Origin of the sequence: Bdellovibrio svalbardensis (genome assembly GCF_029531655.1) — a bacterium.
GTDB classification, from domain to species: domain Bacteria; phylum Bdellovibrionota; class Bdellovibrionia; order Bdellovibrionales; family Bdellovibrionaceae; genus Bdellovibrio; species Bdellovibrio svalbardensis.
The window spans coordinates 228,240-458,925 of sequence record NZ_JANRMI010000003.1; the positions used below are offsets into that span (position 1 = coordinate 228,240).

Annotated in this window: 215 protein-coding genes and 1 pseudogene (2 of these 216 only partly in view); 85 read left to right on the forward strand and 131 right to left on the reverse strand. The window is 46.2% G+C overall.

The annotated features are described in order from the left end of the window. The 19 genes from NWE73_RS11205 to NWE73_RS11295 all read right to left on the reverse strand — a co-directional run. On the reverse strand, nt 1–905 hold the 5' portion of the coding sequence (locus NWE73_RS11205; protein WP_277578413.1) for a cbb3-type cytochrome c oxidase subunit I. The gene continues 439 nt to the left of window position 1, outside the view; the window shows 905 of its 1,344 coding nt (coding positions 1–905); it begins with the start codon at nt 903–905; its stop codon lies off the left edge, out of view. A gap of 10 nt (nt 906–915) precedes the next feature. Beyond that, the gene (locus tag NWE73_RS11210; protein ID WP_277578414.1) at nt 916–1,614 is read right to left on the reverse strand and encodes a c-type cytochrome; all 699 of its coding nucleotides are present in this window, start codon (nt 1,612–1,614) and stop codon (nt 916–918) included. Nucleotides 1,615–1,709: 95 nt separating this feature from the next. Next, nucleotides 1,710–3,497, reverse strand: coding sequence for a methyl-accepting chemotaxis protein (locus NWE73_RS11215; protein WP_277578415.1), 1,788 nt, complete (start codon nt 3,495–3,497; stop codon nt 1,710–1,712). An 83-nt stretch (nt 3,498–3,580) separates the two neighbouring features. Then, nucleotides 3,581–4,783, reverse strand: coding sequence for a pyridoxal phosphate-dependent aminotransferase (locus NWE73_RS11220; RefSeq protein WP_277578416.1), 1,203 nt, complete (start codon nt 4,781–4,783; stop codon nt 3,581–3,583). 33 nt (nt 4,784–4,816) lie between these two features. Continuing rightward, nucleotides 4,817–5,299, reverse strand: coding sequence for a pantetheine-phosphate adenylyltransferase (coaD, locus tag NWE73_RS11225; protein WP_277578417.1), 483 nt, complete (start codon nt 5,297–5,299; stop codon nt 4,817–4,819). Further along, nucleotides 5,292–5,870 (reverse strand): 16S rRNA (guanine(966)-N(2))-methyltransferase RsmD, encoded by a 579-nt coding sequence (gene rsmD / locus NWE73_RS11230; protein WP_277578418.1) that lies wholly within the window; start codon nt 5,868–5,870, stop codon nt 5,292–5,294. Before rsmD ends, coaD begins: the two co-directional genes overlap by 8 nt. Further along, nucleotides 5,867–6,220, reverse strand: a complete 354-nt coding sequence (locus NWE73_RS11235; protein ID WP_277578419.1) for a response regulator — start codon at nt 6,218–6,220, stop codon at nt 5,867–5,869. Before NWE73_RS11235 ends, rsmD begins: the two co-directional genes overlap by 4 nt. 24 nt (nt 6,221–6,244) lie before the next feature. After that, nucleotides 6,245–8,050, reverse strand: coding sequence for a PAS domain-containing sensor histidine kinase (locus NWE73_RS11240; RefSeq protein ID WP_277578420.1), 1,806 nt, complete (start codon nt 8,048–8,050; stop codon nt 6,245–6,247). 148 nt (nt 8,051–8,198) lie between these two features. Next, complete coding sequence (locus NWE73_RS11245; protein WP_277578421.1) at nt 8,199–8,882, reverse strand: hypothetical protein; 684 nt, start codon at nt 8,880–8,882, stop codon at nt 8,199–8,201. After that, nucleotides 8,869–10,329, reverse strand: a complete 1,461-nt coding sequence (locus tag NWE73_RS11250; protein ID WP_277578422.1) for a glycosyltransferase family 9 protein — start codon at nt 10,327–10,329, stop codon at nt 8,869–8,871. Before NWE73_RS11250 ends, NWE73_RS11245 begins: the two co-directional genes overlap by 14 nt. Before the next feature lie 23 nt (nt 10,330–10,352). Further along, nucleotides 10,353–11,963 (reverse strand): glycosyltransferase family 9 protein, encoded by a 1,611-nt coding sequence (locus tag NWE73_RS11255; RefSeq protein WP_277578423.1) that lies wholly within the window; start codon nt 11,961–11,963, stop codon nt 10,353–10,355. 25 nt (nt 11,964–11,988) lie between these two features. Further along, complete coding sequence (locus NWE73_RS11260; RefSeq protein WP_277578424.1) at nt 11,989–12,594, reverse strand: polyamine aminopropyltransferase; 606 nt, start codon at nt 12,592–12,594, stop codon at nt 11,989–11,991. Nucleotides 12,595–12,602: 8 nt separating this feature from the next. Beyond that, nucleotides 12,603–13,670 carry a tetratricopeptide repeat protein gene (locus NWE73_RS11265; RefSeq protein WP_277578425.1) on the reverse strand — a complete coding sequence of 356 codons (1,068 nt, stop codon included), beginning with the start codon at nt 13,668–13,670 and terminating at the stop codon, nt 12,603–12,605. Between the two features lie 176 nt (nt 13,671–13,846). Next, nucleotides 13,847–14,272 (reverse strand): flagellar protein FliT, encoded by a 426-nt coding sequence (locus NWE73_RS11270; RefSeq protein WP_277578426.1) that lies wholly within the window; start codon nt 14,270–14,272, stop codon nt 13,847–13,849. A 17-nt stretch (nt 14,273–14,289) separates the two neighbouring features. Next, on the reverse strand, nt 14,290–14,697 hold the full coding sequence (gene fliS, locus NWE73_RS11275; RefSeq protein WP_277578427.1) for a flagellar export chaperone FliS: 408 nt from the start codon (nt 14,695–14,697) through the stop codon (nt 14,290–14,292). 57 nt (nt 14,698–14,754) lie between these two features. Next, nucleotides 14,755–16,125, reverse strand: coding sequence for a flagellar filament capping protein FliD (gene fliD, locus NWE73_RS11280; RefSeq protein ID WP_277578428.1), 1,371 nt, complete (start codon nt 16,123–16,125; stop codon nt 14,755–14,757). Nucleotides 16,126–16,356: 231 nt separating this feature from the next. Then, a complete protein-coding gene (locus NWE73_RS11285; protein ID WP_277578429.1) occupies nt 16,357–16,731 on the reverse strand; it encodes a hypothetical protein in 375 nt (124 codons plus the stop codon). Between the two features lie 67 nt (nt 16,732–16,798). Next, nucleotides 16,799–17,671 carry an NAD-dependent epimerase/dehydratase family protein gene (locus NWE73_RS11290; protein ID WP_277578430.1) on the reverse strand — a complete coding sequence of 291 codons (873 nt, stop codon included), beginning with the start codon at nt 17,669–17,671 and terminating at the stop codon, nt 16,799–16,801. A gap of 128 nt (nt 17,672–17,799) precedes the next feature. Further along, nucleotides 17,800–19,395 carry an FAD-dependent oxidoreductase gene (locus NWE73_RS11295; RefSeq protein WP_277578431.1) on the reverse strand — a complete coding sequence of 532 codons (1,596 nt, stop codon included), beginning with the start codon at nt 19,393–19,395 and terminating at the stop codon, nt 17,800–17,802. A gap of 164 nt (nt 19,396–19,559) precedes the next feature. On the opposite strand from NWE73_RS11295, the gene NWE73_RS11300 reads away from it, so the two are divergent. After that, a complete protein-coding gene (locus NWE73_RS11300; RefSeq protein ID WP_277578432.1) occupies nt 19,560–20,195 on the forward strand; it encodes a type 1 glutamine amidotransferase domain-containing protein in 636 nt (211 codons plus the stop codon). Between the two features lie 173 nt (nt 20,196–20,368). On the opposite strand, the gene NWE73_RS11305 is transcribed toward NWE73_RS11300, so the two are convergent. Then, nucleotides 20,369–21,202 carry a flagellin N-terminal helical domain-containing protein gene (locus NWE73_RS11305; protein ID WP_277578433.1) on the reverse strand — a complete coding sequence of 278 codons (834 nt, stop codon included), beginning with the start codon at nt 21,200–21,202 and terminating at the stop codon, nt 20,369–20,371. Between the two features lie 215 nt (nt 21,203–21,417). Then, nucleotides 21,418–21,546 (reverse strand): hypothetical protein, encoded by a 129-nt coding sequence (locus NWE73_RS11310; protein ID WP_277578434.1) that lies wholly within the window; start codon nt 21,544–21,546, stop codon nt 21,418–21,420. 134 nt (nt 21,547–21,680) lie between these two features. Here NWE73_RS11310 and NWE73_RS11315 point away from each other — a divergent pair, with 134 nt between their 5' ends. Then, nucleotides 21,681–22,319, forward strand: coding sequence for a transposase (locus tag NWE73_RS11315; RefSeq protein WP_277578435.1), 639 nt, complete (start codon nt 21,681–21,683; stop codon nt 22,317–22,319). 265 nt (nt 22,320–22,584) lie between these two features. Here NWE73_RS11315 and NWE73_RS11320 read toward each other — a convergent pair whose 3' ends face one another. Both NWE73_RS11320 and NWE73_RS11325 read right to left on the reverse strand, forming a co-directional pair. Next, nucleotides 22,585–23,412, reverse strand: coding sequence for a flagellin N-terminal helical domain-containing protein (locus tag NWE73_RS11320; RefSeq protein ID WP_277578436.1), 828 nt, complete (start codon nt 23,410–23,412; stop codon nt 22,585–22,587). Nucleotides 23,413–23,961: 549 nt separating this feature from the next. Continuing rightward, nucleotides 23,962–24,726 (reverse strand): 3D domain-containing protein, encoded by a 765-nt coding sequence (locus NWE73_RS11325; RefSeq protein WP_277578437.1) that lies wholly within the window; start codon nt 24,724–24,726, stop codon nt 23,962–23,964. A 270-nt stretch (nt 24,727–24,996) separates the two neighbouring features. Here NWE73_RS11325 and NWE73_RS11330 point away from each other — a divergent pair, with 270 nt between their 5' ends. Continuing rightward, on the forward strand, nt 24,997–27,708 hold the full coding sequence (locus tag NWE73_RS11330) for an ATP-binding protein (protein WP_277578438.1): 2,712 nt from the start codon (nt 24,997–24,999) through the stop codon (nt 27,706–27,708). 77 nt (nt 27,709–27,785) lie between these two features. After that, nucleotides 27,786–29,825 carry a response regulator gene (locus tag NWE73_RS11335; RefSeq protein ID WP_277578439.1) on the forward strand — a complete coding sequence of 680 codons (2,040 nt, stop codon included), beginning with the start codon at nt 27,786–27,788 and terminating at the stop codon, nt 29,823–29,825. Here the strand turns inward: NWE73_RS11335 and NWE73_RS11340 are convergent. Genes NWE73_RS11340 through NWE73_RS11365 form a run of 6 tightly spaced genes read right to left on the reverse strand, consistent with a single transcriptional unit; the run spans nt 29,822 to nt 34,465 of the window. Beyond that, complete coding sequence (locus tag NWE73_RS11340; protein ID WP_277578440.1) at nt 29,822–30,472, reverse strand: ATP-binding cassette domain-containing protein; 651 nt, start codon at nt 30,470–30,472, stop codon at nt 29,822–29,824. The genes NWE73_RS11335 and NWE73_RS11340 overlap by 4 nt on opposite strands. Further along, nucleotides 30,444–31,907 (reverse strand): ABC transporter permease, encoded by a 1,464-nt coding sequence (locus NWE73_RS11345; protein WP_277578441.1) that lies wholly within the window; start codon nt 31,905–31,907, stop codon nt 30,444–30,446. The genes NWE73_RS11340 and NWE73_RS11345 overlap by 29 nt, the downstream gene beginning before the upstream one ends. Then, complete coding sequence (locus tag NWE73_RS11350; protein WP_277578442.1) at nt 31,904–32,944, reverse strand: thiamine ABC transporter substrate-binding protein; 1,041 nt, start codon at nt 32,942–32,944, stop codon at nt 31,904–31,906. The genes NWE73_RS11345 and NWE73_RS11350 overlap by 4 nt, the downstream gene beginning before the upstream one ends. A 6-nt stretch (nt 32,945–32,950) precedes the next feature. Continuing rightward, nucleotides 32,951–33,433: a DoxX family membrane protein gene (locus NWE73_RS11355; protein WP_277578443.1), complete on the reverse strand. Its 483-nt coding sequence runs from the start codon at nt 33,431–33,433 to the stop codon at nt 32,951–32,953. A gap of 14 nt (nt 33,434–33,447) precedes the next feature. Further along, on the reverse strand, nt 33,448–34,242 hold the full coding sequence (gene nth, locus NWE73_RS11360) for an endonuclease III (protein ID WP_277578444.1): 795 nt from the start codon (nt 34,240–34,242) through the stop codon (nt 33,448–33,450). Then, nucleotides 34,229–34,465 (reverse strand): ferredoxin, encoded by a 237-nt coding sequence (locus NWE73_RS11365; protein ID WP_277578445.1) that lies wholly within the window; start codon nt 34,463–34,465, stop codon nt 34,229–34,231. Before NWE73_RS11365 ends, nth begins: the two co-directional genes overlap by 14 nt. 176 nt (nt 34,466–34,641) lie before the next feature. Here NWE73_RS11365 and NWE73_RS11370 point away from each other — a divergent pair, with 176 nt between their 5' ends. The 5 genes from NWE73_RS11370 (at nt 34,642) to NWE73_RS11390 (ending at nt 39,833) form a co-directional block, all read left to right on the forward strand. Beyond that, nucleotides 34,642–35,733: a GNAT family N-acetyltransferase gene (locus tag NWE73_RS11370; RefSeq protein ID WP_277578446.1), complete on the forward strand. Its 1,092-nt coding sequence runs from the start codon at nt 34,642–34,644 to the stop codon at nt 35,731–35,733. Continuing rightward, on the forward strand, nt 35,730–36,671 hold the full coding sequence (locus NWE73_RS11375) for a hypothetical protein (RefSeq protein ID WP_277578447.1): 942 nt from the start codon (nt 35,730–35,732) through the stop codon (nt 36,669–36,671). Before NWE73_RS11370 ends, NWE73_RS11375 begins: the two co-directional genes overlap by 4 nt. A gap of 90 nt (nt 36,672–36,761) precedes the next feature. Continuing rightward, complete coding sequence (gene elbB / locus NWE73_RS11380; protein ID WP_277578448.1) at nt 36,762–37,415, forward strand: isoprenoid biosynthesis glyoxalase ElbB; 654 nt, start codon at nt 36,762–36,764, stop codon at nt 37,413–37,415. A gap of 10 nt (nt 37,416–37,425) precedes the next feature. After that, nucleotides 37,426–38,514: a D-alanine--D-alanine ligase family protein gene (locus NWE73_RS11385; RefSeq protein ID WP_277578449.1), complete on the forward strand. Its 1,089-nt coding sequence runs from the start codon at nt 37,426–37,428 to the stop codon at nt 38,512–38,514. A 182-nt stretch (nt 38,515–38,696) separates the two neighbouring features. Next, nucleotides 38,697–39,833, forward strand: a complete 1,137-nt coding sequence (locus tag NWE73_RS11390) for a patatin-like phospholipase family protein (protein WP_277578450.1) — start codon at nt 38,697–38,699, stop codon at nt 39,831–39,833. A gap of 19 nt (nt 39,834–39,852) precedes the next feature. Here NWE73_RS11390 and NWE73_RS11395 read toward each other — a convergent pair whose 3' ends face one another. Then, nucleotides 39,853–40,572, reverse strand: coding sequence for a hypothetical protein (locus NWE73_RS11395; RefSeq protein ID WP_277578451.1), 720 nt, complete (start codon nt 40,570–40,572; stop codon nt 39,853–39,855). A gap of 104 nt (nt 40,573–40,676) precedes the next feature. After that, nucleotides 40,677–41,639 (reverse strand): hypothetical protein, encoded by a 963-nt coding sequence (locus tag NWE73_RS11400; protein ID WP_277578452.1) that lies wholly within the window; start codon nt 41,637–41,639, stop codon nt 40,677–40,679. A gap of 182 nt (nt 41,640–41,821) precedes the next feature. On the opposite strand from NWE73_RS11400, the gene NWE73_RS11405 reads away from it, so the two are divergent. After that, nucleotides 41,822–42,028 (forward strand): hypothetical protein, encoded by a 207-nt coding sequence (locus tag NWE73_RS11405; protein ID WP_277578453.1) that lies wholly within the window; start codon nt 41,822–41,824, stop codon nt 42,026–42,028. A gap of 47 nt (nt 42,029–42,075) precedes the next feature. On the opposite strand, the gene NWE73_RS11410 is transcribed toward NWE73_RS11405, so the two are convergent. The 8 genes from NWE73_RS11410 to NWE73_RS11445 all read right to left on the reverse strand — a co-directional run bounded on the left by NWE73_RS11410 (nt 42,076) and on the right by NWE73_RS11445 (nt 52,880). Further along, complete coding sequence (locus NWE73_RS11410) at nt 42,076–43,506, reverse strand: aldehyde dehydrogenase family protein (RefSeq protein ID WP_277578454.1); 1,431 nt, start codon at nt 43,504–43,506, stop codon at nt 42,076–42,078. 24 nt (nt 43,507–43,530) lie between these two features. Continuing rightward, nucleotides 43,531–45,066, reverse strand: coding sequence for a chemotaxis protein CheB (locus tag NWE73_RS11415; protein ID WP_277578455.1), 1,536 nt, complete (start codon nt 45,064–45,066; stop codon nt 43,531–43,533). Between the two features lie 26 nt (nt 45,067–45,092). After that, nucleotides 45,093–45,860: a chemotaxis protein CheW gene (locus NWE73_RS11420; protein ID WP_277578456.1), complete on the reverse strand. Its 768-nt coding sequence runs from the start codon at nt 45,858–45,860 to the stop codon at nt 45,093–45,095. Next, nucleotides 45,857–47,590: a chemotaxis protein CheA gene (locus tag NWE73_RS11425; protein ID WP_277578457.1), complete on the reverse strand. Its 1,734-nt coding sequence runs from the start codon at nt 47,588–47,590 to the stop codon at nt 45,857–45,859. Before NWE73_RS11425 ends, NWE73_RS11420 begins: the two co-directional genes overlap by 4 nt. Nucleotides 47,591–48,224: 634 nt before the next feature. Beyond that, the gene (locus tag NWE73_RS11430) at nt 48,225–48,680 is read right to left on the reverse strand and encodes a COG4315 family predicted lipoprotein (RefSeq protein WP_277578458.1); all 456 of its coding nucleotides are present in this window, start codon (nt 48,678–48,680) and stop codon (nt 48,225–48,227) included. Between the two features lie 176 nt (nt 48,681–48,856). After that, on the reverse strand, nt 48,857–50,371 hold the full coding sequence (locus NWE73_RS11435) for a di-heme oxidoredictase family protein (RefSeq protein WP_277578459.1): 1,515 nt from the start codon (nt 50,369–50,371) through the stop codon (nt 48,857–48,859). Between the two features lie 3 nt (nt 50,372–50,374). Further along, nucleotides 50,375–51,463, reverse strand: a complete 1,089-nt coding sequence (locus tag NWE73_RS11440) for an imelysin family protein (protein WP_277578460.1) — start codon at nt 51,461–51,463, stop codon at nt 50,375–50,377. A gap of 58 nt (nt 51,464–51,521) precedes the next feature. Next, entirely contained in the window at nt 51,522–52,880 is a 1,359-nt protein-coding gene (locus NWE73_RS11445; protein ID WP_277578461.1) for a hypothetical protein, read from the reverse strand. A 264-nt stretch (nt 52,881–53,144) separates the two neighbouring features. Between NWE73_RS11445 and NWE73_RS11450 the strand changes: the two genes are divergently transcribed. Next, nucleotides 53,145–53,486 (forward strand): hypothetical protein, encoded by a 342-nt coding sequence (locus NWE73_RS11450; RefSeq protein ID WP_277578462.1) that lies wholly within the window; start codon nt 53,145–53,147, stop codon nt 53,484–53,486. A 60-nt stretch (nt 53,487–53,546) separates the two neighbouring features. Here the strand turns inward: NWE73_RS11450 and NWE73_RS11455 are convergent, their stop codons facing one another. The 5 genes from NWE73_RS11455 to NWE73_RS11475 all read right to left on the reverse strand — a co-directional run bounded on the left by NWE73_RS11455 (nt 53,547) and on the right by NWE73_RS11475 (nt 58,359). Further along, nucleotides 53,547–53,777 (reverse strand): DUF1653 domain-containing protein, encoded by a 231-nt coding sequence (locus NWE73_RS11455; protein WP_277578463.1) that lies wholly within the window; start codon nt 53,775–53,777, stop codon nt 53,547–53,549. Continuing rightward, nucleotides 53,777–54,169: an HIT family protein gene (locus tag NWE73_RS11460; RefSeq protein WP_277578464.1), complete on the reverse strand. Its 393-nt coding sequence runs from the start codon at nt 54,167–54,169 to the stop codon at nt 53,777–53,779. The genes NWE73_RS11455 and NWE73_RS11460 overlap by 1 nt, the downstream gene beginning before the upstream one ends. A 108-nt stretch (nt 54,170–54,277) precedes the next feature. Continuing rightward, nucleotides 54,278–55,861: a L,D-transpeptidase family protein gene (locus NWE73_RS11465; protein ID WP_277578465.1), complete on the reverse strand. Its 1,584-nt coding sequence runs from the start codon at nt 55,859–55,861 to the stop codon at nt 54,278–54,280. 341 nt (nt 55,862–56,202) lie between these two features. Next, on the reverse strand, nt 56,203–57,342 hold the full coding sequence (locus NWE73_RS11470) for a citrate synthase (protein WP_277578466.1): 1,140 nt from the start codon (nt 57,340–57,342) through the stop codon (nt 56,203–56,205). 123 nt (nt 57,343–57,465) lie between these two features. Further along, entirely contained in the window at nt 57,466–58,359 is an 894-nt protein-coding gene (locus NWE73_RS11475) for a PP2C family protein-serine/threonine phosphatase (protein ID WP_277578467.1), read from the reverse strand. Between the two features lie 213 nt (nt 58,360–58,572). Between NWE73_RS11475 and NWE73_RS11480 the strand changes: the two genes are divergently transcribed. Then, entirely contained in the window at nt 58,573–60,066 is a 1,494-nt protein-coding gene (locus NWE73_RS11480; RefSeq protein ID WP_277578468.1) for an ELWxxDGT repeat protein, read from the forward strand. Nucleotides 60,067–60,135: 69 nt separating this feature from the next. Here NWE73_RS11480 and NWE73_RS11485 read toward each other — a convergent pair whose 3' ends face one another. The 5 genes from NWE73_RS11485 to NWE73_RS11505 all read right to left on the reverse strand — a co-directional run bounded on the left by NWE73_RS11485 (nt 60,136) and on the right by NWE73_RS11505 (nt 64,972). Beyond that, on the reverse strand, nt 60,136–60,948 hold the full coding sequence (locus NWE73_RS11485) for a S1 family peptidase (protein WP_277578469.1): 813 nt from the start codon (nt 60,946–60,948) through the stop codon (nt 60,136–60,138). 125 nt (nt 60,949–61,073) lie between these two features. Then, nucleotides 61,074–62,240 (reverse strand): hypothetical protein, encoded by a 1,167-nt coding sequence (locus NWE73_RS11490; RefSeq protein WP_277578470.1) that lies wholly within the window; start codon nt 62,238–62,240, stop codon nt 61,074–61,076. Continuing rightward, a complete protein-coding gene (locus NWE73_RS11495; protein ID WP_277578471.1) occupies nt 62,218–62,976 on the reverse strand; it encodes a class I SAM-dependent methyltransferase in 759 nt (252 codons plus the stop codon). Before NWE73_RS11495 ends, NWE73_RS11490 begins: the two co-directional genes overlap by 23 nt. After that, nucleotides 62,952–64,019 carry a prenyltransferase gene (locus NWE73_RS11500; RefSeq protein ID WP_277578472.1) on the reverse strand — a complete coding sequence of 356 codons (1,068 nt, stop codon included), beginning with the start codon at nt 64,017–64,019 and terminating at the stop codon, nt 62,952–62,954. The genes NWE73_RS11495 and NWE73_RS11500 overlap by 25 nt, the downstream gene beginning before the upstream one ends. Then, the gene (locus tag NWE73_RS11505; protein ID WP_277578473.1) at nt 64,019–64,972 is read right to left on the reverse strand and encodes a polyprenyl synthetase family protein; all 954 of its coding nucleotides are present in this window, start codon (nt 64,970–64,972) and stop codon (nt 64,019–64,021) included. Before NWE73_RS11505 ends, NWE73_RS11500 begins: the two co-directional genes overlap by 1 nt. A 78-nt stretch (nt 64,973–65,050) precedes the next feature. On the opposite strand from NWE73_RS11505, the gene NWE73_RS11510 reads away from it, so the two are divergent. Continuing rightward, the gene (locus NWE73_RS11510) at nt 65,051–65,506 is read left to right on the forward strand and encodes a YkgJ family cysteine cluster protein (protein ID WP_277578474.1); all 456 of its coding nucleotides are present in this window, start codon (nt 65,051–65,053) and stop codon (nt 65,504–65,506) included. A 96-nt stretch (nt 65,507–65,602) separates the two neighbouring features. After that, on the forward strand, nt 65,603–67,615 hold the full coding sequence (locus NWE73_RS11515) for a peptidase associated/transthyretin-like domain-containing protein (RefSeq protein ID WP_277578475.1): 2,013 nt from the start codon (nt 65,603–65,605) through the stop codon (nt 67,613–67,615). 27 nt (nt 67,616–67,642) lie between these two features. Here the strand turns inward: NWE73_RS11515 and NWE73_RS11520 are convergent, their stop codons facing one another. From NWE73_RS11520 to menA, 4 genes are read right to left on the reverse strand one after another with little or no spacing between them, the layout of a single operon-like run. After that, the gene (locus NWE73_RS11520; protein WP_277578476.1) at nt 67,643–67,960 is read right to left on the reverse strand and encodes a (2Fe-2S) ferredoxin domain-containing protein; all 318 of its coding nucleotides are present in this window, start codon (nt 67,958–67,960) and stop codon (nt 67,643–67,645) included. Then, entirely contained in the window at nt 67,954–69,117 is a 1,164-nt protein-coding gene (locus NWE73_RS11525; RefSeq protein WP_277578477.1) for an AMP-binding protein, read from the reverse strand. Before NWE73_RS11525 ends, NWE73_RS11520 begins: the two co-directional genes overlap by 7 nt. Next, on the reverse strand, nt 69,093–70,088 hold the full coding sequence (gene menC / locus NWE73_RS11530; RefSeq protein ID WP_277578478.1) for an o-succinylbenzoate synthase MenC: 996 nt from the start codon (nt 70,086–70,088) through the stop codon (nt 69,093–69,095). Before menC ends, NWE73_RS11525 begins: the two co-directional genes overlap by 25 nt. Continuing rightward, nucleotides 70,085–70,963 carry a 1,4-dihydroxy-2-naphthoate octaprenyltransferase gene (gene menA / locus NWE73_RS11535; protein WP_277578479.1) on the reverse strand — a complete coding sequence of 293 codons (879 nt, stop codon included), beginning with the start codon at nt 70,961–70,963 and terminating at the stop codon, nt 70,085–70,087. The genes menC and menA overlap by 4 nt, the downstream gene beginning before the upstream one ends. 103 nt (nt 70,964–71,066) lie before the next feature. On the opposite strand from menA, the gene NWE73_RS11540 reads away from it, so the two are divergent. Next, a complete protein-coding gene (locus tag NWE73_RS11540; RefSeq protein ID WP_277578480.1) occupies nt 71,067–72,293 on the forward strand; it encodes a DNA recombination protein RmuC in 1,227 nt (408 codons plus the stop codon). A 22-nt stretch (nt 72,294–72,315) separates the two neighbouring features. Here the strand turns inward: NWE73_RS11540 and NWE73_RS11545 are convergent, their stop codons facing one another. The 13 genes from NWE73_RS11545 to flgF all read right to left on the reverse strand — a co-directional run bounded on the left by NWE73_RS11545 (nt 72,316) and on the right by flgF (nt 83,963). After that, nucleotides 72,316–73,299 (reverse strand): hypothetical protein, encoded by a 984-nt coding sequence (locus tag NWE73_RS11545; protein WP_277578481.1) that lies wholly within the window; start codon nt 73,297–73,299, stop codon nt 72,316–72,318. 157 nt (nt 73,300–73,456) lie between these two features. Continuing rightward, entirely contained in the window at nt 73,457–73,984 is a 528-nt protein-coding gene (gene fliW, locus NWE73_RS11550) for a flagellar assembly protein FliW (protein ID WP_277578482.1), read from the reverse strand. Between the two features lie 246 nt (nt 73,985–74,230). Continuing rightward, complete coding sequence (csrA, locus tag NWE73_RS11555) at nt 74,231–74,458, reverse strand: carbon storage regulator CsrA (protein ID WP_142698850.1); 228 nt, start codon at nt 74,456–74,458, stop codon at nt 74,231–74,233. A gap of 60 nt (nt 74,459–74,518) precedes the next feature. Next, on the reverse strand, nt 74,519–75,601 hold the full coding sequence (flgL, locus tag NWE73_RS11560; RefSeq protein WP_277578483.1) for a flagellar hook-associated protein FlgL: 1,083 nt from the start codon (nt 75,599–75,601) through the stop codon (nt 74,519–74,521). Between the two features lie 95 nt (nt 75,602–75,696). Then, nucleotides 75,697–77,103: a flagellar hook-associated protein FlgK gene (flgK, locus tag NWE73_RS11565; RefSeq protein ID WP_277578484.1), complete on the reverse strand. Its 1,407-nt coding sequence runs from the start codon at nt 77,101–77,103 to the stop codon at nt 75,697–75,699. Between the two features lie 53 nt (nt 77,104–77,156). Continuing rightward, a complete protein-coding gene (locus NWE73_RS11570) occupies nt 77,157–77,675 on the reverse strand; it encodes a flagellar protein FlgN (RefSeq protein WP_277578485.1) in 519 nt (172 codons plus the stop codon). Nucleotides 77,676–77,805: 130 nt separating this feature from the next. Continuing rightward, nucleotides 77,806–78,138 carry a flagellar biosynthesis anti-sigma factor FlgM gene (gene flgM, locus NWE73_RS11575; protein WP_277578486.1) on the reverse strand — a complete coding sequence of 111 codons (333 nt, stop codon included), beginning with the start codon at nt 78,136–78,138 and terminating at the stop codon, nt 77,806–77,808. 106 nt (nt 78,139–78,244) lie between these two features. Then, nucleotides 78,245–79,120, reverse strand: coding sequence for a rod-binding protein (locus NWE73_RS11580; RefSeq protein WP_277578487.1), 876 nt, complete (start codon nt 79,118–79,120; stop codon nt 78,245–78,247). Nucleotides 79,121–79,584: 464 nt separating this feature from the next. Next, entirely contained in the window at nt 79,585–80,592 is a 1,008-nt protein-coding gene (locus NWE73_RS11585; protein WP_277578488.1) for a flagellar basal body P-ring protein FlgI, read from the reverse strand. Further along, nucleotides 80,585–81,346 carry a flagellar basal body L-ring protein FlgH gene (locus NWE73_RS11590; RefSeq protein WP_277578489.1) on the reverse strand — a complete coding sequence of 254 codons (762 nt, stop codon included), beginning with the start codon at nt 81,344–81,346 and terminating at the stop codon, nt 80,585–80,587. Before NWE73_RS11590 ends, NWE73_RS11585 begins: the two co-directional genes overlap by 8 nt. Next, nucleotides 81,343–82,272 carry a flagellar basal body P-ring formation chaperone FlgA gene (gene flgA, locus NWE73_RS11595; RefSeq protein WP_277578490.1) on the reverse strand — a complete coding sequence of 310 codons (930 nt, stop codon included), beginning with the start codon at nt 82,270–82,272 and terminating at the stop codon, nt 81,343–81,345. The genes NWE73_RS11590 and flgA overlap by 4 nt, the downstream gene beginning before the upstream one ends. A 7-nt stretch (nt 82,273–82,279) precedes the next feature. Continuing rightward, nucleotides 82,280–83,065, reverse strand: a complete 786-nt coding sequence (gene flgG / locus NWE73_RS11600) for a flagellar basal-body rod protein FlgG (protein ID WP_277578491.1) — start codon at nt 83,063–83,065, stop codon at nt 82,280–82,282. A gap of 79 nt (nt 83,066–83,144) precedes the next feature. Beyond that, nucleotides 83,145–83,963: a flagellar basal-body rod protein FlgF gene (flgF, locus tag NWE73_RS11605; protein WP_277578492.1), complete on the reverse strand. Its 819-nt coding sequence runs from the start codon at nt 83,961–83,963 to the stop codon at nt 83,145–83,147. A 230-nt stretch (nt 83,964–84,193) separates the two neighbouring features. On the opposite strand from flgF, the gene NWE73_RS11610 reads away from it, so the two are divergent. Together NWE73_RS11610 and NWE73_RS11615 are read left to right on the forward strand one after the other, a co-directional pair. Then, complete coding sequence (locus NWE73_RS11610; protein WP_277578493.1) at nt 84,194–85,186, forward strand: lytic transglycosylase domain-containing protein; 993 nt, start codon at nt 84,194–84,196, stop codon at nt 85,184–85,186. Further along, on the forward strand, nt 85,183–86,370 hold the full coding sequence (locus NWE73_RS11615; protein WP_277578494.1) for an aspartate kinase: 1,188 nt from the start codon (nt 85,183–85,185) through the stop codon (nt 86,368–86,370). The genes NWE73_RS11610 and NWE73_RS11615 overlap by 4 nt, the downstream gene beginning before the upstream one ends. Nucleotides 86,371–86,387: 17 nt before the next feature. Here NWE73_RS11615 and NWE73_RS11620 read toward each other — a convergent pair whose 3' ends face one another. Beyond that, entirely contained in the window at nt 86,388–87,785 is a 1,398-nt protein-coding gene (locus tag NWE73_RS11620) for a hypothetical protein (RefSeq protein WP_277578495.1), read from the reverse strand. A gap of 71 nt (nt 87,786–87,856) precedes the next feature. Continuing rightward, complete coding sequence (locus NWE73_RS11625; protein ID WP_277578496.1) at nt 87,857–89,203, reverse strand: hypothetical protein; 1,347 nt, start codon at nt 89,201–89,203, stop codon at nt 87,857–87,859. 146 nt (nt 89,204–89,349) lie between these two features. On the opposite strand from NWE73_RS11625, the gene NWE73_RS11630 reads away from it, so the two are divergent. Next, nucleotides 89,350–89,835, forward strand: coding sequence for a glutathione peroxidase (locus NWE73_RS11630; protein WP_277578497.1), 486 nt, complete (start codon nt 89,350–89,352; stop codon nt 89,833–89,835). A gap of 3 nt (nt 89,836–89,838) precedes the next feature. Here NWE73_RS11630 and NWE73_RS11635 read toward each other — a convergent pair whose 3' ends face one another. Together NWE73_RS11635 and NWE73_RS11640 are read right to left on the reverse strand one after the other, a co-directional pair. Beyond that, the gene (locus NWE73_RS11635) at nt 89,839–91,305 is read right to left on the reverse strand and encodes a fibrinogen-like YCDxxxxGGGW domain-containing protein (protein WP_277578498.1); all 1,467 of its coding nucleotides are present in this window, start codon (nt 91,303–91,305) and stop codon (nt 89,839–89,841) included. Between the two features lies 1 nt (nt 91,306). Further along, nucleotides 91,307–95,305: a tail fiber domain-containing protein gene (locus NWE73_RS11640; RefSeq protein ID WP_277578499.1), complete on the reverse strand. Its 3,999-nt coding sequence runs from the start codon at nt 95,303–95,305 to the stop codon at nt 91,307–91,309. Nucleotides 95,306–95,717: 412 nt separating this feature from the next. On the opposite strand from NWE73_RS11640, the gene NWE73_RS11645 reads away from it, so the two are divergent. The 3 genes from NWE73_RS11645 (at nt 95,718) to NWE73_RS11655 (ending at nt 100,247) form a co-directional block, all read left to right on the forward strand. Then, the gene (locus tag NWE73_RS11645; protein WP_277578500.1) at nt 95,718–96,461 is read left to right on the forward strand and encodes an SDR family NAD(P)-dependent oxidoreductase; all 744 of its coding nucleotides are present in this window, start codon (nt 95,718–95,720) and stop codon (nt 96,459–96,461) included. A 213-nt stretch (nt 96,462–96,674) separates the two neighbouring features. After that, entirely contained in the window at nt 96,675–98,624 is a 1,950-nt protein-coding gene (locus tag NWE73_RS11650) for a S9 family peptidase (RefSeq protein ID WP_277578501.1), read from the forward strand. A 51-nt stretch (nt 98,625–98,675) separates the two neighbouring features. Next, nucleotides 98,676–100,247 carry a hypothetical protein gene (locus tag NWE73_RS11655; protein WP_277578502.1) on the forward strand — a complete coding sequence of 524 codons (1,572 nt, stop codon included), beginning with the start codon at nt 98,676–98,678 and terminating at the stop codon, nt 100,245–100,247. 60 nt (nt 100,248–100,307) lie between these two features. Here the strand turns inward: NWE73_RS11655 and NWE73_RS11660 are convergent, their stop codons facing one another. Both NWE73_RS11660 and NWE73_RS11665 read right to left on the reverse strand, forming a co-directional pair. Next, nucleotides 100,308–100,562, reverse strand: a complete 255-nt coding sequence (locus tag NWE73_RS11660) for a hypothetical protein (RefSeq protein WP_277578503.1) — start codon at nt 100,560–100,562, stop codon at nt 100,308–100,310. 102 nt (nt 100,563–100,664) lie between these two features. After that, on the reverse strand, nt 100,665–100,853 hold the full coding sequence (locus NWE73_RS11665) for a hypothetical protein (RefSeq protein WP_277578504.1): 189 nt from the start codon (nt 100,851–100,853) through the stop codon (nt 100,665–100,667). A 200-nt stretch (nt 100,854–101,053) separates the two neighbouring features. Here NWE73_RS11665 and NWE73_RS11670 point away from each other — a divergent pair, with 200 nt between their 5' ends. Together NWE73_RS11670 and NWE73_RS11675 are read left to right on the forward strand one after the other, a co-directional pair. Beyond that, nucleotides 101,054–101,902 (forward strand): YihY/virulence factor BrkB family protein, encoded by an 849-nt coding sequence (locus NWE73_RS11670; protein WP_277578505.1) that lies wholly within the window; start codon nt 101,054–101,056, stop codon nt 101,900–101,902. A 130-nt stretch (nt 101,903–102,032) separates the two neighbouring features. After that, the gene (locus NWE73_RS11675) at nt 102,033–102,368 is read left to right on the forward strand and encodes a hypothetical protein (RefSeq protein WP_277578506.1); all 336 of its coding nucleotides are present in this window, start codon (nt 102,033–102,035) and stop codon (nt 102,366–102,368) included. A gap of 23 nt (nt 102,369–102,391) precedes the next feature. On the opposite strand, the gene NWE73_RS11680 is transcribed toward NWE73_RS11675, so the two are convergent. From NWE73_RS11680 to NWE73_RS11690, 3 genes are all read right to left on the reverse strand, one after another. After that, entirely contained in the window at nt 102,392–103,351 is a 960-nt protein-coding gene (locus NWE73_RS11680; protein ID WP_277578507.1) for a HupE/UreJ family protein, read from the reverse strand. Nucleotides 103,352–103,367: 16 nt separating this feature from the next. Then, nucleotides 103,368–104,246: a peptidylprolyl isomerase gene (locus tag NWE73_RS11685; RefSeq protein ID WP_277578508.1), complete on the reverse strand. Its 879-nt coding sequence runs from the start codon at nt 104,244–104,246 to the stop codon at nt 103,368–103,370. 92 nt (nt 104,247–104,338) lie between these two features. Further along, the gene (locus NWE73_RS11690; RefSeq protein ID WP_277578509.1) at nt 104,339–106,648 is read right to left on the reverse strand and encodes a DUF3604 domain-containing protein; all 2,310 of its coding nucleotides are present in this window, start codon (nt 106,646–106,648) and stop codon (nt 104,339–104,341) included. A 267-nt stretch (nt 106,649–106,915) separates the two neighbouring features. Here NWE73_RS11690 and NWE73_RS11695 point away from each other — a divergent pair, with 267 nt between their 5' ends. Further along, entirely contained in the window at nt 106,916–107,242 is a 327-nt protein-coding gene (locus NWE73_RS11695; protein WP_277578510.1) for a hypothetical protein, read from the forward strand. Nucleotides 107,243–107,319: 77 nt separating this feature from the next. Here the strand turns inward: NWE73_RS11695 and NWE73_RS11700 are convergent, their stop codons facing one another. The 7 genes from NWE73_RS11700 to NWE73_RS11730 all read right to left on the reverse strand — a co-directional run bounded on the left by NWE73_RS11700 (nt 107,320) and on the right by NWE73_RS11730 (nt 112,922). Beyond that, complete coding sequence (locus tag NWE73_RS11700) at nt 107,320–107,793, reverse strand: hypothetical protein (protein ID WP_277578511.1); 474 nt, start codon at nt 107,791–107,793, stop codon at nt 107,320–107,322. Continuing rightward, nucleotides 107,790–108,539, reverse strand: a complete 750-nt coding sequence (locus NWE73_RS11705; RefSeq protein ID WP_277578512.1) for a ParA family protein — start codon at nt 108,537–108,539, stop codon at nt 107,790–107,792. Before NWE73_RS11705 ends, NWE73_RS11700 begins: the two co-directional genes overlap by 4 nt. A gap of 123 nt (nt 108,540–108,662) precedes the next feature. Next, nucleotides 108,663–109,175: a hypothetical protein gene (locus NWE73_RS11710; protein WP_277578513.1), complete on the reverse strand. Its 513-nt coding sequence runs from the start codon at nt 109,173–109,175 to the stop codon at nt 108,663–108,665. 126 nt (nt 109,176–109,301) lie between these two features. Beyond that, nucleotides 109,302–110,540, reverse strand: a complete 1,239-nt coding sequence (locus NWE73_RS11715) for a hypothetical protein (protein WP_277578514.1) — start codon at nt 110,538–110,540, stop codon at nt 109,302–109,304. A 204-nt stretch (nt 110,541–110,744) separates the two neighbouring features. Then, on the reverse strand, nt 110,745–111,872 hold the full coding sequence (recA, locus tag NWE73_RS11720) for a recombinase RecA (RefSeq protein WP_277578515.1): 1,128 nt from the start codon (nt 111,870–111,872) through the stop codon (nt 110,745–110,747). An 81-nt stretch (nt 111,873–111,953) separates the two neighbouring features. Further along, nucleotides 111,954–112,442, reverse strand: a complete 489-nt coding sequence (locus tag NWE73_RS11725; RefSeq protein ID WP_277578516.1) for a CinA family protein — start codon at nt 112,440–112,442, stop codon at nt 111,954–111,956. Further along, a complete protein-coding gene (locus tag NWE73_RS11730; RefSeq protein ID WP_277578517.1) occupies nt 112,443–112,922 on the reverse strand; it encodes a phosphatidylglycerophosphatase A family protein in 480 nt (159 codons plus the stop codon). 174 nt (nt 112,923–113,096) lie between these two features. On the opposite strand from NWE73_RS11730, the gene NWE73_RS11735 reads away from it, so the two are divergent. Next, nucleotides 113,097–113,342, forward strand: coding sequence for a hypothetical protein (locus NWE73_RS11735; protein ID WP_277578518.1), 246 nt, complete (start codon nt 113,097–113,099; stop codon nt 113,340–113,342). 12 nt (nt 113,343–113,354) lie between these two features. Here the strand turns inward: NWE73_RS11735 and NWE73_RS11740 are convergent, their stop codons facing one another. Beyond that, nucleotides 113,355–113,702: a KH domain-containing protein gene (locus NWE73_RS11740; protein WP_277578519.1), complete on the reverse strand. Its 348-nt coding sequence runs from the start codon at nt 113,700–113,702 to the stop codon at nt 113,355–113,357. 127 nt (nt 113,703–113,829) lie between these two features. Next, on the reverse strand, nt 113,830–115,500 hold the full coding sequence (locus NWE73_RS11745) for an AMP-binding protein (protein WP_277578520.1): 1,671 nt from the start codon (nt 115,498–115,500) through the stop codon (nt 113,830–113,832). A 102-nt stretch (nt 115,501–115,602) separates the two neighbouring features. Here NWE73_RS11745 and NWE73_RS11750 point away from each other — a divergent pair, with 102 nt between their 5' ends. The 3 genes from NWE73_RS11750 to alaS are packed head-to-tail and all read left to right on the forward strand — an operon-like array spanning nt 115,603 to nt 120,039. After that, nucleotides 115,603–116,784 carry a metallophosphoesterase gene (locus tag NWE73_RS11750; RefSeq protein ID WP_277578521.1) on the forward strand — a complete coding sequence of 394 codons (1,182 nt, stop codon included), beginning with the start codon at nt 115,603–115,605 and terminating at the stop codon, nt 116,782–116,784. 50 nt (nt 116,785–116,834) lie between these two features. Further along, a complete protein-coding gene (locus NWE73_RS11755) occupies nt 116,835–117,299 on the forward strand; it encodes a regulatory protein RecX (protein WP_277578522.1) in 465 nt (154 codons plus the stop codon). After that, complete coding sequence (gene alaS / locus NWE73_RS11760; protein WP_277578523.1) at nt 117,286–120,039, forward strand: alanine--tRNA ligase; 2,754 nt, start codon at nt 117,286–117,288, stop codon at nt 120,037–120,039. Before NWE73_RS11755 ends, alaS begins: the two co-directional genes overlap by 14 nt. Before the next feature lie 133 nt (nt 120,040–120,172). Here the strand turns inward: alaS and NWE73_RS11765 are convergent, their stop codons facing one another. Both NWE73_RS11765 and NWE73_RS11770 read right to left on the reverse strand, forming a co-directional pair. After that, a complete protein-coding gene (locus NWE73_RS11765; protein WP_277578524.1) occupies nt 120,173–120,721 on the reverse strand; it encodes a hypothetical protein in 549 nt (182 codons plus the stop codon). A gap of 88 nt (nt 120,722–120,809) precedes the next feature. Beyond that, nucleotides 120,810–123,107: an ATP-binding protein gene (locus NWE73_RS11770; RefSeq protein ID WP_277578525.1), complete on the reverse strand. Its 2,298-nt coding sequence runs from the start codon at nt 123,105–123,107 to the stop codon at nt 120,810–120,812. 232 nt (nt 123,108–123,339) lie between these two features. Here NWE73_RS11770 and NWE73_RS11775 point away from each other — a divergent pair, with 232 nt between their 5' ends. Further along, a complete protein-coding gene (locus tag NWE73_RS11775) occupies nt 123,340–123,729 on the forward strand; it encodes a hypothetical protein (protein WP_277578526.1) in 390 nt (129 codons plus the stop codon). A 117-nt stretch (nt 123,730–123,846) separates the two neighbouring features. Here NWE73_RS11775 and rpsI read toward each other — a convergent pair whose 3' ends face one another. From rpsI to NWE73_RS11820, 9 genes are all read right to left on the reverse strand, one after another. Continuing rightward, nucleotides 123,847–124,245, reverse strand: a complete 399-nt coding sequence (gene rpsI, locus NWE73_RS11780) for a 30S ribosomal protein S9 (protein ID WP_277578527.1) — start codon at nt 124,243–124,245, stop codon at nt 123,847–123,849. 15 nt (nt 124,246–124,260) lie between these two features. Continuing rightward, on the reverse strand, nt 124,261–124,701 hold the full coding sequence (gene rplM / locus NWE73_RS11785) for a 50S ribosomal protein L13 (protein WP_277578528.1): 441 nt from the start codon (nt 124,699–124,701) through the stop codon (nt 124,261–124,263). Between the two features lie 110 nt (nt 124,702–124,811). Further along, nucleotides 124,812–125,606: a tRNA pseudouridine(38-40) synthase TruA gene (gene truA / locus NWE73_RS11790; protein WP_277578529.1), complete on the reverse strand. Its 795-nt coding sequence runs from the start codon at nt 125,604–125,606 to the stop codon at nt 124,812–124,814. Nucleotides 125,607–125,708: 102 nt separating this feature from the next. Next, nucleotides 125,709–126,809, reverse strand: a complete 1,101-nt coding sequence (locus NWE73_RS11795; protein WP_277578530.1) for a hypothetical protein — start codon at nt 126,807–126,809, stop codon at nt 125,709–125,711. Further along, nucleotides 126,806–128,221: a CFI-box-CTERM domain-containing protein gene (locus NWE73_RS11800; RefSeq protein ID WP_277578531.1), complete on the reverse strand. Its 1,416-nt coding sequence runs from the start codon at nt 128,219–128,221 to the stop codon at nt 126,806–126,808. The genes NWE73_RS11795 and NWE73_RS11800 overlap by 4 nt, the downstream gene beginning before the upstream one ends. Nucleotides 128,222–128,307: 86 nt before the next feature. After that, the gene (locus tag NWE73_RS11805) at nt 128,308–129,327 is read right to left on the reverse strand and encodes an aspartate-semialdehyde dehydrogenase (protein ID WP_277578532.1); all 1,020 of its coding nucleotides are present in this window, start codon (nt 129,325–129,327) and stop codon (nt 128,308–128,310) included. Further along, entirely contained in the window at nt 129,311–130,183 is an 873-nt protein-coding gene (pssA, locus tag NWE73_RS11810) for a CDP-diacylglycerol--serine O-phosphatidyltransferase (protein WP_277578533.1), read from the reverse strand. The genes NWE73_RS11805 and pssA overlap by 17 nt, the downstream gene beginning before the upstream one ends. Nucleotides 130,184–130,192: 9 nt before the next feature. Next, entirely contained in the window at nt 130,193–130,762 is a 570-nt protein-coding gene (locus NWE73_RS11815) for a diacylglycerol/polyprenol kinase family protein (RefSeq protein WP_277578534.1), read from the reverse strand. Nucleotides 130,763–130,946: 184 nt separating this feature from the next. Then, entirely contained in the window at nt 130,947–131,501 is a 555-nt protein-coding gene (locus NWE73_RS11820) for a hypothetical protein (protein WP_277578535.1), read from the reverse strand. A 115-nt stretch (nt 131,502–131,616) separates the two neighbouring features. Between NWE73_RS11820 and NWE73_RS11825 the strand changes: the two genes are divergently transcribed. After that, complete coding sequence (locus NWE73_RS11825) at nt 131,617–132,648, forward strand: immunoglobulin domain-containing family protein (RefSeq protein WP_277578536.1); 1,032 nt, start codon at nt 131,617–131,619, stop codon at nt 132,646–132,648. A 48-nt stretch (nt 132,649–132,696) separates the two neighbouring features. Here the strand turns inward: NWE73_RS11825 and NWE73_RS11830 are convergent, their stop codons facing one another. After that, on the reverse strand, nt 132,697–133,101 hold the full coding sequence (locus NWE73_RS11830) for an ExbD/TolR family protein (protein ID WP_277578537.1): 405 nt from the start codon (nt 133,099–133,101) through the stop codon (nt 132,697–132,699). 2 nt (nt 133,102–133,103) lie between these two features. Beyond that, complete coding sequence (locus NWE73_RS11835) at nt 133,104–133,733, reverse strand: MotA/TolQ/ExbB proton channel family protein (RefSeq protein WP_277578538.1); 630 nt, start codon at nt 133,731–133,733, stop codon at nt 133,104–133,106. A 78-nt stretch (nt 133,734–133,811) separates the two neighbouring features. Here NWE73_RS11835 and NWE73_RS11840 point away from each other — a divergent pair, with 78 nt between their 5' ends. After that, a complete protein-coding gene (locus NWE73_RS11840) occupies nt 133,812–135,635 on the forward strand; it encodes a sulfatase-like hydrolase/transferase (protein WP_277578539.1) in 1,824 nt (607 codons plus the stop codon). Here the strand turns inward: NWE73_RS11840 and NWE73_RS11845 are convergent. Genes NWE73_RS11845 through NWE73_RS11870 form a run of 6 tightly spaced genes read right to left on the reverse strand, consistent with a single transcriptional unit; the run spans nt 135,632 to nt 142,486 of the window. Beyond that, on the reverse strand, nt 135,632–136,312 hold the full coding sequence (locus NWE73_RS11845) for a hypothetical protein (protein WP_277578540.1): 681 nt from the start codon (nt 136,310–136,312) through the stop codon (nt 135,632–135,634). The two genes, NWE73_RS11840 and NWE73_RS11845, sit on opposite strands and share 4 nt — an antisense overlap. A 2-nt stretch (nt 136,313–136,314) precedes the next feature. Then, nucleotides 136,315–138,378 carry an FHA domain-containing protein gene (locus NWE73_RS11850; RefSeq protein WP_277578541.1) on the reverse strand — a complete coding sequence of 688 codons (2,064 nt, stop codon included), beginning with the start codon at nt 138,376–138,378 and terminating at the stop codon, nt 136,315–136,317. Beyond that, on the reverse strand, nt 138,378–139,559 hold the full coding sequence (locus tag NWE73_RS11855; RefSeq protein ID WP_277578542.1) for an FHA domain-containing protein: 1,182 nt from the start codon (nt 139,557–139,559) through the stop codon (nt 138,378–138,380). Before NWE73_RS11855 ends, NWE73_RS11850 begins: the two co-directional genes overlap by 1 nt. Beyond that, nucleotides 139,556–141,208: an FHA domain-containing protein gene (locus NWE73_RS11860; RefSeq protein ID WP_277578543.1), complete on the reverse strand. Its 1,653-nt coding sequence runs from the start codon at nt 141,206–141,208 to the stop codon at nt 139,556–139,558. The genes NWE73_RS11855 and NWE73_RS11860 overlap by 4 nt, the downstream gene beginning before the upstream one ends. Beyond that, a complete protein-coding gene (locus tag NWE73_RS11865) occupies nt 141,195–141,545 on the reverse strand; it encodes a DUF192 domain-containing protein (RefSeq protein ID WP_277578544.1) in 351 nt (116 codons plus the stop codon). The genes NWE73_RS11860 and NWE73_RS11865 overlap by 14 nt, the downstream gene beginning before the upstream one ends. Then, nucleotides 141,545–142,486, reverse strand: a complete 942-nt coding sequence (locus NWE73_RS11870; protein WP_277578545.1) for a type II secretion system F family protein — start codon at nt 142,484–142,486, stop codon at nt 141,545–141,547. The genes NWE73_RS11865 and NWE73_RS11870 overlap by 1 nt, the downstream gene beginning before the upstream one ends. Here NWE73_RS11870 and NWE73_RS11875 point away from each other — a divergent pair. Next, entirely contained in the window at nt 142,485–143,072 is a 588-nt protein-coding gene (locus tag NWE73_RS11875) for a Maf family protein (protein WP_277578546.1), read from the forward strand. The two genes, NWE73_RS11870 and NWE73_RS11875, sit on opposite strands and share 2 nt — an antisense overlap. Nucleotides 143,073–143,096: 24 nt before the next feature. After that, entirely contained in the window at nt 143,097–143,642 is a 546-nt protein-coding gene (locus NWE73_RS11880; RefSeq protein ID WP_277578547.1) for a hypothetical protein, read from the forward strand. Between the two features lie 3 nt (nt 143,643–143,645). On the opposite strand, the gene NWE73_RS11885 is transcribed toward NWE73_RS11880, so the two are convergent. Continuing rightward, nucleotides 143,646–144,824, reverse strand: a complete 1,179-nt coding sequence (locus NWE73_RS11885) for a DUF748 domain-containing protein (protein ID WP_277578548.1) — start codon at nt 144,822–144,824, stop codon at nt 143,646–143,648. Nucleotides 144,825–144,959: 135 nt separating this feature from the next. Between NWE73_RS11885 and NWE73_RS11890 the strand changes: the two genes are divergently transcribed. The 5 genes from NWE73_RS11890 to NWE73_RS11910 all read left to right on the forward strand — a co-directional run bounded on the left by NWE73_RS11890 (nt 144,960) and on the right by NWE73_RS11910 (nt 148,261). After that, the gene (locus NWE73_RS11890; RefSeq protein WP_277578549.1) at nt 144,960–145,691 is read left to right on the forward strand and encodes a hypothetical protein; all 732 of its coding nucleotides are present in this window, start codon (nt 144,960–144,962) and stop codon (nt 145,689–145,691) included. A gap of 40 nt (nt 145,692–145,731) precedes the next feature. After that, nucleotides 145,732–146,391 carry a YggS family pyridoxal phosphate-dependent enzyme gene (locus NWE73_RS11895; protein WP_277578550.1) on the forward strand — a complete coding sequence of 220 codons (660 nt, stop codon included), beginning with the start codon at nt 145,732–145,734 and terminating at the stop codon, nt 146,389–146,391. 121 nt (nt 146,392–146,512) lie between these two features. Then, nucleotides 146,513–147,340 (forward strand): pyrroline-5-carboxylate reductase family protein, encoded by an 828-nt coding sequence (locus NWE73_RS11900; RefSeq protein WP_277578551.1) that lies wholly within the window; start codon nt 146,513–146,515, stop codon nt 147,338–147,340. A gap of 60 nt (nt 147,341–147,400) precedes the next feature. Further along, nucleotides 147,401–147,949, forward strand: a complete 549-nt coding sequence (locus NWE73_RS11905) for a DivIVA domain-containing protein (RefSeq protein WP_277578552.1) — start codon at nt 147,401–147,403, stop codon at nt 147,947–147,949. A gap of 30 nt (nt 147,950–147,979) precedes the next feature. After that, nucleotides 147,980–148,261 carry a DUF167 domain-containing protein gene (locus NWE73_RS11910; RefSeq protein WP_277578553.1) on the forward strand — a complete coding sequence of 94 codons (282 nt, stop codon included), beginning with the start codon at nt 147,980–147,982 and terminating at the stop codon, nt 148,259–148,261. 6 nt (nt 148,262–148,267) lie between these two features. Here the strand turns inward: NWE73_RS11910 and NWE73_RS11915 are convergent, their stop codons facing one another. Continuing rightward, the gene (locus tag NWE73_RS11915; RefSeq protein WP_277578554.1) at nt 148,268–149,434 is read right to left on the reverse strand and encodes a hypothetical protein; all 1,167 of its coding nucleotides are present in this window, start codon (nt 149,432–149,434) and stop codon (nt 148,268–148,270) included. Between the two features lie 23 nt (nt 149,435–149,457). Here NWE73_RS11915 and NWE73_RS11920 point away from each other — a divergent pair, with 23 nt between their 5' ends. Further along, nucleotides 149,458–150,693 (forward strand): MFS transporter, encoded by a 1,236-nt coding sequence (locus NWE73_RS11920; RefSeq protein ID WP_277578555.1) that lies wholly within the window; start codon nt 149,458–149,460, stop codon nt 150,691–150,693. Further along, nucleotides 150,690–151,034, forward strand: coding sequence for a rhodanese-like domain-containing protein (locus tag NWE73_RS11925; RefSeq protein WP_277578556.1), 345 nt, complete (start codon nt 150,690–150,692; stop codon nt 151,032–151,034). The genes NWE73_RS11920 and NWE73_RS11925 overlap by 4 nt, the downstream gene beginning before the upstream one ends. A gap of 7 nt (nt 151,035–151,041) precedes the next feature. On the opposite strand, the gene NWE73_RS11930 is transcribed toward NWE73_RS11925, so the two are convergent. After that, nucleotides 151,042–152,523, reverse strand: a complete 1,482-nt coding sequence (locus NWE73_RS11930; RefSeq protein ID WP_277578557.1) for a HAMP domain-containing methyl-accepting chemotaxis protein — start codon at nt 152,521–152,523, stop codon at nt 151,042–151,044. A 232-nt stretch (nt 152,524–152,755) separates the two neighbouring features. On the opposite strand from NWE73_RS11930, the gene NWE73_RS11935 reads away from it, so the two are divergent. The 3 genes from NWE73_RS11935 to NWE73_RS11945 all read left to right on the forward strand — a co-directional run bounded on the left by NWE73_RS11935 (nt 152,756) and on the right by NWE73_RS11945 (nt 157,464). Next, complete coding sequence (locus NWE73_RS11935) at nt 152,756–153,247, forward strand: cache domain-containing protein (RefSeq protein ID WP_277578558.1); 492 nt, start codon at nt 152,756–152,758, stop codon at nt 153,245–153,247. A gap of 66 nt (nt 153,248–153,313) precedes the next feature. Continuing rightward, the gene (locus NWE73_RS11940) at nt 153,314–154,450 is read left to right on the forward strand and encodes a porin (protein ID WP_277578559.1); all 1,137 of its coding nucleotides are present in this window, start codon (nt 153,314–153,316) and stop codon (nt 154,448–154,450) included. Between the two features lie 335 nt (nt 154,451–154,785). Further along, nucleotides 154,786–157,464: a valine--tRNA ligase gene (locus NWE73_RS11945; protein WP_277578560.1), complete on the forward strand. Its 2,679-nt coding sequence runs from the start codon at nt 154,786–154,788 to the stop codon at nt 157,462–157,464. Nucleotides 157,465–157,580: 116 nt separating this feature from the next. On the opposite strand, the gene NWE73_RS11950 is transcribed toward NWE73_RS11945, so the two are convergent. From NWE73_RS11950 to NWE73_RS11975, 6 genes are all read right to left on the reverse strand, one after another. Beyond that, nucleotides 157,581–157,994, reverse strand: coding sequence for a hypothetical protein (locus NWE73_RS11950; RefSeq protein ID WP_277578561.1), 414 nt, complete (start codon nt 157,992–157,994; stop codon nt 157,581–157,583). 244 nt (nt 157,995–158,238) lie between these two features. Beyond that, on the reverse strand, nt 158,239–159,009 hold the full coding sequence (locus tag NWE73_RS11955) for a hypothetical protein (protein ID WP_277578562.1): 771 nt from the start codon (nt 159,007–159,009) through the stop codon (nt 158,239–158,241). Nucleotides 159,010–159,016: 7 nt separating this feature from the next. Next, a complete protein-coding gene (locus NWE73_RS11960) occupies nt 159,017–159,487 on the reverse strand; it encodes a hypothetical protein (RefSeq protein ID WP_277578563.1) in 471 nt (156 codons plus the stop codon). A 163-nt stretch (nt 159,488–159,650) separates the two neighbouring features. Beyond that, complete coding sequence (locus NWE73_RS11965) at nt 159,651–160,658, reverse strand: isopenicillin N synthase family dioxygenase (protein ID WP_277578564.1); 1,008 nt, start codon at nt 160,656–160,658, stop codon at nt 159,651–159,653. A gap of 83 nt (nt 160,659–160,741) precedes the next feature. After that, a complete protein-coding gene (gene tsaA / locus NWE73_RS11970; protein ID WP_277578565.1) occupies nt 160,742–161,455 on the reverse strand; it encodes a tRNA (N6-threonylcarbamoyladenosine(37)-N6)-methyltransferase TrmO in 714 nt (237 codons plus the stop codon). 167 nt (nt 161,456–161,622) lie between these two features. After that, nucleotides 161,623–162,339: a Crp/Fnr family transcriptional regulator gene (locus NWE73_RS11975; protein ID WP_277578566.1), complete on the reverse strand. Its 717-nt coding sequence runs from the start codon at nt 162,337–162,339 to the stop codon at nt 161,623–161,625. A gap of 261 nt (nt 162,340–162,600) precedes the next feature. Between NWE73_RS11975 and NWE73_RS11980 the strand changes: the two genes are divergently transcribed. The 6 genes from NWE73_RS11980 (at nt 162,601) to NWE73_RS12005 (ending at nt 168,872) form a co-directional block, all read left to right on the forward strand. Then, on the forward strand, nt 162,601–163,581 hold the full coding sequence (locus NWE73_RS11980; protein ID WP_407652956.1) for a BMP family lipoprotein: 981 nt from the start codon (nt 162,601–162,603) through the stop codon (nt 163,579–163,581). Between the two features lie 13 nt (nt 163,582–163,594). After that, the gene (locus tag NWE73_RS11985; RefSeq protein ID WP_277578568.1) at nt 163,595–165,073 is read left to right on the forward strand and encodes an ABC transporter ATP-binding protein; all 1,479 of its coding nucleotides are present in this window, start codon (nt 163,595–163,597) and stop codon (nt 165,071–165,073) included. Further along, nucleotides 165,070–166,110, forward strand: a complete 1,041-nt coding sequence (locus NWE73_RS11990; RefSeq protein WP_277578569.1) for an ABC transporter permease — start codon at nt 165,070–165,072, stop codon at nt 166,108–166,110. Before NWE73_RS11985 ends, NWE73_RS11990 begins: the two co-directional genes overlap by 4 nt. Continuing rightward, complete coding sequence (locus NWE73_RS11995) at nt 166,110–166,985, forward strand: ABC transporter permease (RefSeq protein ID WP_277578570.1); 876 nt, start codon at nt 166,110–166,112, stop codon at nt 166,983–166,985. The genes NWE73_RS11990 and NWE73_RS11995 overlap by 1 nt, the downstream gene beginning before the upstream one ends. 22 nt (nt 166,986–167,007) lie before the next feature. Then, nucleotides 167,008–168,075, forward strand: a complete 1,068-nt coding sequence (locus NWE73_RS12000) for a phospholipase C/P1 nuclease family protein (RefSeq protein ID WP_277578571.1) — start codon at nt 167,008–167,010, stop codon at nt 168,073–168,075. A 437-nt stretch (nt 168,076–168,512) separates the two neighbouring features. Next, on the forward strand, nt 168,513–168,872 hold the full coding sequence (locus NWE73_RS12005) for a hypothetical protein (protein WP_277578572.1): 360 nt from the start codon (nt 168,513–168,515) through the stop codon (nt 168,870–168,872). An 82-nt stretch (nt 168,873–168,954) separates the two neighbouring features. On the opposite strand, the gene NWE73_RS12010 is transcribed toward NWE73_RS12005, so the two are convergent. Further along, entirely contained in the window at nt 168,955–170,064 is a 1,110-nt protein-coding gene (locus NWE73_RS12010) for a hypothetical protein (protein WP_277578573.1), read from the reverse strand. 498 nt (nt 170,065–170,562) lie between these two features. On the opposite strand from NWE73_RS12010, the gene NWE73_RS12015 reads away from it, so the two are divergent. The 7 genes from NWE73_RS12015 to NWE73_RS12045 all read left to right on the forward strand — a co-directional run bounded on the left by NWE73_RS12015 (nt 170,563) and on the right by NWE73_RS12045 (nt 180,229). Next, nucleotides 170,563–171,627: an outer membrane beta-barrel protein gene (locus tag NWE73_RS12015; RefSeq protein WP_277578574.1), complete on the forward strand. Its 1,065-nt coding sequence runs from the start codon at nt 170,563–170,565 to the stop codon at nt 171,625–171,627. A 124-nt stretch (nt 171,628–171,751) separates the two neighbouring features. Next, nucleotides 171,752–174,382, forward strand: coding sequence for a ribonuclease R (gene rnr / locus NWE73_RS12020; protein ID WP_407652950.1), 2,631 nt, complete (start codon nt 171,752–171,754; stop codon nt 174,380–174,382). 179 nt (nt 174,383–174,561) lie between these two features. Further along, nucleotides 174,562–176,238, forward strand: a complete 1,677-nt coding sequence (locus tag NWE73_RS12025) for an ABC1 kinase family protein (protein WP_277578576.1) — start codon at nt 174,562–174,564, stop codon at nt 176,236–176,238. Between the two features lie 12 nt (nt 176,239–176,250). Then, nucleotides 176,251–177,021, forward strand: a complete 771-nt coding sequence (locus tag NWE73_RS12030) for a LysR family transcriptional regulator (RefSeq protein ID WP_277578577.1) — start codon at nt 176,251–176,253, stop codon at nt 177,019–177,021. 168 nt (nt 177,022–177,189) lie between these two features. Beyond that, nucleotides 177,190–178,332: a DUF2252 family protein gene (locus NWE73_RS12035; protein ID WP_277578578.1), complete on the forward strand. Its 1,143-nt coding sequence runs from the start codon at nt 177,190–177,192 to the stop codon at nt 178,330–178,332. Then, nucleotides 178,329–179,285 (forward strand): hypothetical protein, encoded by a 957-nt coding sequence (locus NWE73_RS12040; protein ID WP_277578579.1) that lies wholly within the window; start codon nt 178,329–178,331, stop codon nt 179,283–179,285. Before NWE73_RS12035 ends, NWE73_RS12040 begins: the two co-directional genes overlap by 4 nt. A gap of 74 nt (nt 179,286–179,359) precedes the next feature. Then, nucleotides 179,360–180,229, forward strand: coding sequence for an SMP-30/gluconolactonase/LRE family protein (locus tag NWE73_RS12045; protein WP_277578580.1), 870 nt, complete (start codon nt 179,360–179,362; stop codon nt 180,227–180,229). Here NWE73_RS12045 and NWE73_RS12050 read toward each other — a convergent pair. Next, nucleotides 180,226–180,855, reverse strand: a complete 630-nt coding sequence (locus NWE73_RS12050; RefSeq protein WP_277578581.1) for a carbohydrate-binding family 9-like protein — start codon at nt 180,853–180,855, stop codon at nt 180,226–180,228. The two genes, NWE73_RS12045 and NWE73_RS12050, sit on opposite strands and share 4 nt — an antisense overlap. A gap of 3 nt (nt 180,856–180,858) precedes the next feature. Then, on the reverse strand, nt 180,859–182,325 hold the full coding sequence (locus NWE73_RS12055; protein WP_277578582.1) for an FAD-binding oxidoreductase: 1,467 nt from the start codon (nt 182,323–182,325) through the stop codon (nt 180,859–180,861). A 335-nt stretch (nt 182,326–182,660) separates the two neighbouring features. Here NWE73_RS12055 and NWE73_RS12060 point away from each other — a divergent pair, with 335 nt between their 5' ends. Further along, nucleotides 182,661–183,782: a hypothetical protein gene (locus NWE73_RS12060; RefSeq protein WP_277578583.1), complete on the forward strand. Its 1,122-nt coding sequence runs from the start codon at nt 182,661–182,663 to the stop codon at nt 183,780–183,782. Nucleotides 183,783–183,856: 74 nt separating this feature from the next. Here the strand turns inward: NWE73_RS12060 and NWE73_RS12065 are convergent, their stop codons facing one another. The 3 genes from NWE73_RS12065 to NWE73_RS12075 all read right to left on the reverse strand — a co-directional run bounded on the left by NWE73_RS12065 (nt 183,857) and on the right by NWE73_RS12075 (nt 187,003). Further along, nucleotides 183,857–184,690 carry a flagellin N-terminal helical domain-containing protein gene (locus NWE73_RS12065; RefSeq protein ID WP_277578584.1) on the reverse strand — a complete coding sequence of 278 codons (834 nt, stop codon included), beginning with the start codon at nt 184,688–184,690 and terminating at the stop codon, nt 183,857–183,859. 533 nt (nt 184,691–185,223) lie between these two features. Further along, entirely contained in the window at nt 185,224–186,072 is an 849-nt protein-coding gene (locus NWE73_RS12070; protein ID WP_277578585.1) for a flagellin N-terminal helical domain-containing protein, read from the reverse strand. 295 nt (nt 186,073–186,367) lie between these two features. Further along, a complete protein-coding gene (locus NWE73_RS12075; protein ID WP_277578586.1) occupies nt 186,368–187,003 on the reverse strand; it encodes a transposase in 636 nt (211 codons plus the stop codon). 215 nt (nt 187,004–187,218) lie between these two features. Between NWE73_RS12075 and NWE73_RS12080 the strand changes: the two genes are divergently transcribed. Then, the gene (locus tag NWE73_RS12080) at nt 187,219–188,538 is read left to right on the forward strand and encodes an HD domain-containing protein (RefSeq protein ID WP_277578587.1); all 1,320 of its coding nucleotides are present in this window, start codon (nt 187,219–187,221) and stop codon (nt 188,536–188,538) included. 3 nt (nt 188,539–188,541) lie between these two features. On the opposite strand, the gene NWE73_RS12085 is transcribed toward NWE73_RS12080, so the two are convergent. The 4 genes from NWE73_RS12085 to NWE73_RS12100 all read right to left on the reverse strand — a co-directional run bounded on the left by NWE73_RS12085 (nt 188,542) and on the right by NWE73_RS12100 (nt 191,693). Beyond that, nucleotides 188,542–189,078: an acyl-CoA thioesterase gene (locus tag NWE73_RS12085; protein WP_277578588.1), complete on the reverse strand. Its 537-nt coding sequence runs from the start codon at nt 189,076–189,078 to the stop codon at nt 188,542–188,544. A gap of 9 nt (nt 189,079–189,087) precedes the next feature. Continuing rightward, the gene (locus NWE73_RS12090) at nt 189,088–189,861 is read right to left on the reverse strand and encodes an SDR family NAD(P)-dependent oxidoreductase (RefSeq protein WP_277578589.1); all 774 of its coding nucleotides are present in this window, start codon (nt 189,859–189,861) and stop codon (nt 189,088–189,090) included. 71 nt (nt 189,862–189,932) lie between these two features. Continuing rightward, entirely contained in the window at nt 189,933–191,114 is a 1,182-nt protein-coding gene (locus NWE73_RS12095; protein WP_277578590.1) for an acetyl-CoA C-acetyltransferase, read from the reverse strand. An 18-nt stretch (nt 191,115–191,132) separates the two neighbouring features. Beyond that, a complete protein-coding gene (locus tag NWE73_RS12100; protein ID WP_277578591.1) occupies nt 191,133–191,693 on the reverse strand; it encodes a hypothetical protein in 561 nt (186 codons plus the stop codon). 361 nt (nt 191,694–192,054) lie between these two features. On the opposite strand from NWE73_RS12100, the gene NWE73_RS12105 reads away from it, so the two are divergent. Further along, nucleotides 192,055–194,259 (forward strand): hypothetical protein, encoded by a 2,205-nt coding sequence (locus tag NWE73_RS12105; RefSeq protein ID WP_277578592.1) that lies wholly within the window; start codon nt 192,055–192,057, stop codon nt 194,257–194,259. 24 nt (nt 194,260–194,283) lie between these two features. Here NWE73_RS12105 and NWE73_RS12110 read toward each other — a convergent pair whose 3' ends face one another. From NWE73_RS12110 to NWE73_RS12120, 3 genes are all read right to left on the reverse strand, one after another. Beyond that, nucleotides 194,284–194,880 carry a hypothetical protein gene (locus NWE73_RS12110; RefSeq protein ID WP_277578593.1) on the reverse strand — a complete coding sequence of 199 codons (597 nt, stop codon included), beginning with the start codon at nt 194,878–194,880 and terminating at the stop codon, nt 194,284–194,286. A 65-nt stretch (nt 194,881–194,945) separates the two neighbouring features. Next, on the reverse strand, nt 194,946–195,950 hold the full coding sequence (locus tag NWE73_RS12115) for a M23 family metallopeptidase (RefSeq protein WP_277578594.1): 1,005 nt from the start codon (nt 195,948–195,950) through the stop codon (nt 194,946–194,948). 48 nt (nt 195,951–195,998) lie between these two features. Next, a complete protein-coding gene (locus tag NWE73_RS12120) occupies nt 195,999–196,724 on the reverse strand; it encodes a Stp1/IreP family PP2C-type Ser/Thr phosphatase (RefSeq protein ID WP_277578595.1) in 726 nt (241 codons plus the stop codon). A 145-nt stretch (nt 196,725–196,869) separates the two neighbouring features. On the opposite strand from NWE73_RS12120, the gene NWE73_RS12125 reads away from it, so the two are divergent. The 8 genes from NWE73_RS12125 to NWE73_RS12160 all read left to right on the forward strand — a co-directional run bounded on the left by NWE73_RS12125 (nt 196,870) and on the right by NWE73_RS12160 (nt 204,979). After that, a complete protein-coding gene (locus NWE73_RS12125) occupies nt 196,870–197,841 on the forward strand; it encodes a cell envelope integrity protein TolA (RefSeq protein ID WP_277578596.1) in 972 nt (323 codons plus the stop codon). Nucleotides 197,842–197,847: 6 nt separating this feature from the next. Further along, a complete protein-coding gene (locus tag NWE73_RS12130; protein WP_277578597.1) occupies nt 197,848–198,501 on the forward strand; it encodes a CDP-alcohol phosphatidyltransferase family protein in 654 nt (217 codons plus the stop codon). A 1-nt stretch (nt 198,502) separates the two neighbouring features. Beyond that, nucleotides 198,503–199,522: a phosphatidate cytidylyltransferase gene (locus NWE73_RS12135; protein WP_277578598.1), complete on the forward strand. Its 1,020-nt coding sequence runs from the start codon at nt 198,503–198,505 to the stop codon at nt 199,520–199,522. An 11-nt stretch (nt 199,523–199,533) separates the two neighbouring features. Continuing rightward, nucleotides 199,534–200,172 (forward strand): hypothetical protein, encoded by a 639-nt coding sequence (locus tag NWE73_RS12140; RefSeq protein ID WP_277578599.1) that lies wholly within the window; start codon nt 199,534–199,536, stop codon nt 200,170–200,172. Beyond that, nucleotides 200,169–202,136, forward strand: a complete 1,968-nt coding sequence (locus NWE73_RS12145; RefSeq protein WP_277578600.1) for an aminotransferase class V-fold PLP-dependent enzyme — start codon at nt 200,169–200,171, stop codon at nt 202,134–202,136. Before NWE73_RS12140 ends, NWE73_RS12145 begins: the two co-directional genes overlap by 4 nt. A 409-nt stretch (nt 202,137–202,545) precedes the next feature. Then, nucleotides 202,546–203,802, forward strand: a complete 1,257-nt coding sequence (locus tag NWE73_RS12150) for a hypothetical protein (RefSeq protein ID WP_277578601.1) — start codon at nt 202,546–202,548, stop codon at nt 203,800–203,802. 14 nt (nt 203,803–203,816) lie between these two features. Next, on the forward strand, nt 203,817–204,194 hold the full coding sequence (locus NWE73_RS12155) for a hypothetical protein (RefSeq protein WP_277578602.1): 378 nt from the start codon (nt 203,817–203,819) through the stop codon (nt 204,192–204,194). After that, nucleotides 204,191–204,979, forward strand: a complete 789-nt coding sequence (locus NWE73_RS12160) for a hypothetical protein (RefSeq protein WP_277578603.1) — start codon at nt 204,191–204,193, stop codon at nt 204,977–204,979. Before NWE73_RS12155 ends, NWE73_RS12160 begins: the two co-directional genes overlap by 4 nt. On the opposite strand, the gene NWE73_RS12165 is transcribed toward NWE73_RS12160, so the two are convergent. Continuing rightward, nucleotides 204,976–205,782, reverse strand: coding sequence for a TIGR02147 family protein (locus NWE73_RS12165; RefSeq protein WP_277578604.1), 807 nt, complete (start codon nt 205,780–205,782; stop codon nt 204,976–204,978). The two genes, NWE73_RS12160 and NWE73_RS12165, sit on opposite strands and share 4 nt — an antisense overlap. Nucleotides 205,783–205,896: 114 nt before the next feature. Here NWE73_RS12165 and NWE73_RS12170 point away from each other — a divergent pair, with 114 nt between their 5' ends. Beyond that, a complete protein-coding gene (locus NWE73_RS12170; RefSeq protein ID WP_277578605.1) occupies nt 205,897–206,565 on the forward strand; it encodes a hypothetical protein in 669 nt (222 codons plus the stop codon). Nucleotides 206,566–206,624: 59 nt separating this feature from the next. Here NWE73_RS12170 and NWE73_RS12175 read toward each other — a convergent pair whose 3' ends face one another. Beyond that, nucleotides 206,625–207,089: a PaaI family thioesterase gene (locus NWE73_RS12175; RefSeq protein ID WP_277578606.1), complete on the reverse strand. Its 465-nt coding sequence runs from the start codon at nt 207,087–207,089 to the stop codon at nt 206,625–206,627. 232 nt (nt 207,090–207,321) lie between these two features. Here NWE73_RS12175 and NWE73_RS12180 point away from each other — a divergent pair, with 232 nt between their 5' ends. The 7 genes from NWE73_RS12180 (at nt 207,322) to NWE73_RS12210 (ending at nt 215,289) form a co-directional block, all read left to right on the forward strand. Then, nucleotides 207,322–208,551, forward strand: a complete 1,230-nt coding sequence (locus tag NWE73_RS12180) for an alpha/beta hydrolase family protein (RefSeq protein WP_277578607.1) — start codon at nt 207,322–207,324, stop codon at nt 208,549–208,551. Between the two features lie 266 nt (nt 208,552–208,817). Then, the gene (locus NWE73_RS12185; RefSeq protein WP_277578608.1) at nt 208,818–211,655 is read left to right on the forward strand and encodes a thiamine pyrophosphate-dependent enzyme; all 2,838 of its coding nucleotides are present in this window, start codon (nt 208,818–208,820) and stop codon (nt 211,653–211,655) included. A gap of 175 nt (nt 211,656–211,830) precedes the next feature. After that, nucleotides 211,831–212,319 (forward strand): peptidoglycan-binding protein LysM, encoded by a 489-nt coding sequence (gene lysM, locus NWE73_RS12190; RefSeq protein ID WP_277578609.1) that lies wholly within the window; start codon nt 211,831–211,833, stop codon nt 212,317–212,319. A 74-nt stretch (nt 212,320–212,393) separates the two neighbouring features. Beyond that, entirely contained in the window at nt 212,394–213,164 is a 771-nt protein-coding gene (locus tag NWE73_RS12195) for a hypothetical protein (RefSeq protein WP_277578610.1), read from the forward strand. Between the two features lie 80 nt (nt 213,165–213,244). Next, a complete protein-coding gene (locus NWE73_RS12200) occupies nt 213,245–214,252 on the forward strand; it encodes a hypothetical protein (protein WP_277578611.1) in 1,008 nt (335 codons plus the stop codon). Nucleotides 214,253–214,266: 14 nt separating this feature from the next. Next, nucleotides 214,267–214,707, forward strand: a complete 441-nt coding sequence (locus NWE73_RS12205) for a hypothetical protein (protein ID WP_277578612.1) — start codon at nt 214,267–214,269, stop codon at nt 214,705–214,707. An 81-nt stretch (nt 214,708–214,788) separates the two neighbouring features. Further along, the gene (locus NWE73_RS12210; protein ID WP_277578613.1) at nt 214,789–215,289 is read left to right on the forward strand and encodes a methylated-DNA--[protein]-cysteine S-methyltransferase; all 501 of its coding nucleotides are present in this window, start codon (nt 214,789–214,791) and stop codon (nt 215,287–215,289) included. Between the two features lie 49 nt (nt 215,290–215,338). On the opposite strand, the gene NWE73_RS12215 is transcribed toward NWE73_RS12210, so the two are convergent. After that, nucleotides 215,339–216,193, reverse strand: coding sequence for a substrate-binding periplasmic protein (locus NWE73_RS12215; protein WP_277578614.1), 855 nt, complete (start codon nt 216,191–216,193; stop codon nt 215,339–215,341). Nucleotides 216,194–216,336: 143 nt separating this feature from the next. Between NWE73_RS12215 and NWE73_RS12220 the strand changes: the two genes are divergently transcribed. Continuing rightward, on the forward strand, nt 216,337–217,086 hold the full coding sequence (locus tag NWE73_RS12220) for a recA protein (RefSeq protein WP_277578615.1): 750 nt from the start codon (nt 216,337–216,339) through the stop codon (nt 217,084–217,086). A 967-nt stretch (nt 217,087–218,053) separates the two neighbouring features. Here the strand turns inward: NWE73_RS12220 and NWE73_RS12225 are convergent. Next, nucleotides 218,054–218,245: pseudogene (locus NWE73_RS12225) on the reverse strand (helix-turn-helix domain-containing protein); the annotation flags it as partial. Between the two features lie 190 nt (nt 218,246–218,435). Between NWE73_RS12225 and NWE73_RS12230 the strand changes: the two are divergent. Genes NWE73_RS12230 through NWE73_RS12240 form a run of 3 tightly spaced genes read left to right on the forward strand, consistent with a single transcriptional unit; the run spans nt 218,436 to nt 223,896 of the window. After that, nucleotides 218,436–219,758 carry a DNA polymerase Y subunit UmuC family protein gene (locus NWE73_RS12230; protein WP_277578616.1) on the forward strand — a complete coding sequence of 441 codons (1,323 nt, stop codon included), beginning with the start codon at nt 218,436–218,438 and terminating at the stop codon, nt 219,756–219,758. A 9-nt stretch (nt 219,759–219,767) separates the two neighbouring features. After that, the gene (locus NWE73_RS12235) at nt 219,768–223,058 is read left to right on the forward strand and encodes a DNA polymerase III subunit alpha (RefSeq protein WP_277578774.1); all 3,291 of its coding nucleotides are present in this window, start codon (nt 219,768–219,770) and stop codon (nt 223,056–223,058) included. A gap of 43 nt (nt 223,059–223,101) precedes the next feature. Further along, a complete protein-coding gene (locus NWE73_RS12240; RefSeq protein ID WP_277578617.1) occupies nt 223,102–223,896 on the forward strand; it encodes a hypothetical protein in 795 nt (264 codons plus the stop codon). A gap of 90 nt (nt 223,897–223,986) precedes the next feature. Here NWE73_RS12240 and NWE73_RS12245 read toward each other — a convergent pair whose 3' ends face one another. After that, nucleotides 223,987–224,646, reverse strand: coding sequence for an O-methyltransferase (locus tag NWE73_RS12245; protein WP_277578618.1), 660 nt, complete (start codon nt 224,644–224,646; stop codon nt 223,987–223,989). Nucleotides 224,647–224,739: 93 nt separating this feature from the next. Here NWE73_RS12245 and NWE73_RS12250 point away from each other — a divergent pair, with 93 nt between their 5' ends. The 6 genes from NWE73_RS12250 to NWE73_RS12275 all read left to right on the forward strand — a co-directional run bounded on the left by NWE73_RS12250 (nt 224,740) and on the right by NWE73_RS12275 (nt 230,166). Continuing rightward, complete coding sequence (locus NWE73_RS12250; RefSeq protein WP_277578619.1) at nt 224,740–225,255, forward strand: OmpA family protein; 516 nt, start codon at nt 224,740–224,742, stop codon at nt 225,253–225,255. Between the two features lie 49 nt (nt 225,256–225,304). Beyond that, a complete protein-coding gene (locus NWE73_RS12255; RefSeq protein WP_277578620.1) occupies nt 225,305–225,988 on the forward strand; it encodes an HAD family hydrolase in 684 nt (227 codons plus the stop codon). Nucleotides 225,989–226,099: 111 nt separating this feature from the next. Next, a complete protein-coding gene (locus tag NWE73_RS12260; protein ID WP_277578621.1) occupies nt 226,100–227,089 on the forward strand; it encodes an ABC transporter ATP-binding protein in 990 nt (329 codons plus the stop codon). After that, nucleotides 227,089–228,057 carry an ABC transporter ATP-binding protein gene (locus NWE73_RS12265; protein WP_277578622.1) on the forward strand — a complete coding sequence of 323 codons (969 nt, stop codon included), beginning with the start codon at nt 227,089–227,091 and terminating at the stop codon, nt 228,055–228,057. The genes NWE73_RS12260 and NWE73_RS12265 overlap by 1 nt, the downstream gene beginning before the upstream one ends. A gap of 67 nt (nt 228,058–228,124) precedes the next feature. Next, complete coding sequence (locus NWE73_RS12270) at nt 228,125–229,003, forward strand: PilZ domain-containing protein (RefSeq protein ID WP_277578623.1); 879 nt, start codon at nt 228,125–228,127, stop codon at nt 229,001–229,003. Between the two features lie 92 nt (nt 229,004–229,095). After that, nucleotides 229,096–230,166: a hypothetical protein gene (locus tag NWE73_RS12275; RefSeq protein WP_277578624.1), complete on the forward strand. Its 1,071-nt coding sequence runs from the start codon at nt 229,096–229,098 to the stop codon at nt 230,164–230,166. 76 nt (nt 230,167–230,242) lie between these two features. Here NWE73_RS12275 and NWE73_RS12280 read toward each other — a convergent pair whose 3' ends face one another. Next, a protein-coding gene (locus NWE73_RS12280) for a hypothetical protein (protein WP_277578625.1) crosses the window boundary here: on the reverse strand, nt 230,243–230,686 show its 3' portion. 357 nt of this gene lie beyond the right edge of the window; only the last 444 of its 801 coding nucleotides appear in the window; its start codon lies off the right edge, out of view — the gene reads right to left on this strand; it ends in the stop codon at nt 230,243–230,245.

Sequence of the window (230,686 nt, forward strand, 5' to 3'; positions counted from 1 at the left end):
GCCCCTACAAAGGACATCACAGCGCAGCCGATGGTCCAAGTCAGAGCCAGTTTATTGGGATGTTGTCGTCCGCCTTTTTTAGCCATCGCAATCGCATACATCGCCATGCCAAGGAAAGCGAGGGGCTCTAGAGCACCAAAGATTCCACCAATCATCAGCCAATAACGAGGAGTCCCGATGAAATAGTAGTGATGGCCCGTCCCAAGAATTCCCGACAAGAACGTGAAACCCACGATGACATAGAGCCATTTTTCAATGATCTCGCGATCGACCCCCGTCAATTTAATCAACAAGAAGCTAAGAATCGCGCCCATGATCAACTCCCAAACCCCCTCAACCCACAGATGCACAACCCACCATCTCCAGTAGGAATCCATGGTTTGATTTGTCGTAGGAATCATGCCCGGAAGATAAAGAAGAGCGGCACTTAACAAACCGAAAAAGAGCACCATGCTCGTGGTGCTATATCTTTTGCCCTTCCAAATAGTTCCACCGATCAGGAAAATGAACAGCAAGACGTCGACGACCACCAAATAGTCCAAGGGACGTGGAATCTCCAAGAACTTACGACCTTCCCACCAGTTAAAATGAAACCCGATAATTGCCGTAACTCCCACAGCAACAAAAGCCCCGAGCTGCACCAACGCCAATTTAGGAAAAATAAGATCACGGCCGGATTCTTCGGGAATAATGTAGTATGCAGACCCCATGAACCCCGCCAAGAGCCACATCACCAAAAGATTGGTGTGCGTCGCCCGAGCGGTATGGAAGGGTATGATACTGTGAAGATTGTCATACCCCATGTGGGCGAATCCCATGATGAAGCCATAAACAATCTGCAGCGTTAGCAGCAACATACACACGGCGAAAAAATAATATGCAATTTTTTGTGTTTTAAATTTCATGACGGAGCCCTTACTTCAACTGTGAAAGGAAATTTGCTAACTCTTGAACCTGTTCATCTGTGAGGGGCAGCTTCGGCATTTTTGAATCTGCCTTGACTGCCAGCGGATCTTTTAGCCAGGACACTAAGAAATCATGATTACGACGATTTCCCACACCATCCAGTACGGGGCCGACGGCTCCACCTTTCCCCTGAAGAGCATGGCAAGCCACGCATACTTGATCGAAAACAGCGGGTTTCGTTGGCAGTGGCAGTTCTGAAAGCTGTGCGGTGTTTGCTGTCGGCGCCGCAGGAACTAGATCCGGTTTTTTAGGGAAGCCATTAAGGTCTACTTCTCCGATCCACTTTAAAAATGCGACCAAGGAATCAATCTCGGTTTCTGTGAAATTATACTTTTGCATGTTCCTTTGCCCCGGGAACATGGCTTGAGGATCCTTTAACATGGACTTAATGAAAATCGGCCCTCGACGTTCATAGACCTTAGTTAACTCCGGAGCATAATAAGCTCCCTCGCCCATAATAGTGTGACACCCCATACAGTTGTTATGATCCCACAGATCCTTTCCGTGAATGACTTCGGGAGTGATATTTTCAGCATGACTTTGCTGCGGCACCTTTTGGACAGTATCTACAGTCAACAAGACGAAACAACCTGAACAAACAACCGTACCAATAAGAAAGAACTTCTTCGCGGCTGACTTTGATAACATGGAGACTCCTTTAAATATAACTGGATATTAATCAGGAAGAAGCCCTATAAAAATGATTTGAATCAAGAATTGAACGAAAATTCCAGCAAGAGCCGTCAGTGGATATTCTTATTTTGACCGTTAACGATGAGATTCAGACCGTTCACCACCACCAACAGACTGCGCCCATGACCTGACATCTTGCTACTTAAGGCTGAGACTTCTTCCGCGGCGGCGGCGTTTCCCTGAGTCGCAGAATCAAGTTGATTCATGGCTTCCGCAATCTGAGAAAATCCCGTTGCCTGCTCTTGACTGACGCTGTTAATTTCCACGTTTAAGGTGTTTATTTTACGGATCCCTTGTGCCAGCTCTCGCAACGAGGTCCCACTGACTTCAACGATGTTGGTCCCGCGCTCAATTCCTGCGACACTGGTTGAAATCAGCGAACTGATGTCTTTGGCCGCCGATGCACTTTTTTGCGCCAAAGAACGAACCGCATCCGCCACAACGGCAAAGCCTTTGCCCTGCTCACCAGCCCTAGCGGCCTCTACGGCCGCATTCAATGCCAGCAAATTTGTTTGGAATGCCAGATCATCAATGACAGCAATAATTTCCTGAATTTTCTTAGAATCCCCGGTGATTTCGCTCATGGATTTGACCAAATTGTCTGTATGAGATTCGCCCTCTTCAGCCTTCAAGGCTCCATCACTTGACAATGAAGCTGCCAGTTCAGCTCTTTTTGCTGTTTCCCGGGCAATACTGGTTAATTCTTCGACCGAAGCCACAGTCTCTTCCAAGGAGGCTGCAGTTTCCGTGGTTCCTTCAGAAACTTGCTGGCTGGAGTTCGCTAAAAGATCACTCGCGGTGGCAACCTCGAGGGCAATTTCATGAAGAGTCTGCATCGCGCCGTCGATGCTTTTCACCAAAGAATGAACAGTTTTTAAAACAAGTCCTACCGTCGCCAAAAGAATCAAAGCCGCGAGCCCCAGCGAAAGGTAGATCGTTGACGTAATCGCCTTTGCCTCCGTTTGCAAGGCAGCAGAAGATCTTGCGCTTTCCCGATCAATCAAATCGTTCATCAAATCCAAAGAGGAAGTAATAGCTGTATAAAACTCCTTCGGATCAAAACCATAGTGTCCTGCACCTGACTTTTCATTCACACCATCAACGACATGAAGAACCTTTTTCCAGCTCTCAGAGTTCACAAAAGACTCAATTTCGGCCATGCCTTGTGGTGATACATCCATAGCCGGTGAGTTCAGATTGACCAGCATACCGACTCTCAATGCATTCAAACGACCGATTTGCTGAGCGGTTAGAGCTTTGTCCTCGGTCAGAATACTAATGACTTGCGCACGCAGCTGCCCGGCCGACTCTTTAGCTGTGTTGAAAATTGCCAGAGCCAAAATATGATTTTCAAATCCTCGAAAAGTGACAGTACGAGAAAGTCCCACCTGAACTTTCAATATTGATGCAATGGATCTGCTATACTGTTCAGACGACTGAGGGGCATCAATGACACTGTCGTTAATGCTCCTTCTTAAATTTTCCAGGTTCGATTTTAGTGGTTTCCAAGCCTCCAGGCTTTTGCTATCCAGACGCGTTTGAATCAACTCTTTATCAGCTTGATCAAGAAGTATATCTGTCTCTTTGCGAACTTGATTGAGTTCCTCCAAGGATAAATTCTTCCCTAAGAAAAGACTACTTCGGGCTCTTTCCTTCTGCATATTATGAGTTAAATGAGAAAAGGCTACGAACGCAGAACTATGCCGAATAAGCTGGCTGGCTTCATCCACATCGTGAAGTGCTTCCCGGGCCAATTTACCCCCCACCACTCCGCTAAGGAAAAAGGGGATAAACATGAGAAGAAGTATCTTTCTTTTTAAATTGAGTGTCTTAAGCATGGGCCCTCTTTGCGTTTAGATTATTCTATACTTCGCAAAGGCCCATTTTCTTTGATCTCGATCAAGTTTCCTCAATCATTTTTTTATGATAGCTGAGAAATGAAATCTTTCATACGAGTGATCGCACGCTTCATGGTCTCTTCCGAAACCGCAAAACTCAAGCGCATGAATCCCTCAGAACCGCACTCGACTCCAGGAACGGTCGCTACAAAGAACTTCTCGAGTAAAATATCACAGAAGTCTTTGGAGGTGCGAATATGGCGATCACCAAAGTTTTTTCCCAAGCAGGCTTTGATATCCACCCAATAGTAAAAAGCACCTTCCGGGTTGGCGACTTTGAATTGTGGAATGCTTGCAAACTCTGCCAAGCCCGAGTCTTTTCTTGCGATCAATTTTTTTACCACTTCCGCAATATCTGGTTCACAGTTTTTAAGAGCAGCCACAGCGGCGTGCTGTGAGATACTTGAAGGCGATCCCGTCGATTGGCTTTGATAGTCGGCCATTGCGGTGATGAGCTTTTCAGGGCCCGCCGCCCAACCGATTCTCCAACCGGTCATAGAGTAAGCCTTCGAACCACCATTCACAACAACCGTGCGATCACGCAGATCCGGTGCCACTTGCAAAATATGCGGAGCTACAGTTGTTCCATCGAACACCAAGCGGTTGTACATATCATCGGAGATCACAACCACCTGAGGATGTCTTCTTAAAACATCTGCAAGTGCCTTCAGCTCTTCCGCAGAATATAACAAGCCCGTCGGATTGCTGGGCGAACAAAACAAGAAGCCTTTGGTTCTGGCGTTAATGGCTTTTTCTAGTTTTTCAGGAGTGATCTTAAAGTTTTCATCTTCGCCGCATTCAACAATATGAGGAACGCCATCCGCCAGTTCTACCATTGTGGGGTAGCTGACCCAATAAGGTGTCGCAATGATCACCTCATCGCCAGGAGAGCAAATCATCTGCAAGGCTGCGAAAACGATATACTTTGCACCGGAGGCCACGGTGATTTCTTTTGTCGAATAGGCCTGGCCCAATTCATTCTTAATCTTTACACCAATAGCCTGACGAAGTTCGACGGTTCCATTGGCCGGAGTGTATTTCGTAATACCTTTTTCAATAGCTTCAATTCCCGCTTTCGAAGGAATATCAAAAGTCGGCCAATCTGGCTCTCCTACCGTCAAAGAAATCACATCATGTCCCTGGGCCGCAAGTTCCTTGGCTTTTGCCACCAGGAAAAGGGTCGGAGACGTTTTCAGATTTTGCGCTCTTTTCGATAGTTGAACCAAGTTCGACTCCTATTTTGCCCACTGCTTCTGCAGCTACTTTTTCAATTTCTTCGCCATCGCATCAATAACCACATCGGGAACCAAGTCGGTCAAAGCACCACCATTAAAGGCCAATTCTTTCACACCGCGAGATGAGATGTAGTAGTACTCGGGGCTGGCGAACACCAGAAGCGTTTCTATCTCTGGCGCAATTTTCTTATTCATATTCGCCATCGTCATTTCATATTCAAAATCAACCACCGCACGCAACCCTCTGACGATGACTTGAGCGTTGTGCTTTTTCATATAATCCGTGGTCAAACCTTTGAAAAAATCCACTTTGACGTTTTTTAAGTGCGACAAAGATTTCTCAATCAAAACTTTTCGTTCTTCCAGTGTAAACAAAGCACTCTTTTGAGAAGACTCTGCGACCAACACGATCACTTGATCATAAAGTGGCGACATTCGATTAATAATATCCACATGCCCCATTGTGATCGGATCAAAACTTCCAGGGTAGACTGCAATCTTACTCATGATCTTCTTCTTCCTTCAGAGCGCTTTCGTGACAGAACATACTCAAATACTTATCGCCGTAATCTTTTTTACTAAAACGAACTAAAGATCCATAACGATCTTCCATTCTTTCTTTTGCTTGCGACTCAATCGCCAACTGAGTATTCGGTCCGAAAGCAGCACTGGTACTGGCAGCTTCCATCACATCGTGAGCCATTTTTTCAGTAAATGGCGGATCGGCAAAGATAATATCAAAAGCTTCCCCGGTGTATGCTTTCAAAAATGAAATGACATCCATATTAACGATTTTGTAAGAGCCCGGCGGCACTTTCAGTTTTTCCAGGTTTTGGCGGGTGATCGTTAAAGACTTGGGATTCTTTTCTACAAAGGTACAAAACCTGGCATCACGGGAAAGTGCTTCGATTCCCAAATTGCCTGTCCCACAGAAAAGATCAGCAACTTTGGCATCCCCAATATCAAACTGGAGTTTATTGAATAATGTTTCCTTCACGCGGTCGGTGGTGGGACGAATATGATCGGCCTTAAACGCCACCAACTGATGTCCACGATATTTTCCTGCAATAATTCTCATGACAACAAATCCTCAGCCATCTTTACGATAGCGAATATATCTTCAAATGGCTTCGGTACGAAGACATCGGCGCCCATCTGCTGAGCCGTCTCCATATTATGCTCTCCGGCAAAAGCTGACATCAGGACAACCTTTCCAGAACGCAGATGCCCCATCTCTTTAAGAACCTCGGGCCCATTCAGACCGGGCATCAAGACATCTAAAAAAACCAGATCCGGATGAACCTTCTTCCATTGTTCCAGTCCATCATTGCCATCCACGGCCTCAATGACCTCATGGCCTTTTGAGCGCAATGCACGACTCAGAGATCTGCGAACAAGAGCCTCATCATCAATCACCAAAAACTTCACAATAACCTCACAATAACTTAAGCCCTAAAGACTTTTCTGCGGAAGGGTTATTACAAAACAGGCCCCATGAGGTTTTATGTTTCGCACCTCAATGCCACCACCGAATTTCTCGATGATAGACTTAGACATACTTAACCCAAGACCCGTGCCATGTCCTTCTTTTTTTGTCGTGAAGAAGGGCTCAAAAATACGACGCTGAATTTCCACCGGGATGCCAGGTCCCGTGTCTTCAATTTCCAAAACAATTTTATTGCCGTCTTGGCGAGAACTCACACTCAAACGACCTGGATCCTTCATCGCCTGACAAGCATTGTTAATTAGATTGAACACCACTTGCTGTACCAAATGCGGCTCCACCAGAACAGTCTTATCCAGAGTCTGCAAATTCACGTCAAGACGATGTGTGCGCAGAGCCGACTTCACCATTGGCAAAGTTCTTTCCACAATCTCATCCACGCTAATATATTCAGCCGGCTGGTCTTCACCTTTTGAAAAGTCGAGGAGGTTTTTGATGATTCGTTGTGAACGTGCCGTGGCCTTTTCAATTTCCAGCAAATCCGAATAGAGATGCGATTTTTGATCAGCTTCCTGCAATAGCACCTGACTCAAAGAGCGCAAACCTGTCAGAGGATTATTAAGCTCATGGGCAATGTTTCCAGCCAACAAACCAATCGCGCCCATCTTTTCATTCTGCAGCATTCGCAAATAGAGTTCACGTGACTGGGTGATATCGACATACTGATTCACTACATTCGTAGGATTGCCGCCCTGGTCAAACTGCACCGGATAACTGTGCACCTGAAAGATGCGACCATCCACTTGGATCTGCCCACTTTGGGGCTTGCCCTCTTTGAGGGCTTGCGAAACCGGGCACCCTTCGCACACGCTTTTTCCATGTGCGAAACTTTCGTAGCATTTGTTTTGCAGAAACTTATCACTAAATTTACGATTGGCGCGAACCACGCTGTAGTCAATATCCACGATCGCAATCGGATCCCGCATGCCGTCGAAGGTTTTCTCCCAACGGTACGAGAACGCTGAAAGTTGATTTTCCAAAAGAACACGGTCCAAGGCCATGCTCAAAGGGCGCATTCGATCCGTCATAAAATCAATGAAGGGTCCCATCTCTTTATCGCTTAAAGAATTCTCGATACACAGAATGGCTTCACCCTTGCCACCCAAAAGATGATTGGTGAGGCGAAGCTCTAAGGGCACCACGTAGGCCTTTACAAAAGGACGTCCAAAGTGATTTGCGAAATAGCGCACCAACTCTGCACTTGGAACCTGGGCCGACTTCGGGAATTCAAAACTGACAGTAGATTCAGTTTGCGTAAGATTTCCAAGCTGAAAGCTCATGAAAACTGTTTTGGCCTCTTCCAATCGATAGGCCAAAATGGGATCGCCAATCTTATGAAACTTGCGAATCTCTTTTCTTAAGATCACCAGAATGTCTTCAAAGGAAGTCTGCGTCGCCAAGTCCTTGATAAACCTTAAAAGCTGTCTTTCACGATTGAGCTTATCTCCCTCTTCCTGATGCGACATCTCGATGTACTGAGTTCTTTCATCAACCATGGCTTCCAAGGAATGGGTCAAAGCTTCGAGTTGCTTATTCTGATGCGAGGACTCTCTTAGCAGCAAAGAGCGAGAGAAAAACATGGAGTGCGTCTGCAAAGCATCTTCAAGCTGTGCCCACACCTCGCGCTCTGTGAGCGGCCAACGAATAAAGCGATAGACTTGCGCCTTATTAATCCCCTCGCGCACCTCTTCTTCAGACAGATCAGATGAAATATAAAAACGAGGGGCCATCGGCTGATATAGGCGCGCCTGCACCAACAACTCCAGGCCGTCACCGGTGCCGGAATCCTGGACTAAGATCGAGGAAAATTTCTGAGTTTGTAAAAGCGGCAGAGCTTCCTGGACGGAAGCCCTGATGATGATCTCAACTTCCCTTTTTTGAAAAGGAAAGAAGCGAGGAAGCCTAATTGGCGATACGTTTCCGACCCACAGTATCGGATCCAGTCTGTTTGGATTGGACAGTAGGTCCTGAGTATTCCCCATTGAGTGATTTCTCCAAAGCCTGCAAATGCTCAAACCACATTTGCAGAACGTTGTTTAGATCATACTCTAGGACATCCGCTAAAAGAACAAAATCCTTATTTTCCAAAGCGCGCAAAGCTTCCAAAACCGTTTTCTTGCTTTCATTCTCAGCTTTGAGCCAATCCACTGGACTAGCTACCAAGAACTGGTCGCCCATAAGTTCTTTCAAGGACATTACGCTATCAATCAGGAACTCACAGTTTTGCACGAGATCATGAATGGGCTTTAGCAGACCACTCAATCCCTGGGCGCGCATACGCTTCGAAAGGTTTTCCGTTCGTTGCATCAACTCAGGAAGAGCCTCAATCCAACCGCGCAAGACTGAACTCATCAAGTCGTTGCTGTTCTCAGTCAAATACTCAAGAGTTTCAATTTGCTCCAATGTCACAGTTCCGAAACGCTTTTCATCGGATTCACTGATCTCAAGGCCGTTGATCACATAACGACAAACCACTTGATTGGTGGAACGAAGATCATTCTCGATATCTTTAAAGACGCGAGAAAGATCAACATTGCCGTTATAAAAATTTCTTAGCTCTTCGCCAGATACTTTAAAGCGTTCCATCAACAACCTCCGCCTTCTTTTCTTCTTCTTGAGGAATATAGGCTCGAAGTTGCTGATTAAAGCGTTCATGGACATTCAAAGTTGCGGTGCGAATTTCCTCTTGAGTGCCCGGTGCCACGCGGATTTTCTCTGCATGGTACCAGTTAATAAGAGGACTCATCTCAGGGACGATTCGGCTAATCGTTTTAATGATTTCTTCGCCCTGCTCGATCAAAGGCGCCACTTTTTCAAGTCCCAGCACTGAGATCAAATTGAACTGCTCAATCATGAAGTTATTAACATCTTGAAGCTTCATGGCCGCTTGGATCACCTCCAAACGCTCTGCCATTGGATAACGCCCACCAAGGTAAATGGCTTGAACCAAGTTCCATTGGAAAGCTTCAATCGCTGTTTCGTCCTCCTTGGCATAGCTGACAAGGCCCGAAGTACGAATGACCAGATCCTGATCGACGATCCCCGCCAAAAGCTGGTTAATTGCGGAACCAATTCTGTCTCCGGAAAGATCTTGTTCGGTTTCACCTCTCAAGATGAAAGACAAACTTGCTTTCGGACCGGTTTCCCAGAAATTGACATTGCCAACACTGATATTCATTGTCGGAGTGTCCGTCAAAGAAGCAATGTGAATCGGCGCGCTGTCACATCCAATTAACAAATCAGATCCTTTGATGACTGCAAACAAATCTGAAATTTGTGTGCGCCCGACAAGGTCGAAAATGCGAAGACCTGAACACTGCGAAATAATCTCTCGAGCGTAAATTTGCTCTGCCCCCGCACCGATCAACACAACTGCCGCATTAGGATGAGCATCTGCAATTTGCTGCAAAGCGGTCGCCCAGGTTGTCGAAGACAAAGCTTTGTGTTTTTCACTCGCGCCCACATGCAGGACCATGTAGTTCTCTGGCAGATTGAAGTTATGAGCTTTGATTTCTGGCGCAGCCCAATCCTCCTCAATGTATTCGATATCCAGCATGGCAGCGAAAATATCCGCAAGATGCACACGGTTTGGCTTGTTAATACCCACCTGTGCATAAAAATAGGCGCTCATATCATCAGCGGGACGGAAATAACCGTCATCAAAGCGCGTATAGCCACTCACCCTCGTTGTTTCAGAGGAAAGCGCGTGGGTCAGATAGCTCGAGAAAGGTGAAAAAGTCAGATTGATAATCCAATCATACTTTTCAGCCTGCAAGGGCGCTGTGAAATCACTCATTCTTTGCAGAGCTTCATTGAGGTCGGCATTCTCTTGAACAAGTGGCGCCAGGATGTTGCCACTTGATAATGACAAATGCTTATCAATCGCCGTCAACCCTTCCACCGCTCCTTCAAAACGGGGGCGAGTCAGGAAATGAATCTCTGCATCAGGATGCAAACGGCGTACGGCCCGCACAGCAGGCCAGCTCATATAAATATCACCCAGTCTAGCGAGCTGAAGTATTAGAATTTTCATCTTTAACCTGTTCCTTTGCTAGTTCACTCAAAAGTTTCAAGTTCTCGGCTTCTGCGTTGTAGGACTGACTGTTCGTCAGTTCGTTGTAGGCCTGCTCGAGTTTCTTCAAAGCCACCGATAGATAATTGTCCAATTCCTGTTGCATAGTAGGCTCCTTCCGTGGAGAGGAATTCTAAGTAGCGAGTTAAGTTATTTCTAATTTCAATAAGCTCTCGCACTTCTTCGAGAGCTTGATGAACGCGGTCATAGATCTGCACCGGGTGCGAGAATCTTCCAACCAGGCTTTCCAAGAAATTTTGGAAATAGCCCGCGTCATCTTGTTTTGAGCGCAGGATGTCCTGCCCCACCATAATCAGTTCCGCCAGTTCACTGGATTGAACCGCCTTCTTGGCCAGAAGACTTTCACGCGAAGGCAAAGCTCTTTCTGCGCGCTCCAACCAAGAATTCAATTGCTGAGCCTTCTTCTTAGACTCCACAAGGATCTCAGGGAGGTTCGAGGTCTCCTGATTAAATTTTTGCGCTGCTTGCAGATACAAAGGTTCAATTTCCTGATGTCCTCTGTTCAGATAAAGACTCCACACGGCGCGTTCGAAATCGCGAACCTGTGAAGCTTTCTTTGGCTTCTCCCCGCCAAGTTGGTCCCACACCGCCGCAAAAACCTGATCTACACTTAGATCATCCGCACAAAGATGTGATTTTTGTGTGCAAGCTTGAGAGTGGTTGCACGGGGCGCAAGGCACCGCACTTGTCAGAATTCGACTCGCATCTGTAAAGGCGGAGGTCTTTGAAGGGTCACTGCTGCCAATGGCAATTTCCACCACCGGAGTTCCGATCTGAGCCGCCAAATGTTTAATACTGGTATCACCAGTCACTAAAAGCGCCGCATTTTGCAAATGAGCTTTGGCTTCCACCAAATCACAAATCACCAAATCATCGTCAGCAAAGACCTTCGACAACTGCTCGCGTTCGAAAGAAGCCCCCAAAATACTGACTTTGTAATCAACAAGTCCATTTTCAATTGTTCTTTTCAGTTGCTGGAAATTGTCCAAGCCCCAGTTCTTCTTCACATCGCTGGTAAGGCATTGAAACAAAACCACCTTGGACTTCTTTTTACTCTCGGTCTGAACAAGAGCTTTTTTGGGAGTTGGGATGTCGAAGGAATTACCCAACAACTCAATATAATGAAAGAGGGATTTTTGCGTTCCAGAAAAGCGATCGTTAAAATAACGAAGCCAACGGTTTTCCAAACCTTGGAACTTTCCATTGTCCTGGTACAATCCGCGTTTATCCGGAGAGGTCACAGCCCCTATCAAATAAGCACTGAGTTTATTGTGAGTGAAGTTAAGAACTTGATCATAGTTCTGCCCATTCAATTGGTTTACCAAAGCTTCCAATTGATTATAGGACCAAAGAATATTGAATTCAGCTTCACCCAAGCCTCTTTGGAGAGATTCCCGATCAAAGGTGAAATAACGATCCACCACACCCGAAAGCAATCTTTCGATGCTCGCAAACTGTTTATTGAGCAGGACATGAATCTCAGCATCGGGATGTTTCTCGCGAAGACCACGCAACAGGGGTTCCTGCTGAATGATGTCACCCAAACGCAATAAAGAGACGACCAATATTTTCATCTATTTAACTCCAAAGCCCAAACGCCTATTTCACCAGCTCGCCAAGAGCTCTAAAAATTTGTTTTTTATTTTCGGGCATGACTGAGGCCTCCACGACAGGAAGCACATCTTTAATTGAAAGAAGATTATTGCTTTGGAAATACAAAGCTTTCATATTGATTCCAAATTCAGCAAAATGAAACTTTACTGATTCCGTCGTTCTGCCGGTCAAATGGGCGAAGAACTCTGAATACAGATTCACCTGGCTGCCCCAGCACTCACGGAATGAAATCACATAAGCACGATCACGCACAACATCCGCATAAAGATCTGACTTCATCAAATCCTGTACATTTTCCGCAATTAGAATGTTCACGCGACCTTCGAGCTCAGGGAATTGAGATCTAAAAACCGGGATCAAAGACTCACGAGAGTCCACCACCGTGATTTGCACCGTAGGATCCAAATCTGCCAAAGCAGAAATATGAAAACCTGAACCAAGACCTACGATCACCACATGATTTGAAGGAAATGCCCCCAAAGAGTAAACCCATTTTAAAGCTTCACCGCGAGGATCACGCAAAGAAGCCAGAGCTTGGCCTTCTTCGAAAGAAATAAGTGAAGATTCATGATTTTCTGAGAAAGTAATCATAGACATAATTATGCTGCCCTTTGCGATGAAGTGATTTTCTTTTTAAGCGCGCGAACTTCTTTATGATCCGGATTCCACAAGAGCACTCTTTCCATTTCCAGGAGGGCCTTGTCGATCTGACCGGTGGTGCAGAAAAGATTGATCAGAACCAAAGACATATCTTCGTCCTCTTCAACCTCACCAAGATAGTTTTGCAAAGCTTCAATGGCTTTCAACGTCTTGCCATCACGCAATCCCCAGTTCGCCGCCAGATGTGCAGCCGTTCTGTTTTGAGGCTTGATATCCAGCGCAGTTTCAAGGTTTGCCCAAGCGAGTTCACTGTCACCAAACTGGTTGTGAACCATTGCCAAACCGACCCACGCTTTATCATTTTCGGGATTAATTTCGACAGCTTTACGGAAGCAATACAAAGATTTGTCGAAGTCATTTCTTTGCACTTCCAAAGTTCCGAAATTCACCAATAACACGTCGGACTGAGTGTTCACGGTGTAAGCTTTATTGTAGTACTCTTCAGCACCATCAAAGTCGCCTTGGCGAACAAAGATATTGCCCATGTTTTTGTAAAGTTCGAAGAGATTGTCATCTTCCTCTGTTAATACAGAAAGAGCTTCAAAATATTTATCTAGAGCTTCTTGATCGCGTCCCACTTTATAGAGAGCTGTCGCCAACCCGAACAGGCTTTCAAAGCCATAGTCTACGGTGACTAAGTTCTTTCTGACGATCAAAGCTTCTTGCAGACGAGCCGTCTTGTCCAAGCAGAAGGCCAAAAGCTTCAGAGTCTCTGGATTGTTTGAATCGCGATTGCTGGCTTCACGCAAAAGATTCAATGCCAGTTTATACTCTCTGTGTTTTGCCAATATGCGAGCATTTAACAGATAGGTCGGAATTTTCGCGTCACGAGCCGGTGTTGGAAGATCTGTTTGAATTTCCGATTCGAAATCCGCGATCGCCTGTTGCGGGTCAAAATAAATTCTGCCAGCGCCTTCATTGAAATTTTCTATAGATGAGTTCTCACCTTGATTCTCGGTGATTTTGTCACTGGACTTTTGAACGAACTGATTTTCCAACATCTGCATGGATCTCCTCCGACGAAATGATGGAGCAACACAGATGCCAATGCTTCTTCTTGGATTTTATTGAATCTGAGGCAAGTTCAGCGTGGAGTCGTCATCAATATTGACTCTTTCACCGAACCCGCCGTCATATTTTTGTCGGGAAAAATTTTCCCAGACCGGTCTATTGGTCGTAAGACCTAAGCTTCTTCATTAAGGCGGTTTGTGAAAGTATTCACTTTATAACCGCTGATACCTTTGCGATTACGGCGAACTTCCTGCAATTCCTTAATGATTGAATTTTTCGCAGTTTCGATACAAGTCAGTACTTGAATGTCCTGTTCGATAATGCGAGTCACATATTCATCCTTGATGCTTAATGCTTCGCGAACCTGTGTGCGATCATTTTCCGTCAAAGTTGCATTTGGACCCATTTCGCCATGAGCCTTCTCGATTTGTGCATCCACGTATTTCAGCACATCCAGAATTCTTTCGCGAGTTTGATAAAAATGCTGCAAGTTATCGAATTGCCCTTGAGCAAAATTCGCCAACTCCACTTCATTCAAAGAGTAGAACTTTTCGAGATAATGATTTTTTTCGTTCAGCAACGTGATGATTCTTGTCATGTTCCCCTCCATGAAAATTAGCCCGCTTTCTTATCTGAGTCTTCAGTTTCTCTTTTTAGTTTTTCAACTGCCTGCACCCATCCATCATAGAGGGTCTGCAATAGCTTCAAGTTAGCTTGAAGAGGTGCCGCATCTCCGTTGATGTTGGCTTTCGTGTATTGCTCCATCATGAACATATAAAGCTGCTCCAGCTGAGAAGCGATGTCCCCTCCCACTTTGTGGTCCAGGGTATTGTTCAGCTCCATGACGATGTCAAAAGCCCGACCGATATTCATTCCACGATCAGCGATCTTCTTTTCTTCGATGGCTTTAATCGCCAACTTCGTGAACTTGATCGCCCCTTCATAGAGCATCAACAAGATCTTTTCGCGGCTCGCGCTTTGCACTGACGTCTGCTTATACTTCTGATATGCATTCTTGTTCATTGTCCCCTCTTCGTCCTTAACTTAAAAAAATCATCTTATCTATTCAGTAAGGCGGGATTAGCCGCCCTGTTTCGCCATTGCTGCAAACTTCGCCTGTTGAGCCTGCATCTCTGACATCTTTTGCTCGAGGTTTGCGAACTTCATGCGCAAACTGTCTTCTTTTCTTTCGAGCTGTCTTTCCTTCGTATCGATCCGTGAGTTGATCTGCTTAATCTGGCTTTCCAAGCCTCGTTTTCGGTTCGAGATCCCCCCGAACTGCCCGTTCGTAAGTGTTCCCACCATTCTCTTCACAGTCGCCACAAATCCTGTCGCAAATCCATCACCCCTAAAGAAAGCCGCCACCCCTTGTGGATTGGCATTCAGAACCTTGTTGAACTTGTCCTGGCTGAAATCCAAAGTACCGTTTCTGTTAAAAGTAATACCCAGCTCACTGATTCTTGTAATTGGTGACTGCACACCATTTACCGGAGCCAAGAGCGTTTGGCGCAGGGTGCTCTCTATCGAGCGAAGCAATCCATCGCCGCCCAAAGGACCCAAAGACGGATTTTTTCCGTTCGGTCCCGGCTGCAACTGATGTTGCTTCTGGATAAAGCCCAATGCTGCGTTGTAAGCATCGACAAAGCTTTTCACTTTGCCGCTGATCACTTCCAAGTTTTCTTTCACAGTCATGTTGATGGTTTTTCCAGGAGCCGCAGACTTCAAATCCAACGTCACGCCTGGAACCAAATCTGTCGATTTGTTTTCCGGAAGTTCAATTTCAAACCCGTCAACTTTTACTCTTGCGTTCTTTGAAGGACGAGATTGATCAAAGTACATATCTTGATCGCCATCCAACAGATAGATTTTTGGAAATGTGACTTGCTTGTCGTCCCCAGTTCCCAAACCCGAAACCAAAAGCTTAAACGGATTCTCCTTGTCCTTATGGTCCTCCAACACTTGGGCTTTCAATCCTACATTCGCGGCGTTGATCTGCTTAGAGACGCCCTCCAATGTAGAGTTCTTCCCATTGATATAAACTTCTTTCGTTCCATCCGGTGTTTCGAACTTGATATAGCCGACACCGATCTGAGTTTCATTTTTGTCTGGAAAACCGTTTGAAATTGCCGAAGGCTTTTCCGCCAACTGCAAAACTTCCAAAGAGTAGTTTCCTGGCACCGCGACCGCTGGATCAAGCTGTCCATCAACAACCGAGTTATCGCTCGTGATAAACTTCTTATCCGCAAAACCGCCATTACTTGTGAGCTCACCCAAGTTCTTGGTGATGTCATTCACCTTGCTCTCAAGCTCGCCGACGAGTTTAAGTTTGCTGTCCTTCTCGCCGCGCTTTTCTTCCATTTGCTTAACAGGAATACGCTCAGCATCCATCAGCTGATCGACTATATTCGGTGGTAGCCCAGAGGCCATGCCTGTTATGCGTATACCTGCCATGAATTTATCGTCTCAAATTCATACAGTGATAGTGAGTCAATTAAATGTCTGTAGAAAGGCCCAGCAGCATGGGTTTTTCGCCTCTAATGCGAATAAAGCTGCAGCGGTTTTGACAGGGGTCTTTGAAAGGATGTTTTTCAGGACGTATATATAGGAAGCAAATGCTTCTCTTAAAAACTTAAATTGCACCAGAGATATTCCACTAGCCTATTTTCTCACAAAAAATACCAGCTAGGCGGCCCGTTTCAAAAGCTGTCCTCGAGGAGAGCTGTCTGAGGGCAAGGTCCACAATTCGGCTTCAGGAATTTTGCGAATCAAAGTTCCCAGATTATCTTTCACCAATACAAAGCGCGCACCTTTTTCGTTGAAATCAAGTTCCACTGTCCAGCGGTGCTCTTTAAAAGAAGGAAGAGCACGAAGATGCTCCATCGCTTTTTCCAATTGCTCCTCAGTCATCGGCGGTTTTTCCTGCTGATTCTGACTGTAAGCCTCTTGTCCGTTACCATCGCGATCATGTGTGGAGTCGGATTGAATAGCACGGCCCGCGCGATCAATCGATCTCACTTCTGACGGCTGAATGCTGGGAATCAATCCTTTGATATTCATAACAGAATACTTATCGGCATTTCTGCCCATCACTTGAGCACACCTGTCTTAAGTCGAGATTTCAACGCTAAACTTCTTTGTCTAACTGATTAATTAGCGGCTGCAACCACTGCGCAATCGGTTCAGCATGAAACCCTTCTCTCGCAGCCTTCTCGACATTGACATACCAATCTTGTGAAATACCAAATGGGGACCAGTCTTTTTCCGATGGCTCGTTCAGCAGGTTTGCCTTCATGCCAACCGTCTCTTCGATCATCTTAATGAGATCTTTCATTTGAATTGGATCTTGAGCGGCAAAATTATATGGACCTGATTTTTTATTCTTTAAGAGCCATAGCAAAGATTTTGCGGCGTCCGCTGAGGTTATAAACGAAAAATGTGCATCGAGATTTGGATAGTAGATCGGCGTCCCTTGCTTCACGCGAATGATTTGCTCGTGCAACCTGCGAGTGTAATCATCCTCACCCAATACCACCGGAAATCTGGCAAAGCCAGCCCGGAAGGGAGCTCGAGTTGCCAAAACAGATTCAGCCGCTCTTTTTCCTTCGCCGTATTCTTCCATGGGGTTTGTCGGCACTCTGGCTTGATAAGCCCTTGGGTCTACAGCCTCTTCTTTCAAGTCAGCCCCGAAATCATAGACGGACACAGTCGATGTCATCAGGTAGTAGTCAGTTTTTCCTTTGAAAATTTGAATTGCGTCTTCAGCCTGTTGAGAAGTCATGCAGATTTGATCGACAACCGCATCGAATTGCAGGTCGCCAATGGACCGAATAACGGCCTGTTTGTCATTGCGATCTGCAATCAGACGATGGACCTTCGCTCCAAATCCATCCGCCATCAGACCGCGACTGAGTGTCCAAACCTCACTCCCCTCTTGCAACAGATTTTGAACTAGTCGCTTACCAAAATATCGCGTGCCACCCAAGACTAGAACTCTCATTCCCTGACTCCTTCATATATACAAATCAGTATGTCAGGAAATCCAGACTGAATTCCAGTGACGCTTGGAAAGTATCAAATTTTGCGCCCTATTGTCCACGCAAGGGATATCTATTCAAGCTTCAGATCCTACCGACTGCCTCGATAGAATGTGTCGAAGTCTGAGTCTTTCTTTCGTGGAGAAATGCCAGGAGTTTTCTCCTCTTTCTGCACTGGCGTCAAATCGTGGATTGCAGGGCCATTCAACACCTCTCCCATTTTACTAAAGCGCGAACCGTGACATGGACAGTCCCAAGTTTGCTCCGCTCCATTCCATTTAACCACACCACCCATGTGCGGGCAGGTGGCAGACAGACGATGAAGATCCCCATCACTGTCTCGGAACACTGCCGTTTTTGTTAAGCCATCGGAAACAACACAGCCTTGCCCCGGAAGTAAATCAGCTACATCCTTTTCATCTCGATAGATCCAATCCACATATTGAATTCCTGACTGAGCGTTGTCCTTCATGAAATGTCCAAGACTTCGCCAATTGAAGCGACTTGGGTCATAGACCGACTCCCAGCGATGGTTTTCGCCTTTGATTAAAGATGTTAAAAGGAGTGATGCAATTGCCCCATGCGTGATCCCTTGCCCCGAGTCCCCGGTTACAATGTAAACGTTTTTCTCTCCAGGATTTCTGCCGATATACGCAAGCCCATCCATAGGTTCTACGATCTGCCCTGACCAGTTGTAGACTACTTCCAAATCGGAAATTCCCAGGCGCTTCTGTGCCCAATCGCGAAGTTTTTGGAAGATCAACTCAGGATGCTCTTCTTGTCCAACGCGATGATCCTCCCCGCCTACAATCAGAACATCGAAGTCCCGCTCAGGCGCGGAATCAATGCGGATGTAGTGATAAGGGGTGCCCGTATCCCAATACAAAGCAGACGGAACACTGCCCCGGGGGATCTTCATTCCCACCACATAGGTTCGGAACGCGGCTTCCTTCAAATGAACGGACATCAGATTATTGATCGGAACGTTGGTCGCGACTACCACATGATCCGCAGAGACTCTGTAACCATGAACTGTCTCGGCAAAGGGATTCTTTCCATCTTGAACGAATTCCACTCTTGTCCGTGTATAGATTTGCCCGCCCATAGCCCGAATGCGCTCACACAATCCGTTAATAAATTTCAGAGGATGAAACTGCGCCTGATGAGCAAATCTCAAACAGGTCCCAGTGTCAAAGAACGCCTTCAGAGGTTGAGTCAGAAGCTGAACATCCACGACCCCGCAATCCTGCGCCGCCTTCATCTCATCCTGTAAATAAACGCGGTCATGCTCGGGCGCCAGAAATAGATAACCTTCAAGCCGGCGAAAATCACAATCGATCTTCTCGTCGTGAATAATTCGCTCAATGGTATCAATGGCCTCCATATGACTTTGATAAGCCAAACGTGCCCGGTCCAAGCCATTCTTTTTTAATATCTCTTTGAAATGATCATCAAATACATCTGAGAGATGTGCACTCGACAAAGCTGTTTCTCCATAACCAAGATCATCTTTTTCTAAGATGACTACTTTGAATTCGTTCTTCAAAAGTTGATAGGCCGTTAGCAAACCGGATATGCCTGCTCCGACGATACAAACATCTGTCGTCAAGGAACGATTCAGCATCGGCATGTCTGACAAAATCACATCTTCCTGCCACAAGGATAAATTATTTTGATGAAAGTGCATAAATCCTCCCCGATTTTTTATTTTCAGAGCAGCTTGATGACGGCACAAGAGGAAAGCCGAAGCCTGAGTTCTTACAATGGAAAACCTGTCATTGCTCAATTCCTTCGGTGGAATTTGCGCACCTTCGTTTCCTGTCTGAAGATCTAATCAGTCATGGAGGTTCTATGAAGAAATCTTTAGAGGGAAAAAGAGTTGCGATTCTTGCGGCGGACGGCTTCGAGCAATCGGAGCTCTTTGAACCAAGAAAAGCCTTAGAAGAAGCTGGAGCAAAGGTCGATATTATTTCTTTAAAGTCTGGAACCATTAAGGGTTGGGAGAAAAAGAACTGGGGCGACACAATCCTGGTCGATGCAACTGTCGAATCCGCGCACGCTGATGATTATGATGCTTTGCTGTTACCTGGTGGAGTTATGAGTCCCGACAAACTTCGCGGTAATGAATCAGCGGTTCATTTTGTTCAGGATTTTGTAGACTCCGGCAAACCGATTGCAGCAATTTGCCATGGCCCGCAGACTCTGATTGAAACCGGAGCGCTTCGAGGTCGCAACATGACGAGCTATAGTTCATTAAGGACTGATATGATTAATGCGGGAGCAAACTGGTCGGATGCAGAAGTGGTCGTGGATAATGGTCTGGTGACAAGTCGCATGCCCAGCGATATTCCGGCATTCAACAAAAAGATGATCGAAATATTTGCAGAAGGTCCGCATGATATTTCGCTGTTCGGTTCTTATTCTGCCAAGAAAACTGAGGCTGCAAAACAACCGAATGATCGTTGGCGACAAGAGACTGGAACTTAGACTTCACAAAAAACAAAAAGGACAGAAGTTTCGCTGCTGCCCACACCTTAAGTACCCCAGGAGACCTGTCTACGCTTTGAAAATTTCAAAACAAGCCTAGATTTCCTGGGTAGGTTGGTACCGAGAGGACACGGAGGCGTCCTCTCAGATCAAACTTTATTTTCTATTCTAAATTAACCGATCAATTTCAATGCCGCTTGTGGCATTTGATTCGCTTGCGCAAGAACACTCGTGTTAGCTTGCAACAACACTGTGTTACGAGCTGACTCAGCAGACGCTGCTGCGACGTCAGTATCACGGATACGTGAGTTCGCTGCAGAGATGTTCTCGTTTTGTACACCCAAGTTATCCACTGTAGATGTCAAACGATTTTGAAGGGCACCGAGACCAGCGCGGAAACCATTCACTTGCGTTTGCGCTTTATCGATCATTTCTAGCGCATCTTGTGCACCGGCTTTAGACGAGAAGTCGAAACCAGCGATACCCAAGTTGTCGATAGATGCATTTGTTTCAGATGCGTTATAAGTGATTCTATCCGCTTCGTTATCGTTACCGATACCAACTTGGAAATCGAATTTATCACCAGAACCATCGATCAGTTTCGCATTACCGAAACGAGTTGTTTGTGTAATACGTTGTGATTCTGCTTTAAGTTGTTGAACCTCTTTATTCAAGAAACCGCGCTCTGTATCACCGATCGTGTCAGAAGAAGCTTGGATACCCAGTTCTCTCATACGAGTGAGGATGTTGGACACTTCATTCAAACCGCCCTCAGCTGTTTGAACCATCGAGATACCATCGTTCGCATTTCGTTGAGCTTGACCTAGAGATCTGATTTGGGATTTCATTCCCTCACTGATCGCCAAGCCGGCAGCGTCGTCAGCTGCTTTGTTGATGCGTGAACCAGAAGCCAATTGCTCCATTGATTTACCGATTGAACGTTGTGATTGCACCAAAGTTCTTTGTGCGTTCACTGCTGAAATATTTGTTGATACTCTCATTCCCATTTGGGACCCCCATTATTAGCGGCAAGCCTTATACCTACTTAGACTCACCTGTTGTACACGTTGTGACTTCACTTTCGTCTGGGCTCTCTAGTAGCGATCCTTATCGGGCAGTCACACCTTTTAAGTCTCTCGAGCGCTTTCGACTTCAGATCCATCGTTGCTTCTGACATACCTTTCGGCGAGGTCCGTGAAGGCTTTAGTCTCGTCCTGCAGAACTAGACCAACATCCTGGATTTTCCAGACCATAGTCCTGAAAACCAGCCCATCTTCCAGCAAATTCCCAGACCAAAGCCCAGCCCAAGACCATCCGCCATCAGACCAAAACCCAAAAGGGTGCCTGCCATCTTCTCGGAAAAGGTGCCTGCCATCTTTTTGGGCCTACAACGCGTTAATTTCCGGCGAATGCGGATATCAATGGGTGCACGGGCAAAACCTTTGCACTTATAGATTTCTCTGGAATTTGCTGGGTTGAGTGAACATGCCTAGAACAAAGTTTGTTAGACAGTCCGAACTTCCATATCACGTCACTGCAAGATGCATTAACAAAGAGTGGTTCGCCATAGAGATGCCCGTGATCTGGGAGATCATGACGCGAAATCTATATTTTCTTTCTCATGCCTTCAACTTGCGCATTCATGCATTCATCTTAATGAGCAATCACTTTCATATGATTGTACGAACGCCGAACGAAAATCTTAGTGAAGCTATGGGATTTTTTATGACTCAAACAAGTAAGGAGATCGCGAAGGTAAGTAAGAGAATCAACCATGCCTACGGCGGGAGATATCACCGAACAATGATTTCATCTCCACTCTACTATTTACATGCATATAAATATTTGTATCGAAATCCGGTCACTGCCGGCATTTGCGAGAAGGTCGAAGATTATCCCTATAGCTCATTGAAAGGGCTTATCGGGGAAACATGGCTTGAAGTTCCGGTAACCGAGGATGAGCATTGGGGGAATCTTGCAGATAGGGAGGAAACTTTGGCTTGGTTAAATTCGGCTCCACCGCCTGAACATTGGGAATTGGTGAGACTTGCCCTTCGGAAGAAAGAGTTCATCCTGGCGAAAGTTAACAAGAAACCTTCAACCCTTGAGACTAACGCGTTGTAGACCCAAAAAGATGGCAGGCACCTTTTCCGAGAAGATGGCAGGCACTCTCGAAAAATCCCCAGGGGGCGGGTGCCCTCTGGGGTGGGCTTAACACGAGTAGTTTTGTGGGCGACTACTCATTGAGAGGGGTCTATCCCAAGATACCCTCTCGAAGCTTGTATAAAATGTGGTTTAATCGATTCTTCGCATCACTTCGGCGTTGCTGAGGTTTCAGCATGCCGAAGTTTGCTTTTTGCTTATATTCTCAGGACTTTTTTCTGAGAGATTAACCTACGAGTTTCATTGCTACGTTTGGCAACTGATTTGCCTGTGCGAGCACTGACACCGCCGTGTTTTGTAAGATATTGGCTGAGGCCATCTCTGAAGTTTCTTTTGCGATATCGGTGTCGCGGATTCGAGAATTCGCGGCCGATAGATTTTCATAAGACACGTCGAGATTGTTCACCGTTGATTCCAAGCGCGATTGAGTCGCACCGAAACCTGCGCGCATGGCGCTGACCTTTTCCAGGGCTTCGTCGACCGCTTTCAGCGAATCACGAGCATCCCCTTTATCTGCCATTGATATTCCGTTGATCCCCAGATTACTTGCCGAGGCATCCGCATCGTAAGTAACTTTAATCATATTATCATCACCGGCATTCGGTCCCACTTGGAACTGCAGCTCTCCGCCGGATCCATCGAGAAGTTTGCGGTTACCGAAAGTCGTTGTTTTGGCAATACGATCCGACTCTTGAAGAAGTTGTTGAGTCTCTTTGTCGAGGAAGCCGCGCTCTGTTTCACCGATGGTGTCAGATGCTGCTTGAACTCCGAGCTCTCTGAGGCGGACCAAGATGTTGGAGATCTCTGAAAGACCACCCTCACCCACTTGCGCAAATGAAATCGCATTGTTCGCATTACTACGCGCTTGCGAGATCCCTTTTAATTGTCCTTTGAAGTTTTCCGAGATTGCCAGACCTGCGGCATCGTCGGCGGCATGGACGATTCTACTACCAGAAGCGAGAGCCTGCGCAGAGTGCTCCGTTCTTTTTTGCTGAGTCGAGAGCACACGTTGTGCAGCGATCGAAGCAGTGTTCGTTGCGATTCTTAAGCCCATAGTAATCCTCCTTGGGATTTTTTGAGACCTAGTTCGCTGTTTTTCTAGGGAATCAGAGCAGATCTGCGGTCGCACCACTTACCTTCAGAAAACTCCGGTATCCAACAACGTCCTGGGGTCTACGTTTAAATTTTACTAACTCAAAAAAATTAAATTGTTGCCTGCAACTCCAGTGGGAGACTGGAGTGCAGACGGAGGCTGGAGCAGGTTCCTCGGGATGGTGGTGACTGACACCATCTTCGAGGAACATGTCCGGAGGGGGGTCTACTTAGACGAAGCCAGAGTAGAGGTCCTTTCGGATTGCGCCAACGTGTACGAGGATACTGTTCGGACCAAGGTCCAGAAAACTTTAGCCCTTGGTCTAGTTTTTTTTGAAGGGTTTTGCTTAGTGCCTGATTTTATTGAAATTTGGTTTTGAAAAAAATCGAGATGAAGGTCTAGGAGGACCCAGACGAAGGAATTGAAGGCGATATTTTATCCAGCAAAAGTAAGAACTCTTCGCCGACTTATGTTACGGAAAAATGTGAATTAAGAATTATTAGCCCGAAATTAGTTCACAGAAATGGAACCTTTGACGTCATCAGCTTCGGAAGTGGGCCCGCCCGGAGACACAATAATCACCTTCTTCAAACCAGGATAACCGCGGCGCTCACGCACCAATACCGCCTCGTCTTCTGTGGCCAAGCGAAACTCAAAGGCATTTGTTTTGTCACCAAAACCCAGCTGGGCCATGGTATTTTCTCTCGCCAAATGATTATAAAAACCTGTGAAAAAATCGAAGCGATTCGCCCCCGAAATACCACCACCCGCATCGCGAATAATCAAAAATCCATCATGCGTTTCGCCATCAGGCATAGCTGCGCCGACCAGACGAGGCACAAAGATCACGTCGCCCACTTTATAAATTTTCAAATCAGCCGCAACCGTAAAGTAAGGATCCAAGCAAGTATTGCGAACACCGTATCCATAAGGGCAGCGTTTTAAATCCACTTCAACAAAACGAGGAATCGTATCCGCGCCGCGAGCGTAATAGTTAAATGAGCGAAGGCGCTCCCCACTGACTGCCACAAAACACGACCCCTGCATCACGCAGTTATTGAAGTCTTTCAAACACATTGTAGCCAGAACTTTGTCTTGAGGTGACTTCATCTCCGTCATCTCGGAGCTCTCACACCTTACTTGGTCCGTGCGAATAGTCGGCTTGTAGTAGATTGTAGGATTCAGCATTCCCGCATCAGAGGCTTTGGAGGCGGCACAGGACACCAGTTGCAGCGCAAAGAAAATCAGCGTCAGTGCAGATCTAATTGTTTTCATTTGCGCCTCCCATCGACCCTATTAATAACAAACAATGGGGATAATTTCAGTGACGGCGTCAAAAAGACAAGGTCGACCTGCAATGGTTACCAGAGTGTAAAAACCTTGATCACTGCGGCAGTCCGAGGACAACGAAAATACCGCAGAGTTTCATTACAAGGTATTAAGAGCCCATGCACAATGGCCTGTTTTACCCCTCAATCGCAAGTACTCGTTGCCTCTCAGAGGGGCTGTAAGATATCAATAAAACTGCAGGAATACTCAATAAGCATGACTTTACGCCTCAGGATCTTTTTATTTAATCTCATCTCGGTCTTTCTTGCGACCTTCGTTGTTGCCATTATTGGCCTCAAGATCGTTGAATCGACCGTGGTTGATAGTACTTACGAGCGCTTAACTCAGATCCGTATTGCTAAAACCACTGCCATTGAAAACTACTTCCGTGACCTGCAAATGGCGATCAATCTTATTGCCTCTCACGAACTGACCGACGATCTTTTGGGTTCCAACAAACCAGATGGCCAACCGGAGTTCCGCCGCCTTCTCGACAACTATGTTTTGGATTTTAATATCTACGACATGGCCTTGATCAATCCGACGGGAAGAATACTCTACACCACCCGCAAAGACATTGAAGACGGCGTTTCCATTTACAAGGGAATCAATCCGGCAAGTAAACTGAAAGACCTCTTCACCTGGGCCAACAAAGCACAAGAGGGCTCCACCCTCTTTTTGGATTTCGACAAAGATATCATCAATCCGAAGATCACAACCGGGTTTGTCGCCTCACCTATTTACCGTCACGGAAAATTTCTTGGCGCTGTCGTTTTAAAAATTTCGATCTCAGAAATCGACCGCATCACCAGCGACAACTTTGCCTGGGCCACCCACGGCATGGGGCAAACCGGTGAGACCCTGATCTACGGCGAAGACTGGAGCTTGCGCAATACCGGTCGTTTCAGAGTTGAAAGTGGAATGAGCAATGGCTCTGAAAAAGAACCCGATGTCCTTTCCAGCAATCGTGGTGACGAAGATATCAAAAAAATTGAAAACCTCAGCGAGGTTCGCGAACTCGGAGTCGACTATCGCGGGCAAAAAGTCATTCGTTCGATCGGCAAGATCTATCTACCGAACGGAGAGCTTTGGTACATCCAAAGTAAAATTGATGAAAGCGAAGCATTTGCGGTTCTGGATCGCATCGCCATCGCTTCCAGCGCTGCTGCGGTCCTGATCTTTATCCTGTTCTTCTTCGCGACCTTCGCGGCCACGGGCAAAGTGGTTGAGCCGATCCAATTGCTGACAGATCGTCTTGAAAAACTGGGTACCAGCAATCTGACTCAGAAAATCAATTATCAATCGAAAGACGAAATTGGCTTGCTGGTCACTAAATACAATCAGCTTGCCGACCGCTTGGAAACCACGACAGTTTCCAAAGAGTTCCTGGACAGCGTCATCCAATCCATCAAAGCGTTCCTCTTCATCGTCAAAGTCAGCCACCATGACGATTGGAGACAAGCTTCGTATATGATTTCCCAGGCCAATGAAGCGGCCCTCAAGCTTCTGGGTCTGACTTCTCAGCAAGTGGCTAAAATCGATCTAAAGACATTGATCCATTCTCAAGAAGATTTCAGAAATTACACTTGGCTTCTACAAACCCGCCACAGTATTGAAGCTGAAATCGTCAATCACGAAGGTCATCGCGTCCCGATTTTGATGAATTGGGCGGCGTTACCAAACCGCACCAGCAAAGATTTGACCTTCGTTTTTGTCTGCACAGATATCACGGATCGCATCCAGGCCGAGAACGCCTTGATTGAAGCCCGCGAACAGGCGGTAAAAGCCTCGCAGGCAAAATCAGAATTCCTGGCTCGCATGAGTCATGAGATCAGAACTCCGCTGAATGCCATCATCGGTATTACGGATATTCTGGGAGAATCAGATTTGAAAGAGGATCAGGCTCAGCTCGTAAAAGTATGCGCCAATGCCGGTGAAAATCTTCTTTCTCTTATCAATGATATTTTGGATATTTCAAAAATTGAAGCGCGTGAAGTTCGACTTGAGAAAATTGCTTTTGACCTCGAAGCGACGACAAAAAATATTTGCGATATCCTAAAACAAAAAGCGAATGAGAAAAATCTCAACTTCTCGTTAAAAGTAAATCTGGGCAGTACGGCTTCTCACATGGTGATCGGTGATCCGACTCGCCTTCGTCAGATTCTTTTCAACCTTATCGGTAATGCGATCAAATTTACCCAAGTGGGAGAAATTTCCATCACCGTGGATTTTGAAAATGGTGACGGCAAATTTGTCCGTTTCGCCATTCATGATACCGGAACAGGCATCCCCGAAGACAAACAGCACTTGTTGTTTCAAAATTTCGTCCAAGCAGACAGTTCTATCACCCGCAAATTTGGCGGCAGCGGCTTAGGACTGACCATTTCCAAGAATCTCGTGGAACTGATGGGCGGCCGCATCTGGTTCACCAGCAAAGAGAACAAAGGAAGCACCTTCTTCTTCACGATTCCCTATGTGGCGACCGAAGCCGCTGAAGTGGCACGCATCTACGAAGCACCTCCGGAGCCGACAGTTTCCGAAAAAGAAATTGGCCGAAATGCACGCATCCTTGTGGTGGACGACACTGAAGACAATCGCTTTTTGCTCCTCACTTACCTTAAGAAATATCCGTTTGATGTCGTCCAGGCAGAAAATGGACAAATTGCCGTGGATCGAGCTACACAAGAAAATTTTGACCTTATCCTCATGGACATTCAAATGCCGGTGATGGATGGCTACGTCGCAACTCAAATGATTCGCGCATGGGAAAAGAAGCACAATAAGAAAAGCATTCCTATTATAGCGGTCAGCGCAAATGCGATGGCAGAAGATGTTCAAAAATCTTTGGAAGCTGGCTGCACTGAGCACCTCACAAAACCGGTTAAAAAAACGGCTTTGTTAGAAATGGTGCAACGTTATACGATCTAGTTTGCACTTTAATAAACCTCCACTTGTTGATACAAGACTGAGTTCTCGGTAGAATAAAGTAAACCTCGAGGATTTTAATGCTTACATTCTGGCGCAATTTATCTGTAGCAAAAAAACTCTATACGGTGGTTGGAGTTATGGCCTTTTTGGTCGCTCTGGAACTTCTCACTTTGTTGTTCGCAATGAGCACACTCTCAACTTTGCGAGCCTTCGCCAGTGGAGAAAGCACCTGGTCCAAAGCTCAAAAAAGCTCTATTCACAGTTTGCATCTTTATATCCTCACCCAAGATGAAAAATACTATCAGGCCTTCAAAAGCTATTTAATACCGGTGATGGGAGATCGAAGATCTCGCCAAGAGCTCATGAAGCCAAATTTTAATCGCGATGTGGTCGTCCAAGGGTTTCGCGAAGGGGGTGTTGCAGAGACTGACATCCCTCGTGTCATTACCTTGATAACACGCTTTCACAATGCACCTTACTTGCGCGATGCCATTCAATACTGGAACGAGTCTGACGCCAAGATCGACACACTCATTGCGAGCGCCGAGAAGGTTCGCGAAAAAGTCAATTCTGGCGGAATCTCTCGCCAGGAAGCTGACCGCTTTCTTGCAGAAACTTCCGAGATCAACAATCAGGCCACGGTGTTGGCGGAGGCTTTCTCGCGGGTCCTCGGCGAAGGCTCCCGCTGGCTAGAGAACATGTTAATGATGGGTTTATTTTTCGCGGTTCTCACCGTTGAATCCACTGGTTTAATCCTCACTATCGCGTTCAACAGAAATCTCAGCCGAAGCCTTGGTGAAATCAATCAAGCGGCCAAAAATCTCGGAGAAGGCAATCTTTCCACGTCCCCCCTGATTCCAGTCCGTTCCAACGATGAGCTGGGGCAACTGGCAATGACCTTAAATAAGATGAGTATGGATCTGGAAAAAAACATTGGCCAGCGCGTGCGCGCGGAAAATGCCAGCCAGGTGAAAACTTTATTCTTAGCCAACATGAGCCATGAGATCCGAACTCCTCTGGGGGTTATCATTGGCATGACCGAAATTATCAAAGACCCCAATCTTCCCGAGTCAGAGCGAATGAAGTACATCAAGATCATTGAAAGTACTGGCAAGAACCTCACGGGAATCATTAACGACATTCTCGACATCACCAAAGTGGAATCAGGTCATTTGCAAATTCAAAGAAGTAACTTCGATCTTGATGAATTACTTACTGAAGTTGCTGATATGATGAAGATGAAGGCCGATGAGCAGAGAAACCGCTTCGAAGTCATCAAAGATTCGAATCTGTCTGCCGAGGTTTTCACAGATCGAAACCGCCTTCAGCAGATTCTAATTAACCTGGTCAACAATGCGATCAAGTTCACTCAAGATGGCGTCGTGCAAGTTCGCTATGGCAAACAGAACAATTCAATCTACTTTGATGTTATTGATTCTGGCATTGGCATCCCTGAAGAATCAAAAAAGGACTTGTTCCAGGCCTTTGCCCAAATCGACTCTTCTACCACTCGAAAATATGAGGGGACTGGTTTGGGACTGGTTCTTTCGAAAAAAATCGCCCAGGCCATGAATGGGGATGTCATTCTTCTTTCCAGCACGCTGGGCAAGGGCTCGACGTTCCGAGTGGTTCTTTCCGCAGCTTCGAATGGCACTATTGAATCCACTTCTATGGCATCAAAAAGCGCGGCCGGCCTGCCCTCCGGTTTCGCCGGAGCAAGTACTCCATCAAATTCTGCCGATCAGAAGCAAATTGAAGGGAAAAGAATTCTGATCGTCGACGATTCCAGCGACAATCGCCTCCTGATCGAATTGTATCTCAAGAAAAAAGGCGTGATTTCTGACTTTGCAGACAATGGTGCCGTGGCTGTGGAAAAGGCCCTGGCAAATTCCTATGACATCATTCTGATGGATATGCAGATGCCCGTCATGGACGGCTATACAGCGACAAAAACTTTGCGAGAAAAAGGTTTTACAAAACCCATCATTGCATTGACCGCTCATGCCATGGCTGAGGATCGCAATCGCTGTCTGGAAGCGGGCTGCAACGACTATCTCACAAAACCAGTTGATTCCTTAAAACTGTACTCGACTGTGCATAGTTATGTTGTGAGTTAGCTCAGCCGCACTTCTTCAACGATCTTACCATTACGTATAGTGCTGACTTTATTCGCCAACATATCCACATCTTTTTGATCATGGGTCACCAGCAAAGTCGGAATTTTCTCCACTTCGATGACTTGTTTGAGCAAACGACGACTTTCCTCCCGCAGTTCCTGATCTAACGCCGAAAAGGGCTCATCCAGAAGCAACAAACGCGGCTCACCCATAATCGCCCGGGCAATAGCCACACGCTGTCTTTCACCACCTGAAAGAACGCTGGCGGGTCTTTCCAGAAAAGATTCCATTTTCAAGATCGATGCGAGCTCTTTAAGACGATTGCGAGATTTCTCTTCACTCACTTTGCGCGCGCGGGCGGCAAATAGGATGTTCTCTTTCGCGGTCATATGTGGGAAAAGATCCAAAGTTTGAAAGACCACTCCCAATTTTTTCTGTGGGGTCTTCAACTTCGCAAGGTCCACCCCTTGAAATGACCACTTCATAGAAGGGCAGGCTTCCAATCCCAAAAGAACTCTGAATACTGAAGTTTTCCCGGAGCCTGACGGCCCCCACAGAACGGTCACTCCCTCATCGAGAATTTCCCATTGAGGAATTTCAACTTTGAAGTCTCCATAATCACGGCGCAAATTTTCGACGTAGGACACGACTTCCCCCCACACAAGCGGCAAAACAAATTAAACCAGCAATAACAATTAATAAACTCAGCACGGTAGCCTGATTCAGGCGATAGCTCGACATCAAGGTCTCAGTCATCATTGCGATGCTCAAATCACGATGAGCTAGAATTCTTGAAACGGCAAAATCGCCGCAAGCCCATATCGATGCGATTCCCGCAAGAATCCCGGCACGGGCGGACAACTGTGGAAAAAGAATTTCCTTAAAGATCTGCTTCGAAGAGGCCCCCATGGAGTAAGCCACAGTCATTTGCGATTGCAAAGAATGAAGCTCTCCATCCCAGCCCATACGGAACAATCCATTCAGACTTAAAATTGTCAGGGCAATGGGGATTTTGAAAAACGGAAAAAGACCCTCATTCGGTCCCAAAATTAAAAGCGCAAAGCAAGCCAAAGACGTCGAAGGTGCAACATAGCCATTCAAAAACTTTTCAAACCACTGTTTGGGCCACAGGAAGGCAATCAGCATTAAGCCTCCATAACAAAGAGCCCCCACACTCAAACCCACCAATAGACTTCCGAGGAAGTTCCAAAGGATTGCCGACTGCACATCATAGAAAGTCGAAATCATTCCAAGACCCGCGATAAAGCCCTGCACATAACCCAGCAAATACAAAAGCGAGATGCCGATGATAATTGCCATCCCTGTCGGCATTCGAATGAGATTTAGATTGGCCACCCGAGTCCGATTTGTCCCTTTGCCTTTTCCCGCCACATAGGACAGCAGAAAAATAAAACTCGATTGCAAGAAAGCTAAGAATACGGCATCTCCCCAATCACTGGACAGGCGGATCTTTTCGTAAATCAAAACTTCTACGGTGGTTCCCTTCCCGCCTCCGACTATCAGAGGAACTGAGAAGCTTCCAAAGCACACCACAAAAATAAACAGCGCCAAAAGCCAAAGATCTTTTTTAATCATTGGCAAAAGTCCCTTGAACAAGAAGGTTGAGCGAGAGGCTCCTTCGACATAAGCCAATTCAACGACACCACCCACTTTATTTTCAATCAACCCGGCCAACAATACGGCGACCAGGCCGAAATTCATAATCGTGTGAATGATAACGATCCCCGCAATTCCCATCGGAAAGGGATCAATAACATTTAGGGTGGCCAAAAGAATGAAAATCGGAGGCAGAAAATTCGGCAGCAAACACAGGATCTCAAGAATCATGCGCCAGTGGCGACGATTGTGGTTGGTAAAACTCAACAACCCCAGAGCCGCCCAAAAGCCAAATATCATGGAAACCAAGGCCGAGAAGAAAGCCTGCAAGAGACTGTTTTTAAATGCCCAGCGCAGTTCTCCCCAGTCCGGCATCCCATGGAAACGAAATTGCGTAACCAGGAAAATGAAAGGAAACAGCAAAAACAGAACTAAGCCAATGCGAAGAAGATTTCGGCTATTCAATTGAGCTCGCCTCGGCGAATTTCCGTCCAACGCTTCAACAGACGATCTACTTCTGTCGTTGAAAGGATCTCAAACTTGTCCATTGTTTTCATCGGTGGAAGATTCGCAAATACTGAATTCTCGCGAACGCCTTTCATGACCGGCAACATATAGTTCTTTTCCATGATGATCTTTTGACCTTCATTGGAAAGCATCAGATTCACAAACTGTTCAGCCAAGTCACAGTGACGACAAAATTCAGGAATCCCCACAAATTCAAACTGCACCGGCAACGGTTCAGTGAATGAGATCGCGAAGTAGTCTTTCTTTTTCTCCTCAATTTCATGATACAGCGGCGAAGTCACATACGAGTAAGCAATCTTGGCTTGCTTGTTGGTGAAAAGACCATAAGCCGTCGACCAGGTTGGTGAAAAGCTGTGGACTTGCCCCATCATTTTCTCTAAGAACTTAAAGCCTTCTTCTTCACCTTTAGAACGCACGACCCAGTAAAGGAACTGCATGCCCGGCGAACTGGTCCGTGGATCTTGAAGGGCAATTTTTTTACTCAATTCAGAAGAAAGCAAATCGTCCAAAGTAACTGGCACATGATTCAGCTCGCCTCGACGGGCCACAAAGGTCAAAGCTCCCCAGTCATAGGGAACAAAGAAGTTGTTTGAAAGGGCGGGCTTCACGGTTTCATAAACATCAAGCTTGCCAAGACTGAGGCTGCGCCATTTTTGTTCATCCATGGCCTTGGAAAGATCGAATTGATCCAAGCCGACAACGAGATCCGCCCCCAGGCTTTCACCTTCAATGCGCAGTCTTTGCAAAAGAATTCCAGAGTCACTGCCTTCAATGAACTCCACTTTGCATTTACAATTTTTCTCAAAGGCTTCTTTTAACAAAGGCCCCGGTCCCCAGCGACCGGTAAAAGAAGAATATCCAAAGACACGCAAAGTCGGCTGTCCGCCAATAACTTTGCCTTGTTCTGTTCTATTTAAAACCGCAAGAAAAAGACCCAAGAAGATCACTGCGATGAAAAGTATAAAATGTCTCATAGATGTCTACCACCAGATGCCGCGACGACGTTTAAAGAAATAGTAGTCAAGGCCCAAGCAGCGACCCGCTCCTACCCACGCCAAGATCAAATGAATCGCCAAAAATGTCTTATAAAGATCTTCATGACCAGGCCCAGAAATAAAGAGCATCGTCACACAAAGAAGAACCCCCAAGAGCGCCACCGGACGCACAACGTAGCCGATGATATAGGAAATCGCGACTGCAAACTCAATTCCCAAAATAATAAAAGCCACTGTTTGCCAATTCGGAATCATTTGTGAGCTTGCAAAAATCTTGAACCAGTTCGGTGCATGACTTGCTGGCAGCCACTCGGCGATTTGATCCGCAACTCTTGGACGAGTTAAGAAATCGCCACGGAATTTTTGCAATGCTTGTTCAAGATAGTAATAGCCCAAGAAAATTCTTAAGAAAGAAATCGGAAGAAGATGGCCTACGTATTTAACGCTCTCAAAGAATGAAATAAACATGTGCTCATTGTGAACTAGACACCCTTCTTAGGGCAAGTCTCCTCTAGAAAGCAATGACTGCAATCAGGTTTTCTCGCCTTACAGACAGCTCGACCATGAGAGATCAAATAATGCGATAGCATGATCCAATCTTCCTTGGGAACTTCTTCCATCAACTCGCGTTCAATCAGGACAGGGTTTTCTGTGTCCACCCAGCCCAAACGATATGACAAGCGACCGACATGGGTGTCGACAACTACCCCGCTTGGAATACCGAAGGCGTTGCCAAGCACCACATTCGCCGTCTTTCTGCCTACGCCCCCCAGCTCGACCAAAGCCTCGAGATTTTGAGGGACTTCGCCTTGATATTTTTCCACCAAAGCCGCCGCACAGGATTTCAAATTCTTCGCTTTATTTTTATAGAACCCACAGGAGTGAATCAGTTTTTCAATCTCTTCAACAGGAGTCTTCACCATTGCCTGCGGTGTCGGGCATCGTTTGAAAAGAGCCGGTGTCGTCAAATTCACGCGTTCATCCGTGCACTGCGCAGACAGTGCTGTGGCCACTAAAAGCTCCCACGGATTGGTGAAGTTCAAGGCGCAATGAGCATCAGGATAATATCGTTTTAAGAGTGCCAAAGTCGGAAGAATCGGTGCTTTTTTGGGGGCCATCTTCAGGCTCGACTTCTTGGGACCAGATTTTTTTGTGATTTTCGGCGCGACTTTTACGGCCTTCTTGGCTGACGTCTTTTTTACGGGCGTCTTCTTAACAGCAGCCTTCTGAGGGGCTGCCTTGCTTTTTTTGAGGGGCGTTTTTTTAGCTGTCGCCATCGTTGCCGATAGCTTCTACTGGACAACCTTCCATCGCCTCTTTGCAAAGAGCTTCCTCTTCAGGAGTGGATGGTTGTTGAGATACGTAGGCGTGGCCGTCTTCCTCATGCATAGCAAAATTCTTAGGAGCCGTTAGCACGCAGGCATCGCAAGCAATGCAAGATTGATCGACAAATACTTTACCTGGTTTATTTTCTTTCCAGCTCTGACTTTTCTCAGCCATGGGGATCTCCTAAATATGCGCCCAATATAGTCTTTTTGGCCTTGAAGTCAAACCCGGAGTGGGGTCAAACACCCCCTCTGACCCGACTTGGGTCGCATTTTTCATAGGGCTCTTTGCTGTTTGCTGTGGGTCTGGCCCGTTTAAAGCTAAACTAGAGGGTATTGTAAGGAGGGTTCATGGAAGGACCTCGTTCGCCGCGGGAAGCTGAGTTGCCGCATGTTTTGGATTTTCTCACAAAAAATTTAAGATCAGAAGCTCCGTGGTCCATTGCCGCCGAGTACCCGACAGCCCTCACCTCAAATAATATCCATAATATGCGTATCATCGCCGACGAAGACCGCGTGGTTTCGCATGCAGTGATGAAGCCGCTTATTATTAAATCACCTCATGTTATTTACAAAGTTGGCGCCATCGGGTCGGTCGTCACTGACGACAAACACCGTGGTCAGGGTTTGAGCACACAGATTATCAATGACTGCTTAAAATCCGCGACCGAGCAATCCTGCGACATTGCGATTTTATGGACTGATCTTTTCGATTTCTATCGTCGTATGGGTTTTGAACTTGCGGGCAGCGAAATCAGCTTTGTCATCGAAGAAAACTTCGACGTCCCACCGATCAATTTGCGCTTCTCTACGGATCCCAAAGTCTCTCCAGATGCAATCTATCGCCTCTACTCATCACACTCCGTAAACTCAGTTCGCACCATTGAAGAAACCAGAAAATTTCTGGCGATTCCTGAAACGAAGGTTTACACCGCGTGGGAACCGAATGGCCAACTGGCAGCTTATGCGATTGAAGGCAAAGGTATTGATTTGGGAGGCTACATCCATGAATGGGGTGGCTCTGTTTCCAAATTGATGGCTCTTTTCAGTTTTATTCGCGTACAGAAAAATCAACCTTTCACAGTAATCTGCCCTCGTCATGCGACGAATTTAATCGAGCAAATGCAAAGAAAGCCTGTGACCATGAATCAAGGCTTCCTGGGCATGATCAAGCTGGTAAACTTTGATCAATTGGCTGCGAAAATCAAAAGAGCTTTCCGCGCCGAAGGTGTAAGCGATATCGTTTTGGAAAAACATCCAGATCACTTCTTGTTCGGAATTGGTCAGGATCTTTACACCATCAACAATGAAACAGATATGGTTCGCCTGTTATTTGGCCCTATCGACTATCGTGCGATCGGAATCTTTAAAGAAGAAACTGTGCAAAAGTTTGAAAAAATCTTTCCACTCGCCCTATGGATTTGGGGATGGGATTCAATATGAGATCTTTGTTTCCTCGACTTTTGATTCTTGCCCTTGCGGCGGGATCACTTTCTTGTATGAAGCAGCCGGAAATGGATGAAAAATCCACCCCGGCTTCACTGGCAGAAGTGCAAAATGCAATGGTCGACGGCTGGGGGCAGACTTCACCACTTACGATGAAAGTGAATGATTTTGTCTACACAGAAACGGACCAGCGCCTTGAGCAACAAGATGCCAAATTGGTTCTGCAGGAAGGCATTACTGTTTCCAAAAAAGAGGAAACTGCCAAAGACGTTAACTACACTTATCTTTATCAAGTCGCCGTTGTGACTGGGGACCAGGCTCAACAATCGACCCGCGAAGATCATCGCTGTGTCGCAAAGACAGATGATGGATGCCCCGAAACTGCTGCGGCTCCTCCGACACCTGATGCCGCGGTTCCTGCTGCACTCAAAAACTTAGTGAACCTGCAAGAAAAGGCCAAAGTTCAAGCGGCTGGCGGAGTGATCAAACCATTCGCTGAGGACTATCAAATGTCCTTGGGATTCGAAAAGTTTTTAAGCCTGGCCTACGCTTGCCAGAAAACAACCGCTGTCGATACTTATTGCAAACAGCAAATGAAGGTCGATAGCTGTGACATCAAATGTACTAATTTAAAATCAGTAACCGAGTTAATCGACGCGCCCGCTGGTATAAAGCAACAACCCAACTGTGGTGGCTTCAAAGATTGCAAAATCAACTTAAAGCGAGTCTCATTTGATTGGTCGTTTGTAACCAAAACCGGGACAGAAACTCATACGCAAAAGATCAATTACTCAATTGCCCTCAGTCCAGACATGCCGTTCCTGGCTAGAATGATGGAGTATTGTTCGCGAGGTCTTCTCGATATCGGGACAACTGGCAACAAAGTCCTCGTGACTGTTTGCAATCGCACGAAAAATTATAAAGCAGCGCCTTAAAATAAGTTCTTAAATTTAGCACACGACTAAATCAACCTTTCTTGCCAGCCCACATCCCCTCCTGTAGAGTAATGCCTTCAGGAGGATCCGATGAAAAAAATTGCTGTTGTACTCTCTGGCTGTGGCTTCCTCGACGGAAGTGAAATCACTGAATCTGTGAGCCTTCTAATTGCTTTGAACCAAGCAGGAGCAAAAGTTTCTTGCTTCGCCCCAGATATTGAATTTTCTGCAACCAATCATTTGAATGGCAATGTCACAACTGAAAAGCGTCAGCTTCTTTCTGAAGCGGCTCGCATTGCCCGCGGTGATATCAAAGCGCTTAGCACTTTGAAAACCAGTGACTTCGATGCGGTGGCGTTCCCTGGCGGATTCGGCGCTGCTAAAAATCTTTGTAACTGGGCAGAAAAAGGCGCAGCTTGCGAAGTGAATCCAGATGTAAAACGTGTTGTTCTTGAGTTCCATGCAGCAAGCAAACCCATCGGTGCTATTTGCATTGCACCTGTGATTATTGCAAAAGTTTTGGGCGAGCATAAAGTGACTGTGACTGTCGGCGATGATCAAGCGACGATTGCGGAAATCCTGAAAACTGGTGCTCAGCATGAAGAGTGTCCCGTGGACGACTACATCACTGATCGTGAAACAAAAGTTGTTTCGACACCTGCTTACATGTATGGAAACGCGAAGCCGAATGAAGTCTTTGCTGGAATCTTTGGTCTTGCTCATGAATTAGTAGAATGGGCTTAAGGGAATAAAAATGAAAAAAGTAATTGCGCTTATTTTTGGTGGTAAATCGGCAGAGCATGAAGTGTCACTTCGTTCAGCGAAAAATGTTGCCGATGCTTTGGATAAAGATCAATACACTCCAATTTTGATTGGTATTAGCAAAGAAGGCAGCTGGTATCGCTTTCCAGATATGACTGTTTTCAACAATAAAGCCATCGAAGACAAAGCACTTCCGGCGCAGGCCGAATCAGTCGCTTTGATCGCTTTGCAAGGCAGACCGGTTCTTTACTCTTTGAAGGACCATAGCAAAACTTCTTTGGACGTGGCGTTTCCGATCATGCATGGAACAATGGGTGAAGATGGCACCATCCAAGGCCTTTTCAAAATGGTGCAATTGCCATTCGTAGGCTGCGGTGTCTGGTCTTCTGCGGCAGGCATGGACAAAGAAGTGATGAAACGACTTTTAGCAGAAGCAAGAATTCCAAATGCTCGCTATATGTTGCTCACTCCGTTTAAAAATAATTCTTATGAAGAGATCGCGGCAAAACTAGGTTCGCCTTTCTTCATTAAACCTGCCAATGCAGGTTCATCTGTCGGCGTTCATAAAATCAAATCAGCCGCTGATTTTGGTCCTAAACTTAAAGACGCCTTCCAGTTTGACAACAAAGTTCTTGCAGAAGAGTTCATTCAAGGTCGCGAGATCGAGTGCTCTGTGATGGGTCATAACCACGCACCGAAAGCCTCTTTGCCTGGCGAAGTGATTCCTCAGCACGAGTTTTATTCTTACGAGGCGAAATACGTGGACGACAACGGCGCTTTGCTTGAGATCCCGGCCAAGCTCGATTCCGAAGTCACCAAACGATTGCAAGCCATGGCGGAGCAGACCTTCCATGTTATGGGCTGTGACGGACTGACTCGAGTCGACTTCTTCCTTAAGCCAAACGGTGAGCTCTATATCAACGAGATCAATACGATCCCTGGCTTCACGAAGATTTCAATGTATCCAAAAATGTGGGAAGCTACCGGTCTTTCTTACAAGGATTTGATCTCCAATCTGATCACCTTGGCCTTCGAAAAATACGAAGCAGAACAAAAACTAAAAACCAGCTATCTCGAATAGCAGGCTGGTCAAAAAGGTTCAGGTGCGAGGCGGAGAGTCTCATCTGCAGCGCAGGCGTACTGTAGGTACGCCGAAGAGAAGGATGAGGCTCGACAACGAAGCAGATGAGCCTTTTTCACCGGCCTGAGGTTTCAGGACTTGTTGAGTTAAGCCGCAATGTTACCATGGAGACAGGAGTCTTCATGGCAAAAAAAATGGGTTTGGTTCTCTCCGGCGGCGGGGCTCGCGGAGCCTACCAAGTTGGAATTCTCGCAGCAGTTAAAGACATCGCACAACAATCAGGACTCCCACCCCGCTTCGACTACCTTTCCGGAGTCAGCGCTGGAGCCATAAATGCCAGCTCTCTCGCCTCCAACGCTCACGACTTCAATGCTTCGGTAGATAACTTAGTCAAGTTGTGGAGCAATCTTACCATCGATCAAGTGTTCTCCACAAATCCACTGACGATGGGACGAATTGGTTTCCAGTGGATGAAGGATCTCTCGCTAGGCTCTTTGACTGGAACAACTCCCGGTGGTTCGCTTTTGGATACCACGCCACTTCGTCAAATGATTCATCAAAACATGGATTACGCGAAGGTCGAACAAAATATCAAAGACGGCCACCTCACAGCTTTGGCGGTCACTTCTGTCGACTATGCAAACTCGACAACCGTAACCTTCGTACAAGGACATGAAAGCCTGCCGACCTGGGATAAGGGAAGAAAGCGCAGCGAAAAAGCGGCAATCTCCACTGAACACATCATGGCCTCTTCGGCGATCCCTTTGTTATTCCCACCCATTCAGGTGAATGATCGCTTTCACGGTGACGGTTCGGTCAGAAATCACGCTCCCTGCAGCCCGGTGATTTATTTAGGTGCGGAAAAACTATTGGTGATTGGCGTACGAAAGCAATCGACAACGGCTCATGAGCGACGTGCCGTCGAAAACCAAATCTCTCCCAGCGTTGCCAGAGTCATGAATACGATTCTGAATGGTGTTCTCTTGGATGCCATCGAACAAGACATCGATCGTCTGAAAAGACTGAACGAGTACGCCATGGCCATCCCACCCGAGCAACATCATAAGGTGGCACTAAGACCCTTGGATTACTTGTTCATCTCCCCATCTGCCGACATTGGTGAAATGGCGATCCATAAGGCCCACAAGCTGCCAAGAATTATACGATATCTTTTAAAAGGATTGGGTTCTTTAGAAGATGCCAGCGAGATCATCAGCTATCTTCTTTTCGAGCCAAGCTTCTGCTCAGACCTCATCGAGATCGGCTACCAAGATGGCCTTGCCCACAAGGAACAAATAGCACAACTCCTCAGCAAATAGCTGAGGAGTAAAAACGAACTTATTGGAGAGAGTTTTTAATTCCAAGGCCCTGCAAATTCAGATCAGTGCCACGGCTTACGAGCTCTTGAAATAAAGGTTTGAATTCTTCAGAGATCTTCTCTGACTTCATTTTATTGAAAGCCGCACAGCTTTTCAAAACCGGAACCGCCAGTTGATCCGGAGTAAGTGTCGAAGTGGCTTCAATTTTTTTAGTCGCCACATTCCAAAGCTCTGAACGCATTAGAAAATAGGCCATTGATTCACTTTCTTTGCTTGGGCTGTTCACACAGTGAATACCGTATCCCGCCTTGTATTGCTTGTAAGTGTTGTTCGCGACAGGATGAACAATGATCAGGTACTTTGCCCCCTGTTTACTGGCTTCACTCAACACGTACTGAGTCAAAATCTGCCAGCGGTCGCCCAGATAGATGTCTTTCAAATTGCGCGCTTCCGTCTTAAGATCACTAACGGTTTTCGCATCTAAATTGATGCGTAAACCATTGCGATATTGCTCTCGCAGCTGGTTATCGTATTCGTTGATAAACACGTCATTAAGAGCCCAAGATGTTGTGCTAATTGTTCTTTCTTTGCCTTTTGAGTTTGCCTCAGAGCTGATAGGAAGTTGATCATCAAATAACGACACCAACCCGACGATATCAGGAGGTGGTCTTTGTTCAGCAGGTTTTGTCGCACAAGATACTAACGAGAATAAAGAAAGTAATAGAATTAATCGAGACATGACAATCCTCCGAAAGAAAGCATAAGCATTTTGTGCTGCAGAGGCAAAAATAAAGGCGGCCCCCCGACCGCCTTTCAAATTCATCGAATTGAGGACATATTCCATTAGTAACAAGTCAAAACACTATTCTTGTCGATGCAGACAGTTTGTGAAATCCCATCAACTCCTGGTTGTCCTTTGTCACCAGGCTCTCCCTCGGGCCCACGGTTTTTTTCGTTCCCCAAACTCAAGACAAAACCTCCGCAACTGAAGGAAGCACTGCCTGAGCGTCCATTTTCACCGCCCTCGCCGCCTTGACCACCCTCACCCCGCTCTCCACCACGACCGGGTTTGCGTTGAATGGAATATGTAAAGCCTTGATCATTTTTTATTTTCAACTCAAGAGTTCCAGAATCACCACCGTTTTTTCCATCTTGACCGGGATGACCTTTTTTCCCTTGGCCACCAATGCCACCCCCCGTTGCTCTTCTATTGCAAATTCCATTCGAACCAAAAGCATCACCATCTGTTCCTGGAGAACCTTCGCTTCCCTTCATTGAAGGATCCGGATTGGCTCCCTTCAAACCCTTTCCCCCTCTTTCCCCACGAAGGACAAGATTCAATACCCCCTCAGCTCGTTCGACATCAATAAGGATATGACCGCCGGCCCGTCCCACCTTATTCGGTTCAGCTGTTTGATCTTCAGAAAATGTCGTGATCAATCCCGCAGAGCTGAGATCCGCAACATGCAGCCTGATATTATTGCCTAAAGTATAAAGCACACCCCGTTCTGTGATCGTGAGTCGATCAAATTGAAATTCAAAATCTTGCTTGGTCAGACTTTCATTTTTTGCCAAAGACTCCTTCAGAGGCTCTTTACCGGACTCCTTTTGTGCAGCTGCAAGATCTTGAGCGTTGAGGATCTGCCCCGCATAGACATACATAGGTTCATCAATCACCAGGTCCCCGAATTTTTGTACGGCCACCATCGGCGCGGGCTCCTCTGTTTTTTTGTTATCCCGAACTTCCACGCAGGCGCACAGTTGGGTCATTGCGAACAATATAGATAGGGTCCATTTTGCTTTCATTGAGATCTCCTTTTTAATTTGAATGAACGGGAGATCGTCTTACAAAACGGGCACCGAACCGCCCGCAATCATGGCCTAGGAGATGTCCGGCGTACGGACTTTGGCCTGTGAACAGCTTTTGCATAAGCTCTATTTTGCTCTCCCTGCAGGATGTAGGGATACAGCAACTCAAGGATGAGAAAATGGAATACAGCAAGATTAACTACTTTGAAAAAGCAGACACTCCGAAACACCGCGAGTTCATCATTTCCCAAAACAATTGCATACTTTGCGGCACCGTGCTGGAACTAAAACACATTGCCGATCGCGACAGTGATGAAGTGAAAGAAGAAGCTTTCTGCACTCATTGTGATGTCAAAACTCGTGCGAAAACGCATATCTTGAACTAGTAAACGTCAAAAATTTAGCACTGCTTTTCGTCAGGGAGTTGACGCTCTTAGAAGCCCGTCAACTTCTTAACATCAGAATAGAACGACCCGTTCCAGGCCATATCGATATTTCCAAAGCTCGACTGCTTGTGACCAAAAATTATGTTGCTTAGAACGCCATCCTGGCCGCTCAGCCAAGAATTTTCCCAAACCCGGGCACATTCCAATTTCGACGCCACTTTTTGAACTTTCTCTTCCGGACCCCAGACAATTCCCGAGTGTCCCAGGTAAGATGTGTTCGCCCATTTAAAAGTTTCATGCTGGTATTTGACTGGAGTCACCAAAATCAACGGACCATGAAGTTCGTCTTGTTGCATGACCGAGCAATTAGGAAGATCAATCATCACCGTGGGCTTTACAAAAAATCCCGGATGATCAAGGCGTTTTTCATTTGGCTTGATCCCCCAGAAAGACTTTCCGTGCTCTGAGATTCCGAATTGAGTTCTTTCGGAAATCATAGCCATGCGATCTTCGGCAATCAGCGGTGTCCACACGGATTCTCCATCTGGCGAAGAAAGCGGTGTGAGCGTTTCCATATAGGTATGCAAGGCTTCCATGAATTCTTTTTGGAAGGACTCCAACACAAACAATCTGGAAGAGTTCCAGCACATCTGTCCTTGGCCCAACAAAAAAGGCTTCATAACTTCAGACATGCGACCTTTAAAATCAAAATCAGAAAGTACAATCGATGAGTTTTTGGCGCCGCCACTTAATTGAAGTTTCTTAAACTCCGCAAGGCCCGCTTTGGCAATCGCCGCCATGGAAGAACCGCGTCCCACTGCCGTCACCGCTCGAATACTAGGATGACCCGCGATGATTTGCGCGACATCGGAACCGCCTTGAATAATCTGCACCAGACCAGGCAGAGCTTGAATGGCCTGAAGAGCCTCACCAATAATCTGCCCCGTGACCGGAGAAAGCTCTGACACCTTTAAGATCACAACATTTCCCGCAGCCAAGGCTGGCGCCATACGCTCCATCACTAAGCGCAAAGATAAACTCCACGGAGTGATGATTCCCACGATCCCCACCGGGCGCGGTTGCAGATGTCCATCTTGAGTGACTAGCAGACTTTGTGACAAATTCTGTGAATTATATCTTAAGTGAGAAATCGCAACCTTGATGCTATTTTCCAAAACAAAACTTTTTGGCAAACCTTGATGGAGCGCTTCTAGACAGGCATAGCGATCCGCATGGGTTTCCAGGTGATTTGCGAAATCCGCTAAAAGTTGCGCCCGATCATCAGCGGTTTGATTTTCAATCTGCTGCAATGCTTTTTTTGAACCCTGGATGGCTTTAATAACATCCATCGCATCCGATTGCGCGACTGAAGAAAGATCCGACCCATCGAAGGGAGATTTCTTTATGAAAGTCTTTGCACTTTCGGAGGCGACAAAGGCACCTCCGATAAAATTGAGCAGATTTAAATTGAGATCCAAAATCACGTCCTACAAAAAGAAAACTTAGTACAAGTTTTGGTTTCGGTACTGCATAAGATACGCAGAAAGCATATCTGCTTTAAGTACCTCATCTGCCACACCAATTTCAATTGCTTTTTGTGGACCGAATGGAAACTGAGCTTCTTCGGGATGCTGCACGACAGTGGCTCCTCCCATTTTTTGCACATCGATCAAACCGTCCACCCCATCAGAACCGAATCCACCCAATAACACTGCAAAAACTCCCTTATTAAAAGAAGCCGCCGCCGACTGAAAGAGGACATTGCTGGAAGGAAGCTGCGAAGCCACGGGCGTTCCTTTGGCGATCTTCAAAACCGGTCCCTGAGGCCCGACAGCGACACGACCATGATGTTCGGCCGGAATAAAATAGACATGACCCATACGTAAAAAATCACCATCTTTAGCAACCACTGGGGTCACTTTCGAAGATGTTTTCAATTTACCAATGTATGCGGTCACGAAATTGGCAACCGTACTGCACGAAACTACAACCGGTGGAGTATCCGCAGCCAAGCCTTTTACAAGCTTCTCTAAAGCGTCGGCACTGCCCGCATTACCACCGACCACCACCACTTTCAGTTCCGCAGCTCTTTTACCTGCGGGTTTGGCTGGTAATGCAGATTTAATTTCCATGACAGCGGGTGCTTCTTTAATTTTTTTAAGGATATTCACAGAAGCAGCCGCACGCACTTTATCAACGAGCATGCCTGCAAGGTCTTTTAAAACCGCTGGGTCAAACTGAGAAGGCTTATGCACAAATTCGACCGCCCCCAGCTCCAAAGATTTCAAGGCGGCATCGCCCGTACTTGCAAGAGATGAAACCATCACCACTGGAATCGGATGATGCTTCATAATCTTTTCCAAGAACATCACACCTGACATCTTTGGCATCTCAATATCCAAGGTCATTACATCAGGTTTCTTATTCAAAATAAGTTCGCGGGCCTGGTAAGCGTCGGCAGCAGCACCGACAACCTCAAGTCCACTCTTGGTAAAAATATTGGTAAAAAGAGTTCTGACCGTCGCAGAGTCATCCACGACCAACACTTTAATATTTTTTGCGACATTGAGGGGCTTGAATCCCGAAACGTCCACTGGCCGCTGTTCAGAGCCCGCATTGTCTTTAGAAGAATTATGTAAAACTTCGAAAGTGGCTGTATTTAATTTGATAGTGCGTGCATGCTCGCCCGCCAAATTCTTTTCAATGATTGGTATATTGAGTTCGCGCAGCATTTTTTCCGCAAGTTCAATATTGCGAACACCGACACCATTTCCCAAAGAAGAAACGCTGATAACATTCGCACCACCGTAGATTTTCGCTTGAAGCTTGCTGCGATTGGCACCCAGACGAACACATTCATCCACTAGTGCCGGAATGGCAAAGGCCCCATAACGAGTATTCAAAACTTCGTTGCCCATGCCCTCTGCCAACAGGTAATGATTCAAACCACCAATGCGAGTTGTAGGGTCATAAATTGCCACTGCAACACAGGAGCCCAACAGAGTTGAGATGATCGTTTCCTCTTTAAAGGCTGCCATCTTACCAGGAAACAAATAATGGGAGTTCACGCCGCCACCAATCTTTCGATATCCAAGACCATGACACTGCGCTGGTCTTTAATGAAAAAGTTACGAATGAAAGGTACTGAAATTATCACTGAACTGGATTCAATACTTTGCAAATCTTTATCACAAACACTCATAAGTTCATCTGTCTCTGCAACCTGCAACGAAAAGCGCGTCCCCTCAAATTCACAGATCACATAGAGGAACTGAGTCTTCTCATTCTTTTGAAAGCCATAGTCCTGCAAACTAACTACAGGAAGAGCATCTCCTCTGAATGGAATAACCCCAAGCAAGCCTTCGCGCTTTTCAGGCAAAGGATACAACGGGAGTGCACCGCTAATCTCGACGACATATTTAATGGGAACCACAAATTCCTGGCCTGCCACCTTACAACGAAGATAGAGACTTTCCCCCTGCAACTCGGCAGTTAAAGCAAACTGCACCCCATATTCAGGAGAATCTTTTTTTGTCTCTTGGAGGTTATCCACATACTTCTTCGCAGTACGAAGAGCCTGAACAAGATCCTCTGGCGTGGCAAAAACATCGAGCTTATCTAAAAAGCCCTGAAACCATGCCGACAGATATTCAAATTCATTACTTTTTGCATCGACAATCCAATTTTGACACTGCTCGCGGATTTCAGCGCGAACTCGTTTCAATGTGGAGTCATCCAGAAGATCAGCAAACTTTTCCAGCTCTGCATTCAAGCTGGTTAAATAATAACCCTTGAGTTCCGCCGTAAAGTCATCACCGAAGAAATCGCTCATGCCGCCTCCGCCTGATGATTCGCAGCTATCACCGCAAGTAGAAGTTCTGGGTCAACAATATAGGTGACCTTCTCATCTGCAAGGATGGAAATTCCCTTAAAACCTTTTTGTTGATTGATAATTTTTCCGAAGCTTTTAACAACCAAATCCGTCTGCCCGTCGATTTTATCGACCAGCAAAGCAAAGGTAGCCTCTTTACAGCGGACAAAAACTGCTGATGAAGATTTCACTTTTTCGTCTTGCTCATAAACTGACAGATTTAACATCTCATGATAGTTCAGAAGTGGAACCGTCATTCCGCCGTACTGACAATAACGTAAATGATTAACGGTCGTAACATGCAGCTGATCACAAGAGGTGATATGGGAAACTGACATCAAAGGCACAGCCAATTGATAGTCACTCCAGGTGCATAAAAGTGCAGACTCCACCATGATATGCTGAGGAACTGGAATTTCCAGATGGAAAGAGGTCCCCTGCCCCAAGGTGGTTTCGATATGAATCTTACCTTCATAAGAGTCCACAGTATTTTGTACGACATCCATCCCCACGCCTCGGCCAGAGATGGTTGTAATTTTATCTTTCGTCGAAAAGCCTGCGTTGAAGATGAACCGATAGACTTGCTCATCCGTTAAAGGCACCGCTTCCTCTTCGGTCAACAGGCCGGTGCTTAAAGCGCGCTGAAGAATGCGCTCTCGATTCAGACCAACACCGTCATCTTTAAATATTAAATGAATGATTCCATTTTTATCGCTGATTTCAAGGCTGAGTTGTCCAATCGAAGGTTTCCCTGAAACTGTTCTTTCAAATTGATCCTCGATACCATGATCAATGGAATTTCGCGCCAAATGCACCACGCAGTCAGATAGTTCTTTAGCCAAAGATTTATCCAACATCAGATCCATACCATGCATTTCAAAGTGAACTTGCTTGTTAAGCTCTGTCGCTGCTTGACGAATTAAAACCGGAATACCCTGGAAGCTCTCTTCAGCGCGTTCCTTACGAACGCCTTGAATTTGACCTTGAAATTGATCGCAAATCTTCGTCAGGTTGTGAGAGAAATCATTTTGACGACGTTCAAACAATTCCGGCTGGGTACGGAAGTTCACTGTTTGATTCATCATATTGAAGAAATTTTTTAGAACCAAAAGCTCGCCAGAAATTTTCAGCATCTCATTGAGCTGCTTCATCGAAAGCCAAACACCTTGCTCATCATCAGAATGCGAAGCAGCCCTCTTAGGCGGCGCAGCTTTGCGTGGCGTGGGTCTTTGTCCGGAGAATTGAAAGCTTCCATAACGAGTGATGGTCTCAATCGCCTCACTCAACTCTTCCGGATACACTTCGCGTTTTTCACGAAGGGCTTCCGCCAGAACTTTAAGAAGACGGGAACTTTGCAAAAACAGATCTACACATTCACGAGTGACGGATCTTTGCTCTTGCTTGATGCGATTTAAAAGCGCTTCAAATTCATGCGACAAGGAACCAAGTAGCTGTCCCCCGGGGACAGCCCCGACACTGCCCTTGAGAGTGTGGACTTTTCTAAAGATCAGATTAATTTGGTCCACGTCATCAGGATTTTCCTCAAGCTTGAGAATCTGCTCTTCAAGGTTTTCCAAAATCTCTTTGGACTCTTCAAAAAAGACAGCAGAGACCTGTTCGACTTGTTCAAAGTCGATCAGAAACATCTCATCGAGCTGCGCTTGAGAATTGTTGTTTTGCTCGTCTGACATATTCTTGAAGATCTCGCTTTTCAATGACGTGAAGGTTCAAGAATTTATCGGATTTTCGCGGATTTAAGTTAATTCCTTAGGAGCCAATAAGGACTAGATTTTTATGAGAAAATTACTATTTGAAAGAAAAGGAAAGGCGGCTCGATTGGATCCGTTTCCGGTGCTCATCGGCCGCCTTTTAGTAACAAGATTCTAGTAGCTAGAATCCTCGGCGAAGGTCGAGACAGCTAAGAAGCTGTCACCTCCGCCTTGGTTATGTCACAGTGTTGAACCATAAGCACCACCCCCTTCCCAGCCCTGAGGCTTTCCTTGATTCTACAGATTCACGCTAAAACTCGCCACTTTTTCTGGGGCCAGATGAAATTCTCAGCCCAAGGTAGTAGACCAAAATGAGAAATGTCTCGTTGGGTTACGGAAAAAATAAATTACTCGTAGAGCGGGGGATTTATTGAAGAGTGAGTTAAGGGCTGACGCTTCGGTCGGCACAGCATCGTGCTTCGTCAGCGCCGGCTTCGCCGGTTCGGGCCGTCCGGGCCCCGCTGAAGGCCTCTCTTCGGTCATCCCTTAACTCACTCTTCAATAAATCTTACTTCGATATTTTATTTTTCGTAATCAACTTCTTCTGGTGTTCTTTCTATGGAGTTGGTGGTTGTGGTGTTTGGACTTCTATGTGGTGCCAGACGTCTCCGATTCCGTTGCCCATGTCGTCGCCTTGTTCACGGTCGAAGCCGTAGGTGTAGACGGGGCGACCTTCATAGGTGAGTTGGATTTTTTTGCTGGTGCGCTCGATGGAACCGAGTGGTGGTTGGAGTTCGGCGACTTCGTCTTCTGTTAGAATGTAGGGTGGCCATAATTCGGCGCAATTGCCGTTGCAGACTGGATTTGGCTTGTCCTTGTCGAGATCGAAGACGTAGAGGGTGCGACTGAAACTGTCTGCCAAAAGCATTTCGCCTTTATCGGTTTGCACAACCTTTGTGAGCTCAGGTTTTGGAAGTGGTTCTTGAGGCGGCGTTGGTGGATCATCCGCGAGCGCTGCGATTGCAACAAGTGACACAAAAACTGGGATAACTATTCTGCTTAGAATACTCATGGGTCTCTCCTCTTTATTAGTGAGATCATCCTGAGACCTGAAAAAAAATTCGTCGAAGTTTTTCCAACTCCCCTGCAACCAATCAAGACATAAAGATCATTTTCTGATACCCAACAAAAAACTGAAGATGCAGTTCAACACCAGCGACGGTGTTGAATTGCTTCCACCTTAGAGACCTACAAAGACCGAACGAATTGGATCAAAGCCATTCTATCTTCTTTAGGGAGCGAGACAAACTTCTTCTTGGAGTAATCACCTTCACCACCGTGCCACAAGATCGCTTCTTCCAAAGTTCTTGCCCGACCGTCATGAAGGAACCCACCACGTGGATTGACGGTTTGTGACTGGCCAATGCCCCATAAAGGACGGGTCTTCCATTGTTTACCCGTCGCCTCAAAATCTTGTCTGCCATCGGCTAAACCATCCCCCATGTCATGTAAAAGCATATCAGTGAATGGATAGATTTTCTGATTTGAAAATGCGCTGATTTGATGTGGGCCCGTTGTGAAACTTGGCTGGTGACAGCTCGTGCAGTTTACCTGATGAAAAATTTCCGCGCCGCGAACGACGACCGGGTTGTCCACGTTACGACGTGATGGAACTGCCAACGTTTGAGAGTAAAATACCAGATCATCCGCGACTTGATTTGAAGCTTCCAAAGCCGTTGGCAATGGCCCATGACTTTGTTCAAACATTTTCCAAAGGTCCGTCTCAAAAATGCTTTCTTTCGGGAATGCATAGTTTGTCACACCGATATCGCCACGCAAAGCCCCCAACGATTGATGGAAGACTGATGGTGTGTTGTTTTTCAAACCGAAGCGGCCCATAGATACTGGGTACGGATCGTTGGCCATGCTTTTTTGAATATCAAAAACGTAGTTGGCTTTTCCATGCACACCCTCGGCAGAAAGATCACGAGCAGCCAGAGCCATGATGTCGGATTCCTTGATGGCCTCCAACAATCCCAAGCCAATCATCGGAGTCCCCATACGAGGACCCATTTTTACATCTTTTTCAAAAAGCCGACTGCGTGTTTGGCCTGACACAGAATCGAAATACTCATCATAGGGTGCTGTCACTTTGAAAATCGGTTTGCGAAGTTCAACAGAATTTCCATCAGGATAAGTGAATGTGCTTTTTTCGTATTTCATCCAGACTTGGGCCTGCCCTGCACCTGGAAGATCTTCACGAACTCCCCATGAACCCAAATGGAAAAGTTGATCAGAAAAACCTGGAACAGGCACAGGAGCGCCCCAGTTATTTTCCTTCGTCTTAGGATGTTGCAAACCATCTTCGATGCTAATACGAAGAAAAACAGCTTCATTTTGTTTAAGCTGAACCCACTCTGTTCCCACCGGAACCACCGGCAAAGCGCCGCGCCCATCTTTAGAATGGCAGGCGTTGCAGTTGGTATTGTTAAAGACCGGTCCCAAACCCTTATCAAATCTGGAAGCTTCGTCGGAAAAATTTCTTTCAAATAGCGCATCGCCAGTCAAATGCTGGCGAATTTGCTCTTCGGTTAAGTTGGCCGCTGGATTGCGGTAAGCTTGAATCGATTCTCCCTTAAAATGCACCGTTGTATCGCCACCGGATTTGATAGCTGATACATAGTCCATGTTGATATCAGAAGCAGCTACAGCCGCTGTTCCAAAACTCATGTATAGGGCAAAAAGAAGAATCGATTTTTTCATAGTTTATTTATCCGCCAAAGGTAGAATCTGAGATTCCAGAGTTGCATGAAGCGCATTCAAAGCCTCGATCGCTCTTTGAGTACGAGCACGGCCGTCAGCTGTGAAAATAGCCTGACCGAAATCACCACCGCCGGCTGGACGAATAGCTTCAATCAAGTTGATGCAATTGATGATATCCGCTTCAATTTTTGCGGCCAAAGAAGGATTAAAACGAGCGACCATGGCTTGCACTCCTGGGCCCTTCACCTGACCGTAAGTACCCGTGTAGACACTGTAGATCGAGCGGATGTTCATTTTGAAGTCGTTGAGTGAATTCCAAGAAAATGGAGACTCAACCAGCGCCATGTTGGCAGAGTTGATATCGCCACCCATAGGATCTGCGATTTTCCCGTTCGCCACTTCATCAGCAATTCCCATCATACCTTTGATGAGCTCTTCCATCACCGCGCCTTCAGACGAGTAGAATGGATTTTCATAAGAAGGAGCGCTGATCACAGTCACATAACCTGGAGCACCCGAGTTTTCCGGGTCATAGTTTGTCGTCCAAGCATAGGCCAAGTAAGCCGCATGTTCAGCAAGCACAGTCGCAGTTGCATTCAAATAGTCAAACTGTCTTGACGTGAATGCCGAAACTGGTTTGGTGTTTGAGTTCACACCATTGCCAAAAAGAAGATATTCAATGGTGTGGAAGCCTTGAAGATTTGTTCCCAACGAATGTACCAAATCAACAGTGATCGGTGACTTGCCGTTCAAGACACCGTCCAAGTCTGATCTGTTCAAAGGCCAAGTGTCCAACATCGGATCTACGCCCAAAGAATCCACCGGTCCAAATAAGAATGCTTCAGAGGCTTCCCAAGGGACACGAGTATAACGCCATTGCTGTTGCGCGAGGGCCAGGTTTTCAGGAGTTGGGTTGCTCACGAAATTAGAAACTGCCACTTTAAGATTTGCAGTTGCACTGGCTAAATCCACATAAGTTTGCATGATTACATTGTAGCTGACGTGTTGGATAATTTCTTGGTTGGTAGCAGCAGTTGCCTGGACGCCCACTGCGAGAGACAAAGCCGCAACCATCATTTTAAGAGCATTCATTTAGATTCTCCTGTCTACACTCCGACTTTGTCGGAGTAGGTTATTAAAGAACGATTTATTAATTAAATTTCGCAATATCAAAACCAAACGCCAGATCCGCCTGGTAAGTTTCCGGCAAATCATCAAGTCCTGTTTTGGTGAGTGTGTACTGAGCTTTCATAAAAGCTCCTTTGTCGTAGTTCCACATAAAGCCCGATGATCTTTTGCTCACATCATAGCGAGGCAACTTTTGAACCGAACCCTCGACATCAGCAAACGAATCGACATGTTCTGTTTTAAGGTAGAATACAAAGTCATCCGTAAAGTCATAAGAAACCTGCAGGCTTTGCAAAACGGCTTTTGAACCCAATGCGACGAATGATTTGGGTTTCGCCAAACCACCCAAAGTGGCATTGGCTTTCACAACCTCACTGGAGTTTTGCAAAGTCCCCGTGATGGCCTCGCCAGAAACTCCAAATCGGCCGAATTTATAATTTAAAAGAAGGGACCAGATTTCGACATTCGAATCAACCGTGAGCTTATCCTTCTTCCAACGGTTATCCGTGGTATTTCCGGTGTAATAAGCCAGAGCGACGCCCGTGCCTTTTTTCAAGGAACCGTACTCAAGACTGACAACCGTTGCCATATCATCCGCATTGATGGTTTCAAACTGGCGTTGGTAACCGCCACCAACCCAGCTGTAAGAGCGGAAGAATTCCGAGTTCAAACCGCTCACCAGACCCAAGCGACCTGTCAATTCCCAGTACTTCTGTTCAACTTGAACACCGGTTTCATTCCACTCTGGAGGAAGCATATAAGCCTCAACACCCGAAGCAAAAACTGTTGGATAACGACGTGGTTTCTCCAGGATCGTACCCAAAGTCATAAAAATCGGAAATTTACCAATCTTCAGCAAAGTGTTCGTTTGTTTGAAGTTCTTCATATAGACGAATTCTGGCAGAACAACTTCCCCGCCCTTTTCAACTTCCGTTTCAAACTCTCCAAATTCTTCAAACGGATCGAACTCCATAGCGGTGCCTGTTCCACCGTGTTCAACCTCCACCTCGAATTCGATCAAAGAAGAATCCGTCAGAATATAGCTGCCTTCGAAGGCGATAGCCGCCAAATCGATAGAACGTTTGACGTAAGGTTTGTTGTAATTAGGGTCTGTTTTTGTATTGGTCTTGAAGGTCTCACCTTGGCCAAACACAAAGTAGCCGTAAGAAACCAGGCTAATATAAGGATATTCACGCTGAACTTTGGGTGCTGTCGTGACCATTTGAGTCTCTGGTTGAATCTCTGGTTGAATCTCTGGCGCAGCCACTTCGATGGGTGCAGCGGTGGTCATTGATGTCACACCGACATCAGCAGGTTTCGTCGCCTCTTGAGCGAACGCGGTCGATGACATGCAAATAGATAGGGCAATTAAACTCTTCATGAACTCAGATCTCCAGGACTCTATGAGATGCGGTTCTAAAGGGCGGACCGTGAAAAATCAAAAAGCTCCCAGCAATTGTCCTTTGTTGAGAAGCCCTTGAGAGCTAGTTGAAAGTCTAATGATAAGCTCTCTTGAGCCTATGAATTCCTTTCAATCTTTTGTGAATTTACGTGGAACGCTTAAGGCCTCAATTTGAGGTCTTGGTGACTTACAAAGCGTAGACAGCCCCCATTGACGATGCCACGCTTAAAGCATGGAGGAACCATGAAGTTTTTAGGTGCAACGATCTTGGTATTACTGACTAGCTTTTCTGCTTTAGCTCAAGACAACGAAGTCACTTGCAAAGTGAAAGTGAACAGCGAAATTCAATTTGATTTTATTCTTGCCTCTCCAGAGGGTCAAAAAATCAAAATTGGAGATTTTGAAGCCTTCAGAGTTTTCCTTAATCACACAGCAAACAACCAGTTCTCTTTGGAAGTTTTCGATGGTGATTTAGCTATGCGTACTTATTCCGATGCTCCTCTTCGCACATTGAATGACGAGATTACGCATACGATTTGGAAGCGCGATGTTCTTTTTGAAACTACCTGCCAACTTCATAAATAAGTTGAGTCTTAAAATGAAAAATAAAAAAGCTCTCGGGAACTCCGAGAGCTTTTTTTTATTTTAATTGAACAAGAATTTAAACCGAGGAACCATTTCCCCATTAACTTCAACCAGCTCTGCCCACATCCCCAGGGGACGACTCCAAAGACGTCCGAGAGAATTTTCGTACAAAGCCTCGTACAGAACGACTTCTTCCAAAGTCTCACTGTGACGGCCGACTCCAATGACACGGTACTGTTTGCCTTTGTAGTGCTGATAAATGGCGCCAGCGATAGGTTTGGTTTCGTTCATTATTTTTCCAAGTGCTTAATGATCAACGCTTGAATCTCTTTCATCTCGGCATCAGAACGTCTTTGCGCTTTCTTAAAATCCAAATCCGGAATCGACCAAGCTGGGATAAGATGCAAATGATAATGCGGAACTTCGAACCCCGCCACCATTTGTCCAACACGTGGTGAACCAGAGGCCTTCAAAATCGCTTTACCAATATTTTGTGACACTTTATGAAGATGCGCATAGGTTTCAGGAGGAACTTCAGTCCAATGATTGATCTCTTCTTTGCAGATCACCAATGTGTGACCAAGATTCACCTGATCCAAAGCCAAGAATGAAAGGACTTGCTCGTCTTCATAGATTTTATAACAAGGAAGTTCACCACTGATAATTTTTGTAAAAACAGACATTTTAGATCCTCTTATGATCAAAGAGTATAGGCAGATCCCTTCCTTTTCGGCAAATTAGAATTGAGAAGTCCGCCCTGTAAATGGCGGACTTCCTTGAACTGCGTTGATCTAAAATGGACCAGAAATATATCTTTGAATTGTCGTGTTCTGACCGTAAAGATCGTCAGCAAAGCGAATGATTCCGTCAGAACTCATCTGCGACGTCAAATAAGCCAAATACACCGGTATATATCGGTCTTTTTTCAGCGGCACTATGGTTGGTTTTGCAACGATTTCCCCAGGCTTCGCGACAACGGCATCGATGGCCGCACGATTCCAAGGGGTGCCTTGCAAAATATATTCAGCCAAATCAAAAGGTTTTTCCAGACGAATGCAGCCGGAACTTAGCTGACGCATGGGCTCGACGAACAGTTCTCGCTGATTGGTATCATGCATATAGACCGAGAATGAATTTGTTAACTCGAACTTCACGCCACCCAAAGCATTTCCCAAATGGGGCTTTTGACGAATATAAATATCTGGCGCGACGGTCCCTTCGCTGATGCCCCACCAATCGATAGTCGAAGGGTCAATACGTTTGGTAAACGATTTATTCCAAACTTCATAGTTGTGGGAATTAAAGTAGTTATTGATTTCCCAAGGCGGAAGATTTTTTATCTCCTCCACTTTGTCCTGCATGAAGATTGTCGGAGGTACGACCCAATAAGGATTGAAGATAACCGTCACGACCTCATCACGCATTGTGGGAGACTTCCTTGCCGGACGTCCATTAATTGTTCTAAATGACATCGTCACATTTTGATTAGGGGTTCTGTCCACCAAAGCAAAATAGGTCATAGCCAGATTTATGAAAATATAGCGCGGTTCGAACTGCTGCGGAAGCCAGCGCATTTTCTCCATATCAGCTTGCAACTGGCGGACACGATCCATGCAACTGACATTCAAGAAGGTCCACGTTCGGCCCCCTGGAGAAATCACCCCGTCGGGTTTCGCACGTAAATTCCACTGAATGTCATTGATCGCAGCCAAAACTTCGCCATCAAACAGATCATCCATAGAGGAAATTCGATAGCCCAGAAAACTCAGACGTTTTTTTATATCAATCAGAACTTTATTGCGCGTATTCAGCTTCAAATCTTTTTTGACTGGGACAATTGGCGTCCAAGCCCCATTCGTGCAGGCAGGATAAACCTTGCGCATGGCCTCCTTCACTGAAAGATAAGGAGGATTTTGGGGCGCCACTCCTTCGATCACCGAATCTGCACGTTTTCCAGAGGCCAACACCAAAGCTTGCAGCTGCTGCACTGAAATAAAGTTCTTCTTGATGAACTTCACATCAAAACCCAAGAGCTGGGGATCGACGCTTCCGGAATAGAGATCCTGCAAGAGCTGCAAGAAGCTCTGATTGGCACGATATTTCAAATCTTTGCTGAAGCTGCCACCACGCTGGTAGGCCCACTCCATATCGTCCGTCCAGTAAGTTTTTGGATTCAGTCCGTGTCCCCAAATTTTGAGCATCGCACTTCGCATATCATCAAGATACAGTTGATCAATTGTCGAATAGTAATCCGGTTGAGCGGCGTTTTGAGAGGCCGCTTGCTCTTCACTGGACTGCATTTGTGCGAAGGACGTTGTCTGGAAGATGACCGGTAGCATGAGAGACAGAACAGTTGTTGCTCGAAAAACACCCATGGCATTCCCCTCCTTCACTACTAAGATTTTCCTGCGATTTTCTTAGCGGCGTAAGAAGATTCTGGGCTGGGGGACTGAAGATTTCGAAAAGAAAATGACCATTCCTGTTTAAAGTCAGCGAAAAATAGTTTGCCCGACATAGGACTCGACCCATGCTCGACAAAAACAAAAAGGGAGCGAAAGCTCCCTTTTTTATGCGAAACAAAAATTACTTAAGGTTGGTCAAAAAGGTCCAGATGCAAGGCGGAGGGCCTTTCACGAAACGCAGGCGTGGCAGCGCCACGTCGGAGAGAAGTGAAATGCCCGACAACGCTGTCAGATGGGCCTTTTTCACCGACCGACTAGCGTTGGCTAGCGGGTGTCCACTTCAAACCCTCTTTACCAGCCCATTTTCCACGAGGACGGTAGATACGGTTGTTCGCGTACTGCTCGAACGCATGAGCGCACCAGCCAGAGATACGAGAAGCCGCGAAGATTGGAGTGAACAAATCAGTTGGGATACCCATTGAGAAGTACACAGTCGCAGAATAGAAATCCACGTTCGGCATCAAGCCTTTTTCTTTGTACATAGTATCGTCGATCAAAGTCGACATTTCGTACATGTGGTGCATTCCTGCGTCTTTAGTCAATTTGTCAGACATACCGCGAAGGATGCGAGCACGTGGATCGCCGTTTTTGTAAACGCGGTGACCGATACCCATTACTTTTTCTTTCGCTTGCAAAGCGTCTTTTACAAATTGTTGAGCTTTGTCCATGTTGCCGATTTTTTGCAACATCAAGATCACTTGCTCATTCGCTCCGCCGTGCAAAGGACCCTTCAAGGCGCCAATTGCAGACACAACTGCAGAGTGAAGATCAGACAAAGAAGAAGCTGTTACGCGAGTCGCGAATGCAGAGCAGTTCAATTCATGGTCAGCATGAAGGATCAAGCAAGTATCCATTACTTTAACGTGTTCAGCGTTAGGCTCTTTACCACCGCCCAACATGTACATCATGTTCCAAGCGATAGATTTATCAGTCTTAGGAGCCACTGGCTCTTGACCTTTGCGGATTGCATCGAATGCGCAAAGAAGAGTTGTCATTTGTGCAGTCAAACGAACTGATTTGCGCAAGTTTGCAGCTTCGCTGTTGTCGTTAGCATCAGCATCCCAGTGCGCCATCAAAGACACAGCTGTACGCAACCAACCCATTGGATGAACGTTTGTTGGAATGCCTTTTAGAACTTTGATAAACTCAGGGCTCAAAGCCATTTGGTTATGAAGCTCTGTAGAGAATTTTTGAAGTTCAGCAGCTGTTGGAAGTTTGTCGTTCCAAAGAAGATAAACAACTTCTTCATAAGTTGAGTTCGCAGCCAAATCATCAATCGTGTAGCCACGGAAATTAAGATTATCGCCAACGATAAATGATACTTTCGTTGTACAAGCAACTACGCCTTCAAGACCTTTATCCAAAGCGCCTTCATAGATATTAACCTCAGCCATTTGAGTTTCCTTTCTGAGTTTTAAAAAAGAACAAACCAGTTTTATTAAAAGCTTTCAATAATGTCACGCACTGTCTACGGGCCGGTCTACACTCTGACTCCGTCGGGCCGGCCTCCACTCCGGCTAGTTCTTAGCCAGCTTAATCACTCGATCTTTTACTTCGGTGACAATTAGAGTTTGATCTCTAACCGGGTCCTCTTTGCCAGTGTACTTTTGGTTGGCGTAAAGGATTTCATTGCGAAGTTCATGGACCCCTTGACGTGGGGCTTTCGAAATCGCCTCCGACAAGCCGTGTCCTCCCCAGGCAACACCCAAGGAATTCTGGGAATTCTTAAGACCTTCTGTGGCAAGGATGAGTCTATCACGGGGGTTGAGTTGCACCGTGCGACTTTGAGGCTCTGTGTTAAAATCTCTTCCAAGGCTCGGTCCAGTCGCAAGAAGCTCCTGTAAGGAGTCCTTACCATAGACGGCCAGAAAGCCATCAATGATACCCACCGAACAATACTGAAACTCATAACTTCGGCGATCCACGATTCCATAAAAAATATTGGCCTTGTCGTCGTTCGCGATATTCGGAACCACTTCCTTGGCAAGCAGCGCCACAACTTTGTGGGCCTCAAGACCGCGACGAGCCTCGATCTGAGATGAAATCTTAATGATAACGGACAAGAGCAAAGACGAAAGAGAATAGCCGCTGGCGCTGGAAATCAATATTCCGAATTTCAATTTGTCTTCATGCTCAAAGATATCGAAATAATCTCCGCCCGATCTGGTTCCCGCCAAAAACTTGGTGCTGAACTCAAAGCCTTGAACGTTCGGCAATTCAGTCGGCGACAAAAATTTTTGCAGAGACTGCGCCATCTTCAACTCTTGATTGGTTTGCGCGATAAGCTTCTCCAACGCGACATTGGCCTTTGATAGCTCGAGACGATAACGATGCAGTTCGGCCTCTTTCACGGCGAGCTCGTGTTCCAAATCTGAAATGCGTTCCTTTAAAGAGTCTTGATCATTTGCCATGCTACATCCTGCGTCCGCGCAAATTCAGCCGGGAAAATCCCGGCGCACAGGACTGTTATTTTAGAGTTTTTTTTTAGACGAGTCGCGCAGTTATCGCAGAACAGGTAGTTCTTCAGCCTTAAGTCGAGACGGTTCAAAACAGATCACCTACATGGGGGATTCTATTTAATTGCTAAAAACCAGAGAATTTAGATTCACTTATCGGGAGTCTAAATGAAGAAATGCATTTATACGGGAGCCACCGGACTGACTGTCTTGATCTCCATGCTAATGGGTTGTTCCAACACAGTTAAAAATTTAGTCGTTGCCTCAACAGAGCCTGAAACTTCGATTTTCAATCCCGAAGGCACACTTGAATTTTTCAAAGAGATCAACCCAGGATCAAGTGCTGCTGATCCCGCCTCTTTCGCGATGTTGGGAAGCAACAAGTTTCTTTTTTATGCCAATGATGGCACCAACGGCGTTGAGCTGTGGGCTTCCGATGGAACTGCGGCGGGGACTGCCTTGGTCAAAGATATTTTCACGGGCCCATCCAGTTCCTATCCAGCCGGCTACACCATCCTTCAAGGAGTCAGCCCCGCAACGGCAGTCTTTAATGCCACCTCTGCCACATCTGATTCGTCTCTTTGGAAAACTGATGGCACGACAAGTGGGACCGTTCAGATCAAAAATATCAGAACAGGTGCCACTGACGGCTTAATGAACTTTTTTTCTACGGCCAACGGTAAAGTTCTCTTTCAGGCCAATGATGGCAGTACTGGTGCTGAGCCCTGGGTCACAGATGGCACACTTGCGGGAACCACACAGTTAGCAGACATCAATTCCGGGGCACTCGACTCAACCCCCTTTGGGCATCGTTCTATTGGAAACAATGAATATATGTTCTTGGGCAACACGGGAAGTCCGGCAATTCGTCAGGTTTTTAAAACCGACGGAGTCACTGTCTCAGATGTAAGGTCAGACTTTACCAAAAGCTGTACAATTCTGGGGGTTCCTGCCTTTGGATCGCTCGGCTCAGGAAAAAAAGTCTTTGCACAATGTGATGATGCCAACGGGAATGAACTATGGATCACTGACGGAACCTACGTGGGAACTCAGCTGCTAAAGGATATCAATCCAGGGACGTCAGGTTCAACTCCACAAGGATTCCAGGCTCTGCCCGATGGACGTGTTATATTTTTTGCGATCACACCGAGTACAGGCAGTGAGCTCTGGGTGACTGACGGCACGGAATCAGGAACGACTCTTCTGAAGGACATTCTGCCTGGCACAGGGTCAGGTGGCGGCAACGGCTTCACTGATCTCAAAGACGGTCGATTTATTTTCCATGCGGCCGACGCAACCGGAAACTATGAACCGTGGATAACTGACGGAACTTTAGCGGGAACTCGCAAGGTCAAGGAAATCAATCCAGGGACCGCGGCTTCAAGTGCGGGGGGTGGATTTGCCCTTCTCAAGCCAGGAGTCGTGGTATTCTGGGCCAACGATGGTGTTCATGGCAATGAACCCTGGATCTCAGATGGAACCGAGCAAGGCACAAAACTTTTGTTAGACACGATCGCCGGTGCAAGCACCGCTGTTTGGAATACAGGAAGTCCGCCCTTTGTATTTTCGTCGACCAAAATTTTCTTCAATGGTTGCGAAGGCACTGTTGCTTCGAATCCACCTCACTGCAAAGAGCTTTATTCTATCAATGTAAAGTATTGAACCAGGTCTCTCACAGAAAAAATCGGGCTTGATAAAACAAGCCCGAGCTATCTATCACCAGTTATAGAACTACTTAGGCACGAGCTTCCCAATCGTTTCTGCGATCCAAGGCTTGTAAACATCAAGACGCGTGTAGATTGAAGTTCCATTGCAATCATGATTCGCGCCTTTGTAATGACTGACTCGGTTTGCAACGCCAAATACTTTCAATCGATTTCCCACTTTCACAATCGCCGGCCCTCCAGAATCACCGAAGCAAATTCCGCGGCCGAGATCACGCTGACCGAATATCACCGTGCCCATCGACCAGGTTGTATCTGCCACCTTCAAGTTGATTCTTCGCAAAGTTCCACTCCCCCATTTCAAGCGGGGCATACTGATTCCATAGCCGGCGACGACGATCGAAGTTCCCACTTGAAAGGCCGCATAATCATCCAAGAACTCAGCCGGGCGATAACCCTTTGGCAGTGCCTCGGAAATTTTTAAAATCGCAAGATCATGCATGTCTCGATACATGACGTCCGGAATATACTTTGGATTCACTTCGATCCGCACCACCTTGCGAGAAGCCTCCCCACCGCGAACACCAAAAAGAACTGTCACCGCCGAGGCCGGCGCCTTGTACACGCAATGAGCAGCCGTTAGAATCGTGCGAGGTCCCAAGATAGATGCCGAGCAGGTCGAATTGTTGTATCTGTTCTTTAAGAACACGGTCGTTGCCGCAATCGGATCCGAATCAGAAACGGTGTCACCACCATATATTCCTGGATTATTTTGAAGGTCGTTTGATGCATTCTGATTATTAGAAATATCGGAGGGATCAGCACAAGCGGATAGTAAGAATAAGGTCAATGCGCCAACTAAGAACTGGTGAAGCTTCATGGTCATCTCCTGAAAGATTGCTGTGGCCCTTATAGCAATCCCTCAGAATTTATCAAATGACGAGAACGCAACTTTGCCGACGGATCTTTCGTTTCACACTTTTAACGAAAAAAAATAGAAGCGTGCTAGAACAGCTTCTCTATGACCGTCAGCTGCTCTTCTTCAGCCTTCAAGCGCGCTTGAATATGTTCCGGCACTTGGCCTTCCTTGAGAGTTCCCAAGCCTGCCACGTGATAACGAATTTCACTCAAGCGCTTATGCACTTTTCCCTTGGCCCAGGCCATGCTGGTAGTAGAGAAGAATTCCGGACGGAACCATGATTTTGAAATGTACTTGGGCTCTTGCATCTCATCAACTTTGAACTGAACTGCAAAATGACCCCAGATCATCTGAGCAATGAATTGGAAAAGCAAAATCACGATGAACAACATCATGAACTGCAAACTCTTGTCTTGGAATGAAGCCATGCCGGTTGAGTATCCCAAATTCACAGTCTCTCTGACCACTCCCGCCATTACCAAGCCAACAAAGGCTCCCAGTGAAGAGACCACAGCGAACTGTGTCCCCAAACGGCGACAATCTTGATTCAATGAACGAGTGTGCCACCAAAATAAAAGCATGCGCCCGATACGTTCCCCAGCAAGCAGCCCGATTGCACCGTTCAATGACAGGACATTCGTGAACAACAAACTGAGACCCAAAGCCAAAGTCCAAAATTCAATTTGTACAATCAAACTTAAAACAATTCCGGCAAGCAGCAGTCCCAGCATTGCGGGGAATCTTCCGTCTGCCAAAAAGAAGACCAAATCACTCTCGCCCAGTGTTGATTGCAAAATGCTGGAGTTGCGCAACATGATTTCGCCCCCCAACAAAAACAAACCTGTGAAGAAAATCCACTTCAGCACTTTATCAACTTTCACAGAAACAAAAGGGCTTAGGAACATCAACGAGCACAGTCCCATCAGGAAAAGTCCGTTAAAGCTCATAAATAAAAATCCCAAAATCAAAACCCACCAGGCTCCGAGGGTGCTGAGACACATGACCAAAGTGCTCGGTCGCAGCGCCAATACACGCAGATTATAAAGTCCCATACCGGCATATAAAGATTTTTGAGGGGAAGTTTCTAACAGCACGACATCAGCCGCACGAATAAACATAGTACCCAGATTCGTATCGAGACCTTTATCGAAAAACTTTTTTTGTAAGCCTGCGAAGAATTCCGCCGCATATTTCTGCGAAGTGGAAAGACCAAACATCATCAGGACAAAACTACCCAACCACATAAGAATCATAGCGAACCACCTTTCCTTCAAACGAGTGAATCACTCCAGGCAACAATTCTTCCGCCTTCATAGGACGTTTCACCACTACACGGCGCACAGGCCAAGTAAGGGCCTCTTTCAAAACCTCGGCGGCATCGGCATCATGTCCGACAAGATCCCGGAAGACCACCATCTCTTGTTTCGGCAATGCGGACTTCTTCTTGTGCGGATACATTGGATCAAAATAAATCGCATCAACATCCAACTTTCCTTTATTTTCACGCAAGAAAGTCAGAGCATCCGCAAAGTGCAGCTGATAGGATTTCAAATATTGTTTTTCTGTACGAGCAAAAGCCTCTTTAAGAAGAGCATACAAAACGGGGGATCTCTCCACTCCGATCACCTGAAAATTCAACTGCATTAAGAAAACGCTGTCGATCCCCATGCCCACGGACAGATCCAAAACCTTGCGGCAACCCTTGGCGTACCCCAAGGCCTTGGCAATCAACTCATTCTTACCTTGATGACCGCGACGTTCGTAATCGAGATGGTTTTTATCAAAATCAATTTCCAGCAACCGCTTTTCAGCATCGCGGACATAGACACGATCACCCTCGACATGAAAACGAAAGAAATAGTCATCGATAGAGGACGGATTCACGGGGCATTGAAAGAACTCCGCCCATTGAGCGGCCCTCACCAGGCCGGCCTCATCGGAAAGAATACAGATCTTTTTTGAATTTAAGCTATCAGATACCACAGACATTCAAATACCCAAAGGCCTATGGTGATGAGGAATAATGACAATCCATATTTAAAGACCTGGCGAAGTTCACTTCCCACCGGACTGGAAATACTTTTCAATTTCGATATAAAGCTGCCGGATACGAACAGAACCGCCACTGAAAGATAGAATCCCCAATAGGTTCCCGCAAAGATATAGTGGTACGCCAAGTTCATGCCGATAAATGCCAACCACCAGAAGGCCAATAAACGACGGGCATTATCAAAACCCAGCCAGTTCACGGTGTTTTTAAATCCTGCCTGGCTGCTCGGAAGGATGTTCGTGAAGTTTTTCAGGTGCACGATGAACAGCACTCCCCAGCCCCACAAGCAACCCAACCAGAAAATTTCCTGATCAAGGCGTGCACCCATCGAAAGCTGGTAACCGACGGTTAAAAGAGGTCCCAACAACAGAAACAGGGCAAACTCTCCACCAATTTGGTATTTGAATGAGTTCTGTCTTTTAAACTGCGCCCACAATCCGACGGCAAATGAGATTGCGATGACGATGGCAACCTCTGGAAAAGCGAAAACCACCGGAATGGCACAGATTCCTGCTAACAATAAAAACAAAGAAGAAAAGTTTTTGACTTGAATCGCCGTCAACCAGCCATTTTGGATAGAACGACTTCCACTGTTGGCAATAATTCGATCAACGCCTTTGATGTGATCCATAAAATCATTGCGCAGATTCACGGAAATCAGAGTGAAGATCAGACCGATCGTGGCGATGATTGTCGTAAAGGGATCACGTCCTGTTTTATCGACGATATTCTTGGTCAAAACCAAAAACAATGGAACTAAAAGCAAAAGAAAGCTGCGCACCTTAACAGACTTCAAGGCTACCACGAACCATGACGGGCGATTGAGTTCACTTACGGGAACAATTTTAAAGGTGACCGTCTCTGACGCCGAATTGACGTTCAAAGATTGCACCGGCAAGGCGCGCTTATCAGAGGCAAAAGTGCCCAGCAAATAAGATTCAAACTCTGGAGAGTCTTTAGAAAGCGTGACCAAGTGACTCACTAAGGTTTCCTTCTCCAGTACAAGATCTCCGTCAGCGGACGAAGCTGTTCAATGAGATTTTCCTCACCAGGCTGCAAATGTTTTCTGAGTCTTTCAAGATGATGATCGTACATTTTGATCAAGCCTTTGTTCATTTCATCGAACTCAGCAAGTTTCTGGTCGAATTGATCTTTGCCACCAATGCTCGCGTAGTACTCTTCCAGATTTTTACTTTTCACAATTTGATCGATCTCTTGACGACTGCGACCGCGACAAACGAAAGCGCCGAAGGAATTCAGATAGCCCGATTTCAAATCACCCAAGATGGCTTTGCCTTCGTCGTTACGAATATCGTAATCCAAAAGGTCATCACTTCGCTGGAACAACTGTCCAAGCAAAGTGCCCATCTCTTCCAAAGTTTGATGCAACTCTTCGTTGTATCTTTCTTTGGCGATGAACGGAGCGCGAATACACCATTTAAACAAACTGGCGGTTTTGAGATTGTGAATGCGGTCCAATTGCTCAAGAGTCACGAAGAAGTCGCCAACAACAGAGTCCTGCAACCACTCGCCTTCAAGCAAATCAGAAATCACTTCAGCTGTGTATTGAACTAGCTTGATATTTCCGTGACCAGAAAGATTGACCATCACGCGAGCGAGCAAATAGTCGCCAGCCAACACCGCGTACTCTGGAGTGTACTTCAACCAAGCCGCTGTTTTACCACGACGAAGATTTGAACGGTCGATCAAATCATCATGCAACAAAGAGGCGTTGTGAATGAACTCGATAGTCTGAGCCAAAAGATGTTCCGCTTTGGCATCCAGGGACAGGTTCGAGCCCATCATTCGAATTAATTTCGCACGAAATCCTTTACCACCTGCAAAGAGGTCATCATAAAGCTTATTCAGCTTTGGTAAATAGGCAGGGAAATCCCTGGAATCATAGACTTTAAGATCAATGACATTGCGCGACAATGGTAACTCCTAATATGGAGTCAAAATGGCGAGATATCTTCTTGCTGTCAAGGGACTACAGGCCTTAAAGTCCCCGGAATGGAAGAATTTAAATTCACTGGTAAAGAATGGTGGCGCGAAGGTGTTCGCTTTGAATGCACAGGCTCTGGCAAGTGCTGCACTTCGCATGGCGAATATGGCTTCGTTTATCTCAACTTGGAAGACCGCCAGCGTTTTGCCAAGCATTTGGGAATCCGCACCTCTGAGTTCACCAAGAACTACTGCGAGAAAACCGGCGGGATCTGGCATCTGAAAGAAGATCCTAAAAATCCTGATTGTATGTTTTTAAAAGGCAAAGGCTGTGGCGTCTATGAAGCTCGCCCCACGCAGTGCCGTACTTGGCCGTTCTGGCCTGAAGTGATGAACGCAAAATCTTGGGCAAAAGACGTCAAGGCTTTCTGTCCCGGAGTGGGACGTGGCCCCGTTATTTCTGCTGAGAAAATCGAGGAGCAACTTCGCGATCAACTAAAAAGCGAGCAAGGCTGGGGTAAATAGCTTGGAAAGAGACGGCTACATTACAGCCGTCATAATTCCGTCAAAATTCTCATTCTGAGTCTTAAGCCCCCCCGATGAACTGTCGAAAAGTACTGCATGAAGTACGTTAATGCGAAGTTCACCACCCTTATGTGCGTCTTGGCCTTGTCGGCATCAGCTCTTACTGGCTGTGAAGATCCCGCTGTTGAAGTGGGCGTCTTGGGTAAAAAACTATCTGCACCCGCTCTTAAAGGGACAAGTCCTTTTGATCAAAGCTTCAGTTCTCAGAATTATGTTCATATCACTGGATCTTGTGACACTCGCGTCGGTGATGTTTCTGTCAGCTTTAAAATCGGGAGCAAAACCGGATCTGGCAGCGCAGGCACCAGCCCCACTTCAACCGAAATTGCCAACGCGGCAATGTACCATACTCCATCAAGCAGTCCGGATTTAACAGGCACCTCATTGACCGGCCCTATCGTCAACGATGTGAATTGTGCCGACGGAGTGTTTGATTTTTACTTAACGAAAAATGACTTGCTCTCTGTGTGGGGGTTTGACGGCACTTCAACCAATATAGATGTGACTGTCATCTATATCAAAGGATCAACACTGATCGGTGACACGCAAGTCTTGACCCTCACTGATCCAAAGGGCAGCAACGGTTCCGGCGGCAATGTCGCGACCAAGATCGCGGTTGAGAAGCAGTGGCCACATGGCTTTGCCGGTTCTGGGCGCTGTGAAGGCTTCAATGTTTTTCTGACTGATGCCAATAACAATTGGGCGTCGTCTTCGGCCCCTGTCACATTCAGTCTTTCCCAAGCAAAGGGCGGCAGTGCTGCTACGACAGTGTTTGGTTATTCATCTTGGGAAACCTGCAACAGTTCTTTGATAAATCCGATTGCGGGCGTCAGTTCATTCACTATTCCCGCAGGACAAAACAGCATTCAAATCATGATACCAATGCCATCAGATGTGGGTTCACTCGATCAAACATTCAGCATTAGCGCCATCAGTTCTGGCCTGAACTCTGCAACCGCTGATTCTTATATCCTTCGCAACTCAGCCTCCAGTCGTCGCTGGTTAACGGCGGATTCCCCAGGCAATAACCGCATTTATAAAGACATTTGCTATCCGACCAAGTTCTCTCGTTACAACTATACAGGTTCTTATGAAACGACTGATGCGGCGATTGACGTCACACCTATCAGTGCCAATGCGAAGTTGAAATACTTTAACGATGCAAGCTGTACGAATCAAACTACGACGTTTTCCATCCCGGCGAGCATTGCTTCAGTCAGCGGATACGTGAAGTATGTTTCCGATGCCAACGACACGGCATCTTCACTACGAATTCCTATAACTTTCGCCAACACGAATGCCAATTACGACTTTGCATCTTACAGAGTGGATGTGGATCTCAGCGCCTCTGCCACAGTGACAAGAGTTGATTTTTGGGGTCCCAACTACATCCAGCGTGGCTACTGCAGTTCCTATAGAGTGGTTCGCGCCAACAACTACATGACGCCTATTCCAGATCCAGGCTCAAGCCTGACAGTTTCCTTAAGTTCAACGGCCTCTGGAACTTTCTATCCTTATTCGGGCTGCACAGGAACACCACTCAGTCAGGTGACGATTGGTTACGGCTCTGCCGATACTGAAGTTTACTTCAAGCCAGATGGAGTGCTCACTCCAGGAACCTACACCGTCACAGCGTCAGCCCCTGGGCTGACAAGTATGGTTCGAGATATGAAAGTTACTGCAGCATCTGCAACAAATTATACTCTCAACCAGCTCTTTGGTTCTGTTTTGGCCCAAGACACTTGTAGCGCTATGAAAATTTATACTTATGACTCGAACTCGAATCCGTCGTCGGACGTTCCGATTAGCATCCTTTATTACTCTTCTGGCTTGTCTATTGCCACGGATGTTCAACTGTATCGGGACCCAAGTTGTAGCACTGCAATCACTCAAAATACTGCGACAACTTTGACGTCTTCAGGATCACAGTACTATATGGTCTATATAAAATCGACGGCACTTACAGGATCCAGCTTCAGCCTGAACCTGCAAGTCAACTTTGAAACTATGTCACAGAGCCAAGCCTACAACATCTACTTGTCTCACTAGTTATCTAACCTGCGAAGTTGTTGAAATTTAGATCTTAGATTTCAACAACTTCAAAAGCTCTTCACGGTCCTTCTCGGGATGGACTGTGAAAGTTTCGGTTTTACCGTCTGTTGATGCAAAAGTAACAGCTTGAGTATCGTCAATGCAAACGTCCAAACAGCTGGAAGTGACAACTCTGATCTTAGAAAGATCACCGCTCTCTTTAAAGCTTTTCTTCAAAAAAGTTTTAAGATTCTCTCCCGCATTGCCTTCCTCTTTCAAAGAGGAAGCTGAAATAGACTTGTGACATTTCGTACAAACAAGAACCACTCCCTCAGACCAAGGTGTCTCTTCTTTTTTTAACATAGTATTCTCCTTAGTGCGCTCCACTGAATCTTGCCCAGATCTGTGCGCGGGATCTCGGTTACAAAATGGATCTTTCTTATTTTTTCATAGGGCAAAACTTTTTCGCCATACAAGTTCGCAATCTTTTCGGCTGCACTCGAATTTAAAGTCGTGACCATATGAATCTCCGCCCCTAAACGTTCAGACGGCATATCCAATAAGCTTATATGTAATGGCCAGAGTGGATTGAGTTCAAGCGCCGATTGCTCAAGCACCGCCCGAAGTCTTGCGACGTTCGTGCCTTCTCCCCCAATTTTGACATAGTCCTTGCTGCGTCCTGAAATTTTCAAAGCCATCCCCTGAACCTCACCACGATCTTCAGAGACAAACCAACCCTGAATCTTTGGATCCCAATGACGGGCTCCTTCCGCGGTGTTCTGGGCGTAGCAGGTAAATAGAGACAAAGCTTTCACTTCCAAAAAGCCCTCCTCATTGCTGCGAGCGTCGGCATGACTCAGAAGTTCAATCTCAGGATAGTCCTGGGCTTGGAGCGACTGCAGAGAGGCGGTGGCAATTTGCGAAGCTGTTTCGGTCATGCCATAACTTGGCAGAACCGGCCACCCCAATGCCCGAGCTTGCTCATACAATGGGGCATCAAACACACCTCCTCCGACAACGATGGCACGCATTGTTTCCGGAGCACGAAGATTGTGTGCAACCAAATCATAAACTTGAGTGGGCACCAGTGCAGACAAGGTGCACTTCTCTTTAAGAATTGTTTGATAGAAATGCTGAGCGTCCCATTTGCCCTCTTTCAACGCAGGGACAACTCGCGATCCCGCGAGTTCAGACCGAATCTCTATGCCCAGCCCACCCACATGAAAATGCGGAAGAACTTGTGTCCAGATATCTTCTGCGGTGGCTTGAAGATGTTTGTTCACGGATACGGCAGAAGCGATCAGTGCCTTTTTAGAAAGTGCCACCAGCTTGGTTGATCCAATGGAGTCAGCCGTGGAACCCGATGTGGCAATCCACACATGAGCTTGCAATCCAAGTTCATGCTGAACGCTTTCCGCTAAAGAATATAATTTATCGAAATCCGCCTTGGGAAAACGCGGATTTATCAATATCACATTGTCATCCGTAGAAAGATCTAACGGAGTTTGATGTGATACCATGGCAGGGCCTCCAAAAGTTTGTCAAAGCCGACACCGGTACCACGAACTCGGCGAAGAAACGGGCCCTTCGTATCCAACTCTGCAGCGAACACATCCATTTTATAGTGACGATGAGTGAGACAACCTGATTCTATAATCAATTCGCCATATTTTTTCTTAAGCTCCATCGCAATCGTCATGGCGTGCGCGACGCCCACCGGATGATCCATGTAACTGGTCACCGCAGCTTTCAAATTCCATTTTTGACAATGTCCAATTGCCATATCGACATCCATCTTCGCCGGCTTAATCACAATCACGTCAAAAGGAGCTTCGGCCTCTAACTGGTCCCAACGAACTTTGTTGTATTGATTATCAATAGCCAATTTCACAAGCTTTTTAGCTTCCATCCATGAATGAGCATCATAAGGAAATGGATCTTCCACATATTCAATGAGGGCGCGCACTTTCGGATCGAGATTTTTCATAAAGCGCTCGAAGATCTGCCAATTTGCCAGAGCATTGAAATCAAGACGCATTTTAAAGCCCGCACCAGCAATATGCACCAGAGCTTCGGCTTCCTCTTGAAGGTCTCGGCCAATTTTTACTTTGATGGTATCAAAACCTTCTCTTTTAACTTCATCCAATAGACCTGGTTTGACGTCTTCGGCGTGAGTCAGCAGGTAGTTATTCTTAACCGGAGTTCCTATATCAAAAAGATTTCGCTTCTTTGAACGTGCTTCGGCATCACGACGAGCCAACCAAATAGTTTGCTCGATTTGCGCACTGATTTTTCCCGCACGCAGACCCGCCAATTGTTCTTCCAAAGACGGATCACCCAGCTCTGGCCACGGCTGAAGATCTCCATAACCTGTCAGACCGTCATTCCACTCAACTTTAAATAGTACGCCCTCACGATGAGTATCCAAACTCACCGCATTGAGCGATGCTACAGGCTTGAGTGTATACGGGCTGTAACTAAGTTTGATCAAAAAATAAATCCTAACGTCAGCAAGAGTCCAAAGACCAAATGAAGACCGGCAGCTTGTCCTAAAAACTTATTATAGACTGGGCTGGGTTCGGTCGTAAAAACATTTTTGGTCAACTTCACTGCCAAAGGCAATGCGAACAAAGATACCACGGCTGCAATCTTGTAACCCTCAAACCACCAGTAGAGATTCATCACAAACGGCAAGAAACACATCGCTGCAATTTCCCAGCGTGCGAACTTGACGCCGAAACGCACGGCCAAGGTCTTTTTATTCACCAGCTTATCACCTTCGCGGTCACGCAAGTTATTCACACACAGCAAAGCCGTCGCATGGAAACCAATTTGCAAACCCAGCACCAAGGCTTCAACCATCCACTCGCCCGTATTCAAAAAGACGATTCCCATGACCGCCAAGACCCCAAAGAATGCGATGACAAAAAGATCCGCAATTCCAAGATAAGCCAAGGGGAAAGGGCCTGCCGTATAACAATAAGCCAGCAAAACAGAAGCCAAGCCAATCGCTATGATTGTCATGCCACCTTTCATGACCAAAGGAATACCACATAGAACTGCCAAGAAAAGCAAGAAGGTCGCAAGTCCCATGACTTGATTTGCGGTCAGAATCCCCGCCTGAGTAATACGTTGAGGACCAATGCGCTTTTCGGTGTCTGCACCTTTTTTGAAATCCACCGCATCGTTCACGAGATTCGTTCCTATTTGAATAAGAAAAGAAGCTGCGAGTGCATAAAATAAAACATGGCCATCCCAAGACAGCCCAATGGCTTTTACCAAAGCGGTTCCAGCTAAACAGGGAACCAAAGCGGCCGTTAATGTTTTCGGGCGAAACGCGAGAATAATACTCTTAATTTGACTCATTCGCGCATCATACACTGTTTTTCGCGTGACCTGAAGCACTTCTAAAGGCAAAAAAAAGGCTGCTCTGCCAAAACTCGGAGTCTCTAAAAATACGGAGGATGCCATGACTATCATAAACTTCGTTGCCTTTATCGCCGGCGCATTAATTTCTGGATTAATCATCTTCTTCAAGGCGAAAGCGCAATCCGCGGCAGAAAAAGCCAACTTGCAGGCAGAACTCCAAACTTTGCAAATGAAGAATGAACTTCTCGCCAGCAGCCTTTCAGAACAAAAAAGCCTGATGATCGAAGCACGCAAACAGCAGGAAGCCCTGGCTGAGCGTATGAATGTTCAATTTGAAGTCGTTGCACAAAAAATATTCGAAGAGAAATCTGTTAAGTTCACCGAATCAAATCATAAAAACATCTCTGCTGTTCTTGAACCCCTGAAAGAGCGCATTAAGGACTTCGAAAAGAAAGTTGAAGAAACCTACTCCACTGAAAGATCAGAACGCGGAATGCTGCGCGGAGAGCTTGCGAAGCTGATGGAACTGAACAAAGTGATGTCGACCGATGCGCAAAACCTCACCAAAGCTTTGAAGGGTGAAGTCAAAACCCAGGGCAATTGGGGCGAACTTATTCTTGAGAATATCCTGGAACGTTCAGGCCTGCGCAAAGGGGAAGAGTACACTGTCCAGGGAACCGACATGGACTTGCGTGGTGACGACGGACAAATCCTGCGCCCCGACGTGATCGTGAATCTTCCAGACAGCAAGCATATTGTCGTCGACTCAAAAATGACTTTACTGGCCTACGAGCAGTACTCTTCGTCTGAGCACGCTGAAGATCAGGAACGCTTCGGCAAACTGCATATCGAATCTTTAAAGAAGCATATCGATGGTCTTTCTGAAAAGAAATACCATGCGGCCGACAAACTGGTGTCTCCAGACTTCGTGATCCTCTTCATGCCGTTGGAACCTGCATTTGCCTTGGCCTTCCGTTTAAAACCAGATCTCTTCCAGTACGCCTGGGAAAAGAATGTGGCCATCGTCAGCCCAACGACCCTGCTGGCAACGCTTAGAACAGTTTCAGCTTTATGGAAACAAGATCGCCAGGAAAAAAATGCTTTGGAAATTGCAAAGCGTGGCGGCCTGCTTTACGAAAAGTTCGCAAATCTTCTAAAGGACCTTCAAAACCTTGGTGAGAAATTGGGCGCGGCTCAAAAAGCTCACGAAGAGGTCATCAAGAAAGTTTCAGATGGCCGTGGCAACTTGATGGATCAGGTTGAAGATTTGAAGCGTTTGGGAGCAAAGACGGAAAAATCTTTGCCTCAGCTAGAGCCCATTTCTTAGTCAGGCTTCTTAGCCCGGCTTTTTAATTCACGCCACTCGTACCGTCGGAGTCCTTCACATGCGAAGGACTTCCCTGCACAGCCTTTATCGACTTGATCTTTCCGCTATTCATGGCGTCCTGAATACGGCGAGAAGACGTATTGAACTTTTCAAGCTCCAAGGGATTTGCACACAAGCTTTTCATGGCCATCAGTTTTTTATTTAACTCAACCGCATCCGCAGTCCGCAGATCATTGACCAGAGCATTGCCATTGGTGATCGCGTAGCTGTCTTTACCGCGCAGAGTGATTTTTTCAAGCTCCCCCTGGAGCTCTTTCTTTCCACCCACTTCACTGAAAAATATTTGATTGCCGCCGGGCTGAAGTTCAATCGTCAGACGATCCTTACCCTTGCTTTGAATGATCTTGTTCGCACCACACTCCATCTTCAAAGGCTCTGTGGAGTTCTTATACCACTTATAGCCGAAGTATCCCGCGACGGTCACACCCGTCACCGCCAGAGCTGCTGTGACGCCAACAAAGGTAAAGAGCATCGCATACAGAGGGCCGACATCCGCATAAGCAGAATTCATGAAGGGATTAAACTGCGCCACTGGAAAGTTCAGTTCTTTGAACTGCCCCCAAGACTTTTTCATCTCTACAAAATTGGCTTTGACTGATTTCTTTGGATTGTAGTTGTAAGTGATACCCTTATAGGTGAACTCATATGGAGACGCCCCCACAATCACGGGATCCACCAAACCTTCGAAGCGGATCTTATTACCATCGAATTCCATGCCGATGAAAGGTCCCGATAGATCGAGTTTATAATGTCTAAACAGTTCGCGGCTGTCGCGCTCGAAACGGTCGCTCCCGGTGGCAGCTGTGACCAAATTCAGAGCGGAATCCAAGGAGTTCACTTCATAAAAAACAGGTGCAGGAAAGTTTGGCGCTGCCAGCACTGGCTGCACCATAAACTGAACGCTCAAAGGTAATAACAGAAAGGTAACTAAGAACTTTCTAAGCACATATCCCTCGCACTGTTTGAAAATCGTATCAACACCGGGAACATATGCCTAGTAAAGGTTTACACAAGAAAGGAACGGGGCCAGAAAGCAAAAAGCCACTCATTTTGTGAGTGGCTTTAGTAGTTTGCTTCGATTTGAATTTTGGAGCGAATCCCTACTAGAGTTCAGCATCCTTCACGACATGCAACTTCGTCGCAACATCAATTCCAGTGGTTTGATTTTTAATCGCCACCGCTGGGTTTTGAACCACGCGCTGTTGAAGTTTTGTAAAGATTGGCTCACGAATAGCTAGATTATTGTCCTGAAGCACACATTGACGAGCGATCTTTTGTGCGACATTCACAACAACAGGAGCTTTCAAGTTCGCTGTCATTTGCGTTGGATCGTCAGGAATTGTCACGATAGAGAAGTAGCGAGCTTTGTCTTGACCAGAAAGCTTCAAAGCTTCCATGTCACTTTTCGTTAGGCTGGCTTTATATTGAGGAGCAAAAAGTTCTGGCTCAAGAACTGGGAAAGCAATTTGAGGAGCTTCACAGCTTTGCAACCAAGCGAAGATCTCATCATTCGGATCGTCAAGAAGAGCAAACTTTCTCAAATCGGCGAAGCCCAACATTCCCTCTGGAAAAGTCAGAACATCTTCTTCTTTCAGCTCAATTTGGCCGAATCGCGATGTAGAAATGATCATTCGTTCCCCCTCCGGAAAGCAGGATACACACTTAAAGTTTCCAATAGTTTAGACACGCAGAGGCGCAAAACCGGTGTATCCATATATAAATCTGGACCTAAATCTAGGGAGACTCAATTAAAATTTAGCGTATTTGACGGAGCGCTTCAGGCTTAAGAGAGGAAGGGAGCGTCACTCTGGACGCGAAAAGGGGCCCTAAGACCCCTTTATACCTACTCCGACATCGTCGGAGTGAATCAAAAAACATTACGGTTTTAAGAGTTTTGCCACACTACGTGATTTATCAGCAGAAACATCAGCAGACTGAACGTTTTGCTCTTGAATCGCGACGTAAACTTCTTCGCGGTGAATTTTAGTATCTTTGGGCGCTTCGATGCCAAGACGGACCTGTTTGCCCTTTATTTGGACTACTCTGATCTTAATGTGGTCATCGATAGCGATGCTTTCACCCAACTTCCGTGTGAGAACCAGCATGACAACTCCTTTTGCTGCAGTCGTTATCGGTAGAATTTAGCGGAACTGTAGGTATTATTTTTATTTGATAAAGTCAAGGAGGCTTGGCTGAATAAGCTTGCCCGACGTTTCAAGCGCCGCTTTGAGCGTGCTTTCTGTCTTGTTGATATCAGAAATCACCTGGAAAGCATCGGCATCTTCAAGCTGCGATGCTGTTGTTTTATTATCAACCACGGCCTTTTGCAGGGAATCCATGGTGTTATTTACTGCCATAATTCTGGACCCAACCTCGGAACGAGCTAGAACCACTTGGGAAATAGCCAAATCGAGAGTGTCCAAGGCCTCTTGCACGCCTTCTTTATCATTCGCACGCAAAGAGATTTCCAAGCCCTTCAAGGTGCTGAAAAGATTCACACCCGCACCACCCGTTACCGGATCGCGCTTATCAGTGGGTTTTTGACGCAACTCTGACGCCGGCCCGCGAGTCGGAAGGAAATTCTCTTCCAATTCCTGATTCGATTGCTGACGGCGAGCTTCTTCATTTTGGAAGTCCTTCAAAGACTCTACATCTGTAGGACTCTCGTAACGAGGGCGAACCACACCGTCACCGCCCAAGCCTCTGCCCAGGAAGACCTTGTTGCCAGAAATATTCATGGCAACAAACGAATCCTTCTGAGTCTGGATCTTCATGTCGCCGTCATTACCGCGGTATTCACCGGCATTATTGAAAGGCGCAGATTGAGTTTTAGATCCGGCGAAAACATAACGTTCACCGAGCTTGCGATTTCCGATTTGAACCGATTGATTATAGATCTGCTCGATCTCTGCCGCAGTGACATTGCGGGTTTCCGCATTTCCACTGGCATCATTCGACTGACTGACCGCAAGCTCTTTGGCGCGAACGAGAATGTCCGAGAGCTCCCCTAAAGATTGATCAGAGAACTCCAGGAAAGATTTCGCATTATTGATATTCTTAATAAACTGAGAATTGCTGTGCTCTTCGGTACGAGCAGCCAACACACGGGCCGCCGAAAGTGGATCATCCGAAGGCTTATTGATACGCTTCTGGGTCGCAGCTTGGTTCTGCAATTCAGTCATATCTGAGCGGTTCTTGCCCAGATTCTGATTCACTTGATTGAAACCCATTTTATCTGCGATTCTCATTTTCTCTTTCTATTCCCTTTAGTGCAGCCCACTAAACTTTTTTAATTCTCATTTTAGACAGCCCCTACTCAGACGAAGTCAGAGTGCAAGCAGGTCTACATTCGTTTCAGATTCAAAACTGTATCGAACATCTCATCCGCAGTTTTGATAAGTCTTGCGGAAGCATCGTAAGTTTTTTGGAACTCGATCATTTTCGTCGTCTCTTCATCCAAGCTCACACCGCTGACACTTTCACGGATATTCGAAAGTTGGTTGATCACATTTTTCTGAGACTCTTGAGCTTTCACCGCTCTTTGTGCCATCGCACCGACTTGACCAACTTGAGTGTTGTAGTAGTCGTCCATCGTCGATGTTCCGCCATCCATTACCTGACGGTATTGAAGGGCTGAGATGACGTTGGCGACCGTATTGTCACCCGGAGCATCCGGCTGCGCTGCCGCCGCAATTCTAGAAACGTCGTTGAAGATCGTTTTGTTCAAGCCAATTGCCGCTGCGGCACCTTTTTCAGAATCCGGCTGTTCAAAGAACAAAACACCTGGCTTACCCGTTTTATCGTAACCTTCGATATGGGCTTTATTAACCTCTGTCGCCAAGGTGTAAGCAAGCTTATCCACGTGGCCTAAAAGATCTTCGATGACATGGTCACGAACATCCAGGGCACCACCAATACGTCCACCCGTGATTTGGCTGGTAATATTAGAAGGAGTTCCCGTTCCTACAAAGAAGACTTCCATACGATCCGTAGTATCAGTCTGTTGAGCCTTCAACTCTGAAGAGCCCGTTCCAGAAACCAGAACCGCAGTTCTACCCGCAGTTACGCTAACCAGGCCGTCTTTTCCTTCAGCCCAAGTGATATCAATCTTTTCGCCGAGCTTTTTAAGCAAAAGATCGCGACGATCTCGCTCGTCATTGGCCGGAGTTTTCTGAACTTCAACCATTTGAATTTTTTCATTCAAAGAGGCAATTTCTTTAGTGATCTGATTGATCTCACCCACAGTCGTCTTGATTTGGCCGTCCAAGTCTTCTTGAACACCACGCAGTTGGCTGGTAACGCGTGCGAAGTCTTTCACCATACCTGTTGCAGATTCACGCACCATCGTACGTGAAGCCAAGCTTTCTGGATTATTGGAAAGCTCACGGAAGCCATTGAAGAAATCCGTTACGTATTGATTCAGACCTTTATTGTTTTGTTCATTATAAATTTGTTCAACGCGACCCATAGCATCGGCACGAGAGTCCTCAAACCCCATGCTCATGCCTTCTTTTTGGATCTGTTTTTCAAGCCATGGATTATTAACGCGAGTCACGACACCGGCACGGGCACCCATACCGATTTGCAAGCCACCCTCACCAATAGGAGTGTTCGAAAGAAGTTCTACTCTTTGACGAGAGTACCCTTCTGTGGATTTATTGGCGATGTTGTGTCCAACAGTTTGCAAAGACGTCTGAGAATTCATCAGAGATCTTTTTCCTGTGTCCATCATTGCCGAAATCTTCGACATTCTGTCTCCTCAAGATGAGCCGTCCTGGTTCACCTTCTGGTTCGTTAAATGACTTAGGCTTCTTTGCTGACAAAGTTCCCGGAAACTTGCGGGCCTTGTTTGTATTTGCCTTTGCTTTCGTAGGTTTTTTTGCCGCTCAAGGCTTCTTTGATATTATCCAAAGCGCCGTTCAAAGTTTTAAGAGCTGACATAGTGTACTCTTCATTTTCCTTGTTGATCGTTGTGATACGTTTGATCAACAAATCAAGAGCCGCATGTTGAGTGCGCAGACGATCCGCCGCTGGAGTGCCTGCAAGCTTTTGCGCCAATTCCAGCAAACGAGGATTTTCAATATCCGCGCCCACGATTGTCGCAAGGTCCATCGCATAGCGAGAACGCAAAGAATCCTGCGCTCTGAGTTTGTATAGCAATTCTTCTTTCAAAAGATTGCTTTCTTCCAAAGCGTCGCGATCTGCTCTAACAAGAATTTCTTTTTCCTTGCGAACAACATCAAGAAGTTGACGATAAATTTTTGTGAGTTCTTCGAGATTGGCTTCGAGCTTTTGATAAGCTCTTTCTGCTACTGCATCCATCTTCATCATCCTTGTGAAGTAGGTTGTCTGATCACGCGCTTCAGCCTACGCCAAGGCTTCGGCTGACTACACCGCTTCGCGGCTTCGTCATCTCTGCATTACGATCCTTCGCAATGCAGACTACGGATAATTAAAATTCTAAATGTTCATCAACCATTCTGTCGGCGATTGCTTTCGCATCAGTTTTGTATTCGCCTTTATCGATCAGGTCGCGGAACTTCGCAACTTTAGCTTCATCAACATCTGGAGCTGACATTGCCAACTCTTTAATGCGTTTTGCATCTTGAGCTTTTGGAGATAATTCCACTTTCGTAGATTCACCCAAGCCCGCTGATTTGAGAGCATCAAGTTTCGATGTTGCTGCACCTTCAGTCGCTTTGCTAGCAATGCCAGAGGCTTTGTCGGCTTTACCAGAATCTGTAAGATTCAGATTTTGACCAATTTTATTATGCGTGATTTTCATCGACAGCCTCCTCTAAGCGAGTGTCTTATTTTTCGTGACAGTATTCTGTCAACAGACACTCATTGCTATTCTTCTCATAGTACCACAATGAGACATTTACACCAAATCATTCTGAGACAGTTTGTGGTCCAGGTTCTTTGTCACCCTCTACGGTCCAGTAGAGTGATTTCGACTCTGGACTTAAAACCCCAAGGGTCTCGCCAGCTTGGATCTTTTCCCCTGTCGAAACTTTAGACACATCACCCTTAAACACCATCTGACTTTTTAGACCATTGTCGTGTTCAATTTCCACCATGGTTTGCTTATCCGCCAAAGTCTTAGATCCCAGCAAAACCCCGTCCCACGGCGCTTTTACCTCGGGCTTCTCCTGCGGAGCCCCCGGCGCTACGGCCATTTTATCAATGCGATAAGACAAAGCCTGTTTTTTACCCGGATGGCGAAACTGATGAGCCGAATAATTACTCTTCTCATCCAAAGGCAACGGCCCCTGAGGCTTAGCAACATTGCGCTTAATCCCCAACTGCACACCAAACTTATCAATCAACTGTTCATAGATAAGTTTAGAAAGACCAATGCCACCCTTCTCACTCCACTTATCAACATAATGATCATCCAACTGCTCACGAAAAATTTTCTCAGCCTGATTCTGCTGAATAAAACCACCTTCATGCACCGTCGACCGCATCGCCTTCATCATCTCGCGAAGAAAATGCTTCTCATACATATCCGAAACATCCCGAAGCTTCTCATCCGGCGACTTCTGCTTGGGCATCTTCATAAACCGCCCAGGCAAAGCCTTAAAATTAGAATTATCAACCACACCATCAGTCTTCGCACCACCAACAGCGCCAGCAACCTGCGAAGCAGAAGCGGGTTGATTCAAAACCGGCTTACTATCAACATCCCCAATAAACTCAGCCCGCGCAACACCACTAAACGCCAACACACATAGAAGCACTCCTGCCATTTTTTTCTTACTCATTACTAGCAATGAGTGTTCGAAAAAGTTTATAGCAGAGTTTGCTCTGATCGAGTTCCGCAGTAAAACAAAGTGGTTAAAAAAGAAAGACTCCAACGAGCCAATCGTCTCCGATCGAAGAGACAGAAAAATACGAGCGAGGACTGTCCGAAGAGCAGAGCAAACTCTGCTATAAACTTTTTCGAACACGTCGTCGCTTTTAAATAAAGAGGAAGAAAAAAAGGGGAGTTGAGTCGGAGAATCATGTGCATCCTGCACTTGACTCTTTAGAGTGTAGCGTCTGCTCAATTTGGTCACTCCGTGACCTGGCTGAACTATTGCTCCTGTTTCCTGCGAGAAAACTTTGACTCTTGACCTTCCATGGTTCGCGATCTCTTCCTCACCCTCCCCGCGTTTCAAGCACATCCATGTGTTTGAAACATATACTCTCAGTTTATTAAATGCCGTGTCATTATGAAACAAAAATTTCATAATACTTCGAGTTCCCCGTGCAAAGCTCCAGCTGCTTTGATGGACTGAAGTATAGTTATCAGGTCCTTTGGCGAGACGCCGAGCTTATTCAGCGCCTGCACAAGATCCCCAACACTGACACCTGTATCAAGAAGTGCAACTTTTTCGTCAGCACCTTTTTTGCCATCGCCCACTTTCACTGACAGTGAACCGTGCGAGATCGCAACTTTCGAAATCTTTACTTTATCCCCGATAACAATCGTTCCGGTTTTTTCATTGATCACAACCCGAGCTTTCATGTCGGGATTGATATCGATGGATTCAATCGTCGCCAACAGCTCCACACCACGATTTTCATAGGCAAATGGCGTGATGATATCAATTGTTCCCGCGTCTTTTGCAGAAGCATAGTGACCACCCAATTCCTTATTGATCGTCAGCACAGAGCGCGCCGCCGTCGTGAAATCAGGATTGATCAAATTCAGACGATACATTTTGCGAGTCGCAAAGTCCGCTGTCATATCACGTTCAATGATCGCACCATTCGGAATACGACCAGCCGTAAGATGCTGTTCTTTACCATCACCACCGATAATGACACTGCCCTGAGCGACGGCAAACACCTGGTCATTGGCAGCGCGCAAAGGAGTCTGCAACAAAGTTCCACCCTGCAATGAACCGGCATCACCAATGGCACTCACTGTGATATCGATCGGGTTTCCTGCTTTTCCGAATGCGGGCATGGTCGCCGTCACGATCACTGCCGCCACATTTTTACTGGCGAACTCTGGAGAATCCAATTTCATTCCCAGTTTGTCGAACATGCGCACGACACTCTTACTCATGAACTCATTTTTACCGTCGCCCGTGCCTTTCAGACCGACCACAATGCCGTAACCGATCAATTGGTTCTCACGCACGCCGCGAATGCTCGCGATGTCCTTCAATCTTGCCGCATTGGCTTGCTCAAAGGAGACCAGCAAAAGAAGCGCTGACAATACGATGATGCTTAAAATCTTATTCATTGCTCTTGTTCCTTCTAATGCTGACAACATCGTACTGCGGGTCTAAAAGTTTTTGAGTTGTGATACCTTCATCATTGAAATCTTCAGGGCGAATCATCCCCGTCAAGATAACTTTGTATTCACGTTTTCCAATCATAAAAGGCTGTTGACCTTTCAAGCGGTAGTTTCCATCCGGCATTTTTTCAACAATTCGTGAAGGAATGGCTTGAATATCCGCAAGTCCTTCCTTGTCATCTTCCTTCTTAGGCTCTTCTTTCGCAGCGGGCGCCGGAGCCTCTGCCGAAGCTGGCGCACGACCGGCTTCGCCGTTTGCTGCCAAAGAATTTCCTAAAGCCGGTTGAGGATTGTTCTGTTCCTCAAGCTGCTTTAAAAGTTTTTTGATCACGGAAACTTTTGTCTCCACTTGCTTCATCGCTGGAGCATCCAGTTTCACATTCAACAAATCACCTTCTCTGCGCATTTTATTTTGCGCAAACAAGTAGGCTCCTTGGCCTTCCATCACCCAAGTCGATCCCGCGTTACTCCCCAGGTCTGACTCTTCTTCCATGCGATTTTTAGTCATACGCTTATACTGACGATCTGTCGGAACACCCATATTTTGCGAATCAGAATACCGCGGCGATGTCGCAATCTTCTCAAGCGGAGGGTTTTCTTTTTTATTCATGGACGCCAAATAGTCGTTCACAGTCGCACAGCCTGTCGAAACCACCATGCCTGTTAGAACTGAAAATACTGAAAAATACTTTTTAATCATTGCAACTTCACCACGCCTTTATCAGTCACCAAAGCAGAAAGAACTTTTTGAGTGTCGAGATTTTTGACTTTCACCAAATCACCAATGACGCCATTGTCCTGACATTCGACGTTCACAGTGATCTCAAAATCCTGATTACCCACAAGGGCCTTAACAATCTGTCCCTTCTTAGCTGCCGGTTCACGTCTGAGATCGGAAGTCCATACCGGGCTTCCAACGGGAAGTGTGCGAGCGGCCAGTTGCCCCTGAATGTCTTCCATACGAAGACCCGCATCCTTCGCAAAAGTCACATCCAGCATGGACATGCGAAGGTCTTCAGGTTTTACCCGCTCTCCTTGTGAGATCATTCGGGTCGTTACCGGGGTTAATCGAGACACGTGAATTGTTCCGGAAATCCATTTTGGGTTGCGACTCTCGCTGTCACGTAGGGGCAAAAGGAAACCACCTTTGGCTGTAAGCTGCGTAAAATCGAGCTCCCACTGACGATTATTAGGAACCGGGACAGATTGAATACTGAGACGGTATTCACATTCAGAACAACGCGCCTTCAAGGCATTCATGATTTTTCTTTCAACTTCTTGCTTTGAAATTGGATTCGCCGCAAAGGTCACTTTGACATTTGATGGAATTTTGAAAGAAGGATTGAGCTTTCTTAAAGTCTCATTATCTTGCATCGCCGCTCTGATCTTCCCCAGAAGTTCATTGGCTTCGAAATGCTGTGATAAAAGAAGTTCTCTGGCGTCATCACGAATCACCACACCCTGCAGCTGTTCCAGCAATTCTTCGCTGCCATCTTTGACAATGGCAATATCACTCAAGTGAAGTGCAGGTCGCTGAGACACTTCCACCGTTGCCGGAATGGAAACCTCAGGCCTTGCGACCGCTTGAAGACTTATCAATAACAACGCTGCTACGATTTTCTTCATCCAGTTATTATCTCAAGTTATTAATTGATTGAAGCATCTGATCGGAAGCTTGAATCACTTTAGAGTTTGTTTCATAAGCACGTTGGGCAGTGATCATATTGACCATTTCATCCACGATATTGACGTTACTTGCCTCAAGCTGTCCTTGCGCCAAATATCCTGTGCCGTTCAAACCCGGGCGAGCTTGAATAGCCTGACCACTGGCTGGAGTTTGTGTGAATAAGTTTTTACCAACCGCTTTAAGACCCGCTGGATTAACGAAATTCACCACATCGATTTGTCCGATTGTTTGCGGCACTGAGTTCACTCCTGCGATCGTGCGAACTTCACCCGTTGGTGCCACTTCCAGACCTGCGACATCTGCAGGAACTGTGATCTCTGGTTGTAAAACGTTGCCGTTTTTGTCGACGATACGACCACCTGGATCTTTTTTAAATGAACCGTCGCGTGTATATGCCGTTTCACCGTCTGGTGTTAAAACTTGGAAGAATCCAGAACCTTCAATTTGCAGATCCAAGGGATTCTTCGTGACCTGAGCGCTTCCACCCGTGAAATCTTTTTGAATAGCTGCTGTGCGTACACCCAAACCCGTTTGCACTCCGTTCGGAGAATAGGCATTCATCCCCGTCGCCGCACCAGGCTCTTTTTGAGTTTGATACATGAGGTCTTCGAACTCAGCGCGAGATTTTTTAAAACCTGACGTTGAAACGTTGGCAATATTATTGGCAATAACATCCATATTCGTCTGTTGTGCCGCCATGCCTGTTGCTGCTGTATTCAAACTCTTAAGCATCTAGGAATCCTTCCGTATGCATTTCTAAATTCAATTTACTTCAAAACCGTTAGCGAACTTCATCGGAGTGCAAGCCAGCCTACGGAGTCGTTTTCCCGACCACATTAACCATCTTCTCAGCCATTTGGTCGTACGCGCTGATGGCTTTTTGCGTGCTTTCAAATACTCGATTTGTCGAGATCATATCTGTCATCTCTTGTACGATATTGACGTTCGAAGTTTCCAAGAAGCCCTGCTTCAAACTTGGATTTTTAATTTCAGACACTTCAGCCTGCATATTCGGTTTAAAACCGTACAAAGAACTTCCTTGCTTCAATAAGGCATCTGGATTGGCAACATTCACCATTGAAAGCTTACCCAGGTTATTAGTCCCTTGATAAACATCTCCATTGTCAGCAATCTGCACCGGAGCAGAACTATCAAAACGAATCACACGTGATGCAGGATCGGCTCCCGCCTCACCGGCTTTCAACACAGGAAAGCCTTCCTTTGTCACAAGTTGTCCATTGCCATCCAATGTAAAATTACCGGCCCGAGTCAGTTTCACACCACCTGGAGTGGCCACTTCGAAGAAACCCTTGCCATCAATGGCAACATCCAGTGTGTTGCCCGTCGGTCTTAAACCGCCTTGAGAAAAGTCAGTGAAGGTTCCTTTTGTGTCGACATAGGATTTGTCGCCACCTTGCATATTATAAAAGCTTTCGATTGAAGCGACATCACGAGGGATTTGAATCACTTCAGGCGGCTTCTCATTCGCTGTCAGATATTCTTGAAAGAGCTGCTGATCGCGTTTGAAGGCAGGAGTATTCACGTTCGCCAAATTATTGGCAATCGTATCAAGCTTTGTACTTTGTGCCATGGCTCCGCTCAGTGCTGTGTAGACGCCTTTTATACTCATGGATTCTCCCTCACTGTGTTGAGCAGCAAGGCGTGTGCCACCTTTTGACAGGACCGACTTCAGTCTGGGAAAAGGTTTCCGTTCAAGACCTTCATCCAGAAGAATTTTTATGGACTCAAGTTTTCTGCGATTTGACCGGGGAATGAACTTCAAAAGACCTTCGTCGATGGCGACATGGAATTGTCAGTTCCTTGTCGACAGTGTCAAAGAATCGACTTCATAATGATCTAATGAGAACGTTGGCAGCTGCATTGCTTTTTCTATTAATCACGTCAAACGCACACGCGGAAACTAAAGTGGTCACCACTGTGCCCACGGCAGTGCTTGCGCCGTCTGCGGCTGCGCCGGAAAAAAATCCACATACCCTCAAAGAGAAATTAAAAGCTCTCACCGCGCGATCGACCCATGTCCAATCTGATAATTTGATTTTCGATCTGCCTGTCACTTACAACAAAAAAGTCAGTAAGTGGGTCGCCTACTACCAGGGCCGCGGCAACAAGTGGTTCCGCAATTGGTTGCAACGTTCTTACAAGTATATGCCCTTCATTCAGACAGAGTTAAAAAGATCGGGTCTGCCTTTAGATCTGGCTTATATGGTCATGATTGAAAGTGGTTTTGCACCGAACGCCATCAGCCATGCTGATGCGGTTGGGCCATGGCAGTTTATCGAGCCGACGGGCACACGCTATGGACTGGAAAAAAACTGGTGGTTGGATGAACGCCGCGATTTGAAAAAAAGCACGCAGGCAGCAATTAAATATCTTTCTGATCTGCATCGCGAGTTTGGTTCTTGGTATCTTGTCGCAGCCAGCTACAACATGGGTGAAAACGGTCTTCGCCGTCAGATTAAAAAATATGGTACCAAAGATTACTGGACGCTCATTAAACTTTCCGCACTTCCCGTGGAAACCCAAGAGTATGTTCCAAAAATTTTGGCTGCGATGTTGATTTCAAAAGCGCCAAATCTCTATGGCTTCAGAGACTTAGAGAAAATGGACCCTCTTGAATACGAAGTTGTCCTCGTCCCCGGGGGCACCGAATTGGATCCTCTCGCGGATCAAATTGGCATCACAAGAAAGTCACTAAAAGATTTGAATGCCGAGCTGTTTTTAGGATACATTCCTCGCCAGGTTGAGAAACACTACATCCGCGTTCCTAAGGGCGCAGGTCGTATTGTCTCGAATTTTGTGTATCAAAAAAACCAAAAGGTCGCGATTGAATGAAACCCTTGATTGTTCAAAAGTACGGTGGAGCTACATTAGCTGATCCTCAAAAGATCAAAGCTGTTTCCTCCCGCATCGCGAATCAATCTCAAGAAAATTCTTTGATCGTCGTCGTCAGCGCGATGGGTAAAACCACGAACTCTTTGATTGATCTTGCCAGCCAAGTTTCTTCACATCCGCAAAGACGTGAAATGGATATGCTCCTCACTGTCGGGGAACGCATCAGTATGTCTTTGGTAAGTATGGCCTTGAATGATCTGGGTTGCCGCGCAATCAGCTTCACAGGAAGCCAAGCCGGTATTTTTACTGATGACTCTCACGTCAATGCTTTCATTAAAGACGTCAAAGGCTTCCGTGTTGAAGAAGCCTTAAAAGACGACAAAGTGGTTATCTTAGCAGGTTTTCAAGGTGTCTCACCGGTGACAAAGGAGATTACGACTCTGGGGCGCGGTGGATCTGACACTTCTGCAGTGGCGATGGCGGCAGCCTTCAATGCTGAACGCTGTGAAATCCTGAAGGACGTGCCAGCAGTCTTCACTGCAGATCCCAATGTCGTGAAAAGTGCTCGTCCACTTCAAGAGTTGAATTACGATCAATTGATGGAGATGACTTTCTGGGGCGCTAAGGTTTTGCACTATCGCTCGGTGGAATTGGCAAAACTTCGCGATGTCACTTTATACATTGGCCCGGCTTCAAATAAGACTTCGGATGGCACTTTAGTTAAAAAAGGATTGAATATGTTTGAGTCATGCAAAGCCCTGTCACTCAATTCTCACGAGACTGTCCTTGAAATTAAGTCTTTGGAAAAAAATACGGCAAAGGCTTTGAAGAGTCTGCAAAGTTTGTTTGAAGAAAAGCAGATCGCATTCCCACAACTTCTACACTGCGAGATTTCGCATGACGAGACTGAGATTCTTTTAACAGGACCTCAGGAAATCATGGGAGCTGTGAAGCGTGAACTTCAAGCTCATAAAGGCTTTGCGTTGAATTCAACAGACTTCTCCACAGTCACTTTGACTTGCACTGGTGCGACATCGCCGGAGATTCCACAAAAAGTTTTGGAAAAAATAGATCAGGCCCAGATACAGGCGCGCAAGTTGATCATGAGCGCTATGAGTGTGACTGTTGTTGTAAATGCAAATGAAAGAAACAAAGCGATTGAAGCTTTGCACGCCCTGATCTAATCAGATCAGGGACTCTATTATGGCATCAGACTTGGTGCCACGACTTGATAACGATTCTGAATTTTCTGCCAGATATTTGAATGAGGACCGGTGATTCCATCCGGGCCCGAAGCACCTGCAAGACCGCGAGATCTTGGATCGAATTGTCCACCTGGTAAGAACTGTCTTAAATTAGGGCCACCGGGTCCTGCTTTTCCAGCATAGCCGCCATAACCACCGCGACCATCGCTGCCATCGCCGGAGCCGCCTCCGCCGTAACCACCACCTGAGCCACCGCCGCCGCCGCCATAGAATCCAGCATTCACGCCAGTCGGATCTTGATTCGCTCCACCTGCGCCGCCTTTTCCACCCGCGCCGCCGCCATCACCACCTGCAGATCCCAGATTTGCTCCAGCACCTTGCTTGCCGTCAACACCAGCCTCTGCGCCGCTTTTGTTCACAACACCTTGTGGGATTTCTGGAAGACCAAAGTTATCACCGCCACCAAATCCATCACCGGCGCTGTTGCCCGTGCGAACTGCTGTTTCAATTCCGTTGATTCCCGTGGAGGCGTGGTTAGATTGACCGGAGACACAAGAAGGATCGTTGGGATTTTTACTGCACACGCAGACTTTGTTGGAGGCCATTTCAGGCTTCGAACAATCCACCGGCCCCGAAGCCGTACAACCTGCAAGATTTGGATTGGTCTTACACATTTCTGGTAGTGGCGCGGAAGTACCATCAGATTCTTGTGCACAATTTTGTGCCTGCAAAGTTGTCTGTAAGAAATTATTCACTGCTTGCTGAGCGGTATCCGCTTTTTTCTGCAAGCTCGTGCAGGATTTTTGAGTTTCTTTTAATGAAGTCGGTGCGGGAGCTTCACCAGTACGGAATGGACCAACCTGACAACCTGAATTTTGTTGAAAATACTGAATCGCAGCACTGCACGCAGAGCTGCAGCTCCCCACAGAGCTTTGGCAAGTCATCTGATAAGCCGCTGTTGCAGCATTGGCTGCTTGTGAGATTTTTCCCATGGAGGAACAGGCAGCCTGAACGCTGCTTGAAACTTGCTGACCCAAAACCACCGCTGCCTGCTGAGCTTGCGCCAGTCCTGTATTCTGAGATTCATCACAATCATTTCGCGCTGTTGTCGTAGCGTCATTACAAGCTTGAGTCAGCTGTGATAAGCGCTGAGCACAAGCAGCCGCAGGATCCACCACAGACTGACTCGGAGTTTCTATACAGGTCTCTATGCAGTTCATCTTTACTGCGCCATCCTCATAGCCTCTGCAGTCACTACAGGCGCGACGAGGGGGGCGATTCATCAAATCTCTCTCTGCTGCATCAAGCTTCCCGGCAGTATAGTCATCCGCGAAACTAAAGTTCCCCAGCAAAATAAACGATAGAAAAATAGCTGCAAGATGAGTCATTCCCATAAGCCAACTTATCGGAACGTAGGTCTGTGAACTTTATGAAACAAATTTTTTGTCTCAAAACGAAACACCCATTAAGGAATCAACGTCGGGCTGACAACCTGATAGCGATTCTGGATTTTTTGCCAAATATTTGTATGAGGCCCGGTAATTCCATCCGGGCCTGAAGCCCCAGCAATTCCGCGTGCCTTGGGATCTAAAGTCCCCCCCGGTAAAAACTGGCGCAGATCTGTGGCACTTTTTTTAAATGCATCGCCGACCTTATCTAGCATTCCACCAAAACCAGATCGGGCATCACCTGAAGAAACGGATGAACTACCATATCCTCCACCGCCACCTCCATAGAATCCAGAATTCACCTCCTGCGAATTCTTGTCGGTCTTACCTTCTGCTTTCCCAGCTTCGACGCCCCCAACACCACTGCCAAAACCATTTTGACTTAAATTCGCGCCAGCGCCTTGCTTTCCTTCGACACTGGCTTCAGCAAATGAGCCATTGATTTTCCCTTGCTCGATTGTTGGCAATCCATAGTTATCTTCACCATTCACGCCTGAGTCCTCTGGCTTTACTCTGGAAGCAAATTCAGCGGCTCCAGGAATATTAGTGCCCGCAGCCGACTTCACCCCCATGCAAGAGGCGTCATTGGGATTTTTGCTGCAGATACAGACTTTGTTGGAAGCCATCTCAGGTTTTGTGCAATCAACGGGTCCCTTCTGAGTACAGCCTTCAAGATTTGGATTGGCCTTACAGATCTCCAAGGCTGCGGTGGAAACGCCTGAGGATTCATCGGCGCAGTTTTGCGCATTCGCTGCTGTTAAAGCATAGTTCTGCATAGCCTTAGCGGCTTCGTCTGCTTTTGGATTTAAATCCTGACAGATTTTCAAAAGATCGCGGGCTTCGTCATAGCCCGCGCTGGATGGCGGTGGTGGTGGTGGACCAAACGCTGCATCCTCAATGCATTTGTTGTGAGATTTCCAATGTTCGACGGCTTTACTGCAGGCTGATTGGCAACTTGAAATACTGCTCGCGCAGTTCGCCTGATAAGCCGCCACCGCTGCATTCGCCGCTTGAGAAAGAGCAGCCATCTTCGAACAAGATGCCTGTATGCTTGCTGCCGTCGCCGTTCCCAAAATAGAAGCGGCTTGGCGCATGGTTCCCATAATGCCTGTATCTTGCTTTTCATCACAGGAATTTGTGGCTGAGGCATTTTCATTTCGACATTCGGCAATCAAAGCATTCATTTGCCGTACACAGGTCGTACTGTTCACAAGCCCCGAGTAATCACTTTGATTTGATTCACTGGATTCTGATTGGTCATTGGCGGCAATCAAATATAAGGAGTCCTTATCAGCTTTGGCAAAGGCTGACGTGCTATGAAGGGCAAGGAGTATAGAGATACAGGCCCGTACAAGATTCTCCATATCGTTTCTTTTCGGCCGTGGCGATCTCACTCTAAACATACAAATGTATTGCAATGAGAAGGCTTTCAGCTTTTTAATCTTTAGAGCAGGTATTGTGTTAATTTCGAGATGAAACTCAACTAGTCTCAGATCACAGGGGAGATAAAATGGATAAGACGATGTATTCCTTCAAAGTGAAAGCTGCGGATGGCTCTGAAATGCCTCTCGATAGTTATCAAGGAAAACCCGTACTCGTCGTCAACGTCGCCAGCAAATGCGGCTATACTCCGCAATATCAGGGACTTGAAGAACTCTACGAGAAATTCAAAGACCAAGGCTTCACCATTCTGGGATTCCCCTGCAATCAATTTGGCGCTCAAGAGCCAGGCACCAATTCAGAGATTCAACAATTTTGCAGTCTTAACTACGGCGTGACTTTCCCGGTGCTCAACAAAGTGGATGTTAACGGCAGCAACACAGATCCTTTCTACAAGTGGCTCAAAGAATCTGCACCCGGTTTTTTAGGGACTGAGATGATTAAATGGAATTTTACAAAATTCTTAATCGGCAAAGACGGAAAAGTTATAAAACGCTACGCTCCTCAGGTCGAACCAAAGGAAATTTTGGAAGATATTCAGAAGGCTCTCGGCTGAATTTTATTTCACCCAAAGTTCCATACGCGGAACACTCACACCACTTCCCATAAGTTCATCTGAAGCGGGAATTCCTGCCGGAGTTCCCCAGGTAGTCTGAGCTCCCACTCCGTAAAACCAGTTTACGCTTCCGACAGACCCATCGGCGAGAGAGTTTCCTGGGATTCCATACTCCAGACCTCCCCAGTAGTTACTGGTCGACTGAATCGCAATGCCCACATAGCCCGCGGCTGCTTGTGACGTGAAATTGCTCGTTTGTGTCCACCAGTTTCTGGCAGTGGTGGAGCCTGGCCAGTCAATTTTTAACTCATATTTTCCACTGCGCACGAAAGAAGAAAGTCGACTTAAAATAGAATATCGCGACGCTAAGGGTGCCGTCGTATTGTACGAAAGAGCTTCGGCGTTATTCGCAAACAGACCGCCCAGTGGATAGTCGTGGTACATCACTCTTGTCCACCCCCCACCATCGGTAGTCATATCACAAACTACAGGAATGGGCGTGCCGATATTGCCGGGATCAATCGTGTAGATACCTGAACCGATCGATGCGCCACTATCTAAGATATCTTTGCAGGAATTATACGAAACATAGGTGTCGTCTTCCTTGATCCATAGATTCACTTCTGCAACTCCCCCAGTAGCTATGATTCCCGTATCTGCCGGGATTCCAGCCGGAGTGCTATAAGCTGCCGTACTACCAATGGCATAAAACCAGTTAGTATGCTGAACAGATCCATCAAGAAGCGAACTATTGGAATTCGTCGGACCATGCGCACCATTACCCAATTCAAGACCTGCCCAATTTGACAATCGCGTGTCTGTATAAGCGTTCACTGCAATCGGAACGATGCCTGCCGCCGCGACATCTGAAAGTGGATTCGTTGTTTGCAGCCAAATATTTTTTTGACTATATCCAGGCCAAGTCAGACGAAAGCGATACTTTCCGGCAGTCACAAAATCCGGAATCTTATTCAAAATAGAATAAAGATTCCCTGTGGGCGCTCCCGTGTTTTTACTAATTGCATCTCCGACAGTGGTAAAATATCCCCCGGCAATATTGTGTCGGAAAATTCGCGTCCAGCCTCCACCATCTGCCGTCATGTCACAGTATGCCTGATAAGAAGTTCCAGCGCCCGCCCCATCAGAATCGATCGTATAGGTGCCACTCGCTGGACTTCCCATTAAAGTCAGAATTTCCTTACACGATTTCGGATAACACTGAGTGGCGGCTATGAAGGCCGGTTTACTTGCCGCGATGAACTGCGCCCATTCAGTTGTCGAATGAGTCGGCACAAACAAGTCACTGCTTGCATGGTTATTCTGCACGGTATAGCAGGCTCCTTGAGCGCCACCATCTTTCGCATAGATTCTCATCGAACCGCCACCCGCAGGGATACGATAGCCCTCACTCAAGGTGTTGATCCCTGCAATCCATGGAAAAAGAATAAGCATGACTAAAAACTTCTTCATTCTATTTTTCGCTTAAGATTTTTTCAAGACGCTCAAGGCGCACTTTCAAATCTTGATTTTCTTTCTCAAGTTTATTTAACCGAGTTTGAGAATTATCCTGAACACTTGCCACAGTTCGCTGTACGTTTTGAACTTGCGATTCACAGCGAGTTTCCGCTTGAAGGCGTTCCTGATGTTCCTGCTTTAACGCTTCCACCAGAATGGCAACGATATTTCCGTACTGAACGGCTTTATATCCTGATTTTCTATCAGTCTTCACAAGCTCAGGATAAATTTTCTCAACTTCCTGAGCGATGAAGCCCACAGTCTTTTCATCATTACTTTTCCAAACGAAACTCACACCACGAAGCTGCAACACTTTTGCCAAGGCATCTGGCAAAGTGATGATATCTTTTTTCAAGCGCGCATCTGAGGTGTAAAGATAAGAGGCTGCTTTGACATTGCCATTAACTTCCAGAACCTCACTTGGCGCTGTCGTACCAATGCCAACATTTCCTGATGATAAGATTGTTATTTTAGCAGTATCTAAAGGACCAATCATCAATGAACCCGAAACACCATTCGTAAGACCAAAACCAATAGTTGTCGAATTCGAAGCCGTCACTGTGTTTGAGCGCCCAAAGATACTGGCATTTCCGGCATTATTGCTCACCGTATTTGAAGAACCTATGACTGTCAGGTTGTAACCAAAATTCGACAAGCTTGTAGTAAAGCTATTGGAACTACCGACGACATGCATTCCCGAGGCATTGCCTCCCCCGGAATTCGTGATGCTATTGCTGGATCCTAAAATATAGTTTCCGCCGGCAAACGTAGAGTTACCACCACCGATAATCGCGTCTCCACTTACTTGGAATTTAGTCACAGGAGTTGTGGTTCCAATTCCCACGTTACCACCGGCTTGAACAGTCACTCGAGTCGCGTTATTCGTTTTAATATTTAAGTCAAAGTTGTCATTGTTGCCCAGGTTTGAAGTGGCCCCAAAACTATTACCGCCATTTACAAACCCAGAATAAATTGAACTCATAGCATAGCAGCCGTAATTTCCAGAAGCATCGAAACTCAAAATTTGATTTACAGCGCAGGTTACTGCCTGCTGAACTGTTCCAGTTCCATTTGTTCCAAGCAAACGGTTGGCGGCCAAAGAAGAGGCACCAGTACCACCATTTGCAATCGGCAAAACTCCAGTTACCGCAGCCGACTGACTCATGTCGATCGCGCCAAAGACGGGGGCGCCGCCCCCAGCAGGAACTCGCAGTACTTGATTTGCCGTGCCTGCGGCCGTCGACGTCGGACTTGCACCGACTCCTCCACCAAGAACGACTCCGTTAGCGGTAAGAAGTGACGATGAAGCCATCGTCGATGACGAAGAAAAATATGGAATTCCACCTGAGGTGCCACTGGTCAAACCAGTTCCACCTTTGCCAACAGTTACTGTATTCAAAGTGGGATTTGGATAAGTACCAGATAGATCCCCACCAGCAGCGCCACCAGGCGCAACTCCCGAAATAGTGACGTTCGCTGCCGCAGTTAATCGACCTTGGGCATCCACCGTAAATGTTGGCACTTGTGTTGCCGATCCATAGGCGGCCGGGGTCACTGCGGTATTTGCCAATGAAATCGTTCCACTCGATGTAATAGGCCCACCTGACAGTCCAGTCCCCGTCGCAACACTTGTGACTGTCCCATTTGTTGGAGTCACCCACTTCAAACCACCAGACTGTGCGGAGTCCGCTGAAAGAACTTGGCCGTTAGTACCAACAGTCAGTGACACATCGTTAGTTCCATCATTCGTAATTAAAGCACCTTTAGTAGAAATAGGAGAGATTGCATTGAACGCAGTAATTGCTGTTGAGGCACCCGTACCGCCATTGGCAAGTGGCAAGACCCCTGTCACTTCAGATGCTAAATTGACAGAAGCTCCATTCGTGGCGGCCGTGAGTCTACCTTGAGCATCGACAGTAATATTGGCTCTGGTATAAGAACCCGCAGTCACAGCAGTATTTGCCAGATTGAGTGTCACTGCTCCCGATGAGCCACCACCAGAGAGTCCCGTACCAGCGCTCACACTTGTAATTGTTCCACCTGAACCATTTGCAGAAGCAATAGAGACCCAAGCTCCTGAATTATACTGATAGATAACTTTAGAATCGGTCGCAAAATAGATTGCGCCCGCAGAAGGAGAAGCAGGCTTACTTGCATCCAAACCTGTTTGAATCGACGGAGCCCCTCCCGCATTAGAAACCAAAGAATCGGTAATACCATATCCACTTAATGTCGTCGGTTTACCTGTGGTGATTTTAGTCCAATCCAAAGAAGGAATATCTGTCGCAGCCAAAGCCGCGGAAGAAGTTACACGCCCTTTAGCATCATAGGTAATTTTTGTTCCGGTCGATGCCGTCACGATGGCGGCAAGAGTAGGATTTGGATAGGTTCCGGTTAAATCCCCGCCTGCAGCTCCGGTAGGCGCACGAGAATTTGTAAGGCGCGTATCATTGCCAAGAACGACTTCTGCAGCCACAGCATCACCCGCCGCAGGAAAATTCTTTGTCGCTGCTGTCCCCAACCCAAGATTAGTTCTGGCCGTCGCCGCCGTCAGCTCACTCAAATTGTTCGCTGGATTTAATGGAGTGAATCCCAAAGCCGTTTGTTTATTATTAAAGACCGTCCAATCTGCTGCTGCCAAATATCCATCTACGGCTCCCGTGGCTCTGGCCATAGAAATCAATGGTGTTGTTGCGCCATTGGTAACTGTCACCGGTGCGGTGCCTGAAACGTTTGTGACAGTTCCACCCGCGTTGCTATCTGCAGCTGGAGCCCAATGGGTTCCGTTAAATTTTAAAACTTGTCCAATACTTGGTGCGACTGTGAAATTCAAAGGATAACCTTTGATTCTATCAACACTGCTCGCACCTTGAGTGCCCGTGACATCTCCTGCTAGATTGCCGCTGAAGTTTGTCGCCAAAGAGGCTGACCCCACCGCCAAAGAAGATTGATTGGTACACTGCCAGCCTGTCGCCACATTCCAAGTCAAAATTTGGCCTGACGAACAAACAATCGGAGACAAGGTCGACCCGGTGGAGGAATCAGTTCCCACCAAACGGTTCACACCTGGATTTGCAAAAAGTTTCGAAGTTGAAACAGCGGCATCAGCAATTTTAGAGTTGGTGACAGAATTATCCGCCAGACTTGGATTCGGATAGGTCCCGTTAAGAACTCCTCCCGCAGCACCCGTCGGAGTGCGCGCATCGCTAAAACGAGAATCATTCCCGGCAGCCACAGTGCCCGCAATAGTTCCAACATTCAAAGTCACTACCGGATTCACCGTATCCGCACTAACAGTTAAATAGGGATTGCTTCCCGCGGAGGCTGTCACGGTTTTCACAGTGCCACCACTTGCGCCACTGACACCCGAACATCCAAACTTTCTGGTACTGGCATCCCAAGTTAGAAAGTTTCCACTATCACAATTGATATTGTTATTAACTTCAGTCTTTAAAACAAAATCCGTGGCAACATTACTTCCCAGCATCGCTGACGAAGCAGAGAATCCCGCATAAGGTACTGTGCGAATCTCATTGTCCGGGGAAATAGTTTTCCACGAATTTCCATCGTGAAACTTCACCCGCAAGAAACGCCCATCCGTCAAACCAGGATTATATGGAGAGTTCCCATCGCATGTTTGCGAAAGAGCATTATTAAAGGCATCTAAAATAGTAAAAGTAGGTGCTGCGGGATAACTGTGTGAATTGCCGATGGTGGCATCAAACACTCCGCTGGAGTTCGTCATATCTACATGATTCAACTGCTCGCGATATAACACGCAAGTTTTGTTCGGCGCGAGAACTTCGAATTGAAAGGAAACGCTAGAATATTCTAGAGGAGAGCCATCTGATTTAAGGATGCGCCCTTGATAGGTCAGTGTCGCAGGCGCCGCATTTGCGCGCACTACGCCCAGCCATAGCAAAAATAAAAAAGGTAACGTACAGGTTTTTCTCATTGCTGTTTAACTAATCGGCCACTCGTCGTAGAATCTTGAATAAGATTCGGACTAAAATGAGCCGACTTAATTAAAAACAAGACTTCAAGATAAACTTTCTATATGAGCTAAACTTTAAAGATACCCTGATGTTCCATAAGCTCATATTCATTATTCATAACGCAAAAATATTTTCAAATTAATCAACCCACACAAGCTCAGAAGCCATCCGTTTTAACAGCATACGATTCACCCAAAACGTCCCGTTCGTTGGAGAACAAAAAACTCCGACATTATTACAAGAAGTCCCGCGGGAGTTTCACCTTACTTATCTGTATAAATGCAGCTGCCCCCCTTGTATTCGCGCAAGCCCTCAAAACGACCTTCGACTTAGACTCCGATTGTTTGTGAAAATGAAAATGGAGGAAAATCTATGAATCGCTTCCAAAACAAAACCGCCTTCATCACCGGGGGCAACTCTGGCATCGGTAAAGAATCCGCTCTCATCATTGCCAAAGAGGGAGCCAACATAATGATCGCCGACATTAAAGAGAATAAAGATGTCTTGAAGGAACTGGAATCATTGGGAGTGAAAGCTGCTTTCATTGCTTGTGATGTTTCGGACCCCATGGCGGTCAAAGAAGCGGTCACCGCCACCGTCAAAACTTTTGGTTCTTTGGATGTGGCGTTCAACAACGCGGGAGTCGGCGACGAGGGTTTTATCCACGAAAAAACTTTTGAACAGTGGAAAAAAGTGATCGATATCAACTTAAGCGGTGTCTTTTATTGTATGAAATACGAAATCGAACAAATGCTGCAACAAAAAAATGGAGGGAACATTATCAATGTCTCCTCTATCCTAGGTCAGGTTGGCACCCCTGGAGCTTCTGCTTATGTCGCCGCCAAGCACGGAGTCGTCGGACTTACCCAAACCGCTGCAGCGGAATATGGAGCTAAGAACATTCGTGTGAATGCCATCGGACCCGGATATATCGAAACTCCATTGCTGCATTCTATGAGTCGCGAACAAAAGTATGCTTTGGAACAAATGCACCCCATGAAGCGACTTGGTCGACCTGAAGAAGTTGCGAAAGCCTTTTTATGGTTAGCCTCAGATGACTCCAGCTTCATGACCGGTGACTACATCCCAGTAGATGGTGGATATCTCGCTCAATAATAATTTTTAACAATCAGGCTCGTTGATCTCTTATAATTAAGATCAACCAGCTCCGTGCAAACGTCGACTCGACGGGCGGCCTCGATGAATATGTGGACTGGTTCTAAAAATCCCCCCCCTTTTGCAAGACCTATGACCTAACCGCTGGTTGGCGATCCTCGAGGAATTTGTTACCGTAAAGTTCCTTCGAATTGCCACCATCTGCGAGGTCCCATGAACAAAGTTCTTCTGGCTATTTTAACCGCCAGCCTATTTACCGCTTGCTCCCAAAAATCCCTCAAACCTTCGGGTACTGACGCTTATTCGGGCTTAGGCAAAGAATCCGTTTCCGAAGCGGACCTGCAAAAATATTCTCCCACAAAGTTGCCGCCGCAGATCGAAACAAAAATCCGCGAGATGATGGACATCTCTACACCGGGCTTGGGTCTTCTTCATCCAAACAAGAAGCAACTCTTCTTCACGTGGAAGGTCACTGGAGTTCATCAAATTTGGACCGTCGAGCAAAAGCGCGGCTTCCCCATCCAGATTACTGGCGGCAAGGATTCAACTCGCCTTCATGACATCACTCCCGATGGCCGGTGGCTCGCAGTAAGCCAAGACAAGGATGGACAAGAAAATCCAGGCCTGTTCTTGCTCAGTCCCGACGGTTTAAAAAATATTACGGTCTTCTCAAAACCAAAGATGAGAGCCCGCTTAAGCTATATCTCTGATGATTCAAAAACTTTGGTCTATTCAGCCAATGACGAAAAACCTGACGTCAATACTTTCTATCGCTACAACATCACAACGGGTGAACGCGAAAAAATGTTTGCTGAGGAAGGCCAATGGTTTTTGGCGGACTACACTCGCGATGGTCGTTGGTTGATGGCCAAGTCTCTCTCCAATAGCGCCATTGAATATTCAGAGTTTGACCTCAAAACTCGCAAGATTCGCCCGGTCCTTGGCCAAGGAGAAATGGAAGACTTCAATGCTTCCTATGCGAGAAATGAAAAAGATCTTTTAGTAGTTACTTCTAAATTCACAGACTTCCGAAAACTTTATCTTCTTAAAGGTACAGTTTGGAAAGAGCTCTTCTCAGTTCCGGACTCTGATGTCAGCGATATTCAGATCGACCACAAAAGAGAAAAGATTTTGATCAGCACAATTGAACATGCCTACGTGAAACTGCATGGTCTTAGCGCGATCACCTACAAGCCCCTGCAAATTCCTAATTTTCCGAATGCGGAACATGTTTTTTTAGGCGGCACCACTCGTGATGGTGGGACCACCATGCTGGGTTTATCCTCAGCCCAGGCTCCGAACACAAATTACTCATTTGACTGGAAAACCAAGAAACTGACTCAGTGGGTGTATCCAAGCGCGCCTGGAATTAATTTAAAGAAATTCATTTCTGCAAAGTTGGAATATTATCCAGCCAAAGATGGCACGAAGATCCCCATGTTCGTCAGAAGACCTGCCGAATGCTTGAATAAACTTTGTCCCGTCATCGTGAACTTTCACGGCGGCCCAGAGGGTCAAAGCATTCCCGGATTCAGTTCTTGGGCACAAATTTTTATTGATGCGGGATTTATTCTGGTCGAACCCAATGTTCGTGGCAGCGATGGCTATGGAAAGAAATGGCTGCACTCTGACGACAAGGCCAAACGCTTAGACGTGATCGGAGACATCGAAGACTGCGCTACCTATATCAAAGCGAACTGGAAAGTAAATGGCCAAACTCCTAAAGTGGGCATTACAGGTGGCAGCTACGGCGGCTACGCAACTTTGCTTGCTATGACCAAGTATGCCGGCGCCTACGACGCGGGCGTCGCGGCTGTCGGTATGAGTAATCTGGTGACCTTCCTGCAAAACACCGCACCTTATCGCCGAGCTCTGCGCATGGCTGAATACGGTGATTTAGAAAAGGATCATGACGCATTGGTGGCGTTGTCTCCTGTAACTTATATCAACCAACTGAAGTCGCCTTTGATGATCATTCAAGGGGCTAATGATCCGCGCGTACCGGTTGGTGAAGCTTTGCAAATCCAAAAACTTTTAGAGAGTAAAAAAATCCCGTCTTCTTTGGTCGTATTCGGTGATGAAGGCCACGGAGCGGAAAAGAAAGACAATCAGGTTTTGCAAATCGGCCACACCCTGGAATTCTTCGAAAAGTATCTAAAATAGCCTGATTGAGTAACCCTGAAAATTTCCGATAAGGAGTTTTCAGGAGTTACCATGCTGAAGTTCTTAAGTATTCTCGTCGCAGCTTTCGCCTTTTCACTGCCTCTCTATTTTGGATACCAGTCAGAGGCTGGATTAAAGTCCAGATCCCCGGCGCAAGCTCCGTTTCACTCTGCGACAGAGCAAGAGATGGAAAATCCACGATGTATCAATCAAGATCATGTTCGCCGCAACGATCTTAAATCCTTTATCAAAAAGTATTCAGACATTTCCAACTTGGAACTGCCGGCAATCTATGAAGTGAGTGGCATTCGTTTCGAAAACGAACACCCCGAGTTGGTCTATAGATTCATGCAACTGGTGACTCCCCAAGCTGGCCACTACTATGCAAACAAGGATCTAAAGCCTGATACCATTCGCAAAGCTTTTGGTGCGCCCAATGGTTGCACCAAAGTGCTGTGCGCAGTGCAAAGAATCTTCGGCCAAGAAGAAGGCCCCCTCATGTTGTTGCTGCTCACAGAGTATGATCTGAATCTGTCCCATTATGTCTGGTCGAATGCGGATCGCTGGAAGGCTTCAGAAATTCGCGACATCTTGAAATCCATCGAAGCGGTCCCTTCCCATTTGCTTCCTTTGGATCTCAATCAAAAGCTCTCTCATTTCAAAAGAGGCTATGGCTATTCCGGCGGTGGCGACACGATCGCTAACGCCAGCATTGAACTTTTCGATGTCTGGAATGAGATGACTCCACCAATTCGTCAATACTCTGTTTATCACGAGTTCTCGCACAACTGGTCTTATCTTCACGCCAATGACATTGATGTTTCGCCAGAGTGGCTCAAAGTTTCCGGCTGGGAACCACAAGCCAAAAAATCAACTCGCGAGAACTGGCGCATGCATCCGGGAACTCAGCAGGTTTCGATCTATGCGAAAACAAATCCTTTTGAAGACTTCGCAGAAAGTGTTTCAGCCTATCGCTACGCCCCGGAACGCCTCAAGAAAGTCAGTGCTGCGAAATACAAATTCGTGAAAGACATCGTCTATGGTGGCCTCGAGTTTACAGGTGCCTGCCCTAAATCCGGTGAGGTGAGCGCAGTGTATGAAAAAGACTTTGCCGCTTTTGACTCCACTGCAGATTCAAAGTTCGTACAGACAATTTCAACCGAGTGCTTCAAAAAGAATTTGGGTCTATTGAAGAATCCATCTTTGAAATCAGGCTATCTTTCGTGTTTGAGCTTACGCTCAGCCACTGAAGTTCTAAACAATAAAGGCCAAACCAATGCTGGCGAGACAAAACCCTTGGGCCTCTTTGATGCTCTCGGTGGCGCACGCATAAGATTTCAGTCTGTCGAACGTCGTGGAGTCTTGAACCTACAAGATTCAGTGGTCGATGTTTTAAAACCACATTTGAAAGCAATGCAACAGGCCGTCGATCTTTCTAGTTGTAAAAATGCCTTTGAGCCTTTGCGGACTGAAGAGCAGGCCGTTGCATTAGGTGCTAAGAACTATGAAATCTATTTTGGCATCCAAGAGCTAACTACCAGAGTGTGCCAAGACTTTGTTGCCTCAGGAGATCGCAGGGTTTCTGCGGAGACAGTGAAAAATAAGCTGAAACGCTATTTCTAAAGGCTCAAAAACAAAAAACCCGCCTCAAGGAGCGGGTTTTTTTAATATCAACAGTGAAATCTACTTCATCCCAAGAGAAGTTTTGCAACCCGTCGACAAGCTTGCTTTATTTGTATTGAAGCACGCCTTTAAAGCTTCCATCTCATTGTACTTTTCGCAGTACTTAACTTTATCTTCTTTACAAGCGGCCGCCACAACTTGAGCTTTCGCCTTCGCCTGTTCTGCCAATTTGCTACCTTGATTTTGCAAATCGCCCATATCCAAAGCAAATGCAGACTGCCCTACTATCATCATCAATACCAAAACTGATCTCATTAATTTTTCCCTTCAGAAAGACAAACCCTACCAAAACGCTAATGAGTGTAATGAGATCTATTAAATCCGCAATGAGAAAGGTGCGCCAGTATCAAAATTAGTTCAGTACTTACCCTTGTGCTGCTTGTCATATCCACGAGTATCTCGTCCTCCAAACCCAAGATCTTCGCGTTTAAAATTTTCGTTATCTTTATCTTCACTTTGTCTCAGACCTTGGCGAAAAGATTGATAGCTTGGCTGTTTATGTTTGGCTTCAGTATCTCTGATATGTTGAGTGCTTTTGTTTTTCATAAAGAACTCTTTTCTACTCCGAGCAATCCGGAGTCCTATCACTGCTCAGTCCATATGATAGCACGTGCAAATCCTTTGCGATTGAATCTCAAGACCTTGGTGGATAGAAATTGTGCATCAGCACGAGGACTCATTTTGTAAATGGCCAAAATAATCAACTTGAGAAATGGTTCTTTTTAACTGCGTGTTAATCTGACTTCATGGATATCAAGAGTTCTTTCAAAAAAATCTCTAACAAGGGTTTTCAAAAAAAATTGGTGCAAGACGATATCATGGAAATGTCGGCGTCCTTATCTTTCTATAGCGCACTTTCCCTGGCTCCTCTTTTGGTACTCCTCTTAACAATTGTCGCTTTTATCAACGACAGTTTACGTGATTCACTTCTAAGCCAGGCACAATCGTGGTTTGGAGACGAAGCTGGTCAATTGATTCGGGAAATCGCCGTCAACGCCAGTCAAAATTCCCATGCACGTGACAGAGCGGGTATCTTTGGATTTTTGACTTTGTTATTTTCAGCGGGCTTGATCTTTGGTCACCTTCGCACTTCGCTCAATAAAATATTTCAAATAAAGAACGCCGACAACGAAACAGAGCAAAAATCGGTCGCTCGGCATACTTTTGGATTCTTAAAGTCAAAGGTCTTCAATATGGCTATGGTTCTGACTTTTGTGCTGATCTCAATTGTCTCCGTGGCAATTTCATCATTTCTATCCCTTTACCTAACGGGCACTGAGGCCATAGTCGGGCATATTGCGAACTTTTTAATTTCATTGTTAATATTTGGAGCCATATTTTCGGTTCTTTATTTCTTCCTGCCACAGACTCATGTGAGCAAGAAGGTCGCTGTGACTTCCGGCCTTTTGACTGCAACATTGTTTTCCATTGGAAAAAGCCTTATTGGAATGTACCTGGGAAGAAGTGCCGCTTCTTCCGCTTATGGCGCTGCGGGATCTCTGATTGTGTTGTTGTTGTGGGTCTACTACTCATCGGCAATTATCTTCTTAAGCGCAGAAATAGCCTATGAAATCAACAAGGACGAGATACAATAGGCTCCCCACTTAATAAGCACTGTCTAATTCCTGATCAATCCTGAAAATTCTGGATAGTCTCATTCGTAACTATCTGATTTTCTATTTATGCATTAAACATCGTAAATATTATTTAATTTAGGAGTTTTAAATGAAACATTTGGTGATTTGCTCACTCATCCTCTTTTCAAGTTTCGCGCAGGCTTCAAATGTTGAATGCACTCTTTCAATCAGCTCGCAGCCAATAGAGTTGTTTGAACGAAAAGTGGGGGATGTGACCATTCTCACAGCCCAAGAAATCGGATATACATTTACTGCTTCTTATTCCTACGAGAAGGACTTGGTGCAAATGACCATTGAAGATCAAGCAGGTCATGCAGTAACCAGCAGTCAAAAAATCAGTTCCCTGACCAGCCGTGGGATCAAGCAAAATGCAGTTTCAAAATATCGCGATGTTGCTGTATTCAGCTGCATCCTTGCTCCTTAAAGACTCAAAATATTTTTGGCGCCTTACAGTTTCGTGAGGCGATCCAAAATTAAATATGAAGACAACGAGCCAATAGCATAGACTGAGATTTCATAAGACATTTTTGACCATTTTAGACTCAACTGTCTTAAAACAAGCAAACCACAGAGTACCGCCGCAACGAATACCAACTGCCCCAACTCAATCCCCACATTAAAAGTCATCAGAGCCAGCGGAATTTCATGAGATGGCAAACCCACCTCCGCCAAGGCCCCCGCAAAGCCCAGACCGTGAAGAAGTCCAAAAATCGCAGCAATAAGCGGAGGATTTCGAGCCGCCAATGACGACGGCGGACCTGTCTCGACCCGAACAAGCTCCACCGCCACGACTAGAATACTTAAAGCAATCAGAACCTCTACGGGTGCCTGAGGTGTGTGAACAAATCCCAAGGCCGCCAACGACAGCGTAATACTGTGCCCCATCGTGAAGGCTGTGATGGTCCAAAGAAGAGTGCGTCGACTGCGCACCAAAAGCACAAGTCCCAGCACAAACAAAAGATGATCCCAACCCATAAGAATATGCTCTACACCCAAGGCAATATATTCACGAGCAACCTGCCCCGGGCCTTGCTCTATCGGCACTCGAAATGAATTTTGATCTTCACGCAAAACCGCACGCGCTGATGTGCCATTTAAAAATTCGATTCTTAGAAGTACATCTGTTTTCCAAGTTCGAAGCCCCGTCACTTGAATCACGCCGTCCTTCAAACCATTCACTCCACAATCCAACTGAAAGCGCTGAACCAAAGCGGCACTGGAAAACTCCGGCGTCTGCTCAGAATTAACCCGACACGGCTCCGGAAAACGAGGCCTCAATGGCTCCTCGGCGGTTCGGGAGGCAGGGGTTTTCCAAAGTACAATATACTTGTTGCTCGCCGCTTCCTTCATATCAAGGAGAGCTGGATCCAAGGGATGAGCCCCCACTACACCTGAGATAAGCATCATTATAACAAACAGAAACTTACAGACTCGCATTGTCCGTCCTCTTAAAATTCCAACCGACTTCAGTTAAATAGAGTTTTCGAAGTCGATCCATATTTTCCTCAGTTCGCATCACCGCTCGAACTTTGATTAAACTGCGCAAAGCTGCCGGCTTTATATCCTCAAAGGAGGGAGATCGCTTTGAGCTCACCTCCTCCACTCGAACTAAGTGAAGGCCAAAGGGGGACTCTAAGGGACCGATCCACTGACCAGGATTTCCGGCAAACACCAGTTTGGAAAACTGCTGACCGAAACGTCTTTGCAACAACGATTCACTGACTTCCGTCAGACGCAATCCCAAGGGAAAAGGATCAGAAAGAGTTTCAATCAATGCTAGTGAATCTGGCGAAGTTTGAAGCTTCCTTAAAAGACTCAAAGCCTTCTTATTTGACTGCGAAGCGATAAAGACTTGTGAGAACGTAACTCTAGAAGCGGCTTCATAGGGCTGAGGATTTTGCTCAATAAACTTTTTGATGTCATCATCGCTGGGTGCGGGATCGCCATCAGACTGTGCCAGCAAAATCTGCATTTTATGAACAAGATGTCTGCGAATGATGGTATCTTCATCGAGCCTTAAATCATAGGCCTTCTGTAAAAGCTCCTCCTCTGAGGCGTACTTGGCTCCCTCACCCAGTGCGCGCATCTTACTTATAAGACGAAGCCGCACACTCTCATCACCCTTATCCAGCAGCAATCGTCGCGCTTCGCGCACCAGGATTTCTTCATCGACCTTGTCTTGAACAAGAGCCTTCAGTTGTATTTCCGAGGGCTGTTGTCCCGCTTGTTTTGCATAATCCAAGCGTATTGATTCCACCTGATCAGATGAAATGCGGATCACATCTCGATCTGACTTTTTCAAAAACTGAACGACCGAGCGGTCCACCGCAAAAATGGCCAGCCCTAAAAAAACAAAATGTACAAGTCGATTACGCGCTACCTTCCTTAATATTTTCATGGCGCGTACCAAATCGGTGAAGTCACCGCTCTTTGTTGAACAGTATTGGGAACGATGCCACTGCAACATTGACGATATTCAAAGTCGGTATAACGATTATTTTCTCTCTCTGGGATAGCTGGTTTCGAACAGTTTATACCACGAGCGTTGCAGTAATACTGGTTCCAACGACAGCTTTCATTTTCTAGGACCCGGGCATAATAGAAGGCGCGCTGTTCGGAATTAAATTCAGAATCCTCCCAAACAGAACAAAGAGTTTTGTAACCATCGTTCTGGCTCGGTCGACAAGTATTCAGATCGACCACGCCAGAGATCTTCGGATTGCCCGCAACATCAATTACTTTCTCATGGGTCTGCCCTTCACTATCAACCCAGCCCTTGATGATTTGAATGCGCTGAAGAGGCGTTCCAGGATTATTCGCCCACCCTGGATCCTTCGAAGCCAACACGGCAAACAATGGGCCTTTTTTCTTTGTTAGATTGGCTTTGCAATCCTCCCCACTTCGTGGAGCCCCTGTAAGACAGCCTCCCATCGGAACAGCCGTTTGATAACCTTGAGCCGCAAAGTCACCCATCTGACAGATTGTTTTTGGTAAATCAAATCCACCGAAGAAACGCACCAGAGGTCGCGTGCCACTGGTCGCATAGGTCTCACGACGTTTGAAGGCTTCAAAAATGGAATCGCGTGAATTCTCTTCAGCCCATGCGACAGTCATCCCACCGGGATTGGTTTCCAAACCTAGAAAGTTCGTCTCTGACAGGGCCTCACCTGACACGATAAAACTTTGATCTCCGTGCGCCCCCACTTTCGCATACATATAGGATTCACTCGCCCCGGGAGTTCCGTTGTGATTGTCGAGAGCTCCGACAACCCCGAGCTTAAATGGATTGACCCCGTTTTTCTGTTCATAGGCAATTCCATCTTTCAGGACATTGCGCACATAACTGCTTGGCTGAATATTGATAGCGTTCGGCTCAGAAATGTACTGACTTGCCAAGCGGCCATAGCTCATATTTTCAAAATCGCAAAGTTCGTCAAAGGTGTTCCAGGCTCCCGGCATGCGCGCAGAGTATCGACACTCGCTTTGCCCTTTGATTTGGAAGAGTTCCACCAAAGGTTCCATTTCACTGCGCAGTCTTGCCTCTTCTAAATTTTCCGGCATGCCAAACATCGCACCACCACTTAAATTCGGATTGTGGGGAATTGAAAGCACATCGCAGCCCGGAATCGCAGCGCACTCCAACTTCAACCGACGCAGCATAATCTCCGGAGATCCCAAAGGACCTGGAGTGTTACATGCAGATCCGTTCCCGCATTTTACCGGAGCTTCAATATTGCTGATAGGACGCTCGAGGACATTGCTATTACGGAAGATAATATTGCGATGCAAATTGTCCCCTCCGCCTGCGGAAAGACACATCTGATTGTCAGAGCAATCAATAGAGGCTCGCGCAACTCCTACACCATCCCAACAAGCCTTGCCGTCATTTTGACATGTGCCTGCAGCAGGCATGGCCGTGTATTCATAACCGATGAAGCTGGTGAATTTGCATTCGTCTGTTTGATCATAGGCATCTTGCGCGTCGTTGATGATTTGCTGCCAGACATTTTTGGCTTGGAATAGACAGTTCTCTCCGGCAATTCCGCAGAAGGGAAGACGTGTTGGATTTTGCGCAACAAAGTAAGCTCCCGCAAAGATCGTCGCCCCAAGACCTCCTCTTAACTTCGCCACTTCTTCCCTGACAAGAACACAGCTGGGACTTTGGTATCCTTTCGGAACACAACGACCTTGATAGCACTGCTGCCCTTGTGCGGTGCAGGCGCTGGAATCACTGCAGGGAACTTTTTCTTCCCACAAGCAGATGTTGGTCTCCCCTAGTTGCTCGGAGTGATCCGTGATCGCCGCAAAATCCAAACCGCGACCATCAGGAAGTTGAATCGTGCGAGTTGCCATAAACTGACAACGCTCCCCTGGTAAACAGTAAGGATGCGAAGAGACCGGCCCCACGGGAGTGTTCGTAGGAGGCACCTCACCGATCAAGGTGTTTATAAAGGGTGGCAGGCCAACCTTCTCCCCTTTTGCAAAACGATAGGCATCTGCCGGCGTGTTACGGGTATCCAAGGTCGCAGCATCCACCGAGTACTGCGTATGAAGATGAAGTTCGCCAAAGAAGGGCTGACGGACGCGCGAGTAGTTGCTGCAGCGAGGACGTTTCTCGGTAATTTTAAAGGGGACTTCTGAAGCTCCCAAGGATGTCGTTGAGACGCCTAAAACCAGCAATCCAATGCACGCAAATAAACGCATGGCCATTCCTCCTGAAATTGAATCTCAAAGGAAAGGATGGCGGCGGCATTCTTTGATAGACAGATAAACTTTTAGCCTCTGTCGAAAACCACATTCGCAATATTTGATCTCTGTCGAGTTTAGGGTCCGAGCAGGATTCTGTTTTTGAATAACATGACCGAAAACAAGGTAACTTTTTACAAGGGAGAACAAAACTGTGGGCTTTTAGGGTGGTCTTTTCTATATTTCAACAAAGCAAATCCCAACAAAAACCCTAGGAGTCCTTCAATGAAAAAGACCTTCGCTTTCTTGTTCATTCTTGCCGCTGCCTCCCTTTCTCAAATCAATTCAGCTTTTGCCATTTGTGAAGCCCAAATTGACAGCATTGTTGCTGATTCTGGCAACCGCAGCGACTACCCGGCTTCTCCAGTTCTTAATGGAACTTTGTTCGCTGGTCAGGTTTACAAAGGCGCTCAGGGGCAGGTTGGTCCATTCTCTGAAGACACTTATCTTTATATTAACTCAGGCTCTCACCACAGTGGCTGGTTCCAGGAAGCATTTGCTTTGGATATGGACTGTCGATTGAAAAAGTACGTTTTGCTTTACGCTGAATAATCCAGAAAAAAGACATCAGCTCTCTTAGAAAGTAAAAAGCTTTGTAAGAGAGCTGAAAAAGCATTGAGCACGAAACCCTAAAACATATCCTCGAACAAAGACTTTATCTGATTCAAGATGTGCGGTTCACAAAGTGATTTTCCCGCAGTCTTTTTAATCTCAGGAGGAGCCCCCGTGCGACGCGGTGGGCGCTTGTCTTTCTTCACTTTCTCGACCGGATTTGCACAAGGCTCCCATTTTTCGGAAATCACATGGCCCGCCAAGGTCTCTTTAGAGGCCGAGGTCATGCGCTCCACACCCTCTGAAACCACAGAAAAACGATATTGAATCTGATGTTGATATTTCAACCAGACCTCAGCGCTATAGCGAATAGACCTCTTCGTTTCAATCTTCTGCATGATGAATCTTTGGACAACGCCATAATGATCGCTGACTTCGAAGAAAACGGAGTCACCATCGATCAGGGTTAAGCCCAATAGCTCCACGTTGGTGACGACTTTGTCGCCAACGGGTTTAGTTGAATCTAGGAATAGCGGATTGATATGGCTCAAGCCCACATTTCCATTGCAAGATTTGCCAAGGCCAATCCCGCCGGATTTTTCGGCGAATACTCTAGCATCGGCAAATGTCTGTGATGGGCTTCTTCAACCACAACGGATTCAGGAATATAATTGTTGAATACCGGAATCGTGTATTTCGTTTTCAGATCGTTAATAACCTGCTCGATAATACGGCGGTTGCGGTATTTGGAAATAATAATTCCGCGAACTTCCACTTTGTGACCAAGGCCCACGTGGATGTGTTTCAAAGTCTCAAGGATAAGATCGATACCTTTCAGCGAGAAATATTCCGGGCAGATTGGAATTACGATATCTTTGGAAGCGATCAAGGCATTTACTGTCAACAGACCCAACGATGGCGAGCAGTCGATCACAACGATATCATATTGATCTTTAACTTCTGCCAGACAACGCTTCAAAATGCTTTCGCGTCCGAATTTGGAAGCCAGAATAATTTCGATACCGCTCAACATAATTTCAGAGGGAATCACGTCAATGCCAAAAGTTTCAGAGCTAACAATCGCCTGAGAGGCTTCAATTTCCGAAGTTAAAACATCGTAAATCGTATCCTCAAATTCCATATCACCGAAAATCGCGCGAGTAGCCGAAGACTGCGGATCCAGATCGATAAGAAGAATCTTCTTACCTTCTTTCGCCCACTGAGCTGCTACGTTAATTGCCGTCGTCGTCTTAGCAACTCCGCCCTTTTGATTGATGAAAGAAACTACATTTCCCATGGTGCTTACCTCAAGTTGAGTCATTGAATACCCAATACCTTAGTCTAGCTCTTTGCAGAGGTGAAGCGTCTTTTTTAATCCAACCAAACCAACCCAAACTAAGGTCTAGGTCGATCAGCAACCTTATGTTTCAGAAGTTGGCTTTTTGTTCTGGTTCAGCACTCCCAGCAAAAATTTGTTCTCACGCTTCTTATCACCTTTCGTGATCTTGCCGGCTTTCTTTTTTGCTTTTGCAGTGGTGGATTTTTTTGCAAGCGGCTCTTTGATTTTCATCGGAATTCCCAACAGCGGATTCCTTTTGGAAATTTCACGCATCATGAGGCGGACTTCCTGTTCAAAATTTTCGGACTCTGCAGGAATATAAAGCCAATCTTTATTAGCTGGATGATTTTCCAAAAAAGAGTACTTCAGAAAAAATGCACTTTGCTTTTTGTACTCGATGGGGAAAATGCAGCCGTTCCACAACTTAAAGGGATAGGTCACACCTTTATGCTCATAGGTGCTTTCAGGCTTCTCCACCAAGATCAGCACAAGATTCATATCCAGATAATAGGCAATCCCGCCATGCTTTGGTAACGATTGAATATCGTGAGGAAGCAATTCTTCGATCCAATAAAGATTATTCAACTCGGTCATATTATTTTGCATAGGGTGTGATGAATTTAGCACTAAATGCTGAGGTTTTAGAAATTACTTTTACGTTCTCGCTGACCCCAGTTAAGTGACATACGAGCTGCCTGCGACAGAGTCCTGGAAGACACATTAGTATCTTTGAATAAACTGAACCGATGTTTTTGATTTCGGTGCTGCAAACTTCAAATAGGTCACAAAATCGGCGGTCTTCTGATTTGAAAAGGAAATCCAATTCGGCAAAAATCGCACGAAACGGTAGGTCTTCATGTTTTCAAAACTTTGTTTTTCCGATTCGTCAGCGCTTCGGCTCATATCGGAAGATAATGATTTTCCATAATCCCACATCGACTTGCCGACAAAAAAGCCCGCAGCCCATACCAATCCCAAGGCATCACCGATCCCAGAAGCCCCAGAAGAGGCCAGCAAATAGGTTCCTCCTCCGGCGATCGCTGTTCCCACGAATAAGCCTGCCGTCATAATGGATCCGCCCGCGGTATAACCTATGGTTTTCTCTGCGCCCTTGTTCAGCTTTGTTCCGTAGTACTGCGCCATATAGTTAGATTTCATAACAACATCGCGAATGGTTGAGTTGCGCAATTGATGACGTTCATACCAAGGGGCTGAACTGAAATGGATGGGCAGCAATGGAGCCGCAGTGCTATTATCAAATTTAGGAAAGGCATTTCCTTCCGTCCACTGCAAATCAGGAGAAACTCCATAGAAGCCAATGCTCAAATCAGACGGAGGCCTTTGCACCTCCAAGAATGGCAAAATATTTTTATCATGACTTAGCTCGTAGGCCTTGCGCAGATCCACTTGCGCCTCTGGCCACTCACCCAATGCAGACCAAATTCCGGCAAGCCAAACTCTTAAAGCCGGATCATCGAAGTGAGGTTGATCTGGCTTAAAGAAAGTTTGCAAAAAGTATCCGGCCAAGCGCGCTTCCACTTTCGCCTCTTCCCATTGTTGGTTCTGCATGAAGTACATCGCACTGATGAGATGCAAACAGATGATCTCATGCTCGCCGGGAATATATCCCTCTTCGGTTTCACTAAAAAAGAAATACTGTGCCTCACGAGAAACACTAATGTACTTTCGATTCTCCAGGGACTTCACCTGATCCAGCAAGCCACTTTGATCTTTACTTCCGTCCCACAGAGAAATCCATGAGCGTTCGACAGTCGTGATGAAACCGCCCTTTTCCAATTTGGGAAAGTCCTTCAACGCCGCGGCAGGTTCACCCATGCGCATCGCCGCTACTGAATATTTATAATCGATATCGCGAATAACTTCTCGATTGGCACAAGCTGCAAGATAAGGAAAAAGACATAAAAGAATCGAAGCTTTTATTTTTGTAAGACTAATCATCTACAGACGAAGATAAAGAGGCCTCGGGCTAAAGTCATGACTCTGCGCTGTGGCCGGCGCTCAGAGTTATAGGGTTAAAATTGATGTCATCTTGAATATAAAAAAACCCGCTCTTGCGGAGCGGGTTTTAAAATAATTAACTTAAAAAAGTAAGTAGACTTTACTACTCCGACGAAGCCGGAGTGTAAATCAGATCAGACAAGCCTAGTGCTTAGCCTTTTTACCTTTTTTCGGAGCGTCTTCAGCTTCGATAGTAGGTTCAACGCCTTCATGGTCTTCGCCGTTGTTGCCTTCAGCATCGATCAGAAGTTTGCCGATACCGTTCGCAGCCAAGATCTTAGTGCGAAGTTGTTCCATGTATTCAGGGTGATCCTTCAAGAAAGTCTTAGCAGCATCACGACCTTGTCCCATGCGCTCTCCGTTGATAGAGAACCATGCACCTGATTTTTCAACCATGTTTGCAGTCACAGCCAAATCCAAGATATCACCTTCTGCAGAGATACCTTCACCGTACATCAAGTCGAATTCAACTTTAGTGAACGGAGGAGCCATTTTATTTTTCACAACTTTCACCGCAGTACGGTTACCAGTCACATCCTCACCATTTTTGATCGCGCCAACACGGCGAACATCCAAACGGATTGAAGAGTAGAATTTCAACGCGTTACCACCAGTAGTTGTCTCTGGGTTACCGAACATCACACCGATCTTCATACGAAGCTGATTGATGAAGATAACAAGAGTGTTTGAACGGTTGATAGCTGCAGTCAATTTACGAAGAGCTTGAGACATCAAGCGAGCTTGAAGACCTACGTGTGAATCTCCCATGTCGCCTTCGATCTCTGCGCGTGGAACCAGAGCCGCTACGGAGTCGACAACCAATACGTCGATTGCGCCAGAGCGAACTAGAGTTTCTACGATTTCAAGAGCTTGCTCACCAGTGTCTGGTTGAGAGATCAAAAGATCTTCAGTGTTTACACCCAATTTACGAGCGTAGTTGATATCCAATGCATGCTCAGCATCTACGAAAGCAACAACGCCGCCTTTTTTCTGAGCTTGTGCGATTGTTGAAAGAGCGATTGTCGTTTTACCAGAAGACTCTGGTCCGTAAACTTCTACGATACGACCTTTAGGAAGACCACCGATACCCAAAGCAATGTCCAAGCTCAATGCACCAGTGCTGATGGACTCAACATCTTTTACAAGAGTTTCGTTTGCGCCCAAACGCATGATTGAACCTTTACCGAATTGCTTTTCGATAGTCGAAACTGCCAATTCAAGTGCTTTTGCTTTTTCGTTATTTGCTTTGCTGTCTACAGTTGGATTCGCCATCTGTGATTCCCTCTCTTATAAATACGACACTCGTCGTATTGCTTTTTATTGTTAATGTTTTGCAGCCGGGGGCTACGTTTACTAATTTCCTTCGAGAACTTCACACAGCCACTGAACTGAATAGTCGACGGTTGCCTGCTGGATGGCTTTGCGGTCCCCAGAAAAGAGTTCTTTTCTAGAGTCTTCAAAGTTCGGCCCAACAAGAGCAATGCACACAGTACCTACCGGCTTCGTGGGTGTTCCACCACTCGGACCAGCAATACCTGTGATTGCCACAGACCAATCAGTTTTAAGCTGTCGACGCACTCCGTGCGCCATTTGACGAGCGACGACTTCGCTCACCGCACCCTCTTGCATGAGAGTGTCTCGACGGACCCCCAGAAGATCCACCTTCGCCTCGTTAGAGTAAGAAACCACAGAGCCTAGATAAATGTCGGAAACGCCTGCTTGCTCTGTTAGAAAACTAGAAAGTGCACCTCCAGTACAACTTTCCGCAAAACTCACAGTGAGTTTTTGGTCGCGAAGGGATCGAATTAATTCTTGGAGTTTCTCATCTCTCTTTTCAGCCATTTAACCGACCAAAATTTGAGAACCCAACCAATTGGTGTGGGTAAAGAGCAATTGCATGATCACACTAGCAACCATTCCGGCTGCGACGTCATCGACCATGACTCCAAGACCTCCTTGGATCTTCTTATCTAAATATCCTACGAACAAAGGCTTCGTAATGTCTAGTAATCTAAACAGCACAAATCCGATTAAAATAGCCTGCCATGTCAAAGGCAGCCAAACCATTGTAATCAGGAAGCCAACAACCTCATCGATCACGATTTCCTGCGAATCATGACTCCCCTTGTCTTGCTCATAGATCTCTGCGGCCAAGATTCCGACAGGGAGCAGCAAGAAAGTCACGATCATATAAGGAATCGGTCCTGCCCAATTCAAAAGGAAAACAAGCGGAATCGTTGCAACTGTCGCCACAGTTCCCGGCGCCTTGGGACTCAGTCCCACACCAAATAAAGTAGCCAATTTCTTGAGGAAGTTTCTCATGCCCAAGAGGTACGCCGTACCTTTTTGCCATGCAATGCAAAATGATAAGCGTCATTGCGCGCCGACCAAGGCAGCCTGCCAGTGCGAGTTAATCTTATGGAAACCATCAAAATTAGCGATTCGACTTCACGCCGGAAATCCCCCAATACTGGGCGAACTCGCGGAGGACCTACGATGACGATGATTCGTTGGATTGTTTTTCTCTTTTTTCTGGGCGCATTCACAGACCAACTGGCTTTTGGAAATGAGATTCAAATAACCCCATTCATCAAGGACGATCCTATCGTTCGCCAAGAGTTCGATCAGAGTATGTTCGATTTTGTCACGAAGACTTTGGGATCGGCGAAGCTCTCTCCTCATATGAAGTGCACATTGAAGACTCGCACTTCGAGGGAGCTTCGCAAATTCTCTGACAGTTAAAATCGCAGAGATCTAAGCTTCGCTTGGTTCAATATAGGGAATTTCTACGATCGCACGGATGCCCTTGCGAGCCATCATGGCAGAAATCACCGCGCGAATGCCGCTGATGTTCTTACCCTTTGCTCCAATGAGCTGTCCCAAACTTTTCGGATGACAGTCCACTTTGTAAATCGTGGTTCTATCACCCACAGTGTAGGTCACGGCGATGTCTTCAGGTCGATCCATCATTTCGCAAAGAATGCCGTACAAAAAACTACGACCTTTTTCACGAGCGGCTTCATTTTCTTTTTCATCGGCTTTCAGGGAAGGCTCAGGATTGCGCGATACTCTAATAACTTTAATTTCCTTATCCCCTGGCATCACAACGACCTTTCGAAACTGTAATCTTCACAGTAATGAATTGATCGGACAGGCCTTGTCTGAACTAAAGCGCTTTTCCCTATAAAAAAATCTAAAAATAAGACTCGCGAGTATTCTTATAATTCCCCTATGGCAAATCCTGCGCCCATGTCTCAGGAAGAGTTGCCCGTGCATCTTCCTCCCAAAATTCATAGAGTGATTTATCATTTGTTTGACGCTTTTCTTGTTCTTTTTTTATCAGCTCCATTCTGAGAATGGTGCCATCAGAACCCTTTAAAAGATCATGAAATTCCACTCTGCGCACACGTTTAAATGGAGCCAATCGGCTTCTCGTATAATTCATAATATCTATCGCAATTTCCTTAGTCGGCTCAAATCCCTTCGCCAGAACCACGATCGCCTTGGGAACCGCATAACGTATGGGATCCGGACTTGGAATGACCGCGACTTCACGAACTGCGGGATTCTCAAGAAGCACTGATTCAATTTCAAAAGGACTGATACGATAGTCAGAGCACTTGAAGAGCGCATCGTTACGCCCCACATACGAGTAATTTCCGGCCTTATCTATTCGCGCGACATCGCCAGAATGATAAGGGTGTGTTTTCAAAACTGCCGCCTCAACACAGATCTCGCCCTCTTTGACTTCTTTTCCCGCTTCATCCAACAAACGAATACTATATCCTGGCAAAGGTTTTCCCAAGCTGCCGGGAACCGCTCTTTGACCTGGAGCCACACCGATCAACATGCTGGTTTCGGTCTGACTAAAACCATCGCGAATTTGCAAACCCCACGCTTGGTGAACTTTTTCGACAATGTCTTCGGTCAATGGCTCACCGGTACTTAAAGCTTCGCGCAGCGGAATTTGAAACTGAGTGAGATCCTCTTGCAGAAGTTTTCTCCAAACAGACGGAGGCGCACAGAATGTGGTGATTCTATAATGCTCCATTGTATCGAGAAGAATTTTTGCATCAAAGCGTCCATGAAGGCGACTGAGGTGATCAACAAAAATAGTAGCCTCCGCATTCCACGGAGCAATAAAGCTATTCCAATCATGCATCGACCATCCCGGAGAGCTGATGCCTAAATGGATATCACCAGGGCGAAGTCCCATCCAAAACATTGAGGAGAGATGACCTACCGTAAAACTAAGATAAGAATGCTCAACCATTTTCGGCTTCGCAGCCATTGAAGAGGTAAAATACATCAACACCGCATCTGTCGCTTTGGTTTTCTCAGAGGCCTCATAGCTGGCGCTCTCGCGGGTGGCGTCCGCATAGTCATGCCAACCCGACATACTTCCGTCGACCAACAAAGGAATCAAACTTGATGAATCAAAGCGGAAACGATCTGCATGATCTTTCGTGGTCACCACAAGGCGCACGCGACCTCGCAACAATCGATCTTCCAACTCCGCCTCTGAAAGATAAGGACTTGCAGGAACCACCACCGCCCCCAACTTCATGGCTGCCAGCATGATCTCCCAGTAAGCTGTGTCGTTTCCGACCATCAGCAAAATGGAATCGCCTTTATGAACTCCCAATTTTCTCAAGTAATTGGCAACCTGCCCCGAACGCGCCGAAAGATCCGCAAAACTATATTTTTCTTCTTTGCCATCTTCATTAATGATCCATAAAGCAGTGTTATTATTTCCTTCGGCCATCGAATCAAAATAATCCAAAGCCCAATTGAAATTTTCCAACTGAGGCCACTTGAATTGATTGAAGGCATAGTCATAGTCTGCTCGATGCAAAATCAAAAAATCACGCGCCTGTTCAAATTCGCCTCTGATCGCCATGGGACCCCCTGAATTTAAAGACTATCATTGCACCGTATGATCGAGGATTTGTGTTTTTGCAGAAATCTGTGCAAACGCAGGACGGTCATGTTAGAAATGGCCATGGGTTTTTTCAGAGTCGTTTTAGTCAGTCTTTTCGTAGTTGTGTTTTTCTATCTCAGCCATCAACTCACAAGATTTGCCGATCTTTCGCTCGGGATGGTTTCCATCGTCAATCTTGGATTGATTTCGATCTTAGGGATTGTTTTAGCTCAGCCACTCTATTTCTGGTCGGATCGCCGCTTGGAACATCGACCTTGGCATGACAGCTTCTCTCGAGTCGCGCACCTTTGCATGGCGTACATCAATTTTTTGATCAGCTTTGTCATTCTTCGCGATGTGGCCGCTTTCGCTTTGGAATATTTGGCGCCGGCCTACAGCACTGAGTTTGCTTTTGGCAAAGAAGCCCTGGGCATCATGCTGACTCTGCCGTTGTTCTTGATTCTGCTGGGTACACTGGTGGTTCGCGTGGGCCCTCGGGTGACTCATGTGGCCCTGGGTTTTAAAAATCTTCCCAAGGGTCTCGAGAATTTGCGAATTCTGCACATCACTGACTTGCATATCAGCTCCAGTCTTCCTGTCCATTTTGTTGAAAAGCTCGTCCAGCGGGTTAATAAACTTAAGCCAGATCTCGTCGTTTACACCGGAGACATTTTAGATAGCCAAGCCATCCGCCACCTTGCTGAATTTGATTCTTTAAAGAAAATGGAAAGCAGACTGGGACACTACTACGTTCCTGGAAATCACGAGTATTACTGGGACGTCGACCAGGGCTTGGCAGCCTTTCGGTCTGTGGACTTCAACGTCCTCATCAACGAAACCGCCAACCTCACCATCAACAACAGCTTGTTACAGATTTCCGGCATTCCGGATCCTGCGGCCCGAATGTTCAGAAAAGAAGAGCCTGATTTTGAGAAGGTCGCTGCACAGCTTAAGCCCGAAGGCTTTAAGCTCCTTCTATCGCACCAACCCTCTTTGGCAAAGCAAGCCTGCAAGAAGGGCTTTGACCTGCAGCTGTCAGGGCACACCCATGGTGGACAATTCTTCCCCTGGAATCTGCTCATTGGCTTCTTTGAAAGATACTCGAAAGGCCTTTACCGTATTCAGGGCATGCAGCTCTATGTCAATCAGGGTACTGGCTACTGGGGACCGAGCTTGCGACTCGGAACCTACTGTGAACTCACGGTGATTACGCTCACCTCTAATGTCTCCATACTCCGACGAGGTCGGAGTGCAAAGAGGTAACTTGAAAAAAGCATGACTCCCCGATCTAAAGCGGGTAAATTTTTTCTCGCATGTCTGACGAGAAAAATCCTCTAAAAACCAAGCAAGCCGCGAAAAGAAAGGTCATGGACCTTATCGCTCGCCGCGATCACTCTGAAAAAGAGCTCCGCAAAAAACTGCGCGAGAAATTTTCAGATGAAGAGGATGGAATGGAAGCCGTTGAGGAGGCCATTGCCTATGCCAAAGACAACAATTGGCTGGGCGATCCAGTCAACCTCGCCCATCGTCTGGCCGACATGCTCCATCGCCGCAACAAAGGCATTTACTACATCAACAACTACCTCAAGGAAAAAGGGTTGCCAGCTGTTGAGACAGACCGTGCTTTGGAGCTTGAAAAGGCTCTGGCGATTGTCAAAAATAAGTATGACGAAGATTATGACTTCACTCGTGAAGACAAGGCTCGCGTAGGACGCCTGCTTGCTTCCCGAGGTTTTGATTCTGAGACCGTAAGAAAGGTTCTTTATGAAAAGCTCTGAGATTAGAAATGCCTTTATTGAATACTTCAAGCGCAATGGACATACCCATGTTGCGTCTTCGTCGCTGATTCCGGAAAACGATCCGACATTGCTTTTTGCAAACGCCGGCATGAATCAGTTTAAAAATACTTTCTTGGGTCTTGAAAAACGCGACTACACTCGCGCTGTCACTTCGCAAAAGTGTGTGCGCGCCGGTGGTAAACACAACGACTTGGAAAACGTTGGCTTCACGGCCCGCCATCACACTTTCTTTGAAATGCTTGGCAACTTTTCTTTTGGTGATTACTTCAAGAAAGACGCCATTCACTTTGCATGGGAATTCCTCACAAAAGAATTGAAGATTCCAAAAGAGAAACTTTACGTCACAGTTCATATCTCTGACGATGAAGCAGCCGACATCTGGCACAACCAGGAAGGTATCCCTCGCGATCGCATCTTCCGTTTCGATAAAGACAATTTCTGGAAAATGGGTGACACCGGTCCTTGCGGTCCTTGTACTGAAATCTTCTACGACCACGGCCCTAAAGCGGGAACTATTTCAGATCCTTTCAAAGGCATCGAAGCCGGTGAAGATCGTTTCGTTGAAATCTGGAATCTGGTCTTCATGCAGTACTTCGAGAATCCTCCGGGAACTTTGACTCCACTGCCGAAACCTTCCGTCGATACGGGCGGAGGCTTGGAGCGCATGACTGCGGCTATGCAAGGCCACTTCAACAACTACGATACAGATCTGTTCCAACCGATGATCAACTTGGCTTGTAAAATCGGCGGCATCAAATACATCACCGACAAAGAAGTTCTTGCAAAAGATCCCGCTGCTGCCGAAACAACATCAGCTTTGCGCGTCCTTGCGGACCACTGCCGCTCCACTTCTTTCCTGATCGCCGATGGGGCCCTTCCTTCGAATGAAGGCCGTGGCTATGTTCTTCGCCGTATCATGCGTCGTGCGATTCGCTACGGTCGCAAGCTTTCTGCAAATCAGTCATTCCTACCAGGTATGGCGGAAGCATTAATCGAAACGATGGGTGCATTTTACCCTGAGCTGATTGAACGCCGTGATCATATCTTGAATACGATCCGCGATGAAGAAGACAGATTCCTTGCCACTCTGGATAAGGGAACTGAAATTTTGATGACAGAGCTTGCGAAAACCAAAGCTAAAAATATCAAAGAACTTTCTGGCGAAGTTGTTTTCAAAATGTACGACACTTACGGCTTCCCTGCGGATCTCACTCGCGTGATCGCAAATGAAAATGGCATCGAAGTGAACGAAGCGGCCTTTGAAAAAGAAATGGAAGCCAACCGTGCGAAATCAAAAGCTTCATGGAAAGGAAAATCCATGGGAGCCGATGAGCAGCACTTGATCAAATTCGCCAAAGACTATGCAACAGGCGGCAAGACTGTGAAGTTCTTGGGCTATGATGGCACAATTGGCGACGGTAAAGTGATGGCTCTTTCCAATGGCCAGGCAGAAGTCAGTGAACTTAAAACGGGCGATACCGGCTTGATGATTTTGGACAACACGACCTTCTACGGAGAAGGTGGCGGACAGGCTGGCGACGTTGGATACATCATGCAGGACACCAATCGTGCTCGCGTTTTGAATACAACTAAGATCGACGATATCTTCCTGCACCACGTAGAAGTCGAGCATGGCGGATTTAAAGTTGGAAATGCTGTTGTTACTGGCGTTGACTCTGTTGAAAGAAGAAATACAGCCAGCAATCACTCGGCGACTCACTTGCTACACACGGCCCTTCGCAAAGTATTGGGTGTGCATGTCACACAAGCCGGTTCTTTGGTGGATTCTCAAAAGACTCGCTTCGACTTCACTCACAACAAACCGTTGAGCTCTGAAGAAATCAAGAAGATCGAAGATCTTGTGAACGAACAAATCGCCCGCAGCCTTGAGGTTAAAACTGAAACTATGCCTCATAAGCTCGCCATCGAAAAAGGTGCCATGGCTTTATTCGGCGAAAAGTATGCTAATGATGTTCGTGTCCTCACTATGGGTGACTTCTCATGCGAACTTTGCGGTGGTACTCACGTGAAGAACACTTCTTCAATTCGCTTGTTTAAGATCACTTCTGAAAGTGGTGTCAGCTCAGGCGTGCGCCGCGTGGAAGCAATCACTGGCGACTTGGCCGTTAAGTTTGCAATGAACTCAATTGAACATTTGGACGACGCTCTTGCTGCGGCAGGGTTGCAAAAATCAGCACATTACTTGAAAAACTTGGAAGCAAATCTTGAGTCCGTGGCAGCGGATTCAGAGGCGTACAAGAAAAGCACTTTGGCTGGCAAAATCGAGCAGTTGAAAGATCAAGCTAAGAATCTTGAAAAGGAAATCAAGAAGCTTCAAGGCGGTCAGATCAACGTTGACGAACTGGCAGGCAAAGCATTGGCCTTCAAATCTAAATCAGGTGCCGCTGGTAAGTTAATCCTTGCTGACGTTGCCGTCGATGACCGCGAAGTTCTTGCCAAGGTCACTGATGATCTTAAGAACAAGATCCAAAGCGGTATCGTTGTTGTCGTGGGTGTGGGTGACGGATCCAATCCAATCATCGTCAGCGTCTCTAAAGACATGGCTGGGGACCACAAGGCCGGAGACGTCCTTAAGGAAGTCGCAGCCCTTATGGGAGGCAAAGGCGGCGGTCGCCCTGACTTCGCTCAAGGTGCTGCTCCTGACAGAAGCAAGATCAACGACGCCTTCGCAAAGGTTAAATCACTTCTAGGCGTATAGGTACCCGCATAGGTACCTGCTTCCTTCTTATTTGATTTGGTACAAATTTGAGAAACAAAAAAGGAGATCGTAAAGCGATCTCCTTTTTTGTTTTTGAATGCACCTATTCGCATCAAAAGGAAGCAGGTACCTTCTATTGGCATTTCATTGAAGAAAAATTCTTAACGATATAACTGACCAGTCCGCGGAATGACTCCGCTTGGGTTCCACAGAAGTCCTTCAAACCCTTACCACAACCATCGAAGGACTCACCCAAATTGAGTTTCTGGCCATCGACAATAAGGCTTGCGTATCCGGGAGTGTAAGTTTGAGTGCAGAAGTCAGCAGCTCGGGTGTTGCTACAAAGATTGTAAGCCTTCGTATAAGACTGCAGTTCCGAAAGATCGGCGGCGCTAAGACAAGCTTGTTCGATAACCTGATTCTGTCCTTGTTGATCGATCAAGGTGATCTTGCCGCTGTCTACTTGAACGGTCAAAGGACCGTTGGATGTTGGAATCTCCACTGCTGTCACTGGCGATGTGGAGCTCTCGTCAGTTGAGCCATCCCCATTGATGGCATCTCCCGCCACCACAGGACTGATGTCACTTGAACTATTATATTCCGGTGCAAAACCGTTGCGACCGCAATTCTGGAATCCCAAAATGAGACAGCCAATAATAATTAAAGACCAGTTTTTCAACATCACCACTCCGATATTTCAGTATCGGCAATTCAATTGGGAACTTGACCAAGGTAGATAGGTTTCTCGCGATTTTTTAAAACTTTGCCGTCTAAATCGGGGTGTAAACAGGTTCGTCACTGCAATATTTGGATATAAGTTCGACGATCGTGCGCTTGCGAATAGGTTTTCCACAGTGTTCATCGGCCCCGACTGCCAAACTCTTCTCACGATCCTCTGTAAAATTATTAGCCGACACCACTACCACAGGAACCCTGGGAAGTCCTTGCTGGGACTCCATTTCACGCAACTTACGAATCGTGTCCAAACCCGAAATCTTCGGCATTTGCACATCCATGAAGATTAAATCGTACTGTTTCTCTGCGCACTTCTCGAGGCACTCTAAACCGTTATAGGCAGAATCAATTTCTAAATTCTCAACGGTTTTCATATAAGCTTTTAGCAGCTGATGATTCTCATCCATATCATCAACCAACAAAACTTTTTTGGTCTTTTTCGTTCCCTGAGGATATTCCTCAGACAACATCGGAAGAACTTGATACTCTTCCGTTCCTGGGACCCAAACTCCCGCGCCCCGAACCGGCAGATCGACATAAAATGAAAAGCTAGAGCCAATAAATTGAGTACTCTGACAAACCAGCTTGCCCCCCATAAGTTCAATAATTTTTTTGGAGATGCTCAAGCCTAATCCCGTTCCGCCAAAGCGCCGTGTGACCGATGAATCCTCCTGGCTAAACTCATCAAAAATTTGTTCCAGATTTTCACGGGCTATACCAATTCCGGTATCTTTAACTTCAAAACGAATGCGTCGTTTTCCCGGATCAGGAAGCTCTTCCAAGGATATAAGAAGATCCACGCGGCCGTGATCGGTGAACTTGACTGAGTTCCCCAATAGATTCAGAAGAACCTGCTTCAGACGCAAAGGATCGCCAGAGACATCAAAATCTATCTTTGGATAATGCACATGGAACTGCAAACCTTTGCGATAAATTGAAGGCATCACCAGCAGCTCTGTTTCGCGAACCAAATCACTCAACAAGAAGTCTTTCGACTCTAGCGACATCTTGCCCGCTTCAATTTTTGAGAAATCCAGAATGTGATTCAAAACCGTCAAAAGCGATTCGCCGGCACTCATCAATGAATTTACATACTCTTGTTGTTCAGAACTCAAGGCCGTCTCAATCAATAGATCCGCGGATCCCAGCATCGAATTCAATGGAGTTCGAATTTCATGGCTCATCGTCGATAAGAAAACGGACTTGGCTTTGGTTGCAGCTTCCGCCACATCCCGTGATCTTCGCAATTCTTCAAAGGCCGCTCTTTCTTTTTGAATCACATAGCGACCTGTAAAATAAAGCATCAAGGAACCAACGATATAGGTCACAAAAACCAAAACTAAGAGCACCAACAGACGACGATACAATCCAGCGTAAGCCTCGGACTTCTTCTGGTAAATGACAAGATTCCAAGCATGCCCTTTAATCTTCACCGGTTTTGCAAGAGTGATATAAGTTTCTCCGTCGCTTCCAGTAAAATCCTGAATACGATCTGCCATCACACTCATCGCTTTACTTGAAAGAAGCGGCATAGTTTTGAACTGATCCATGGTTGTTGGTTTCTCAAAGCGATAACCCAACATAGGCAAGTCACCATTCAACAGTGGCAAGACCGGACGACCAAACTCATCCACCACGATCAACCCGCCGGTACTTCCTAACTTAAAAGCTCCCAGGCGTCTGGCAATCTCTCCGGTCAGGGTATCAATACCAACTACGGCTTCAGTCTTTCCGTCGATGTAAATTCCCATAGTGGAACTAAACATCACTTTTTCCATATAGCCTTTATCAAAATAGAAGTCGGAATAGTTCATTCCTGGGCTGGAGTTATTAATGGCCCACCATTGCGCAGCTGGGTCCTTGTCATAGCCTAGAGTGTGAAATACCTCAGAGATAAAAGAAGAAGCCTCAAGATATTTGGGACTTCCCACCACCGCAGCATTACGATGAATCGTTAATATGTATGATTCGCGACCAAAATACTTTTGAGCCAACTGGGGACCTAATGCGACAAAAGCATTGAACTGAATCGGATGTGGCGCCAAAGACTCACTCGCAAATTTTTTAAAATTCTTCGCCCGTGCACCGTCTGGCATATATTGAAACATCTCAACAACGCTTTTCAACTTTTGCACGTTGCTTTCGATTGCTTGGAAATCACTTTGTAGTCGCTCTGTTTCCCTGACTAGTTGGGGATCAATACGCTCTTTTACTGCCCTCTGTTCAAAGTTAACCAAATAGGTTCCATAAGCTCCGATCACCCCGAGGACAATCAGTGTCAGAACAAAATGATTTAGCAAAAACAGATGAAGAAACGTGATCTTTCGCTGCATAAACCCCTGGTGTATGTCCTTCGACATTTCCATCATAAACTAAAATTCAGCTATAGTTGCATTACAAGGGGCTGTTTTCAGACTAACCTCCGGAAGCCGAAGGGGTGTGCTGTTTTGTCCCCGCAGCTCCGTCCTCCGAATATCGCGTTGCATTTGCATTGCTTACCTAGACCACTCTGCAATAGCCTTTCTGCATCGAAATGGTCCAGCAACTTTATTTAGGAGATTCAAAATGAAAAAGCTTATCTTGGCTTCATTGCTTATCGGTTCTTCAGCTTTCGCTGACACAACTCTTTTCAACTGCGTAGTTCCATCACAATCAAACTCTGTTAAAGCAACTTTGGTAATGGCTGATGATCAATCTGCTGATTTCATCACAGTGAACCTTGTAGAGAAAAAAGGAACAACTCAGTTCTACACTCAAGGCGACAAAGGTACTTTGACTGCGCAAATCGAACAAGGTTTCTTGCAATTCATGGCGATGACTGAACAAACAGGTCAAACAGCTGAAGGCGTAATCGTAAACACTGGCTTCCTTGCATTGAGCAAAGACGACACTGGCGCGTTCTCTGGTTTCTTGACTGCAAAAGGCAACATCTACCCATTGTCTTGCACTAAGTAATCAGCCTCTGATCAAAAATAAAAAGGAGACCCACAAGGTCTCCTTTTTTTATGCCCAAAATCCAAAAAAAAAGGGAGCTCGAAAGCTCCCTTTTCTTTTTCCAGGAAAACCCAAATCTTAACGTTTTGAGTATTGGAATCTGCGACGCGCACCAGATTTACCGTATTTTTTACGTTCAACCATACGTGGGTCACGAGTGATGTAGCCAGCTTTTTTAAGCGTAGCTTTGAATTCATTGTTGAAGGCGATCAACGCACGAGTGATACCCAAACGGATAGCACCAGCTTGTCCAGACTCACCGCCACCAGCAACAGTGATTTTCGCATCAAACTTACCGATTTGGTTTAGCAAATCCAAAGGTTGAACGATAACCATGCGTGATTGCATACGAGTCAAATAATCATCAGCTTTTTTGCCGTTGATTGTGATGTTGCCTTTTCCAGGTTTCAAGAAAACACGTGCAGATGACGTTTTTCTTCTTCCAGTAGCATAAAAGAATTTTTCAGTTGCAGCCATTATCTACCTCTCCAATTACTTTTTAGTTGGGAGTGTGAAAAGTTCAGGCTTTTGAGCAGCATGAGGATGCTCAGCACCAGGGTATGTTTTCAATTTCATGATAACATGACGAGAAAGCTTATTTGTAGGAAGCATTCCGCGCACAGCTTCGTGAATGATGAAAGTTGAATCTTTCTCTTTCGCTTGAGCTGCTGTCATTTCTTTCAATGAACCGAAGAAACGGGTGTGACTAAAATATTTTTTGTCAGTCCATTTAGTTCCTGAAAGTTCCATCTTGTCCGTGTTGATAACGATAACGAAATCGCCAGTATCAACGTTCGGAGTGTAGATAGCTTTGTTTTTACCACGAAGGATCGTCGCAATATGAGTTGCTACACGACCAACTTTTTGGTCAGCGGCATCAACGATCCACCATTTTCTTTCAACTTCTTCTGCTTTTGCATTGAAAGTTTTCATCGAGAGTCTCCAGTTTCATATTTGAACACACAGGTTTACCGTCCGTGCATTCGGCAAAATTAGGTTGAGTCTTACAACGGGCTCTTACACATTTTGCGGGAAGAGTTGTTTTAAAGTTCTAGGCACCTATTGTCAAGGTCCTGAGGATAATAAACCCTCATCAGGTACAGCCCCTGTGCCGGAGCCGGCGGCCCCGCTTGCTTGCGGTCCTGCGCCAAAATGATCTCCTGCATTTTAGAGGGGTCTAAGCCCTTTCGCTCCAACATCATGGAGGTGCCCACGATATTGCGGACCATCTGCTTAAGAAACCCACTCCCCGTCACTGTGAACTGCAAAACCCCAGGTTTACGCCACTTCCATTCGGCTTTATAGATCTCACGAATGGTGTCTTTGACTGGAGTTCCGACTGACTGAAAGCTCTTAAAGTCTTGATTTCCCAAGAGAAATTTAGAACTTTCCTGCAAATGTTCAATATTGATCGGCAGGCGCTGCCAGTCCGCATAGCGGCTTAAGTGAGCACTTGGGCGGGATTGATTCAAAATTAGATATCTATATGTCTTATGTGTAGCCGACAACGTCGCGTGGAAGTCATCAGGCGCCAGCCATGCCTTTTTTACAACGATCGAAGGGGGCAAGTAGGCATTGAGAGCCCAACACAGGTCCCACTTCTTCGTAGGATCAATCTTGCGCTGCGTAGTAAAGTGGCAAACTTGATTAAGAGCATGAACTCCAGCATCTGTTCTGCCTGAAGCAAACAACGAGATTTTCTCGTTAAAAACTTTCTCTAAGACACCCTCAATGACCTGCGCCACAGAAACCTGATCCTCAGGCTTCTGTTTCTGCCAGCCACAATACCCAGTGCCATCATAAGAAACAATAAATCGAACGCGCGTCCCCGTTTGCATCCGCCCTGTGTAACACAAAGAACCCACGCCGAAAAGGTACCTGCTTCTTTTTCGGAAAAAGTACCTGCTTCTTTCTCCGAAAAAGAAGCAGGCACTCCTGGCTTAGTAGTCGACGCCGATTCCTAGGGTGATGATATTTGAGGTAAAGTCTAGATCCTCGTTAAAGGTCTTTAGGTAGCGGTACTCGGCGGTCAGCCAGAGATTCGAGATGCCATATTCGTTGCGAAGCGTGAAGGCTGTGTTGCGATCGAAAGCGGAGACGTTGAACATCATGCCTCCGGCGCCGTAAACACCCGGGGTTCCGACAGCTTTTGGAGCGGTATTATCGTCACGAACTTCGGCGACAGGGATGTAAGTGCCTCCGCCTGAGATATACGGAGCAAGCCATTGATGGCTGGTCCACTCCAAACGATAAATTCCACCCAAATTAAGAGGGACAGCGATAAAAGTGTATTTCTCCTTCGACTCTGTGCCATTCAAGGTCCCACAGTTGTCGCAGGCAAAGCGTCCTCTTCCTTGCTCAATCAAGAAACCCACACCAGCCTGAACTCCCAAGCGACCGAAAGAAGTGAACGGCTGCCACTCAAAATCAAACATAAAAATTGGAACCGGCGAGCCATGATACATAGTCACGAAGTTTGTTGTTCCATCTTTAGAAACAATAGTGGGAGCATCCATTGTTCCAATGCGGAAGGTTCCGGTTTTATTATAAGCGCCACTGTCTTTGGTTTTATAGACGTAGGTTCCATCTTTCTCGATGACGAGAAGACCTTTGGCGGCTTGTGGGTGATGAATGTATTCAACGCCTCCCTTAGGAGACTGCCGAACAACTTCACCATATTGGATTTTTTTAGCAGGCTTCACTTCCACCACAGGACTGACTGGAATCACCGACGGCTCTTCTTCAGCCGTGAGGTTTTTCCCGCCCGCCTCCGGAACTTTTTCGTTCAGATTGACCGTGCTTTCCTCTTTTTTGGGCTCAGCAACTTGAACTGGAGCCGTAGGATTCGGTTCCGCACTTTTGATTTCATCTTCAATACTGAGCATTTCATCGGTCGTACCAGACTCTGCCGGAGTATCGAACTCGTTTTCATCCTGAGTGTAAGGTGGCTCTTGAGGTGCAGACTCTTTCGGCTGGGCGTGCGCCGTTTGCAAGGATGCCAATGTCATCATTGCTGCCAAAGAAAGCTTTAGAGATCTCACAACTCACCTCGGACGTTTCTTCCCAAAATCAATCGACGGTACAATTCGAAAACAGTCACGAAAGCAGCCATCATAATCAACAGACTTATCCAGAATCCAAAGGCCACACTCATGCGTGCAAATAAGAGTAGCGGCCACAAAGCGGTGCGCACAACGATCTTGGCCGTTTCATTGCCAGCAATCAGTTCTGCATACTTAGGGCTGTACTTGTAATAAGTCTTTACAAACTTTTGCCCCCACGAAAAAGGCAGCAAATATTTATTTCTGAAATCACGGAAAGACTGAACTTCCGGAGCCATATCACTGCCGAAAGCGGCTGTCGCAATAAAGCAGTGCTTATCATCCAACAATCCCACCACAGGCTCTGGCGTGGTACACAAAGTCGAGGCATCAACAGCCGTCGCCGGTGCGACTGCATTCGTCGCAGTCGGAGTATAAAAAGCGATCAGACCCGTCTGGTCCTTACTTGCCATAACCATGCAATACCGAGATCCATTGGTCAGGCCATCGATGCGATTGTCCGCCAGAGGATCTCCACCAAGTGTACTGACGGGCAAGCGAACGCTTGGAGAAGCATTCGTGATTCGCGCCACAGTTGCCGCATCATCAGCATCTGAAGAGTTTTGAATTTCGTAGAAGAACACAGCGCTTTGGTAAGTCGATCCAGAGTTCGGTGTTGCAGGGAAACTTGTTGAGACGGCCAAGGCATCCGCGTAGATCTTTTTATCCCCTGGGAACACCGTGAAATGACAGAAGCCGACGTTGATTGTATTTGGATCAGGATCCGTAGGACAGTCGACATAGTTCCACGATGTATCCGCCGCCGTTGCTTTTGCATAGCGAGTGACAATTTTCACCAACATTGAATCCGTTGTCGTCGTACCGCTGCCAACATTTTCAAATGCAATATACAAATCATGATTCAAATCTTTAGAGCAATCTGTCGTTGGATTTGAGGGAATGTTATTGCAAAGATCTTTCCATGAAACCGTCACCGTGAAGCTGGTCGCGCCAGCTCTCCAGCTTGTAGTTCCAACAGAAGTTCCCGTCGAACCACCCATTTTAACAGTTGGACCGGTGGTGTTCGAAGGATTCGTAATTGTCGCGTTATCGATATTGACGACAAGCTGTAAAATAGTGTCTGGAGAAATATTATTTTCATTACAAGGGATCAGACCCGTTCCGCTGACCAAGTTCCCATTGCAGCTATTGCAAGTACTCGAAGTCGTGTCAGCGGTGCAGGTACCAGCAAAGCCCCCATAGATGATGGGCTTCTTGGTATCTGTAATATCGATTGCAGAAGCTCCCGAAGACTGACTGTACGTAAGCGTGGCAAAGGCATTTGCCGAGAACAGCAAAACCAATGACGCAATTACCGAAGAGGATAGCTTCTTTTTCGACAAACCTAACATATCCAATATCGGACCATTAGTCGGGGCCGTTGTCAAAAAAACCCACGAAGGTGGGGCATCGCCAGACCTTCGTAGAGCCTCTTTAGTTAGCTATGAAAGATCTTTTCGGCGATTTGAATTCCATTAAGTGCGGCCCCTTTGCGGATGTTATCTGAAACAACCCACATCAACCACATCTTTGGATCTTCGGGATCACGATGAATACGGCCCACATAGACAGGATCTTCACCTGAAACTTTATGCGCCAAAGGGTAAACACTCTTCTTAGGATCGTCTTGAACAACAATACCTTCGAAGTTATGGAGTGCTTGCAGGACCTGTTCACGGTTCGCTTCGTTTTTCAGTGTGACCCAAACAGATTCGCTGTGTGCGTTCAATGCGGGGATGCGCACCGTGAAAGCTGACACTTTCAACTGAGATTGACCCAAGATCTTGCGCGTTTCCTTCATGATCTTCACTTCTTCACTGCAGAAGCCATCATCATTGAACGAACCGATTTGAGGGATGCAATTGAACAAAATCTGATGAGGGAAAGTTTTTGGCGTATGAGAAGCCGCCGGGTTCGACGTTTGATTCATCAACTCATCGTGACCGTCTTTGCCCGCACCGCTCACCGCTTGATATGTGCTAACGCGCACTTCTTCCAGACCAAACTTATCCAAAAGCGGTTTCAAAGCGACAACCAGTTGGATTGTCGAACAATTGGGATTGGCGATAATTTGCGGTTTGGAATCTTTATTGACCAAGTCCCCATTCACTTCGGGAACGATCAAGACTGTATTGGGATCCATACGGAAGGCCGCGGAATTATCAATGGCAAAAGCCCCTGCTGCCACCGCTTTGGGAGCCCATTCTTTAGAAATGTCATCTCCAGAAGAGAAAAACACCAGGTCCAAGCCATCAAAACAGCCTTCCTTAAGAACTTGGCAGGGCCAAGCAGTGCCTTGCAATTCAATTTTTTTACCAAGGGAGTTTTCAGAAGCGAAAGGGCGAAGCTCCGCAATTGGGAACTCGCGCTGAGCAAGGATTTCCATGAAGGTTTGGCCGACCATTCCGGTCGCGCCAACCACACCGACTTTAAGTTTGTCTTTAGGACTTCTTTTCATCTTTCTTGATCTCTTCTTCTTCCTCTTCCTCGAGGACTAGATCGCTCTCGTGAACTGCTGCTGGAGCATAGACACTTGGTTTGATCTTGCGAATATTTTTACCAAGCTTGAAGACACCGAATACGGCACCCAAAGCCGCGTAACTCATAAACAAGACAAACAGCATAACTTCGGGACGAAGAGCTACGACAACCAAAACACCGACACCGAGGATCAGGTAACGGAATGGAAGACGCTCTTTCAAATCCAAGTCTTTGAAGCTGCGGAACCGGAAGTTGCTGACCATCACGATGGCCAACAAAATTGTCATGATCAAAAGACCGTAATTTCCCATTGGCTCTAGTTCCAAATCCTGGAATGCCAATACGGAAGAGGCCACAATACCCGCCGCCATTGGAATTGGCAGACCTTGGAAATAGTTTTTTTCAACAACGTTTGCTTGCACGTTAAAACGCGCCAAACGCAAACCACCGCAGGCTACGAAAAGGAAGCACGCCACCCAGCCCAAACGACCAAAAGGCTGCAGCGCCCACAAGAAAAGCAAAACGCCTGGAGCCATACCGAAGCTGACAAGGTCGCAAAGAGAATCGTATTCCGCACCAAACTTACTAGTTGAGCGAGTCAAACGCGCCAAACGACCATCGAGTTGGTCAAATACGGCAGCAACTACGATCGCGTAGGCAGCCCAAAGATAATTACCTTTGATTGATTGAATAACCGCAAAGAAACCGCAAAAAAGATTTCCTGTCGTCATCAAGTTAGGAAGAATGTAAATGTACATTGCCAAGCGCTGAGCGCGAGCATCTTCAGTTTCTAATTGTGCCTGTGTATGAGAATGTGTGTGTTCTGTAGCCATGTCGGAAATCTATCCGACAATGGCAAAAAATCCAAAGAAATAAAACAAGATAGATATACCAACGGCGCTCATCAGAGGAAGGGTCAAATTATCGTCAAGTTTACCAATAGGAATCAACTCTGCGAAAGCTCCCACCAAACCAGCAAGAAGACTTACAACGATAAGACGATCCGTTAAATAGTTGTGAGCTAACAAGTAAATCAGCGTCAAAGCGGTGCAGACAAAGAATGCTGCCATGAAGCCTTGAATCGACTTGTGGCCAAAGATTTTATCTTTGCCATACAAGATTCCAAAATAACTGGCGATGGGATCTGCAAAAGCCAAGAACAATAATGTCAAAGCCACCACAGGGCGTGGGAAGAGAATATCCACTAGCAAGACACCTGAAAGAAGATAGGTTGTACCCGCTAAGTTTCTAGCCTCGCTCTGGCGCATAATAGGTTTGAACGCATGTAGAACCCAATCGTTCAAAGCTGGATATTTTTGACGCAAAAAATCGAATGGAACAAAAAGACACCAAGAAATTGCAAGAATCGTCATCGACACTGCGGGCGGAAGGTACACGTAGGCCAAAAACATGCTGAAGACTCCAGACATGTGCCAAATTTTCCGAGCATAATGAATGTCAGAGCGCTTCTTAAGATCCACGATATGAGTTAGTCCTTCTAATATCATCCGGCGCTAACTTAAAGGCTGGATGCGCGAGAATCAATTTAATTGATCCTACTCTAACCGATCGCATTAAGAATGTGATATTATTAAATTAAATCTTTGTCGAATGAACGCGGACAATCTCTTCAACTGATTTTCCCGAGCGTTCACGATAACGAATCGCAATTTCGTTCTCTCCGCTCTGCAGTTGAATAAGGTCTGTTTGATATTTATCAGCGCCGCGCGAAAAAATAGATGCGGTGTAGCCATTACTTTTATTAATGATCTCCACGTCACCTTCTTGCAAACCCTTTACGCAGTTTTTCCCTTGAAATTGAACAAAGGCACCGCGAATCGAAACGGTTTGAGCAGCTTTTTTTGAACAGTTCAAATCAACCTGTGTGAATTGTTCCAACGCAGAACCCACTTTGTGGGTTGTCACAGGAACACTCGCAGGCACGCGCGAAGACGATGATGCCAACGTGGACGCCGAGGCCACTGCAGACTCCGCCGGAAGCATTTCTTCTTCCGTCAGGCTTAAAAAAGTACGTGCTCCCAAAAGGAGAACCAGCACCAATGTAACTGCAATAAATTGAATGTCTGAAGCTTGGCGTTTGAACATGATGTTCTTCATCGGATATTCATTGCAGGACTTTAGCTGTGTCATTCTGAGAATTGTCGACCAATTTCTAAACACCGTCTTAAGTATAGCTAATCAAATACCGATAATTGGTCTAGAGCCGGCACAGCCGTTGCTCTACTAGTTCTCGGGGGATGAACTTATGTCAGCACGTTTTCTCAAAAGGAATCGCAAACTTGGAGCTATGGCAGCGACTATCGCCGCTATGACTGTCACGATTGTGAGCTTTCAGAACTGCGCACCTCCTGCGAATTGCGGAAGCAGCTCCAGCGGCTGCTCTACAGATAGCTCCTCGACTTCAGGCTCGGGCAGCACCGGATCCAGCGCGAAATCTCCTTATCAAAATAACAGCAATCTGGTCATTGGTGGTGGCGGTTCTGGCGGAACTAGCACCAGTGGAAGCGGCAGCAGCGGCACGATTGTCGTTGGTGGCGGTGGCTCATCTGGAAGTGGCTCATCAACTGGCGGAAGCACCTCTTCTGGTGGAGGCACCGGCACTATCGTTGTTGGCGGCGGTGGGGCAACCAGTGGCAACGCTCTAAGCATCGCAAAGCAACCGCAAAGTCTTTCCGTGTATGAAAAAGCGGACTTCAATTTTGAAGTGTCTGTTACTGGCGGGAAATATCCTTACACTTATCAATGGTATAAAGACGGCTCTCCGGTGACCAGCGGCCTCGGAACTTACGCATTCTATATGGACAATGCAGATCGATGGGCGAAAGAGGGTGTTTACTCTGTGACCGTCAAAGATGCGACGGGATCTGCGGTGACCAGTCAGTCTGTGCGCTTGGGAATTATCGAACCAACGACGGGTTGTGCCGCGGGTTCTTATTTCACTTATACTAACGGCAACTACGACCAGGCCTATGGATACTTCCCTCAATACTTCGATGGTCCTCGAGGTAAGTTTATCATTCACTCAAGTTACGATACGATGAACCTGTTGTATCAATTTGCCGGTTATGCCGGATTGAAATCCTGGAGTTTCCCGGCGCTGGCACATTTGGGAAAAGCCACGCTGTCTTGTGAAGAAACGATTCCAAGAATTCAATCGCCCACAAATTGTTATGCTTATACAGGCATCGTGACCTTCGAATGCCACAATAATAAGTTAAAGATGATTTCTAATACTTGTGTTCGTGGGGCTTATGAATGCGGGGGCGGCGGCCGCTAGAGCTTGCGAATCTGACTGCCGGATCTTCCGACAGTCAGATTGCTTGATTTACTTTTTATCAATGCTGATAGCGAACTTCTTCACACCAGCACTTTTCACGATATCCAAAAGACCGACAACCTTCCCGTGCGGAACGTCTTTATCCGCAGAAATGATCGCCTGAACTTCTGTATTCTTTGCCACTTCTTCCAAAGCTTTAGCTTTCACAGCCTCTTCAGATACAAAAGTGCCATTTAAATTAATACGTCCATCCGCAGTTAATGCGATATTGAGCTTGCTTGGAGCGGTTTGATCGCCGCTTGCAGCTTTTGGCAGATTCACGTTGATCGTTGGCTTGATAAACATCGGAGCCGTCACCATGAAAATGATGAGGACCACCAGGATGATATCGACCAACGGGACAACGTTAATGTCCGCTATGGCGTCGTTATCTTGTCCCGATTTCATTGCCATGATTAAACACCTTTTTTCTTAGCATAAGCGAGGCAAAGCTCTTTTACGCTATCAAGACTTTGGAAGATGCTGCGCACTTGTTTGCTATAATAGTTGTAGAAAATAACTGCAGGGATCGCCACGAAAAGACCTGCTGCGGTTGCAACAAGGGCCATTGAGATGCCCGCCATAACTGTTTGCTGACCCGCCTCTGGAGATTGGGCCAAGTCATTAAAGGCTTTCATGATCCCCAAAACTGTACCAAACAAACCTACGTAAGGCGCATTGGAACCCACGGTCGCCAAGAAGTTCAAATACTTCTCAAGCTCAGGACGCTCCGTCAGAGCAAATGTATTAAACACTTCCTCAAGGCCTTTACTTCCAGAATCTCTCATGTGTTTCATCGCGTAACCAGCCGCACGCCCCTCTAAAGAATTTGGATCTTTAGAAAGATCTTCAACGTCTTCCAAACTATTGCTTTGCAACGCCAGCTTGATGCGGGCACGGACTCTTTGAGACTCTGCAGATACTTTTTTAAGAGCAAAATATCTTTCTAGAATCATCCCAATGCTCAAAACGCTGAGAAGAAGCAAAAGCCACAAGACCACTTGGTCCGCCAGATGAGCCACTGAGAATATTTTTTCCGCAAGCATGATGTGAAATCCTCCAAATCTTTGACCTAATATAACTATTGAGCCATTATCTCTAGATCGTTCACACATGGTCAAGGTATGCAGAGAATCATTTTAACGTTCACCCTTATTCTACTGAGCTTAGTCCAGCTTTCTTGTCAGACAAATGACAAGACGTCGATCCTATTGATTGCCGTTGACGAGCTTTCAGTGGCGGACGTCAATTGCAACCAAGAGCAAGGGGCGGGCTCTCGCAGCGGCTTCCATTTACTTTGCAAAGAATCTGTCCGCTTCACCCATGCTTACACTCCATCGACTTTGAGTGTACCCACTTTGTCATCTGTGCTGACTGGACTATATCCTTTCCAACACAAAGTTCGCCACAACGGAGGTCCAGGACTGGCAGCAGAAGCGGACTTGTCATCTGAATTGGCTGTGCGAAATGGCTACCGCACGAGCTTCTTTTCCGGGGGCGCACCAGTTTTTCGCAAATCTGGATTAAATCAAGGCTTCGAGCTTTTTGACGACAATATCGTCCCCAATTTCAATAGTTTTTTCCGCCCTCTCAAAAAAACGTCCGCGCAGTTCCTTCAGTGGCTCAAACATGATGCCGGAAGCAGTCCATTTTTTAGCATTTTGTATGCGCCTGATTTGGCTTACACCACAACAGTAACAACCACGGATCTGGGCGAAACACGCAACCTGAGCTTTGAAAGTCAGGTGGATGAGTTCGACGAAAGCCTTTATGACCTGTTGAAACAACTGAAAGAGCAAGGACGCTGGGATAAAACAACGGTCATTCTTGTGGGTCTGAGTGGTCACAATGTCGAAGAGCGATCCGGCGAGTTGTCCACGACAAACCTGCACAGTGAGAACACCCAAGTTGCTTTGCTTATTAAACCTGCCCAAAGCAAAAAGCGTGATGAAGCCATTTACTGGAAGATCGATCAAAATGTCAGTCTGGTTGATTTAGGCAGAACGCTTTATGATCTCCTCGGCGAAACCAACTTGGATGGAGATAATTCGGATTTTCCAAGTCACTCACTCTTTGGTGTCTTAAAAAGTCCCGTGGCTCATTGGCCCGAAGATCGCACTATTTTGGTGGAATCCGGTTGGGCCGCATGGCGCAACGCTGGCCCTATGAAAACGGCTGCCATCTCAAACCATGTTCTTTATATCAACGATGAAAAGCCAAAACTTTACAACACCCTGCTGGACCGTTTCGAAGTAAACCCTCTGCCGCTGCTGCAAGAGAGCATTCTTCCGACAACCACCAAACTGCAAGGTCTTCTTCGTAAGTATCAGTTTCCCGCTTACATCGATCCCAATTCTGAATGGATGACCAAAATGAGTCTGCCCTTCTCGCGTTGGATGAGAGCGGATCAAGAGGCCCTTTTACTCCGAGACCTCAAGCGCCTTAGCAACAATCAGCCTCGCAGTTTGGACCTCTTGAATTGGACCGCCCAAATTGCATTGAATCAAAAAGACTGGGATACACTCAAGAACCTGGGTACTAAAAATAAGATCACGGTCTGGCAGTACGTTGGCGAGAAAAATTTAAATATCAAAAACGCAAAAACCTCTGATGCCTGTCTGACACTTCTGACTATGAAGGAACTGGAGTCTTCTTACCTCAAGGAGTGTGGCGATCCTTTGTTCTTGGAATTGATTGATTGGTTGCGTGCAGATGTGCGTGGACTTTCGAAAGAAACACAAAGAAAGAAATTTGAAAGATCATTTAAAAACTACATGCTCGATCAGGAAATCCAAAGAGCTAATATTGCGATGGGTCTGACCTGGGATACTTCACGAGATAACACCTTTGCCCCTTCTCGTGTCGAACTCGCTTTGCATTTGCCTGAACTCGCAAAAGTCCGAGCCCAGGCTTACAAAGCCTTAGCTACAATTGACGAAGAAGATTAGACCGCTACCAGGCCTAGCCAGAATGGCGTGTTGGGTGATTCTTGAATCATGCGATTGGTGATATCACCCAGATCTGCTTGATAAGCATCACGAGTCCACAAAGAAGTCGCGACCGAAGGACAAGCTAGCAAAACAAGCTGATCCCCTTCCCGCACGTAAGTATGACCACATTGTATACTGCAAGTTGGATCCAACCCTAATAGTTGTCCTGGCAATGGCGGCAAGGACCCCACAGTCTCCGTCAACTCACTGGAGAGATCCACACCCATAGAAAGAGGCTGTAGCTTTTGACGATTGCGCTGAAGAAGTAAGCTTGGACAGCCAACTTGCGCGTAAGCCACTTGTGGGCCTCTTTTAAAAAGCGCCAGGATTTCCACACCGGAAAAATACTGCGTGCGATTTTCACTGCGGTAAAGCATGTCGTTCGCAATCAGGACAGCTGTTCTGACGTAATTCACTTCATCCGTCAAACAGGTTAAGAACTCAAATGGAGAGGTCACCTCAACATCGGCTTTCGCGGCATTAACATACTTCACAACTTCATCCAGAGCGCGTTGTGCATGCTCGGGCTGCCCCCAAGAGGTGGCAATCACAATCAGTGATCCATCATCCTCTGAGTGAATCAGTGGTTTGGGACGAAGAACTTTTGTGCTGTAAGATCGTTCTTGCAACTTCATAATTACAAAGCCCCGTATTTCTTCAACTTGATGTATGCCTTTTTGTAGTACTCACCATCTGGAATATCGAGATCCAAAATTTTCTTCCACTTATCCTTCGCACCCGCTTTGGCTTCGCCACCTTCGACGTTACCAAAACTTTCCTCCAAGATACCTTCTTGGTAGATGGTCATCATCTGCTTGCGCAGTTCAGAAGTATAACGCTCCATCTTCGGGATCAATTCATCGTTGGTCGGATCGACCTGGCGTGCTTTGCGCAATGCCAAGATCGCACCTTTTAAATTCTGCGACTGATACAATTTGTCAGCTTCAGCTTGATAGCTGGCTGTCTTGGTGTTCATCATCTGGCGTATCGCTGCAATATTTCGTTGCGACTGACCTTTCAGACCACCTGGATCTGGAAGTTTCGAGCCGACAACCTTTTCATAGCTGGCGATCACGTCCAGCGGGTTCTTCGCTGTCTTATGAACGGATTGAGCTTTTTCATAGATCGACTTCAACTTGGCAACTTGCCCCTGATAAACAGCCCGCTCTGCCGCTTTGGCATCACGCTGTACAACAATGGCCTGTACTTGCATTTTCAAGTCGTTGATCTTCGGATGATCAGGGTTGAACTGCATCACAGAGCTTAAGCACTCATCCATCTCTCCTTCAGTAATAGAAGGATTGATCTTCTTTTGGCATTCAGCCACCTGCTTAACAATTTTTTCTTCTGCCTCTGCTTTTGACTTTTCAATTTCTTCCTGACGACGCTGCTGTTCTTGAATGAACATCGCCTCTTTTGAAAGACGTTCGATCTCTTTCAAGTCTTCATAGTCTGCAATCATCTCACGAATCTTTACGATTTCGTCTTGAGCCAACTGATACTTACCCGCCATATACAGATTCTTCGCGTCTTTATAACGTTGACGAACCAAGGCCTGTTGCTCGGGCTTCAACTTCGCAAAAGCTTCTTGAGGTGATCCCGGAGCGGCAGGACCAGCCGTCGGCGTGGCCGGCTTTGGAGCTCCATCATTTTTGTTTCCGCTAAAGAGCCAAGCAAGCAAAACAACGGCCACCGCACCAATCAGAATTTTCGGACGATGCTTTTGAAAGTCAAATTTGCCTGAAGCTGCAGCGGGTATCCCCATCTGCGGATGTGGCATGCCTTGCTGATAATTCGGCTGATATGGCATCGGCGCCATGCCACCCTGATAAGGCATCAACTCATGCGAGCCCTGCTGTTGGTACTCCATCGGCAGGATATCTTGTGATACCGGAAGCAATGGACTTGGGGGAGCGATATTCACCATTTCCAAACGACTTTGGAAATTGGAATCATGCAACTCAAAGTAAAGATAATTCTCCAAGACGGTGATCGCATCACCACTTTTAATGGCTGTGGGATCTGAGGAAGAAATCGGGCTGCCATTGACCAACGTGCCGTTTACACTGCCCAAGTCAATAATATGAAAATTAGATCCTGCTCTGCGAATTTCAAATTGGCGCCGGCTGACGCGCTGATCGCGAATTTGGATATGACAGGAAGGTTCACGCCCGGCAATCCATGACTCCCCGGCATCCAAGCGAATCATTTCTTTTACTTCATTGCCGCTATCGACAATTTTTATGTAAGCGGCCGTCGGGGCAACTCCAATGACAGTTTTTTCCTCGCCGCCAAAGTCATCACCACCATAATCACCGGCAGAGGTCACCGCTGGCGGATAAGCCAAGTCACCACCAGCTTCCATGCCAACACCCGCCATCGGGGCATCGGCGATAGGGCCTACATCGGCCGTCATTAAGAAATCAAATTCATAGGGAGGAACGGTAAAGGCAGACCCGTGATCCAAAGAGAACTGCTGAACCTTCTCGCCATTTTTGATTACCTCACCATAACGAGAAATCACTTCCACGGTCCAAGAACCATTTATCTTCGACAACTTGAAGTGTTCACGTGAAATTCCCTTTTCAGGTTGCAAAACGATATCACAATCTTCCTTGCGACCAGCTACATAAGCACGATCGTCAGCAAGAGCGATATCATAAACTGTTTTGCCACGAAGGCGGACTTTCAGGCGTGCCATTAGAATCTCCCAGCCTCTACGTTCAAACTGCATTCTTCGTAGTACTGTTTAGCTTCTTTAAAGCTTGGATCATCTTTACGATTCTGAAGCATTGTCATAACGTTTGAATAATTCGACTGACACATACGCCAGTTTCTTTTTTCTCTATAGCGATTACCCTGGATCATATTAAATTTCACTAACTCATCGAACTTAATTTTAGATAAATGGAAATACCGTTTCGCCAACTCATTGTCCGGATCAAGATTCAGAACCACCTGGAAAGCTTCGCGAGCACGCGCATACTGCCCTTGTTGGAAGTCCCTAAAGCCGCGAACAAAGTTTTCTTGAGCGCGACGATATTGAACAGAGTCGTACTTGTCTTTTTTAAGTGTCGCCAATTCCTGCGTACGCTTCTCTGCTTCCGCCACGTCTTGCAGTGAAATGGCAGAGGTACGAATGGCGTTAGGATCTTTTGCATTTTTATTTTTTGATCCTGACAAAAAGAACCATCCAACCAGGCCCACGATTGCAATAATACCGTAGAAGCGCACCTTTGGATTCTGTAACAGGCCACCACCAGAGCCCACCGCGCCACCCATTGCTGGACCCGCGTGAGGAGCTTGATAGCCACCATAGTTCATACCGCCATTATTGTGCGGCATTCCCGGCAATCCACCCGCTTGAGGCATAGATGGCGGCATCGACTGCTGAAAGGCCGGGATATGAACTCCCTGCGCCTGCGGCGTCGAAGGCATCTGCGGCTTGGGTGTAAAGACCGGAGCTGGAGTCACTGGCGTAAATGGACTGGAAGGTCTTGCTGCCGGAGTCAAAGGCGAAGGCGCAGGAGCAACCGGCGTCGAAACAACCTCTGGCAAATCGGCAATGAAGCGAATCTCTGTGTCACCAATTTGAATCACAGAGTCTTTTCTTAAAACCTCTGATTGAACACTTTCCCCATCCAAAAGGATGAAGTTCTTGCCACTTAAATTCACAACTAAGAAATCCGAACCACGCTGTTTGATTTCAGCATGCTGACGACTCACACGTGGATCGCTGGAAAGAACAATGTCGTTCTCTGGACCGCGCCCAATCGTGGCACTGCCCTTTGTGAAGCTCAGACGCAGACCAATATGCGGCCCTTTCGTCACTTCAATTTCAAATTTCAATCCATCCTTCACGTTCGGAGCCGCACTCATCATGAGCCTCCGTCAGTTGGTGAAACCGTAATCAGATAATAATCGACATCAGATGGTGATGAACTCATTGCCTGACAACTGAGAATGCATAAATGACCACTGAATTCGAGCTGATCTGTATGAATCACTCGAGAGTTCTCACGACTTTTTCCAACCAAATGCTCAATGTTCTGTTGAAGAGCGGCATCAGGAATGGCCGTGTACATCTGTCCCAGAAGAGCAGACAACTCCGAGTGTGCGACTTGAGCAAATGAAGGACTGCAGGCAATAAGTCGCCCGTCTTTAGCGATCGCAACCGCCGGGAATCCTATCATTTGCACCAGGTTTTCGGCTTCGGCATCTTTATTTACAAAGTTGCCACCAGCCCCACCCTCATCACGGGCACCGTTCACATAACGAGTCAGAAGACTGTTGATATTGCCAATCAAAGCCTGCAACGGAGGGAACATAAAGTCCACTTCGGTGCTGTCTTTCTTCTCTCTCATGGCTACGTCCAACTGCGAGTTCAAACTGGCAATAGGATATTCAATAAGCTTGTACATAAAGAAGAACACCAAAAGTCCTACGAGAGTGGCGATCACCAATGTCTGCATAAACAAACTGATCGCGCGGCCGTCATCAAAGGCCAAACTTCCGATATCATAAAGTACAATCGCATGAGCTTTAACCGACTGCTCACCCGTATTTGGATCGAACAAACCAATCGGGAAGCTGGCACCTATCGTAGATGAATCCACTTCCACGGATTGAGGGCGCATTTCACGACGAGCCACATGCACGAATGGCAAATCCGGAGTCGTTCCCGCGCGAGTCGCCGGAGCCAGGATCATACCGTCAGCCTGCTGCACGATGAGAACTTGTTTCACACCGTCTTCGGACTCTGCCTGATTCGTCGTCAAAGTAGAAAAACTATTTTGCAATAAAGCCGATTGATTCATCGTCGCCACAGTCCGTGCTATCGAAGCCGCGCGACGTTTACTTTCATTGATGATGCTCGCTCTGGAAATAGCCACCATCGGAATCATCGACAACAAAGTCGTCATGAAAATGAATAGAACGACAAAGCCCAAAAGGACCATTTTAAATTCAATATACGTTGGAAGCTTGTAGACTCCCGGCAAGGCCACTTTGTCGATATAGTCCATGACTTTATCGACGACCGCCTTCATTCCGCCAGGATGGTACGCTGGTGCTGGAGCAGGTCCTGCACCAGCAGCCGCGCCGGGCATTCCCGCCATGGGCTGAGGCATACCTTGAGTGTACTGTTGCTGTTGATACATTTGCGGAGGCATCTGCGGAGCCGCTCCCCCACCATAATAAGGGGTTGGCGCTTTTTGTTGACGAGGTGCCTGAGCTCTCGCATCCGGAGCCGGAATCACGTCTGCCAATACATCATGAATGCCCAGCTTGTCGCCAAGTCTCATGATTCCCGTTTGCATGCGGATTCCGTTCAAGAATGTACCGTTGCTTGATTTCAAATCCGTGATAACAATTTTTTCTTTATAAACCGTCACTTCGGTATGCTCTTTAGACACACCTGCACTGGTGATTTTAATATCACAAGTCGGAGCGCGACCGATCACATTGCGCCCCATCTTCAATTCCAAAATTTGACCGGCTTGAGGGCCGGTTAAAACCCTAAGTGCCCACATAGAGTTGATCTCCCACGCTGATCTTCAACTTGCTGCTGGTTCCAGAGGCCATCTCAATAACTGAACTTGCACCCCACACCGGAGGTACCAAGCGCCAAGGTTTAACATCTTGATAAATGGCTTTCACTTTCAAACTCTTATCTACAAATACGCAATCAATAGAGAACTGCATAAAACAGGTATGGATGCTGTTGCAGCGATGGATCCACATAGCCTGGTCTTGAGCAAGCGACTTTCTGCCCAAAAGACCTTTGCCACGAGTCCAGAAAGTTTTTGCAACCTCCAGATTCCCGATCAGCGTGCTGTTTGTAGATTTATTTCCTAACACTGCCATCATTATTTTCCGCCACCATACATAAATGAAACTGCCACCGGACCAAACACCATGATGAAAACCGCTGGCAAAATAAATATCATCAACGGGATCAAGATGGCTTGCGAAGCTCGCGCTCCGGCCTTCTCTGCTCTCACGAAGCGTTCAAGTCTCATTTGTTCTGACTGATCCTTTAAAACCTGGGAAATACTTGCTCCTGTCGATTCAGCATCGACCAAAACAGCCACGAAGCTCGTGATCTCGTTCATATCCAAACGCTCAGCCATCTCTTTCAAGGCCTGAGTTTTAGAAGAACCGATCTTGATATCTTTCAAAACAATGCTGAATTCATCTGCCAGGACGCTGTCAGAGTTCGCCGCCTTATCCACGATTTTTTGAATCGCCGAGAAGAAATCTAAACCTGCTTCCACTGACAAGGCCAAAAGATCGATAAAGAACGGCAAATCCGCGCGCACTGAAAGCTCACGCTTTTTCTTTTCGCCCTTGGAGTGAATTTGCGGCAAATAGAAACCAATGAGACCCAACCCCAGACACATGAAAGGCGAAAGCCCCAATTGCAACGAGAAGTTCATGATCAGCAAGAAGATCGGGAACATGATGCCCCAAAGAAGTTGCAATCCAATGAACTCATCCTCATTCAGTTCCGCAGAAAGGCCCGACGTCTTGATAAACTTACGAACTTTTTTGCGATACTTCTCACTACGCACTCTTAAGGCATGTTGCAAAGTGAATTGATGCACCAACGGACGAGAGAAATTGATAATAGGGTTTTTAGATTTAACAGGCTCATCGTTATTCGCCCACGACAGTTGCGCTTTGTCTTTATTGCTGGCAAAGATCGAGCTGACAAATAGGAAGACCGCCACTCCTGCGAGCAGCAATCCTAGAATGAGCATTAACTCTGCACTTCCCATTTTCGCCTCTTTGTGTTCAAGTGAACTCATGATGCCGATCAACCAAAAATTAATTCTTGCATCCGAGTCACCACGCAGAAGACAACTTCTTGCCGAAGCTGGTTTTTCATTCGACGTGGTTTCAGTTAAAGTATCGGAAATTCCTGACAAAAACCTGAATGTAAACGATCAGATTTTAGATATCGCCAGACGTAAAGCGAGGCAGTCTTATGCAGATCTAAAGGCCAGTCGAAGCGATGAGTTTATCGTCCTATCCGCCGACACCGAGGTCATTTGGGAGGGGGCTCCCCTGGGTAAGCCTCAAGATCGCAACGATGCCTATAGGATTTTAAAACTTTTGTCTGGAAATGTTCATGAGGTGCTGACCGCAGTATGTATGATCAGCTCACCTTCAGGTCGAGAGCTGTCTCAGGTTGAGACGACAAAAATATTCTTCAAAAATCTGACTGACAATGAAATCTGGACCTATATTGATACAAAAGAACCCATGGATAAGGCCGGAGCCTATGGAATTCAAGGTCTTGGGGGCAAGTTTGTGGAAAAGTATGAAGGCCCTTTCGATAATGTGGTGGGTCTTCCGATAAGTGTAGTACGGGATCTCTTGGCGAAATTTTAGTCCCCCACAGAGAGGGTTCTAAAAATGAAAGAGTACGATTTAAATTTTTATTTCGACGACAACCTCCAAGAAGTCGCCACCAACCCTGGCGATATGGAACGTTATGTCCACGAACAGAAAATCGCTCTTTCCACCGCGCAAAATCCCCTCGACCGAGTGAAAATTCTGGGTGAGATCGGCGTTTATTTAAGAATCCTGCGCCAACTTTCAGAGGCTCAAGACTATTTGCTCAAATCTTTGGAAATCATTGCTCGCCATCAAATGGAACTTCATCTGAAAGTGGGCCAACAAATACGCTTGGCTCATGTGTACCAGTGGCAGGGGCAGTTCGAATTGAGTAATTCGATGTTCGAGGAATTATTGAGACTATCCAAGACGACCGATCTTGGATATTTGCATGATTTCATCTGGCAACATGCCGGAAAAAACCACTTTGATCAGCTGAACTGGAAAAAAGCCCACGACTGCTTTCAAAAAGCACTCAAACTTCGCGAACTCCGCAAGGCTCCTGCAGAGCAAATTGAATCCTCCCTTCAGTCGATTCGCGCTACTTTGCAAAGAATGAATTAAATTCTAACGAAGAGTCGTCACAGGTTCTTTTCCTTTTTCAGCAATAACACCTTTTTTCTTTCGCAAAGCCATAGGTCGTTTTGGAGTTGGCTTTGCGAAACCATTCCGAATCGAGGACCAAAATGACGACCACGGCTCTTGGCCCGAGATCATTTGCCCCGAAAATGTGTAGCGCCGACCATGAGCCTTTTTCGAGGATGAATTCAAAACCAAATCACCCAAGCTTTGGACACTTTCGCTGAGATAGCTTTTCGATATGCGGTTGTTCCACTCAATCTTGACGGCCTCCACATTTTTAAAAAAGGGCGTCAGATAACCACGCAAATTTCCATCCTTCATGAAAACCTGCGAGTACATATTCAATTCGCCATTCAAAAAGTAATACGGCCCATACAGAATAAATGCATTGTTAAGTTTCGAGAGATGCAGGGAGGTCAACTCAACTTTGGCATTCAAAGAGGGAAGTTCTTTGGAAATATCAAACTGAGCACTTCCCCTCACCCAGCCATCGCGCTGAACTCGTCCCGAGAAGAGCAACTGGCTGGGAAATCGCCTTTGAACATTTTCAGTATTGTGAATGTTAATAGCCGATATAAAGATATTATCGACAGAGATCTGCACTGGTTTTTTATAGTCACGATTGACAAATAAAAGATTGCTGTCAGTAATCTTGACACTTTCCAGATCCCACGGCACCAGCTTGGCAAAAGATTGGCGCCAATCATAGTCCTCGCCGAACTGCTGATTTCCCTTCAACACACTGTCGATAAGATTGATCTTTGCACGAGACACCTCCAACGAGCCCATGATTTTCTTTTGCTGCAACAGAAGGTGCGACAAGAGAGACACTTCCATCTTATCCACCGATAGCAAAGGATCATAATCAGCGCGATCTTTTTTCCAGACTCGGAGGCCTTCAATATGAAAGGACCCTTTATAAAGAGAGAGACCAAAGCCCTCAATGTTTCCTGTATAACTTTTCATGTCCTGTTCAAGGTGCTTGTTGATGGAATAACGAATTCCCAACGGCAAAAGCAGTCTGAAGAGAATAATAAGCGCGCCTGCAAGAATAATAATTTTGTAGCGAAGCTTCATCACATTTAGGTTTTGCTGAGCGCACATTTTTTTCAACCGAGAGTTCGCTGGCACACAACAAGAATCGTTGATTCTAGACCGTCTCAAAATGAAATTCCTATCTCCGCGAGGTCTTTTTTTGTCACTTCACGAAGAGATCGACAATGTTACTTGGCTGAAATGAAACTGTAGGCCGTTCTGAGTGGCACTGTCAGTGAATTACTTCTAAGCCAAGAGGTCCCTATGAAGTACTTAGCGTCACTGATTTTCTTTGCTTCAATTCATTTTATTGCCCACAGCGCGCTTGCTGCGAAGACTCTCAGCGAAGCGAGCAATTGCGTGGAATGCTCATTTGCACCAGCGACTTTAAGTAAGGATGCCCTCAACGCCCGATCCATTCGAAATGCTGTCTCCAATGGCACAGAACCACAAAGTGTTGCCGACATCGGCGAACGCATGAACTGGGCCGCCACTTGTAGTAAATTTGCCAAAGGAAATTCTTATGGCCCGTGGGGTTTGGCCGTTATTAGCGAACTTGAGACAAATAAATACGACGAGTTGATTCGCGGATCCTCTGACTTGTATCGAATTTGCCCTGGCTACCAACAAATGGACCGCGACGGAAAAAATGGAATGTGGGTTGCGATTATCGCGGCCATGGCCAATCACGAAAGCTCTTGCCGCGAAAATCCTCCTCTTCACGGAGGACCCAATGGAACTTTGGTGGGCCTTATGCAACTTCATAAGGGTCGCGAAAATGCCTATTCGCCAGATGGCTGCAAACGCGGCGATGGCTCCACAGCCAAGGGCAGCATTCGTTGCTCTCTATCAATGATCAACGACCAGCTAGGCCGCGGCCTGCCTCTTTTTGCAAAATCTGGAGAGACTTACTGGGAAGTTTTGCAGAGAACTTCAAGAAAGAAGATCTACGCCGAAATACAAGAAGCCATCCAAGACTACGCTCTTTGCCGTTAACACGCGTGACTCTTAAAATATCGGGTGCTAGGTTTCCTATATGGCTCTAAAGAAAGTTCTCGCAGAATTGGGATCCTGTAAATTGCTGGCAGTTTCGAAGCTGCAGCCTGCACATAAAGTTCATTCACTTTATGAAGATGGTCAGCGCTCATTTGGCGAAAACTATGTGCAGGAAGCTATAGAAAAAATCGAGCAGTTAAATTCACTTCCCGATATTGAATGGCACCTCATTGGCCACCTCCAAAAGAATAAGGCCAAACAGGTTGTTGGAAAGTTTCATCTCATTCATTCCGTGGAAAGCTTGGCACTTGCCCAGGCCTTAAGCCGTCAATGCGAAGCCAAAAAAATTGAGCAGAATATCTTGATTCAGGTGAATCTGGCCCAAGAGGAAACCAAAAGTGGCTTCGACAAAGAAACAGTCGTTAAGCAATGGGCTGAACTCACCCAACTGCCCCATTTGAAAATTTATGGCCTGATGACCATGCCGCCACTAACCGAAACAGGTGAGGAAGTACGTCCTTATTTTAGGGAACTCCGCGAGCTTCGAGAAGAGCTTAAAAAACAAACAAACACCCAAGTTCACCCGATGACTGAGCTGTCAATGGGCACGAGCCATGATTATTTGGTGGCTATTCAAGAGGGAGCAACCATTGTGCGTCTTGGGACTATTTTGTTTGGCGAACGCCCTGCCAAAAGGTAGACTTTAAGAATAGACCGCTTCTGCGGTTTGCCAAAGTTAGACTTTCCTACTCCGACAATTGTCGGTGTGCAGAACCCTACTCCGACAACGTCGGAGTGCAGACAAGAGGAGCACCTACTCCATGAATCCACTGTTAAAATCTCAAAAAATCGGTTTCTTGGGCGCGGGTAACATGGCACAAGCCATGATCAAAGGCCTCATCGAAGGCGGCATTCCGGCAAAACACATATGCGCCACCAACAGATCTGAAGGAAAGTTGATCAAACTTAAAGAGCAGTATCAAATCACCACCTTCGCCAACAACGAAGAACTGATCGACTACTGCGACATCATTATCTTGGCGGTCAAACCTCAAGATCTTCTGACAGCACTTGAACCAGTCGGCCGCGCTTTCGATGAACACAAAATCGTCATCAGCGTCGCTGCCGGTGTGCGCATGGAAAAACTCGAAAGAGTTCTCAATGGCGCAAGACTTTGCAGAGTTATGCCCAACACTCCCTCACTGATTGGCCGCGGTGTTATTGGTTATCTTCTCAATGATGATGAAGATGCAGCCCTCGAGAGTACTGTGGAAGATTTGTTCCAACCCTTGGGTCGCGTGATCAAAGTGGCGGATGAGGATCAATTTGAAGCCTTGATGATCTCTTGCTCAAGTGGAACCGGATTTGTTTTTGAAATGATGATGTACTGGCAAGATTGGATTGAGGAACATGGCTTTTCCGTGGAAGAAGCCCGCCTTATGACAATTGAAACATTTGTCGGTGCTTCTTTGTTGGCCGCACAGGCCCGCGAAGGGGTTGAGGACCTGCAAGCTCGTGTTACGTCCAAAAAGGGAGTGACCGCAGCTGGACTTCAGTCCATGAGAGAACTCGAAATCGAACGAGCTTTGCGCATCAGCTTTGAAAAAGCAGCGATGAGAAACAAAGAAATGGCCAGAGAAATCAAATAGTCTTGCCCAGACGCAGACTCGGCCTTTATCCTTAATTCATATTGTTCAAGGAGGAACATAATGAAGATTACTCCTATTGATATTGCTCACAAGTCTTTTGGTAAAAAGATGATGGGATTGGATACTGACGAGGTTATGGATTTCCTCCAGCAGATCGCCGGGCAAATGGAAGCACTTATTCAGGAACGCAACGCTTTGAAAGAGGCTATGCGCGAAAAAGAACTTTCCTTAATGGAATACAAAGATCGCGATCAGGTTCTTAAAGAGACGATCCAAACTGCGACTCAAATGGCAGACCGTCTTCGTCAGGATGCTGAAAGAGAAGCGAAGTTAATCACTGCCGACGCTCAACAGAAAGCTGAGATCATCACACGTGATTCTCGTGATTCACTTAAAAAAATGTATCAGGAAGTGAACGACTTGAAACGTGCTCGCATGCAGTTTGAGGCGAACTTGAAAGCATTGGCCCAAGCTCACTTGAGCTTGTTGGAACAAGGCGAAAGATACATGCCACAAATGAATCTTCCAAATCACAACATGGTGAACACTGGAAACGCGAATCAGACAGCCGGCAGAAATACTAATATTTCTCCTTTGTCCGCCGAATAGTGATTCACTCCGACTTCGTCGAAACAGCTTATGATTGAGATTACAAAAGGTGGAGTTCGACTCCACCTTTTTATTCAACCGAAATCCTCGAAAAATGAAGTTGTGGGTCTTCACAACGGACTTCTTAAAATAAAAATCACCGCCCCGCCCATTGATGGCAAAGCCAATGAAGGACTTATCAAATTTCTTTCAGATTTTTTTGATATTCCGAAGAGAGACATTGTTTTAGTCAGAGGCGAAACAGGTCGCACTAAAACAGTGGAGCTGCTCGGCATGAGCGAACAGCTCGTCAAAGAAAAACTCAAGCTCTAGCAGATCTTACCAACCGGATTTCTTCTTCTTTTTCTTATCTTGTTTCAGCTCGATTTGCATTTCGGCGTCATCCATCTGTCTTTGCAATTCATCATCAACAGTTTTTGGACGCTTCGTTGGCGTCGGCTTAAATATAGTCTGATCGACACCATCATCCGTTTGCTCCCGGAACTTCTTCACTTTTTGCTCAGAGCTCAATTCCGTGTCAGATTCCTTGTGCATATTCGACTTACCGGAAGGAACTGCATTATGAACGGGTTCGTAGGATCGTGGCGCCGAATAGCCGCGAGTTAAGTCAAAACTATAACGAATGAAGCCACCCACATGGTAACCAGCCGCCGCGTTTTCACCAGCAACTGTTGCTCCGCCATTAAATTGCAAACTCCACGCAGGAGCCACATCCCATGTGGCATACAACAATGTGTCCACCAAAGAAGGATTCACAGAGTACCATCTATAGGATTCTGCATCGACTTGATTCAAGTAAGCATTGCGAGAGGCCTTATTATTTGTATCTTTATCATCGGTGATACTTTGAGTTCCGAAAAACTCTCCACCCAATTTCCAAACACCAAAGTTACCCTGAAAGCCAACGCCCCAAGGCATGACATAGGAACGCCCTTCACCACGGTAATTAAATCCAATCCAACCATACATGCGAGCCGCGCCTAAATCTTTCTGCGCTGTCATTCTTGCCCAAGCCTCAAAGACCCCTTCGGCGTTCAAAACTTGATCGGCTGTGCCATCAACTTTTTCAAACGGGATCAAAACCGCCATTTCAGGCACCAACTGGAACACACCGTCGTACATGATGAAGTCAAATCCACCTAAAAGCTGAGTCAAAGAGCTGTTCGTGCGAGTTGAAACGGAATTTTTGCTTTCCGCATTACCAATAGTCGCCAAAGCAAAGAGCGACCAGTCGCGACTTGGCATGTAACGAGTACTAAAGTTCACATCTATAAGCTGATAATGGTTCCCGCTAGTCAGTTTTTGAGTTCCACTGCCCATATTGACGTAATTGGCGTCAGAATAGAAATACTGGGTACCTAATTCAAAGTCCCAACGATCCCTTTTGAACTCCTTGTAATTATCGAAGGAGTGAGCTGCTGGAGCTAACAAAAAAAGACCTACAAAGAGTAACGTCAAACGCTGAAGATTATTTGCCATTTTCATAAGTTCCTAATATTAACAAGGCTATGACTCCGACATCAAATAAATCACAGCTCGCCATCATCTTTTTCACAGTTTTCCTCTATCTTGTAGGCTTTGGTGTGGTTATTCCAATCCTTCCAATATTGAGTCGCAATTTCGGAGCAACAGCGACTCAAACCGGACTTTTATTATCAGTTTACTCTGCCATGCAATTTATCTTCTCGCCTTTCTGGGGAAGACTGAGTGATCGCCTGGGTCGTCGCCCTATTTTGCTGTTTTGCTTGGTGGGCGAAGGACTCTCTTACATTTTATTCGCATGGGCACGCAGCCTAGAGTGGCTTTTCGTCGCCCGCATCCTGGCAGGCTTCTTTGGAGCCAGTATTTCAACCGCATCCGCCTATATCTCTGACATCACTCCAAAACACGAGCGCTCCAAAGGCATGGCCTTGATCGGCGTCGCTTTCGGCTTGGGCTTCGTCGTCGGCCCGGCCTTGGGTGGAGGCTTGGCGGTTTGGGGTCATCATATTGATGCAACACCGCACTTCGATACGTCGTTTTCTTTCCTTTGGGTCGCAGCACTTTGCTTCTTGAACTTCTTATTCGGCATCAAGTTCCTGAAAGAATCTTTGTCAGAGAAGAGTGAATCCGCTGAGAAGAAGAAACGCTTCTCAACAATGTGGCACTATCTCAATGTAAAAACCGTAGGTCCCTTGATGACGGTTTTCTTACTTTCCTCACTGGCCATGTCAGGAATGGAAGCAACTTTGATTCTTTTCATGGGTGAAAAATTTCAATGGGATGTTAAGCAAGTCAGCTTTGGTTTTGCCTATATCGGTGTGATCATCATCTTCACTCAAGGTTTCTTGGTTCGTCGTCTTTTGCCAAAATGGGGTGAGCGTAAAGTTTTGCGTCTGGGTATTTTCCTGCTCGCGCTGGGAATCACGGGAATTGCCTTCTCAGACAACCTGGTCGCGATGGCTATCACTATGACATTACTTTCTTTGGGTAATGGCTTGGCCAACCCCTCTACGCTTGGAAGCATCAGTTTGTTGACTGATTCTAAAGAGCAAGGGGCAGCAATGGGCGTCACCCAAAGTATGGCCTCATTGGGAAGAATCTTGGGACCCGCAATTGGAGGAATGCTTTATCAGCATATCTCAATGACTTCACCATTCTGGGTTTCTGGCTCGATGGCATTCTTAGGATTTGCCATTGTTATTCTTATTTTCAAATCTATTCCGGATCACGCAAAATCACATATCGCGAAGGCTAGAACATGATCGACATTGCGCAAATTGGCTATTTTCAATTCGACAACCTCGTCCGCGGTCGCATCCCTTTTGTTTTAGTCAACTTCGGAGTGGATCTCAGCGTTTGGTATAAAAGCGTCGAGGCCATGCATCTGGAAGCAGTCACCATTCATGCCACGGAAGAGAACTATCTAGAGCAAGTGAGAGCGAAAAATCTGCCGGCTCATTTTGCAATTGTGGTTTTAGATCAAGATGGATCCAAGGCAAAAAAAATCGCGGACTCTTTGGAATCCGCAGGCTTTATGAATGCACACTACGTTCGTGGCGGCTTCAATGGCATTGAGCAAGAGAAGCGCGAAGAGCAAGGATAAAGGCCCGTTAAGCGGCCTTTAAACCTTCATCCTCGACATTTTGTTTTGAGCCTTCGACAACTTTATTAAACTCAAAAATATCCGCGTGAATACCATCTGTTTCATGACGCATTTTCTCTGAAGAGTTTGCGACCTCTTGGGCCATCTGAGCATTCTTCTGAGTCGATTCATCCAGCTGAGTCATCGCATGATTAATTTGATTAATGCCCTCAGACTGCTCCTGACTTGCTGCTGAAATCTCTGAGTTCAGGACTGTCACTTTTTCAACAACCTCAACGATGTTCTTTAACGCTGAACTGGATTTGCCGGCAATCGAAGCGCCTCGCTCGACACGTTCACTTGTCTCTTTAATCAGACTAGAAATGTCTTTCGCTGCAATCGCACTTCTTTGCGCCAAAGTTCGCACCGCTTCTGCCACAACAGCGAATCCTCGCCCGTGCTCCCCAGCTCTTGCCGCCTCTACTGACGCGTTCAGAGCCAAAAGATTTGTTTGGAAGGCAATATCATCAATCACATCTGTAATTTCAGAAATGCGCTTTGAACTGTCAGAAATCTGCGCCATCGCATCACCCAGGGTGCGGACTTCATTTTCACCGTGATGGGCTGCTTCGCCCGCCTGGCGGGACAGATCCGTGACGAGCTTCAACTTCTGATCATTTCCCTTCACCAGATCCATGATCATATTCAAAGAGGCCACGGTCTCTTCCAAAGAGGCTGCCGCCTCTACTGAAGAACTTGAAAGAATTTGACTGGCCGAGCTTAAACTGCCAGATGCAGAATTCACGGTTTCACTGGAGGTACGAATTTGCGAAATAAATTGCGTGATTCTTTTTGTTAGATTGGTCGCCAACATGAAGGTCACAACCAACGACAACAAGAACATCACACCAGAAACTAATATAATTGTTTGCTTTGATAAGTGAGCTTGCGAAACTGACTCCTGTCCACGTTTTTTCTGCTCTTCGAGGGTGTGAGACGAGATCTTTTTAAAGCTCGCAACTAAAGGCGCCGCCGAATCGCGCACTTTCGCAGAGAGGTTGTATTTCGCCATCTCATCCCAGCGCGGATCATTCTTAGAAAGATATTTTAATGCAGAATCCACTTCAGCTTTAAATGCCGCCCACTGTTCATTTACGGGTTTATACAAATCTTTGCCATCTGCGGAGCGATCAAATTTCTCATATTCAACTTTCGCTGCTTCAAAATCAGCGATGGCTTGAGAAACTTCATCAGTCAATTTTTTACGTTGTTCGACATCAATTCCAGAACCATAAATTCCCCACAAATAGCGTACGACTTCGTGGACTTTTGAATTCATTGTCGCCAAAGAGTTTGCTTCAGGAAGTCTTTTTAAACTTGCCTCTTCGATTTCCGCAGAGAGCTTTCCCATAAATACAAAGGAGGTTCCGCCCACCATCAATATAATAGCCACTTGAAAAAACACCGGAGCTAGGAACTTAAATCTCAATCCGCGAAACCACTTCGACACAAACCCTCCCTCAAGAAATTACAATTCAGGTCTGTAATGCTATTCGGCCCGCTTAACAGTTCACTAAACGAATGGGCGCCCAATTTTGAATGTTTTTTTACAAAAATAAGGCGGAGTCATATTTGAGTCTCGACCTAGGACTAAGAATTCTAAAAACTAATACTCAAGTACAAAAGGTTCTCTACTATTTTGATCTATTAATGACACCAAAATGCTTTTCAAGGAGAGAAAGATGAAGAAATATTTTGTTTTTTTAACAGGAACTTTACTCAGCGTTGGAGCCTTTGCTGCTGACAACTGCACTGCTTCGAAAAAAACCGCGGTCTGCACAGAAGACTCTGTTAAGGAGCGCGTAGAGTGGGCTTGCAAAGTTGTTGAGACTAAGGGCAAAGCTGGCCTTCCTGAAATCAACGCCATGAGATTCGAGTGCTGTGGCGAACCGAACTATGTGTGGGTTCAAGATATGAAGCCAACCATGATCATCCATCCAATCAAAACTGAATTGAACGGTCAGGATCTTTCAACGAAGGCAGATCCTAAAGGTAAAAAACTTTTCGTAGAGTTCGTTAACGCTGTGAAAAAGACTCCATCTGGTGCCTGGGTGGACTACGAATGGACAAAGTTTGGCGAGCCAGCGGCCACACCTAAGAAGTCTTGGGTAAAAAAATGTAAGGCAAGTGACACAAAAGAAGATTGGATAGTTGGCTCAGGAACTTGGCTGTAACATACTAGCCACATATAGAGATCTTTTTAGACTTTAAACCATAAGACTTTAACCAAGGACGTAGGAATGAAAAAGTTTTTGATGGCAGCAACATTAGCAACAACAACAATGGCGGCGACAGCGGCGCACGCGGGAAGCATCAGCTATGATTTCCGCGGCGACTACCAAAGTGCTGACTATAATAAAAATGCCGAAAGTGTCACTGCACCAACAGGTGGAGCAACAAAGAACTCGGACTTCAGCAGAATGTACTTCAAAATCGCTCGTTTGGATTTTAAAGGTAACATGAATGAAGACCTTTCTTATCGCGTAAGATGGACTTTCTACGGAAATACGCCTGCCGTTGGAACTCGTGATAACATCTGGAATAACATTCAGTTGGCATACATCACGCAAAAATTGGGCTCTGGATTCAGCGTGACTCTGGGCAAGCTCTACTCTGACATCGGTGGCTTTGAAGGCGCAATGTCAGGTGCGGATTTGTATCTGACATCAGAATCTTACTCTCATAAATTTGGCAATGACCAATTGGCAAGCCGATCTTATGGAACTGGCGATGGCAACATCCTCTATATGACTGGTGCGAAAGTTGACTATACATTTGCTGATCAAGTGTTCTCTGCAATGATTTTGAATCCAGCACAAGATGAAACAACTGGATCTGGTGCTTTCAATCAAACTTCTAATGCATGGGGCTTGGTTTATAAAGGTTCATTCATGGAAAAAGCTATTAGCTTGATCGCAAGCTACCATGAGCTACCTGGCACAAACAACCCTCAGGGAGCACCGACTTCATACACTAGCGATGACAAATCAAAAATGTACTCTGCAGGCTTCAAATGGGATGCAACTCCTGTGATGGCGTCTATTGAATACATTGGTCAACAGAATGATTACAAGCCAGCAGCTTCTTCGTTCACTGATAAAATGGATTCAGTAGTTGTAAAAGCAGCTTGGACTGGTTGGGAGCAATGGACACCACGTCTTGAGTTCACAAGCACAACTGAAAAAGTTGATTCAGCTAGCGCAACAAACAAATTCACTGGCTACGGCGCCATCATCGAATACAAGCCACGTAAAGATGATATCTACCGTTACCACCTTGCGTACCAAAATATCAAAGAAACACCAGAAACTGGCAGCGACCTGACTCGTCAAGAGATCGTGCTCGGCGCTCGTTTGATGGGCGACTTCTTGAAATAATAAAGAAAGCACACAGACTTTCATCAAGGGAGGCCCCAAAAGCCTCCCTTTTTTTATGCCCAAAAAGGTGCCTGCTTCTTTTTTGGGTCTACACCGCATCATAACTCCCCCCACAAGAACACCTGGTTCCTCTTCGGAAAAGCCGAAAAAGGTGCCTGCCATCTTTTCGGAGAAAACGGCAGGCACCCTTCGGTTTTTGATGCGGTGTAGACGCAAAATGGAGGCTGGCACTCTTATGGTCTTGGGGTGCTACTCTTTGGAGGGGGAATCTGCTATGTTCTAGGGGTTAAAAACCTTGGGATATCGTGTCCTTAAACCTTCAGGGGTAATTTGCAATGTCAGAGAATTTATCAGATCGCTACAACCCGGCTGATGTAGAAAACAGAACTTATCAGTGGTGGGAAGAATCCGGCTTTTTCAAAGCTCAGGATCAATCTACAAAACCTCCCTTTTCAATTATTCTTCCACCACCGAACGTCACGGGTTTCTTGCACATGGGACATGCGTTGGATCACACGATTCAAGATATGCTCATTCGTTGGAAAAGAATGAATGGCTTCAATACGATGTGGCTTCCCGGAACGGACCATGCCGGCATTGCCACTCAATCCGTAGTTGAAAAAGAACTCAAAAAACAAGATGTCACTCGTCACGATCTTGGCCGCGAAAAATTCGTCGAAAAAGTTTGGGAGTGGAAACATCAATACGGAAATCGCATCTACTCACAAATGCGTCGCCTTGGCGATTCTTGTGATTGGGACCGCGCGGTCTTCACTTTGGATGAAGGCGCCTCTAAAGCGGTTCGCAAAGTATTCGTGAGCCTTCACCAGAAAGGTTTGATCTATCGTGGTCAACGCCTTGTGAACTGGTCAGGTCCGCTTGAGACTGCGATTTCTGATTTGGAAGTTGAACACAAACAAATCAAGGGAACTCTTTTCCATATCAATTATGCATTGGAAGATGGTTCTGGATTCCTGACTGTAGCAACGACTCGCCCAGAAACTCTGTTAGGAGACACAGCCGTAGCCGTGAATCCTGAAGATGATCGCTACAAACACTTGATCGGCAAAAACGTTATTCTTCCTTTGCTTGGTCGCAAGATCAAAATCATCGGCGACACTTACGTAGACAAAGAGTTCGGTTCTGGCGTGGTGAAAATCACTCCAGCCCATGACTTCAACGACTACAAAGTTGGAAAATCGCACAATCTGGATTTCATCAATCTTTTGACTAAAAAAGCAGAGATGAACGAGAACGCGGGCCCTTATGCTGGACTCAAAGTTCAAGAGGCCCGTAAACGCGTTGTTGAAGATTTGAAAGCACATAATCTTTTGGTCAAGGAAGAGCCTCATGTTCATTCAGTCGGTCACTGCTCACGCTCTGGCGCAGTGGTAGAGCCTTTCTTGTCTGAGCAGTGGTTCGTGAAGATGGAGCAACTTGCGACGCCTGCAAAACGCGTTGTGGAAAGTGGCACTATCCGCTTCGAACCAGAATCTTGGACAAAAGTTTATCTTCATTGGCTCAATAACATCGAAGACTGGTGTATTTCTCGCCAGCTTTGGTGGGGACATCGCATCCCTGTTTGGTATTGCAACTCTTGCAACCACCACACAGTCAGCGAAACAGATGTGACAGCTTGTGAAAAGTGCGGCAGCACTGATTTGAAACAAGATGATGACGTTTTGGATACCTGGTTCAGTTCGGCTCTATGGCCGTTCTCTACAATGGGTTGGCCAGATGAGACTGAAACATTGAAAACGTTCTACCCAACCAGTTACTTGGTAACTGGTCACGATATCATTTTCTTCTGGGTTGCCCGTATGATCATGATGGGTCTGGAATTCAAACGGGATGTGCCGTTCCGCACAGTTTACATCCACGGCTTGGTGCGCGACTCACAAGGCAGAAAGATGTCGAAGTCTTTGGGTAACTCTATTGACCCGGTTGAGATGATTGAGAAATACGGCGCCGATGCTCTTCGCTTCACGTTTGCGGCTCATTTGTACTCTGGTAAAGACTTTAAGTTCAGTGAACAACGTCTTGAAGGCTATCGCAACTTCATGAACAAGATCTGGAATGCGGCTCGTTTCGCACTTTCAAATCTTGCAGATTTCAAAGTGCCTTCAGAGGGCGTCAAAGCTTTGCCTAGCAAAGCCCATATCAGCGTCTTCGACCAATGGATCATCACAAAACTTGCTGAAGTGACTAAAGAAGTTGAAGAAGCGATGGAGGCTGAAAAGTTCTCGGACGCTGCCAATGCTCTTTACCACTTCATCTGGAATCAATTCTGTGACTGGTATATCGAATTTACGAAACCAATCATGAATGGCACCAATGCGGAAGAGAAAGCAGCCACTCAGTTAGTTATTGCACAAGTTTTGAATCGCATCACTCGTCTGTTGCATCCGTTCACACCGTTTATCTCTGAAGAGATCTACCAAAAGCTTCCGATCAAAGGCCAAGCTTGTATCGTGGATCAATTCCCGAACGTCAGAAACGACAAAGATTTCCTGGCATTGGGATCAGAGCAAGCGGCATTTGAAATCGACTTGGTAAAAGAAGTGGTTTCAGCAATCCGTAATATCCGCGGTGAAAACCGCATCAGTCCGGCTATCAAGTTGAATGTTCGCCTTGGAGTTACAAACGACCAGGTTCAAAAGGTGTTGGGCAACAACCGCACAGCCTTGATGACAATGGCTCGCCTTGAAAACTTGGAAATCGGCGAAGAAGGCAACCTGCAAAAATGTGCCGTGGCTTCAGTTATGGTTAAAGATGCGAACGTAAAAGTGATCATCCCACTTGAAGGCCTTGTGGATTTCGACGAAGAGTTGAAACGTATCAACAAAACCATCGAGAAGTTGCAAAAAGATATCTCAATGCTGACGGCGAAGCTTTCTAACGAAAAATTCGTGGCAAATGCAGAGGAAGAAGTTATTGCAGCTGACAGAGTTTTGCTCGCACAATCCAAAGTTCAATTGGAATCATTGCGCGACGCTTTGACTCGCTTCCAATAAGCAAAAGGTGCCTGGCACCTTTTGCTTCACTCAGCGCGACATAGTTCGAAATAAAAAAAGCCCTGCTTGATTCAAGCGGGGCTTTTTATTTTCAGGAATACCTGGCTTCAGTAATTTTACTTACGGAGAGTGATGTGGCATTTAGCGCTGCCTTCACCTGCGGTGTTATTAATTGGGAAGTCGAGATCGACCGAGGCTTCGGAGCCTGAGCCCATATTAATGACATTAATCTCCTTGTATGCGGCGTCGACACTGCTCTTAAGAATCGAAAGACCCACATCAGTTTCGTTTAACTGGCGCACCCAAACAAGATAGCTGTGATTTCCAATTACTAGGTTTTGATTCTCAGACGCCGCTGGCTTGTAGATCACCTTTGATGAAGGTTCAATACTGATCACCTTGCCCGTGGATGAATACAGATAAACGCTGCTAGTCTGGCACTCGTATTCCGCGCTGATATCCATGAATTTATATCCAGCATGCGAAGTTACCGCCACAAAGGTCAAAGCCATCATAATCAAAGTCTTCATAAACACCTCAAGACCCTAAACTATTCAATGTCTGTTCCACCACGTCCGCCGTTTAAATTAACAAAGAGGCCGCAAGGCTGTCTAATCCCCGTGAATTTATACAAAAAATGGCACTTCTTGAGGACTTCAAGCAACTAGCTAAGTTATTAGATTTTCTAAAGAAAGTTCTTACTGGAGGCGCCTAGGGAACCCCGGGAAGGAAGCCGATCCCTTGCGAACCGGCTCTATAAGATTGGCTCAATAGCTACTTACACTGACAAGAGAGTGTTTTGGCAGAATCAACGCCAGAGCATTTAAAGGTCTTCTGATCGTGCATCAATTCAAATGAATAGATACGACCGTTTTTCTCTACGACACTTAAGTCGTCACCGTTTTGATAATAAACTTTGCGCGCCGAAGACTTACTTACCAACTGACCATCAGCCTCAAGACTTGCAATCAAAGTATCCGATGGATTGGCCATTTGCTCTTTACTCAAAGGGATTTCCTTTTGAGTGCCGTTGGGTTGCATAGAGTAATATTTAAGAGAGCGGATCGCTTCCATCTCAACATTCGGAGTATTCTTGATAAAGATACGACGAATCTCTCCTGAATTTGTTTTGATATCTGTTGCTGACCAATCTTCAGTGGTCGTTACCACTTCACCCAAGTCCGGCGCGATGATCGTATTCAAGGTTTCAAAATTCATATCATCATTTTGCGTGAACGGACCGGTTTTCATGTTCAAGCAGACAGACATATCCTTGATGTTCTTTTGCAAAAGTTCAAAGCGCTTGGGATCTTCCATCTTCGTTGGCAAAAAGCCATTTGAATCAATTGCAGGTTCCCCAGAGGCAGCCTCTGGTGGGGGCGCAGCAGCCTCACCTTGCGCCGATGGATTGGCAGAGGGATTCGGCAGATCAGGAGGAAAATCCTGGGGCATGTGGTTCGTTTTTGAACCGCCAAAGAAACAATAAGAGAGCACCAGAATAACGGCGACTACACCAACTAGTATAAGCGAATTACGTTTTGTCATCTCTTAACTATCGACCGATCTCTATCGAAACGTCAATCGGATAGGTCTGCGTTGAAGCCTTAAGAAATCGAAAACGAGTATTGTAGTATTCTAAATTCTCTGCGAGTCGCAAACAATTCGGCCCCTTGAGGGTAATGAATAACAAATAGTCAGGCAGTCCCGAACGATACTCAAATTGCCACTGCGAAACCTGATCACAGCCATTGATTATTTCCGGAGCATCCAAAGGAGTCACTTCAACTTTTTCAGCAGCCATGAAGTTCACATAATTATCTTCAAAAAATGGATCAACATATGTTGGCACAACGCCCATGCGAATCATCGCCTCTTGAGTCGTTGGATTCCAGATGACTGATTTTTCCAAATTGTTCTGAAGACCAAAAGTCTTCACGCGGAATCTCATGGGCAAATCAGCCGCCATAGATTCCATAGACCACATATTTACCAGAAGAATCGTTAGTATCACCAGATATCGCATGAAATCCCCCCTCATGTTCAACGGTGCATTTGCTGTTTACTAATGAAGACCCCTAGAATGCAAGAAAGGGAACTTTGCAGTTCCCTTTCTTGAAGTCATTTCAGCTCGGTGACAATTTTAGGTTCTTTGCCCTACTCCGACGAAGTCGGAGTGCAAGCCAGCCCTATTTAATCAAACCGATCTCACGAAGTCTTTGCATCAAGAAATCATGACCAGTGATATCAGCGTATTTCGCGCCTGTCCCTTTACAAGAAGGCAAGCAACTCAACATCGCCTCAGGATGAGGATGCATAAAGAATGGCATTGAATAACGGCTGCTATTCTTACCATCCTGCGGATTGATCACACGGTGAGTAGTCGAAGGAAGAACGTCGTTCGTCAAGCGGGCCAACATATCACCCACGTCTACGATCAAAGTATCTGGCTCTGAATCGATATCCAACCAAGTGCCATCGCGATCTTTTAACTGCAAACCAGAAGTCGTTGCTGCTGGCAAAATCGTAATGAAGTTGATGTCTTCATGTGCCGCCGCGCGAACACAACGAGGATCAACGCCCTCAGGGATTGGTGGGTAATGCAATAGTCTCAGGATAGAGTTTCCATCCTTAGTCATGCGTGCAAAGAAATCTTTATCGAGCTCCAATGGCATCGTCAAAGCTTCCAGCATCACACTGCCCGCTTCTTCCAAGGCATTGAACAAAGACAAGAAGTGAGTTTTGAATTCAGGAATTTCAGAAGGCCAAACGTTCGCCGGATAAACTTCTTTCAAAGCATGACCTTCAGGAAGATCACGACCCACATGCCAGAACTCTTTCAAGTCCATCACCGGAGAGTCTTTTGCATGTTCTTGACCAAACGGTGTGTAACCACGTTGGAAGCCTGCTTTTGGTGAGATATAAGATTTTTTTACTTCAGTAGGAAGAGCGTAGAAGTTCGCAAGAAGCTCGTAAGCTTTATGAAGGTCCGCGGCCTTGACGTTATGATCTTTCAGGATGATGAAGCCGTACTCTTTAAGACCAGTGAAAAGATTGTCGATAAATTTCGTTTTCTCTTCCGCAGTGCCTTTTGTATAACTGGCAAGGCTCAGAGTTGGTACTTTACGAAGAGTGCTGTTTTCAGATTTCGATGAAATCGAATTTTCAGAATGAGATGCAGTTTCCAATGTTCTCATGATTTCCCCCTTTTAAGTTTCCCTAAAATTTTATTTGAGATCACAAGTATCTAACTTGGCGCCTTAATAAAAGGCAACTGCAACTAATTATGCATAAAAAGAATATCGAGTACTCGCACCAGGGTGGGGCTTTCGAATTTGAAATGGATATCACCATCAAACAATCGCACCGCATGTTCAGAGCGATAAGGTGAATCTTTTTCCTCATAGCCTCTATAAACGACTGGACGAGGATCCAACTTCAAAGTCTCTTCGATGATTTCACGAAGAGACTTATCGGGATTTCTCCCCTGCCATTCCAATAACAGATTTTGCGCCTTCTCTGTAAATTCGACATGGATCGGATCTTTCACAACTTCAGCGGGCCAGCCCGTGCGTGCATCCGGAACGGATTCCACTTCTGGAAGATAGGGTTTGATATCTAAAATTGGCGTGCCATCGACAAGATCCGCACCAGAAACGACGATGCCATCTTTCTCCACGCTCACTAGCTCCACCAAAGACAGACCAATCGGATTTGGACGATGCGGAGTTCGGGTCGCGAACAGCCCCATACTCTTCCCCCCCAATCGTGGAGGATGAACTTTCGCATGATATCGAGCGACTTTATTTTGATGGAAAACCCAAATGAGCCACACGTGGGAAAAGCCCTCAAGACCCTGTAAAGCCTCTGCCGGCTGCAAATCCGCACGGATCTTCAGTTTCGCCAAAGCCTTCTTCACCAAGCCAGGCTGGCGAGGAGTTCCAAATTTGTCTTTAAATCCGCTCTCAATATAACCAATAGGTTCCATAGACATAGGCAGGTCCCACCAAAGGTGGGCATTATATGGCTTTTCAAGTGCGAGGCGTCAAGGAGAAGTGTCACACTCGGAATAAAAAAAACCCACAGCTGCGAACTGCGGGTTTTTTATATTTACGACTAAAACCGCGTAAAAGGGTTTTAAAGAGATCATGCCCTTCTAAATTAGAAGTTGCCCGATCTTCTCATCAAACCATCGCGATTTTTGATAATGATTTCTTTACCGTTCAAGTCGATAAGACCTTCGTTTTTAAACTCAGTCAGATGACGTGATAAAGATTCATTGATCGTGCTGGCAAGTTGCGCGAACTCATTGCGTGTCAGCTTCAAGTTCAATGAAATACCATTTGGAGTTTGCACGCCAAACTTGTCAGAGAGCAGAACCAACTGATAAGCAATACGCTCTTGAACTGATGCCAAATAGTGAAGCTGACTTGTCGTCTCAAAAGACTCAAGATCATTCACCGCTTGGTTCAACAACAGCTTAATCAACGGACTTGCCTGTGCCATCGCAACTTGAATCAGCTCACGTGGATACAGCCAAAGCACAGTCGATTTTACCGCCTTCGCGTGAGACGTCGAGCCAACACCTTTTACCAAAGATTTGTAACCAAAGTATTCGCCCGGTGAAACCAGTTTAGTAACATATTCGTTTGTTGTTGTACGACCGCGTGCATGCGATCTGTTTACAACAACTTTAACGCAGCCAGATTGAACGTAGTAAAGTCCCTTTGGCGTATCGCCCTCCTTAAAGATCATCTCCTCTTCTTTGAGGTGAATGACTTCATAAGGCACATTCGAAGTACTCGGAATGCTTAGGTTTTGATTGCCCATGAAACCAAGGGAATTTACTCCGCCATTGAGTATTGTTTGAGATTCCATACTCTAATTCCTCCACACTTTCTTCGTTGGGTTAAATGTTGGTGTCATCCTAAGATGATATTATACAGCCGCCTATTTGAAATTTCGACATAACCCACTTGTAACGGCCTTGGATTTCAGCATCGAAATGAATAGGACTTGACTGACGTTTGCCACTCTCCTACTTTGGGCCCGATCAAAAACTGAAATTTTTCGTAAAATCATAAGCTTAATTAGTGTGCACACTCATTTGTTAAGCTCATTTTAAGGGGTCCCACAATGATGAAAAGCGGCCTGTTAACTTTGTCGTTCTGCATTCTTTCTGTGACGTCATCTTTTGCAAATACGCTTAAAGTCGGGTTGGTTCTCGATAAAGGCGGAAAAGACGACAAATCTTTCAACTCTGCAGCCTACGCTGGCGCAACAAAAGCAGAGAAAGATCTTAAAATTGAACTCAAGTATGTTGAGGCAACTGACACAAATGCGATTGAGAACCTTCATCGCTCTTTTGCTCGAAAAAATTTCGACCTTGTGATTGGAATCGGCTTCGCACAAAAGGAAGCTGTGAGAAAAGTAGCAGCCCAATTCCCTAACGTGAAATTCGCAATTGTCGACGGAGAAGTCACTGCTCCCAATGTTCGCTCATTGATGTTTGCAGAGCATGAAGGATCTTTCCTTGTCGGAGCTTTAGCAGCAATGGCATCCAAGACTCACTCTGTGGGATTTGTTGGTGGCATGGATATCCCACTCATTCGCCGATTTGCGATGGGCTATGCAGCCGGCGCTAAATACGTTGATCCGAAAATTGTCGTGACTGAAAACTATGTGGGCGTGACGGGCGAGGCCTGGAACAATCCTGCTAAATCTAAAGAGCTCGCTCTTTCACAATATGGCAAAGGTGCCGACGTGGTGTTTGCTTGTGCAGGCGCTTCAAACTCTGGCGTTTTTGATGCCGCTGAAGACCAAAAGAAATTCGCCATTGGCGTGGACAGCAATCAGAACTGGATTAAGCCAGGCGCGATCCTAACCAGCATGATGAAAGCGGTCGATGTCGCTGTCTTTGACACGATCAAAGACACGCAAACAGGAAAATTCACTGCAGGCATCGTTCAGTTTGGTTTGAATAATAACGGCGTTAATTACACTCTCGACAAGTACAACGAAAAATTGATCACACCGGAAATGAAAAAGAAGGTGGAAGAGATCAAAAAGAAAATCATCGCTGGGCAAATTCAAGTTCCTGACTATTACAAAAAGAAATAAGGCCTAGGAATAAATGAACTTGCAACCCGCTGTCGAATTTCGAGGAATTTCAAAATACTTTGGCGATGTCAAAGCGAACTCGGATATTTCATTTACGGTTACAGCGGGAAGCATTCACGGGATTGTCGGGGAAAATGGTGCTGGCAAATCCACAGCGATGAAAATCCTCTTTGGGCTTTATCGTCCCGACGAGGGCGAAATTCTGGTTAACGGCCAGCCGGTTCACTTCCACTCTTCCGTCGATGCCATGAGCGCCAAGATCGGCATGGTTCATCAGCACTTTATGTTGGCAGAGCCTTTCACCGCTCTGGACAATATTCTTCTGCAACAAAAAGGTTCCGCGTTTTCAATTCTACCGCGAGCTGAACAAAAAGCTCGCCTGCACGAAATTGCTCAACGCTATGGCTTTGACATTAATCTCGATGCAAAAATCGAAGATCTTTCTGTCGGGGCCCAACAGCGTATCGAGATTTTAAAAATTCTCTCTCAAGATTCCCAAATTTTGATTTTAGATGAACCGACGGCCGTGTTAACTCCGCAAGAGGTTCAGGATCTATTCAAGAATTTGAAACGTCTTAAGGAAGAGGGCAAAACGATTCTGATCATCACCCACAAATTGAAAGAAGTGATGAGCCTGACCGATGAAGTGACAATCTTCCGCGCGGGGCAAGTCGTTGCCAACAAAAAGACGGCTGAAACATCGGCGGCGGATCTTGCTGAGTTGATGGTGGGCCGACGCTTGCAGAATCCTCAAGAGCGCAAGACCTCTGTCAATACAGACAGCACGATCTTAAATATTTCCAATTTAAATGCCGCTTTGGGCACCCATAAGATCCATGACATCAACCTTCAAGTCCATACCTCTGAAATTGTCGGCATCGCCGGGGTTGAAGGAAATGGTCAGGATGTTTTAATTCGGGCCCTTTTAGATCCCCACTCCTTGAACAAGAAATCATTCAGTGGCGATCTCAAAGTTCATGGCAAAATGGGTTCATTCCCTGAAGATCGTTTGCGTTTTGGTGTATTGCCTTCTCGTCCGGTTTGGGAAAACTTTCTTCTGGGGCAGCAAAAGATCTCACGCTTTGCTCGTGGTATCTTCCTGAAGGGCCAAGAAGTTCTGCGCGCCACTCAAGAGGCGATGGAAAGCTATGACGTCCGCCCTCGCAATGCTTATTTGCCTTTCGAAAAACTCTCCGGTGGAAATCAACAGAAGTTGGTGGTGGCTCGTGCACTTTCTCAAAAGCCTCGCTTCGTGATTGCGGCTCAGCCAACTCGTGGCGTGGATATCGGAGCCATTGAGTTTATTCATAACGAACTTCGCAAGTGTCGCGATGACGGCACCGGGGTTTTATTGATCTCTTCAGAACTTGATGAATTGATGGCCCTGTCAGATCGTATTTTGGTTCTTTATAAAGGTCGGCTTGTGGCAGAGTTTTCGCGCAGCCAATTTGACGAGATCGCCTTGGGCACTGCCATGGGAGGTTGCCATTGAGAAAATCATTAGGACGCCTATTGGGTTTTGCCGCCGGGTTGACTATTGCGCTTCTGCTGACCTTCTTCGCTGGTGAAAATCCTTTGCACATTTTTATGATTCTTGTGAAGAGTGCCTTTGGATCGATGTATGACTTGGGACTCACCCTTTCTTATACAACTCCATTGATCTTCTGTGGCTTGTCTGTGGCGATCGGATTTCACGCAGGCCTTTTCAATATTGGCGCCGAAGGGCAGCTCACTATGGCGGCGGTCACTGCGGCCGCTGTAGGGGTTTTATTTCCACAGGTTCCTTTTCCGGCAGCCCCCGTTTTAGCCTTCTGTGCCTCTTTGCTAGTCGGTGGTTTGTGGGGATTTATTCCAGGTTGGTTGCGTGCCTATCGCGGCAGCCATGAAGTGATTATCACGATCATGATGAACTTTATCGCCGCAGGTTTGGCGAGCTGGTTTGCATTGAAAGTCATCCCAAACCCAAATTCGCAAAATCCTGAAACTGCGATGGTTGGTGGAAATTATCTTTTCAAAGACTATGATTTGATTGCTCGTCTGTTCCCCGATACTCCCGCGAATGCCTCTTTAGGTTTTGCGATTGTTCTGGCGATTTTGATGTGGATCTTCCTGTGGAAGACCACCTGGGGCTTTCAATTGCGCGCCGTGGGTTCAAATCCTGAAGCTGCTCACCGCGGTGGCATTTCTGAAAAGAAAACTTTGATGATCGCAATGGCGTTGGCCGGAGCTTGCGCAGGCTGCGTGGCTTTGTCTGAAGTTTTGGGAAGTGCGGGGCAATACCGCGTGGGCTTCTCTCCGGATTATGGCTTTATCGGCATTGCAGTGGCTTTGTTGGCTAATAACAATCCATTGGGTGTCATTGCCGCGGCCTTTTTGATGGGAGCACTTCATAAAGGGGCTTCTGATTTGGATCTTGAAACAACGACAATCACTCGCGACTTCTCTCGCATCATTCAGGCTTTGATTATCCTGGGCGTCGCGGCCCAAGCTTATTGGGAACATCTTCGTTCACGCAGGAGGAAGCACTAATGGAATTCTTTTTAGTTCTTAGTGCTTTGTTATTTGCGACTTTGCGTTTAGCAACTCCGCTGATTTTTGCGTCCATGGGCGGAATGATGAGTGAACGCTCTGGCGTCGTAAATGTCGCGCTTGAAAGCTTCATGTTGGTGGGTGCGTTTGTTGGCGCTGTAGCGGGCTATTACGCCGGCCACGCTTGGATTGGGTGGATAGCCGCACTTGCGGCTGGCTTGATGATTGGTGCGCTCTATGCCCTGTTTGTGATCGAATTGCGTGCTGACCAAATCGTCACCGGTATGGCCTTCAATCTGTTGGTGATGGGCGTGATCCCGTTCATGACGAAAATTCTTTTTAATTCAACCGGCTCGACGCCCGCTTTGCCGGTGGAGAATCGTTTTACTTTTGAACCTTTGCTAATCTCTCTGCTTTTAGTGGCGGTATTAACTTTATGGCTGCGCAAAACCCGCTCGGGCTTGTGGCTTTTGTTCGCAGGCGAACATCCAGAAGCTTTGATGGCAAGTGGTGTGAGTGTTCGCAAAGTGCGCTGGGCCGCTGTCACTCTCAGTGGTGGTTTCGCCGCGTGGGGTGGCGCAAGTTTGTCATTATTCCTGGCTTCTTCTTGTTCTCCATTGATGACTGGCGGTCGTGGCTTTATGGCTTTGGCAGCTTTGATCTTCGGAAAATGGAAACCTCTTCCTGCCTTTGCAGCCTGTTTATTGTTTGCCTTTGCGGATGCCGCGCAGATTCGCCTGCAAGGCGTGCAAGTGGGCGGCATGGAGATCCCCGTTCAATTTGTTCAGATTTTACCGTACATCGTTACTATCGTTGCTCTGGCAGGATTCATCGGCGCAAGTCGACCTCCGAAAGCCTTGGGCAAAGAACTATAACCGTTTCATTTTGGGAGCCCGCATGAAAACGATCCTTCTTACGGCAATGCTTCTTTCTTCGACCGCATTTGGTTGGGGCGGAAGAGGCCATGACGTCATCTGCAGAACTGCAAGCTATCTTGTAAAAGAAAAAGGCTTGAAAGAATACCTTCGCAACAAACCCCAAATGATGGGTCATCTGTGCAATATGCCAGACTTCTATTGGAAGTCTTTGGGTGGCGACGCCAACAAATACGGAAGCCCTGCCCACTTCATCGATCCTGAAATCACAGGCATGGCAGTGAAGTCGATCCCTCTGGATTACAAAAAGATCGTCGACGAATACACTGGCAAGCCTAACAAGTTTAAAAACGATGGATCGACGATCAAGTTCGTTCCGAATGAGTTCGGATCTGCTTGGTGGAGAGCTGAACAATTCGTTCGCCGTATCGAAGCTTTGAAACCGCAATTTGACGCTGCTAAAGCTCCAGCAAATCGCAAGGAAGAGCAAGACAACGAACTTCCTTACAACAAACTTGTTTATCAAATGGTGACAGACATGGGTTTGATGGGTCACTTCACGGGTGATACGTCTCAACCATTCCACACGACAGCCGACTATGATGGTTGGGCAACTGGTCACGGTGGTATTCACGCTTATTTCGAAGACGGTGTGGTTGGCGAGTTCGATGGGGATCTTGATGCCTTGGTTCTGAAAGAAGCTCGCGCGATGAAAAATCCTTCTTTCTTGAAACCAAAAACGGTTTTGGAAAAGATGAAGGCCTTGAGCGAAATTTCTTTGGCGGAAGTTCCTAAGATTTTGAAACTTGATCCTGTTACCAAAAAATCCACTGTAGTTAAAGACCGTGGTATGGAAGTGCGCACCGATGCGGAAAGACTTCCAGCCTCTGTCGCTTTCAAGAAAATGCACAAGATGGTTTTGCAAGATCTTGCTCGTGGTGCAGTGATGACGGCAGCTCTTTGGGATGAAGCTTATGTGAAAGCTGGCAGCCCTAAGATCAATGCTTACAAGTCTTATAAGTATCCGTTCACGGTTGAATTCGTTCAGCCGGATTACTTTGATATCCCAGCGGAAACTCCTAAGAAGTAGTTCAGCATTTACTTAGTGAATATTCAAAAAGGCCGGCAGTAATGTCGGCCTTTTTTTATTTCTCCCCTCGCGATTACTTCAGCGGAAGAAGCAAGGCAACACCGGCGCCGAAAGTACGCTCTGACCCTTGCCCGTTTGTAGGTCCACCCATTTTGCGACGAGGGCGAACTTATTTTCAAAGTACACACTCGATTTCGGCCTCAAATACCCTCTGAAAAATAGCGTCCCGCACCAGCTTACGTCGTTGAGCAACAGCCCCCAAAAGCTTCGATTTTAGCCAGAAATTCAGGATCTCATTCTGAGACATCCTCTTTCTGCTGTAAGCCCCTCTAGGGCCCCTGTCTTGGCTTTAGACACTCGAATCGCATATAGAGGATTTCGCACGGGCACAATGCTCGCATCTCAAGATTGCGGAAGATAACCCAAAGGAGAGAGATATGAAAAAGACGTTTGCTTTGATTCTAGCTGCAATGATGTTACTTGGTGCTGTTAAAGGTATGGCGGATGAAGTTGGTTCCATCGAGAACGAAATCACGATCGGCAAAATTGATGCTGCTGATTTGGACCTTACGACTCGTGAAATTTCTCAGCAGATTAACGAGCTTAATGCGATTCAAGACAGCTTGGCTCAGGTCGAAGACTCTGGTGGATTGATCCGTGATATCGGACAAACTGTGACGACTGCGGAAATGGAACTTAAAGGTATCGATCGCTCAATGGATTTGGATAAAGCGCATCAGTTGAAGAGAGAGTTGTCTGAAGTGATTGCGACTGTTAAAGCGCATCTTCCTAAGTAGTTTCGGGATTTCAATAGCTACAAAAACAAAAAGCCCAGGTTTCCCTGGGCTTTTCTTTTTACTCAAATTTACGAGTTCAAAATTAGAACATGTAAGTAAGAGAAGCGTCAGCCAACAAGCTGTTGCCGTTAACTGCACCAGTAGTTGAACCAGCAAGTGAACCATCAAGTTCAATTTTGCCCCATTTCAAACCAGCACCAACTGCAACAGTTGTGTCGTTTGTAAGGTTTGACTTAGTGTTAGCAGTTTCATTTTTGTTTTCGCCAACGATAACTGTTTGTTTAACAGAACCGCGAAGAGTCAACCAAGAAGCTGCATCCAATTCCATACCAACTAGGAACGGAAGACCAGAAGTAGAAGTCTTTTTAGAAGTAGTTGAATCTTGCTTAACTTCGTTTGAAAGGTAGCTGATACCGTAGAAGAAGTTTCCGCCTTCAACTTTGTGGTTGTTCACCATACCAACTTCGTATTGGTTTTTAGTGATATCAGTGTCTGCGTTAGAAACAGTTGCAGTACCTTTTGCATATTCGTAGTTAGCGAATGCATAGATAGAATCAAACCAGTAACCACCACCAACTTTGTAAAGACCTTTAGACTCTAGTTTTGGAGATTGAAGAGCTGCAACATCTGACTCAGTTTTACCCATCAAACCAAGACGTGCGTATGCATTCCAAACGTCAGTGCGAACACCCGCTGAAAGACCCATAGTGTTAGCTTTTTGAGATACAGTTGCTGTATCGTTTTTCGCGTTAGAGTAATGGAAGTCGAAGCCCCATTTCATTCCACCGAAATCGTTACCGTAGAACAAATCCAAAGGATTTTGCTCAGTCATCAACGTACCGTTAGCGCCACCAACTGCGAAAGTTGAAACGTTCACGCCATCGATGAATGATGTAGTTGTATCATTTCTGTGACCAAGGTAAGCACCAACTTTACCAAAAGAAGTAGTTCTAACGAAACCACCTTCAGCTTTTGGAGCGCGTGTTACGTCAGTAGCTGAGTAAGTTGACTTGTTGTCACCCATTTCCAAAGTCGCGAAATCGCCAACGTAGTTAAGGTCTGCTGGGTTCACAAACAAAGTTTGTGTATCTACCAAGTGAGACGCGTTTCCTAGTGAAGACAAACGTGCTTTAGAAGCCATTGCAGGCGCTGCCGCCATAGTCAATGCTGCCAATACTAATAGTTTTTTCATTGTTGCATCCTTTCGATTCGTTGCAATTATGATTACTTTAAATCCATTAAAGTTTGTAATTCGTTACACAAAAAATGCTAATGAGGGTCCAGTCCAAGATCAACCACAAAAATGTTATTGCTCAAACTGCACCGTGCAAAACAAAGCAAAACGCATGAAAGTTAGCTCCCCAAAAAAATCTTTGAAAAATTTTATGTTTCTTTTATTTCTTCAGACTTAATTTTTTTGGACTCACCCGCGAAACACAGTGCTACAGCGGCGTTCGCAGAATTTATGAATTTTTAATCGCATGTGGAAAACCACTGGAATTTCCATTCACGAGGCTTCACTTCTTATCAAAAAAACGTATAAATTTGGCCTCATTGACGCTCCACCTCAAATTAGAGCCGGCGCACTAGATCATAGTCTGGTTTACGATCTATTTACGTTACTCGAACTAGACCTAAGTCTTAAATTTGTCCGCATCAAATCTTCAAAAGCAAATTTAAAGGAGCTTAAATGAAGCATTTTGCGTGTCTTTCAATTGTATTTTTACTCGGTACTTCGCAGTCATATGCTGCAGATGTAGGAGGACTCACCGTTAATGGAGAGGCTAGCTTTGACTACAATCTCTTATCTTCTAAAGACAAAGCAACGCCATTTATAGGTGGAGCCACGAATGAAACTTACCGTCTGAATCAGGCGCAAGTAACAATCAAGAAAGAAACAGAACAAATTTCCTTCTTGAGTCGACTTGTTTATTCACCAACTTCATATCTAACAAGCACGACCACTTCTACCAAATCAAACTTGGGAACGCTCGATCAACTTGAAGTCTATTATAAGGCAACTCCTACTATATATATTGGCTTCGGCAGGTTTTATACGACGATGGGGTTTGAATCTTTACTCAAGTCCGAGAACTATACTTATAATAACACCATAGCCTTTCAAGGAATCGCTCCGGGATATGGTGAAGGTTTACGAATCAAATATATTCCGAGTGATAAGCTAACTGCGACTCTCTCTACTTATAATCAAGCGACCTACAACGCTTTCGGGGATGACTACACTCCGACAAAAACGACAGAAATTTCAATTGCTGGACTTTGGAATAAGTTCAACTGGTTTGCAGGATACTATTTCGGAAAAGATGGAGCGACGCCTGTTGAAAGATCTGAGAAAACAGCTAGCAGCATCTGGGCGACCTACAAAATTGATCAACTTACCTTGGCCGCAACCTATGATTCGCGCACGACGAGGCTGGATGGCAGCAGCACGAAGTGGTCGGACTCTACAAGTATTTTAGTAAGCTACATTGTCGCTATGAATACCATCACATCCCGTTATGAAATGGTTCGCGGCGCCGGAGAATTGTTCGATTCTGCTTCCGGTACTAATTACGGAAGTGCTGACAAAGTGAACTCATTCATTTTGGCCGACAAAATCGCATTGAATGACAACTTCAAACTCCATGTCGAATACAGAATGGATCACGCTGACGCTGAGTCCTTCTTTAATAAAGATGGAAATCCAACGAAAGATGCAAGCCTGCTGACCCTCGGAGCGGTGGCGAGTTTTTAAAATATTTAATAAAAAGAGTGGGTTGCACCATATGAACTCACTCTTTCCGTTCTAAATTCCACTCCAGATCCACTTCATTATTTCCTGTCGTGTTGCCTAAGTTGTGCTAATCTTTAATAAAAGGATGAACATCTCGCACATGCAGAAAAAACAACTTCTCCCAGGCACAATAAAAAGACATCCAGACGGTTTCGGTTTTTTCATCGCTGACGACAAAGATCAACCTGACGTTTATATCCCACGCGGCTCCATGGAAGGCATCATGACCAACGATAAGGTCATGGCCGAAGTTTACCCTGAAAAAGGTGGAGACAGATTCCGCGGCGAAATCGTTAAGGTCATTCAAAGAGGCACTAAAACTTTCGTTGGTCGATTTTATAAGCTCAATGACAAGTACGGCATTATCCGCGATGAAGGAAAAGGCTGGAGCCAGGATCTTCGTATCAAACTTGAAGACTCCATGGGCGCAAAAGACAAGGAACTTGTCGCAGCGGAAGCCATCACTTACCCAGACAACGGCCAGCAATTCACAGGCAAGGTCACTGCGGTCATCGGCAACGCTCTCGATCCACTCACTGATATCAAACGTGTGATTCTTTCCAGCAATATTCCACAAGACTTCTCAAAAGAGACTTTGGAAGAAGCTACCCACTATAAAGAGGTCCCTGAAGAAAAAGACTTCAAGGGTCGTAAAGATCTGCGCGGTCTTGATTTGATCACTATCGACGGTGCAACGGCGAAAGACTTCGACGATGCGGTCTATGTCGAGATCAATCCTGAAGGCTTCCTTCTTTATGTAGCGATTGCCGATGTCAGCCACTACGTGCAAAACGGCTCAGCGATTGATCGTGATGCTTATGAACGCGGAACTTCGGTTTACTTCCCGAACTTCGTGGTTCCGATGCTTCCAGAAGTTCTTAGTAACGGACTTTGCTCTTTGAATCCTCACGTCCCTAGACTGTGCATGGTGGCAGAGATGCAGTTCGACTTTACTGGCGAAATGGTTCGCTCTGACTTCTATGAAGCGGTTATGGAAAGCAAATCCCGCGTGACCTACGGGGAAGCCCAGGAAGTCATCGACGGCAATGTTGTTGAAAAGCACGAACACGTAAAAGAAAATATCCTGCGCCTTGCCGACCTTGCAAAAATCCTGATGGCCAAACGTTTCAAAGACGGATCCTTGGATCTTGAAATCCCTGAAACAGAATTGGTTATCGATGGTGCCGGAGTCCCAATTGATATTCAAAGATCTGAACGTCTTTTCTCTCACCGTTTGATTGAAGAGATGATGCTGGCCGCGAACGTCGCAGTTGCGAAGTTCCTGCACTCACGAAATATCCCGGCTTTGTACCGCATCCATGAACCTCCGAACGAGCAGGCCATTGGTATTCTTGAAAAATACATGGCGACCTTCGGTGGAAAAACCAAACTCAACCAAGGCAAACTGCAAAAGCGTTTAACTAAGGCCCTGGAAGAGTTTGAAAACAAGCCGGAAGCACATATCCTTAATATTTTGACTTTAAGATCAATGAGCCAAGCCAAATACAGCCCTAATAATGTGGGCCACTTTGGTTTGGGCTTTGAGTTCTATGCTCACTTTACTTCGCCGATTCGTCGTTATCCTGACTTGATCATTCATCGCTTGTTGAAAAATCAGGTTGTGAAAAGCAATCAATACCGACTTATCAGCGAAGACGATCTTGCCACGGCTGGAACCATTCTTTCAGCCGCAGAGCAAAGATCCACCAAAGCAGAGCGCCAAGTTCAATCCATCAAAAAAGCCCGCTTCATGGAGAAATTCATTGGGCAAGAGTTTGATGGGATGATCAGCTCTGTGGCGAAGTTCGGGGTCTTTGTATTGCTTCGTGAATACGATTGCGATGGCCTGATCCGCCTTGATGACCTTGGCAATGATAAGTTTGAATACGATGAAGAGAATCTAAAACTGATCGCAAAACGTTCAGGCTTTTCTTACAGCATCGGCGATATGATTCGCATCCAGGTTGCGGCCGCTGATCCTGAATTGGGTCAGGTGAACTTCGTTAAAGCCGGTATGCTTGAAAAAGAAGACGATGATGAACTTCCAGATGGCAAAACAGAAGCCCAAGCCAGCTCTGAAAAGTATTTGAATCGTATCCGCGAAAAGTCACAAAAAGAACGCAAGCAAAGTGAACTTCCTAAGTTTACCAATGCAAGAGGCGATCGTGGTGCTCGCGGGGAGCGCCCGGGTCGAGGCGACCGCCCTTCTGGACCAGGGGACCGTGAAGAACGTCGCCATGGTAAAGAGGACCGCCGAGGAGCCGCTCCAGGAAAACCTGAGCGCGGTGGCAAACCGGGCCGCAAAGAAGATCGCAAACAATCCGGTTTCCAAGGTGGCAAGCCTCAGAAGTCGAAATTCTTCCGCGACAGTCGCGAAGAACCAAGCGGACAGGCTTTCAAGCAAGAAAAAGCAGCTCAGCAAAAGATGCAGCTAAAACCTCGGGCTTGGGACAATGAGGAACGCAAAGGTCCAGATGAAAATCTTCTAAAGATGATCTTAGGGCCAAATGAGTTCCGCAAATCCAAAGGTGAAGGCTCGACCGATGAAAAGCCAAAACTGAGCAAGAAATTGCAGTTCAGCGAAAACTCAAAGCTTCGCGATGACGATAAGAACTCTGCTAGAAACAGCGAAAGTCTTAAAGATCCGAAGCTAGATAAAAAAGAAAAGAAAAACGCCACCAAACCGAAATCCCCTTTCGGACGCGGCAAAAAATAGTACCAAATAGCACATAAAACGCCGGCCTCAAAAGCCGGCGTTTTTCATTCTTGAACCAGACTTTTGGACCATCTCCACACGATAAAAAATTGCTGTTTGCCCGAGTATCTAAACCTAGAGATAATAACGACAATTCAGCAAGAATAGACCAGAGTTCGACGAACACTTGGAGCTCAGTAGTGACTGCATTAAAGACCGGAGCACAAATCGGAAAAACCTTAAAGAATGCTGCTCGCCTGCGCACTATCGTCGGCGTTTTCGCAAAGCATGGCTTTCATAAGGTCGCTGAAAAAGTAAAGCTCGGCAAATTCATCATCGAACGCTTGAATTCGTCATCTGATATCGAAACGCTATCGATGGCAGAACGCATGCGCATGAGTTTTGAGGAACTCGGTCCTACCTTCGTAAAACTGGGTCAGCTACTGGCCACTCGCCCCGATTTGGTACCTGAAGAATACGTCAACGAATTCGAAAAGCTGCACGACCGCGTGCAACCACTGCCTTTTTCAGTCGTTGAAGAAGTTCTAAAAGAAGAATTCGGCAACACTCTTTATCAAAAATTTGAAAGCATTGAACCAGAACCTTTGGGCTCTGCCAGCATTGCCCAAGTCCATCGCGCAAAACTTGCCACGGGCGAAGCGGTTGTGGTCAAGGTGCAACGGCCGGGAATCATTCAAACCATCAATGATGATTTGAATGTCCTCTATCTATTGGCAGATTTGCTGATCACCTATGTTCCAGAAACTCGCCCCTTCAATCCGACAGGTATTGTGGACGAGTATTTTAGAACACTGGAACTGGAGACCAATTTCATTGTTGAAGCGAACAACATTCGTCGCTTTCAAGAAAACTTTGCCTCCGACGATACGATTAAAATTCCCAAAGTTTATCTGGATTTCACAACCGAGCGCGTTTTGACCATGGAAATGCTTCCTGGTGTTCCGCTAAGCCAAGAAAGTTCGATGTCACAGCAGGGACTTGATTCTAAAGAGGTCATCCGCCGCGGACTCGGTGCTTATTTGAAGATGGTCTTCCATGACGGTCTTTTCCACGGAGATCTCCACGCCGGGAATTTCTTTGTTCTACCCGACAATCACATCGGCTTGATTGATTTCGGCGTCGTAGGGCGCTTGAACTCCCGCACTCAGGGGGCGATTGCCAATATGCTGTTGGCTCTTTCAAAAGAAGATTACGATCGCCTGGCTTTTGAGTATGTCGACTTGGCGCCGTTCTCTGACCAAGTGAATGTGGATCTGTTCGCCAAAGATTTGCGCGAACTGATCGCCCCTTTCTTTGGCTTGACGCTCAAGAACGTCAACCTAGGGAAAATCCTGATGAAATCTTCAGGAATTGCAGCTCGCCATCACATTCAGGTACCAACCGAACTGATGATGTTCTTTAAATCGATTGTTTCGATTGAGGGCATTGGGCGTAAGATTGATAAAGATTTTGATTTTTTAAAGTACTCTCTTGAATTTGCGGGCGAACTTGCGAAGACTCAGTTTGGCCCGCAAAGAGTCATGAACGACATGTCACAGATGGCACGCGAATCCCGGGCCTTTTTAAATGCTCTGCCTCGCCAGTTGAATTTCTTCTTTAGAAAGGTCAACAGCCCCGAACATGCCTTCAAACTTAAGATCGCAGAGATCAAGGACCTCAGACGCTCCATTGAAGTCAGTTTCAATTTGCTGTTCTTGGGCGTGATCATCTCTGCTTTGATCATGAGTGCCTCATTTATTTTTGTACACGATACCGTGAACCACGTCTGGGGTATTCCTACTGCAAGCTTTGTAGGTTATATTCTGGCTGGGGTTTTGGGACTAATAGCATTTGTAAACTATATTAGAAAGCCCTGAGGTCCGAATTTTATGCAGCAACTGTATTATGAACTGAGTGTTTTGGCGAAGGCCGTAAATTTTAAAAATCTTTCGGCGGCGGCTCTTCATGTGGGCCTCAGTCAACCGCAACTTTCCCGCATTATTGCCAAGATCGAAGACGAACTTAAGATCGTTCTCTTGGATCGTTCTGCAAAAAGAAAGTCCGGATGGACCGCAGTTGCTTTCCAGCTTGCAGAAATATTCGAAAAGTCTATTCGTCGCCTTGAACTCGAAATGCAAGGGATCAGTAACAATCAAATGGTCGGCGAGCTGCATATTGGAACTCTCGAAGGTCTTTCTGATTTTGCTTTGAAAGCCGTTCATCTTTGCTTTGAAGAAGTGGGCGTTAAAAAAATCACTTTGGATATTTTTGATTTGAATGAACTGGAAGCCAACTTTCTGTCTGGCAATTTGGATTTGATCTTCACCTCCAAACAGCCGGGCCGTCAGAAATTTAAGTATCTTATGGAACTGGGTTTTCAAAAATTGGAAGAGATCAATTCCAACAAGAACTTCACGGTTTTAAGTTCTTTCGAATACGGCCGCGCCAACAAGAAAGAAGTGGAAGCCTTTCCGCATATTTTTGTTTCCAACTCTTTGGCCATGCGCCGCTCTTGGTTTGATAAAGTTGGCGGTGTAGGTCATATGCCGACAGAAGCCAAAAAAGGACGGCAAAAGGATGCTGAGCCTGTCCTTATGATCGGCTCTGAACTTTTAAGTCCGGTCCTCTGGGAAAATATCACCACCGCAATCTCTGAATAGAAGTTGCAGCTGTACTTTGGGTGTCGCAACGATGCCACCCAAAGACTTCTCACTCCTCTCACACAACCTTAACATTTGCCAAAAAAACGGCCTCATTCTTGATGCTCTTTTCCGAGAGACATGAGGTACGCTATGAGCGCAAATTTAAGGGGTTTTTACGCCCAAAATATGATCACATTCTTGACAGTGGCTGCCCTGTTTACGCCCACCTTTGCCTCTGCCAATGGCCCCTCTTGCACGACCCTTTTTACAGAGTCTTCTGCCATCAAGCCTCTCCTGACCGGAGCCTGGAGAAAATCGTCAGCAGACCTCTTCATGGGATTTCGCTCAAATGCTCCTCACTATTGGAACTGGCTGCACGCCCAGAGTTCTCCCTTATTCTCTGTCCGTGGCGTTGTGAGTGGCGATCCACATATTCTTAATTTTGGTGATGTTCAGCTCAAAGAGGGCGGACGAAAGTATTCACTCGTGGATGTCGATGACAGCGGAGTCAATGCCCCCCTGGCAGGCGACTTCTTACGTTATTATGTGGGAAATAGAATTTCTCCGTTCAAAGTCGACAAGCAAGATTTATATCAAGCCTATGTTGACGGTCTGAATGGCAAAAAAATGGACAAGCCCGATTATCTAAAAAAAGTCGAAGATAAATCCGACGGTGACCTCTCTGCTCGTCAGGAAAAGTACCTTGCCAAGGTGACTGCGAATGATCGCTTTTCTGAAGGTGCCGAACTACAGCCCTTGAGTATCGCGCCTGCCGAAATTCAGAATCTTTATGCTCAATCTTCTGCGACCTTCAAAGCTTTGATGAAAGACTATCAAGTTCTCGATTCGGGCTTTAAGACCAAGGACAGTGGCGGAAGCCAGGGATTAGCACGCTTTTGGTTCCTTCTGGAATCCAATGGCGAGCGACATGTGTGGGAATTCAAACTTGAGAATGATCCCGCGACATCTTTATATTCCGCCCAACCACAGGCGATGTCTCGCTTTCAAAAAGTCTCTGAAACTTATCGCCCTTCCGCAGAAGTCCTGGGACCCTATCAATTCGTCACAGTCGGAGAAAATGTTTTTCTGTTGCGTGAACGCCTTGCACACTTCATCGATCTAGATCCGGCAAAGATGACAGGCAAAAAAGATCTGGAGAATGGTCAGCAGATGTCCTTGTACTTGGCCAATAAGATGGGTCAGTGGCAAAGCAAGCAACCTGCAAGCTCGGACCTTGCCAAGATCTTGGCCGACAAGAATTCCTTCGAGGAATTCAATAACCTCGCGGAAAAATACATCCAAGTGATGAAGGATGAGGCTCAGAAATGAAAATTTCAATCGTTCTCGCCCATATCGCGTTTGCTATCTTCTATACTTCTCTAGCCAGCGCCACTTCCGGGGAAACTCAAACTTTTGCGCTCTATGGAAATGGGCAAGCCTCTGAAGGCGGCGACATCAGCTGGCGAGGAGCTCAAGTAGGCATTCATCACGACATCAGCGAGAAAGCCAGTGTGGGCATCATCTATTACAATGAAGGGCATCCTGAAAACAATCACCGCGACGGCTATGCGGCGATGGGTTGGCGCAAACAAGACTTCAACGACAAACTGAGTTTTGAAGTGGGAGTGGGCCCCTATTACTCCATGAATACGACCAATATCGATGGTGAACAGTTTAACAACAAACATATTGGTGCCCTTGCGGCCGCTGCAGTTCTATATCATTTCCAGGGTTCAAACATTTCACTCCGAGCCCAGTACAATCATGCAGAGGCTTCCGGCTCCTTTAGAACAGATACTATACTTATCGGCGTGCAGGCGGATCTTGGCAGGGCGACTCATTCCCGCAATTCCAATGGCAGTTCGTATCCCACCGAGATCAGCATGTGGGTTGGCCCATCCCATACCACTCAAAGTGATGCTGGTATTCCGACGGGATATCAGGCAGAAGTACGCACCCAAGTTTCTGACAATATCGCTTATTCAGTCGATGCCTTATCAGAAGGCAACTCTGGGCTTTCTAATCGCAAAGGTGTAGCGGGCCAAGTTTGGTATGTCAGTCCCAGCAAAAATGATTGGCGTGTCGAAGCGGGCGCAGGTCCCTACCTAGCGCATGACAATGCTGAAGGCCGCAACGACAATCAACTTCTTGCGATCGTGACCATTCGTGTGAATAAAAAAGTCACCAAACGTCTGAAACTAGGAATTAGCTTTAATCGCGTCATCTCAGGAAACGACAGGGATCAGGATATGTTTCTGATAGGAATTGAAAGCAAACTTTAAAAAATAGCCTCTCATGGCCAGCTGATTTCTTTGTGCTTGGCTAATAAGATCAGCCAATGGCACAGTAAACTTTCATGATATTGAATATTTTATTTCTAGCATTATTCACTCGAGCAGACTTCTATCAATCTCAAGCAATCAGCGAGAAGGGTCTGTTTACCAAGGGCATTGAAGGCCCTGCAGTTGATGTTAATGGCAATCTCTATGTTGTAAACTTTAATAAGCCAGGCACCATTGGTATCCTTCAACCCAAACAACAGCCAGCTCTTTGGATCACTCTTCCGGAAGGCAGCATTAGCAGCTCCATTCGCTTTAATGCGACCCATGAGATGCTGGTTGCTGATTATCGCAAACATCAAATTTTGAAAATTGATCTTTCCAGCAAAAAAACATCTGTCTTTGCGAAAAACAGCGAAATGAATCAACCCAATGATTTCGCCATAGCTAAGAACGGAGATCTGTATCTTAGCGATCCCTCTTGGAGTTCAAAAAAACCAGGTCGCATTTGGACTTTAGATCAGAATAAGAAATTTCACTCTTTGGCTACGGATCTGAAAGCCGTCAATGGCATTGATTTAAGCCCCGATGAAACAAAACTTTATTTCACCGAGTCCATCAGCGGCGGACTTTACGTTTATGACCTAAAAGATCAACAGCTCACCAATAAGAAACTTCTCTATCAGTTTAAAAAAGACACAGTCGATGGGATCCGAGTCGATATGGCCGGAACTATTTATGTGGCAAGAATTACGGAAGGCCGAATCGATAGAATCTCCCCTGCGGGAAAGCTACTGAATTCAATTCAGACAAAGGGAAAAGAGCCTAACAACATGGCCTTTGGTGGTCCGGACGGCAAAACCTTGTATGTCACCATCAGAGACCTTGGAAATATAGAATCATTCACGGTCCCCGAAGCGGGCCGTGAATGGAAGTTGCAGCATTAGTTCTTATTGTCAGAGCAGATTAGCAAGGGTTTAAAAAATTCAGGCTTATGAAAGTTTGGTTTTACCTGCGGGGGCAAAGACAAACTCCAAAAACTGCGACCTGGGGATTTACCAAGGATTGAGTAGGCATTCCCAACGATTAATGAAGGATCACCATTCCAACCCAAATTTCGCAGAGGGATTCCCATTTCTGCTTTCCAACCTGTTTCAGTGCGAAGCACTTGGTGCACCATTCCCATATTGATGTTTTCCACAAAAGGCTTCTTGAGGTCATCGACACGAACTTCAAAAGTATTGTTATAAGGACTGAGTTCAAACTCATAGTAAGGCATTGAACTTGCGTTTCCCGAAACGGATATAAACAACTCAACGACGTCCCCTTGATAAGGATATTCTTTCGGACCCAATTTTTCTTTCGCATTGATGACATCAGAGCGAACTTCGAACTGGGCGATCAACATCTCCCCATCAAGCCGAAACTGCACATCCACCGGCTGAGTCAGAATTGACTGCGCAGGATAAGACAATTGCAAGGACTGCACGGCCTGAACATTTGTACAATCACTGGCTTGAACCAATGATGTCGATAGTAAGATGGCTCCTAAGACAACTGATTTTAGTCCCATAGATTAAGATCCTTTTTTCAGAGGAATGCTTTGCGCATGGGCAAAGAAATTATTTGGATCATGCTGCACTTTAATATCTATAAGCCGTTGTAAGTTGTTGCCCCAATAAGCTCGGGCATAGTCTTTAATATCTAAGTCGCAGTAATTGAAATATGCGGCACCTGACATATAAGGTCTTAAAGCATCGTGAAAGGTCTTCATGGTTTCAAGTTTGGCCTTTCCGTCGGCTTCTTTAAACCATTGAGTATAATATTGAAGTGAACTGACGGTCCCTGTGCGATGAGCAAAGGCCGTGGCATCGTCAGCGACATCACGAATAGCGCCACCATAGCTGTCGAAGATCACATCAATCCCTGAGGGAATTTTTTTAAGTAAAACGGCAATTCCCTCATCACTCATGACTTGTTTGATGTAATCAGATTTGCCTTTCATGAAGATATATTCCTGATCAAAGCTACCACCAAAGTGACGAACTGAAGACATGAAGTCCAAATCTTTGATGTTTAAAGATTCGGGCTGAGCGATCGCTGACAGTCTCGCCAGCTCACTGCGCAGAATATTTTCTGTACCTACGGTCTGACCAAGCGCTCGCACGTTAATCAGCCCATCTTTGCCTCTGCTTACTTTCATCAACGAAGTGATTTCACGAGGGGATTCTGGCGCCCATTGCTGCCATGTTTTCATCAATTGAGCTGCCACCTCTGGAGAAACTTTCCAGCTCATGCCGTAGGTATAAACGTGGGAAACTTCATGAGTTTTGAACTGCAATTTTGTGACGATTCCAAAGCTGCCGGCACCACCACCGCGCAAAGCCCAGAATAGATCCTTATTTTCGTCGGCACTGCACTGAATGATCTCACCCTTTGCATTCACCATTTCCACTTTCAACAAGCTGTCACAAGCAAGCCCCAAAGGACGAGCCAGAAGGCCATAGCCTCCGCCCAAGGTGTGACCAGTGATTCCCACTGTCGGGCAAGATCCCGCCGGAACCGCTCGCCCGTCTTTTGCCAACTCTGTATAGACATTGCCGAGAAGTGCGCCCGCGCCAGCGATAAAAGTCTGTTTGTCAGATGAAATTTGGAATTGGCTCATAGGACGGGTGTCAATGATAAGACCAGTCCCCTGCGAGAGCCCCTCGAAGGAATGCCCACCGCTACGGACTGCCAATGGAACCTTATTGGCCTGCGCCCATTGAATGGAAATCGCCACAGCCTGAGGTGTAGAGCATAAAACTCTGACGATAGGGGTTTTTAAAGTTCTTTTATTGAAAGCTTGTTGGTAAGACGCAAACTGCGCATCTTGTGGCACCAAGATCATTGCTTGATCTGCGGGAAGGGAGTTTTTCAAGTCTCGAATTGAGACAGTCTGCCCATGCGCCGTCGATAAGAAGACCGAATCCAGCAAGCTGGAAGCGATTACAGATTGAGCAACTAAAGCACCACCGAATTTTAAAAATGTACGTCTTTTCATAACAGAGGTGAAAAGCAAAGATCATGACCAGTCAGTTCAAATCAGCGACCTTTCATAACCATATAAATAGCTGCCGCACAATTTCGGCCACACCTGTTTAGTTCTTAGTCAGTGTAGTTGCCTCACGATAACGGTGAGATCCCTCCAATTCTTGAAGGATGACACTGGACGAGGCCCCACTTAAGGCGAATTTGAAATTTGGCATCTCCTCGCCACAAATCTGTTGTGTTTAATAGAACAAACACTGTCACAACATTGAATAGCACTGATGCAAAATCTAAAATGAAGGAGTAACTGCCCGGCAAGCGCTAGGTTCGGAAGGAAGGGGTTGTGGCTTGAACAGTCGCTGGTTTCCACTCATTCTTCTTCTCAATTTTCTATTTGCGTCTGGAGGATGTGCGACTTCCAAATCTAGTAAAAACGAAGAAGTCCGAATCTCAGAAATGGAAATTCAAGAAGAGCTACAACGCTTCGCCACACAGTTCTTGGAACGAACCAATCAGGCGATGATCCCGATTATGTTATCCAACGACCCTATCGCAAAAAATATAGCCATGCACCAAGTCCTCCGTCTTTCCTCGTCAGCCCTCGAGATTGCCACCGGTCCTCGAGCTGAAATGAATCTTCTGGATATGATGGCCTTCGTTCGCCTCAATCAGGACGCTCTTAGAGATCACTGGGTTCCGAAAGTTTACAAAGCGAGCGGAGAAAATCTGCTGACAGCTTTTGCTGACTCCGAGCGAGACATCACCGCTATTGCCAATGAACGACTAACCCCTGAGCAAAGGTCAACATTTGACCGACTTTTGCAATCCTGGCGGGAAGAAAACCCGAATTTTGTGATGGTCGAAGGTGTTCGCCTGACTGACTTTGCCAAACATGCTGGGATCATCGAAAGAAATCGATCTGAACAAATAGACGGTTTGATTTCAGGAATTAAAGGTGCTGTCTCAACCGCTGATCAGGCGATTCTTTTAGCCAATAGAGCCATATTTTTGGGACAACGCATGCCGTTCCTTTTACGCTTACAAGCGCGAATTGGAGTGCAGGAAATTCTTACGGACTCAATGAAACAGTTTTCTTCTGTAGGTGAAATTACTGACAAGTCCAACGAATTTACCCAAAACCTTTCCGACGTTTTGACTCAACTCAATGAGGCCATGCGACAAGCTGGGCCTTTACTAAAAGAATATCGCCAAAATTTTCCCTACGATCCGAATTCCACTTTAGGGGAAAAGCTCACCACCGCAAACCAGACTGTTGTGGAGTTGCGTAAGCTGGTCTCTGATCTTAGCAGTTTATCAACGTCTGAAGTTCAAAAAGGAACCCGAGAGATCCGCCAACAAATGAATGAACTGATTTGGGATGCAGCAAAGGCTTTGGCATTGATTGGTTCCCTGCTGATTGGACTCTGGTGGCTGGGATATTACCTGGTAAAACGCAAACGGGCTCATTGAAGATAACCAAAAACGAAAAAGGGCAGCCTATTCAAGCTGCCCTTCCCATTTCATATGTTTTCTTACTCTTTAAATTAGCCTAACAATTTCAAAGCCAATTGCTGAGACTGATTCGCTTGACCTAGAACCGACACACCCGCCTGCAACAAGATGTTATTTCTTGTCATTTCAGATGTCTCTGCCGCTACGTCAGTGTCGCGGATTCGAGAGTTTGCCGCTGACAAGTTTTCATCTGAGATCAACAAGTTATTGGATGTTGAAACCAAACGATTTTGTAGAGCACCAAAGTTCGCACGAATCGCATTCACTGAAGTGAGTGCATTGTCGACCGTAGCCAAAGAGAGCTGTGCGCCTTCCTTCGTTGCCACTGATTCTGCTGTCAGGCCCAAAGCCTCGAGAGAAGAATTCGCAGCACCGGAGTTGAAGCTGATGCGATCCTGGAAAGCATCATTGTTCACGCCCACTTGAATATCGATCATTCCGCCAGTTCCGTTCAGAAGATCGTATCCGTTGAACTTCGTCGACTCAGTAATACGCTGAACCTCTGACTTCAATTGTTGATACTCAACATCCAAGAACTTTCTTTCTGTGTCACCGATCGTGTCTGATGCGGCCTGAACACCTAGTTCTCTGAAACGAATCAACATATTGGAAACTTCGTTTAAGCTTCCCTCTGCGACTTGCACAAGTGAAATACCATCATTGGCATTTCGGTTGGCTTGTCTAATACCGCGAATTTGTCCTTTTAAGTTTTCGCTAATCGCAAGTCCCGCAGCATCGTCCGCAGCTTGATTGATTCTCATTCCAGAGGCCAATCTTGCCATTGATTTATCTGCGTTGATTCGTGTCATATAAAGGTTTTTTTGCGCATTCAACGCCGACACGTTCGTACCAATTCTTAATCCCATTCTATCCTCCGTGTTTCATGTGTTTCTTCCTCCGTGAAGTATTGCCATCCATTGGCTTAAGGCGCGATCCGTGCACCTGTTAATTAATAACTTGCTTACACCCCGGCTTCGCCGAAGTTGGAGTTTGTGAATCAAGCTCCGCTAAACTTATCGACAAAATAATGAATCATCTCGAGTCCAGATTTTTATTTTCTTTTTTATTTTTTTGATTTCTTCAGAGAGAAAATTTAGAACGCGCACACAGCGCAGAGAAATGAAAACAAGAACACGCGCCAAAGCTGGCGACATCATCGAGAGATAAGCTCCCGGAATATAATCCTACCCTATTTTCAATTGTCCATTTTCCATTCTCGATAAATGTGGCCACCACATTTATGATGGCCACGGTCGCAGGAAACAGATCAATTATTCAGCTCCATTTAGAGAGCTATCGGGCTTACACCGGGACCGCCGCAAAGCGGTCCCTTATTGAGGGTGATCTTGATCATGAAGACAAGATCGGGAACCTAGGTCACTCGAGGTTAGTCGTTAGACTAACCTTGGAATGACTTGTTCAAGAGTCCTAGTGCTACGTTCGCTTGTTGGTTCGCTTGCGCTAGTACACTAGTACCTGCTTGCAACAAGATATTATTTCTAGTCATTTCAGAAGTCTCTTCAGCCACATCCACATCTCTGATACGAGAGTTAGCTGCTGACATATTCTCAACTGATACTTGGATATTCGAAACAGTTGATTGTAGACGATTCTGAATCGCACCGAAGTCGGCTCTCATCGCTGAGACGCTCACGATTGCTGTATCAATTGCTGCTAGTGCATTTTGTGCAGAAGCTTTATCCGCTACAGAAGTCAGATTCACTCCCAATGCTGCAGAGTTCGCATCCGCTTTAGAAGCATCGAAAGAGATACGGTCGATTTCTGGATTATTTCTAGTACCAACTTGGAAGTCCAAGATAGAACCAGTTCCTGCCAAAAGTTGAGTTCCATTGAACTCTGTACCTTCGGAGATACGGTCGATCTCTGATACAAGTTGATCATATTCCACATTGAGGAACTGACGCTCAGTCGGTCCAACAGTGTCAGAAGCTGATTGCACTGAAAGTTCTCTAAGACGAATGAGGATCGAAGAGATCTCATTCATGGAACCCTCTGCCACTTGGACTAGAGAGATACCGTCTTGAGCATTTCGTGAAGCCTGTTTAAGACCGCGAACTTGAGCTTTTAAATTCTCAGAGATCGCTAATCCCGCAGCATCATCACCAGCGCGGTTGATACGGAATCCTGAAGCGAGCTTTTCCATGCTCTTATCAAGACCAATCTTCGTTCCCCACAAAACTCTTTGTGCATTCAACGAAGCTGTATTCGTGTTAATACGTAAACCCATAATTCCTCCTCCTTGAAGATTTGCCGAGTTTCAATCCATGAAACTCGTGACACCCGTTTGGTGCCGATGGGCGGTTCATTCTTACTGTACTCATCGGAGCACCACAGAATTCCTAAAGTGATACGTCTCAAAAAAGTGCATTTCTAGCCCCAAGTCCAGTGGGTACGCCGTACCTTTTTGAGGCTCAATGCGTCACCTAAGGTGCTGAAATCATTTGATAAAAATTCTCTTTAGGTGATTTAGAGAGAGGCAGAAAAATGTCTCAAAAAAGATCTCAAAGATGATTCACTCCGAATTAGATCAAGTGGTCCTCGAGCCAGTGAGGCCCAGAATCCCTATCACGAGCGAAACCAAACTCTCTTCTTCGGAGTGCAAGTTGAATGGCCTCTTTGGTTTCATCTTCATAACCTGAATTCAACCATTGCAGTTTTTTGAAAGGATCTTGAATGATCTCTAGATTGTCATAGGCCGGAATGTGCTGATACTCCAATCCCAACAAACCACGAAGAGTGCTGAATGGATAATCTTCCACTCGAGAACAGATCCCCGCATGCACGGGATTTCTATATATGTATTTATAAGCATGCTGATAGTGAATGGAGTTCTTAATCACCGTCCAATGATAGGGACCACCAAACACTTGATTCACTTTTCCTGCACGCTCCCCGATTCGCTTACTCACTTCTCGCATGAAATAGTTCATCGCCTTATCGAGATTTGCCTCCGGTGTTGAGATCAGCATATGGAAGTGATTACTCATAAGTACAAATGAATGAACACGAACATCGTACTCCCTCCATATATAATGAAGGTAATGTGCAAATATCATCCAAACATCCTCTTGGGGCAGCGCGAACCATTCTTTGTTCACGGTGCGAGCGGTTACGTGATAAGGGTACTCAGCTGTTGGGTAGAATTTTTTTCTCGGCATGCCAAACCCGATATCAATAGATAGGCCATATCCCGAAGCCCAGCCCTAGGGATTGGGGACCAATTCCTAATTCGAATCTCGACTTTTCTGACTCATTGACAGAACATAAAGCCACTGTCTACATAGGCATTATCCGCGACAATGCTGCGCCGAGCCTCAAAGGCTGGTTAGATGCCCACCTTTGGTGGGACCGGCGCACCTCAGCCCAAGGAGTGATGATGGAAATTCGGGATCCTGTTCATGGTTCTATTTATTATGCTGATCCTGAGGTGGCTGTCTTGGATACGGCTGAGTATCAGCGTCTTAGAGCTATTAAGCAGCTTGGGTTTTCGGAGTTTAGTTTCCCTGGGGCGACTCATAACCGCTATATTCACTCCATTGGTGTCGCGCATTTGGCGAGCTTGGTGTTTGACTCGATCTTTAAGGTCTATCCTTTCTCGAAGCCTTCTGTGAAAACTCGCTTCCGTCAGGTTGTGCGTTTGGCGGCTCTTCTTCATGACGTGGGTCACGGTCCGTTGAGCCATACCACTGAGTTGGTCATGCCGCAGCTTTCTGAGTTGGATATTAAAATCTACGAAGAAGAGCAAAAGTACGGCGATGCCGCTCATACAGTGATGTATAAAAATCGCAAAGCGAATCACGAGGATTATACAATCAAGTATGTCACTGATTCGCCGATCTCTGAAACGATCAAAGCGCAGTTTCCTGATATCTCGCCTGTGCATATCGCTTGCTTGATTGATAAGGCCCTGCACTGCCCGGATGACTTCTTTATCGATGCCGGTGTGGACTTCCGCCCGATTCTTTCTCAGTTGGTCAGCAGTGAGATCGATGCGGATCGCATGGACTATCTAGAGCGCGATTCTTATTTCTGTGGAACGAACTACGGTAAAATTGATTCCAACTGGTTGATTCAGAACATGACCTTCCACCGCGTGGAAAATCAACTGTACCTGGCAATGAACCGCCGTGCGCTTTATTCCTTCGATGATTTTTTGATCTCGCGCCATCATATGCATTTGATGGTTTACGGTCATCACAAGAGCATCATCTATGAAGAGATGCTCAATCGCTATCTGACTTCAGAGGATTGCACTTTCAAACTTCCAGGCGATATCAAAGAGTACACTCTGTACAACGACTATCGTCTGCATGAGCACTTAAGAAGCGTTTCAAATCCTTGGGCGCGCCGAATCGCTGAACGCCGTCCATTCAAGGTTTTATTGGAACAACATAACACCACAGAGTCAGAGCGTCCTGAGTACATGAAAAATCTTTTGGAAAAAGAAGGCTTGGAAGTCATCTGGGCCAGCTCAAAAGCACGTCTGTCGAAGTATCACACTGCTTCGCCAGAGGAACGTGCCGCGCAGATTTTCGTCGTCGATCAGTTCGATCCGTGGAGCAAACCCACTCCAATCAACCAATCGACCGAGATCTTCAAACGCTACGAAGGAACACGTATCATTGATCGTATCTATGTGGCGCCTGAAGAATTCGCACAAGCCGAGAAGATTCTGAAAGCACAAAAATACTAGAAATTAGGAAGGGCGAATGGCTGTCGAGTGAGCATCTTCGGCAGCAGCCCAGTTCTTCAGATACTCAGTCATTTGCGCCGGAGCAAGATCATGCCCTAAAGCCGACATCAGTTCTTTCGGCGATACGATCCCACCTTTTTTACTGAGGAAGCGAGTACGAATCGTACCCCAGGCGACCGCTTCACCACCGCTCATAAACGTGTGTTCGATATAGATATACTTATCATCCCAGAAGACAAGCTTGGTCTGAATCTCAAACTTCTGAAAAAGCTTAAGCGATTTTCTGAAACGCAAACGTTCCGCAACCACCACCGGATACCAGCCTTTAGAGCTGATCGTATCCAATGCCCCGATGCGAATCATATAGTCCGTGCGAGCCAGATCCTGCAAAGAAAAATACACGCCATTATTCATATGACGAAGAACATCCAGATCTGTCGGCAGTACTCGAAAAGGAGTCGGACACACATCCAACACGCCAAGCTTGCTGCGAAATCTAGAGATTATATAAGTCCAAATAAGTCGGAAAAAGAGATTCATGAATCTTCCCTAAGACAGAGCGAATCTTTGTCCATTCATCGTGGCTCCCATCGGGCTTACCAGGAATGCAATTGTTTGGGAAATCTTATCGGCCTCTGTGATTTTCAAAGAGGGATCTATGGTTTTCATTTTTTCCATCGCTTCTTTGATCGATTTTGATTCCGGGTCATGAGCCAAAATGTATTCTTCTGTCAGAGCCACGGACAACGAGTTCACAGTCACATTGAACTCACTTGTTTGCTTAGCCAAAGCTTGAGTGAACTGTATAAGTCCGGAACGAACCGCCTGCGCCACAAGATCTTCTTTAATCTTTGCCACGGGAGATTCATTCATCAAAAAGATCACGCGACCTTTTTTGCGGCTCTTGAGGTAGGCCATCACACTTTGTGTGATCATCAAAGGAAGCTTCAAATGCTTTTCAATCAAGCCATCAAAGTTTTCAATCGTGCCATCAAACTTCATTGGCGAAGGTTGCTGAATCATCAGTGCATCAATATAGATATCAAGGCCACCGAAGGTCTGAGCCGCTTTGCCGACCGCATCTTTGATTTGCTCTGGAGTTTTAAACTCCCCTTGAATCACCATCGCTCGGCCGTATTTGTCGTTGATCTCGCGTGCATCATTGATTTGATTGGTAAATGCAGAGGCCACGGATTTATCTGGATCCAAGATCACACAATCCGCACCCAAACGAGTCAGTGTCAGCACGATGCTGGAAACTGTGGTCGTCATGGGGCCCGAAATAAGTGCGACTCTTTGATGTAAATTCAATCCGTTATCCATGATGCTCCTTCAACGTTCTTCAAATTATGCGCCGAGCCTCAAAAAGGTACGCCGTACCTGAAAGGCGTCCCTTATAGTTTTTCGATGATGATGGCTATGCCTTGGCCGCCGCCAATGCAGGCTGAGCCGAGGGCGTATTTGGCGTTACGGCGGTGTAGTTCATAGACCAGGTGGTTCATGATACGTGTGCCTGATGCGCCAAGGGGATGTCCGACTGCGATCGCGCCACCGTTGACATTTGATTTTGCGGGATCCAATCCGAGTTCTTTTTCCACAGCGAGGTATTGAGCCGCAAAGGCTTCGTTGACTTCAACGAGGTCCATTTGCTCGAGTTTCAAACCAGCTTTTTCAAGGGCCTTGCGAGCGGCACCGGCAGGACCGATACCCATGATCGAAGGATCACAACCGACAGAGGCGTAGCTGACAATACGAGCGAGAGGCTTCAAGCCCAATTCTTTCGCTTTGCTTTCGCCCATCAACAAAGAGCAAGCCGCGCCGTCGACGATGCCGGAAGCACCGGCTGCAGTAACGATGCCGTCTTTTTTGAAAACGGGTTTCAAAGTTGCTAATTTATCCAACGCTGAATCTGGCTTTGGATGCTCGTCCTTATCAACTACGACCGCACCTTTGCGAGTTTCCACCGTGACCGGAGTAATCTCTTCCGCGAAGTAACCTTTTTTAAAGGCGGCATCGTATCTTTGTTGTGACTGGATGGAGTACTTGTCGGCCTGTTCGCGAGTGATGTTGTATTTCACTGCCAAGTTTTCAGCCGTGATCGCCATCGGAGTTTTTGTGTAAGTGTCTGTCAGGGCACCTGTCATCATGTCTTCAAGTTCGAAGTTCCCCATGCGCATTCCATCAAAGCGAACTTTGCGGGCCACATAAGGGATCAAAGACATCTGCTCTACACCACCAGCCAGAACCACTGTGGCTTCGCCTGTTTGAATCATTTGAACAGCATTCACCCAAGACTGAAAACCACTGCCGCAAAGACGGTTCACACCCAGAGCACCAACTCCAACTGGAACTCCCGTTTTCAAACCAATATGTCGAGGAAGATAAGCGGCATCCGCGCTTGATTGAACCACGTTACCGAAGATAACGTGATCGACTTTCTCTGCAGAAAGTCCTGCTTGTTCAAGGGTCGCTTTGGCAGCAGCGACACCTAAATCAGTTCCTGATACATCTTTGAGAGATCCGCCAAAGGCTCCAAAGGGCGTTCTTTTTCCAGCGATAAATACGATTTTTTCCATGTCCTAAGGGTAGGACTGTTACCACTGCCAGGCAAGGCCAATCATAGAAAGATCCTGATCTTTCTTCGCTTGGTGGCTAACGACTAATTCCTTATTGTTGAAGACTTTTTCTTTCAGCAAAATGTCAGTAGCAGAGGCCTTCGCATCATAATTAATCGCGGCCTTCATCCAACCTGAGTATTCCATTTTTGCAAGAGCCTGGAAGGCTTCAACTCTGAAAGAAAACTTATGTGTCGTGCCTTGTGCACTCGACGCTGGAACTACAACATCTGTCTTAAGTCTTTCTTGAGTTTCATCCACGGCACGGCCCAACATACTGGCCTTCATTGCAGGGGAATTGAACCAATAATTAAAAGTGCGATCGGCAATGCGAACCATCATATTAGACGCAGAAGATCCACTCACAGATGAATCACAAGGAATGACTTTCGCCACATCGTCAGAAGTTAACTTTGGAGTCACATTATCTACAGGAATCACCAAAGGCTTCGTCGAAGCTACATCCACTTTGGCGTGGCATTTTGAGACGCCTAAGAAGATAAGAGCAAATGAGAGTAATGATGAAAGTATAAGATCCATATACACCTCCACTTCAATTATCATTCCATCCAAAGCGTCCCTTCTCCCTTTAAAATCGAGATAATAGCCAAATTACAGATGAATCTTTCGAAAAGAGTCATTAGGTGACCAATGTGGAATCATTCGTCGTAATTTCAACACCAGACCAGCCTGTTGTCTCGCCTTGAGCCAATTGAGCACCCGCTTTGCACTACTTAGCGTATGAAAATGTGTGCAAATCCAAACAGAAGAACAGCCTTCAATGATTTCAACTAGTTGAGCATTGCTGGCCTGATCGACTGCCTCAAATTGGCACGCGTAAAGAGTTACTCGGCGAAAAGTTAAACACTGAAAATGCACGTGAAACGATTACGGAGACTTGATGAAAAAGACTAAATTCCATCGCAGCGCCATGATGCTTGCTCTCTCACTTACCATCGCTATTCCGCAGATGCCGATGTATGCGCGAGCCGCTCAAGATCAAAGCGCGGAAAATCTTTTTCCATTCGACCTATTCGGTGAACCCGATTCAACATCTGACACAACCGACACTTCAGATACGGGGCTGGTTAACACGACGCCGGTGATTCGCACAGGTGGACAACAAGGCAAAAAGAACGGCAACGGTAACAACAATAATACCGGCAAACCGAATACAGGAAAGCCAACCATGAGACCCGTTTCCGGATCGGCAATTCCTGAATCCCTAAGCTGTCCTCTTTTTGAAAACAAGCCTCATGCGGAACTTATCACTGCGATTGACGCTTTAACGTCTGAGGTGCGTGCTTCACAAGAGTGTAGCAATGAACCGAGTGTAAAATCCCTTCAAGATAATGGGAAAACCATTAAGGAAAGCATTTCGGCAATTGAAACCGTGATGGCAACTCAGGACCCGAACCAAGTCAACACGGCCCAAATTGATCAAACGATGACCTCCACTTTGCAGGCGGTCTCAAATGTTGGTGACATCTTGAACAACAACGCTTTCTTGAATTCAAAATGTGGTCGTCAGACTATGTCGACCGGAAAAGTTTTGTTGGCCTTTAATGACGTGATCAACGGCATCGCGCCCTATGCACTTTTCGCAGTTTCAATGAACGCGGCTTTGGCGCCAGCACTTCCATTCGTCATCGGTGGCGTGGTGGCCACTGCGGGTATTTCTGCAATGTCTAAAATGATTGATGCCAACACTTTGGACATGACCATTCCAGAGCATCGTAAAGCCGTCTTGCAAAATACTTGTCAATTCACGAAGGTCGCTAAAAAGGTGCGCTTCATGCAACTTGCACAAAGTGGCAAAATCGACAAGATCACACAGGAACTCGAAAAAGACGTGGCACTTTATAAAAATACATTTAGCAAACCTTCAGGTGAGCTTTCAGCTTTGCTAAAATATAAAGACACCGCTTCAAGAAATATCAACGAGATTGAGAAACAACTTGCCAGCGACCGCACGGATCTTGCCACTGTTGAGTCTCAAATCACTCAGAACAATGACGACTTGATGGTTTGTACGATGGCGCAGGAACTTGTGAACTGGTCACAAGATGGAAGATCTTTCCCAGCGTCAGTCTTCAACAATCTTGACGTCGCATCTTCACAAGCCAACAAATCACAACGCTTGCAAGCGATCACAATGAAGTCGTTAAATATGACCTCATTAAGACGTATTTCTGAACTTGCACCGCAAGCTGGCGAAAGCGAAGCCGCTCTTCGCTCTTGCGCACAAGCGGCTCGCTCTTGGATCACGGGTATCCGTCAATCGCTTGCAGCGACAGCGTCCATCATTGGACAGAATAAAATTGCACTTGAAAATGAATTGAACCAAAACATGGAATACAGAAGTTGGAAAGTTCAATACAACAGAATACAGGTGCAAAAAATCACAGTTCAGCGCGTAGGCAAAGCCATGCAGGAACTGGCAAAAGACAACTCCATCATTGATCGCTCTGAACTTGCACAAAGAATGATGATTCTGAAATCAGGCTTGTTCGGCGTGAACAGATCATGGAGTTTCGGAAAGCCTCCGGTTCTTGCTTGGATTGACCATACCAGAACAATGCACTCTCAGTCGGTATCAGCATTCTTGGCTGGAGTTCAGGCCTTGAAGTCAGGCTCTTGGAGTTTAACTGACACGGGCCAGGGCAAAACTTTGGTTTATAATAGCGTTGGCTACGGTTACATGTACCAAGACCCTAAGAAGCAGGTTCAAGATGCGAAGACGATGAAAACTCTTGGCAACTTCACCCTTGAATATCTTCCGTTGGGATCTCGTGAAAACGAATTGGTCTGTCAACAACTTGAAGGCGCTTGGTTGGATTGGAGTGCGGCAATGGACCACCTAGGCGCAATCCAGTTCTTCTGTGATATGATTGATCCTGTGTTGGATGTTAAAATGGATGCTTCAGTTGTGACTGCTTGCCGCGGAAACACTCAATTGAACGGCCGCACTCTGACGGATTCTTATGTGAATCAAGCGAAGAAGATTTTAATCAACAAGGGATACCAGGCAGAAGCGAATCTTGTAAGCAGCAAGCTCAAAGAATTGCAATGTCCGGTCCCAGCCGTATCCGTGATGAATCAATAATCGACTTGTTACCGAACGAAGTCGTTAAGGCATAATACTGACAAGATCAGAATTCACCTTGGCGACTTCGACGATATCTTCCTTCGACAAGGCCGATTGATTCGAACGAATCACCACCTGCACACCGATATCGACAAGGGCTTTGAGATCCTCTTTCACGACTCCAGAATTGACGTTATAGACAAAAGATTTTGCTCTACCAATGTCACGCAGATCGCTGAACGACAGCCCTGAGGTTGCGCTAATAATAACCAATTGCGCCCCCGCTTTGGCGATATCAATCAAATATTCTTTTGCCAGTTTAGAGCTATCCACATACAAAACAAAGCTACCGGCCTTGGCCATTTCGACCAGGTCTTCTCGGCTATAATTAGTTTTCGCAAGGGAAATACCCAACTGAATATTTTTATCTTTTAAAAGGTCGACGGTATCCGACTTATTGGTTAGACCCAATTGATTTTGACAATAGGTCACTTTTGAGACTTTGGCGATTGCGCGCAGATCCTGAGTAGAGACCGTTCCACTATCCCCCACCAGACATTCAGAAAACTGTGGAGGCAAGGCCGCAATTGATTTTATTGAGAGCAAGAAGACTGTCGTAAGGATTCCAAGAACTTTCATAAGGGCCTCCACTGACTTAAAGTCTAAGCTCTCTGGCCATGGAAACCAAAAACATTTTTATTGTGTCACTCGTCAAGAATGTAATTGATTGGATCTACTGGAGTTCCATTAATGCGAACTTCATAGTGAAGATGTGGACCTGTTGAACGTCCGGTATTACCGACTGCGCCAAGAACATCCCACTTATTAACTCTTTGCCCCACTTGAACATAGATCTGCGACATATGACCAAAGCGTGTGCTCACACCATATCCGTGGTCCACGCTGACAAGTTTTCCGTAACCTTCGTCATAACTAGCAAATGTCACGACACCATCAGCAGGAGCATAAACTGGCGAGCCCGGAGCTGCGGCAATATCAAGACCCGCATGCAAAACTGACTTTCCAGAGAATGGCGAAGATCTGTAACCAAATCGCGACGTCAACCAGCCCTTGGCAGGCTTGATATTGGGAGTCGCGCTGAGCAAGCTTTGTCTTTCCGACAAACCTTCCCACAAATCGATCACACTTTGTTCTTTAAGCTGAGTTTCTTTAACGGCCTTTTCAATGCGCACAACTAAAGAAGCATAATCTTTATCTGTCGTCTCATTGGCCAGCTCACCCATTTGATCGTTCAAAGGCTTCTTATTGGCAAAGACTTGATCCTGTTGCGCAAGAGCTTCCCCATCCGGTCTTTGCTCCATCGGCTCGTACTCTTCGATTTGCTGACCGGCTGCGGGCTTAGGCCCCATGGTCAGCTTGGTAATACGATCATCCGAATCAACATTGGTGATCAATTTCAACTTGGTTGTGAATGTTTTCACACGCTCCAGGGAGTTTTCAAGGGCACTGACTTTACTTTCAACAATCTGGAATTGCTTGATCAGTTGTGCATTTTCAACTTTGAGGCGCTTATTTTCCATGGCCTGCAAAAGCAAACCAAAATAGTCCACCATACCAGCGGCGAAGATAACGATCACAATCGCTGAGATGAAAGAAATCGCTTTCAACCATGCGGCTGAAAGGACAATCTTACGAGTCTTCCCCGTTTGATTGCTCACTACAAATAATGTGACTTTCTTTTTCTCCAAACCCTATCCTATTCGTGCAGATTACACCCCGGCTTCGCCGGAGCAGAACTATTCATGAAAGTGCAAAAGCATCACTGTCACGTTGTCATCGCCACCATTAGCCAGGGCTTGTTCTACACAGGCTTTGACCGCTTTGTCAGGTGTATTTTGATTTAAAATTTCAGAAATTCTTTGATCAGAAACCAATCCCGAAAGTCCGTCGGAACACATCAAGAAGATTTCCCCCGGAGATATTTCTCTCTCGATAATATCCGGATAGACATCCCGCTCATAACCAACACTTCGCGTGATCACATTTCTTCCGACGAATTGCATCACTTGTTCTTCAGTCATCACACCCGCGCGCAGTTGCTCGTTGATCAAAGAATGATCTTCGGTGATCTGGTACAAGTAAGGCTTCTTAAATAAATAACAGCGCGAGTCCCCAACATTTCCCACATACAAATGTTTCCCGCGAACATGAGCCATGACCATCGTGGTTCCCATGCCAGCCAGCTCTGGGCGCTCCGTCGCGGCCTTGTCGAAAATGCGGCGAGAAGCCTCTTCATATGCAAGCTGCAACAGCTCACGTGGTGATTTTTTCATGGCATCCGGCTGAAGCATCATCTCTTCAACTGTCTCAACAGCCATGGCCGAAGCCACTTCCCCACCGGAGTGCCCTCCCATGCCATCGGCCACAATAAAGAGCCCGAGCTCTCTATTGATCAAGCACGAGTCTTGATTTGTTTCACGTCGGCGGCCTACATCTGTTAAATACCACGAGTCAAATTTCATAGATGTCTCATTTTCACTCGAGAAACTCCCTTTCGTCAAAGTCTGGGGCTAGACTTTACTGGACTTGTGTCGAATTCTTTTAACACTGGCTCACCCAATCCTCATTTTGTCGTGTCATAATACCGATAGAGAGGGGTGAGGTCCTATGAAGAAGTCACCGTCTTTCAAAAAGTATGTGTCCCTTTCGTTGATCGTCCACGTTTTGGTATTGGGAGGACTCTTCCTTTTTGGAGAGAGCGAATTATTAAAGCCTAAAGAGCAAAGCGTGAGCATCGACCTTCTTACGCCTGAAGACCTTGCCAAAATGGCAGCGTTAGAAAAACTTCAGGAAAAAAGACAGGCCGAGCGCCCAATGAATCAAATCGTTGAGCAGAATGAAAATTCTGTGAACGAAAAAGAGCCCGTGGATGCACGATTCCTCAGCGCTAAGAACCAACAGGTCACCAAGCAAACTGTTGCCGTGGACAAAGGCGAATTTCAAAACTTGAAAAAAGCCGCCAAGCCAAGATCAGGTCCCAAAGGAGACGGCAAAGTTAAAGCCGAGGCCAAAGAGGACGTGAAGTCGCGCGAAGAAAAGGTGGCAAAGGATCTGTTTAAAAGCTTCGATCCTAGCGCCGCTTTGGAGAGACAGAAACAACGCGATCAAGCTGCGAACGAAGCCGGCCAAGGCCTAGGTCGTGGTGATGGCTCTGAAGTTGCCAAAGACGGTTCGGATGCGAGTAAAACGAACGACTATATTAAAGACGTCGAGAACGGACTTGAAACCATGCTTAATACACGTGAGTTCAAGTACTACTCTTACTACAATCGTATTCGCCGTCAGCTTTCCCAACACTGGGAAAGCCGCGTGCGCGAAAAGCTGACCAAGATGTTCAAAGAAGGTCGTTCTCCAGCCTCCACGGCAGGTCAGGACCGCGTGACAAAATTGATGATCGTCTTGAATGACAAAGGAACCCTCGTGCGTGTTCAAGTGCTGATGGATTCCGGCGTTCATGATCTCGATGATGCCGCTGTCGAAGCCTTCCGTGCTGCTGCTCCTTTCCCAAATCCTCCGAAAGGAATTATTGAAGGAGACGGAACAGTGAAAATTCGCTGGGACTTCGTTCTAGAAAGCTAAAATCATATGCTCTACTCCCTGAAAGCCAGATTTCAAAAACTGGCAACCTCATTTGCATTTTCAGGAATGACAGCCAACCATGCAAGCTTGCTGGGTTGGCTTTTTGTCTTTTTGTCGACGGCCGCTCTTTATTTCGGTCTGTCTAAATTAGATCCGGGAAATTTGAACTCGGCATGGCCCTTGTTGGCATTTCCAGCTCTAGTGCTCCTGCGATTGGTCTTTAACGCTTTAGACGGAATGATCGCCCGGGCAAACAATGCCGCCACTCCAATGGGTGAGGTTCTCAATGAGCTTGGCGATATTTGGGGCGATACCATTTGCTATGGGATTCTATTCTTCATTCCCTTCGTAAACGCCTTTCATCTCGCGCTCTTCCTTGTTTGCTGTTGGTTTGCAGAATTCACGGGACTACTGGGCCGCGCTCTGCCTGGTCATATTCGACGCCAAGAATCCGTTCTGGGTGGCAAGCCCGAACGCAGTCTTCTCTTCTGTGTATTTGCTGTGATTTGCTTCTTTGCGCCGATGACGGCGATGTATATCAATCAGTTTTTACTGGTATTGACGGTTCTGACTTTCCTTACTGGTATTTTAAGAATTTATAAAATTAGAAAACAAACACAAGGACTCAGCTACCAATCACACACTTTGTACGGCAGGTAAGATGTTTCAGATCGTTTTCTTTGTGATCGCAAATGGGCTCGCCCTTTATCAGTTCGGAAGTACCGGCCAGACTTCGCTGCTGATGTTCTTTCTTATTTGTATTGGTCTTCTTTCTTTTTTCTCTGTCCTCATTACCAAACTTGAAAAAAAAGGACATAAAAGTGCTCACGAGCTGATGGCCAGAACCTTGACCTTTTGGTGGATGCTTTCTCTTTTTGGCATTGCTTTAGTGCTGCATCCTGCGGTCCTAGCCCTCTTGCTCTGTGCTGGAAGTTTATTATCCCTGGCCGAATACCACAGCCTGGTTTTTCCAAACGAAAAGTCTTTAAAGAAAATCATCGAAGATCGCTACTTCTTGTTCCCGGCTCTGGGTTGCATGATCAACTACCTGCTATTGTATTCAGGCCTGGAGCATGAATTCCTCGGCGTCAGCGCAACCTTCCTGGGTGTGCTCATTCCCATTTTCTATGTGATGCAGAATCAGACCGATGGCCCCGCCCGCAGTCTTTCTGCAGTGACTTTGGGATATAGTTTTTTTGCAGTGCTATTGCCATTAGCCTTCGCTTTATATCGCATGGAAGCCCACGCCTTTCTGCTTGTCGTCTTCCTGACTGAAATTCGCGATCTGGTGTCTTATTGGATTGGCAAAGCCTTCTCTAAAACTCCGGTGAACTCTTCAATGTGGAGCCAACTGGTTCATAAAAAAGTAGCTGCCAATGTCAGCCCGCAAAAAACCTGGTGGGTGGGAATTGTCAGCACAATCGTTCTTTTACTTATTGGACTGCCCTTGAGCTTCAGCGTCCTTCATTTGGATAATATCGGCTTGACCAAGTTGATGCTTGTTATTGTGGCGATTGGAATCCTTGGACTCTTTGGCGATTTGGCGTTCTCATTAATCAAACGTATTCACGGACAAAAAGATTCTGGCACTTGGTTACCGGGAGGATCTGGCATCATTGATCGTATTGATGCTTTGGTTTTCACTATTCCGGTCGCATATTTTCTAATTAAGTTTTTATAAAAGGATTCATCATGGATATCGGCTTGTACCTTTTAAAGTATCCTTTTCGCAAAGTAATTGGTTTCCTTCTGCCAGCTTGTGAAAATGTCGACCCCAATAAAATCAGCTATGCCCTCATGCCGGTCGGCATATTGATGGCGGCGGTTTATTACTACGCCATGACTGGCGGACCTGATTTTCTATTTATTGTCGGCGGCCTTCTGGGGCTGGTGCGTATGGTGGTGGCCACGCTGGATGGCTTGGTTGCCGTTCACTACAAAAAATCAACTGTGCTTGGAGACATCCTCAATCGCATCACTCCTGAGCTTTGCGACATGATTTTAATTCCCACTTTAGTCATCACGAAAGGACTTTATCCATTAGGAGCATTTGTTCTTTTGTTTGCGTGGGCCGTTCCATTCTTTGGACTCTTTGGTGCACCCTCAGGTTTGGCCGTGCAAAGTGTTGGACCGGTAGGACAAACAGATCGCCTGGCGGCACTCATGCTTTGCTCGCTTTTCCAGTTTTTTAGTATTCGCTTTAATTGGGGCTTGGACTTTATTCTTTATTTCTTCTATTGGGTGATTATCGGCGGGACCATCACTCTGATGATTCGCTTCACTCGTGTCTATAAAGAGGCTGCAAAGAAAGATCGAGGTCAGACATCATGACCGAATTAAAACTCCTCGAATTTCGCAAAGGTCTGCCTTTTTTGCAGGGGCAATGCTTCCTCAACTATGCTGCCACCTGCCCGGTGCCCACGTCGAGCATCAAAGTCATGCAAGACGAAATCGGCCTGATGCAAGAGCCTTTGGGAAAACACTTCTATCAAAGCTTAAATAAAGTCGAAATGATCCGCAAAGAACTCGCACGCTTTCTGGGAGCTCATGCGGGCGAGATCGCCTTCGTACAAAACACCTCGAGCGCGGTTAGCACCATCGCCCTGGCTTTGAACCTACAATCTGGCGACAAAGTGCTGGTCCCCGACAATGAATTCCCCTCCAACTATTACCCTTGGAAGAATCTTGAGCGCTTCGGTGTTGAACTGGTTCCCTTCTCGATCAAAAAAGATCAAACCATCACTGACGCTCTTTCGGGATTAGATCTTAATAACGTCAAAGTAATCAGCGTGAGTGCGGTGAGTTTTGAAACCGGCAAACGCATTGATCTGAAAGAGTTCGCCGACTTCTGTCGTAGAAACAAAGTCTATTCTTGTGTCGATGCCATTCAAGCCATCGGCAACACTCCCATCAACTGTCGGGAGATGGGCTTTGACTTTCTCGCTTCCGGTTCCCAGAAATGGCTGTTGGGCTCTGTGGGTTGTGGCTTCATCTATGCCCGCACAGAACTTCTCGAAACTTTATTTGTCCCGATGGTAGGATGGACCAGCCATCGTTATCCTGAATACTTCGATCTGACCAAGCTTGAGTTTTCCAATGAGATGACCCGCTTTGAACCCGGCCTGCCCAACTATGTTCCTATTTTGGGAATGGGAGAGTCTTTACGCCTGATCAATGATTTCGGCATCGATAAAGTTCACGCGCAGATTCAGGGCCATCTTCGCTTTCTTAATGAAAAGCTCACGGCCCTCAATCTCGAACTTTTAACTGGAGAAAAAGATCTGACCGCTGGGATTCTTTGTTTTAGAATTCCGCAGAAGGTCGATCACCGCAAAGTTCACGAGTTCTTTGAAAAGAAAAAGATTTCCGTCACTGTTCGTGGCGATTACGTTCGCGTCTCGCCGCACTTCTTCACTTTGCATTCGGAGCTGGAGTTCTTTGTAAAGTCCGTGGCAGAACTCATCGAGAAACCTTTGCCACAGGCGCACACAGTTACAGCCAAGTCCGCGGTCTCAACATCTCTTCAAGAGCCAGTCATCATCAATGGCGCCACAGGAAACCTTGGTATGTTGGTAGCAAAACAATTTTTGGCTCATGATCAGGCCATTTTCCTGCTTGGTCGCAACGAGCCTAAGATGACAGCCTTCCTGCATAATCTCTCTGCGAAGGAAAAAGCACTGATTGCCGGATCGGCATTGGTGGACTTTACCTCTGAAGGATGGCTGCAGAAATTGAAATCGCAAATGCCGGCCATTAAATATTCAGGTCTTATCAACGCCTCTGGCGGCCTGACAGTCGACTTGCTAGAAAATCAAAATGAAAAACAGATTCGCGAGATTTTTGAAGTGCAATTCTTTGCCCCTCTTCAATTAATTCAGACTTACCTGAAAGAATGGAAGAGCAATTCTCCGCTGGGAGTTTTAAACATTCTGTCTTCGAGTGGTCGCTGCGGCTATCCTTTGCTGAGCACCTACGCCTCATCACACGCCGCCTTGTGGACTTTGACCGAATCCTTGCAGCGTGAGCAAGCAGAGCATGTGCCTTTCATGACCTACGTTGCTCAAAGCCAGCACTCCCCTTTACAAAAGGATATGGGCCGTACATCTTTGCGCTACTATCAAATCGGCAAATCCTTTGATTATGCGATTCCTGAAGACGTTGCCATCGACGTGGTAAATCAGTTCTTCGAAGGAGAATCACACAAAGCGGATTTTAATTTGAAACTCAAGCTTTGGATCAATGCCATTGCCCCAGATTTTTTCAGCAAACAAATTGCAAAAGCCTGGCGCCGCTAAAACTCATGGCGTGGGCTAAGCCAATTTGCGATGAAACCATGCGACACCGGCGCCGAAAGTAGTTGTGACCTTACCCCCATTTTTAGTACCACCACTTTGCATAGTGGAGCCTAGAGGATGGCCCTCACCTTTCTTTTAGACATCACCATTTATGTGTAACTCAAAGCCCATTTGCAGCTTACTGTCTAAACTATAAACACCTCAGTTACCTGAAAACCCTTTATATTTGATATCTTAGGCGCCTTTCTTGGCGCCTTCTTTGTAATAACCACTTCAACTGGGCTGGCAAAATATGTTAACTGTTTGGTTAATTATTTCGCTAACTATTTACAAAACAAATCTGTGGAGCCGGTGCGAAAGCCTTTAAGATGGCAAACATCGAAAACGCTTTTAACCAAAGGATGAATGTATGAAAAAGATGATCAAATCAATCGCACTTTGCACAAGTCTTCTTGCTACGCTCTCAGCCTGTTCCCCAGAAAAAACAAAAGAAGTCACTAAAGTACAGCTTAGCGTAAATGAACAAATGCAATCTGATGAATTAACGGCCGCTGGCGAACAGCTGATCGCACCCCACACTTTCCACTTGGCCGACAGAGCCTTCGCCTTAGCACTTGAGAAAAATCCAAGCGACAAAAAAGCAGAATTCTATCGCGTCTTCCTTAAAAGATTCATGGTCTTCCGCGGAGTCATGACCAATATCAAACCGATGGTAAAAAAATACGGTGATGCCGCGAAATACGATAAAGAGATGAAGAAGATCCCTAACTCTCCAATCAATGACTTCCTTTTCATGCCTGCTGACGGCGTTATTAAACCTATTAACACGGAAGAAGACGTTCAAAATCTTTTGATCGCCTACAGAAATGCGCTCCAAGATTTCAGAACCTATGTGGCCATGAATCAAGATCTCAAATTAGAGCTTCATGTGAATCCGATTATTTTCATGAACCAAATCAATGAAAACATGACAAGCAACTGCACCGTTGTTCCAGGCACAAAAGAAGAAGATGGCCAGATCGAATGCGACACCTCTGAAATTGCGACCGTTCGTGTGAACATCGCCGACCTTCTAAGCTTGAAACAAGAAGCGGCTGGAGAAATTCTCTACCTCGCACTTTACACAAGTTACAACTTCAACGGTTTGGCTCAATACACTAAAGACAATTCTGGAAAAGAAATGACTGCGAAAGAGTCCTATGACTTGTTGCAATCGAAAGTGGATTTCAAACTGCTTAAGAATGAAGGTTTTACGGCGATTCGTTCTTTGGGAGCTGACTTGGGCGTGGCTGCAAAATGGGCTATGAAATACCAAGATTCTATTTGCCCTAAAGATAAAAACGGAATGCCAGTGGCTCGCAAAGGCTATATGTTCAAAAAAGGTCTTTGCATTGACAATGCTTCGAATCTTGAAAAGAACTTAGCCCTTCTTGAGCAAGTGCTTAAAGGTACAATGGCCGTTAAAATCGGCAGTGATGAAGCAAATCAAATTACCAAAAACATCAACTTCCTAGCTCCATTTGACAAGCCAGTTGCGGATCTTCGCATGTTGACGCCGGCGACTTGGAACGAAGCAGGCACACAAGGAACTTCATTCAAGGATAAAACTTTGGGTGGCATGTTCCCAGATCAAGATGCTGACTTCCTTTTGCAACAAACTAAATAAACGGGATCTCATCAATGAAGACTCTGACCTTCTTCCTTCAAATAGGAATTCTTTTCGCAGGGGCCCTGGCCTCTGCGCAAGGCATTGAGTCTTCAATGAAGGGTTTTAACTTGCAAGCTTGCAGTCAGGATCAACAGCAATGTTTGGTGATCAAGGCTGAAAAAACGCTGGGTAGCCAAATGAAGATGCTTCACGCTTTAACAAAACCGGAAGTCACCATCACTTCGAAGAAGACTGCAAAAACAGAAACTCTGCGTGGCGATACCGGCTATATTGACATCGAAGAAAATCAAATCGTTCTTTACAAGAAAGAGAACGGCAAATTGAAAGAGACCTCCATCAATCTCTCTAACTTTGAAAAATTCAGCTCCGAAATGGGAGCTAAATTATGATCAAACTCAAAGTTCTGATCCCACTTCTTGCTTCCTTTGCCCTCATGGCCTGCCAAGGTCAGAAGACTGAGGTTATTCGCGAGTATGTTGGAAATTCCGGTCGCGAAAGCAATTACGACGGCGGCACGGACAGTGGCGGCGGCAATGGCGTGGATGGACACAGCATCGAAGAATATGCCGTAAACATCCAGGAAGATGCTTCTTACCAACAGTATGTCTTACCTATCATTCTTAAAATCGCAGAAACTCATCCGCGTTTTGCCTCAGACATGGTGCATATTACTTCCGAGCGCACTTGGTATAAAATCCCAGTGTCCTTGAACTCTCTCAAGGCAACACAAATTGGAGTGAGTTTTGGGGACAAGGACCTTCAACAGTTCGCACTCCAAAACCTAAAGGCGGTTTGGATCAACTCTCGCCATTTTGACCGATTCGAAACGGATGAAACGCGCGCCCGCTTGATCTTGCACGAAATTCTTATGGGTGTTCGCCTGATGAAACTTAAGAATTCTTTGGATAACTGTTATTCTGGCGCAGCCCTGCTAAAGCTGAATCCGGCCAAAGCCGACGAATACAAAAAAGAACGCGAAGCCTGTGCGATTAAATATGTATTTAGCTCCACAGATCCCATCCTCATTCCAGGCGTGGGCAGTGGCCTCGACTTATCGAATGATGATTACGACAACATCCGCGGATTGGGAGTGAACCTGTGGAATGAAAAAGGCGTCATCTCTAAGATTGAATTGGATGCTTGGTTAAAGGCCAATAAATTCAGAAGCTACTAGTATTCAAACCAATCAATATTCAGACAGCGTACAACTTCTGAAGGCGAAGGAATCAACTTCGCATTCAGCCTTTCCACAAAAGCCGGAAGCTCTTGGCGAATCCAGTCAGCCACTTCCTGCGACAGCACCATCGGTCCCGTATAGAAAAAGTCTTCATCTTTATTCTGCTGAATCTTGCCCATCGCTTGAATACGCCAGTTTTGATGATGCCTATTCACCAAGGGTGAAGAACTGCCGACATGAGTCCTTGCCGTTCCCAATTTCAAACGATGTTTATCTTCCACCAATAAGTTATTTGCCAAAAGAAAGTCTAAAATCTTCTGTACGTGATTCCGGGGCAGATTGAGATAGCTCGCCAAGGCTTCGACGTCATTGTACTTGCCAGTATCCACGAGCAAACGCATTCCCGAATAAAGCCAGCTTGAGTAAAACACGTTGCGTGCTTCTTCGCTCAGTTCATTGGTCTTCACTCGATTTTCCAACTTTTTCGATTTATCCTGACGAGCCTTGATCTGACGAAGAAATCTTTTCTGCAATTTGAAACTGCCCGCTCGGCAATAATCTACCAACAGCAAAAAGAAATCAGTCTCATCATCTTCCAGCCTCAGGTAGTCGCACATCTCGGACGCAAGTTCCAGGCTCAGGTGCTTCTCACCCTTGAAGACCTGACTCACCATCGTGGTCGAAACCCCCAAAGCTTGGGCCAAGCGCCGATACTCCCCAAAGCCTTCGCGCGGCTGGTTTTCCACCCACGCATTGTAGAATTGCTTGTAATCCTGATAGTGAAAGATGGAAACAGACATAAATACCATTAACCAATTAGTTAAAACTTCTGTCAACTATTTACAAAACAGACCTAGGCCTCAAAAAGGGCTTCTTGTATAAATGGTTTCATCCAAACAAACCAAGGAGTTGTTATGAAGCTATATGCTGTTGTTGTTGCCCTGACTGTTTTTATGAGCTGGTTCACAGTTCATGCCCAAGACTCTGTCACTGTTGTCGAAAAACCTGTTGAGATGGTTTACAAAAATTCCAGTGAACACAATCGCATGGATAAAAAATGGACCGCACAATGGCAGCTCTTCGGCGCCGGTCCCAACGGAACTTCTGAAAGCGCGATCATTGGTGGGTATCATCTTGATAGAAACTCTGTAGTGCAATTGGAAGTCGGAAGCGGTGGGATTTCTGGCAACTCAATCTTCATTGATGATAAATACGAACTTTCTGGTTCGACCGTGGGTTTGCACTATAAGAAATTCTTCGGCAACTCATTCTATGCAAAGATCGGTTTGGATTATCGTTCTGTGACTTATAAATACAAATATCCGTTCACTGGAAACCAAGAAGGCTTCACCGGCGAATCACTTGGCGCTGGATTGGTTATCGGCAATCAGTGGCAGTGGGAAAACTTCACTTTAGGTTGTGATTGGATTGGCCTCAGTCTGCCGTTTGCAAGCACCGTGAAGTCGGAAACACTCACAAGCTCTGACTCTTTCTATCGCGATGAACTCAACAGTGCCCAACAAAGATATTTGAGAAATGGCTTTGCACAAGCTCTTCGTTTCTATGTCGGCTACACGTTTTAAGCGAAACTCAAAATTTAGAGACAATCGAACCCGCTCTATGAACAAGGCGGGTTCTTTATTTAACGATTTAGTTTTTCACCCAAACTCTGCAATTGCTCTGGCGCCAGACAGATAAAGAGTCCCTTCGAACGCGCATATATTTTCGTTGAATCAAATATTTCAGCCTCAACGAAAATTTTCCGATTTTCAGTGGAAACAATTTTTCCGCGCAGTGAGTACTGCTTTCTTACCGGAACCATCTCTAAAAATTCCACTTCGATCTTGGCCGCGACCACGCCGAAACCATGATGCCATCCTGTCGAGCCCATCACTTCATCCAGAACTGCAGCCTGGCAACCGCCATGCACATGCCCCGGTGGACCTGCCGACTCCACCTCAAACCAAACTTCGCCCAACAGCTCTTGTGGCTCACTGGATTTCAGCAAGACAATTTCCAGTTGCGATGACTCCATCACATAGGAACCCCGTGAGTCACCTTTGTAGGGCTTTGGAACTTCCAAAGATTTGTCATACTTCAATTTCATTGTTTCGGGCATAGCACGCTCTTCTTTCTAATTGCCTTAATAGAGTGCCAGATCTTCTAGAGTGATTCCTCTAAAAAATAAAGAATCCCATACAGTTTTTCGAGGAACCTGAACAAGAGAGCATTGCCAACGTTAAGATCGTATTTTCTTTTAGCACTCTCCCCGAATTTGCTTTCATGCGACAGCAAAGTTTGTTAGCTCAGTACCAGTTTGCGAATCCACCGAGGTCTTTATGAAGCGACTTGCACTGTTCCTTTTTGCATTGATGACATTGCCTGCAACTGGCCAAACAAGAAGTCTGACAATTTCAGGAATTTCTTCCGGCGGATTTATGGCATCGCAAATGGCGACAATTTACTCGGATCAATTTTCAGGAGTCGCAACGGTCGCTGGTGGTGTCTTCTTCTGCGCACAGAATGTATTTCAAAATAATCTCTCTGCCTACGGACAGGCCGCCTATTTTAACTATGGAGTGAATGCTGCTGGTCACAACACCCCCTCCATCCTAGAGCCATTAGAGTCCAACCCTCTCTATCAGGCACTCGGTGTGTGCATGCAACATCCCGAAAAAGCCCATCAAAATGAGGCGGCAAAAACCGCCAGTGCTCAACCGATGAATCTGGACTTCCTAAACGACTTTGTCACAAAGCAACTCATCGCTGACACCTCAAATATTTCCGAGCAACGTGTTTTAATTTACCAAGGTACCAATGACGAAACTGTGCGTGCGGGAATGGCCGATAGGCTTCAAGAGTTTTACACTCGTCTTGGCGCGACAGGGAATCAATTGAAGATGGTCTTCTCAGAGGGGAATCATAACTTTCCAACATTGCGCGAAGATGGAATTCCCTGCGCAGAAGCAAAGCCTCCCTATATCGCCAATTGCAAGATTGATCTTGCCGGACAAATTCTAACTCATCTTTTGAATCGCAACTTAGTTCGTTCAAAGTTCAATGAGCACAACTTCCATGTCGTGTCGCAAACCAAGGGACCTGATTCGGTGGCGAGTTATGGTTATCTGTATGCAAATCCTCTGTGCTTGAATAAGCCTTCGGCCTGTGATCTTCACGTGGCTCTGCATGGTTGCAAGATGTCCGATTCATTCGACAAGAATTTTCAAGCCGCCTATGAAGCCAAAGTCCAATTGACCCGCGTGTTGAATATTCAAGATTATGAATTGAAAGCCCGCTCGCCCAAAATGGGAGCATTGGCCTTTGCAAAAAAAGCGGGCTATGCAGAGTACGCCGAAGCTTCCGCAAATCATTTGATGGTCTTCTTTCCGCAAACACAAATCACCTCTGACAACTATCCCGCCAATCCAAATGGCTGCTGGGACTGGTATGGTTGGACCGGAAAAGAATACGCCACCAATCAAGGAAGCGAGCCCTCGTGGTTGATTCAGCAGATCAATGCGATCAAGAAAAATCCTCGTGCTCTACTTCTGCAGGAAATCCCTCAATAGATCCAAAATGCCCCCGTCTATTGGGGCTTTTTCGAGACGCCCTAAGTACTCGTAATACTTAGCCTATTGTGATTCCCTTTGTTCCCTCTAGGGGCCAAAGTACCGCACTCTTTGCAAGGCCACACACCCAAGCCTCACTCCCACACCCCCTTCGTCTTAAATAGAGCCAGTACTCTTGCTGCAGGGCTTAATTACATGGACTCCTACTCTGTAGAATGCTAGTTTCCCAGCCGATAATAAGACTGGAAAACTCAAGGAGAACCAACGTGGATTACTCTAACTTTAAGAATCTAAAACCAGAGGTTTTGAAAAATGCAACCCCTGAGATTTTGGACGCTATCGCAAGACGTGCGCACTACCTGTCCACTCAGATGATCTGGCAAGCGAATCACCGCTCAGATAAAGAAAAAGGCGACCCAAAAATTGGTGGTCACCCTGCTGCTTGTGCCAGCTCACTTCACATCATGGGTGCTTTGCACTTGTTGGTGAAATCAAGCTTCGACCACATTGCCAATAAACCCCATGCTTCGCCAGTAGATCACTCTTACAACTACTTGCTCGATATTCTTTTGAAGAATGACTTGTCAAAGTTGACTCAAGAACAAGCCGACCAAGCAATGCATGGTCTTCGTAAATTCACTGATGGCAGCGAATTTGTATTCCAATCATACCACTCTGCTTACGATCCCGATCATCACAACTTCTTCCCGTCTGGTACGGTGGGCATTCCACCAGTTGAAGCGGGTTACATGGCCTTGGCTTACCGTTATGCTCGCGAGCACGGTTATGAAGTTCCAGATGCACACTTCTGGGCTGTTTGCGGTGACTCTGAATTCCGCGAAGGTTCTATGTACGAAGCGGTTCCTGACTTTGCTGAGCGTGAGCTGGGTTCATTGACTTGGATCCTGGACTACAACCGTCAATCACTTGATGGTCACCGTATCACGAACAAAGAAATCATGAACGGCACTGATGCGGACCGTGTTGAGCGCACAATGAAAGCCAACGGTTGGGAAGTCATCCAGGTTCGTCACGGTTCTAAACGCCAGGCTTTGTTCGCAAAAAAAGACGGACAACTATTCCAAAACTTCTTGGAAAAAGAATTGGAAGACTACGAACTTCAATCATTGCTTCTTGTTCAAGACATGAAAGCTTTGAAAAAAGGTATCGCCAAAGAACATCCAGCAATGAAGAAATTCTTGGACAGCATCACTGACCAAGAGCTTTTCGATGCAATCCGCGATTTCGGTGGTCATGATATGTTGGCTTTGGCTGACGCCATGATGACTTCAAAAAAATCAACTCGTAAGCCGACAATCATCATCGCCCACACTTTGAAAGGTTGGGGCTTGAAATCAGCAGCTCAACCGGGCAATCACTCTTCTTTGCCACAAGAAGAAGAAGTGGTGGAGTTGCGAGCAAAACAAGGTATCACTGGTGACAAGCTCTATGAGCGTTTTGCAGCGAACACTCTTGAAGCGAAATTCTTGGCGACTCGCTCAGAAAAACTTTATGGTGAAATCAAAGCTCAACATGCTTTGAAAGCAAAAAACCAAGAGTTCTTCCTGAAGAAGCTCACTGAGTTCGGCGAGATCCCACAATCTTTGGATATCAACACCAAAATGACCAGCTATCCTCATACACAGTGGATGCTCGGTCAGTTGACTGCAAAATTGACTCGTATCGCGAATACACCGCTTGATGAGAAGAAACTGGGCGAAAAACAAAAAGCTCTTATCGACTCTGAAAAACCATTCAAACTTCCAGGCGAATTGTTCATTTCAATGGCTCCTGACGTGGGAACTTCAACGAACTTAAATCCAGCGATGGATGGTAAGATCTTCGGTGCCCCTGTGGTAACTGACCATGAAACTGACTTGGGCGTAAAAGACCACAAACTTCCTGACTTGGTTCCTGGCGAAGAAGAATCAGATCGCTTCTTGCGTTTTGAAATCGCTGAAGGAAACGTTATGTCTTGCGTGGGCGCATTCGGAAAAATGCGTGATATCGTAGGCGTTCCAATCATCCCATTGATGACTGTTTACGATTTCTTCGTAAAACGTGCATTGGACCAATACTTCTACAACCTTTATTGGAAAAGTTCTTTCATCTGCGTGGGCACTCCATCAGGCGTGACATTGTCTCCTGAAGGCGCGCAACATGGTTGGAAGTCAGACATCCAAATTCCAAATCAAATCACTTGGGAGCCGTTCTTCTGCCAAGAATTGGACTGGATCATCTGCGATACTATCAAACGTCATGTGATGAACGACAACGCAGGCCGCACGGGCACGATGCTTCGTTTGGTCACTCGCGGTGCTGAACAAAAAGACATGATGCACTACCTGAAAAAACAAGCGCGCTTCAAAACGGGTCTTGAAGGAACTTTGGCTCGCGCTGAATTCCCGATCACAGGTGCCGCAAACGAAGAAGAATTGGGAACTGCTGAAGAAGCACAAATCCTAGCGACAATCAGAGAAGAAGTGCTTCAAGGCGCTTACTACTTGATTGATTACCGTGGTTACGCTGGCTACGAGCCTGGCGACAACGTGGTGAATATCTTCGCTATGGGTTCTATGGTTACTGAAGGCATTAAGGCTTCTGAAGCCCTTCTTGCTCGCGGTATCTATGCAAACGTGATCGTTGTCACTTCATCTGATCTTTTGACAGGTATTTTGGCTCATGAAAATGACTACGAGTACCTGAAAAATGGTTTGGGCATCAACTCAAACTTGTACTTGAACAAAGCGGAAGAGGTTTCTTCTGGCGACCTAATCACAGTAGCTGGCCGCCGCGTTCCTGTTGTCAGCGTTGCCGACGGAGAAGCAGGATTGTTGGATAATATCGGTTCAATCATCGGTGTTCGCCAAGAGGCTTTGGCGGTTCGTAAGCACTCCAAGTGCGGTCGTCCTTCAGAGATCTACGCTTACCACAGCATCGACGCTGAATCAGTTGTTGAAGCTTGCGGTAAAGTCCTTGCAGACACAGCACTTGAAAAAGTCATGGTTTCTGAAAATGCTTTGGGTGCAACTCATCAGGCAGAGGGGCGCACAGCTCACTGGACTGATTTGTGGCCTGCGAAGTCACCTGTTCACAAACACTAGTTTTTAAAAAAATCTAAAGATTGAAAAATGGGAGCCACAAGCTCCCATTTTTTTCGCCGATTCACGGGTTTTCGATTCTTTGTCCTTTGCAAGCTTTCCCGCAAATAACGTGACCCTTCTTGAGTATCCGAAAAAAATCGGATGTCACTCAACTTTTTGCGAAAGGCCGAACACAATGGGACTAATCAGTTTCTTTAAAGATGCTGGCGAAAAACTATTTCATTCAAAAGATGCAAAGGCGGCGGAAGCCTCATCGCTCAATACTGAGTCGATTAAGAAATACATCCAGACCCAAGGGCTCAGAGTCGACAATTTAGAAATCGGCTTTGACAGTGTTCGCGACACCGTCACAGTTGCCGGCAAAGTGGCGGATCAGGCCACCAAAGAAAAAGTTTTACTCTGCTGCGGAAACATCAATGGAGTCGCCAATGTCGACGATCGCCTCACTGTCACAAATCCAGCTCCCGCGTCTCAGTACTACACGGTCAAATCGGGCGATACTTTGTCTAAAATCTCCAAAGAGTTGTATGGCGATGCAAATAAATACAATCTGATCTTTGAAGCCAATAGGCCGATGCTCTCGCATCCTGACAAGATCTATCCTGGCCAAAATTTGCGCATTCCCCCACAGGCAACTTCGCAGCAAAAGATGGCTCAACTTTAACCCCCAAGGTCCTGCTTTCAAGTCCGACCCGAAGCTCCTTGCCCCCAACTCTGAAGATCCTTATGATGGGGGCCATGGATTATAGCCAATTCACAGACTCACAGCTGCCGTTCGAAGGTGAATTCTTCCTTTCTCGTAAAAAGAAATTTGAAGAACTTATTTTCTTCGTTCATTTTTATGATGGATCGAAACGTCAGCTGCTTCGTCATATTAAAATGGTGAATGATCTGGGCTTTGACGCTTTTGCCTTTCAGCTTCAAGGGACCCACAAAGATTTGCTAAAACACATTCCGCTAAATACCGGTCTGAAGTTTGGTATGAAACACGCCTATGCAGATCAAATCGAAAAACTTCTGAATGAAATTCCCGGCAAGAAAATTATTTTTTCTTTTTCAAATCCTTCTGCCGCGGCCATTGAAGCCATGGCACGCAGACAGTGCTCTGACACTGTTGCCTTGATTTGTGACAGTGGTCCGACGGCAAGATTTCTGCCATCCGCTTACAAGCTTTTTGGCGAAGAGTATAAAGTGCAGTCATTTGCCCTGAAAGCTGCGCTCGCACCTCTTTTAAGCCTTGGCTGGAGCCCTCATTTGCATCGAGACATGTCGGCGCAGCTGGCGAGTTTCCCTGAAGGATTTAAAATTTTATCCATTCGCGGATGGAGAGATAAACTCATCCCACCAAGTCACATTGATGAAGTCTTTGAACCTCATACAAATCTTGATTGGACCAAGCTTTCTTTGCCTGAATCTGATCATTTAACAGGACTTCGCGACTTTCCTAGTGAATATATTCCCGGCGTTGAGAAGTTCCTTAACAGCATTGCCACTGCAATTTCCACCTAACTTGCAGTGGTTCATTAATCCCATGTAACTGGGCCTCCGAACTCAAGTTCTTTACTCTGATTTTTGGAGGGAACTTGATCATGAACGTTTCTTTTTTTAAGCATATCCTATGGACCCTTATCCTTGCTTCGTCAGTCAATGCCTGGGCGTGGCCCTGGTCTCGAGCTCCTAAGACTGAGACCTATCTTTATCAGCCCGAATTTCAGCGCATGGGTCAAAGCTATTTGGATTTGCTGGATGGCTTTCCTACGGACAAATTAAGCTCCCTTCCTGCCGATCAAAAGGCGGCGTGTGTTGATCGCTACAGCGGAATTCTAAAAGACGGAGTTATCGATATTCGCCTGGCACTTGGCTATTTTGATTGGACCACTGGGACACCCGTCGGAAATTACGGGCTCAGTCCCTCCATGGATCTAGGTGCCTATGCCGCACTCAAAGATGTTCTGACAAATTCCTGCACTGGAAGTTTGCGGATCTGTGGATTTAAGCAAGACCCTAAAAATCCGTATATCTTCACTCGTGAGGTTGTGGTCTTTGGGCAAAAATATCGAGCCCGAGTTGAAATGCATTTCTCTTCCGCGACGGAATACTATTCCAGCAATGTAGGAAAATACGCCAACGACCAACGCGAGCGAACTCAATTCATGGATAATTTCTTTGCCTCAGCATTGCAAAATGCGGACGCGACCTTTTACTTTGGACATTCTCGCAATGGAGGCGGCCCGGACTTCTCTCCGCCTCGCCTGACCAGTAAAAACAAGGTCGATTATGACGGCTACTACGAAGTGGTTCGCCCCGGCTTTAAGAAAATGCTGAGTGCTTTATCAAATGGTTCGAGCCAAACCAAAATATTTGGTTTGATGTCCTGTGATTCTCGCGATCACTTCCTTGGAAAGCTTCGCGGCGCGGCTCCTAAAACGGGCGTCATCACTTCGACAGCCGTCTTAAATGTCGACGAAGTTTACACCGCGATGATCGGCGCCATCGACGCCCTTTTGCGTGGGCAATGTCAGAAGTCCTTCTATAAAGAGCTTCGCATGACTGAAAGAAATCAAAAGTACATCACCATGGATGGCATGTTCGAATAACAAGGAGATTCGCTATGATTCAGATTTCGCAGCTTCCTCACCCGGACTATCTAAAATACCCCAAGCATCACACTTTGTGCTTCTTCAGCACTGAAGAACAAGCTCAGAATACCGCCGAGGCCATTTTACGCCAAGGCCTTCACGAAAAGGACATCAATATATACGAAGGAGCTCATGGCTTGAATGCGATTGATTCTGCGGGCAATCAGCATTCCGTCAAGGAGGCTTGGGCACGCTGGGTGCAAAAGTTCTTGGGCACGGGCGAATGGGATTTGGTGTCTGAAGCGGACCGCGAGCTGCGCGAAGGGCACCTTTTAATGAGTGTATTGACCGTGAAAGAAGATCAAAAGGATCAGGTCGCGGAACTGATGCTGCTGAATGGAGGACACTCCATTCGCTATATAGCGCCCCTCTACAATGAGGAGATGACTCCACCCAGCCAGCACCCTTCCTAGTCTTCTTTCACACCCTAAAAGATGACATGACACCGCTCGTGAAACAGGCTATGTCTGCCCTCATCAAAAATGAGGTCAGACATGAACGATTTAGAATTCCGTATTTATAAAGTTGCTTCCGTATTTGGCGATTGGCTTGCGGCCTTCGAAGGTGACGAAATGGTTTTCCTGGGCAACTACAGCGCCGGAAAAAAATTAGTTGAAGACGACTTGGCAAAATTCTTCTATGACAACTATGGCTTCAAAGTCGGCAAATTCACTCCTGCAAAATGGACTAAAGGCAAATTCTGGAGCACTCGCCACAAGATCAAACTTCAAGGCACTGAGTTCCAAATGAAAGTTTGGTTGGAGCTTCTTAATATCCCAGAAGGCAAAACTGTCAGCTACACAGATCTTGCGAAAAAGATCCGCAAGCCTTCTGCAGTTCGTGCGGTGGCTTCTGCGGTTGCCAGAAATCCGGTTAGCTTCTATGTTCCCTGCCACCGTGTCGTCGGCAAAGGCACTTCAACCAGCTCTAAGTTGAAATATCACTGGGGTTCTGATTTGAAGAGAGAGCTTTTGACTAGCGAAGGCGCTCTTTAATTTTCAATTCATAAAAAAAGCGCATCACTCGTCTCGATGATGCGCTTTTTTAATACCTCTTCATAATCTTTTCGAACTCCCCGCTTTTCATCATCTCCAGCAAGCGCTGATCAAGAATTTTTAAAACCTCTTCGGCATCTTTATACTTAGGACTCATTGCTAAATAGAAGTTGAAGGGCTTAGGCCCCAGTTCCGCCACACGAATAAAGGCATCTTGCGATATTCCTTCCTCTTTGGCTATACGACGTAAAACTCGTTCATCATCAATAATCAAGTCCACTCGTTTATTGATCAACTTCAGCAAGTTGTTTCTTCCGGCGGAGTCACCATAGGAAAACTCAATAAAATTTCTTCCTGCTTTTATTAAAAGAAAATCTCCGAGGTGTCCAAAGAGCACTTGCTCATAGCCGGCGACCAGTCCGACCTTTTTTCCCTCCAAGGAGTGGGGTCCATCGTATTTCCACGAGACACCGGGCCGGGCAAAAACCGCATACTGCAGAATTGCCAACGGCACTCGGTGCTTCAATAACAAGGGAGGCCCCGCGCTTTCAGAGTCAAAGCCCGTCCCTCCAAACACCCCTTGCGACAGACCTTGCTGCGCTCTTCGCACAGCGCGATTCCAAGGGACAATTTCATAGCGAATGGAGTAACCGGAGCCGGCAAGTGCCGCCTCGGCAAGCTCAACCGCAAAACCCTTTCTTTCATCTTTGGGGCCGCAGTTGTAGGGACAGTAAAAATCCGCCTCGATCAAAAGCTCCTTGGTCTTGGCAATGGCGTTTTCCGCCAACAATAGCGATGCAATCATCTGCAAAAAGAAGAATACAAATTTTGATGGCATGATGTTCACTTTAATCCAAATACTGAGGTTCTGTATTATATTTGGGAAAGTAACATCCCAGCTCATTAGTAAAGTTAAGTAACCGTATCTACGCCATTTATTTGAAACTACCTTGAAGCGGCTAGACCAAAGACCAAGGCCTATTAAGCCCTTTGACTTACATATAATTTACATAGTAACTTATATGTAAGTCACCCATGGAGAGCCGAATGAATACACTCGCCCTTCCCGCCCTAGCAAATATTCCCTTCGTCTCTGCTGAGGACCTACAACCACCAGCTGGGGTTCCTACTGGCATCAATACTTTGGATGATTTCCTTTTATGGAAAGGCATTCCCAAAGGAGACCTCAGTCTTTTCCAGGGAACCCCAGGTACGGGGGCCACGTCTTTATGGGTTTCCCTTACGCAGAAAGCTCACGAACAAAACAAATGGGTTGCTTGGGTAAATGGCGGAGCACAGCTTCTTCCCACTCATCTGGTCAGTCGCCAGATCAATCTCAAAAAGCTTTTGGTTGTGAAAGAACCCCATGAAGCCGAGCAGTTGTTTTGGGTTCTACAGGAATTGATCACAAGCTCATTGTTTGAAGTGATCGGCTGCGAACTGAAAGAGATGTTCTTTAAAAATCATCAGCTGCAAAAACTTAAAAATCTTTGCCGCTTTCACAAAGTGGCACTGATTTTTGTCTGCCACAAAATCAGTCGCTTCGTAAATCCTCTTTTTAGTTTGATCATTCAATTTCAAAGAGACTTCATCACGATTCAAAGAGCACTTCACCGCCCGACACCTTTCAGTGTCGCGGGCAGCGTGATTCATTCGCATTTTTTATTTCAATCTAAAAATGATAAAGATCAAAAACGTGTTGCAAAGAAATTCTTTCTTGAGAGTTCAGATACTCCAACAACGTCAAAGACTTATGTAGATTATTCTTCGCAAAAAGATCGGCAGCTTTCTCGATAAAACTAGGGCGCATCTTGAATTCTTCAGGATGCAACTTTGCTAAAAACAATCCGTCCAAAACCGCACTTGAAAATTGCAGACGACTCAATCGAGTCATTGCCAGTCTTCTTTTCACAAGACTTTTTGCCTCAGGAATAAAGCCATTCGCCAGGCAATAAAACAATTCAAATTTTTCCACTCTTGAATCCAGGCGGTGGAACTGCGAGACATCGCGCAGTCTTTTCGCCTTGCCCAACTGGGAACGCACTTCATTATAAGATTCCCCGTGCAAAATACGAATGATGCCCATGCAAAAATGGCTGTATGATTGACCACGCACCCAGCCTGCACGCTCTGAACTTTTCAGATTCCTGATAAAAGAGATACGGGCATTCTTAAAGTCCCGAGCCCGCAAATAAGTCTCACCAAGATGAAAATACTTTACAGATATCATCACCTGGTTTGTGCTGTTCATTTTACGATCTAACAGAATAGACTTACGAAGATGGTGAGCAGCATCCTTATGGTTTTCAAGAAAATGCAGAACTCGTCCCAACTTGAAATGGTAGTCTGATTTACATAGGGGATTATCGGTCTTTGCCAACAGTTTTCTGGATTCTTCGAAATAGTCCAAAGCAGGCAAAAGATGACCTACCAACTCCGAACGAATTGCGAGCCAATTCAAAATAAATATCTGCTCATCAAAAGATCGCAGGGCTTGAGCAATCTCCAAAGCTTTTTCCAAATTTGATTTTGCTGAACGAAGCTTACCAATAAAGAGGGAGGCAAAACCAATATGCTTATACAAAATCAACTCTTGCTGCGTCCCCAAACCACGCCCTGAATATGTTTTCAATATGCGACGATAGCTTTCCCAGTCGTTCGCGGCACGCACACGCTGGATGAAATGATCTGAACACAACTCTTCTAAAGATCGATCAATAGGACGCTTGGCCACCACGACAGGCGAAGTGCAAAGTGCAGAGGGAGATACCCCTAATGCTTTTGCCAAGGCCCCTAGAGTGTCTGGCTTCAATCGACGAACAGTTCCATTTAGCCAACGTTGAATAGTCTTCGTCGTGACCTTGAGTGTTTGCGCCAGATGCGTCCGCGGGAGACCTTGAGCCTCCAGAAACTTACGTAAGATCGCTGCATCGATTTCTATCAATTCGAGTGTCATATATTAGGGAGCCTAAGTTATTTAGAAATTCCGTCAACAAAAACCATAGCAAAACTCGTTTTCCAAGCTACGAGATCACATAAGTAACTAATTTATATAAGTTTTTAGCCAAAGGTCTAGAGCTCCATCCGAGACTTGATTTACATATAATTTACATGGTAACTAATATGTAAATAAAGAGAGCCACACTATGCGCACACTGTGTTTGAATTTTAAAAGCCCCCAAGAAAGTTCCTGTGCTGAAGCCTTCTTAACCTTCAGCCCGAAGGTGCAATTCCGCTTTCCACACTTTGTCTTTATCGATATCGAATCGACGGCGCATCTGTTGGGCGGCGAAGTGGCTTGCCTGGAAAAAGCTTTGCAGATTGCGCGCAAGTTTTCTGCAGAAACCAGCGCAGCTATTGCTGACACTCCTCCTGTTGCACAGATGATGGCGAAGTGGAAGCCGTCCTCCATTTCTCTGAAGGGTCAAGAGGCCAAGTCTTTACAGGGCTTGGGCTTGGATGCCTTGAAGGATCTGGAAGGACTGGTCACATGGACTCAGAAAAGACAGATCGAGCATGTGATTTCTTTTGCGCACTCTTTGGGAATTTGCACTTTAGAAGAAGTTTATAACTTTAGACTCGTTTCATTGCGTGAGCGTTGGGGGGATTTTGGTGTTTTACTTTGGAATCGTTTGCATAGTCAGGACTCTCAAGTCATTTCACCTTTTATTCCTCGCGACCCTCTTGTGGGCTATGGCTACCTGGATGATCCCATAGGAGTGGTGAATCTTCTTTTTAATCGCATTCAACCTCATTTAAATATTCTCTTTGCCCGTCTGAATGGATTGGCCCGTTACGCACAAAAAATGGAAGTGATCCTGCACTGTGAGTACTCGGATAAAAAACATATTTTGCAAATTGAACCCGTCAGTGCCAGTCGTGACCAGATGCTCTTTGAAGATCTTCTTTGGAAGCGCATGGAAAAGACCGAACTGGAAAATCCGATTCGAGAGTTTGAAATTACAATTTATGATGTGCCGGAAAAAGTTCAGCAGTTGAATTTTTTCGAACCGCGCGATAACAGTGAAGATCGCTGGCGCCGCCTGATCAGTTTTGCCAAGCAAGCCAATTGCGAAATGGGTTTCCTGCAATTGGAAGCCAATCACTTTCCGGAAAAAAGTTTTAAACTGGTCACGGAATGGCCGGAGGACTTTGTCTCTGAAGATTTGGTAGAGCGACAAGACAATGCCTTACAAATCAAAACAACTTATGCAAAAGGCTTGGCGCAAAGCCCGCGCCCATCCCTTTTGCTGGAACAACCGCAACCTCTTTCCGATGAAGAGTTGCGCAAGATCCGTTTTGTCTCAGCTCTACCGAGCGAGCGCATTGAATCTTCCTGGTGGCAACTGACAGAGCAAGAGCTTAAATACCGCGATTACTATTTCGCCCTTTCAAACCAAGGGCAATTGCTGTGGGTTTTCCAAGATCGCATGAGCACACAATATTATTTGCATGGGTATTTCGACTAAGGACATTTTATTAAAAATCAGAGTGGAGACAACCTACTCCGACAGAGTCGGAGTGTAAACAGCCTAGGTACTTACAATGGAGGACGCTCTTTAAAAGAGCCTCCCTCATCCGCCTTAGTCACCCGTCACCATAAACAACCTCAAGTTTCAGCACCGAAAGCGAAAGCCTTTGTTGAACTTCTCGCACGCAGTAATTTTTCTTTTCTGTGTGGAGCTTCCCACCCCGAGGAAATGGTTGAGCAAGCTATTAAGCTGGAATACGACGGCATTGCTCTTTGTGATTTGAATGGCCTTTATGGAGTGGCCCGTGGCTATGCGACGGCCAATTCCGATTCCACCTTCACCGCTTCCAAAAAACCCAAGGAAGGCTTCCATTATCTCATTGGCACGGAGCTGACTTTAACTGATGAAACGGCCATCACCCTGATTCCTCAAAACAAGCAGGGCTATTCCCATCTATGCGAATTGCTTACAATAGGAAAACGTCAGGCGACCAAAGGTTTCTCGTCCCTGCACCTGGAGCAAGTCGAAAAGTACAATCAAGATCTTCTGTGCATCGCCATTCCTCCCATCAGCGAAGAGCGTTATGAACATTTGCATAAAGTTTTCGGTGACCGCCTTTATATTCCAATATGGCGGGATCTGACTTGGGAGTCTCAAGAGTTTTGCAAACAGGCCTTTCTTCTTGAGGAAAAATATAGCGCACAGCTTTTCGTCACACAGCGAGCGTTCATGCACACGTCCGAGCGCAAGCCTTTATTTGACGTCCTGACCTGCATTCTGCACCACACGACTCTGGATAATGCCAAAGACAAATTGATTCAAAATGCAGAGCGCTCTTTGAAATCTCTCGAAGAGCTTTCCACCTTATGGAGTGATCGCATTGATCTTGTGGAAAAAACTGTGGAGATCTCGGCACGTTCGACTTTCTCTTTGAGTGAAATTCGCTATCGCTACCCGCGCTCTAACATTCCCAACAACCTCACACCTTCAGAATATCTGCGCAAACTGGCTGAAGATGGCGCCCAGTGGCGTTTTCCAGATGGCGTGCCTGAAAAAATCTTGCAGCAAATTAACAAAGAACTGACTCTGATTCAAAGTCTCCAATACGAAGATTATTTTATTACGCTGAAAGAGATCTGTCAGTTTGCCCAGGAAAAAGGAATTTTACATCAAGGACGTGGCTCCGCTGCGAACTCCGTCGTGTGCTATTGTTTGGGACTGACCTCTGTGAATCCAACAGAGATTGATTTGTTGTTTGAAAGATTTATTTCAGCAGAACGTCGCGAACCACCGGATATTGATATCGACTTCGAGCACAGTCGGCGCGAAGAAGTGATCCAGCATATTTATCAAAAATACGATGAGCGCCATGCGGCCATGGTCTGCACTGTGATTCGTTTTCGATCGCGCATGTCGATTCGCGAAACGGCCAAAGTCTTTGGCGTTCCTCTGGCGAAAATCAATGCCATGATCAAGTTCATGGGCCGCGATGGAATGCGACGCCTGACCGAAGATCCGAATGTCTGTCACCAGTTTGGAATGCCTTTGGAGCAATGGAAGTTATTTTTGAATATGGCGAAGCAGGTACACGGATTTCCCCGCCACTTAGGCATTCACACCGGCGGCTTTCTTATCACCCAAGACTCTATCACCGAGATGGTCCCCGTAGAAAAAGCGACAATGAATGGCCGCTATGTCATTCAGTGGAATAAAGATGACGTCGCCGCCATCGGACTTATGAAGATCGACGTCTTAAGTTTAGGCATGCTAACTTGTCTGCGGAAGTGCTTTGACCTTTTAAAACATCACAAAGGCATCAGCTTCAATCTTGCGACCATTCCTCAAAACGACAAGCCCACTTACGAAATGATTTGTCGTGCTGAAACGGTCGGCGTCTTTCAAATCGAATCCCGCGCGCAGATGAACACCTTGCCGCGTATGAAGCCACAAAACTTTTATGACTTGGTTGTTGAAGTCGCGATTGTACGCCCCGGCCCCCTGCAAGGAGGCATGGTTCATCCTTACCTCAAGCGGCGACAAGGACTAGAAAAAGTCACTTATCCAAGCCCCCTGCTGGAACCAATTTTAAAACGCACCCATGGTGTTCCTATTTTCCAAGAACAAGTGATGAAGATAGTCATTGCGGCGGCAGGTTTTTCCCCTGGAGAATCTGATGAATTGCGACGAATCATGTCCTCTGCCTGGCGCAAGCGCTCGACCATGGATGCGATTCGCGAGCGTATCTTGCGTGGTTTTGAAGAGCATCAGATTTCTCGTGAGTACGGTGAGCAAATTTACAAAACTATTGAAGGCTTTGCGAACTATGGTTTCCCAGAAAGTCATGCCGCCAGCTTTGCTTTGCTCACCTACGCCAGTTGCTATTTAAAATGCCGACATCCCGATGTCTTCGCCTGCGGATTGCTCAACAGTCAGCCCATGGGTTTCTATGCTCCGCGCACGATTATTTCCGAAGCTCAACAGCATGGCGTGGAAACTCTGCCTTTATCCATTCAGCACTCTGACTATGATTACACTTTGGAGCCTAACGGAAGGGAGATCCTTTCTTTGCGCGTGGGTTTGCGCTCTCTTTACGGAGTTCCTGAACAAATCGCACGCAGCATTGAGGACGAGCGAAAGCTTCATGGACCTTTTGAAGATCTGACGGATTTTATTCGCAGAACTTCTTTGCCCAAAGCCTTACCCAGAGCTTTATTGGTGAAACTCGCCGCTTCAGGAGCCATGGATTGTTTCAATGTCAGCACGCGCGAATTGATTTGGCATATTGAAAGCCTGAGCCTGGATCAAGGCAGCTTCCTGTGGGGCAAGCCGAAAGAAAGTCTGGTGCAAGGTGATTTCGAAGAGGACGACGTGGAAAGTCTGCCTTTTGAGTCCAACTGGGATAAGCTACGCCGTGAATATGACACCAAGGGATTTTCTGTCGATGCACATCCGATGTCAGTTTTGCGCTCTTACCTCAACGTGAAAAATCAGGAGCTGATCCAACAGCGTTATGTTCCTTACATGACCTCGGAAAACTTAAAGACCCTTCCCAACAAACGAAAAGTGCGTGTCGCTGGATTGGTGGGCATTACGCAACGACCTCCGACTGCCAAAGGCATGTGCTTTATCACTTTGGAGGACGAGCATGGGTTCATCAATATTGTGATCCACCCCGAGGTCTATCAAAAAGACCGCATGGCCATCTATGGCAAGTCGCTTTTGGAAATTCACGGCCAAGTCGAAAAAGTCGGTGATATCATCAACGTGCGCGCCGCACGAGTCCTGCCACTGCAGTGATTTTTTCTTCCTCTTTCGGGAATTCTCACGCTACATTAGGCTCATGATTTTTGAATCCCTCGAATTTTTCCTGACGCCAACAACTCCCCTTGCACGCAAGTATGGATTTCTTTATTCATCTATCTCTTTGAAACACAGATACGAGCGCTGCAAGAAGATGTGGATTCCCCATCTTAAAAACTGTCAGGATCTTTTCACCGACGCCGTGGCCTCTTTGCCGCAAAAGAAAAGCGTGGTCATCTTGGGAAGTGCTCATTTGCATGAAATCCCCATGCATTTGCTCCTGGAAAATTTCGAACAGATCACTTTGGTGGATGTGGTTCACCCCTTAAAGCATCATTGGCTGGCGAAAAGAAATCACCGCGTGAAACTGATCACTCAGGATTTGACAGAAGCTCTTCAGCATCTTGAAAAGTTAAACTCTTTGGATGAATTGCATGCTTTGGGACAAGAGCTGGCAGGGAAAGATCTGTTCCACTTCGAGGCAGATCTGATTGTTTCCGCGAATCTTCTCTCGCAACTGGCACTTCTGCCCATCGATGCGATTGAGAAAAAGCTAAAACGCGAATTGACCGTCGACGAAAAAGATCAAATCTGCACTGATTTCGCCCAGACTCATTTGAAAAATCTGGAAGGCTGCAAAGGCAAAAAACTGATCTACGCGGATCGTGAAGTGATTTACAAAGACCCCCAAGGGGAAGTCATCTATCGCGGGCATTATCCTGTGAACTTCGCGGGCTACAAAGAACTTAAGAAATGGAATTGGGTCTTAGCTCCCCTGGGCGAAGCTTCAAAAAAGTATTCTGTTGAAATGAATATTGAAGCTTACAGCAAATAGCAGAATTGAGAGCCCGCTTGATCACAACTTGCGGCGCCGGTGCCGCATTGCTCCCTTGGCTGAGTGCGAACCATCAGCAAATACAAGGCACTATTTTTTCACAGCGACAAACAAACCTTCAAAGGTTGGTGCAATTGCGCTGTCATAAAGATCAGGATTTGCCAGGCGTTCATTGAACTCGCGCAAAATACGAACCTGCTTTTCGGAAAACTTCTGCGAAGTCATATCACCCCACAAAGAGCCCGACAGAAAAATATTATCCGCCAAGATCAAACCACCCGAACGCAGATTTTTTTCAGCCCATAGCAGATAATCCAAATAAGCGGCCTTGTTGCCATCAATGAAAACTCCGTCGAAAGGCCCCTGCGCAGAAAGACTTTCCAACTCTTGACGGGCATCGCCCATCACAAGATGGATTTTCTTTTTACTTTGATCGATCTTCGAAAAAGCTTCTGCTGATTTTTCGCCGTGCTTGGGATCTTTTTCCAAAGTCCAAAGCTCCCCACCGTCTGGCAACGCTTCAAAAATATATTGTGCCGACAAGCCCGTCAGAGTTCCAATTTCCACAAACTTGCGGCAGCCATGCATCTTCACCAGTAGGGCAATTAACTTCGCTTCCGGAGCCGAGATACTGATACGAGCCAGACCCAACTCTTCCGCAAACTGACGCGATAGTTTTTTATTCTCACTCTCGCTGGAGAATAATGAGCCTAAGTATTCTTCTTTGTTTGATAGCACTGATTCACGCATGAGCCTATCCTCGCATGGCCCTTCGTCAATGTTAACAGGAAGTTCATTTGCGACAGGTGCCAGCGAAGAATAGCCTGTTAAAAGGAGGATCACATGAAGAAATTATCTGCATCGCCAGCATTCACCGTGCCCATCCTCCTCTTTGTCGCCGCCTGTTCAACAATGCCTAAGGATGATTTCAACTATCCACTCCGACCTCATGACATCACCGAGGGTCCTCCGCCCTCAGGCCTTCAAGGGGCCTCCACGGATTTGCGCAGGAATAACAAGCTTTCAACTCTGAGCCAACAGGTCATCTTTGACTATGCCAGTGCAGATTTAAATGCTTCAAGCAAAGAAGCTCTCGATCAAATAGCTGAAGAGATGAAAAAAAGTTCCAGCTCTTTTCAAAAAATTCGCATCTCGGGCTTTACTGATGCCCGTGGCTACCCTTCACGAAATTTAGATCTGTCACAACGTCGAGCCGATAATGTGCGCAAATATCTTATTTCAAAGGGAGTTCCCTCAGATAAATTGGAATCCATCGGCATGGGCTCAGCCGGCTACGATGATCCCCGCTCCAACAACATGACCTCTGACCGAAGGGTGGAGTTTGAGATCGTACAGTAGGTACGTTTTGGATTGTGCAATGACATGATCGCGGGCAAAATACGGGTCTATGAATCAGCACCCACTTCTTGTCTTCGACCTCGACGGAACATTAATTGATTCCGCTCCTGATATTATCACTGCCGTGAATCGCACTTTGACCGACAATGGAAAACCGGCGCAAAGCGATGCGGAGATCATCGCCCATATCGGGGAAGGTCTGAAGAAACTGATCGCCGATTTATTTAAGGCCGACAATCTTGAAGCCCAGCGGATCAATGAACTGGAATTGGAATTTCTTCACAACTACCATGCAGAAATGCTTAACAAAACTCGCATCTTTCCTGGCGTTGAAGAGTTCTTAGGCTCCTATCCAGGCCCCATTGCCATCATCACCAATAAAAACGAAGCTCCGGCAAAAAAGATCGTGGAGCACCTGAAGCTCCACCGCTTCCCTTGGGTTAACATCTTTGGGGCCGACACCCTGGAAGAACGCAAGCCCAGCCCCCTGCCTTTGCGGACCATGATGAAATTGGCCGGGCATGGGACTCACAACACGATCATGATCGGCGATGGCATCCCCGACATGGTTTCGGCTCAAAATGCCGGTGTCCCCTCCATTGCCATCGACTTTGGTTATACCGCCCCCGCTATTTTGAAAAAATACGAGCCACGCGGAATCCTAAAGCACTACAATGAGCTTCATAAAATGGTAAATGAGCTGTTCCCGGCCGAACTGGTAGAGCCAGAATAAGTCGATAACGCAACCCCGCCAGAAAAAAGAACCTGGCACATTATCACGACTTGCCTCAGGGCGGCGTGAAATATATAAGATGAAAACTTTCAGAATGGGGGGCTGTCTCCAGTGAGTGATATCCTTTTAGAGGTCCAAAATTTAAAGACGGGTTTTAAAACCGACGAAGGCGCTTTCCGCGCAGTCGACGATGTTAGTTTCTACGTTAAAAAGGGTCAAACCCTTGGAATCGTAGGCGAATCTGGTTGCGGCAAATCCGTAACTTCTTTGTCTGTGATGCGTTTGATTCAAAAACCGGGATCTATTGAATCCGGTAAGATACTCTTTAAAGGCCAAGATCTTCTTAAACTCTCTGAAGATAAAATGCGTACGATCCGCGGTAACGAAATCGCGATGATCTTCCAAGAGCCTATGACCTCTTTGAACCCGGTTTACACGATTGGTGACCAAATCGAAGAAGCGGTTCTTTTGCACCAAAAACAATTCAACAAAGAGCAAGCTCGCGAGCGCGCGATCGAAATGCTTCGTTTGGTTGGTATCCCAGCTCCTGAAAAACGTTTCCACGAATATCCGCACCAACTTTCGGGCGGTATGAGACAACGTGTGATGATCGCAATGGCGATCTCTTGCAATCCTGAACTTTTGATCGCCGATGAACCGACGACAGCTCTTGATGTGACAATCCAGGCACAAATCCTGGATTTGATGAGAAAGCTGCAAAAGGAATTCAATGCCGGCATGATTCTGATCACTCATGATCTTGGTGTCGTTGCAGAAATGTGCCAAGAAGTGGCTGTGATGTATGCAGGCCGTATCGTTGAGTTCGGTACTGTGGAAGATATCTTCTATCGTCCGAAGCATCCTTACACTCGTGGACTTTTGGATTCGATCCCGCACTTTGAAACAGGTCACAAGCTCGACCAGTTGAAAACAATCAAAGGGATGGTTCCAAGTCTTTACAATCTTCCTGTAGGCTGCCGCTTTGCGGATCGTTGTCCTTACGCTCAAGAAGATTGCCGTCAGATTTACCCTACTCTTGAAAACATGCGTGGCATTCACAAAGTGGCCTGCCATCATCCATTGTCTGAAGAGGTAAAATAATGAGCACTCCTCTTTTGAAGGTTGAAAATCTAGTTAAGTCTTTCCCAATTCACGGCGGAATTTTCAGTCGTGAAATCGCCAGCGTTAAAGCGGTGGCGGACGTTTCCTTTGAAATCAAAAAAGGGGAAACACTGGGTCTAGTTGGCGAATCAGGCTGTGGTAAGTCGACACTTGGTCGCTGCTTGACCCGCTTGCATGATCCTTCTTCTGGAAAAATTATTTATAATGGAAAAGATATTACGAACATCAAAGGCGAAGAGCTGCGCGAGATTCGTAAAAAAATTCAAATCATTTTCCAAGATCCGTTCGCATCTTTGAATCCACGTATGACAATCGGTTCTGTTCTTGAAGAGCCGTTGATCATCCATGGTATCGGCGAAACACCAAAAGACCGTTTGGATCGCGTGCATGAATTGATCGACCTCGTCGGTCTTCGTCGCGAACATTTGAATCGTTACCCTCATGAGTTTTCAGGTGGACAACGTCAACGTGTGGGTATCGCCCGCGCTTTGGCCGTGAACCCTGAATTGATCATCTGTGACGAGCCGGTTTCCGCTTTGGACGTTTCCATCCAGGCGCAAGTTATCAACTTGTTGATGGAACTTCAGAACAAATTGGGACTTACTTATGTTTTCATCGCCCATGACCTTAAAGTCGTAGAACACGTTTCTACACAAGTGGCAGTGATGTATTTGGGTAAAATCGTTGAGCAAGCGGAAGCCGAGGAACTTTATAGAAATCCTAAGCATCCTTACACAAAAGCATTGATGTCAGCGATTCCAGTTCCAGATCCACGCCGCAAAGAAGAACGTATCATTTTGACTGGGGACGTTCCTTCTCCAATCAATCCTCCGTCAGGCTGTCACTTCCACCCTCGTTGCCCTATGGCGATCGAAGAGTGCAAGACCAAGGTCCCGACATTGGAATTGAAGTCTTCAAATCACACGGCGTCCTGCATTCGCGTATAAAGAAGTCCACAAAGTTGACCGATAACTCCTTGGAACTTAGGTCTCAGTCTTAAGTTTTAGGGAGTTTATGAAAACACAAGGCAAGGTCTGGCTATTTTTCGACTCAGAAACGAAAGCGCAGTCTAAACCATTTTCGTTGGTTCAGGCGCAGGCCCACCTATTGACCTTGAATCCCTCTGAATTCAATAAATTCTTTCTTTGGACTCCCGGTTGGGACGACTGGATTTGCATCAAAGAATTCCTTAAAAGTGAGCAAAAATATTTTGTAGTCATGCAGCCTCCAAAGCCACCTTCTGAAGATGGTACTGGGGCAACACCTCCTCCTCACCCTGGTCGATCTTCTGACAAGGGATTGGGTGAAGAGACCCTGACAGCTACGCACAATGCGCCTTCGTCCAGAGATCCCGACAGTCCTTACACTCAGGTGGTCGCGGGCGAAGCTGTGAAGCCGCAAGACGACTATGGATATTTTCACCAAGACTTTAACGGTGATGATCTGGATCTTAAGAAGATCGCCCAGATTAAAGCTGATCCTACGACAAAAAAGAAGATCACTCCACGCGAGGCCCCGAAAGAGGAAGAACGTCGCTCAGGATCAGATCGTCGTAAAGATGCTCGTCATAATTTTAAAATTGAAGTGGTGTTGGTTTCCAAAGCTCGTTCATTCAGAACTTACTCACGAGATATTTCTTTAAGCGGAACTCAGCTTGAAGATGAGATCCCGAAAGATTTCTTAAACCAGCCTTTCGACCTGATCATAGTAAATCCATTCGAACGAGATCCTGCAAAAGCGCGCTTGCTATTCCGAGCAAAAATCGTAGGTGACATGACAGATCCGCGCCGTTTGATGTTTATCGAGCAGGATGTTGCGATGACGTTAAGATTGGATGCCCTATTAAAAGCCTATGTCGCATATCAAGCGCAGATACGTAAAACTGCGGGCTAGTTTTACTTCCCTTGTTAAAAAATTAATAAAACGTAATAAAGTTCCCTTAACAGTGCGCCGATATCTCATATTGAAGCACGTTAGGAGAGCACATGAGTACATTGAAGTACGGTGTCGCATTTGGAACTTTAATATTCGGTATCAGTGCCTGTGCACCCAAAGTGGATGAACAATCCTCTTCAGGTAAATACCTCTATGCCGTAAGCGGCGGTTGCTATGTTGGCAGCGCGACAGCATCTTCTGCAGCAAAAACCATTGTGCGCTACAACCTCTCTACTGGAAATATTGATCGCACCATTATCGACTACAATGCTATCGCGGGTGACACTCCTGTTGCGGCTATCAATTCTGATGATAGCAACATCCTGGTCCTTGTTGAGAACACTGCAGGCCGTCGCGTGGACTCTGTTAACAAACTCACTGGCGTTCGCACAACTTTGACAACTCTGGTTGGAACAACGACAGTCGCACGTGATCTCGTTGCTCTTAAAAATGGAGGCTATCTAGTGCCTCGCTCTGCTGCGATGGAAAAATACAACTCAGCCTTTGCCCGTGTTTTTTCAAACGCCGCAAATCCTTGGATGAATGGTCCCGGTGGTACTTGTGCAACTTCGACAACTACGGTTTCGCGTGCAGTTGAACTGGCCAATGGAAAAGTTATTTTCTCACACGGTACTGCCAGTCAAAATCGATTTGGCATTCTTCCCGCAACCATGGCGACTCAAGCTGATTGTTTGCAGGGACAAGCTTCTCCGATTATCGCTTCGGCATTTCCAACGGCCATGACCTACATTCCTGATGCAGGCGGCGCTGGGATCGGACACTTGTTAGTTGCTTATGCAAGTGCCACAGGTGCGACAGTGGCTTCTAATTTAATTGGCCAGTACGCCATCACCGAATCTTCAAACGTGATCACTCCGAGCGCTGCTACCAATGCCGCAGCTTTCGCAGACACGTCGATCATCAACGGTCCTTCTGCGATGGTTTATGATTCTGATTCTGGATATTTGTATGTCGCCAATGGTTCAACGAATCTCGCGAATACCATTGAGAAATTCACCTACAATGCTTCGACGAAGCTGCTTACTCGCGTCGGCACTTCTTCTTTCGCACCAGAGACGATCAACAGCCGTTGTATCAACTCTATGTTTTTAGCTAATTAAATTTTTTTTGGAACGTTTTTCAGGTAAAACAAAAACCTGCGTCGTATAAAGGCGACGCAGGTTTTTTATTGTCCTCTTAATGAAGAGGTAAGTTGGTATTGCGCTCGTAGACCTCAATCCACGACATATAGCGCTTCATATCCTGAACATAGGAATTTGACTCTGGCGTTGCAGTGTTTTGGACGATCGCTTTTGTTCTGCCAAAGTAAATGTAAGGAAGATAGTCAACGTATCGATCCGGCGTCACAAAATCCAATTTATTGATCACCACTCGGCGCTTGAGTTCACCCAAAGCCTCGATCAAATACCCCATCGTGGCGAGGGCTGCATTTTCAGGAATATATAAATTGTCAGGAGTAACCCCAAAGCGCTCAGCCACCTTCGTCGGAACAATTTTAATTTGCGTGGGACCACGGCTGTTGTTCGACGGATTGCGATCGGAGCCCTCAAGATAAATCTCGATGATCTTTGCCAAACGAACCGCCCACGGCATCGCCTCTTTCAACCGGTAGCGTTTGCT

Coding starts and splice junctions, on each gene's coding strand:
- NWE73_RS11210 (WP_277578414.1), bottom strand. CDS start 1,614: ATGTTATCAAAGTCAGCCGCGAAGAAGTTCTTTCTTATTGGTACGGTT.
- NWE73_RS11215 (WP_277578415.1), bottom strand. CDS start 3,497: ATGCTTAAGACACTCAATTTAAAAAGAAAGATACTTCTTCTCATGTTT.
- coaD (WP_277578417.1), bottom strand. CDS start 5,299: ATGAGTAAGATTGCAGTCTACCCTGGAAGTTTTGATCCGATCACAATG.
- rsmD (WP_277578418.1), bottom strand. CDS start 5,870: ATGAGAATTATTGCAGGAAAATATCGTGGACATCAGTTGGTGGCGTTT.
- NWE73_RS11245 (WP_277578421.1), bottom strand. CDS start 8,882: ATGGAACGCTTTAAAGTATCTGGCGAAGAGCTAAGAAATTTTTATAAC.
- NWE73_RS11250 (WP_277578422.1), bottom strand. CDS start 10,329: ATGAAAATTCTAATACTTCAGCTCGCTAGACTGGGTGATATTTATATG.
- NWE73_RS11255 (WP_277578423.1), bottom strand. CDS start 11,963: ATGAAAATATTGGTCGTCTCTTTATTGCGTTTGGGTGACATCATTCAG.
- NWE73_RS11260 (WP_277578424.1), bottom strand. CDS start 12,594: ATGATTACTTTCTCAGAAAATCATGAATCTTCACTTATTTCTTTCGAA.
- NWE73_RS11265 (WP_277578425.1), bottom strand. CDS start 13,670: ATGCAGATGTTGGAAAATCAGTTCGTTCAAAAGTCCAGTGACAAAATC.
- NWE73_RS11270 (WP_277578426.1), bottom strand. CDS start 14,272: ATGACAAGAATCATCACGTTGCTGAACGAAAAAAATCATTATCTCGAA.
- fliS (WP_277578427.1), bottom strand. CDS start 14,697: ATGAACAAGAATGCATATCAGAAGTATAAGCAGACGTCAGTGCAAAGC.
- fliD (WP_277578428.1), bottom strand. CDS start 16,125: ATGGCAGGTATACGCATAACAGGCATGGCCTCTGGGCTACCACCGAAT.
- NWE73_RS11285 (WP_277578429.1), bottom strand. CDS start 16,731: ATGAATATCAAAGGATTGATTCCCAGCATTCAGCCGTCAGAAGTGAGA.
- NWE73_RS11290 (WP_277578430.1), bottom strand. CDS start 17,671: ATGAGAGTTCTAGTCTTGGGTGGCACGCGATATTTTGGTAAGCGACTA.
- NWE73_RS11295 (WP_277578431.1), bottom strand. CDS start 19,395: ATGCACTTTCATCAAAATAATTTATCCTTGTGGCAGGAAGATGTGATT.
- NWE73_RS11300 (WP_277578432.1), top strand. CDS start 19,560: ATGAAGAAATCTTTAGAGGGAAAAAGAGTTGCGATTCTTGCGGCGGAC.
- NWE73_RS11305 (WP_277578433.1), bottom strand. CDS start 21,202: ATGGGAATGAGAGTATCAACAAATATTTCAGCAGTGAACGCACAAAGA.
- NWE73_RS11310 (WP_277578434.1), bottom strand. CDS start 21,546: ATGGCAGGCACCCTTTTGGGTTTTGGTCTGATGGCGGATGGTCTTGGG.
- NWE73_RS11315 (WP_277578435.1), top strand. CDS start 21,681: ATGCCTAGAACAAAGTTTGTTAGACAGTCCGAACTTCCATATCACGTC.
- NWE73_RS11320 (WP_277578436.1), bottom strand. CDS start 23,412: ATGGGCTTAAGAATCGCAACGAACACTGCTTCGATCGCTGCACAACGT.
- NWE73_RS11325 (WP_277578437.1), bottom strand. CDS start 24,726: ATGAAAACAATTAGATCTGCACTGACGCTGATTTTCTTTGCGCTGCAA.
- NWE73_RS11330 (WP_277578438.1), top strand. CDS start 24,997: ATGACTTTACGCCTCAGGATCTTTTTATTTAATCTCATCTCGGTCTTT.
- NWE73_RS11335 (WP_277578439.1), top strand. CDS start 27,786: ATGCTTACATTCTGGCGCAATTTATCTGTAGCAAAAAAACTCTATACG.
- NWE73_RS11350 (WP_277578442.1), bottom strand. CDS start 32,944: ATGAGACATTTTATACTTTTCATCGCAGTGATCTTCTTGGGTCTTTTT.
- NWE73_RS11355 (WP_277578443.1), bottom strand. CDS start 33,433: ATGTTTATTTCATTCTTTGAGAGCGTTAAATACGTAGGCCATCTTCTT.
- nth (WP_277578444.1), bottom strand. CDS start 34,242: ATGGCGACAGCTAAAAAAACGCCCCTCAAAAAAAGCAAGGCAGCCCCT.
- NWE73_RS11365 (WP_277578445.1), bottom strand. CDS start 34,465: ATGGCTGAGAAAAGTCAGAGCTGGAAAGAAAATAAACCAGGTAAAGTA.
- NWE73_RS11370 (WP_277578446.1), top strand. CDS start 34,642: ATGGAAGGACCTCGTTCGCCGCGGGAAGCTGAGTTGCCGCATGTTTTG.
- NWE73_RS11375 (WP_277578447.1), top strand. CDS start 35,730: ATGAGATCTTTGTTTCCTCGACTTTTGATTCTTGCCCTTGCGGCGGGA.
- elbB (WP_277578448.1), top strand. CDS start 36,762: ATGAAAAAAATTGCTGTTGTACTCTCTGGCTGTGGCTTCCTCGACGGA.
- NWE73_RS11385 (WP_277578449.1), top strand. CDS start 37,426: ATGAAAAAAGTAATTGCGCTTATTTTTGGTGGTAAATCGGCAGAGCAT.
- NWE73_RS11390 (WP_277578450.1), top strand. CDS start 38,697: ATGGCAAAAAAAATGGGTTTGGTTCTCTCCGGCGGCGGGGCTCGCGGA.
- NWE73_RS11395 (WP_277578451.1), bottom strand. CDS start 40,572: ATGTCTCGATTAATTCTATTACTTTCTTTATTCTCGTTAGTATCTTGT.
- NWE73_RS11400 (WP_277578452.1), bottom strand. CDS start 41,639: ATGAAAGCAAAATGGACCCTATCTATATTGTTCGCAATGACCCAACTG.
- NWE73_RS11405 (WP_277578453.1), top strand. CDS start 41,822: ATGGAATACAGCAAGATTAACTACTTTGAAAAAGCAGACACTCCGAAA.
- NWE73_RS11415 (WP_277578455.1), bottom strand. CDS start 45,066: ATGGCAGCCTTTAAAGAGGAAACGATCATCTCAACTCTGTTGGGCTCC.
- NWE73_RS11420 (WP_277578456.1), bottom strand. CDS start 45,860: ATGAGCGATTTCTTCGGTGATGACTTTACGGCGGAACTCAAGGGTTAT.
- NWE73_RS11425 (WP_277578457.1), bottom strand. CDS start 47,590: ATGTCAGACGAGCAAAACAACAATTCTCAAGCGCAGCTCGATGAGATG.
- NWE73_RS11430 (WP_277578458.1), bottom strand. CDS start 48,680: ATGAGTATTCTAAGCAGAATAGTTATCCCAGTTTTTGTGTCACTTGTT.
- NWE73_RS11435 (WP_277578459.1), bottom strand. CDS start 50,371: ATGAAAAAATCGATTCTTCTTTTTGCCCTATACATGAGTTTTGGAACA.
- NWE73_RS11440 (WP_277578460.1), bottom strand. CDS start 51,463: ATGAATGCTCTTAAAATGATGGTTGCGGCTTTGTCTCTCGCAGTGGGC.
- NWE73_RS11445 (WP_277578461.1), bottom strand. CDS start 52,880: ATGAAGAGTTTAATTGCCCTATCTATTTGCATGTCATCGACCGCGTTC.
- NWE73_RS11450 (WP_277578462.1), top strand. CDS start 53,145: ATGAAGTTTTTAGGTGCAACGATCTTGGTATTACTGACTAGCTTTTCT.
- NWE73_RS11455 (WP_277578463.1), bottom strand. CDS start 53,777: ATGAACGAAACCAAACCTATCGCTGGCGCCATTTATCAGCACTACAAA.
- NWE73_RS11460 (WP_277578464.1), bottom strand. CDS start 54,169: ATGTCTGTTTTTACAAAAATTATCAGTGGTGAACTTCCTTGTTATAAA.
- NWE73_RS11465 (WP_277578465.1), bottom strand. CDS start 55,861: ATGGGTGTTTTTCGAGCAACAACTGTTCTGTCTCTCATGCTACCGGTC.
- NWE73_RS11470 (WP_277578466.1), bottom strand. CDS start 57,342: ATGGCTGAGGTTAATATCTATGAAGGCGCTTTGGATAAAGGTCTTGAA.
- NWE73_RS11475 (WP_277578467.1), bottom strand. CDS start 58,359: ATGGCAAATGATCAAGACTCTTTAAAGGAACGCATTTCAGATTTGGAA.
- NWE73_RS11480 (WP_277578468.1), top strand. CDS start 58,573: ATGAAGAAATGCATTTATACGGGAGCCACCGGACTGACTGTCTTGATC.
- NWE73_RS11485 (WP_277578469.1), bottom strand. CDS start 60,948: ATGAAGCTTCACCAGTTCTTAGTTGGCGCATTGACCTTATTCTTACTA.
- NWE73_RS11490 (WP_277578470.1), bottom strand. CDS start 62,240: ATGATTCTTATGTGGTTGGGTAGTTTTGTCCTGATGATGTTTGGTCTT.
- NWE73_RS11495 (WP_277578471.1), bottom strand. CDS start 62,976: ATGTCTGTGGTATCTGATAGCTTAAATTCAAAAAAGATCTGTATTCTT.
- NWE73_RS11510 (WP_277578474.1), top strand. CDS start 65,051: ATGGAAGAATTTAAATTCACTGGTAAAGAATGGTGGCGCGAAGGTGTT.
- NWE73_RS11515 (WP_277578475.1), top strand. CDS start 65,603: ATGAAGTACGTTAATGCGAAGTTCACCACCCTTATGTGCGTCTTGGCC.
- NWE73_RS11520 (WP_277578476.1), bottom strand. CDS start 67,960: ATGTTAAAAAAAGAAGAGACACCTTGGTCTGAGGGAGTGGTTCTTGTT.
- NWE73_RS11525 (WP_277578477.1), bottom strand. CDS start 69,117: ATGGTATCACATCAAACTCCGTTAGATCTTTCTACGGATGACAATGTG.
- menA (WP_277578479.1), bottom strand. CDS start 70,963: ATGAGTCAAATTAAGAGTATTATTCTCGCGTTTCGCCCGAAAACATTA.
- NWE73_RS11540 (WP_277578480.1), top strand. CDS start 71,067: ATGACTATCATAAACTTCGTTGCCTTTATCGCCGGCGCATTAATTTCT.
- fliW (WP_277578482.1), bottom strand. CDS start 73,984: ATGATCATTTCTACATCGCGATTCGGCCAAATTGAGCTGAAAGAAGAA.
- csrA (WP_142698850.1), bottom strand. CDS start 74,458: ATGCTGGTTCTCACACGGAAGTTGGGTGAAAGCATCGCTATCGATGAC.
- flgL (WP_277578483.1), bottom strand. CDS start 75,601: ATGAGAATCGCAGATAAAATGGGTTTCAATCAAGTGAATCAGAATCTG.
- flgK (WP_277578484.1), bottom strand. CDS start 77,103: ATGTCGAAGATTTCGGCAATGATGGACACAGGAAAAAGATCTCTGATG.
- NWE73_RS11570 (WP_277578485.1), bottom strand. CDS start 77,675: ATGGATGCAGTAGCAGAAAGAGCTTATCAAAAGCTCGAAGCCAATCTC.
- flgM (WP_277578486.1), bottom strand. CDS start 78,138: ATGAAAATCACGCATAATAAAATTGGTCAAAATCTGAATCTTACAGAT.
- NWE73_RS11580 (WP_277578487.1), bottom strand. CDS start 79,120: ATGAGTAAGAAAAAAATGGCAGGAGTGCTTCTATGTGTGTTGGCGTTT.
- NWE73_RS11585 (WP_277578488.1), bottom strand. CDS start 80,592: ATGAATAAGATTTTAAGCATCATCGTATTGTCAGCGCTTCTTTTGCTG.
- NWE73_RS11590 (WP_277578489.1), bottom strand. CDS start 81,346: ATGATTAAAAAGTATTTTTCAGTATTTTCAGTTCTAACAGGCATGGTG.
- flgA (WP_277578490.1), bottom strand. CDS start 82,272: ATGAAGAAAATCGTAGCAGCGTTGTTATTGATAAGTCTTCAAGCGGTC.
- flgG (WP_277578491.1), bottom strand. CDS start 83,065: ATGCTTAAGAGTTTGAATACAGCAGCAACAGGCATGGCGGCACAACAG.
- flgF (WP_277578492.1), bottom strand. CDS start 83,963: ATGAGTATAAAAGGCGTCTACACAGCACTGAGCGGAGCCATGGCACAA.
- NWE73_RS11610 (WP_277578493.1), top strand. CDS start 84,194: ATGAGAACGTTGGCAGCTGCATTGCTTTTTCTATTAATCACGTCAAAC.
- NWE73_RS11615 (WP_277578494.1), top strand. CDS start 85,183: ATGAAACCCTTGATTGTTCAAAAGTACGGTGGAGCTACATTAGCTGAT.
- NWE73_RS11620 (WP_277578495.1), bottom strand. CDS start 87,785: ATGGGAATGACTCATCTTGCAGCTATTTTTCTATCGTTTATTTTGCTG.
- NWE73_RS11625 (WP_277578496.1), bottom strand. CDS start 89,203: ATGGAGAATCTTGTACGGGCCTGTATCTCTATACTCCTTGCCCTTCAT.
- NWE73_RS11630 (WP_277578497.1), top strand. CDS start 89,350: ATGGATAAGACGATGTATTCCTTCAAAGTGAAAGCTGCGGATGGCTCT.
- NWE73_RS11635 (WP_277578498.1), bottom strand. CDS start 91,305: ATGAAGAAGTTTTTAGTCATGCTTATTCTTTTTCCATGGATTGCAGGG.
- NWE73_RS11640 (WP_277578499.1), bottom strand. CDS start 95,305: ATGAGAAAAACCTGTACGTTACCTTTTTTATTTTTGCTATGGCTGGGC.
- NWE73_RS11645 (WP_277578500.1), top strand. CDS start 95,718: ATGAATCGCTTCCAAAACAAAACCGCCTTCATCACCGGGGGCAACTCT.
- NWE73_RS11650 (WP_277578501.1), top strand. CDS start 96,675: ATGAACAAAGTTCTTCTGGCTATTTTAACCGCCAGCCTATTTACCGCT.
- NWE73_RS11655 (WP_277578502.1), top strand. CDS start 98,676: ATGCTGAAGTTCTTAAGTATTCTCGTCGCAGCTTTCGCCTTTTCACTG.
- NWE73_RS11660 (WP_277578503.1), bottom strand. CDS start 100,562: ATGAGATCAGTTTTGGTATTGATGATGATAGTAGGGCAGTCTGCATTT.
- NWE73_RS11665 (WP_277578504.1), bottom strand. CDS start 100,853: ATGAAAAACAAAAGCACTCAACATATCAGAGATACTGAAGCCAAACAT.
- NWE73_RS11670 (WP_277578505.1), top strand. CDS start 101,054: ATGGATATCAAGAGTTCTTTCAAAAAAATCTCTAACAAGGGTTTTCAA.
- NWE73_RS11675 (WP_277578506.1), top strand. CDS start 102,033: ATGAAACATTTGGTGATTTGCTCACTCATCCTCTTTTCAAGTTTCGCG.
- NWE73_RS11680 (WP_277578507.1), bottom strand. CDS start 103,351: ATGATGCTTATCTCAGGTGTAGTGGGGGCTCATCCCTTGGATCCAGCT.
- NWE73_RS11690 (WP_277578509.1), bottom strand. CDS start 106,648: ATGCGTTTATTTGCGTGCATTGGATTGCTGGTTTTAGGCGTCTCAACG.
- NWE73_RS11695 (WP_277578510.1), top strand. CDS start 106,916: ATGAAAAAGACCTTCGCTTTCTTGTTCATTCTTGCCGCTGCCTCCCTT.
- NWE73_RS11705 (WP_277578512.1), bottom strand. CDS start 108,539: ATGGGAAATGTAGTTTCTTTCATCAATCAAAAGGGCGGAGTTGCTAAG.
- NWE73_RS11710 (WP_277578513.1), bottom strand. CDS start 109,175: ATGACCGAGTTGAATAATCTTTATTGGATCGAAGAATTGCTTCCTCAC.
- NWE73_RS11715 (WP_277578514.1), bottom strand. CDS start 110,540: ATGATTAGTCTTACAAAAATAAAAGCTTCGATTCTTTTATGTCTTTTT.
- recA (WP_277578515.1), bottom strand. CDS start 111,872: ATGGCGAATCCAACTGTAGACAGCAAAGCAAATAACGAAAAAGCAAAA.
- NWE73_RS11725 (WP_277578516.1), bottom strand. CDS start 112,442: ATGGCTGAAAAGAGAGATGAGAAACTCCAAGAATTAATTCGATCCCTT.
- NWE73_RS11730 (WP_277578517.1), bottom strand. CDS start 112,922: ATGAGAAACTTCCTCAAGAAATTGGCTACTTTATTTGGTGTGGGACTG.
- NWE73_RS11735 (WP_277578518.1), top strand. CDS start 113,097: ATGACGATGATTCGTTGGATTGTTTTTCTCTTTTTTCTGGGCGCATTC.
- NWE73_RS11740 (WP_277578519.1), bottom strand. CDS start 113,702: ATGCCAGGGGATAAGGAAATTAAAGTTATTAGAGTATCGCGCAATCCT.
- NWE73_RS11745 (WP_277578520.1), bottom strand. CDS start 115,500: ATGGCGATCAGAGGCGAATTTGAACAGGCGCGTGATTTTTTGATTTTG.
- NWE73_RS11750 (WP_277578521.1), top strand. CDS start 115,603: ATGGGTTTTTTCAGAGTCGTTTTAGTCAGTCTTTTCGTAGTTGTGTTT.
- NWE73_RS11755 (WP_277578522.1), top strand. CDS start 116,835: ATGTCTGACGAGAAAAATCCTCTAAAAACCAAGCAAGCCGCGAAAAGA.
- alaS (WP_277578523.1), top strand. CDS start 117,286: ATGAAAAGCTCTGAGATTAGAAATGCCTTTATTGAATACTTCAAGCGC.
- NWE73_RS11765 (WP_277578524.1), bottom strand. CDS start 120,721: ATGTTGAAAAACTGGTCTTTAATTATTATTGGCTGTCTCATTTTGGGA.
- NWE73_RS11770 (WP_277578525.1), bottom strand. CDS start 123,107: ATGCAGCGAAAGATCACGTTTCTTCATCTGTTTTTGCTAAATCATTTT.
- NWE73_RS11775 (WP_277578526.1), top strand. CDS start 123,340: ATGAAAAAGCTTATCTTGGCTTCATTGCTTATCGGTTCTTCAGCTTTC.
- rpsI (WP_277578527.1), bottom strand. CDS start 124,245: ATGGCTGCAACTGAAAAATTCTTTTATGCTACTGGAAGAAGAAAAACG.
- rplM (WP_277578528.1), bottom strand. CDS start 124,701: ATGAAAACTTTCAATGCAAAAGCAGAAGAAGTTGAAAGAAAATGGTGG.
- truA (WP_277578529.1), bottom strand. CDS start 125,606: ATGCAAACGGGGACGCGCGTTCGATTTATTGTTTCTTATGATGGCACT.
- NWE73_RS11800 (WP_277578531.1), bottom strand. CDS start 128,221: ATGTTAGGTTTGTCGAAAAAGAAGCTATCCTCTTCGGTAATTGCGTCA.
- NWE73_RS11805 (WP_277578532.1), bottom strand. CDS start 129,327: ATGAAAAGAAGTCCTAAAGACAAACTTAAAGTCGGTGTGGTTGGCGCG.
- pssA (WP_277578533.1), bottom strand. CDS start 130,183: ATGGCTACAGAACACACACATTCTCATACACAGGCACAATTAGAAACT.
- NWE73_RS11815 (WP_277578534.1), bottom strand. CDS start 130,762: ATGTTTTTGGCCTACGTGTACCTTCCGCCCGCAGTGTCGATGACGATT.
- NWE73_RS11820 (WP_277578535.1), bottom strand. CDS start 131,501: ATGACACAGCTAAAGTCCTGCAATGAATATCCGATGAAGAACATCATG.
- NWE73_RS11825 (WP_277578536.1), top strand. CDS start 131,617: ATGTCAGCACGTTTTCTCAAAAGGAATCGCAAACTTGGAGCTATGGCA.
- NWE73_RS11830 (WP_277578537.1), bottom strand. CDS start 133,101: ATGGCAATGAAATCGGGACAAGATAACGACGCCATAGCGGACATTAAC.
- NWE73_RS11835 (WP_277578538.1), bottom strand. CDS start 133,733: ATGCTTGCGGAAAAAATATTCTCAGTGGCTCATCTGGCGGACCAAGTG.
- NWE73_RS11840 (WP_277578539.1), top strand. CDS start 133,812: ATGCAGAGAATCATTTTAACGTTCACCCTTATTCTACTGAGCTTAGTC.
- NWE73_RS11845 (WP_277578540.1), bottom strand. CDS start 136,312: ATGAAGTTGCAAGAACGATCTTACAGCACAAAAGTTCTTCGTCCCAAA.
- NWE73_RS11850 (WP_277578541.1), bottom strand. CDS start 138,378: ATGGCACGCCTGAAAGTCCGCCTTCGTGGCAAAACAGTTTATGATATC.
- NWE73_RS11855 (WP_277578542.1), bottom strand. CDS start 139,559: ATGATGAGTGCGGCTCCGAACGTGAAGGATGGATTGAAATTTGAAATT.
- NWE73_RS11860 (WP_277578543.1), bottom strand. CDS start 141,208: ATGTGGGCACTTAGGGTTTTAACCGGCCCTCAAGCCGGTCAAATTTTG.
- NWE73_RS11865 (WP_277578544.1), bottom strand. CDS start 141,545: ATGATGGCAGTGTTAGGAAATAAATCTACAAACAGCACGCTGATCGGG.
- NWE73_RS11875 (WP_277578546.1), top strand. CDS start 142,485: ATGATGCCGATCAACCAAAAATTAATTCTTGCATCCGAGTCACCACGC.
- NWE73_RS11870 (WP_277578545.1), bottom strand. CDS start 142,486: ATGAGTTCACTTGAACACAAAGAGGCGAAAATGGGAAGTGCAGAGTTA.
- NWE73_RS11880 (WP_277578547.1), top strand. CDS start 143,097: ATGAAAGAGTACGATTTAAATTTTTATTTCGACGACAACCTCCAAGAA.
- NWE73_RS11890 (WP_277578549.1), top strand. CDS start 144,960: ATGAAGTACTTAGCGTCACTGATTTTCTTTGCTTCAATTCATTTTATT.
- NWE73_RS11895 (WP_277578550.1), top strand. CDS start 145,732: ATGGCTCTAAAGAAAGTTCTCGCAGAATTGGGATCCTGTAAATTGCTG.
- NWE73_RS11900 (WP_277578551.1), top strand. CDS start 146,513: ATGAATCCACTGTTAAAATCTCAAAAAATCGGTTTCTTGGGCGCGGGT.
- NWE73_RS11905 (WP_277578552.1), top strand. CDS start 147,401: ATGAAGATTACTCCTATTGATATTGCTCACAAGTCTTTTGGTAAAAAG.
- NWE73_RS11910 (WP_277578553.1), top strand. CDS start 147,980: ATGATTGAGATTACAAAAGGTGGAGTTCGACTCCACCTTTTTATTCAA.
- NWE73_RS11915 (WP_277578554.1), bottom strand. CDS start 149,434: ATGAAAATGGCAAATAATCTTCAGCGTTTGACGTTACTCTTTGTAGGT.
- NWE73_RS11920 (WP_277578555.1), top strand. CDS start 149,458: ATGACTCCGACATCAAATAAATCACAGCTCGCCATCATCTTTTTCACA.
- NWE73_RS11925 (WP_277578556.1), top strand. CDS start 150,690: ATGATCGACATTGCGCAAATTGGCTATTTTCAATTCGACAACCTCGTC.
- NWE73_RS11935 (WP_277578558.1), top strand. CDS start 152,756: ATGAAGAAATATTTTGTTTTTTTAACAGGAACTTTACTCAGCGTTGGA.
- NWE73_RS11940 (WP_277578559.1), top strand. CDS start 153,314: ATGAAAAAGTTTTTGATGGCAGCAACATTAGCAACAACAACAATGGCG.
- NWE73_RS11945 (WP_277578560.1), top strand. CDS start 154,786: ATGTCAGAGAATTTATCAGATCGCTACAACCCGGCTGATGTAGAAAAC.
- NWE73_RS11950 (WP_277578561.1), bottom strand. CDS start 157,994: ATGAAGACTTTGATTATGATGGCTTTGACCTTTGTGGCGGTAACTTCG.
- NWE73_RS11955 (WP_277578562.1), bottom strand. CDS start 159,009: ATGACAAAACGTAATTCGCTTATACTAGTTGGTGTAGTCGCCGTTATT.
- NWE73_RS11960 (WP_277578563.1), bottom strand. CDS start 159,487: ATGCGATATCTGGTGATACTAACGATTCTTCTGGTAAATATGTGGTCT.
- NWE73_RS11965 (WP_277578564.1), bottom strand. CDS start 160,658: ATGAGAACATTGGAAACTGCATCTCATTCTGAAAATTCGATTTCATCG.
- tsaA (WP_277578565.1), bottom strand. CDS start 161,455: ATGTCTATGGAACCTATTGGTTATATTGAGAGCGGATTTAAAGACAAA.
- NWE73_RS11975 (WP_277578566.1), bottom strand. CDS start 162,339: ATGGAATCTCAAACAATACTCAATGGCGGAGTAAATTCCCTTGGTTTC.
- NWE73_RS11980 (WP_407652956.1), top strand. CDS start 162,601: ATGAAAAGCGGCCTGTTAACTTTGTCGTTCTGCATTCTTTCTGTGACG.
- NWE73_RS11985 (WP_277578568.1), top strand. CDS start 163,595: ATGAACTTGCAACCCGCTGTCGAATTTCGAGGAATTTCAAAATACTTT.
- NWE73_RS11995 (WP_277578570.1), top strand. CDS start 166,110: ATGGAATTCTTTTTAGTTCTTAGTGCTTTGTTATTTGCGACTTTGCGT.
- NWE73_RS12000 (WP_277578571.1), top strand. CDS start 167,008: ATGAAAACGATCCTTCTTACGGCAATGCTTCTTTCTTCGACCGCATTT.
- NWE73_RS12005 (WP_277578572.1), top strand. CDS start 168,513: ATGAAAAAGACGTTTGCTTTGATTCTAGCTGCAATGATGTTACTTGGT.
- NWE73_RS12010 (WP_277578573.1), bottom strand. CDS start 170,064: ATGAAAAAACTATTAGTATTGGCAGCATTGACTATGGCGGCAGCGCCT.
- NWE73_RS12015 (WP_277578574.1), top strand. CDS start 170,563: ATGAAGCATTTTGCGTGTCTTTCAATTGTATTTTTACTCGGTACTTCG.
- rnr (WP_407652950.1), top strand. CDS start 171,752: ATGAACATCTCGCACATGCAGAAAAAACAACTTCTCCCAGGCACAATA.
- NWE73_RS12030 (WP_277578577.1), top strand. CDS start 176,251: ATGCAGCAACTGTATTATGAACTGAGTGTTTTGGCGAAGGCCGTAAAT.
- NWE73_RS12035 (WP_277578578.1), top strand. CDS start 177,190: ATGATCACATTCTTGACAGTGGCTGCCCTGTTTACGCCCACCTTTGCC.
- NWE73_RS12040 (WP_277578579.1), top strand. CDS start 178,329: ATGAAAATTTCAATCGTTCTCGCCCATATCGCGTTTGCTATCTTCTAT.
- NWE73_RS12045 (WP_277578580.1), top strand. CDS start 179,360: ATGATATTGAATATTTTATTTCTAGCATTATTCACTCGAGCAGACTTC.
- NWE73_RS12050 (WP_277578581.1), bottom strand. CDS start 180,855: ATGGGACTAAAATCAGTTGTCTTAGGAGCCATCTTACTATCGACATCA.
- NWE73_RS12055 (WP_277578582.1), bottom strand. CDS start 182,325: ATGAAAAGACGTACATTTTTAAAATTCGGTGGTGCTTTAGTTGCTCAA.
- NWE73_RS12065 (WP_277578584.1), bottom strand. CDS start 184,690: ATGGGATTAAGAATTGGTACGAACGTGTCGGCGTTGAATGCGCAAAAA.
- NWE73_RS12070 (WP_277578585.1), bottom strand. CDS start 186,072: ATGGGTTTACGTATTAACACGAATACAGCTTCGTTGAATGCACAAAGA.
- NWE73_RS12075 (WP_277578586.1), bottom strand. CDS start 187,003: ATGCCGAGAAAAAAATTCTACCCAACAGCTGAGTACCCTTATCACGTA.
- NWE73_RS12080 (WP_277578587.1), top strand. CDS start 187,219: ATGATGGAAATTCGGGATCCTGTTCATGGTTCTATTTATTATGCTGAT.
- NWE73_RS12085 (WP_277578588.1), bottom strand. CDS start 189,078: ATGAATCTCTTTTTCCGACTTATTTGGACTTATATAATCTCTAGATTT.
- NWE73_RS12090 (WP_277578589.1), bottom strand. CDS start 189,861: ATGGATAACGGATTGAATTTACATCAAAGAGTCGCACTTATTTCGGGC.
- NWE73_RS12095 (WP_277578590.1), bottom strand. CDS start 191,114: ATGGAAAAAATCGTATTTATCGCTGGAAAAAGAACGCCCTTTGGAGCC.
- NWE73_RS12100 (WP_277578591.1), bottom strand. CDS start 191,693: ATGGATCTTATACTTTCATCATTACTCTCATTTGCTCTTATCTTCTTA.
- NWE73_RS12105 (WP_277578592.1), top strand. CDS start 192,055: ATGAAAAAGACTAAATTCCATCGCAGCGCCATGATGCTTGCTCTCTCA.
- NWE73_RS12110 (WP_277578593.1), bottom strand. CDS start 194,880: ATGAAAGTTCTTGGAATCCTTACGACAGTCTTCTTGCTCTCAATAAAA.
- NWE73_RS12120 (WP_277578595.1), bottom strand. CDS start 196,724: ATGAAATTTGACTCGTGGTATTTAACAGATGTAGGCCGCCGACGTGAA.
- NWE73_RS12125 (WP_277578596.1), top strand. CDS start 196,870: ATGAAGAAGTCACCGTCTTTCAAAAAGTATGTGTCCCTTTCGTTGATC.
- NWE73_RS12130 (WP_277578597.1), top strand. CDS start 197,848: ATGCTCTACTCCCTGAAAGCCAGATTTCAAAAACTGGCAACCTCATTT.
- NWE73_RS12135 (WP_277578598.1), top strand. CDS start 198,503: ATGTTTCAGATCGTTTTCTTTGTGATCGCAAATGGGCTCGCCCTTTAT.
- NWE73_RS12140 (WP_277578599.1), top strand. CDS start 199,534: ATGGATATCGGCTTGTACCTTTTAAAGTATCCTTTTCGCAAAGTAATT.
- NWE73_RS12145 (WP_277578600.1), top strand. CDS start 200,169: ATGACCGAATTAAAACTCCTCGAATTTCGCAAAGGTCTGCCTTTTTTG.
- NWE73_RS12150 (WP_277578601.1), top strand. CDS start 202,546: ATGAAAAAGATGATCAAATCAATCGCACTTTGCACAAGTCTTCTTGCT.
- NWE73_RS12155 (WP_277578602.1), top strand. CDS start 203,817: ATGAAGACTCTGACCTTCTTCCTTCAAATAGGAATTCTTTTCGCAGGG.
- NWE73_RS12160 (WP_277578603.1), top strand. CDS start 204,191: ATGATCAAACTCAAAGTTCTGATCCCACTTCTTGCTTCCTTTGCCCTC.
- NWE73_RS12165 (WP_277578604.1), bottom strand. CDS start 205,782: ATGTCTGTTTCCATCTTTCACTATCAGGATTACAAGCAATTCTACAAT.
- NWE73_RS12170 (WP_277578605.1), top strand. CDS start 205,897: ATGAAGCTATATGCTGTTGTTGTTGCCCTGACTGTTTTTATGAGCTGG.
- NWE73_RS12175 (WP_277578606.1), bottom strand. CDS start 207,089: ATGAAATTGAAGTATGACAAATCTTTGGAAGTTCCAAAGCCCTACAAA.
- NWE73_RS12180 (WP_277578607.1), top strand. CDS start 207,322: ATGAAGCGACTTGCACTGTTCCTTTTTGCATTGATGACATTGCCTGCA.
- lysM (WP_277578609.1), top strand. CDS start 211,831: ATGGGACTAATCAGTTTCTTTAAAGATGCTGGCGAAAAACTATTTCAT.
- NWE73_RS12195 (WP_277578610.1), top strand. CDS start 212,394: ATGGATTATAGCCAATTCACAGACTCACAGCTGCCGTTCGAAGGTGAA.
- NWE73_RS12200 (WP_277578611.1), top strand. CDS start 213,245: ATGAACGTTTCTTTTTTTAAGCATATCCTATGGACCCTTATCCTTGCT.
- NWE73_RS12205 (WP_277578612.1), top strand. CDS start 214,267: ATGATTCAGATTTCGCAGCTTCCTCACCCGGACTATCTAAAATACCCC.
- NWE73_RS12210 (WP_277578613.1), top strand. CDS start 214,789: ATGAACGATTTAGAATTCCGTATTTATAAAGTTGCTTCCGTATTTGGC.
- NWE73_RS12215 (WP_277578614.1), bottom strand. CDS start 216,193: ATGAGCTGGGATGTTACTTTCCCAAATATAATACAGAACCTCAGTATT.
- NWE73_RS12220 (WP_277578615.1), top strand. CDS start 216,337: ATGAATACACTCGCCCTTCCCGCCCTAGCAAATATTCCCTTCGTCTCT.
- NWE73_RS12230 (WP_277578616.1), top strand. CDS start 218,436: ATGCGCACACTGTGTTTGAATTTTAAAAGCCCCCAAGAAAGTTCCTGT.
- NWE73_RS12240 (WP_277578617.1), top strand. CDS start 223,102: ATGATTTTTGAATCCCTCGAATTTTTCCTGACGCCAACAACTCCCCTT.
- NWE73_RS12245 (WP_277578618.1), bottom strand. CDS start 224,646: ATGCGTGAATCAGTGCTATCAAACAAAGAAGAATACTTAGGCTCATTA.
- NWE73_RS12250 (WP_277578619.1), top strand. CDS start 224,740: ATGAAGAAATTATCTGCATCGCCAGCATTCACCGTGCCCATCCTCCTC.
- NWE73_RS12255 (WP_277578620.1), top strand. CDS start 225,305: ATGAATCAGCACCCACTTCTTGTCTTCGACCTCGACGGAACATTAATT.
- NWE73_RS12265 (WP_277578622.1), top strand. CDS start 227,089: ATGAGCACTCCTCTTTTGAAGGTTGAAAATCTAGTTAAGTCTTTCCCA.
- NWE73_RS12270 (WP_277578623.1), top strand. CDS start 228,125: ATGAAAACACAAGGCAAGGTCTGGCTATTTTTCGACTCAGAAACGAAA.
- NWE73_RS12275 (WP_277578624.1), top strand. CDS start 229,096: ATGAGTACATTGAAGTACGGTGTCGCATTTGGAACTTTAATATTCGGT.